Raw genomic sequence first — 182,281 nt, forward strand, 5'->3', positions numbered from 1 at the left:
GGTCTTCGCAGCAGTGCCGACCGTAAGATTGCCACAGCATTGAAGATTATGGCAAACGACGAGAAGGCAAGGAAACAGCGGGAAGCAGATTTGGGGATTTCAACTCCTACTGGTATTCCGATTGAAGAGAAAAACAATAACAATCAACAATAATCTTTAGTACATTCATTTTTATTTATATATGAGTCAGAATAAAAATACCGTTCCAAACACGACAGTAACTCGCGATTTAAGGGAGTTGGACAAAAGCACAGAAAACTTGTATGAGTCGATCGTAGTGATCAGCAAGCGTGCAAACCAAATTGCTGTTGACATGAAGGAAGAATTGAACTCCAAGTTGTCGGAATTTGCTAGCAGCAATGATAACTTAGAGGAAGTGTTTGAAAACCGTGAGCAGATTGAGATCTCAAAGCACTACGAGAGGATGCCAAAACCGACATTAGTTGCTATTGATGAATTCTTGCACGACAAAGTTTACTTTAGGAACCCTTCTAAAGAACAAGAGTAAGCAATTACCATGTCTTTAAGGGACAAACATATTGTAATTGGTATAAGCGGCAGTATCGCCGCTTATAAGATTGCAACATTGGTAAGATTACTAAGGAAATCGGGCGCCACTGTTCAGGTTATCATGACCTCAGAGGCTACCCAGTTCATTACTCCCCTTACTCTTTCCACCCTTTCGAACAACCCCGTTTTTGTAGATTATTATGATCAGAAAACAGGGGAATGGAACAACCATGTCCATATTGCAGAATCAGCAGACCTTATTCTGATTGCACCGGCTACGGCGAATACCCTTGCCAAGAGCGCACAGGGGATCTGTGACAATTTATTGCAGGCAGTTTATCTTTCTGCCAAGAGCAAAGTTTTTTTTGCTCCAGCTATGGATCTGGACATGTGGAAGCACCCTTCGGTTGTTCATAACCTCAAGCTCCTCAAGGAATATGGCAATATCATTATCCCTCCGGGTAAAGGAGAACTTGCCAGCGGTCTATTTGGCGAAGGCCGTTTAGCGGAGCCTGAGGAAAATATTCGATTTTATCGTTTCATCATTTTCTGAGAGTGCTCCCCTTCAAGGGAAGAAAGCCTTGGTATCTGCAGGACCGACTTATGAGGCAATAGACCCTGTTCGGTTTATTGGCAACCATTCGAGCGGAAAAATGGGCTATGCCATTGCAAAACAGCTTCAGCATTTGGGCGCAAAGGTGACTTTGGTAAGCGGACCAACATCATTGGAAACCCCAGCTGGAATAGAGCGTATCAACGTGCAGTCAGCAGAACAGATGCTTGCCGCCTGCAGCAAATACTTTGAAGATTCTGACATCACGGTCATGAGCGCTGCAGTAGCGGATTATACTCCGATTGAGGTGGCCAACCAGAAGATCAAGAAAAAGGCTGAAGATTTCAGCATTGCGCTCAAGAAAACCACAGATATCCTTGCAACATTGGGGAAAGTCAAAAAAGACCATCAGACTTTAGTGGGATTTGCATTGGAAACCAACAATGAGCTGGATAATGCCATAGATAAACTGAAAAGGAAAAACCTTGATTTTATCGTGCTAAATTCGATGCAAGATAAGGGCGCCGGCTTTGCTCATGATACCAATAAGGTAACTGTCATCAATAAGAATGCTGAGGTCCTTTCATTCGACCTTAAATCAAAAGACGAAGTTGCAAGAGACATCTGTGAATTAATTATAAAAGAGCAAAACAAGTAAATTATAGATTCGCTATCCGAACTTCTTTTGGATAGTAATTATTGATCCTATTTCCCAATACTTTCACCCATCCCAGCGATTCACCCTTGTAGTTTACAAGGCACCATCCTTTTTTCACGGAGGTGAATATTTCAATATCAAGTTGTTCTTTTCTCAAGAAGTTTTGTGCGTCATCAATATTCAATTCTACGGCGGGCAAGGTGTTATTTCTATGGATACTTAGGGCAAGATCATGGGATGGAACGAGTTCTTTTCCAAGCCATTTACCAATCATTGTCCCAGCATTCTTTAGATAGAGGACTTGCTGCAAAGCTTTTATACTTGCTTCGAGATGCTTTGGGAATATATGAACGTTCTCATTATGTACCAATGTTGAAAATTCATCCATATTCTCAACCCATGGACTTAATCCATCTTTAGGGACTGGTGATTTTTCGAATTTCATTTTCTTGAAAGAAAAACGGGGTTGAATGTTTTTCATTTTCAAGGCTGCAATAAAGAAGCCCTCCCCCTTCACTTTGTGTGGGTAAAATCGATATCCAAAAGCTTTGTTCTTAGGAGAATCGGTCTCCTCAATTCCCCAGGCGGTATTTAATGGGACTTGAATACTTTCGAGATTATATTCATCAATGAGCCAATCCAGGATCTCTTCGTTTTCTTCTATTGAATAAGAACACGTGGAATAGAGTAAATATCCATTGCTGTTTATTGAAGGTAGGATTTCAGACAGTATTCGTTGCTGTCTTTCGCTGCATAATTTGACATTTGCTTCTGACCATTCATCTATGCTATCTTCATCTTTTCTGAACATTCCTGAGCCGGAACATGGTGCATCCACCAATACCAGGTCAAAAAATCCGGGCAGTCGTCTGAACGCTGATGGGTCATTATTGGTGACAACTACATTGGCATATCCCCAGCGCATCATATTTTCTTGAAGGACTATTGATCTGCTTTTAATGATTTCATTTGACACCAATAAACTCTCTTGATTCAAGCATGCATTCAATAAGGTGGATTTCCCTCCAGGAGCGGCACAGACATCGAGAGCTTTTATTTCTTCAGAACTAAGTTTTAGGAAATCTATTATATGCTCGATGAACATCGATGATGCTTCCTGCACATAGTAGCAACCTGCATGAAACAAGGGATCCAAAGTGAATTTTGGTCTAGATTCCAAATAATACCCGTTCTTGCACCAAGGCACTTGAGTGTCTAGATCGAAGTCTAGTTTTGTTTCTTTTTTTGGGTTTATCCGGATAGAAGTTAATTTCTCACCGCTTTCATGGGCTGCCAAAAATGCTTCTTGATCAAACAGGGGATTGCTTCCTAGTCTTCTTACTAATGAATTCGGGAGAATATTACTCATATTATGCTAATAAATCTATGTAAATTTACAGGAATTATCCTTTTTCCATAAAAATATAGAATGAAAGATTTTAAAAAATATTATACAATTCCTGCAAGTCCTGAAGAACTATACCGTGCATTGACGACAGAGATAACGATAAGATTGTGGACTGGGGATCTTGTGGAGATAGACCCAGTACCGGGGGGTGAGTTTTCGATGTGGGATGGTGCAATAGAAGGGAAGTTTCTGGAACTTGAACCTTTTAGTAAAATTGTACAAGAATGGTACTTTGGAGAACAGGATGAACCCTCAATAGTTACGTTGAAACTGCATGAGCATAAGAAAGGTACTTCATTGGAAGTTCGGCAGACAAATATTCCGGATGAGGCGTTTGATGATATTACTGCTGGTTGGGACGACCCTTATATATCATCTTTGGTAGAATTTTACGAAGAAGAGGATTAGAAATTCAACAGAAAAAACAAAATTTTGGCTGCTGAAATTTTTTTCTAGAAATTTGAATGCATAATTTCTTATGGTTTTAATGTCTTTTTAAAAAATCGCATGAAATTTTTATAAAAACCCTTCTTAAAACGAGGTGATTTTCAAATTATGAATTAAATTTCTTTAAGTTGATTTATAATTATAACTCATTATCTATCAATGAGTAAAGACTTTAAAAATTAGATTGTTTTTAATTTTTTCCGTATTTTTGTGAAAGAAAATCTACTATTGATGAACTGGAGATATACGGGACTTATACTTACAATTATTTTAGGTTTTTCCTTATTGGTAAAGGGGAAGACTTATCTTATGCAGAGTCATGCTTCAGAAATTGTTGATTATTCTAACGAACCAGGAGAATCCGAAGAAGAGGAATTGAAGAATAGTTTGGAAGATGAATATATAAACTCTGAAAGGTATATTATATTCAGTCCGATCTTCGATTTAAATGTTCAGGTAGGCTTAAAGTCTCTGTCTTTGCCCTTTATATCTTTTTCGAGGCATTATCCGCCTCCTAATCCTGAGCAGCTATTGCTTTCATAAAGGACCTTCGTCCAATCCAATCACTTTAAAAAATTAAAAACAATGAATACTATATTAAAATATAGCAGCATGCTATTTGCTATGCTAATGACATTCTCCTTTGCTAATGCGCAGAATAATACAGATGATCAACTTAAGAAAAACATTAACAAAGTTTCTGGTGGTATAGAAAAGATCAAGTCTTTGGAGCCTATCAGTTTTCAATATAACAACAGCAACGACAAAGAATTGAGCAAACATCTTCCGAGTGGTGAACGTTTTAGTTTTTCGGAAACTAGTGTTTCGGCAAGTTTTCCTTCGTTGATAAAGACGAATTCATACCTTGTTCCTTCTGGCAAGAATGCCAATAAGGTTACCAAGGTAAATGAGATTGAGAAAGAAGAGCTGATTCCGGTATTGGTTGCTGCAATCAAGGAGCAACAAGATCAGATTGAGGTTTTAAAGCAAGAAATTGAAGCTTTAAAGAACCAACAACAGAAAACGGATTAACGAATTTGTTTACAAGGATTCCAAGTTTTTGTACTTGGAATCCTTTTTATTAAAAGGCATACACGAAAGCAATAGATGCTTGTGCCGCTTTTTTTGTTGCTGTCAGGCCATCTGATTCCAGAAAGGCTGCACTATTATCATTATCGAGTCTGATTTCAGGAATTACTGCCAAGCCTTTATGTTTGAATTGGCCCGACAAGGTGAAGGAAAGTATTTCGGAACCTTCAATTTCTTGAACATCTTTTGTTCGAAAATACTCGCCTCTCAATCCAACGGCGATATTTTCATTGATATTATATTTAGGGTATATTGCTACCCCTTGATAACCACCTTCGGACTTAAAGGTATAGTCGGCAGCATTCAATGCTAAATCCACATGTTCTGAAATGGAATAGGATGCAACCAAATCAAATAGAGTCCCTGAACTATAGTTATTTTCTCCACCTTCAGAACTTCCGGTCAAAAAATTGAGATATCCTGTTAATCCTTCGACAGGGTTGACGGTGATTTGTGCTCCAAAATGCGAGACACCGTTTAGATCACGATACACATTCCAATCATTAAAGATTCCGACCATTGCTGATACTTTTGGGGAGAACTGATAATTAGCTTTAATACCAGCATTTTGGAATGGTCCAGCTCCGAAAAGATAGGATGTGGAATAATGGAAATTTCCAGCTGGCGAAATCACCTCATACCCGACAAAGGTTCCCATAAAGCCTGCGGTCATGCTCAGCTGATCAGTAAAATTATAACTAGCATATAAATTTTGGATATGGAATGAATTTCCGGCATTAGGTTCTCTGTCGTCTCCATTTGCAATACTCAAATATTGTCCACGAGGTCCAAAGGCGAGTTCTCCGACGAAGGACGCCTTTCCAACAGCTTTTTTAAGTCCAAGGCCGATCATCCCCAATGAAATTGAGTTATGGTCGTTTGCAAAATATGTTTTTATGTTCTCTTGCTTAGAAAAATCGTATTTCCAGTATGCATCCGCATAACCGGAGATCTGTAATGCTTCATTTTCTTGAGAAAAGGACAGAAAAACAACTGATAATGTCAAAAATGTTAATAATAATCTTTTCATAATTTGTTTTTTAAGAGATTTATTTAAAATGTTTAGGTTTTACTCAGTAAAAAAACAATAAAATGGGTAATTATTAGACTGAAATATTTAAAATAACGGAACAATGAAAACAAAAATCAATTAAAAACATCATTTTATTGGATTTTTAACGATTAATAATCCAATGTTACAAATAATTTTAATTTTCTTATTAAATAAATAATTAAAATTGATGATTTTTAGGTTTATCGGTTGTTTTTTAAGGATTTTATTTAAAAAAATTGGTTTGTTATGTAATATTAGTATTAAAATTTGAGATTTATTAACAATATTTACAATGAAAACAAAAACATAGACTGAAACAATTTGATTTTGAGCCAAAGTGGAGATAAAATACAAAGCCGTGGTCGGTGTCTTCACCGAATACTGAAAAGACTATGACGCCATACCGCCCCAGCGGGGCGGAAATATTATAGAAATGGTTGTACAACGGCATTAAACCCTGTAGGGGTGTAGCTATAAATTCGACTCCGCTCAACCAACGCAGGGACCGGGTCGATGTGGAGGCAATTCCGAATGATGGTTGGTGGGGACACTAACCATGGCGTAAAGGGACACCAACCAGAGCGTCCTGGGCTTTCGCTATTTCTGTTTTTCCAGGAATGATACCAAAGAAGCTAATTCTTCTATTGTCAATGAATTAGCCAAGCCTGGAGGCATCATGGAATTTGGCATTTCTTTTCTTGAAGCTACATTATTTTTCTTGACTGTGGAAACATTGCCAGCAATATCCCTCAGAACTATTTTGTCTGCGGTTTCTTGAGTAATAAATCCCATCATGTTCTTTTTGTCTTTGGTAGAAACTAAAACTGTTGAAAAACCCTGTGAGATAGAAGCATTCGGTCTCAAGATTGATTCGGCAATCTGACTACGATTCATAATAGATCCAATCTGTCCCATAAATGGCCCTTTCATAGGTTCATTCTTTGATAAGCTATGACAAGCATGGCAACCTTGCTTTGTAAAGAGAGCTTTTCCCTTTGCAGGATCGCCCTTTACTTTTTTAAGGGCAATCATCACATCTTCAATGGATGTTTTTCCAACTTGTCCTTTTTGACTTGATATTTTGTTGAGGTCGACTTTCTTTTCAGCTGGTGCTTTTGCGATCTCTTTTTTCGGAGCTACATTAAAAGCTGCAATTTCCATTCGGAACTTATCATTTAAGTCTGCATAATATTGGTTTTTGCTTGCACCAGCTTTTTGTTGTTCGGCCATTAGGAATTTCTCGATCTTTGGGGATTCCTCCCAAAGGACTGCTTTATAATATGGACCATGGGAATCCGGTCTTGTTCCCCACCACCAAGATGCATCATAGGCTTCTTCTTTTTTATATAAGCGAGCCAATGTTTGCAAGATTTTATTTTTCAGGTTTTGATCCTTTGTTTTGCCGTATGCTGAAATCAGGCCATCCACTGCTCGGGCGTCGTGCATATACCTTAAAGCCCAAAGTGCCAAGTCTGGAGTTTCTGTTCCTAAAAACCCTACAGCTTGATTTACGGCATTTAGTCTTACTAGCGCTTGTACAGCGACATGTGCTGGTATAATTTCAGCGTTTGGCAAGTGGTGAGGTCCTTCGACTCCTTTTTTGGGAGCAACGAAAGATGCTGGCACCGGGGTTTGCAGAAGGGCATTTGCAGCTTCTGGCCTTCCCAACCTACCTAATCCAACTGCAGAGACCACCCTAACTCGGGAGAAGGATCTTTCAATCCTTCAATAAATGGTTCAATAGGAACTGATTCAATTGATCCCAATCTATCCGTTAATGCTCTAAGAGCAAATTCCTTCATTTCAGTTTCCTCTGCCAATTTGAGCAATTCCTCTTGCGCATTCTCTTGGTTTATCTGAACATAGGTGTATAGACCAGCTACCCTAGAACTCAGTGGTAAATCCTTGTCTTTTGCTATTTCCAATGCCGCAGGCGCAGTCTCTTCCCCTGATCTTTTTACTAATTCTTGGGAAGCATATAAGCGAGCGGTAGCACTTCCTGATTTGAGGTGATTCTTCAAATCTTCTATTGATTCACTTTTAAGGTCAGGGAATGCTTTATAGGTCCATCCATTAGGAACTGTTCTTACTACATAACCCTTATCAGGGTTACCTGAATACCCTGCTCCATCCCATGCTGATAAATAAAGCCTTCCTGAACCATCCACATCTGCATCAGTGACCTGAGGTAGTTTTATGAATTCCTGCTCCGTTTGTTTGAAACTGGCAGCATCGGGAACTACTTTGTGCATAAACAGGAAATTTCTGCCCCAATCTGCCATCATCGGCACCTTATTGTATTTTTCTGGCCACGTATCTTCGTCCATGTACAGGGCACCGGTTCCTGATCCGCCTCCCATCATTGCCAATGCTGGAATAATTTCTTCCGTGAAATTCTGAAACAACAAAGGGTATCCGTATTCACCGGACTGGATCTGATGTGAGAACCTGATATCCCAGCCACCACCATCATTGGTGTTGTCTCGGGTAAAAATATTCATATATGGATCGATTGCCACATCATAAATATTTCGAAGCCCATGGGTATATACTTCCATTTCGGTACCATCAGGTCGCACCCTGAGAATCCCACCGCCAAGCATGGTTAATTTTTTGCCGTCGGAAGCAGTAGCATTGTGGAATCTAAAATCACCAACTGCAATATATATCCATCCATCGATTCCCATCCTTATGCCATTGGTGGCATGATCGGTTCCTCTCTCTTGGATGTATTTGGTATTACTTAGACCTTTGATCAGTATTTTGGGATCCTCATCAGCTACTCCATCATTGTTGCTATCCTTGAATACTACGAGATCCATGCCGCTGGCCAATCCTGACTTTTCGTCGAAGGTAGTGTGTAGGACATAAACTTGGTCATCAGCGACAAATATTCCTCTTGGGTTATCTACTCTTGCAAAATCAGTATGAGAGTCGACTGTTCCATCGTTATCTTGATCGACGAACCTTCGGATATATCCTTTTCCCATATCTTTTCCGAGAGATCCTATCATATCGACACCCACATATAGTTCACCAGTTGGAGCTACGGCAAGACAGGCAGGACTTGGTGTTACTTCGGGTCCGGTATACAGGGCCATCTGCAGGTCGTCGGGAGCCCCGGCTACATTTTTAAGAGTATCCTGACCTAAGAGCCATGGATTTGAATAGAGTGCTTTCTTAGTGAAGTTTTGGTTGTTAGGTCTTTCATAGGTGTGGGTAAATCCCAGTAATAAAGGGAAGAGACACAATAGGTTTAATGTTCTTTTCATTCTCTGCGGAATTAATTGAATAAGTAGCTAGCGTTTAAATGGCTATAGATTTAGATTGATTATTGAATATAGGGAATTTTGTTGAGAATAAAAACATGCTGATGATACTTTTGGGACGCAACCAACACCGCTGCCGGCATTCGGGAACGGCCATAAAACAGGAAAGCCCGATGTCACATGGACAACGGGCTTCCCGTATAAAATTAGGCACCGACCTACTCTCCCACCTGTTACGGCAATACCATCGGCTCTGGCGGGCTTAACTTCTCTGTTCGGAATGGGAAGAGGTGGACACCGCCGATATAGGCACCTGAATACCTTTTTGACAGACATTTCGCTGTCATTGACATGTTATTTGGAAGAAAGGAGTTTTAAAAGAGAGAGGACAACAGACTATCCGCATTGGAAAGCTTCGGGCTATTAGTACCACTCGGCTTTGGTCTCTCAACCTTTACACCTGTGGCCTATCGACGTCGTAATCTCCGACGACCCTTATGAGGAAGTCTCATCTCGTGGCTAGTTTCGCACTTAGATGCTTTCAGCGCTTATCTATCCCGGACGTAGCTACCCTGCCGTACACCTGGCGGCATAACAGGTTCACCAGCGGTCCGTCCAACCCGGTCCTCTCGTACTAAGGTCAGATCCACTCAAACTTCCAGCGCCCACAACAGATAGGGACCGAACTGTCTCGCGACGTTCTGAACCCAGCTCGCGTGCCACTTTAATGGGCGAACAGCCCAACCCTTGGGACCTTCTCCAGCCCCAGGATGTGACGAGCCGACATCGAGGTGCCAAACCTCCCCGTCGATATGAGCTCTTGGGGGAGATCAGCCTGTTATCCCCAGAGTACCTTTTATCCTTTGAGCGATGGCCCTTCCATACAGAACCACCGGATCACTATGTCCGTCTTTCGACCCTGGTCGACTTGTAGGTCTCACAGTCAAGCAAGCTTATGCCATTGCACTCCTCGTACGGTTACCAAGCGTACTGAGCTTACCTTTGAAAGCCTCCGTTACCTTTTTGGAGGCGACCACCCCAGTCAAACTACCCACCAAACAATGTCTCCCGGATGCCGGGATTAGAAACCGAATACAGAAAGGGCGGTATTTCAAGGGCGTATCCGCGATTCCTGGCGAAACCGCTTCGACTACTCCCGCCTATCCTACACATCCTGTACCCAATTTCAATGTTAAGCTATAGTGAAGGTTCATGGGGTCTTTCCGTCCCGTTGCGGGTAACCGGCGTCTTCACCGATACCACAATTTCACCGAGCTCATGGCTGAGACAGCGCCCAGATCGTTACACCATTCGTGCAGGTCGGAACTTACCCGACAAGGAATTTCGCTACCTTAGGACCGTTATAGTTACGGCCGCCGTTTACTGGGGCTTCGATTCAATGCTTCTCCCGGAGGATGACATCCCCTCTTAACCTTCCAGCACCGGGCAGGTGTCAGGCCTTATACCTCATCTTTCGATTTCGCAAAGCCATATGTTTTTGCTAAACAGTCGCCTGGGCCTTTTCACTGCGGCTTCTCCACCCGGAGGTGGAGGAAGCGCCCCTTCTCCCGAAGTTACAGGGCCATTTTGCCGAGTTCCTTAGCCATGATTCACTCGAGCACCTTAGGATCCTCTCCTCGACCACCTGTGTCGGTTTGCGGTACGGGTCTTGATGACCTGGAGCTTAGCGGGTTTTCTTGGAAGTCTGCTTACCTGCGCTATCAGCGCCCCCGAGGGTTTGCTGTACTATCGGGCTTCGGCTGTACCGGCGGATTTGCCTACCGGTCCAATACCTTTTGCCCTTCAACGAACTATTCCGTCAGTTCGCGGCAGTGTCACTACTCCGTCACCACATCGCAGTCATCAACAGTACGGGAATATTAACCCGTTGGCCATCGGCTGCCTCCGTTCGGATGCGCCTTAGGTCCCGACTGACCCTGATCCGATTAGCGTTGATCAGGAAACCTTGGTCTTTCGGTGGGCGGGTTTCTCACCCGCCTTATCGTTACTATATGCCTACATTTGCTTTTCCATCAGGTCCACCACAGGTCGCCCTGCGGATTCGCCCCCGATGGAATGCTCCCTACCAGTGCAACCAGAGGTTGCAATCCATAGCTTCGGTACCGTTCTTGATGCCCGTTTTATTATCCACGCCCGGCCGCTCGACTAGTGAGCTGTTACGCACTCTTTAAATGAATGGCTGCTTCCAAGCCAACATCCTAGCTGTCTGGGCAACCGGACCTCGTTAGTTCAACTTAGAACGGATTTGGGGACCTTAGCTGATGGTCTGGGTTCTTTCCCTCTCGGCCTTGGACCTTAGCACCCAAAGCCTCACTGCCGGCCATATCTAGCAGCATTCGGAGTTCGTCTGGATTTGGTAGGATTTGACTCCCCCGCACCCAATCGGTAGCTCTACCTCTGCTAGACTCCATGCCGACGCTGTTCCTAAAAACATTTCGGGGAGTACGAGCTATTTCCCAGTTTGATTGGCCTTTCACCCCTACCCTCAGGTCATCCGGAAACTTTTCAACGTTTATCGGTTCGGTCCTCCAGTACGTGTTACCGGCACCTTCAACCTGCCCAAGGGTAGATCACAAGGTTTCGCGTCTACCTCGTCCGACTCTGCGCCCCTGTTCAGACTCGCTTTCGCTTCGGCTCCTGGCCTTAAGCCATTAACCTTGCCGGACAAGAGTAACTCGTAGGCTCATTATGCAAAAGGCACGCCGTCACGGAATCGCTTCCGCTCCGACCGCTTGTAAGCACACGGTTTCAGGTTCTTTTCACTCCCCTGTTCGGGGTTCTTTTCACCTTTCCCTCACGGTACTGGTCCACTATCGGTCTCTCAAGGAGTATTTAGCCTTGCCAGATGGTGCTGGCGGATTCCCACAGGATTTCTCCGGTCCCGCGGTACTCAGGATACCACTATGCCTGTATTCTTTGCCTGTACGGGGCTCTCACCCTTGTCGCGCAGTTTCCCACCTGCTTCCAGTTCATAGCACAGTACAACCTCGTGGTCCTACAACCCCATGCATGCCGTGACATGCATGGTTTGGGCTCTTTCCCGTTCGCTCGCCACTACTTGGGAAATCATTGTTATTTTCTCCTCCTACGCCTACTTAGATGTTTCAGTTCAGCGCGTTCGCCTCATTTGATGGCATGCCTTCAGCATGCCGGGTTGCCCCATTCGGAAATCCACGGATCGAGTCGCATTTGCCGATCCCCGTGGCTTATCGCAGCTTATCACGTCCTTCATCGCCTCTGAGAGCCTAGGCATCCCCGTGTGCCCTTGTTTACTTTCTTCGCGCCACCACCCCTTTTGCCAAGTGGTGGGCTGCTCTTGGTGCACCGCATTGCTGCAGTGAACCTCTGTTGTCTTCTCTTGTTAATCTCTTTTCTTCCAATATGTCAAAGAACTCTTCGCCGCGCACCAAATTGTGCGGACCTGTGGAGAATAACGGATTCGAACCGTTGACCCCCTGCGTGCAAGGCAGGTGCTCTAGCCAGCTGAGCTAATTCCCCGCGGTGGTAGTCCCGAGCAGACTTGAACTGCTGACCCCTACATTATCAGTGTAGTGCTCTAACCAACTGAGCTACGGGACTAGCTTATCTCTCTCATCTTCTCTCGGTGACGATCACCCCGATACCGGGATGGGCACTTTCTTCTGAATGTATCTTTTTTTTTCCTTTAGATCATGTATGTGGCGCAGCGGCCCCGGCGCGGGCTCTAGAAAGGAGGTATTCCAGCCGCACCTTCCGGTACGGCTACCTTGTTACGACTTAGCCCCAATTACCGGTTTTTACCCTAACACGCTCCTTGCGGTTACATGCTTTAGGTACCCCCAGCTTTCATGGCTTGACGGGCGGTGTGTACAAGGCCCGGGAACGTATTCACCGCGTCATTGCTGATACGCGATTACTAGCGAATCCAACTTCACGGGGTCGAGTTGCAGACCCCGATCCGAACTGTGAATGGCTTTTCGAGATTGGCATCACATTGCTGTGTAGCTGCCCGCTGTACCATCCATTGTAGCACGTGTGTAGCCCCGGACGTAAGGGCCATGATGACTTGACGTCGTCCCCGCCTTCCTCTCTGCTTGCGCAGGCAGTCTGTCCAGAGTCCCCACCTTTACGTGCTGGCAACTGGACATAGGGGTTGCGCTCGTTGCGGGACTTAACCCAACACCTCACGGCACGAGCTGACGACAGCCATGCAGCACCTAGTTTCCTGTCCCGAAGGACGCATCCGTCTCTGGATGCTTCAGTAACTTTCAAGCCCGGGTAAGGTTTCCTCGCGTATCATCGAATTAAACCACATGCTCCTCCGCTTGTGCGGGCCCCCGTCAATTCCTTTGAGTTTCACCCTTGCGGGCGTACTCCCCAGGTGGATAACTTAACGCTTTCGCTTGGACGCTTACGGTATATCGCAAACATCGAGTTATCATCGTTTAGGGCGTGGACTACCAGGGTATCTAATCCTGTTCGATCCCCACGCTTTCGTGCATCAGCGTCAATAACGGCTTAGACAGCTGCCTTCGCAATCGGTGTTCTGAGACATATCTATGCATTTCACCGCTACTTGTCTCATTCCGCCGTCTTCAACCGCATTCAAGCACTTCAGTATCAAGGGCACTGCGACAGTTGAGCTGCCGTCTTTCACCCCTGACTTAAAGTGCCGCCTACGCACCCTTTAAACCCAATAAATCCGGATAACGCTCGGATCCTCCGTATTACCGCGGCTGCTGGCACGGAGTTAGCCGATCCTTATTCTCCGGGTACGTTCAGCCCACTACACGTAGTGGGGTTTATTCCCCGGCAAAAGCAGTTTACAACCCATAGGGCAGTCGTCCTGCACGCGGCATGGCTGGTTCAGGGTTGCCCCCATTGACCAATATTCCTTACTGCTGCCTCCCGTAGGAGTCTGGTCCGTGTCTCAGTACCAGTGTGGGGGGATTCTCCTCTCAGAGCCCCTAGACATCGTCGCCTTGGTGGGCCGTTACCCCACCAACTAGCTAATGTCACGCGAGCCCATCCATATCCTATGAATATTTGACGCCGGAACGATGCCGTCCCGGCGTGTCATGCGGTGTTAATCCGGATTTCTCCGGGCTATCCCCCTGATATGGGCAGGTTGCTCACGCGTTACGCACCCGTGCGCCACTCTCACCGGAAGTAGCAAGCTACTCCCGGATCCCGTCCGACTTGCATGTATTAGGCCTGCCGCTAGCGTTCATCCTGAGCCAGGATCAAACTCTCCATTGTAAAATGAAGTGTAAGACCGTGACTATTCATAATAAATAGAAACGTCTTGTTTTTGTGTTTTCCTCCCGCTCCGGGATACCTGAATTGATTTATCTTGTATATCTTTTCAGCGTATGTCTCCTATTGGAAACTCCGCTGCGCTACATGATCATTTAAAGAACTTATCCCGCCTCCGCTTCGCGCTTCGGCTCTATGTCGTAGAGTGTTTTGAACACTCCTGAACTGTCATTTTTATCGACTCAAACATTGCGTTTTGTTGTCGCTCCCGTTTGTTGGGACTGCAAAGGTAGAAACTTTATTTTAAAAAACAAAATTGATTTTAAAATATTTTTTGTTTTCCTGATAAGTGTTAAGGTTATTCACCTTTCTACTACCTTTATTTCAGTGGCGTTATCGCCGTTCCTCCCTTGCGGAGTGGTGCAAAGATAGGGAGATTTGCACATTACTTCCAAGAGTTTGTAACAAGAATTTTTTGTTGAAACACGTAACTCACTATGGCATTGGCGAATAATTTTAAAAACAATCATTCGAAATCTGCCAAAACAAGGGTTATAAGGGTATCGAAAGGGGTTTTGCAAAGAAAAGGATGTTTATTTCTTTGTTTTCTTTTTCGCCGTTTTTTTTGAGATCGCGGCAACTGGATTATAGTCCAAGCAGACTTCCATCCAAAATTCAAAGTCACCATTATTGGAAAAACCTTCTGGATTTACAAGACAATATCCATCCAAACTCTTACCTCGCATAATCATTGGTTCAACTCCACGTCTTTCCAACAGTTCCTTTGTTCGGTGAGGATCAAACCTGCACATCAACATATCAGAAGAAATATTGATGCACATCTTTTCATTGACTAAAAATGCCAATCCTCCAAACATAGATTTTTCAGAGATCTTTTCATTCGTCCTCTCAACTAAATATTCCCTGACCCGATCTGCTAAGAATTCATTGTATGCCATAAAGCTTTATCAGTTTTTCAATATTACCTTTCCATTTTCTTTTCCATCTTTTACTTCCTCTAACCCTATTACAGCATCTTGCATCAGCAAGACTTGGGAAATCTTCACTTTTATTTCTCCGATTTGGATCAATTCTAGGATTTCTTCCAATTGTTTTGGATTAGAGCCTGAATTCAGCATAAGACCTTTCACATTATATAAGTTCAATTCTTCGGGATCAGGCTCATTGACCAAACTGATAAATACGGCTCCTTCTTTTAGGAGTGGTATTAATTTTTTTTGGTTTTCACCTCCTACCATATCGAGGATGAGGTCAAATTTGGGCAAGTTTTCCAGGTAATCCTGCTTTTTATAGTCGAGATAATAGTTTGCGCCCAATGCCAAGGTATCATATTCATATTGCGCGGAGCCTACAGCGTACACGATTAATTCAGCTTGTGCTGCAAATTGAACTGCAAAAGATCCCACATTACCGGTTGCTCCAATTATCAATACTTTATCGCCTTTATTCAATGTTCCTTCGTTAAAGAGTCCATGCCATGCGGCCAAGGAGGATACGGGGCATGCGGCGGCGGACTCAAGTGCCAATCCTGCAGGAATTTTACACAATTCCTCAGTTTTCAAGACGATCTGATCGGCAAAAGCACCTCCATAACTATTTGGATTACCACAAACATAATCTCCAACATGCCAATTGTCGACATCTTTGGCTACCTGCACAATTACTCCTGAAAATTCCGCTCCTGGTATAAAAGGGAACTTAATATGTGGCATTGGGATTACTTTCTCGATCACTTTGACATCAAATGGTATCACTCCTGCGTACAGCACATTGATCAACACCGTTCCCGGCTTCAGCTCAGGTTTAGCCGTATCCTCGTATTTCCCTGATTCTAGATTTCCAAATGAATCATATATTATTGCTTTCATTTTAATCACTCCTATACATAAACAATGCTTTATCCGTAAAATTAGTTTTGAATTTAACGTTTACAAATATTTCAAACAAATAATTTGAATATTATGTATTTGATTTTCAATGTTTTGTTTTTTTTTCATAAAAAATATTAAAGAAATATTTTGGTATTACGAAAGGTTTCGTAGATTTGAGTACGAAAACATTCGTAGATACTAACAATACTTATATGAAACCGACAGATAGCGAATTGGAAATATTACAAGTGCTATGGTCCAATGGCCAGAGCAGTGTCAGGGAAGTATTTGAATCACTTGACAAAAAGGATGTGGGCTATACGACCATTCTTAAATTAATGCAGATCATGCAGGATAAAGGTATGGTTAGTCGAGACACAAGTTCGAAGACTCATTTATATACAGCCCAATTGGTAAAGGAGGAGACACAAGGAAAAATACTGGACAAAATGATTGATTCTGTCTACAATGGTTCCACTTCAAGACTCGTTATGCAAGCTTTGGGCAATGAGCGCGCAAGCAAGGAAGAGTTGGATGAGATAAAAGCTTTCTTAAAATCATTAGAAAATTAAAGGCTATGGAAAATTCTATAATTAACTTTGGGAATGCATTGGGTTGGAGTATTATCCATTCCATCTGGCAAGCATCTATTTGGTATATATTATATAGTCTATATATCTTAATGCAACCATCGCTGTCTGCAAAAAATAAACATAATGCAGCATTTGGAACACAGATATCAATTTTCATCAGTTTTATCTTCACGTTCATTTACTTCTATCGATCACCTGAGCAGGTATTGGATTTAAGAACCATTAATCCAGAGGAACTAAAAAACTTTATGATAATAGGAACTCAAGAAGGTTTTAAGTTGGAGAATCTATTGCCTTATGTCGTTGTTGGATATGTATTTGGGTTTTTGGTTCAGGTCATATTACTGTTCAATAGTTTAATCAAGTTAAGAACATTAAAATACAAAGGTCTTGATTCTATCCCTGAGAACTGGAAGGCCATCTATTCGACAGCGAAAACTAAATTAAAGGTTACAAAATCTGTAGGTTTATATCTTTCGAACAAGATTTCAGTTCCAATTACCTTGGGTCATATCAAGCCATTCATACTATTTCCATTAGCTTATGCCAATATGATGGAGCCGGCACAGATAGAAGCAATCCTTCTGCATGAGCTAGCTCATGTAAAGCGGCATGATTATCTTTTCAATCTGTTGAAAGTAGGAATTGAAACTATCCTGTTCTTTAATCCTTTCGTGTGGGCATTATCAAAAGTTATGGAAAGAGAGCGAGAACATGCTTGCGATGACATGGTTGTAGCCCATATTTCAACTCCAATTTCATATGCACAGGCCTTGGTTGAACTGGAGGAATTAAGAATGAGTTTACATCCTGTCCTGACCATGGCAGCTACAGGAAATAGAAAACATTTATTTAAAAGAATAAAACGCATTACCAAAATGGAAACAAATTATAAAAACGTAAGACCCCAATTGATGGCAGTTATTTTAAGCGGAATTGCTCTATTGCTATTAGCGATTATTATTCCGATCAATAAAACCACAGCTCAGGAAAAAGAGATTAAAACCTCTGAAATTAACAATAATTCAGAAGTTATTATAGAGCAAGTCGGGGAAGAAATTATTTTAATAGAGCCTGCGGTTAAAGTACCACCTGCACCTAAAGAACCAGTCAAGATCGCTTATAAAGGAAGTGTTGTCAAGGACACTTCAGAATTGCCGTTAGAGGTCAGAAATACGCTGCGCTCGATCGAATCGAATTCAAAAAAGATCCAAGAATACTACAATTCACCGGAATGGAAAGCTCAAGTGGCCAAGATTAGCGAGAATTCTTTGAAGATGAAGGAGAAATTCGATTCTCCAAAGTGGAAAAAGATGATTAAGGATATGGAGGAGAATGGGAAAAAGATGTCAGCATATTTTGAGAGTTCGGCATGGAAACAACAGGTTGCCAATATTGAAAAGGAGGCAGGGCAAGTAGAAAAGTATTTCAATTCTCCAGAGTGGAAACAGCAAGTAAAGAAGATGGAGGAGAGCGGGAAAGAAGTAGCATCTTATTTTGAGAGTGCTGATTGGAAAGATCAGATGGCAAAAATAGAGAAGGAGACGGCCAAGGTTCAGGATCATTTCAATTCAGCAGAATGGAAAGAACAGCTCAAGAAGATTGAATCGGACAGCAAGAAAGTTCAGGAATATTTTGAGAGTCCTGAATGGAAGGAGAAAGTCCAAAAATAATATCATTGTTTCGTTGTTTAGTTTAAGGAGGCCTCATAGAGGCCTTTCTTTTTGGTTAATGATTTATGTATTATTGCATAGAAAATAAAGCATAAAGGGATGGATCTGATCTACGGCATTGATTTATTAGGAACTATGGTATTTGCTATTTCGGGTGCTATGGCAGCTAACCGTTACGGCATTGATATTTTTGGCGCCACTTTTATGGGTTTTGTGACGGCAATTGGTGGCGGTTCACTTAGGGATGTATTTTTTGAACATTCGACCTGTTTGGGTTGAGGATGGCAATTATTTGATTGCTATTTTTGTTGGGGTATTTATTTCGATCCTTTTCAACAAGCATTTGGACAGTTTTGCCCGCACTTTATTTTTATTTGATGCTTTGGGGATTGGCTTTTTCACTGTTGTAGGCGTTGAGAAATCGCTAGCTTATGAGAGCAGTGCTATAGCCGCTGTTATGTTGGGGATGTTTTCAGCATGTATGGGTGGAGTAATACGTGACGTATTAATGAACGTTACACCTTTGATCTTGAGGAAAGAAATCTATGCTTCGGCCTGTTTAGCTGGTGCGATAACTTATGTTCTTTTGACCCTCACCCCTATTCATGGAAATTTAAATGCTTTTATCAGTGCTGCTGTAGTTTTTGGGATACGGTTTTTATCTGTTAAGTATAATTTATCATTGCCTACGGTGCAGGTGATAGAGAAGTCTGAATGAAGGGAATAGACATTAGACATAAGACATAAGACACTTTCACAGTTTAGTGATTGGTGGGTATACCAACCACGGCAATTTGATGATCGGTGGGGACACTAACCGCTGCGAATTTGGTGGTCGGTGGTGACACCGACCACTGCGGCAAATTAAATTATCTTTTCTTTTTCAGTTGGGGAAATGACATTTTATAAGAAACTCTAACCAATCCTTTAGAGATATTGTCAAGTTTACTTTTCAACATTGCTTTTTTCAGGGGGCCGAGTTTATCGATGAATAGCTTTCCTTCGATGTGGTCATATTCGTGCTGAACTACTCTTGCAGCCAATCCTGTCAACGATTCTTCCTGTTCTTCAAAGTTCTCGTCCAAGTAGTTTATGACTACATCTTTTTTCCTGGACACTTCTTCATTGATATGAGGTATACTTAGGCATCCTTCGGAAAAGGCCCATTTTTCACCATTTTCTTCGACTAGAATAGGGTTTATGAATACGCGTTTAAAATCTTTTGCTGTAGGATCACCCGGTCCATCCTCATCATCTTCACCGAATGGTGATGCATCTATGACAAACAATCTAATAGGCAAACCGATTTTGCGGAGCTGCTAGCCCCACTCCATTTGCTGCATACATTGTTTCAAACATATTGTCAATAAGCTGTTTCAATTCTGGATAATCCTCATCAATCTCTTCGGTTCTTTGACGCAAAACCGGATCTCCATATGCTACTATAGGTAATTTCATTTGTTTCTCTTTACGGTACAAAGGTATTAATAATTTAGGAGAGGTTCCATATTGAATGAATTGACTTATTTTTGCGTTATGGTATCCCAGGAAATAGGTAATCTCTATGATTATATCAAAGAGGAATTAGATCATGATTGTAATTTACAAGTAGAATCGGATTATACGAAACTCACCTGTCCTAATTTGTCCTTTGATATATTCATCATTGAAAAAATTGGAGCCAATATTGGTGACGATGTAAAAAGAAAGGTTATCCTAACTGCGCAGCAATTGTCAAGTCAAACTCTAAAGATTAAGAATAGGATAAAAGGCGCTTTCTGGACATGCACGTAGGGTTTATGCGCGGGAGACGGTTTTGGCAAGGATTGATAAGAGGACGGCGATGACATTTCAAGAGGACCATCATTTGCAGATTGCTCTGCCGGGAAAATACCGTTATGGTTTATATGAGGATGGAGAATTGGTTTCCATTGCCATTTTCAGCGGTGGGCGGAGGATGAAGGATCAAGGTGAAGATTACAGATCATTTGAGCTCTTGCGATTTTGCCATAAATCTGACCATCTTGTGGTTGGTGGACTTTCTAAGTTAATCCGTGGTTTTATCAAAGATTTCCGCCGAATGATATAATGACTTATGTAGACCTTGATTGGTCTCAGGAATCATCTTTGAAGAAAATCGGATTTACGGAAAAAGGATATAGGGAAGCGGAAACATTTTGGATAAGTGAGTGTCGGCAATTTTCTATATCCAGTGAGAAGGATTTATTGGAAGTTTCTGAAAACCACCCCAATGGTTATCTTTATCAGAATAGTGGAAGCATAAAACTAGTATTTAGTGTATGCTAATCTATTAATGATTCTTAGGAATCATTAAAGTTTTATTATATTTATTGCTTAATCAATCGAAATTTATTCCTTATGAAACGAAAACTTCGCATGGGCATGGTCGGTGGTGGAAACGATGCCTTTATAGGAGCTGTACACCGCATTGCTGCCTTTATGGACGGCAAAATTGAGTTAGTATGTGGTACTTTCAGTGTTAATAGAGAGATTTCTTTACAATCGGGCGAAGATTTATTTGTTCCTGAAGAGAGAGTATATGTAAGTTATCAGGAGATGATCGAGCAAGAGGCGAAGCTTCCTGATGGGGAGCGTATGGATTTTGTAACGATCGTAACTCCAAATTTTTTACACTTTGAGCCTGCAAAATTGGCATTAGAGAGCGGGTTTGACGTTGTTGTTGAGAAGCCAATGACTGTTTCCTTGGAGGAGGCTTTAGAATTACAAAAGATTGTTGAGCGTACTGGTCGTACTTTATGTTTGACTCATACCTATTCGGGCTATCCTATGGTAAAGCAAGCTAAAGCCATGATTAAGGAAGGTCATTTCGGAAAGATCCGCAAGATTTTGGTAGAGTATCCACAGGGTTGGTTGAGTCGATTGACAGAGCGTGAGGGCAATGCAGGTGCTGCCTGGCGTACAGACCCTAAGCGTTCAGGAAAATCCTTAGCTATGGGCGATATCGGTACTCACGTAGCTCATTTGGCGGAATATGTTACTGGTCTTAGGATTACGGAGGTTTGTGCTGACTTAACATCATTTGTTGAAGGCCGCCAATTGGACGATGATGGATCAGTATTGTTAAGATTTACTGAAGGTGCCAAGGGAGTTCTTACAGCTTCTCAGATCTGCGCTGGAGAAGAAAATGCTGTTAGGTTCCGTATTTATGGTGAGAAAGGTGGCGTTGAATGGGCGAATGAGGATCCAAACAATCTTATTGTTAAGATGCTGGATCAGCCTAGACAATACTATCGCACAGGAAACGCTTATGCTGCTCCATTTACCTTGAGTACATTTGCGACACACAATACGAGAATTCCTGCTGGTCACCCAGAGGGCTTACTAGAGTCATTTGCGAATATCTACCGTAATTTTGCGGCCACTGTTGCTGCCAAGAAAGATGGTAAAACGCCTACACCTGAGCAGTTGGATTTTCCAAATGTAAATGATGGTGTTCGTGGTATGGCATTTATTGACACGGTAGTTGCCAGCAATGAAAGCAATGAAAAATGGACCAAGTTCGTGATTTAACAAAATTTCCAGAACTGATTCAGTTTATACATCAGGCGAAAGAGAACCTTTCGCCTGATTTTCTTTTAATCTTGCTTGGTCCTACAGCCTCTGGAAAGACCAAATTAGCCGTAAAACTAGCAGAGGTTTTTGACGGAGAGATAATCTCCGCCGATTCCAGGCAAGTATATAGAAAGCTAGATATAGGAACAGGGAAAGATTTAAAAGAATATAATCAAATCCCCTACCACCTTATTGATATCATGAATCCGGATGAGAAATATGATGTTGATGAGTTTAAAAATGATTTTTTGGTTGCCTACCAAGATATATTGAGTAGGAATAAGTTGCCTATATTATGCGGAGGATCTGGCTCCTATATTCAAAGTCTTTTAGAGTCAAGGCCTTACAGTTCCGTACCTAAAAATAGGGAATTGCAGAAAGAGCTTTCAGTTTTTGACAAAGAGGAACTGATTGAAAAAATAAAATTATATTCCATTCCGGCAGATTTTAAAATTGATTGGAACAATCAAAAGAGATTGGTGAGGTCTTTGGAGATTCTTGAATATTTATCAAGTCATGAACTTCCCATTTCAAACGGTCCATTAGTTAAGAACTGTTTAATCCTGGGCTTAAATCCTTCATTGGAGGTAAGGAGAGAAAGAATTGATGTACGATTGAATTCAAGGATGGAGGAAGGCTTGTTGGAAGAAGTTGAAGGTTTAATAAATTCTGGAATTGACCATGAGCAGCTTCAATGGTTTGGATTAGAATATAAGTACGTCTCGCGATATTTGCTGGGGGATTTTGATTTTTCTCAGTTTAAGGAGAAGTTGCGGACTGAAATCCATCGTTTTGCGAAACGGCAGATGACCTATTTTCGCAAGATGGAGCGGGATGGCATTCGGATTTTCTGGATTGACAGTCAATAAAAAAAGCAGGCTATATATTATATAACCTGCTTTTTTATATTACAATTTGATTTCTTCGTCTTTGGAGTTGAAGAAGTGAAATTCGGTGAGGTGATAAGCGCTCACTTCTTTCACTTTTATCCATTTCCAGTATTTCAGGAACCATTTCATTCTTCTGGAGATGAGTCCAGATTTGATGTAAGCGGCGATATATGGGTGGACACATAGTGTTACCCCTACTTCGTTTTGTTCTTGCAGAATAAAGCTCAAATTGTTTTCAATATCGTCTAAAAGGACGATACTCGATCTAATTTCGCCTGTTCCGTCACAAGCAGGGCACTTTTCATTAGTGACGATGCTCATTTCGGGTCTGACTCTTTGTCTAGTTATTTGGACGAGTCCAAATTTACTAGGAGGGAGAATGGTATGTCTAGCTCTATCGCTGAGCATGCATTCCTTCAAGAATCCATATAATTCTTTTCTGTTTGGTGCTTTGTGCATATCGATAAAATCGATTACTACAATTCCACCCATATCCCTTAGCCTAAGCTGTCGGGCAATTTCTTTTGCAGCTTCCTTATTTACGAGGAGTGCGTTATCTTCTTGATTTTCTTTGTTTGCAATTCTGTTACCGCTATTGACGTCGATGACGTGTAGTGCTTCTGTGTGTTCTACTACGAGGTATGCACCACCTTGGAGGTTAACAGTCTTGCCGAATGACGCCTTAATTTGCTTTTCTACGCCGAAATGGTCAAAAATAGGTTCTTTTCCTTTATAGAATTTCACTATTTTTTCCAGGTCTGGCGATATCTCTTGAATATATGATTTTACTTCCTCGAAGATTTCATTGTCATTTACATATATATGAGTGAATTCATCTGTTAGGATATCACGCAGGATGGTGGATGCACGATCCATTTCACCGAGCACTTTCTGAGGGGGTTCAGCAGTTTTAAGGCGTTTGGTAAACAATTCCCATTTAGATATTAGGTCTAGTAGGTCTTTTTGGAGTTCATCAACTCCTTTCCCTTCCGATACCGTTCTAATAATTACTCCGAAATTTGTGGGTTTAATGCTTTCCACAATTTTCTTGAGTCTATTTCTTTCGGCACTGCCTTTTATCTTTTTGGAAATGGAAACCGAACTTGAAAATGGCACCAGTACTACAAATCGTCCCGCTATGGATAAGTCTGAGCTTAACCTTGGTCCTTTTGTAGAGATAGGTTCTTTGGCTATCTGCACTGGTAATAACATATTTCGGCTTAAAACATCAGATATTTTTCCAGCCTTGTCAATGTCCTTTTCAAGCTTCAAACTATTGAGCAGTTTCTCTTGATAACTGCCGTTCTTTACTACCCTTGTTAATTTGATTAAGGATTGTACTTGAGGTCCTAGGTCGAGGTAATGCAGGAATGCATCTTTTTCGTATCCAACGTCTACGAATGCGGCATTCAGTCCGGGCATGATTTTCTTTACTCTCCCTAAGTAAATATCGCCTACGGCATAATGGTTGCCTGCTTGCTCCCTGTTTAGTTCTACTAGTTGTTTGTCCTGTAGTAAAGCAATAGTGACCCCTTTGTCGGGGACTGAATCGATAATTAATTCCTTTACCAACAGCTACTAAATTAAGGACTGTTGTGGACTCGCTCCACAACGTGTAATGTCCGGTTAAACATAAAACCGTTTAATGAAAAAAACAATCTATGATGATTACTCGATCATAGATTGTATGACTTGAATAATAAAGCTAGGCTTTATATTTATTTTTTCTTGTGTCTATTTTTTCTTAAACGTTTTTTACGTTTGTGAGTAGCCATTTTGTGTCTTTTTCTTTTTTTTCCGCTTGGCATAGCTTTAATGTTTTTAAATGATTTTAAAAAAATGTGTTAATTACTTACTTAGTTCTTGGATCCTTCGATCGATGAACTGGGAGAGACTAGGATCTGCTGCCATTTCTTTGCTTTTCTGAAAAGCGGCGATGGCTTCATTCTTCATCCCTATATTTTCATATCCTGTTGCTAAATAAAAATAAGATTCAGCATCAGGTTTTTGTTCAATTACAATTTTAAAACGATCGATAGCACGGTCGAATTGGCGCGACTGTAATGAGAACAGGCCTAAAGTTTTGTTAGCCTCTAGGTTTTTAGGGTCTGCTTGCACGACTTCTCTCAAGATGGCGATTCCTGCCATTGGGTTATTAGTTCCCGTAACCATTGCTGCACCTAATCCTGTTTTTGCGTCTAAGCTTGCGCCGTTCAAATCTACGGCTTTTTGATAAACTTCGATTGCTTTGAGGTTCAATGCTGTTGCAAGGGTTGTATCTTGGAGATTTGTGTATCCTTTTCTAAAGTTGTCCCCGGATTTCAACCAATATTCAAATTTAGGCTCTAATTTTGCCATTTCCTCGTACAGATAAGCTTGAGGCACTGATTTTTCGACGTCGTTCCATTTATCGGCAATTTGCTGATAAATTTTCACTTTTTCTGCACCATCAGCTTTATTGGCTTTAGCTTCTAGATCTGATATTTCATTAACAATTGCGGGGTTTAAACCTTTTTTTGCAGCTTCTGAAACGGAGCTCAGGTTAAACTGAGCTGCAGCGGCAGCACCTTGGGATGAAGTTGCTGCTGCTGCAGTTTTTTCATCTTCATTAACCAAGCCCTTCACAGGTTTAAACAAAAGGAATCCTATCACAAGGACTACTGCTGCTAAAACGATGATCTGGATTTGCTTGGTGTTTTTCATGTAGATGATTATTTTTTATTACCGTTTTTAACTTTTTCTACAAATACTTTTGCAGGTTTGAAGCTAGGCACATAGTGCTCAGGAATGATAATAGCTGTGTTTTTAGAGATGTTACGTGCTGTTTTTTCGGCTCTCTTTTTAACCACAAAACTTCCAAAACCTCTTACGTAAACATTCTCACCGCCAATCATAGCGCTTTTAACTACTTTGAAGAATGCTTCAACGGTTTCTTGTACATCAACCTTCTCTAAACCAGTCTTGTTAGAGATTTCTGCAATAATTTCTGCTTTAGTCATATCTATTTTTACTCTTATTAATCTATACCCTAAGCTTAACAGCCCGTTTGGGGATGCAAAAGTATCTTTTTAAAATGAGTAATGGAAATATTTTTACGTTTTTTTTAAATCCAAACCACTATCATTCAATGATTTAGTAGATTACTTCCCCAATATTACATTTCAAAAGGCTTGCAAAGCTACAATTATTTTATTGACTATCAAAGTATTAATGATTTTTCTGAACACAATATTTCAGACAGATGACGAACATCATTTTCAGTGTGCAACGCCGAAATTACTATTCTATTTAATAATGGACTATTCGCTAAAGGATATGGAAAGCTAGAAATCAATATATTGTGATTCAATAAATTTCTGTAAAGAAATGGCTTGGTAGAACTGAACACTGGAAAATCCGGTATGTGGCTCAGGTTTGTTTCACTGGTTAATTTAGCTAATAGCTGAGTGTTTTCTTTCATTCTGTCGTATGCTTCAGCATAGATTTTTTCACCTTTAATCAGAGCATACAAGGCCGCTGGGGAAGTTGGTGACGCACCATTAAAAATTGGGTTTTTCTTTATTTGTGCAATGATTTCATTGCTTCCCAAAACTACTCCAGCATCCGTTCCCATACCTTTTGCCAGAGATGCCAAAACAACTATTTCAATGTTGGCTTTTCTTAAATTCTCTAGATCTGTAGATATTTTGTTTTTATGTAGCACCCCTATCCCATGTGAATCATCAAGAACCAATAGAAGGTTTTTATTCGGATTTACATTTTTAAAGATTGAAAAGTCATATCGTTGGGGAGTTAGGTTGTCTATACAATTTGAGACGACGATAAAATCCGTTTCAATAGCATTATTAATAAACTCGATTGTATTCTTGGACCAAGTTTCAAAATCAATTTCTGTAACAATTGGGCTTTGGTCCATCCAAAGTGCTGGATGGCTTCCTGGGGCGTACAGCAAAGTTCTGTTAGCTTTTAGCGAACGTACCACAACTTGACCTGCTAAATAACCGCTCGAAAGTAATGCTGAAGATTGGAATCCGAATCGTTCTGCAAGATGGGATTCTACCTCATCATAAATTCCTAGTTGTACATTATTAGTTCTTGAGGTTCCATTATTCAGCCCGTATTTGTCGATACCCGACTTATATAATTCGATATATTCAGGATTCGACAATAATCCCAAATAAGCAGTTCCGCCAAAAAAAAGGTAGTCTATTCCGTCAAGGCTAATAATTCGTCCTGTAGTTTGATCAAGGTTTCTAAAGGAGGTCATGGTAAAAGTTATCTGACCACAAATGTACAAAAACCTTTCAAACTACGGATTCCACGACTCATCAGGGTTATTCTCCAATTGAGATTCAAATAATTTATCAATTTCATTTATAAGGATATTATTGTACAAAATCGCTATTATGAAATTTTGGCTAACCCTTTTTCTGTTATTTATCTTTTCATTTTCACTTTCTGGACAGACCATCAGTGGAAAGGTAACTAATCAGAAACATCAAGGCATTTCAGATGTAAATATTTTTATAGCTGGGAGTTATGATGGATCTTCCAGCGATTCTACGGGTCAATTTAAGTTTTCTACGACTACCACTGGGAAGCAGCGTCTTGTTTTGAGTTGTGTTGGTTATACGACACAGCAACTGGAAATTGAGATTCGAGACAGTTTATATTTCGACCTTGTGATGGTTTCTGAGAGCAACTCTATTGAAGCTGTGACTGTTAGGGCGGGACAGATCAGTGTCAGCAACCAATCTAATTCTGTATTAACGCCATTGGATATAGTGACCACTGCTGGAAGTATGGGAAATATTATTGCGGCCTTGGGAAAACTTCCAGGGGCGCAGATCGCGGGTGAAAATGGTCGATTGATGGTTAGAGGCGGCGACCCCAGTGAAACCCAGACTTTCATAAATGGCATTTTGGTAAATCAACCCTATACCGCATCCGCCAATGGTGTTCCTGTTCGCGGTCGTTTTTCACCATTTTTGTTTAAGGGGACCAACTTTTCTACTGGAGGTTATGGTGCAGAGTTTGGGAATGCCCTATCGGGAATTCTCAATTTGACCAGCTCACAGATGATTGATCAACCCAAAACGGAACTTTCATTTTCTACCGTAGGTTTAGGAGCTAGCAATTCCCAAAAATGGGGAAATAGTTCGCTAAGTATTAATGCCAACTATACAAATCTCAAACCTTACACAGGGATCATAAAGCAAGATTTAAAATGGCACAAACCATACGAGCAGGCATCAGGGGAAGCGATTTTCAGAAATAAAGGTGACAAACATTTCTTCAATCTTTATGCCTCATTTGCATCAGAAAATTTCAGCTTCGACGACTATAGTGCTATTTACAGTCAAGAAATAAACACTTCCGTAAAGAGCAAAAATTACTATATGAACAGCAATTTTTCATATTACCTGCCTTCGAATTGGAAGCTTGAAGCTGGCTTGGGACTTGGATACCTAGATAAGAAACTAGGCTACTACAATTTTAATCTTCCATCAAAAGAAACAAGTACTCACGCTAAAATATTGGTCAAGAAAAATGCAAATCGCTGGAATTGGATGATCGGTGGAGAGCATTTTCTAACCGATATAAATGAGCAATTCATTCCTGCGGATAGTAATCCGTTTTCCTATGGTTTCAATCGTTCAATCATAGGAGTATTTTCTGAAGGTCAATATCGGATATTTCCTCAATTGACGTTTGATTTAGGTTTGCGATACACCGATAACTTGAGAAACCAGCGTTTTTTGGAACCCAGGGCAGCAATAGGTTATAACCCTTTCAAGAACCATCTTCTTTCCCTCTCCTATGGAAAATATCATCAAGAACCCGGGGTTGATATCTACAAATTTCAGAGCGACCTATTGTGGCAATCTGCCGATCACTATATCTTAAATTACACTTATCAAAATAAGGGTCAGATGGTCCGTTTAGAAGGTTTTTATAAGGATTACAAAAGATTGATCACCTACAATGATGTCATTCCACAGTACAATTCAATCTTCACGAATAAGGGATATGGCCAAGTAAAGGGAATAGATTTTTTCTGGAAAGACAGCCAAAGCATTCCCAATTTGCAATATTGGATTTCGTATTCCTATACGGATGCCAAAAAGCTTGAAAGGAATTATGAATTTTCTGTTCAACCAGACTATTTATCCAAGCATTATTTTTCTGTTGTAGGTAAATATTGGATATCAAATCTTAGATCACAATTGGGTTTGACGAATACCTATATTTCTGGGCGCCCATACCACGATCCTAATTTATCGGGGTTTATGCAATCTATGACGAAACCTCAGAACGACCTTTCCTTTAGTTGGTCATTTTTATTGACACAGCAGAAGATTCTATTTTTTTCAGTTACCAATTTATTGGGCAATAAGCCGATTTACACCTATGAATTTAGTCCACAACCCAATTCAAACGGACGATTTGATAGTAGAGCAATAACCCCAACTGCCAAAAGGTTTTTATTCTTAGGATTTTTTTGGACCATCAGTAAAAACAAAAAGGATAATCAATTGGACCAATTGTAACAGTTCATCATTTATTATCTACAATTCATCAAAGGATATTTTAAAACATTTATAGGAATTAGGAAATTTATTATACAAAACAAAAAAACATGAAGACACTAATTTTAACAGTATTGACATTCTTTTGCCTATCAAGCTATGGACAAGGAAATTATGAGAAAGCTATGGGTGAGGCCTTACAATTATGGGGGACTGGGAAGACAAAAGAAGCCAGTGCTCAACTTGAAAGAATAGCCCAGGCAGAGCAGGATAAATGGCTACCAAAATATTATCAAACATTGACACTTATTACTCATTCATTTGGTATTCAGGATGAGGCAGAAAAGACTAATGCATTGAAGAAGATCAATGAATTGATCCCTAAAGAAAACTTAAATTCCGAATGGCTGGTGTTAAGGGCTTTAGCGAGCACATCTGACCTTACCAGCGACCCAATGAACAAAGCCATGATATTATCTCCGTCCATTATAGCAGATTATGAGACTGCGATTAAGATGGATCCTAAAAATCCAAGAGCATTGATTGGTTTAGCGGAATTCAATATTCAATCCAAGAAATATATGGGTGGAGATACCAAGGAAGAATGCGAAAGTTTACAGAAAGCATTAACTTTATTCAGCGATGAAAAGCCCGCCGAATTATTTTATCCTACTTGGGGAAAAGAAAGGCAGAAGCGCTGCTAAAAGAGTGTAAATAATTTTATGAAGACATTTCTAACCTCGTTGTTATATGCAATCATCATTAGTTTAATGATTTATTTTTGCATTGCAATTTTTGTTTTATTTGCGACTGGGAGCTTAGAAATGTCTTTTATTACTGCTCCAGAATCTGTAGCCGGAATTGCCTATGGTATTTTTCTTTATTTAACTGGTTCTTTTACGGGTTTATTGTTGAAAAAGCTGATTCCCGACAGGTCCAAGGCAATTTCTCATATCCTTGGATATATTATTTTAACCATCATTTTTGCACCTATTGTAGTTTTTCTCATAAATTTTTCCATCGAAGTTTTATGGCTCGGGAAGTCGTTTGATCATTTTATACAGAATGAATTTTGGTATGGCTATATTCCAATAATTATAATTGCGATTCTGATAGGTCTTGGCTGGTATGGCTTTTACTATTACAAACAATTCAAGAACCGACAGATAGCACATCAAAAACTTATTGCTGGCGAGGCGACAGCCCAGCTGGAGTCCTTAAAAAACCAGATAGATCCGCACTTTCTATTCAACAGCCTTAATGTCTTGATTGGCTTAATTGAGGAAGATCAAAAAAACGCGATTTCATACACAAAATCATTATCAGGAATTTACAGGTACATTTTGGAGCATAAAGACCAAGAATATGTAACTATTAAGGAAGAACTGGAATTTGCTAAGGATTATATTACTCTCTTACAATTGAGGTTTGAGAACTCTATTCAATATGAGAACTTAATTGATGATAAGAACCTGAATAAAAAAACGGTTCCTTTGTCCTTACAGTTACTTTTAGAAAACTGCATAAAGCACAATAAAATATCCGAAGAACAACCATTAAAAATAAGGATTTATGATGAAACGGACATGTTGGTCGTTGAAAACAACTTGCAAGAAAAATCAAATCATTCCGCATCTACAAAAATAGGATTGCGAAATATCCGCGACCGCTACTTACTTACGAGCAAGAAAGATATTCATATTTCAAAATCTCAAGATATGTTTATTGTTAAAATGCCAATGCTATAAGATGAAAGATTATTCTACAGTTATTATTGAGGATGAAAAGCCAGCTGCTAGACTACTGATGCGAAAACTTAATGATTTAGGTTTAGACCATGTCGAAATGCTACATTCTGTAGCACAAGCTAGGAAATGGTTTTCTGAGAATGCCTGTCCTGACTTGATATTCCTGGATATACAGCTGTCAGATGGATTGTCGTTTGAAATCTTTGATGGGAATGATATAGATAGCTCCATTATATTTACTACAGCTTACGATGAATTTGCCTTAAAGGCATTTAAGATGAATAGCATCGATTATTTACTGAAGCCCATCTCCCAGGATGAATTGTCATTTGCTATCGATAAATTCGAACGTTTAAGAGATGATCGACAAGAATTAAACCTCAAACAGATTAAGGAGATTTTCAACAACAATCACACAAATTTTAAAAACCGATTTACAGTAAAAATTGGCCAGAACATTAAGTTAATAAACATCGAAGATATTGAATGTTTTATTCTGAAAACAAAGGAACGTATATTTTTACCAAGGACAGTGACCAATATTTATTGGATTACAGTCTAGATCAAATTGAAGGTTTATTACATCCGGAGCATTTTTTTAGAATAAGTCGTGGTCATTTAATCAACATCTCGGCTATCAAAAACATTTCTATCCATTCTAATTCCAGGCTTAGAATTGAATTGTTTCATTACCCTAGCAAAGATGTTATTGTTAGTCGGGAACGGGTTCAGGATTTTAAAACTTGGTTAGGTTAGTTAAGGTGAAATTTTAAAGGTACATTAATACCTACCCCAATTGTAAAACCATCAATTGGTTTAAAGTTTTCTTTTGTATTTATGTCGAATCCATATCCTGCAGATAGTTCTAGCATTGAAAAAATACTTATTCCTGCTTTAGCAGTTGCTGTATAGGGTGTGATTTCGCCTTTTATGAATGGCCAGACGGCAACATTATTGAGGTAATAGGTTACTCCAAATTCTGGTATGACTGTCGTTTGATCTAGCATCCAAGTGAAGTTAGCACCTGCATCAAATTTGATATATTGAGATTGATTAGGGGCATATAATGTCCATGCTGAAGCTTTCAAAAAACTCCCACTTTGATATTGATATCCAATGGAGGGGCCAAAGATCCAGCCCTTCGCTTTATTTTCTTGAGCGCAAGAAACGTTTACAAGTGTTAATAAACACACTAATATTATTAAATATTTCTTCATTTTTAAATTACCTAAAATCAATACTGTTTATGAAGACATTCAGTAAAGATATTTGTTATTTTTAGAAAATTATCACAATCACACAAAACTATCAGTCTGAAAATGATTGTTCAAACATTTGTTTTTCAGCGCATTAATTCTTGTTAAATGTTACTTTAACATATATTTTACAATTAAAACATTAATTAATTTTTATCAATTCCTTAACAGGAATATAACAACAAACATTTAACTTTCAATCGATTAAACTCTTTGTAAAAATGGCGTTTAATTATACGTGTTGTTACATGTATTTTGATCATACTTAGAAAGACAAAAAATAATTCCATAGTTTGGGCGTTTTATTTTACTAAACCCTAAACCTTATCTTTTCTAAGATAATGGTCTTTAATTAATTCATTCAAATTTTTTAGAACTATTGTATGAAGATTATTAGTTTAAAAAGCACTGCACTGAGCCAAGCACATCCATTATGTCCACACTGTGGGGAAGCATATCTTTTTTCCCGCGTTCGTAGACCTTGGTGGGTGAAATCATTTTTGTTTTTTTTGCCAGTAAAGAGGTATTCTTGCAATCAATGCAACAAGAGCTCGTACATTTTACGAAACAAAGTTTAATGGGTTATCACACTAACGCTCATCAATAACTTTAACAAATTTTATTAAAAGAATTATCGTATACAGTTGCTGTCTTCAATATTAAGATATCGCCAGGTACTTAATTAAGATCATAGCAATTTAGTATACCTGGCAATCGATTGCATTTTTTTTAGCCTTAAATAGTTCTTCATTTTGTTAAACAAAGTAATACTAATCTTTATTCAGGTTGGTGGAGCATTAATTCATCTATGGTTTCTTCTATCTTTTGGTAAGGGAATTTATGGATAACAAACCTATGTTTTCCTTTGTCATTTGGCTCCCAGTGATTCGAACCATCTGCACTTACTATCATTGTTCCATTTCCGCTGAGATAAAAATATTTTTCAGGATTATCTGCTGCTATTAATACTGCGGTTTGATCCCATGAGCTTCTAGAATTCACTTTATCTTTGGCATAGGTGTCAAAATTGATTTTATATCCCATTGAGACAGGGCTATTCTTCAGATTTAAGTCAGCAATTTTGCCACCTGTTTTTATTTTGTCCCCAATTTCGAAGCCGTAAAAAGGATAGGCTTTTGGAAATTCTCAAAAGCATATTTTGCTGATTCAGCGTCTTCGTGAATATTGAATTCTTTTCCTTGCGGAAAGGCCCCAGCCATTGCCACCCAGTTTTTCACTTTTTGGTTCACTAATTCCTGTCCGGTTAAGTTAGAATATTTATCTGCTTTAGATTTTAGTAATTCTGCAATATTGGTCATAAACCCTACTGTCACTATTGTTACGCTGTTATCGGGTTGTTCTGCCAGTACTTTTCTATAGATTTCCACTGAAGGATGATACTTTTTATTCAACAATTCGGGGCAGAATAGTTCGATTATTTTTCTATTCCAATTGTTTGCAGCGGTGAAGTTTGGAGCCAAAGGATTTGTTGTCTTTCCAACGGGGATATTATCTTTTTTGAAATATCGATTATATACCTCAATGGTTGCAGGGATGTCTTGATGAGAATCACTAGCCACAGTTGCCAATATCTCAATTTCACCTCGGTCTGCAAAAGCATGCAACAAGGCTATGGCACCGATGTCGTCATAGTCGGGTCCCATATCTGTATCAAAAATCACTTTGATTTTGGAGGAATCTGGGTTGTTGATTTTCGAGGCCATTGAATTTTGGACATGACCAAATATGAACATGATGGAAATCAACAGATGAATCCATTTTGGCGTAGGCTTACCCATAATTTATAGTTTAGGTATCTGAACCTTCAATATAAGAAAAAGAAATGTAAGGTCTATGCTATATGGTGACGAACAATTTGAACAAAAAAGGCTTTTAACGAATTAAAAGCCTATTTTCCCATTGTTTATTTTTTTCCTCCACCTCTTAGTAAAGCGACCAATAATAGAATAAATACAGCTCCGCCAACTACCCATACCCATGGTTTGGCAAACATTCCTTCGTCGCCTTTGTCAATATCTACATTGATATCTAATCCTTTTTCTTGCGCCCAGGCTTGTACAGATACAAAAAGCATTATCAATAATGCCACTGGTCTTGTTCTCAATTTCCAAATTCCTTTCATATTTGATGTTTTAAAGTTTATAATTTGGATATAAACAGTTTGTGATGACAAATGTTTTGGTTTAATAATAGAAAACTTTCACAACATTTAAAATAACTGAAAACCAATGATATCGCGAATTTCGATAATTTTTAATGCAGAGTTAATTTTAGTGATGATTTTACGTAGCGGAACATCGACAATTGAAAGTTTAATGCGATTTTTCTATTCCATGTAGTTGATTATTAGCGAACTTTGCCATATCAAACTAATTTTAACTTAAATGGCTTAATAGCTGTTATCACACTTACAGACAATGAACCCATATCTTAATTCACACAATCAAGATCTTTTGGCGTATGCTAAAGAGCATAAGACCAAGTATAAAAATGCGAATCCATTTCCGAGCATTTATTTTGAGAATTTTTTCAACCCTGATTTTTTATCTTCTGTAGTTGGACGAATTTCCTGATTTGTCAAAGGGCAATAATATAGTTTATAATGATCCTTTACAGAAGAAATTGGCTGGAAATGGGGAGGAACTTTTTGGTGATAAGACGAAGTTGTTGATGCATTTTTTAAATTCAGAACCCTTTTTAAATTTTGTAAAAGAGCTTACTGGGATAGATGAGACTTTATTTGGGGATCCTTATTTTTCAGGTGCTGGTTTGCATGAAACGAAAAAAGGCGGGTTACTGAAAGTTCATGCGGATTTCAACAAACATCCTATCAATGGGTTAGATAGGCGTGTGAATATCATCGTTTATCTTAACAAGGATTGGAAGGACGAGTATGGTGGTCATTTTGAATTATGGGATGAAGAAATGATAGGTTGTGTAGATAAGTTTGCTCCGAATTTCAATTCTATTGCGATGTTTTCTACGACTTCAAAATCCTATCATGGTTTACCAAACCCCTTAACCTGTCCTGATGGTATGAGCAGAAAGTCATTGGCCTTATATTATTATTCTTATGGACGTCCTGAAAGTGAGGCAATAGCTTTCAAAGAAGGTCATAATTCCATCTTTGTAAAACGTAAAGACTCAAATGAAGACGCTTCAGCATGGAACGCATATGATGAAAGCAAAAAGAAAAAAACCAATCTTGAAAAGAATTTACAACAAAATAGTGGCGAAACTATTGTAATAATAAAGAGCCGGTTTGAAGAATTCAAACCGGCTCCACCTAAAGTTATGGGAACTCAACTCTCCATTTCTGCGTCTAGATTAATGAATGCTTCAGCTATTTCGGTAAGATCAAGATCTGTTTCTTCCTCCTCATCTAAGGTATCTTCCAATAAGTCGGCAACTTTCTTCCATCCCATTGTAATGGCGATTTGTGCCAATCCTCCATATGTAGCGATTTCATAATGTTCGGCTTTTTGTGCAGCAATTATTAGTGCTGCATCCCTGGTCATTGATCCCTCAGGAGTAGACTTAATGATCTCTTCCGCTTCTGTAATTATACCATTTATTGCAGCGCATTCTTTTTGTTCAGGTTCTTCATCCAAATGACTGAAGATTTTTTCAATTCTACTGACATGTTTTTTGGTTTGAAGTCGATGGTCTTCAAATGCATCTTTTAACTCTTCGGTTGTTGAAGCATCTTCTAATTTTTTTAAGGCATCGATCAATACATTTTCAACATAATAGACATCCTTAAGACCATCAAGGAAGAATTTGTACAAAGGTCCCTGCTTCTCTTCACCGTTTGTTTTTCGAGTTTCGCTATTATCTGTTGCTAAGGCCTGCACCACATTTTCCAATGTAGAGTCCTTATTTGATTCTTGTTTTGCCATAACTAAAAATTTAGCTGTTTGAAAAATTATCCCGAACGTTTTGCTCGGGACAATTATGTATGTTATCCGTTTCTTCTTCCTCCGAAACCTGATCGTCCTGACCGTTCGCCCACATGTGATGCGTGTCCACCCATTGCTGCGATTCTGCTACGGTCAGCCTTGCTCATTGCTGCAAAACCACGTTTGGAACTGCCACTTGATGACGACCCTCGATTTGTACTCGAAGAACGGCCCCTGTTTGATCTTCCATCGCTCATACTAGATCTTCCTGGTCCGGAACTAGAAGAACGATTACCTCGTCTATCAGAAGTAAAGCGTCCTTGGTCGTCCCTGGGAGTATTGGAACTACTTCTTCCTCGTCTGTCCGAATAGTCTTCATCGTAATCATCTTCAGCATATCGATTATCATATTCATCGGATTCATCATAATCATCATAATCATCATAATCCTCTTCATCATAATCGTCATCGTATTCCTCGTCATTTTGAAGCGTCCCTAAATCCATGGCTATATCCCAATTGATAGATGTCTTCTGCCGATGTTTTATTTCCTGAATTATCACTCCTCGAGCTACTATTTCTTGAATTTCTTCTGTTCATAATAAATTCTATTTTTAATATTCCCTTCTACAGTATGCATTCCTGTAAAAAGCGATTTAAAAACCTAGCTAGATTATTAACTTCTTTCTAATTCAAATATAGATGAACCAATTTTGCTGATTTATGATTACAATCACATAATCAACTATTTACACAAATATTTTCCGGTTCTTGATCATCAATAAATTTTCGCTTTCCAATATTTTAATGTTTCTAATCACCGTTTCTACAGTCAAGCCAATTATATTGGCAATCTGCTGGCGTGTTAATGGAATCTCGAAGGAAAAATCTGAATTGCTTGATTTAAATCTTCGCATATAATTCAAAAGACCTTTTATTTTTTCTTTGGGGCATTTAATAGAATTGTTTTGAAGCATGAATATTTTCTGATTCAATCTATTTGCCATACTATTGCATAAATCCATCAATAATTCAGGTTTAGTTTCCAACAAACCCAACAGTCTCTCTTTAGGAAGTTTTATGATCGTACTTTGCTTTAGGGCAATTGCATTCATTGGATAAACAGTAGATGCAATAATGATAGATTCTGCCAAACTATCCCCATCCTCCAGGATGTTTTGAATAAACTCTTTTCCATCATGGTCATATGAGTTTAATTTGACTTGCCCTCTAATAATTTGCATATAGCAATGAGGCGTTTCTCCTTCCATGAATATTATCTCACCTTTATTACATCTTAAAATAGATGCTCCTGCCCTTCTTAAAATTTTTTCATCAATTTCCATTACCTTGCCTTTTTAGCATTTTCTCAATCTTTTACTTTCCTGTTTCCATATGTGCGGCATCTACAGGTTTTGACTCCGGAGATCCTTTTTGTCTTAAGAAAATCGTTAATACTATGATTGCTGCAACTGAAATAAATTCACTCTGCCAATTCTGGAATGACTCGAACCAAAATTTGGGTTTTATAAGGTAGTCCATCAAATCTATTTGTGCTTTATTATTGATCTTTTGATCGAGATTATATTCTTTAAAACTACCGTATAAATGTCCGGACCAGCTTAGCACAAATAACAATACGAAGGCGATTGAGAGAGATCTTTTGTATAAGAATAATCGCCAGCCTCCTTTTTTAACCGGTTTAGGAGCATCATTCTTATGCGGATCTGGTTCTCTATCTACTTCTTCCATCTTATCCAATGATTTTGATTCCGCTGAACCTATTTGTCTTAGTGAAACCGTTAGGATTACATATAACGACATCTGTAAGAACTCACTTTGGAAATTTTCAAAAGTCGCGGAAATAAAATGACCTGTTTTTAGATATTCCAACAATGCTATACTTGGATACCCAGATTCTTGTAAGTGTCCATTGTTTTCCATCCATCCGAAATAAGCCTGGCCAATGAGCGCTATCAAAAACAACGTTACAAAAGTTAGGGACAATCCATTTTTATAAAAAAATCCTTTTTTAGCACTCATTCTGTTCAGCATTATTGGGTTACATTTTTACAGAAGGAACACCTATCCGTTTAGTTTCGTTGTTTATATTTTGCCAGATATGTCAAAATAATGAAAGGAATTAATCCATTTCAAACGGTAATAAATCCATGATATTTAAAAGACGAAGAATTGGACCGGAGAAAATATAAAGCTTTTAACTAAAAATTTTAAAAGTTTCGAAGTCTACTTTTTCCATTATATCGTTAGAAAAATCACAAACAATAACATTCGAGAAATTAATTTTCGGAATTCGCGCAAAATTTGCTTATTAAAGGTCATTTTTCATTAGATATTCATTTATAAGGTATTATCTCTGTAATATTGCAAAAAAACAGCTAGAGATTGTTTTTATATGGTTTATGAAATTTTAATAACTGAGATAGAAAACTATCTCCTCACATTGGTTCCGGAGCAAGCTTCGGAATATTGTTTTCACAATGGTCATCATACCAAAGATGTTGTTATGGCAGCTCAGGAAATGGCCGATTACTATTCTTTAAATTCTGAGGACCGATTTATTGTTGTTTGTGCAGCTTATTTCCATGATACAGGCTATTTATCCGGAGGGGCTGAGGGTCATGAAGAGCGCAGTACAAAGATTGCTGAGGATTTCTTGACAGCGCACAATGTTTCAGATTTAGTTATTCAAAGAGTAAAATCCTGTATTCTAGCCACTAAAATGCCTCAATCTCCTAGGAACCTTTTGGAAAGCATCTTATGCGATGCAGATTTATTTCATTTGGGTACCCAAGATTTTGAGGGACGCAATAAGTTGATGCTGCAGGAGTACGAATATAGCAATGGAACTAAAATCGACAAATCAACTTGGCGCAATCATACCATACAACTTATGGATCAACATTCTTTTCATACGGAATATGCCCAGAAGAAATTGAATATCGGTAAAGCCAAGAATCTTGAAGGTTTGTTGAAAAAACAAAAGAAAGCATTGACGAAACTAGAAGTTGAGACTGAAAAATTAAAAAAACCAGAAAGAGGAATTGAAACCATGTTCAGGATAACATCTGCAAATAGTCAGCGCTTGAGCGACATGGCAGATAACAAGTCCAATATTCTACTTACTGTCAACTCAATTATCCTATCAATCGTTGTTGCTGTATTATTAAAGGCTTTGGACAGCAATCCCCATCTGATTATCCCAACTGTTTTACTGATGTCTACATCTGTATCTACTATGGTTTTGGCCATATTGGCTACCATCCCCAAAATCCCAACAGGATATTTTAGTGAGGAGGAAGTAAAAAACAAGTCTGTGAATTTGTTGTTTTTTGGAAACTTCTACAAGACAAAATTTGAAGATTATCAAGGAGCAATGAATAAAGCCATGGATGACAAGGATTTTCTATATGGCATGCTCACAAAAGATGTTTATTCTCAAGGGGTTGTACTTGGCAGGAAGTATCAGCTATTACGCTATGCCTACGGTATTTTTATGTGTGGATTAGTATTATCAATTGCTGCATTCTGTATTGCGGTATTATTTTCGAAATAATGATTGGATATAAGTTTTTAATTAATTTGCTGTTTCTTTCAAGCCTAGCATCTTGCCAGTCACAAACTAACAACAAAGACAATAAGCAAAACGAAAAGAATATAGATTCTGCAAAAGCAGTTTCAGTAAAGGAAAAGTTTACCCTGCCAAGTGAATTAGATGAAATTTCAGGATTTACGTTTTTGTCAAATGACAACAATATCGTCTATGCCATTCAGGATGAGGCTGGGATTGTGTATACCTATGATCTAAAAAACGGATCTATCGTATCTCAATTTGAATTTGGGCCTGATGCTGATTACGAAGAGATCACAACTGATGGTGAATATTTCTATATTCTGCAAAGCAATGGCAGTATTTTTAGTTTTCCTATTGGCATGGATGTAGATCAAGCGAAGGTCAAAAAATTTGATTCAAAAAACTTGGGAAAGGGTGAATATGAATCATTAGCTTATGATAGCAAAACCAATAGCCTAAGCGTACTTTGTAAATCTTGTTCTATAGATAAAGGTGAAAGTACATTAACGGGTTATCGTTTAAATATTCTAGAACAAGGTGAGGTTGTTTTAAATGGTTCATTCAGCATTGACCTGAACGCTGTGAATAAACTGAATTCGAAAGAATTTAAATCTTTGAAACCTTCGGCATTGAGCAAAAGAAACTCAAACAATCAATGGTATGTTCTTTCTTCAGTTGATAATATCATCTTGATTCTGGATGAAAGCCTTAATCCGTTGGAGGTTATCAATTTCAAGAAAGAAACAATTTGAACAACCCGAAGGGATCAATTTTAACAATCAAGACGCTATGTTTATCAGCAGTGAGAGAAATAAGGCTCACAATGCTTTTATTTACCAGATTCGTGAATAATGCGGTTTTATTTATCATTATTTTTTCTCTTTTTATTTCAGCTTTTATTTTCCCAAGAGATAACGCAAAGATTAATCATCTTTGGAGATGCCGGGGAAATCAATAGTAAGCAGAGTTTTTTGATTCAATACGCCAATAAATTAACCATTAAGGACAAGACAAAGGCTTTCTTCATAGGTGACAATATTTATCCATCAGGTATGGGATTGACAGCGGCCGAAAGTGAAGAGACTGGTAATATCTTGCGGTCACAGTTTGAAGGCTTTAGATCTTTAAATGTTCCCGTTTATTTTTTGGCTGGAAATCATGATTGGGATCATTCTGGTAAAAATGGACTTGCCAAACTAAAAGCTCAGGAGGAGTTTTTACATAGTTTCAATGACAAGGATCTCCGTTTTCTACCAAAAGCTGGTATGTTGACTCCAGAAATCATACAAATTACGGATAAGGTTGTTGCCATTGTTTATGACAGTGAATTTTGGCTCTTTCCACACCATAATAAAAGTATTGATACTGAAAAGGATCAGTTTATTGAAGATTTGCGGAAAATGGTCAATGAAAATTTAGATAAGACCATTTTGATGATTTCCCATCATCCTATGGTGACCTATGGCGACCATAGTTTAATATACAGTTGGAAAGATCATATTTTCCCTTTGACAGATGCTTGGCCGCCGCTCTATATTCCATTGCCGGGAATAGGTTCACTATACCCATTGTTCAGAACCCATGTCACTAAATCTCCTGAAGATATAAAGCATCCTCTCTATCAAGAATTGATACAGAGGGCAACCTCAATTACGGAGAATCATCCCAAGGTACTATTTATTTCAGGACATGACCACGGGCTTCAATATATAGAAAAGGGAAAGATACGTCAAGTGGTAAGTGGATCGGGGTCAAAACAATCCCACATTCACAAAAGAAAACCACTGAAATATGGCTATAACAAACAGGGATTTAGTATGATCGATATCCTTGAGGGCAATGAAATCAAGGTTGTCTATTATATTGATAATCCAAAGGATTCCTTAACAAAATCATATGAAACGGTTGTGGACTTTAAGGACAAGCCGTAATAATTTCCCCGACCAAATTCAATTTTATGCTGTTAAAAACTGTTCATATTGATAACGATATTCATCAGGACGGTAATCTTGTGGAGACCTTGTCTTTACAACCATTCATAAAGTATTTAGAAAAGAAAGTAAATCAGCCTGGCATGCTTGTTCCCAAACTAGCATATGAATTAGTTCAAATAAAATTTAAAGATTTTGGGGACATTACTGCAGAAAACCTGTCGTCATATGTAGATGTATTTGAACTTATGTACCACTTAGCAAAAGGGATTCCTGCTGATCAAGAAGTAAAATGGGGGCTTGGATTTCCTGTTTCTGACAGAGTGTTTTATGGTACAGAATCATTCTTTAATCTTGTAGAGACAGATTTCTTTAAAATATCTCCGCATAATGCCAAAGGTCTTTGGGATTTTGATTTTATCAATAAGCAATTGTTCTTGCTCGTTTTGGAAAGGTTTTTCGATATAACACCAATTCGAAGAAACACAAGGTTTTTCAAGAAAATAAACGAGTTCAGACATTATTACGAACTCGAGTTGGACTTTACCTTTGTGGAGATCAAGGTTAATGGGGAGATGCCCTTAATTGATCTAACTTCATTAAATAATAAAGAAACGGTTGAGTATGAAGACATCATTCCAATCTTAGAAAGATTCGATCTCAGTAAATTTACTTTTTCAGGCTTTACGATTTGTACTATTCGCGATTTCCAGAACGAATATATAACTGAGAATTTGCAAGACTTAATCAACAATATCAGTATCTATAAAGGTCATGATGGTCTAGCCAAGTTAAACGAGATCTTAGCAGGTATATTAACTAAAAACGGAGTTAAGACTTCGTTTTACCTATTTTGAAACTAAATGACACCCCTATTCTTTCACCCGAATTGGGAAAAAATAGCGTTATCCTCAGAGATGATTTGTTTTATGAGCATTACTACAACAAAGGTGCTTTATATCAATACCTAGAAAATCCTACCATATTAGCTTTTGGGGTGGAAGAAGGCATAGATTCAGAGAATTCCAAATTAAAGGATGTCCTTAAGAATTCCGGCATTGTATCCTATGCATGTTTCCCTTTAGTGAGCAATCACAACTTGGTGGGATTATTTGAAGTTTATTCAAATGAAGGTACCGTTTTGACGAGGAATATGTTGATTCAGGTTCAATCTTTTCATGACTTGATGAAACAGTTGGCGAATGAAATTGTACTCAGTTTCAGGAATGAGCTCAACAACATCATATTAACATCGATATACCGCACTGCAACCTGCTGTAGCATGGAAATTCAATCAAGTAGCAGCACAATATTTAGGTGATGTGCTAAATCATACTCAGGAAGTAGAGCAGGAAAAGATCATCTTTAAACAGGTATATCCTTTTTATGCTGCTATTGATGTTAAAGACTCAAGCTTACTTAGAAATGAATCTAACCGGAATGATCTAAAGATTAGATTAGAGTTTGTAGAAAAACTTATCCATGCATTGAAGATTGAGGAAAGATTTGAAATAGACAATGAGTTCTTGATTCGTTTTGAAGAGGTTAAGAAATGGGTGCAAGGAGCAAATCTGGATCATTACATGTTAGATATTCTTGCTTTTTTTCAAGAAGATATCAATCAGTTTATAAAAAAGTTAGGTGAGAGAATTCCAGACTCCATTCCCTATTTAAACGATTTTCGAAGTAAATTAAAATATAGTTATGAAGATTTCTTTTCTAGCAGTGAATTGTTTGAAAAATCTCTTCAAGCTGTCAATCAGACTATAAAATCTGAGTTGCAAGATTTTAATTCAAAGGTTCAATCCATTTACCCTTCTTATTTTGAATCATTCAGGACCGATGGTATTGAATATGATCTCTATATGGGTCAATCCATTTCTCCTATGGTTCCTTTTAAACCAAAGCTATTAAAGGAAATCAGAAAGCAACAGATCATCAATATTGCATTGATAGGCAAAAAAACTCATTTTCTAAAAGACAGACTTAGCCTTCCTTTAGAGACAACTCAATTGATTTTTATCCACCCTAATCCTATTGACATTAGTTTCCGGGAGGATGAACGCAGGTTTGATGTTGAAGGTTCTTATAATATCAGGTATCAGATAATTAAAAAGAGAATAGACAAGGCATATATCAATAACAGTTCAGAGAGGCTTGTACAACCGGGTACTATCGCAATTGTTTACAGCAGGCATCAAGTTGCCGGTGAATTAAAGGCCTGTTTAGCTGAGGTTGCAGAAATGGGATTTATAAGTTCATTTATTGAGGAATTCGATTTAGAGAATTTGCAGGGTATAAGTGATCTTAAAGCGATGCGTGTCAAGATTAATTTAGAAAACCATAATTAACCAAATAAAAGTAATGCACTTCTTAAAGAGAAAATATTTACTGTTCTTCATTATTACGATTTCGAGCAGCAATCTTTTTGGCAATCCCAAGATAGCATAGTTACTGTGATTGCTCCAGAATATGACCAAGTCGGTGCAGTCCACAGATATTGGCTAGGAGATAGCTATAGGAAATTATACAATACTCCTGTAAAGATGCGTGTAATGGATCTTTCCAAGGAGAAAGGTGGCTTACAGGTTGTCAAGTTAGGAGGTGGCATGCAGACCCAATCACTACGCTTGGTTGATTCAAACGGAGTTGAATGGGTATTGAGGTCTATTCAGAAATTTCCAGAACGAAGTTTGCCAGAAAGCCTTAGAAAAACCATTGCCAAAGATATCGTTCAGGATCAAATTTCAATTGCACATCCATTTGGAGCTCTCACTGTTCCAACATTTAACAGGGCATTAGATATTCCACATGCCTCACCTGAACTTGTATTTGTAGCTGATGATCCCGTTTTTGGTGAATACCAGACTATGTTTAAAAAATAGACCGTATATGTTTGAGGCAAGGATGCCATTCGAAAATGAAAAAACAGACAATACAGCTAAGGTCATATCAAAATTATTGGAAGACAATGATAATAAAGTAGATCAAAAGACAACACTGAGAGCAAGATTATTGGATTTTGTACTTGGAGATTGGGATAGGCATGAGGACAATTGGAGATGGGATCCCGAGAAGGAAAAAGGCAAGAAAATATATACTCCCGTTCCTCGCGATAGAGACAAAGTCTATTATAAAACCTCTGGAATATTCCCCGTTTTACTTTCCATGCAATGGTTAAAGGCTCATTTACAGCCCTTCAGCCCCCATATCCGCAATGTAGCCCATTGGAATTTCAATGCTCGGCATTTCGATCGTTTCTTTTTAAATCATTTGAGTGAAAAAGATTGGATAGAACAGATCGAGTTCGTTCAAAATACCTTAACAGATTCACTTATTCGCCAGGCTATGCTTCAAATGCCTGACACCATCGTTAAATTAAGTGCCCCCGAGCTTGAGAAAAATATCAAGTCTAGAAGAGATGAGCTGAAAACTACAGGACTGGAATATTATAAATCACTTGCCAAGGTAGTGGATCTGCCATTGTCTGGAAAGAGAGAGTTTATTGATGTTGATTTTGAAAATGATGGCAGCATTACTATTGATGTTCACAATAAAAAGAAAGATGGTACTGAAGGTGCTAGAATATTAAAAAGGAGATTCTTTGCGGAGGATACCAAAGAAGTTCGAATATATGGCATTGCAGGTGAGATGAATACAAATTGCATGGTCGTGGGAAATCTCCTATAAAATTGCGGTTGATCGGAGGTAAGGAATATGATAAATTTAGTGCAACAGATGCTTTTTCAAATGGAAAAAGAACTTACTTGTACGATAGCAAAATTAAGGAAAGTAATACACTCAATAATCTTAAGGATATTAAATATCGTTTAAAAAACGACAGTTCTGTACATCAATATCAATATGACAATTTTGTTTACGACCGCAAAGGCGTATTGGTCAATTTAAATTATGGCATAGACCGAGGTTTTATTGTTGGCGCAGGATATCTAATAGAGAACCAAGGATTTCGCAAATCACCGTATGCTTATAGACATGAATTTTTGGCAAGCTATCTGACTGGTAGAGGGTCATTTATTTTTGAGTATAAAGGAAATGTAAAGAAGATTGTGGGTGAACAAGATCTAGCTATAGATTTTAAAGCGTTGGGACCATTTAATCAAAGTAACTTCTTTGGTTATGGCAACAATACAATCTACCAAAAGGGCGGCGACTTAGGTATATCGTACTATAGAAATCGTTATGATTTGATCAATACAGATATATTTCTAGAGTATTCTCCAATTGAAAATGCAAAACTATTCTATGGTTCTAGTTCTGAATTCTATACTAGTAAAGCTAAAAACAATGACGAACAATTTTTCTCCAAATTTGACCAAACCAATCCTGGTGAAAACATCTTTGACCATAAGTTTTTCACAGGAGCCACTGTTGGGTTGGACTATGATACGAGAGACAATAAATCTAATGCTAAACATGGCATGAGATTATTCTCACGTCTAGATTGGAAATCAGAGATAAATGGACAGAAGAGGAATTACACAAGCTTAGAGAACACGATTAGTTTTTACAAAACTGTATTTAATGATCGATTGACGTTTGCAAACCGTACAGGTGTACAAGCTGTTTGGGGCGATCCATATTTTTATCAACATGCACAAATTGGGGGTGAACTGTCATTAAGAGGGTTTAATTCACAACGATTTACCGGAAAAACTGCGCTATATAATAATTTGGATGCACGTCTGAAGTTATTTAGCTTCAGTTCTTATTTATTACCAGGAACTGTTGGGTTGATAGGTTTTTATGATATCGGAAGAGTTTGGATGCCAGAAGAAAAGTCAGACCAATGGCATATGGGATCTGGTGGAGGAATATACTTTATGCCGGGCGATTTAATGACCATCCAAGCTACAGTTGGAATAAGCAAAGAGGCTGTCTTGCCTTATATTAGAATGGGACTGTCTTTTTAAATCAAGGGTTAATTTTTGATTCTATTTATTGTCAAATGTTAAATTAAATTAAAACACATATACATAGGTGAAATTATTGCTTAAGCAACCCGCGATATATTATGCAACTTAGGAATTGTACCAAGTCAAACATTGGCAATAATAGTTTTTAAGAAAACCCCTAATACAAATGTTTTAATTTCAATGAAGTCAAATGGATATAAAGTTATTAATATCCCTAAAAACCCTTATCTGGAGTAAACGATTTTAAAGACCAAAGCCTCCCAAAACTTTTATCTCCTGAATCTTCTAAGGCTGTCCATCCATAATAGGCATTGCTTTCCCAATTAATTCTTTAACACACCTTGTCCCTTGGTTATTTCTCCTTTTCACTTAGGAAGTGAAAATAAAATTGAACAATTATTTGCGAAACCAAATGATTGCACTTATATTTGAAACCAAATAGTTGTACAATGGAAACCAGAAGAGATATTTTTCAAGCTATTGCAGACCCTACTCGCCGAGCAATTATTGCATTAATTGCCTTACAAGCTATGACCCCTAATGCCATCGCGGAGCACTTCCAGAGTTCCCGACAGGCTATTTCAAAACATCTTAAGATTTTGTCTGAATGTGAATTGATCACCCAAGAACAAAGAGGTCGCGAGATTTATTATCAGCTTGAATTAGACAAAATGCAGGAAATAGACCAATGGTTGGAACAATTCCGCAAGATTTGGGAAACTAAGTTCAACCAATTGGATAGTGTTTTAGAAAACCTAAAAAACCAGAAAAAATGAACAACCAAACTTTCTTTGAGTTTTCCGTAGATAAGGAAAACAAAACGATTCACATCAAACGTGAATTCGATGCAAATTTATCTTGGTATGGCAAGCATGGACTACAGCTTCAATCCTTGAACAATGGGTAACTCCTAAACCTTGGCATGCAGAGACCAAAACAATGGATTTTCGTGAAGGTGGATTTTGGCTATATGCGATGATCAGCCCAGAAGGAGAAAAACATTGGAGTAGATATGATTACCAAAAAATAGAACCACAACAAAAAATTATAGAATTAAGAGGATTCAGTGATGAAACAGGGCTAGTGGACCCAAACTTTCCAAGAACTTCTTGCACCAATATATTTAGTGAAAAAGAGGGGAAAACATTGGTTGAGGTGTCAGCTGAATATGGAAGTTTGGAAGTCTTGGAATATATGGCAACCCATGGATTCAAAGAAGGAATGAACGCCAGTCTACAAAATTTAGATGAACTCTTAGAACAGCTAAAACGTTAATGTAACAACATTATAACACGCTCTTCAAACATAACATTTAAAAATATGTTGTAAATTAAGCCCTAATTATCAACAACATAAACCTAAATTATGAAAAGAAGAGACTTTATAAATGCTTTAAATATAAGCCTGGCTTCATCCATGCTTATATCTTCTAAATCCTACGGAACAGATATACTTTCCTCTTTAGATTTACCCTACCAACAAAAGGATCTAGCGTTACATAAAATAGATAGCGTTGTTTTTTCTCGGGTAAAATTAAATTATCCTCGACTTGTAGGCAAGAATGCTAAGCTTGATTTACATGGATATGGTCCAGATCTAGATATTTGTGTTCTGCGCACCGACCAAGGTGCAATGGGATGGGCATCCCTGCGAGGCTCTAAACAAAACGCGGAAAAGCTAATTCCAGAACTGATAGGAAAGAAGGTATCAGACCTCTTTTCAACAAAAACAGGAACCTTGTCTGAGAAAAACATCCCTTTTGACATTGCATTGCATGACCTCGCCGGTGTTATCCTACAAAAACCAGTATATGAACTTCTTGGCAAAAAAGATCCATTTATTACCAAGTATTATAGTGGCATGATTTATTTCGATGATCTAGAACCCAAAGATAAACCTGCCGGGATTGACCGCATCTTGGAAGAATGCCAGTTTGACTATGGTGTTGGTTATAGACAGTTTAAATTGAAAATTGGAAGAGGTCACAAATGGATGCCTGCTACTGAAGGATTAAAACGTGATATCGAAGTAACCAAAGCCGTTGCAGCAGCATTTCCAGATTGTGAAATCTTAGTAGATGGCAATAATGGTTTTACTTCGGATGAATTCATAAAATATTTACAGGCTATAGCTGGCATTAAGCTGTTTTGGATCGAAGAACCCTTTCATGAGACCGTCGAAGATTACCAAAAACTAAGACAATTTGTAAAAGCAGAAAAACTAAATACACTTTTAGCCGATGGAGAAGCCGATCCTGATCAAGCATTCCTGAAAAAACTGTTTGAGCAGAAGCTTCTTGATGTTCAACTTACAGATATTGAAGGCCTCGGATTTACGAACTGGCGCAAAATGATGCCTGAATTGGTGAAAACCGGTACCTATGCATCGCCACACGCTTGGGGATCATTATTAAAAACAAACTATACCGCACACCTAGCCGGAGGGTTAGGAAATACAGTCACTATAGAAGGGGTAACCAGCAGTTCTGAGGATGTAGACCTGACAGCCTATACCGTTAAAGATGGGAAACTGATTCCGCCCAAGCTCCCAGGATTTGGAATGCAACTACTCAAAACGATAGGTTAGTAACCACAAAATAAAAAGAGCAGGAATTAAAATCTCCTGCTCTTTCTGTTGACAATTGAATTATTGTCTTATCAAGATTTCTTTTTTGGAACTTTGGCTCCCTCTTTCCTAGCTTCCGACAATCCAATCGCCACTGCTTGTTTTTTAGAGGTTACCTTCTTGCCTGTTCCAGTTTTTAACTTTCCTTCTTTCATCTCGTGCATCGATTTTTCTACCTTATCAGATGCCTTTTCTGAATACTTTGCCATAGCGTTTTGAATTAATGTTCTTATTCAATGAACACTTGAGAAAGTTAATTCGTTGATGTCAAAATTCTACCAATTTGGATTCTGATCCAATTGAGGGTTTAATACAATTGAATTGGCTGGAATTGGGTAGAGATACTGCCTTCCATCCGCATACCATGTCCGTGGTTGAGCCTTAAACCATTCCAGGTGATTGGTGGATGTCATCGTTTGAAAATTATTGGCTTTTCCACCGATTGGCACCTTAGCTACTCCTGCTGGTACGGAAATGCCCGGCGCTTCCTTGTTACCGTCAAAAAATACAACATCCACTTTACCATCATGGTCTAAGTCAATCAGTTTGTCTAATGCTGGAACATAAATTCCAGTCCAAGGAAGACTTGCCATCAACTCCCCTCTTTTCCATCTCTTAAGATCATTGAACCGGAAGCCTTCTAAAGCAAGCTCAACCTGTCTCTCTCTTCTTACTTCTAAAATAATAGGGCTGGTGACATCAGAAAAGAATGTCTTTTGTAAATAAGTATCAATTTTAGATGGCAATACTTTTGTACCTCCTGTCACCCCACTTCTTTCTCTTAATGCCCCAACAGTTTTCGCCCAATCTTGATCATTCAATGTGCCCAGTTCAGCCTTAGCCTCAGCATAATTCAATAGAATCTCTGCATAGCGCATTAATGGTACAGCATTTGTATTTGTTCCTCCATTATCATAAGAAGGATCATCCATTGTATATTTGATCGGTTGATATCCTGTGTAGGTGAAGCTCGCAAAATTCGGTGGAGCTGAAGCACCGCCTCTCTTATACCCCGGGGTACGGATGAGTTGAGCAAGCCGTTTATCTCTGTTCTGACATTCTTCAAAAAACTCTTCGGTCATAAAGTTTGCTTTGTCCGTATATGGCGTTCCATCAATATTAAGGATAGTATTGATAAAAGGTCTTACCAAACTGTATCTAGGACCATAAGTTGCTGAAGTCCACCACCAGTTTGCATCATTCATGATGGCTAATTCACTGCTGAATGCCACAGCCAACATAACTTCATTGGTAACCGGTTTTGTGCTGATAAACAACTGCCTTTGCGACAAATCAGGACCTTCAGCGGTATTTAATTTATGAGGACCTTTAGTCATTACCTCCTCAGCAGCAGTTGCTGCCAATTGCAGGTATTGATTTGCAGTGGAGGCTAAGTTCAATTCTTTATGATATTTTCTGAAGGTTCCTTCAAACAATGCTACCCTTGACTTAAGACCCATCGCAGTCCATTTAGTTACTAACGTACCATCAGAAGAAGTTGCAGCAATATTAGCATAGGCAAAGTCTAGGTCCTCCATTATTTTTTCCATGATAAGCACCCTAGAATCCCTTTTACCATACAATTTTTCTTCATCTTCCAATCCTAATGGACGGTCTACCCAAGGTACGTCTCCAAATCTAACCACCATATTATAATAGAACCAAGCTCTGAAAAAGCGAGCTATTCCGATATAATTATTCTTGACAGACTCACTTAAATTGGGGTTGTTGCATTTCACAATGAAATGGTTAATATTCCGCAGTGCAGACCATGACCAGCCTGTACTAGTTTCTGCAGAGTATGAACCATCGACAATAAAATCGTTCAGATTGTTAACTGCTCCATAATCAGCCATTGCATCTCCTTTGAATGCATCCGAACCTGATGTTATATTGTTGTAGAAAGAATAACTGTATGTTTTTAAGCCACTTTCTGTGCCGAAGATATCATCTTCCGTTGCAGTAGCTTCTGGTATTTCGTTTAGTTCGCATGAAGTAAATAAAAGAACTGAAATACTTAATGCTAAAAATATATTTTTCATAATTTACTTCTTAAAAATTGATAGATAAGTTGAAACTAATACTTCTCATAGTCGGATAGTTAAATCCATCACCGCTTCCTGTACCTATATCAGGGTCAGAACTTCCGATATTAGCAATATCAATATCCTTAGTTCGCTTATACAGCGGAGACCAAGTCCACAAGTTTTCAGCAGATAATCCAGCTCTCAACCCTTGTAACTTAAGTTTTGAGACAAAGCTTTGAGGGAAACTATAGCCCAACTGAATATTTTTCAAACGGATATAAGCTGCATTTTGAAGATAACGTGTTTGGGTAGTTTGTTTTAAAGAAGTATTGTAACCTGCGTATCTTGGAAAATATGCCCCCATATTGTCTTCTGTCCAATAATTGTCTAGGTGCCAAGTAGGCAAGTTGTTATAAGGTCGGTTATATTGTCCCCAGAAAATTGATTCATTACTTGGGTACCAATCCTGTTTTCCAACTCCTTGAAAAAATGCAGAGAAATAAACATTCGAATAATCTAAGTTTAGATTAAGTCCATAAATATACCTTGGTTCTTCATTACCAATCACGGACAAATCACCATGATTATCCAATGTGTTGCTACCATAATCGATAACGCCATTTCCATCCAAGTCTGCAAATCGAATATCACCGGGATAAATTTTGCCTGAATTAGATGATTTGATCAAGGGTTGTTTAGGTGCTCCGTCAATTTCCTCTTGTGATGAAAATAGACCCTGTGTGGTATAACCCCAAATCTCCCCGTATTTCTTTCCAGCATAGTAATCATTCAAATTACCTGTTTCATTGTTAAATCTATCAATCGTAGATCTATAATCCGCCAAGGTTGCTTTTACTCCAAACCCTAGTTCTTTCTCACCAATTTGAAAACGGTCGCGATAAGAAAGGGTCATTTCAAAACCAGTGGTGGTCATATCTGCATAGTTACCTTTAGGAGAAGTAGCTCCAAAGATTTCCGGCAACTGTTGACCAGCAGTGTACATATTCAATGTTTCCCTACGGTAGATATCTCCAGTAAAGTTGATTTTGTTGTTTAAGAAAGTAAGGTCGACCCCTAAGTTGGCAGTTCTGGCAGTCTCCCAAGTCAGGTTGTTAGGAATTACAGTAGGAACACTGGTATACATGTTCTTTCTGCCATCCAAAACCCTGCCTGAAGCATTGATATTATATAGATCCAAAAATGAATAAGGAGCAATATTACCATTTCCTAGCGAACCATATGATGCCCTGATCTTGAATTCAGAAATGGCTTCAGGACTAACTTCCCAGAATGGCTCTTGAGAAACTCTCCAACCTGCAGAAACAGAAGGGAAGAATGCCCACTGTTCGTTGGTTGGGAATTTAGATGAACCATCATAACGACCATTTGCCTCAAACAAGTAACGGTCTTTATAGATATAGTTTAAACGGAAGAATAAACCTGCTAGTCGGTATCTATTATATCCTGCAGTTGCTTGGACCGCATCGCCAAGTGCTAAATTAATATTATCTACATCTGTGGTCAACAAACCTGTTTTGGTAATATAGGTGGAATTATAACGCTGTTGCTCATAATTGTAACCCAGCAATCCTTTAAAATAATGGTCTTCGGCAAATGTATTTTCATATTCACCATATAGGTTTGTAAACAAATAATTTGTTTCTTGAGCTACTTGATAAATATTATCATTCATTCCTGTTTTTAAAGGAATAATTTCACCTTCTTTTACGCTATAAGGAACGGGTACACGAACGCGAGTAGAACCATAATCTCTATTACGGAATGTTAGGTCCCCTTTTATTCTAAAGGTATTATTGAAAAACTTGGTAGCAAAGGAGGTCGTATTCCTAAGGTCTTTTTTCTCGAAATCCGTCCCATTCTTTCCGTAGATAAAATCACCAAGAGTATATGCTGCAGAAAAGGAAAAACTACCGTCAGGATTATTGATCGGAGAAGAAGGATGACCTTCATCTGCGATATTTCTCCATATATTTCCACCTTCACCAGCTGTGGATGGGTCGTGATATTTGACAAATGAATAATCAATATTATTTTCTACTCGCAGCCAGTCGGTCACTTGCAATCCAGCTTTTGCTCTCGTATTGTAACTCTTATATGTGTCAGTGTTGTACCTATACAGACCAGAATTATCAAAAAGCCTACCTGACAAGAAGTAATCTATTTTTCCAGAAGTACCACTCGCAGATAGATTGTGGTCTTGTACAAAGGTTCTGTCTTTTAACAATGCGCCATAGTAATCTTCATTCGCATAGTAAACATATTCACCATTGTCATTAACGGTAACAGTTTCGGTATTACCCGCTTCTTTTCTTTTGCGGAATTCTTCCAACCAATCCACAGTAAATATTTGTGTTTTGTTCAATTTACTTGGAATAGAAGAATAGTTGTTCCATGCATTATAGGCAGCGAAGAATCGCTCTGCATAGGTATAACCATCAGTAACAAAATCGGGCAAAGTAGTTGGAGACTGTGAAGTCAGGCCACCAGAATAATTAATGGTGCTACGCCCTTCTTTTGCTCTTTTTGTGGTAATCAATACCACCCCAAAAGTACCTCTCGAACCGTATATTGCGGCTGAGGACGCGTCTTTCAAGACAGATACGGATTCAATGTCGTTTGGGTTTAAAATAGAAGGATCGCCTTCTACACCATCAATTAAGATCAAGGCACTTCCGCCCTGTCCTATTGAAGTAGTACCGCGAATGTTGAAACTAGGTGCTCTTGTTGGTTTACCATCGGCAGGCATAATGTTCAAGTTCGGAACAGCCCCTTGAAGCATTTGACTGACATTTGCTAAAGGTCGACCTTCGAAAACTTCAGGACCAACTTGGTCAACTGCCCCAGTTAGATTAGCTTTCTTTTGTGTTCCGTAACCTACCACAACTACCTCGTCCAAGGCTGTATTGTCAAGCTCCAAACGTATAGTAACCTGGCTTTGATCCTGAATCGTTAATTCCTGCGAAACAAATCCTTGGTAGCTAAAACGCAATCGCTGACCATTTTCAGCAGAAATACTAAACGATCCATCTTCATTTGATTGGGCTGATGCTTGGGTTTGTAGGTTTATTACTGTAACTCCTGACAAAGGAACTCCGGTTGCATCAAACACGCGGCCAGTAATTTCTTTTTGTTGATTGATTGATGTTTCTGCATTGGCCATTTTACCTCCAAATACCATTATTGGAGAAAATGAGGTTAGCGCCATGCCTAAGACATACAATGCATGCAGTCTGTGTTTTTTCATCGGATAGTAGATTTAGATTATTCTCCAAACCTACAAGTAATACATTAAGATGTAATCAGCTAAATATTAACAATATGTTAACAAACTATGCTTGTTGCAACAAACATAACATTGAATTAAGTAAAACCTATCGAAATACTCCCCCTAAACTCGATAACAAGCCGCATTGATGTTCATCCCCGCTCCTACTGAAGCAAAAAGTACAAGATCACCTTTTTCCAGGGAATATCCACCTATCTCCCCTTTCAATACCTGATGCAATAGCGTAGGAATGGTCGCAACAGAACTATTTCCCATCGTACTTATATTCATCGGAAGAACGTTCGCCGGCATTTCATTTATGCCATATAGCTCAAAGAATCTAGATGCTATTGCTTCATCCATTTTTTCATTGGCTTGATGGATAAAAACCATTTTAAGATTTTCTATATTTTCCCCAGAAGCATCAAAACACTCCTTCATCGCTAGGGGCACATAGGTCAAAGCATACTCATATACCTTGCGACCCTTCATTTTAATAAAGCTAGTATCATTGTTAGTGCCGCAATTCCCTCCACCAGAACTAATATAATCCAGTTCCTCGATAGAATGCGATCTTGCAGCAGTTATTAAAATACCACTGTTGTCATCTTCATTTTTTTTGAAGGATACAAGCTCCGGCACCGTCAGAAAAAATCATGCTATCACGATCTGCCGGGTCTAAAATCCGCGACAAAGTATCAACACCAATAATAAGACAGGTATTTGCTTCATTGGCACGGATTGCTAAATCCGCGTGGATAACACCTTGCAGCCAGCCAGGGCATCCAAAAATAAGATCATAAGGAATGCACTTCGTATTCTTGATGCCTAGATTATGCTTGACTTTGGATGCTAAGGAAGGAACCATCTCACGAGTTCCGGCAAATGAATCAATATCGCCGTAATTGTGCGCAACAATAATCTGATCTATAGTTTCAGGATCTATTCCTGCTATCATAATTGCTTCTTTTGCCGCAATACTAGCCATGTCAGAAGATTTTATGCTCTTTTCAGCATATCTTCTTTCAGATATCCCTGTAATGTTCTTGAACTTTCGGATTATTTCTTGATTTGGCTGTCGAATAAGTTTTTGATCAGCATCATAAAAAGTATGGTTCAGAAAGTTCTCGTTCGGGATAATCTCTGTCGGTATATACGCCCCTGTTGCAATTATTTTAGATTTCAGCATCTTGATTTAGAAATTCTATGTTAGTTGAAATGATAAAGAAAAATAACATCCCCTTGATATGCCGGTTTGGCCTGATTTTTAATCAATAACTTAGCATTAATGATAGCTTTTACAGTTCCTCTCAGGTTAGTAATAGATTTTACGGTTGCTTGCAATTGCACTTCACCATTTACAGGGACTGCTTGTCCAAATTTGAAGTTCTCAATCCCGTAATTGATTTCCATTTTCACATTCCTCACGTCCGCAATTTGTTTCCATAAGTAAGGAATCAACGACAGAGTAAGATATCCATGGGCAATAGTCGAATTAAATGGTCCTTCTGTTTTGGCTCTTTGCTCATCTGTATGTATCCATTGATGGTCCAAGGTAGCATCCGCAAAACGGTTAATCTGCTCTTGGTCAATTTTATGCCAGTCCGATACTCCCAGAACCTTTCCTTCATGGGCTTTATATTCTTCAAAATTGTTAATTACAATCATGTTTCTTTGAGTTTTTAATTTGTATGGTAGAAGAACCAAGTTAAACATTAATTAAATCAAATAGGAATTCTATTGCATTAATCTTACGTAAGCTAAAACAATCTACGGTAAATAAAGTTAATTTTCTAATTAGGTTTGGATAATCCCTTAATACAAATATTCTTAAAGTCAACAGGTTGACCTTCGCTCTGAAGTGCGATAAATCCACTGCTCAACAGTTTTCCGTCGACCTTGATCTTAGGGTCAAAACCATTGGCGGTTCCTCCTCCAATCTGAGGTTTGGAATATTCTAGAACAGTATCACCCTCAATAATATGTTGTATCAAAGAGTCTACGTAAACTATTAATTCACCTTTTACCCATTGATCTTTATCATAAGTCTTGGAAGTTGAATTCAAACAATGCGAATCTGCAATTTTCCCCTTATAGACTACATTAGTCCCTGGCGAACACATATTGCCTGTTGGTCTTGGTTTTCCATCTCCTAAGCCCGCCAACAACTGTATCTCAACAGAAATGGGCCAGTCCTGTTCCTTCAAAATCGTCCGAGGATCCTGAGAATGAAACATAACACCTCTATATTATATTCATTACCAGTATATAATAAACATTTCTGGGGTTTAAAAAACTACTACGTAAACCAATGTCTTTAAGGTGAGACTTAGATCTGATTATATTGCATCTTTTACACAACGAATGGGATTAAGTTCAAGTTTCCACCATCCTCCTAAACTGGAATATCCCTGCCTAACATGAAGTGAATTGTAGTTTTCGTTTGACTCAGCCGTGCTTGACCAATAATTAGCACCGTCCAGCATGTCTCGGCTGATATTTCCATTCCTAAAAGTCCCAGTATACGGAAGAAATAAATATTTTTTCTGTTCAGAAATATCAGAAGGAATTACCACAAGACTGGATGGACCATAGTACCTACCTTTAATAGATGACGCACCATAGGTTCCAGGGATACCAGGATTACCGTTAGACTTTGCACCTGAAAATAGTTTTTGAAAATCACCCTTGGTAGGAGTCCTCCAATCTGGGGAAACTTTTGAGCAAGGATCACCAGAGGGGTAACCATTATATCTAGAAATCGGAGAGTTCATATTAGTAAAGCTTCTTCCGGGAATAACTTTTCCCGCCATCCAAAAATCTCCTGACTTTTCGTCCTTGTAATATTGATCTTGATCTGAAAGAAATGAATATGTCCAGGAGGTTCCATTATATAACGACACTAAATTCCCAGGAGCCCAAATAAGGTCTCCTATTTGTATGCCATCACTATAAAACTCCTTTATGTTCAATGTAATCTCATATCGGGTTCCTGGAATAATATTCAGAGGTACTTCCAAATTGTTTTTTGTAACACCTCCAATAGATAGAGATTCGATCTTTAGAACAGCACCTGTCGTCCCAGATGGAATTGCTATCTTAACAGGAAGGGAATTTGTTGAAATAATTTCCCTACTATTGACTGTTGCTGGAAAATCAAATCCTTTCTCAATCAAATTTGACGAAAAGCTTAGACTTCCATCAGCTAGTTTAGCATTGCCCTCACCATGCGATTCCAAATACACATTTCTAATAGCATTGAAGTTCCCAGAAATTTTTTCTGAATTTATATTCAATTTAATGGTTTTAATCTCAGCTATTTTATTGTCCAGTATTACGTCAACTTTATTCTCTGTTTCACCCGAAAAGCTGATGTTGCCTTTGAAAAAGTACAAAAACTTTGTATCCGACTCAAGTGGTATAGAAGCTTCGCTAAGTTTTTGAGATGCATTTATCTGAGTTATTGAAGTATTACCAAATGAATAAGCAACTAAACTGTAACCTGAGCCCGCATCAAGACCGGTAAAGGGTGTATTAGTTCCATTTGGAGAGAATGTTTTTTGTTGTATTAGATTATCACCTTTATAAATTCCAACATGGTATTTTATATTGCTTCCCAGAGCCTGCTGTATAGAAGTTGAGTTGTTAGATGCCCTCAATTCTTTATTACTCTCTCCCTGAAATTCATTGACAAAATTTATTTCTTCAACTGGATTTAATATTACTTCCACCACATGATCTTTATCAAACTTAATTTGATAGCCCTTTTCATACGCCACTTTTTGCATGCCATTGTGAGAAGCCCTAAAAGTTTTTTGGTTATTATTTCCAGAAGAGGTTGCTTTACTATTTTTGATTGATTCTCCAATTAAGTTAACGCTGAGGATTGCCTTTCCATTTACAGAAAAATCCTGTTTTTCAGAACATGAAAAAAGAAAAAAAAGGCTGATGCACAAAATTGACGCGAAAACTTTTTGCTTTGATATAAACTCGTTCATCTTAATTTTTATTGTTTATTTAATTTACCAACTTACATCCTGGGTAAAATTATCTTCAGTCCATTTTTCATCCACTTGGTAATCTCCATTGTTTCCCATAGGGAAAATCTTAGCAGAACCCGCGGCAATAGACCCTTCTAACTCCACTTTACAAATTGTAATCTTTGGGGAAATATAAATTTTAGATTTTCCAATTGTGCTATATTTTGACATTTTTAAAAACTTAGTATTTGACTATTTGATTCGGTTTTTAATAAAACCACGCAAACTTAATTGGTTTACTCCTGTTTTAAGTGTTGTGTGAAATGTGAAATTCATTCTGTAGTTTTTATGCTACAGCAGTAATGGTTATTACTTATGTTCTTGAAGAATAACAAATTCTCTTGATCAGACCATTTTATTTTTATTATCGTCCAGATTGTCCCATACTAAAAATCCTGGATTGTAGGTTATATACTGTTCTTCATTTATACATGCTACCATAATTATACTTTCGGGAATGCTCTTTGTTCAAAAGTTAGTTCCCACCCATTAACTTAGGCAGGATTTATCCTTGATCGTTTGTAGGACAGTTTAAGAACCTTTAGGGTGAGACAGGACGTTAACAAATGGCAGGTTAAATGTAATAGCACCATAAATTGATCCGGCACTCCGTAAACTATCCCTTTTGACATCGAATTATTCAATTTTGTATTGAATTTAACAGTTCCCTTTTTCCCCGATGTGTTTGTAAAGTTGCTGGTCAATATAATGTTCAAGATCCATGTTAAACGAAAATATTTCCTTGTATTTATCTTAACTCGCTAGTCTTACTAAAAAAAAAATTTTTAGGGAACAGACAACCCGCAACCAGCAATAAAATCAATAAAAAGCTTTCTTTAGAACAAAAAAAAACAGTCTAAAGCATGTTCAAAATAAAAAAGTCAAACTAAAACCTTTTTTAACCGCTAAAATTTATAAATTTAATTCGAACAATGCATTCTATATATTAAAAAATACAACTAACAGGATTTTATAGACATAAACGTGCGTTTTGTTTTCACAAAACAACTCATTAATCAAAATAATATATGATTTTTTAATAATTTCTTGATAAAAATCAATAAAAATCCAAATCATCACAACATTAATGGTAACATAACACAATTTATTTATCTAAAAACACAGTATTAATTAAAAAAAATGATTACTTTTACGTGAAATACATTAATAACGTTAATTTTTACTAAAATTGCCCTCTCATAACAAACATAGGTTTATAATTGGTTGATTAATGGTCTCCTTCTCCAGGGGACCTTAATCTATTTAAGTTTTGTTATAAAAATTTCACTTTGAAATTCTCCATCTAATTGGAAATGCTAGCTGTTATTTTTTTGTCAATAACTATACGCTAATGCCATATAAATGTAGCAAATGCTGTCGGTATAAAGCTAGCAAACGCATTGAGACAGTTCCTCGCTTAAAAAAATCAATGAGATGGTTACGGACTGATCGATGGTTAGCAGCAGAACCATCACGACCGTCATCCGTCTATTGTTGAATATAGTTCGCACAGAACTTGATTAAATCAATTTCTTCATCTTTTTTTTGGAGATAATCCCTTAATGAATCCGCGGTGAAAAAGTCAAGTTTCTCCTCGAGCTGGCTGATTGTTTTACGATAGTCCTTTAGTTTCTTGTCAACTATTTCAAGGACAAAAGGATCTTTAATACTAAATTCATTTTTCCTTTCACCTTGGCGAGTTGTTTTTGGGAAATGAAATGAGGAGTGTCGATAATTTTTTTTCCTCTTTGTGATAGACTCTAATTTTTACATTGTAGGTTCCATCTGCTTTTTTGGGGTGTTCATAAACCTCTGCGCCTACGGTTGCCATAATCTTTTCATTACCACGAAAACCTTTGTGACGTATTTGTGGCGGTTTTACGTGAAGTTCAACAAAAACCTATGCAAAACACACCGTTTTGAGGGTTTTCAAAACGGGTAAGGAGGATGTTCCAAAACCACCCTAAGGAAAGCAAAAGAGCCGATTTACGCAAGTAATCCGACTTTTTTTGATAGTAACCCCGCTGGTATAAAACTCGAACACGTTTTTGGAAATTTAAGGCAATAAAAATCGTACATTAAATATATTGTAGAAAGCGAATGGGAACGCATCAAGAATGATCCCGATTTACAGCATTTGATACGGCAAGACTAAGCTAATTCCTTATCATTTTTGCAAGGCTACCAAGCTGTTTCAATTTTAACTTTAGGTCATCTGTCCAGGGCAAACCAATGCAGAGACGCATACAATTATGAAACTGGTTTTGTAGTGTAAAAATCCTTCCGGGTGATATACTTATTTGTTTTTTAAGTGCATAGTTATATAATTCTCCCGTATCTATATCTTTTGGAAATTCCACCCACAAGGCAAGTCCGCCCTGTGGTCGGCTTATCTTGGTTCCCTCGGGGAAATACTCTGCTATGGCATCTGCACATTTCTGATAATTTTCCTGTAATGTCCTGCGTAAGTGACGAAGATGGTTCTCATATCTTCCGGTCATTATAAAGTTTCCTACCGCTTCATTAATGACAGAGGTCGAAGATAGAGAATGTATAAGTTTCAGTTTAAGTATCTGCTCCTTATACTTGCCCGGAGCAACCCAACCTACACGGTACCCGGGGGCAAGTGTTTTGGAAACCGAACCGCACCACAGGACATTACCATCCCTGTCAAAAGACTTACAGCATTTCGGACGTTCATTACCAAAATGAATATCCCCGTAAGTATCATCCTCAATAAGCGGAATATTATACTTTGACAGCAGGGCTACAATTTCTTTTTTACTTTCATCGGGCATACAATATCCCAAAGGCGTATTGAAATTAGGTACTAAAAGGCATACATCTATCTTAGGTAACATTTTTGTTAATGCATCAATGTCTATTCCCGTTACAGGATGTGTAGCTACTTCCAAAACTTTCAATCCTAAACTAACAGCAAGTTGGAGGATACCGGGATAGCATGGACTTTCGAGGGCAATGGTGTCACCCCGTTTGGTCAAAGCCATTAGACATAACGCTAAGGCATTCATACAACCGTTTGTAGTAACTACATCATCATCCTTTAAATTTCCTTCCCAAGCCAACGAGCGAACTGCCACCATCCTACGGAGTTTCACATTGCCCTGTAGTGGCTCGTATTCTGTTCCACCCTCTTTCAGTTCCCTCGTGGCAAGTACGATTTCTTTTTTTAGCTTTGCCAATGGTAGAAGATTGCCGGATGGTACACCGATAGAAAATAGGGTTAAATCCCTGCGCCCCATTGTTGAATAAACTCCGTTCATTAATTCGTCCGGTTCCCGGATATTGGCAATAGGTACAGGTTGACTTATTTCGGGTAACGGTAGCTTTAAATAATTCAATGGACTGGTAAAATAACCCGATTGCGGTTTTGACTGTACAAGTGATTGGGCTTCCAGTTCAAGAAAAACCCTTTTCGCCGTATTAATGCTAATTCCATGTTCCTTGCTCAACTTCCTTACAGATGGTAGGCGTTCGCCTGCTTTCAACACACCTGTTCTAATTTTGTTGGCAATATTACCTGCTATCTCATTATATAAAAACTCCTTTTTCATCGTAACATATAGATTTGGGATTGTCCCCTGTCCAAGTTTCAATTTATTATTACAAATATGTAATATGAAATCAATTTCAACCTCACAAAGATAGCTGTGCCCACTAAAATATCAAAAACTGTGACTGTGTTTATTCTAAATTCAGCTTTAAATTTGTACAATCTAATACTTCTATAAAATGAGAATTCATAATTTCAGTGCCGGACCTGCCGTATTGCCCGATTTCGTGTACAATAAGACTGCTGATGCAATCAGGGATTATAACAACACCGGACTTTCCTTGTTGGAAACATCACACAGGTCTGTTGTCTTTGCTGACATTCTTACCGAAGCCGAAGCACTTCTGCGTGAGCTGAAGAGTATTCCCCAAGAGTATACAGTACTATTTCTTGCAGATGGAGCAAGTCAGCATTTTGTGCAAATCCCACTCAACCTATTAAATAATGTTACCGAAGCTTCTTTTCTTGATAGTGGCGTTTGGGCATCCAAAGCCATTAATGAGGCGAGACTTGACGGAAAGGTCAATGTTGTTGCATCGGGGAAAGATGACGAATACCGTTCAATTCCCACAGATTTCTATATTCCCGAAGATAATACCCATTTCCACTACACGTCTAACAACACAATCTATGGAACAAACGCTATTGGTTGTGCCAAAAACATCTGTACCCGTTATATGCGATATGTCATCGGAAATTTTGAGTTCGGAAATTGATGTTACAAAATTTGGAATGATATATGCCAGCGAACAGAAAAATGCAGGGGGTGCCAGGTGTGTCGATAATTATTATAAGAAATGACATATTGGATAAAGTAAACCGAAACATACCCAATATATCAAACTATGCGATACCTGCAGATAATAAGCCGCTTTACATTACGTCTCAGGTATTCGCTATTTATGCAACCTCGCTCAATCTCAAATGGCTGAAAAGTCAAGGGGGCGTCCCGGCTATCGAAAAAAGAAACATTGAAAAAAGCGGATTGCTTTATAAGGAAATTGACAGGAACAGCCTTTTTACAGGCAGAGTTAGCAACATTTCACAACGAAGCAGAATGAACGTTACCTTTTTACCTAACAATCCCGAACACGAACAGGAGTTTTTGGATTTCGCGGCAGAACGCAAGGTTGTGGGCATCAAACAATATGCAGATTACGGTGGGTTTAGGCTTCATTATACAATGCACTACCTATTGGGAGCGCAAAAACTTTAATAGCCGTTATGCAGGAATATGAAAACTATAAGAAGTTGAACGCTTGATAATAAAACTTAACATAATGCAATGTCAGAAATAAGTATGAGTAAAATAAAAGAAAACATGGCACAAGGTTGGTTAAACGGCTTTATTGGCGTGGTGTTATTTAGCGGTTCATTACCTGCGACGAGAGTAGCGGTTTTAGAATTTAATCCTGTATTCCTTACGGTTGCAAGGGCTTCCATTGCGGGAATACTTGCCCTTATCGCCTTGTTTGTCTTTAAGGAAAAATACCCAGACCGAAAACAGATTTTTCCGTTGGCTATTGTAGCTCTTGGTGGAGTAGTAGGTTTTCCTTTGTTAAGCGCATTAGCGTTGAAATACGTTACTTCGGCACATTCCATTGTTTTTATCGGCATATTGCCTGTTGCAACGGCTTTATTCGGTATCATTCGTGGTGGCGAACGTCCACGACCTATATTTTGGGTATTCTCAATTATCGGCAGTCTTTTAGTGGTAGGTTATGCGGTGGCACAAGGTCTGACAGCTTCGCCTGTTGGCGATATGCTGATGCTCGGGGCAGTCATTCTATGTGGCTTGGGCTATGCGGAGGGGGCAAAGCTCACAAAAACATTGGGCGGTTGGCAGGTTATCTCATGGGCATTGGTGCTTTCATTGCCTGTAATGTTTCCACTTACGTTTATTTATATGCCAGTATCGTTTGAGGGCATTAGTACAGGGGCTTGGGTTAGCTTGGCTTATGTGTCCCTGTTCAGTATGTTCATTGCTTTTATTTTTTGGTACAAAGGTATGGCACAGGGTGGAACGGCTACCATAGGACAATTACAGTTATTACAGCCGTTTTTCGGCTTGGGATTAGCTTCTTTCCTACTTCACGAAAAAGTAAGTATCGGAATGTTAGCCGTTACCGTCGGGGTAATTCTATGTGTGGCAGGAACAAAAAAGTTTGCAAGATGATGATTATAAATGAAACACATCTTTTGAAATAATATGAATTAAAATACAGCAGGAAATATGTTCATACCCAGTACATTTAGGCTTGAGAACAGTTCCGAAAAAATTGCTTTTATGAAGCAATACAGCTTTGCTACAATCATTACGGTCAATGACAATGTTCCCATTGTTATGCAACTGCCATTTGTTGTAGATAATAGTTCGGGTAAACTGATATTGAGTTCTAATTTTTGCCACAGCCAATGAGCAGACCAAATACATGTTTATTCTCGGATGGATTTTTACAATTGCTTAGTACACTTAAAAAAAACAGGAGCCTTCTCGATTGAGTCAGCTCCTTTTTTCATATTTTGGTCTTACCACAAATCAGAAATATGGTTTGGTAGTGAAAAAAATATTTCCAGGTTAGGATTTGAACACTGTTGGACATAAAAGTTACTTTTGCGTCATGAAACAATTTGAAATTTTAGAAGCTTATATAAAAGAAGAAAAAGATTATTTAAATAATCATCCTCTATACCGTAAAATCACCACTATAGATCATTTAAGACTTTTTACCCAAGGACATGTTTATGCTGTTTGGGATTTTATGTCGTTACTGAAAGCATTGCAAATTGAACTTACATGTGTCTCCATTCCATGGTTTGCATCTGATTTTGCTAATACAAGATATTTGATTAATGAAATAGTATTAGCTGAGGAATCTGATCAATATATTGATGGGAATAGGATGAGTCATTTTGAGATGTACTTAGATGCTATGGAATCGATGAGTGCTAAAACTGAAGATATAAGAGAATTTTTAATTGATATCCAAAGGACACAAAATATATATCAAAGTATCGAAAACTTAAATACTGATAACAGAATAAGAGAATTTTTAAAATACACATTTAATATTATTGAAACTAAAGAGTCACACAAAATTGCAGCAGCATTTACATTTGGTAGAGAAGGTTTGATTCCAGATATGTTCACATCAATATTAAAGGAAATAAAAATAAATTTCCCCGATTCGGAGTTAGATAAATTCATTTATTATTTTCAAAGACATATCGATCTTGATGGAGATGAACACGGCCCCTTAGCTTTAAAAATGATAGAAGAATTAGCTCAAGGTGATGATCAGAAATGGTTAGATATGCAATCTGTTTCTAAACTAGCCCTTCAAAAAAGAATTGACTTGTGGGATGCAATTTTATGATAGCATTTCTTAAAAGAAAGAAAGCAAATAATATAAATACAGAAAGCTGAAAAGAGTGCCGTTCCACCAAAAAGGTCAAATTAAGTACCTCTATTAGAGACAGTTAAAGCTTACTCTCTCTTTTTTTTGTTTTCAGTCTTTAGATAAGGAATCCAACTAAATAGGAGAAGGATAGATCCGTTTGTTTATGACATATCCGCCAATCCGCTGTCTCGTACCAAACGCCATTTAAACCGCCATAGGGGCTATTCCCTATAGCTTACTCTATCGGTTCCACCAAAGTCAACATGGCCGATATGGCTTCATTGCTGCTCATAGGGTCCGGAGCGATTTCTTCTGTATCCGGGTGCGAAGAAGGCCCAAACGTCCCGGATAATGTGATCAACTGATTGTCTTGATTATTGATATGAGCCAGCCTGATGTGTAGTTCGTACCTCCAATCGCTTTTCTTATTATCCTTATATCGTAGGGCAAATACGTTTTCATATGGCGCTTTCCCCAACCTTCCGTCTGCAACTTCTTCTATATCATCGAACATTTCCAATATTTCACCTTTGCTATCTTTTCCCATTCCGGTCTGTGCACTGACCGAACGCGCGGCATAGGTATACTCGTTAAGGTCTTTTTGAAAATTTACGGTATAATAATAGATATGTGGTACTTCGGGATAATTTCCTGTATTCGTAAACCCACCCGTGCCCTGCATCGTATATCCCTGCATAGATTCGCCCAGAGAACCGGCAACTTGGGGGGCAGTAACAAGATGTTTCAACCGAACCCCCGAACCTGATGTTTCTGTTGGATCTTTATCATCATTCTTACTGCAGGCAGAGAGCATAATGCTTCCTGTAAGAAAAAACTAACGCAAATGACAAAACCGATAGTTTGCTGAGCCTAGTGAAGATTGTTTTTTATCATAGTATTCTTTCTTTTTATTTATCCGATCGCTCAGATTTTTAAAAGTTCCACCCTTCGGTTCTGCGCTTTCCCTTCCTCTGTATCATTGGTAGCTACCGGATTCTCCTGTCCGAATCCTGCTGATGTTAAGCGGTCGGCACCTATGCCGGCTTTTAAGATTTCCTTTTTAACTGTTGACGCCCGGTCTTCGACAATTTTTGATTGTGTTCTTTTCCTCCCGAATTATCCGTGTATCCGTTTATGGCTATTTTCAGTTCCGGATTATCCCTTAACACCTTGATGATTTCCTGGACAGTTTCCGATCCATCTGTTTTCAATGTGGCTCTGTCCGTATCAAAATTTATCTGCAATACAGATTTACCCGAATTCAACAAATCGTTTTCTATCTCTGCCGAGGTGACTTTCTGTATGGTCTGCTCAAAGGCTTTTTCCTGCACGACCTGTATGGAAGTACTGTTTCCCGTAGCTTTTTCCATAGCTATATAGACGTTCCCCTCATGTCTTCTGATCACATACATTGCAACCACTTCGTTCCAGATATCCAGGCTACCATTGCTTCCTCCATAGGTGGCAAGTTCCTTGTATTTGTCCTTTTGCTCTTTCGTTAGGTTACCTTCAAAGACCTTTACCCCTCCGGCATTCAGGATCGCATCTTCAAAACTTTTGTTCAGGTATCGACCGCTGATCTCTACACTGCTCTCTCTGTCTTTATGAACATGTGACCTGAAAGTTTTCCCCTCTACTTCATAGATGTTTTCAGGTGTCACGAATACGATAAAATCAAAATCTTTTACTTTCGGTCTGTTAATGTATTTAGCACCTTCGGGGGCAGTGAAGAATGGAAAGTCACCGATTTCTGCCGTGGAGACCGGAATGCTGTTTATGTCAAAATCAGCAGTGCTGTCCTGCTCCAGGGATGGAATTTCTTCCGGTTGGGATAAAGTAAGGGTATCTGCCCCTTTAACCGGTGTTTCACCTCCCGCATTGTTTTCTTTGTTGGAATTGTTACAGGAACTCATTAGAAGCATACCCATCATTAGGGCGATCGTGACTGTTCTATTCATATGTATATTATTTGCTTTTTTAATTGTCATCCGCCAGTTGGCGGATTCATGCGGGTTTGGGTGTTGCCTAACATTAATATTTCATATTCTGTATACGTTTTATGCGTTTTTAAATGATTGATCTATGGTCTCTTTGTTTATCCAGGCATGCCATGGTTTTTAGATGAATTTCATTTCCGTTGCCCTGTGTATCAGGGATACGGAATTGGTCACGCAAAACTTTTGCAGTAGATTCCGCCGGTGACTTTCGACTGTCAGCGGACTGATAAACATGAGTTCGCCAATCTTGGTGTTGTATATCCTTTTGCCATCAAAGCGAGTACTTCCCGTTCCCTTTCCGTGATTTTAGGTACGGTATCCTGTTTATCTGACAATATATCGTTCATTTCCTTGCTCAATACCTGCTCTCCATCATATACGGCTTGTATAGCTTCTGTCAGTTCTTCTGCAGATACATTCTTAAGGAGGTAGCCGGCCGCGCCAGCCTGCATCATACGCGAAGCAATACTTCCTTCGTTTAGATTGCTAATGGCGATTATCCGTGTCTCGGGTACGACTTTCGTATAATTTCAGTCGCGTCGATTCCATTCATATCGGGCATATTGATATCCATCAGCACGACATCTATGTGGTCGGGTCATTAAAAAGTTCAAAGCATCTGCAGCGCAGGTAAACGTTTTTCTGAGTAAGATATTGGCATTCCTATTTAGAATAAACTCAAAACCATTTAATACCAACGGATGGTCGTCAATAATGATGACGGTGATGACATTATCCATATATATCGAGTTGAATATGAAACGATGCTCCCCGACCTAATGTTGCATCGATATCAAACTGTCCATTTAATATTTCTACGCGGTTGCGGATATTGGAAAGTCCTATTCCTTCTTTTTCGAACAGGTCATTCCTGGCATCAAATCCGCGGCCATTGTCCTCCACCGAAATGAAAAACTTCCCATCTTCTTCACTACATTGCACCCAAACCTGCGAAGCTCCGCTGTGTTTTACAGCATTGGTTAATAGTTCCTGCACGATACGGTACACCGCGATTTGAAAAGGTTGCGGATAATTGTCATTCAAGTTTGTCGTCTGGAAATCTATCTTTAATTCCGCATTGCTCATGGCATTGCATAGGTCCTTCAAAGCCGCTTGCAGCCCCCATGTACAATAAAGACTCGGGCATCATATTACGTGCCACCCGACGCAGTTCATTGACCGAATGGTCTAATTGATTGATAATGGTGTATAATTCCATATGGGATTCCTGATTAATGTCTTGTTTATCAACATTGGTGGCAACTGCGGATAGTTTCAATTTAACATTTGCCAACATTCCACCCAAGCCATCGTGCAGATCTCTAGCTATTCGACTGCGTTCGCTTTCCTGTCCTTGCAGCATCGCATGATACAAATTCAGTTTTTCTTGCTGCCGGTGGTTTTTGAGCTCCTCCTGTAAAAGCATTTCTTGGTGTGCGGCTAATCTTTTTTTGTTCTTCAAGGCATTATGCCAACTATAACCAACTGTGGCCAATATAATACTGGTTAACAACAGAACACCGACCAACATGCGCGTATTTTGTAGGGAAAGCTGCTGTTTTTGATTTTCCGTTTTTATATGAAGAATAGTTTTTTCTTTTTCCGAGGTCTGATATTTTTTTTCCAATTCCTGTATGTGGGCTTGACTTTGATCAGAAAAAAGGGTGTCAGATACGCTTTTATGTGCTTCATACCATTTCACAGCCTCTTGATATTGATTTAATCTAGTTGCGATATTAGCGAGATTGTAATATACCATCTGCTTGTTTCGCAAAGAAGATTGCTGCTGTACATAAGGCAATACTTCCAATAACTTTTCCCTTGCAGCGGCATATCGGTTGTTCATCTTATAGGCGGTAAATTGATCAAAAAGTAGGGTTGCGACCATATCCTCGTTGCTCTGTGTCTTTGCTGCGGAGAGGCCGTTTTCAAAATGTGCATCTGCTTTTCATGATTTTTGACTGCCGCCCAGTGACTTCCCGAGACAGCATGATATATAGGAATGTAGGATGAATTCGGGACCTGAACAGCCAATACAGCCGCGCTGTCTATAAATTCACCCGACTTACGATAATTTTTGTGCAGCAAAGCATTGCGTGCTGCATTGATAAATAGTGTAAAGCGTCCCTCCAAGGCCTCTTTCTTTCCTTTAAGTAATTGCAGCGCTTTGTTATAATAGTCATCTGCATTTTTATAATCGCCTAAATTCATTAAATTCATGGCGACATTCTGATAATTATTCCCTAATAGGGATGAGTCTGCGATACTTTTGGCTAAGGGAATGACTTTTTCTATTAGAATTTCCACATATTCGTGGGCTTTACCTTCGCGTTGCAATAAAGCACCATAGCTGCCCCATAACCGTGCGCGGTAACGTGACGCCTCGAGACGTTTTTCTGCACCTACACCTTTCAAGCTGCCTTCGGCCTCCATGTATTTTTGTTTGGCTTTGGCAGGATCGGTATCAAAATAGACTGAGGCACGGTAAAAGGTTTTCAATCCCCGATAATACGTGGAATTACCTCTTCCCCCTAAGACATTCTCAGCTTCGCGTATATACGAAAACGCCTTCGCTGTATCGTAGTCTGACCAAAAAAAACTTAGATCGAATAACGCCTGTGCCTTTGCTTCGTGCTCTTGTATTTGTTGGATTTGGCGATACAAACTATCATTGTAGTGTTTTAGGTTGTCTTTCGATTGACTAAATCCCCATGTTATTATAAACAACCAATACAAAACAAGCAATCCGAGTTTCTCTGTCATTTGGAATATAATCACTGATTGTTTTGAAATTACGGATAAATACCCAAACTAACAATCTGGCACCATACCCATAGTCATGCCGTTAGGTCCCCATATCGGAACCATGCGCATTTGACAGCCAGATCCGCCGTCGTCATTTTCCGTGATATCGCGACTGGTATCAAAATTAAGTTCCAATCCTGTTCCCTCGGGAAAGCTCTCGGTCTCCTTTTTGAATATGGCGACCATTTTCATTTGCCCCTTATCACGTCTCAAATTTCCCTCGAAGGACATCTCCTGCGCTTCCGAGATAAACTTTCCATTTATAGTCTGATCCATAATTCTAAAAAATGTATCGGAATTTTCTTTCTCCATATAAAAAGACTCCCGGTCGAACCTTCCACGTATCTTGATATTGATCTCGCCGATATCGTCGATATCCGCCAGAAAAACAATGGATACAGAATCTTTTGCGTCCTCGATAAGAGCGATAGTTCCATCTCCTGAAAGATCTAATCTATTGCCTTCCAGCGAAATACTTCCTTTGACTGTTCCTTTATAAGGTATGCCGCCGTAGAGGCTGTTAAAATCTTCGTTTTTCCGAGCTGGACCATCATCTTTGGCACATCCCAAAAGAAGAATAGACACCATGTACAACATTATTTTATTCATAGCTATTTAATTTAAATTACCTCCATACCATCTGTCCGCTACCGGCTTCGATTTTTTCTTTCCCTTTCCAGATGACAGGAATCACACCCGGTGAATTGTCTTCTGCATCGGGATTTGTAGTGTACTGCCTGCCGTCATTGGGGATGATGCTCAGTTGCCATAATCGTCCAAAGCCTTCGCCACTATATCGATAGTAACTACCAAGGAGCAGATATTCTCCATCTGGGGAGAATACTGGCTCAGATTCCGTAAAATTGCTGTTGGTCACCTGCTTGAGATTGGACCCATCTATATCCATGGTGTGGATATGGTTGGCGATCCGTAGTGCGAGCTGGCTACCCTTCCGATCTACCGCCAGTTCACCCCAATCTTCATAATCCATTTCCTTGACCAAAATCCCGGAAGTATAAGGGGGAGCAACACGGATAATATAATCTCCATGGGTCATGAGGAAATGGTTGTCCGGAAGCCATAGGGCTCTTACATTAAAATCGACCCGTTCTCCATTGATATCCACAATCCGGGAAACAAACTCACCATTCCTTTTCAGAACCGTGATACCGTCTTCCTTTTCGTTTGAGGTGACCAGAATCAAGCTGTTATCCGGCGAGAGATAACCCTTGCAATAAGCGCTGAGCCCAGGACCGTTATAGATAAATTCCTCAACGACGGCCCCTGTATTGATATCGCTGATCGTGAATCGGACATCATATTGTCCCAAAGTGCTGGCGTTAACAACCGTCAGCTTCGTCTTTCCATCCCGTGAAATATCAAAGTTGTTGAGTTTGCTGTCGTCGGGAATAAACGATCCGCCCGTCCCGTCCGGCAAACTTAATTTGAGTATACCTTCGGTAGCCCAATCGTAATAAATGGTACCTTTCAATTCCGAGGGATATAGATCCTCTGCTCGGTTGTCACCGCCGTTGTTTTCCTCTTTGGAGCATCCGACGAAAAAACAACAAATCGTGATCAATATCGATGCAGCTAAGTGTTTCATTCCTTCATCTTTAAAATATTTACTCTCAAAGTTACGGTAGGGTACGAATGCATGCAATCCACGAAAACTAGGATTTTTGACCAAGATATATGACAAGGGCTGCCAGATAAAAAAAGCACTCGGAAAATTACACAGTTTCTTAGCTGAGAAATTAGTAGTTACTGCGAAGGTAAATTGAAAACTAGAAATGAGAGGACAGAATTACTGGAAAAGCCACGTGAAAAAGTAAAAGGTTAAACCGCCCCTATTTTTTACAATTGGACGCTTTAATGGTATATTTATCTGTTACCAAAAGATAAAGTCCATGAAAAACCGTAATTATTTCCGCACACGTCCACGTTTTGGAAAAGCGCAGCAGCCGTTTGATATAGGTATGCCTTTCCTTTGGTGGAAGGGACATTATGACCTGCATTTCCTAAAAAGGCTCTAGGAGCGTACACAAGACGAATTTTGCATACTATGACCATCACCTGCAATTCTTTCTGAAGGAGAACAAAGAAGCGACCGAAATCGAGTTTTTCAGGCACGTGAACCATATCGTCAGCGATGAACTGGGTAAGCTCATAGCGGACGATAAACGGTAATCCAAATCAAAGCAGAAAAACATCGTACAGCAGAAAAAGATTCTAAGGGCATTCCTTGACCATCTCACTTCGATAGACCAATGGAACGTCAGCAGGACAAAAGACGAGATTTTAGCGGAAAAGGAAATTGAGATCAAGGAGTTAAAGGAAATCGTGGGGCAACTTACCAAAGAAGCCCGAAAACTTGAAACGGATGGGTTTATTGATATCCCCAAAGGCTAGGTTTTAACGGTATTTGACCTTTTTTCATAAGTTTTTGAACTAAATAAAAAAGTCTGAAAAACTTAAATGAGCTACATTTGTTAAAAAAAAATGTTCAATTTAAAAAAATAAAAAGATATGAAAAATTAGGATTATTAGTTCGACTAGAAGCAAAAGCTGGAAAAGAAAAAAACGTTGAAGAGTTTATTACAAGTGCGTTGCCACTTGCTAATGAAGAAGCCGGCACTATTACTTGGTACGCGTTCCGTATTGACTCTTCTACATTTGGCATTTATGACACATTTTCAGATGAAGAAGGCAGACAAGCACATCTTGGTGGTAAGATAGCAAAGGCGCTTATGGAAAATGCACCTGAATTGTTAGCTATTCCGCCATCTATTGAGAAATTGGACGTTTTAGCCGCTAAATAAACATACCAAAATTATTCTAAAATGGAAGTCTGTCAAAGTTCTGTAAATGAATTTGGACAGGCTTCCTTTGTTTACAAAGTTCATCTAGATCCCATATTCTACGGAATGTTCTATCCATTAGTTGGGAATCTCTCTTTGATAATAGAGTCGAACTTAATAGCACAGTTAAAATCAATTCCTTAGTAATGAAAAAGAATTGAACGTGAAATTGGTGGATTATACTACTAATGGTACTGAAATTATTGATGGAGTGCAAATAGTAAATATTATAAAGCCTTTAGCTGCATCAATAAAAGGTAGAACAATTGGAGACAGGGTAACAATAGGCGATTCAAACAGAGAAATTGAAATAAGATAAATGCTAGCTTTTTCAAATAATCACTAGTATTCAATGTATTATTATTTTTTTATTTTTGATTCAAACTACTTCATTTATTCTATTATTAACCTTTTATTTTCTTGAACACTTAAAATTGCCTTAGCTCTAATATTTACAATAGGAACTTTACACATATTGTGGATGCCCAATCATATTATTAATAAACGGGTTGAAAAATCAAAAATGGAAATCGACTCTGTTATTGACAAACATTTTCATAACACGGATAATATAATTAATAGTTAATAGATTATCTTTACCATTTCGCAACAGGCATTGCTTAAATGCTTTAATACTTCGAGGTTATCACCTTTTATCAATAGGTTTTGGCTATTTGCATTTCCCCGTTTTGCATTATGCACTTCATCTTCTTTTAATAAAGTATTTGCGTCATCAGATGCCAATACCCTTGCATACGATTTTCCTAACCAAAATAGGCTATAACCTTCTTTGGCTATGTTAATATTCGAACTGTCTAACTCTGCTTTAAACTTCGCAAACTCAAATTCTCCATTTTTATCAAAACAATGCGGAAACAACTCTATGGTGACTACAAACATTTCACAGCAATTATTAGCATAGGTTGTTAATTCTTCAATCATCTTAACAATATCGATCGTGGCAAAAACAAAAAATTCAACTCATCAGGAATCTAAGGTTAAAACAAAGAAATATGCGGCTATTTAAAGAGCTATTTAAGGATTGACTATAGGATATTTATTGAGCGCAGAAGGAATGGGTAAAAGCATTCCTTAAGATGGAATAAAATGCAACATTCCAAAAACTGAAAACAGGGATTTTCTGTCGCTTTGACGAAATCTGATAACCTTAGTAGGCTTGAGGGAGTTTGTGAGTAACCGAGCTTAAAACGAAAGGTGATGTAATGGATGGATTACTGGAAGAAAGTAAAGATATTATGGAAGACACATAACCCGGATCTGTTCGTGATGCTGGAATAATCGCAACTTTTGCAAAAAAAGCTGAACATAAGGCTTCATTAATAGAAGAAAAAGTCGTGCGATGAAAAACGAGCCGTAATGGCATATACAAATATAAAATTCAAAATCTGAGTAATAAATAACCAGGAAAATAGAAATATTTTTTAACACCATTCTTGAGGGTTGGCATTTTGATTTACCGAGCAATCCTATCTCAAAAGCTAGAGCGTCCATTTTTCCGTAAATTCCCGAAGGAGTGGATGTTTAAGAGAAATTAAAGGGGCACTTTATTTAGAACATGCAGTAAAGTATATTACACTTAATTTCTCATATTGAATTACTTCCCGGACTGTTTTAGACAACACGCCGAATACATAAAGAAATAAAATGCCAAAATTCTACGGAAAACCTAAAGTCACCTTCATCAACTTCTCGGAGTGTTACCAATACTATGCAGCAAAGACAATTTGCTGGGTTTATGCCGTTAAATCGTCCCTTCCGATTCAAGCCCTCTATAGAAGATGCACTGAAGCTTTTGCCCCCACCCCATAGGGCATAGCGGGAAATCCGACATGGAAGCAAGTTGCCGACAGGAAACTCAAGAACTGTAGAGCAAATTCTACAATCTATAGAATATTTGAAAGTTTACCCAACCATAAGATGATTAAATCCTGATTTTACCGATTCTCAGGGAGAACCTGCGCAAAACATGAAAAAGTGTTCCCCGACTGCTCCATAGCTCCGTTGGGAAAAAAAATATATAATAAAAAAGGACGAAAGATATTAATGAACGAGAAAATACTATCCCACTGGATAGCGGCACGGATCATAGGACGCCGAGGGAAATTTTTGAAGAATATGTACTCCTGGTCAGGGAGCATGCAGCGCGCCTGAAAGAGTTAGATAAGAAAGGGGTGGGCGAGGCGTACATCCGCAACGCCCTAAAGGATTGGAAAGAAATTATGGAAAAGGAACTAAGTATTTATCGTGAGTACTAAACTCGCTGACTGGAGTCTTTAAGGGAGGCCGTAAGCCTTATAAAATAAAGATTTTTATGAAACCATCAAACTTCTATAGGAAAAGAGAACTTGTACCGCCCCCTGATGACCGGAGGGAGAGCGAAAAGGGAATAGCCAAGATTCTGTCTTATATAATGTCCAGCATTACACTCATCACGGTCTGTCTTTTCCTTACTCTGCTGGTAATGGGGTGTTAGGGCTTTCCCCCCAAGGCACGCAGGGGCCGTGCAGTGGCCTTCCTATGGCTCGCCAGGAGAGATGGCCATTTACTCTATGCGACCCTTTGTCCAGACAGCGGACTCAGGATTTACGGATAATTCCTGGTAATTTGAAGTCACGGAAAGTTTCCAGGCCGGTAGACCTGTATTCATCCCAAACCATACAACATGCAGACAGTCAGATGTGAGGACGAGCAGATCGGCCTTTTAGTAAGGATCCAATAACAGTGATGTTCGCAGCGCAACCGCACGCTTTAGGGCGCGACATTTCGGAATCCGTATATCCAGGGAGAGGACAATGAAATTGGGCGAAAAAAATGTACTTTTCCCGCATTGCCGCAAGAAAGGCCACACTTCCTTCACTATAATATAGCAAGGGACCGATAGGATAATGGAGAGCCACTCTCTCATAACAAGCAACTGATCTGGTAATCTTTCCGGACGGTACAAAATAAATTTCCAAAACCTTCGAACCTCCAGTTTTAACGTTTTCCGATTCGCAGGTCCGTTTCAACGGGTGGAAGCGTGCGCATCCAAGCTCCAACTAGGACGGTTCGCTCCGTGATGCCTCCGTGCGGTATGGCAGCCACAGACCGGCCTGTCACTTTTAGAAAAATAGGTGCCTTTCCGCAACGTGGCTCAATTTCCAGGATTTTGTCACGGTTTTTGCTACTCCTAACGTATCTTACGGGGCGGAATGAATCCAATCCCCTACCCTATGTCCCCTACTGAAGAAAAATCGGATATTAAAGGGGCCAGGGCAGTTAAAGAAAAAATTTGAGCCTATGAGCGAGCAGGGACATGTAATTTTATATTTTCTGGCCATTGGGTTTGGGGTCATTTCCATATATTATCTGGCAAGGACGCTTTCTGACTGTCTCCAACAGAGAGGGTTTGGGCCGTTCCTTCCGGTTTTCCAAATTACAGCGATACAACTTCATCACCATATATTCCTTTTCTCTCGTTCTGTGGCGCGATATGGATGTGGTTCATAGAAAAATATTTTTTTTCTGGATTTTGCCTTACATTCTATCTGATGACGTTGATCCTCCCTCTGATACCTGCATACATCCACAAGGTGTTGGCCCGGGATTAATTTACAGCATCATTGCTCTGCTTAAAGCGGTGAGTGTGCCGTTTCGGGCATTTGGCGATCGTGAATTCGTGATGAGAGAGTTCACGGCCATGAGCATATTCCTGGCATACTGAAAAGACCAGGGAAATCTCCAACAGCACTGTTAAACTGCTTTTGGAAAACATTTTGCCTCATAAATAAATAACCAAAAAAATATCTGGGTCGCTTGTATAAAATTCATAGGGATGGTATATTGTATTAATCAGGTATTCCTAGGAAAATATAAATCTTCCCTCTATTAGTCCTATCCAAGATGAAAACTTTCGAAAAAGACACATTATCAATCCGGCTAACCGACAAAGTTTCTTTGAAATGAGTCAGTAGCATGAAGTAATCATCCTTAAAGAATTCGTTATCGCCGCCACGCAGACCGTCGCCAGCCGTACTCTTTCAAGGTGATTTTTCCATGCCCAAATGATTAAGCTTGCCTGCCCCTAGCCAGCATTCCGTCATATCCATTTTCTAAAAAGAATTTATTTTTGCTCTATCACCTTCCAATGTATCTAAAGATTCATTTATTTTATCTAAATCAGCTTGATGGGATGATGGAATGCAGTCAGTGATAAATAAACAGAATAATACGCTTGAGGAAAATTCCAATGTAAAGATGATTTATATAATTCATAATCATCAATAAAACTAGTCATCAATAAAGAGTATTCAGTACTCCACGAGTTCCATAACAATTTTTTTATTTTCTCTAGATCTAATTTCTGTTTGTATTTTAAATTGTTAAAATATTTAACTCTTTTTAAATTGTAAAGATCAGGGAAGCTATTCATATATAAGCTTAATGCATGAAATCTGTTGAAAATTATTTGAGAAGAAATCTATTTATCATTGTCTTTTTATTCATATTTTAATATTTGGTTGGATTCAAATATAAAGATTTGGACACGGTAATTTTCAAAGGGCTTTAAATGTAAAAAATGGAGTCCAATATCTTGCTCTCTTCAGAAAGTGAGACGAAAGTGAGACGAAAACAATCATTTTTACTTCATTTTCCTTACTTTTATAAAAGGAAATATTAATAGAGTTTTTTAATCCTCGTTTTTACAAAACTTGAAAAAACAAGCATAAAGCGCACTTCAGAGTCACAAAAACAAAAAACCATCCCTAATTTCTAGAGATGGTTTACAGTGACCCCGCTGAGGCTCGAACTCAGGACCCACAGATTAAGAGTCTGTTGCTCTACCAACTGAGCTACGAAGTCGTTTGATTAATCAAAGGTACAAGACATCCCAAACAATTCAAATATTTGCCATACCTTTTTTAATTCCCCAATCCTTCCGTTACGAAACTCAAAAATACCCACTAATAGGTATATATAACCTCTTTTATCAAGGCTAGATTTGTTTTTATATGCTACTACAGCATTTAAGTATTTGGATTCCAAACTAATTAGCTATGTATAAATTCAAATTTACTATCTCGGCCGCCCTGGTTCTAGCTCTGTTTCTCTTTACTACCTGTACTAAGAAAGGGTTAGGTGATGATCCCGACGGGCCTGACGGACCCAACGAACCTGACAAACCAAATTCAAAGAATGAGGTTACCATAAGCAAATCAAGTGGCCTACCGGGCGAAGCTATAGAACTAAAATTCGACTTCAAACTTGAAAAAGAACGCTATCCAATAAAGTTCGGAACCGAATCAATTGAAGTAATCTGCCTGGTAGATAGCACAGGTGTTCTATATATCCCACCCGTTGCTCCCAAGGAGTATTTCATCGATCTTCAGCAGGTAAAAGCTAATCTACAAGTTCCATTTGAAGTCTCCCAATATTCATTCAGCACTTCTGAAAGTGTTCTTAAGCAGGAAATATATGGATTGACAGGAGGATTGTTTTCTGACCAAACGAGGTTCAAAAGTATGCAGCAAAAGTTTGAAGAGGGCCTTCAGAAAATTGAATCAAGAAGACCGAAACATATACTTGCATGTGTACAGAAACTTAATCAAACAAACATTAAATGAACAAGAGTCTGCCAAGTTTTCAAAATTGGGTTTCAATGATATCGCAAAAATTGCAGTCCGCGAGAATTTAAACCTCCCGCTAATTGCGAAGGCTAACAACATGTCCTATTTGAAAGCTTCCAACACTATGCTGGAGGACGATTATGAAGCTCTCTTTATGAAACCTGCGGTAAAGTATTCACATATCATGAAGGGTATAGTAATCTGGGCATTGGGACATGTAATTGTAACTGAAGCAACCAGCATAGCAGGAAGAATTTGGGGTCCGGTTGCTGTAATTGCCGGAACCACAATTTCTATTGCAGGCGCAATAGTTATTATGGGACTGATAGACAACGCTATAGCAGCGGTCAAATTACTCTACAGCAATATCGCTATTGTATTTACTGAAGATTTCTTGGATACCAAAATGCAAGCAGATCGAAAGCACACTAAAGCTAGCACTAATCCTCCAGAACTAAAAATGGACTTTAAAGTCGGCAAGCCGCTCGAGTCGAATATCAAATTTAACTTCTACAGCTTTTCTATTTTGATGAAGGACAAAACTCAAAGCAGTATTTTGAACTCGATGTTGGAAATCTACGAACGTGTTTTGCCACCTTATACAAAAGTTTATTCATTAGGAGACAGAGTCTTGTCTTTCTTCCAGATTAAGGATGTTTTTTGTAAAACCGGAATCGCTTATTCCACAATCTTCCAATTCTGCTGAGCGAAATGTTAGATCTTCACAAATACGAATTGAAAACATCTCAAATACGAATACACAGATCAACCATAAGGATGGTGCACAAGGAATCATTTTTGAAGCAACAGCGACAGGTATTTCGCAAAAAGTAGATTTTACTTTCGATATTGTTTTTGAACAGCCTTTGATTGGAATAATGGCAAAAAAACATATTAAAGCTACATATGACGGTGAAGTGAAATCGGAAGCACTCAAAGTCTATGGAGGTAATTTGCAGTTCGGAAAACCTGGGGTTGAACTAGACAATGAAATTTCAGCGAAACTAACCGATGTCCTGGGAAATCCTGCTCCTAACCATAAAATAAAATGGAAAATTGATGATGGAGGTGGCAGGCTTCAACGGGCAGAATCAACCACCGATGAAAATGGAATTGCAACCAATAAATGGACCTTGGGAACTACCAGCCAGCAACGTGTAGAAGCATCTTTCCTTACGAAAGATGGAACAGAAGCAAATGTCATCTTCAATGCTTTGTGGGACTTGAACGGAACATGGAACGCAAAATCAATTTATTTCACCGAAGACCATAAAAATTGGAAAGGGGATTGGCTAAAACAGGTGTTTGCAGATCAAAAGATAGAATATTTTACCATGATTGTTGAGAATAATAATACATACACATTCAAAGACGCAGGTCTTGTTCGTGACCTTGATAATAACCCGAAAGTATTTGAGAAGATCACTCCTAGCTCAAGACTCATTATTGGCAGCGCTGAAGATAAAATACGGCTGAATTTTCAAGCGCTGGGGGGATCCGGACCAGCGATTTTAAAATATATCACTCCAAACAAAATTCAGATTAATTTTGATGCCCTCAAAGGCTTTGGAACACGCTGGCATTACGATAGATCAACAACAATTCCATATTGGTGGACCGAAGAAATTATATTGGAGAAACAACCATTAAATCCGTCAAGAAAATCCAAATCAAACATAATCCATAGAATAGTAGTTTAATGCTGGGCCTTTAATTAATTTTAAAGGCCCTTTTTTAATTCTTTATAGTCAAGCTTTTAGTTATTCATAACTAAAAATCTACAATTTTTAATTTCCTAATAAATCCAGTCTTCAATTGCGTAGTAATTACTCTATTTTTACTTCACTAACTTTAAAAACCAATTATCACCACTATTCCAATGAATATTTTCTATAAAGTTCTGAATAAAATCGACTGGAAACTCAATACTTCCAAGTCCAAAAAAGCAAGGGTCGACAATAACCTCAAAGTCTTAAATTTTGAAGAAAGCATCAACTATATCATCAATTCAAAATGTTCATTAGCAAGGTTTGGAGATAATGAGTTTACCTTAATGTTGAATGGTGAATTTCTTTGCCCAAGAAACAATTCCTTGCCTTATCAATCTGCCGATCCTCACCTAAAAAACAGACTTGTCAATATTTTAAAAGATACCGAGATTGAGAAATACAATTTGAAATTAGCAGTACCCAGAACTTTAGTAGATATAGATCAAGAAAATCTAACAGAAGGTTCAATCGGTTTTTGGGAGAATTATCTAGGCGAACTGTTTTATAAGATCTCCAAATTCTTGAGTAAGGATTACCTCTACCTGAATTCCCAAATCAGCAGATTCTATTTAGACGACAGAAATAAAAAACCATCTACCATTGAAAACAGAGTCTCATTGTGGAAAAAAAGTGTGGGAGAATGAAGATTTGCTAATTATCGAAAGTAAGGGAAGCGGCTTAGGAAAAGACAAAACGATATATCAAAACTCTAAAAGCATTCAAAGGATCGAATGTCCAAACAGCAATACATACAACCATTATCAGGAAATATTTTCAGCAGCTAAGGAATTGGGACAAAACAAACTCATCATACTTGCTTTGGGACCAACAGCTACAGTAATGGCTTATGATTTAGCCAAAGAAGGATTCAGAGCCTTAGACTTGGGCCATTTAGAACTAGAAAATTATTTCTACCAAACCCAAGCAACTGCAGAAACTGAAATCAATGGAATTAAAATTGGCCAAGTTGAAACCATCCAAAATGACCCCCTAACCACAATGTCATTAAGTTAAGAACAAAAAAAGCCCATGCACGCCATAAACCCCATCGGGCAATGTCATTAAGTTAAGAAAAAAAGAAGGCCATAAATCACGTAAATGTTTAATTTTGAATTCACTACTAAACAAATCTAAACAACCGCGTTTATGGCCGATGTAAAAATAGCACTTAAAATCGTTTCAGACCTAAAAAATTTTATTTCTATCTGTTTAACAGATCCTCTGCTGCTCAATCTTTTCAGGAATTCCAAAACCCATTTCACCCGGGACCGGAAGCTCAATTTCGAGAGATTGGTCTTGCTGATCGCCAAGATGTGCAAGCGGACCCTCTCTGTCGAACTGGAAGGTTTCTTTGGTGAGCTGGGCAAGAAGATCAGTTGCTCGGTGAGTGCCTTTTCCCAGCAGAGGAGCAAGCTGAGCCCCCTTTTCTTCCTGGTCTGGAACCGGGTGCTCTGCGAGAGCTTCCTGCGCCATGCACCGGGGGATACCAGGAGATGGATGGGCTATCGCCTGATCGCAGTTGACGGCTCCAACCTTGCCCTGGTGAACACGCCTTCCCTGCAGGCCAACTTTGGCGGCCAGAGCAACCAGAACTCGAGCTTTCGTGCAGGCAAAGACCTTCTATCACTACGATGTGCTGAACGACCTGGTGACCCATGCCTGCATAGCCCCATACCGGACCAGCGAGCTGACCCTGGCCTCCCATTGGATCGAGGAACTGCCCGTGGACTCCATTGCCATCTATGACAGGTACTATTCAACGTTCAAGATGTTCGCGCTCCATAGCTGGCAGGAGAGCGAGCGCAAGTTCGTGATCAGGGCGAAGGATTCGCTAGAGTTTGTCAAGAGGTTCCTGAAGACGGGAAAGGTTTCCCAGGTCATCGAGCTTGCCCCAACCCAGGCCTCCATCAGCGGCCTGCGCCAGAGCGGGTTCGCCACGGACAGCTCAACAAGGATCCGCATACGCTTGGTCAGGGTAGAACTGCAGTCGACCACGGAGGTGATCGCGACCAACCTATGGCAGGAAGAGGGGTTTGAGAACGATATGTTCGGGGACCTGTACTTCAGGCGCTGGGGAGTGGAGACGAACATCTCCAAACTGAAGAATACCATGCAGATGGAATCCTTCAGCGGGCTGACGGTGGAATCCGTCGAGCAGGATTTCTATGCAACGGTGATGATGTCAAACCTGCATTCGATACTGATCAGGGATGCCCAGGTCCAGCTCGACCGCGATACGTCCACGAAAAAGTACCCCAAAAGGTCAACGGGAACAAATCCTTCGGAAAATTAAAGGAAAACCTGATAGCCATCTTTTTCAAAAACAGGGAAAGGGAAATCCTCAGGGAGCTCACGGCCTATTTCCTCAAGGACACATTGCCCATTCGAAAGGGAAGATCATTCCCAAGGCAGCTTAAGACCTCGAATAAAAAGTGCAAGCACAGGACCTACACAAACTACAACCGGCATGATAAAATCCTTAACTTAATGACATTGCCATCGGGGTTAAATGCCGTAGGCATGAAATCTCTCTTAAATGCCGTAGGCATGTAATATCTATAGCATTAATATTGCCTCAATATCCAACGCCATAGGTGTGACATGTTTGTTTAACCCTATTAACTTAATGACAATGCCCCTAACCACTTCAATCAATACAGTTAACAATCATAATATAATCTTAAAAACCTCTCCTATTGATTAATCCGATACGGTTTTACGTATATATTTACTTTCCGTTAACATTAATTTTGCGAGGTTAATATTTAACCAGCAAGATTTTACCAAACGGATGATTTCCATTATTATTTCCTCTCACAACCAATTATATTTTGACCAATTAAGGAAAAATATAGAACCCAGTATTGGCGTTCCATATGAACTAATACAAATATGGAATCCAGGCACCTATAGCATAAATGAAGCATACCAGAAAGGCCTAGAACAATCTCAATACGATAACCTTCTGTACATACATAAGGATATCGAATTCTTAGATCAAAATTGGGGTATTGAACTATTGAAGTTTTTAAAAATTGAGAATTTGGGATTAGTGGGTCTTGCTGGCAGCAATTATTATCCTATTCCTCCTACAGATTGGTTTGTTTCGTTTAAACATAGTTTTATCAATAGATCATTCAATATTACCGAAGTGAGCATCTTAAAAGTACAACAGAAAAAATTAAAATGAATTGGTTTCTTCTCAAGTTATTTGTGAAGTAAAAGTATTCGCCAAAAAAAAAGCCCCTTCCCAGGGGCTTTTGCATCAAATTCCCAATTTATTGAATTACTTCAATATCTTTCTTTGCGGAATGCGTTCCTCCGAACATATCCACTGCTTCTACTTCTACAGTATGATTACCAGCTTTCAGCTTCGGTAATTTCAGTTTCCAAAGGTGCGCTGAATTCACAGGTTCACTTGGCCTTCTGCCGACAACTAAAGATTCCGCTCCGTCATATTCCAACAGGCTCTTCAAATATGCAGGATCAGTCCCTTCTACTTTATCCATAATGATCCAATCGGCATTGTCGATTCTATAACGTACTTGATCATTTGGAGAACCCAAGAAGAAGTTAGCATAGATATTATAGCGAGCAGAATATTTAGCCTTAACCACCGAAGGACCAAATAATCCGATGCTGTAATTATCATCTTTGCCTACAACTTTATAGTCAAATTTATACTGGTTACCGTCGATATTCAAGATAGCATATCCTTTCGGAGTACCATCGCGCATTGTTGAAACCGGAACGCCTTGTTCATTTGACAAACCTGAATACCAATCTCCTGAAGTTGTACCAACGTTATATTCGTGAAATGGTTTGGCGCCTTTCCAGCCATGCTCACTTGTATACAAGTTTTGTTGTTGATAGTGAGTATGTGCAGACAATCCCAACGTATTAGGATATGCTGCTAGAATATCGAATAATTTCTGTCTGTCTTCATTGCGGAACCCCTTTCCATTTTCAGGATTTAAAGGAATATGGAATGCCAATACGATCAATTTATCTTTTGGAACAAACTTCAAATCGTTCGCAACAAATTCAATTTGATCTGGTCTCAATCCACCTTGGTATCCTTTACCTGTTTGAGGATGAGGATAGATAATGTCATCAAGAACAATAAAATGGGCATCTCCAACATTGAAAGAGTAGTTTGCTGGTCCAAATGTTTTTTCAAAACCTTCATCAGCCAATGAGTCTTGCTCAACATCATAGTTCATATCATGGTTACCCATAACATTATACCATGGCAAGCCCATTTGACCAATAGTTTGTTTATAACTAGGATGTAAAGAAAGGTCATCTCCAACTAAATCCCCAAGACTAATCCCAAACAATGGGCCTTTTCTAGTCTTTGCTTCATCAATGACACCTTTCTTGAAGAATTCCATTTCTTCAGCAGTGTATGCTTGAGGATCGCCAAATACAAACGCTGAAAATGCTTGTGGCTCTTCAGCTTCTGTCAATGCAAAATCTATTGATTTAGGCAATTTACCAGTAGCAGTGACACCAGGATATTTTAACGCTGGCGAACCAGCAGGCTTATGGATATAGTAAAATTTAGAATGGTTATCTGCGTCTTTGGCTAATTGATATCCCGATGGCTTGACAACGAAGATAATATTATCATTCTGAACAGGAAGTTCATATTTACCATTGCGGTCGGTTTGCACGACCTCTCTACCGTTACTCACGCTGACACCTTCAAGGCCAACTTCTTTTCTGTCAAGTTTTCCATTTGAATTCGCATCAACAAAAACAGTTCCGCGGGCAATCTCTTGACCTAATACAGAACTTGTAATTAAGCATGCAAGTAAAGACCAATATAATTTTTTCATGTGTTATGGGTTGTTTATTTCAAACTTAAGGCATGTGGTTTAATAGAAGATTAAGACAATGTTAAGTTAAAATTTTCAGCCTGAAAACGAACCATATACATCAAAAATATTACAGGAATAAAGACTTTAATTAAAATTGGAAGCAAATATTATTGTCTAGTTAATATAAGCATAACAACATCTTAAGATAGGATTGCCCCAGAATTCAAATAATAATTGTACTTTCGTTTAAGTTAATTAATAATGTTATTAAATATTTATTTCATCCATAATTTAGTGAGCAAGGGTGACAATCCCCACAGAATTAAAATTACTCCTTCCATAATTACGCGAAAAGGTAGTTCCTATTAGGAGCTGCCTTTTTATTTTTTTAAACGAAGATTAATTCCGAACTTATTCTCCAATAAACCTCATCCACAATGAAAAAAGTAAATCCTGCATTCATACTCAATATCATTCATGCCAGTATTTCGCTTTTGATAATACTACAAAATAATCAGCAAGAACTCTGGAGATCCATATTTGCTGGAATAGGTTTTATAACCTTCCTTACATTCTCTTTCTTGATCTTCAAGAAAAACAAAGCAAAAAAGAAAGTTAGATTCAATTAAAAAGAGGAGCTATTGCTCCTCCTTTCTATTAACAAAATAACTAAATTATATTTTTCTTTTTTATTGAATTGCTCCTTGATCAGCTATAATAGGCCAGCCAGGATTTTGGTATAAAGTTGAATTTTGTGGAGTCCCATCCGACGAAGTAATAGAGAAATGGTTAAAGGCAATTGGACTTAGATAATGTGCCTCGGTCCATTTATATCCATTTAAAACCAAGTTGTTAGAACTTAAGTTAATCCTGTATGGCCTTAAGTATGGACTCTCGGCTTTTGAAGACACATTCGCAGTTTTACCTGGAGTATTAGGTTGAATTAAAACACTTCCCGCTTCATTAACAAACCATTTTTCCATTGGCCCCCAAACTTTGATACCTTCTAAGATCAATGGGTTGTTTTTTAATTGATCTAAAGACCTCCAACGCTTAAGATCTCCAAAACGGAATCCCTCTGCCATTAATTCCAATCTCCGCTCACGTCGTATATTATACAATATCTTATCATTTAATACCACTCCATTACTATATGCCCCCAAATCTCTTTTTGCTTCTTCAGCCATATTGGTGTTAGCAATAGTGACATTAAAATCAGGATTTACCCCAGCACGTTCACGTATTCTGCTCCAGTAATTAGCAGCCTTACCATTGATTGACTTGTTCTTTAAATAACTCGCCTCAATATAATTTAAATATGCTTCCACCGCTCTAAAGACAATAGAACCAGTAGTACCAGCAGATCCCTCAGCCTGCCCATTCAAATAACTCAAACCCTTTTTGAGAGCATATCCTGTTACATATCGAACCTCGGCCTGTCCTGTAATGTCTGGATAACCTTCTAAAATAGGACTCCCATCTGTATTGTTACGGTCAGTAAACCGCAACTCTCTAGGTCCTTTCATAAAAATTTGAAGCCTATTATCACGATCAGCCTTGACTGTTGAAATAGAATCATCGCCTTTATAACCAGAACCGGATGCATAAATAGGTAAACCATTTGCCATCGTAAAGTTTTCTACCAACCCTCTTGAATAACCGGTATTGCCTCCATTGGTGTTCAAATAATGGTTTACATTGTGTGAAACATTCTGAACAGTAGAATAACTTCTCCACAATAATACTTCACTGTATTTATTCAGGTCCATATCACCAAACATCGCAAAATATGGATTTGCCGATGAGTTGTATCCATCATCTTGGGTGTTTGAAACCAATGGCATCGCATCAGCCACTTGCTCAGATGCAGACATCGCCTCAGTTAAGAAAAAATCAATTTCATTATCGATCTGCAATGTAAATGAAGGATGTGATTTCTTTCCTGGCCAGTTTGATGTTCCAGGTACCAAAGCTGAATTCTTATGATAAGTCAACCAAGTAGCCTCATGCAAGGCAACACGAGACTTAAATAATAATGCCGCATTTTTGTTGACTCTATTTTGTTGATTAGGTGACGGACTCTTCAATAACATAATGGCTGAGTCTAGATCCGCCAAAATAAATCGTGCAACTACATTCCGAGGCTGCCTTACTGAAGCATCAACAAGCTGACCTAAATTATCTTGCATGGTACTCCTGACAATTGGAAAATCACCCAATGCCTGAACCTTATTGAAATATTGATAAGCCCTCAGAAAATAAGCCTCTCCGATATAATGCTCAATATTGCCTGTAGCGCCAGAAATTTTGTTTTCTTTCCATTTAGGCAAAACCTGCTCGAAGAAATAATTCAATTGTCTGATATTGCTAAAATCGTATTCCCCTCCGTTAGTTGGTACTTTCCATTCTCCAGGAACCCATCGCGTAGCATACGAACTTGTTAATTGATTGTCCGTATGATTATCGTTCGCAAATGTCCCTATCCCCCAACCTGAATGTGTAGGAAAGAAATATTGGGATAAAGTATAAGTAGCAAGGTCGGCCTCCGTATTCAAATAATCTCCAGGAGTAATATTCGAAAGGGGCTCACGGTCCAAGTATTTGTTGCAGCTTGTCGAAAACAAAGTTCCAAATGCAAGACCCATGAATATGATGTTTTTAAATGTTGTTTTCATGTTAATGATTGGATTAGAAATTTACATTAAGACCAAAGGAATAAACCGAGGAGAATGGATATGTTTTACCATCATTCCAGCCGCCAAGACCTACAGTCTCAGGGTCAAATACCTTCGCCATCTTGCTAAAGGTTAATAAGTTTTCTCCAGACACATATAAGCGAATCCTAGAAATTCCAATGGAATTTAATCTCGGAGAATTAAAAGAGTATCCAATTTGAGCATTCTTTAAACGTAAATACGCCGCAGACTGAAGGTACCTTGTTTGAACATTTTGATTCTTTGTCGTATTAAAATATGGACGAGGAAGATATGAGTCCATATTTACGTCCAATACACCATTTTGAACCATAACGGAATTCTCATCTCTGAAGAAATCCAAGTTCTCTTCAAATCCAGCAGATTGCCACATACCACCGCTAGCACCCCAAAAATAAGGTCCATTAGGCATATGGTCACGCTTACCGACCCCTTGGAAAAACATCCTGAAATCAAAACCTTTGTATGATCCGTTCAAATCTAAACTATAGCGATAGCGTGGCTGTGAGTTACCAATAATGCTCAAATCACCATGGTCATTTAAGGTGTTTGCTCCAGCTGAAACGATTCCATCACCATTCAAATCTTGGTACATGATATCACCTGCCTGCCATTTGCTAGCAAAGTTCTGTTTACTGTGTGCCAAGTGCGCATCCATTTCTTCTTGAGACTGCGCAATACCTACCGTAGTATAACCCCAAATCTCCCCATTACGCTTGCCATTGTACCAGTTGCTGATGGTACCTGTCAAATTTGGATATTCAGTAACGGTTTGTCTATCATCAGCAAATACTCCACGAACAGAATAATTGAAGTTGCCAATGTTATCTTTCCAGTTCAGTTCAACCTCAAATCCCTTAGAGTTCATCTCTGCATTGTTTAACCTTGGAACTTCTGTACCCAAAATAACAGGAAGTTCAGGAGCAGGACCAATCATGTTGAAGGTATTACGTTGGAATAATTCAAAAGTAACTCCTAAACGGTTTTGTAAGGCCTGAAGGTCAAACCCTATGTTCCAGCTGGAAATTCTTTCCCATGTTAATGTCGAAGCAATTAAACCAGGAGCTCCAGCTAAATTCTGCTTTAAACCATTTAACAACCAAGAATTGCCATTTACATTGAAAGGAAGAATGGAATAAAACGGATACCAGTTATTAGTATATTGGTTCCCCAATTCACCATATGAACCTCTCAGCTTAAATACAGAGATTTGCTCATCCCAAGTCCAAAAATCTTCATTGGCAATATTCCATCCCGCAGAAAATGAAGGAAATAAATTCCACCTTAAATCACGAGGAAATCTTGATGAACCATCGTACCTGCCATTCGCTTCAAATAAATACTTCTCTTTATAATTATAGTTTAACCTCCCAAAAAAACCAGCAGTAGCCCAATGTTGGTATTCTCCCGAAGTTAATGGATTCAAGGTCGCAGTATTCAATGTTGGGATGTTATCCGAAATTAAATCGGTCATCGAACCTGCAAGAGTCCTATATTTATTCAGCTCAGAATTAAAACCAACCAAGAATTTAAAATTATGGTCATCGTTTAACCTTAATGAATAATCCGTAAAAATATTCGTGCTGAAATACTCGTCTTTTCTATTGCTTTCGGATACACTTGTATAACCCGCAGCATTATAACCTACTGCTAATGGATATGGATTATTGTCCACATCATAGCTATATGCTTTTAAAATTTCGTTATGGCCATTTGAATTGGTAATTCTATAGTTCACATTCGCCGTAATATTCCAATTATCCAATGGCCTCGCCTGTAATTGGAGCTGTTGATATAATAAGTCTTTTACAGCTTTGGTACGCCCGCCCTCAGTTAATTGTGCCAACTCGCTGGCATCAGTGAACTGTCCGTTGTCATCTCTGGTAGGAACTGTTGGCCATCTCCTCGCGATATTATGATAATATAGATCATTCATGTGACTCGCCTTCTCATAATCCTCGCGCACGAACCTCGTGTTCGACATCAAATCAATGCCATCATGAATCTTCACATTAATTTTATTCGCAAATGAATAGCGTTGGAAGTTGTCATCAGCATATTTGTTCAAACCACTTTGATCCATTAAATTCAGAGAGGTGTAGAAATTAACTTTCTCACCGCCCCCATTGGCGCTTAGGGTATGTTCATGTGAAGGTGAATAGTCTCTATATACCTCATCAAACCAATTGGTATTCGCATTGGAACCACCATAATATTGCCACCTGCCATTTGGACCCGGAGTACTTACCGTATTGATCTCTCCTTTTTGATAGGCAGTAATACGATCCAGAACTTCCTGGGAAAATACAGCCTGTTCACCATCATTCGCTTTCACCTCATTGAAATAATAAGCAAAAGTTCGCGAATCCAACATCGTTGGCAAGCCCCTTGGTTTGCTCAAGCGAAAGTTGTTATTATAATTTACCAAAGTTTTGCCTGATTTACCCGTTTTGGTCGTTATCAGAATCACACCGAATGGTGCACGAGAACCATAAATCGAAGAAGCAGCAGCATCCTTCAAGACTGTAATGTTCTCAATATCATTTGGATTTAAGGCATTGATGTCACCTTCCATCCCGTCTATGAGGATTAAAGGTGAGGAGCTCGAACCTACCCCAATCGTACCTGCACCACGAATGTTGATGTTCATCGTTTGGTTCAACTCTCCTCCCATCCCTGCATTCTGAACATTTAATCCCGGTACCATCCCCTGAAGCGCTTGTGCAGTATTTTGAACAGGACGGGCCTCTAATTCTTTTGCACTTACAGTAGAAACTGCACCTGTTAAATTAGCTTTCTTTTGTTGGCCATAGCCAACTACCACAACCTCATCCATAAGATTCTCTTCTTCAGCTAATGTAATGGTCATCTCTTGTGTAGATGCCGAAACAGATTGAGATACATAACCCATGGAAGTAACAACCAAGACAGCATTCGAACCAGATACTCTTAACGAAAATTCCCCGTTTTCATTTGTCGACGTGCTATTGGCAGTGCCTTTTTCAGAAACTGTTGCAAGAGCAATAGGCTGCCCTTCTTTATCTAGCACCCTACCCTTAACAGCAACTTGTACCAATTCGGTGTTTGAAACAGTTTTGACCTCCGTAGTATTTCCTTTTACAGAAGGTCTGATTAATATAATTTTATCTTTTACCTCATAACTTACATCCTGATTCGCCAAGATCTTGTTCAATGCTGTTTGAAGACTGATCTTTGAATCGACAATAGTTACCCTCGAAGAATTAGACAATAAGGATTCATTGTAGACAATCTGAAATCCGCTCTTCTTTCGAATCTCTTTTAAGGCTTCCTTGGCAGAAACATTCTTAAGATTTAAGGAAATGGTCTGGCTAAAACCAAGCGCAAAACCATTCAATGCTAAACAGGAAATTACTATGGCTAATTTAGAAGCTTTATTTATCCTTGGAATTATCAGCTTCCCAAATATCTCATAGCCCTGAAAAGGAATAAAGAATTTTTTGTTCATATAAGTAGGTGTTATAGATTATAAAATGGTCTTTTATAATTTCATTACTTATATAGAGTTCAATTCTTTCGACTACCCTAAAAAAAATTTAATTTATTTTCTAAACGTTAGAACTTTGTCGTTTAGTTGTAGAATGGAATGACTCGAAGCGTCTAATAACAAAATCAATTCCTCTAATTCGTTTTCTCGAGCCAAGTAAATAGTGAAGTTCTCTACGGGAACACTATTACGGTCAAACTTAAAATCATAATATTTTTGAAGGTCTTCAAGGATAAACCTTAAGCTCCTGTTGTCATAATATAGAAAACCATCTTTCCAAGCTAAATATTCTTCAATCTCCCCTTCGTCAAGAGACTTCATCAATGCCTGATTCGAATTTACACGTATCAAATTGCCAGGCTTTAATTTATTGTTTTTCCCAGTATGCACAGCCTTTACATTTAAGCTCCCCTCATATAAAAAAGTTTCATCGTAGGAACCTGTGGTTTTCACGTTAAATGAAGTGCCCAATACCTGAATGGTCTGTTGTTCGGTCTTGACCTCAAAAGGGACTTTTTTATTGTCCTTTTTAAAACTCTTCACTTCGAAATAAGCTTCTCCTGCTAGCGTCAATTTACGATCTTTAAGATATGAAGCTGCATAATGTAAATTGGAATTTGCATTGAGGTTGACAATTGAACCGTCCGGAAGCTCAACTTTATAAACTTCTCCAATACCCGTTTTAATATTTAGAATATCATCCTCCCCTAATCCAAGCCTTGAAATATTTAGGACCATTTTTTTATCCTTATCTAGGAAAATAGCTTTGGATTCGTCGTTGCCAACGGATAGAGGTTCTGTTTTAGAAAATGAATTGTTCTGTTCCGTTAAGGTACCTGCTAGGAAGTCTGCAGTGACTTCTTTCCCCTCATTTCTCTTGAAAAAATCACGGATATGATCCTGTTTGAAAAAAACTAAACATCCAACAATAGCAAAGACCAAAATAAAAGACACCGTCGAAAGATTTCTTTTAATCTTCCGCCTTCTATCTTTTTTAATGGAATGGATTAATCTATCGTGGATTTCTATCCCTAAATCTCCTTTGCTTTTTTCATCCATATTCTCCGGTAATTAGAAGAATAAAATCGAGGTTGTAATAATTAAAATTGATTTTTTCAGCAAGCTCAAAACCTTGGACATATGATACTCAACAGATTTGATACTGAGGTTCATCCGTCCTGCAATTTCTTTGTACGTCAAATCTTCATTCCTATTCAACTCGAATATTGTTCTACTTTTTTTCGTCAATTTATTCTTTAGAACGTGATTTAATTGGAATTCAATATCCTTTAATGCTAATTGGTCGTATTCTGAGGTCATAATATCAAAGCTGTCTATATTCAGCATTTCAACCTTTTTCCTCTCCTTCAAAACAAAAATACATTTGTTTTTGATACAAACACTAAGATACGCCTTGATCGAGTATCGAATTTCCAATTTATGACGAATTCTCCAAATATCCAGGAACACATCATGAAGAACATCCTTTGCAAGCTCCTCATCCCTTAAAAATGAATAACTGCTGTCGAAAAAATTCTCCCAATATTTAAAATAAATCTCCGAAAAAGCTGTCTTATCGTTGTTCTTAAGCCTTGAAACAAGATCATAATCTTCCCAAGATAGTCCAGAAACTGAAGGCAATGGATTCATCAGATAATTTAGGTTATTTGTATTATGTATAATTTATTATAAAAATAATGGTTAAAATACAGTTTGCAACTTTTTGATTACTTTTTTTAAAAATTATTTCCAAAATCTATCGAAACGCAATAAAAACAATGAAAATCGAAAACTCTTGATTCAATCAATAATAAAAGAACCCCCAAAAAGCTTCTAACTTTTCGGGGGCACTTCATTTATCAAAACCTATCTCGACAAACCTATTTCTTCAAATCCTTAAGGATTTCATCAACGGCTCTTTCCAATTGAGGGTCTTTGTCAGCTACACGATCCGCAACCGTATTCTTAACAGCAATATCTGGAGCTACTCCTGTCAATTCCAGGTCCTGACCATCCAAAGTATAACATCCCCAAGATGGCAATCGATAGAATGACCCATCGACCAATCCCTTTCCAGAGGTAAATATAATCCATCGATAAGTCTCAGTACCTATAACTTTCCCAAGCTTCAAAGCCTTGAAACCTGCAGCTGTCATTTCAGCATCACTTAAAGACTGTTCGTTAATCAACAATACGATAGGCTTACCAGCTGGAGAAAAGCTACTTTGTGGAGAAAGCTTACCACCGCGATATTGCCACTGTAGATATGGTCGTTGCGATAAAAAGCGTAATACCTCGTCATGAACATTTCCACCCGTATTATATCTAAGATCTAAAATGACTGCTTCTTTATTGTTTTCTTGCTCAGCCATATCGATCAAAAAGGACTGTAGCTCATCACCGCCCATATTTTTCATATGCGAGTAGGCAATTCGGTTTTTGCTCAAATCATCAACTTTCTTTTTATTGCCCTTGATCCACTCATCATATAGTAATTCCTTGAATGATGAATTGCTCTGCGGCCTGATGTTGATGATCTGCTCCTTTCCTCCTCGATTCACGGTCAGTTGAATTTCTTTGGCTAGAGAGGGCCACGTCAAATAAGAATCACGGTCCTTGGACTTGTCAATCTTGTTTCCATTCACAGCAACCAATATATCTCCAACTTTCAAATCAACTTCCTTTTTAGATGCAGGTCCCTTGGCAACAATATGGGTAACCTTGTAGGGATCTTTATCATCATAAACTACTCCTAATTCATTGGTCACAAAATTAAATTGCTTGCGTTCATCTGTACCGAAAGTGCTGAAACCCATATGAGATGAGTTCAACTCCCCTAACATATCATTTAGAAGAATCCTTAAGTCCATCCTATTGTTGATTCCGTTGAGGTAGTTCGCATATTTCGTTTTCATACCTTCCCAATCAACACCATGGAAATTCTCGTCATAATAGTTTTCTTCAATATTGGCCCATGTTTCATAGAACATCTGTTTGAATTCTTTGTCCAGATCTCTATTGAACTTGAAATTAATATCAACCGCATCAAGTTTATTTTGATCCATGTTGTATTTCTGGATATTGCTACCAATTAAAGCAAAGTACTTCCCATCAACTTCCACTAGATCTTGAATACCACCATCAAATACCTTCTCGGTTTTACTGTTGGCAAAGGGCTCGAAAGTGATCCTGTAGGTCGCCCATTTACCCTCATGGTTAGATTGATAAAATAAGTAAGACTTCTCTCCTTTTGCAAACGTCTGCGGATTATATTGAGTACCAGCAGCAGGACTTACTTGTGTAATCCTATCCGATAGGCCTTGAACATCAATAGATACCAATACTTTCTTTTTATCATCCTTTTTATCATCTTTTGGTTTATCAGCATCTTTTTTATCCTTGCTGTTTTTGTCTTTCTTGTTTGCTGTACTATCCTTTTTTTCCCTGTCTTTGTCTTTATCTTTCTCGCTATCTTTGAATAATTCATCAAATTTCCCAATACGATAAGGCTCATCGTAATTCTCCATTGCTAAACGATATAAACTCGCATTTTCCATCCCTGTAGGATACGCAGGCTTTGTTCGATTACTTGAAAAATACACGTATTTCCCATCCTTCGACCATACAGGAGAAGCTTCAGTCACACCCGTATTCGTTAAATTGATGGCTTTTTTATCAGCGATATGATAAACGAAAATATCCTGTTCAAAATTTCGGATCGCAGTAAATAGAACGTACCTATCATCTGGGGAAAATGATGGCGAAGAGTTTTGGAAAGCCCAGATCTCATCCTTCACTATAGTCTCACTTTTTAGACTGTTTAAATCCAATAAACGAACCTCATCTCTTCCGCTGAGGTAAACCGCTTTGCTCCGGTCATTGTTAATGCTGATCTGCCTATTGTTTCTCTTGTCTTGTGTCAATTGCTTTACGTCACCCTTACCATCTGCCGAACGAGAGTACCAATTTAAATACCCTCCAACAGTTTGGTTAAACAACAATGTCTTATTATCCTTTAGCCATTTGACTTCTGTAATTCTTTCACCTTGACCTGGCATTTGTCGAATAAACTTCCCATCAATATCACTGACAAACAATTCTCCCCTTGATACAAAGGCCATTTTCTTCCCATCCGGAGAAACATCAAAATTGCTGATCGCACCTTTAACATCAAATTCCTTGGACTTGCCCAAGACTTGATTTCTACTCAATGAAATTGCTGGTTGCATGGTGTTTTTGCTAGCTACATCGTAAACAAATAACTGGTAGCCCTTTTCAAAAACAACTTTGGAACCATTCGCAGCAACTTGTGGATTACGAATCGACTCCTTGAATTGAGTCAATCCAACCTTGGTACCATTGCTTATACTGTATAGGTTATACTCATCATTGGCCTCATCAGAAGCAAAATAGATGGTACCTTTATTATCAACTGTAGGCCATAAATCTTTCCCTTCGTAGTTGGTATATTCTTTATAGGCTTTAGTTTTAGGATGATATCCTTTTATATCGGGGTTAAAAGCTCCTTTATATCTTTTCCTGTTCGCCGCAGTATAGCTTTCCCAAGTATCTGTGAACAACAATTCTCCAGTTGGTGTCTCAACCATTCCATGGATATAATTGAAGAAATGTGGAAAAATCCGCTCTGCAGTACCACCATCCTTACTTACACAGTAGCTGCTCAATCTGTTGGCCCTGCCAGAAGTAAAATATATCTGCTTACTGTCCCAACTCCAACTGTCAACCTCGTCTGTAGATTCATGGTGAGTAATCTGTTGAATATTTCCACCTGCCATAGGCATGACGTAAACATCCAAGTTCCCGTTTTGGTTCGACGAGAATGCCAACCATTGTCCATCTGGGGAAATCCTAGGCATCACCTCATTTCCTTCCATGGCGGTCAGACGAAAAGCAGGACCTCCACCAGAAGGAACTTTCCAAAGATCACCTTCAAAACTGAAAACTATCGTTTGAGCATCAGGGCTCAAGGTAGGGTGTGACAAAAATGTGGGCTGAACCTGGGCAGACAATGCTATAGCTCCTCCTACTAGAAGAGCTAAGGTTAATAGTAATTTGTTCATTTTAAGGTCAGTAATAAATTGTTAATAAACAAATGTACAATTCGAAATCAGAATCCATTATTACTCGACAAATATTTTACAACAAACAGCAAGCTGAATAGAACTCCCTGATTTAAATAACAACATTATTAGCGCATCATGTAACCCAAAGATTAATAAAGACTTATAAGTGTGTATTTTTTACACTAAAGAATACCTCAATTCGAAATAATTGTATTAATTTTGCAACAAATATTACACAATGACATCATTAGGTGAGGCAGGTGCGAATGTCTCTCAATCCATGAAAAGCAGAATACGCATTGCAGTAACTTTGTTTTACTTTGGCCAAGGTTTGGGTTTTGCGAGTTGGGCAAGTCGTATTCCTACTATTAAATCAGCATTAGAACTTTCTGAAGCTCAATTAGGGACTATCCTGTTAATGCTTCCGATTGGTCAATTATTAACAATGCCTCTTTCTGGAGCATTGGTGAATAAATATGGCAGCCATAAAGTGATGCCATGGGCAGCATTTCTATATGCCTTGGTGCTTCTGTTGATTGGGTTTTCAGGAAATGCATGGATGTTGGGCGCTTCATTATTCCTTTTTGGAGTTACCGGAAACATGTGTAATATCGCCGTAAATACGCAAGGGGTATTGGCAGAAGATCTTTATGGAAGATCTATTATGTCCTCTTTCCATGGAGCGTGGTCATTGGCAGGATTTACGGGTGCTTTGATAGGACTTCTATCCCTCAACTTCCAGATCAATACAATCCCCCATTTTATAGGTATTATCCTGATCATGGTCTTGAATATCCTGTTGAACAAACAGTATTTGGTTCCTGAAGAAGGCTCCAAGACAGAAAAAAAAGAAAAAACAAAGTTCAAACCAGACTCCCTTATTGTACAATTAGGTGTCATCGGATTCTTCAGCATGGCAACCGAAGGTGCTATGTTCGACTGGAGCGGTGTATATTTCAGCGATGTAGTAAAATCTCCTGAGAAACTCGTGATACTAGGTTATGCATCATTTATGATTATGATGGCGCTCGGAAGATTCCTAGGAGATGCATTCATTGGCAGATATGGCAGACAGCGAACTCTACAAATCAGTGGCGTACTGATGTTCGTGGGCATGCTTGCATCTGTTGTTTTCCCTAATCTATGGGTCTGTACATTCGCATTTATGTTGGTCGGATTAGGCGTAGCATGTAATGTCCCTACCGTGTACAGTGTTACAGGTAAACACAAAACAATCCCTGCCGGAGTTGCCCTCGCAATGGTTTCCAGTATTTCCTACCTCGGATTCTTGATGGGACCACCATTGATCGGTTATATTGCGGAGTTGTTCAGCTTAAGATACTCATTCGCTATTTTTTCACTGTTTGGTTTCCTAATGTTTATCATGGTCAGCAGACTGAAAATCTTCAACGAAAAATAATTACTACTTGCTTTGGTTGGTGTCCCCACCAACCATGGCGGCAAGCATCCTCCCCTACAACGCCTTTAACTTATTTAATTCTTTATTCGAAATCTTCAATATGGTCCCGTGTCTTATCCCTTCTGGAAATTGCAATTGATCAGATACATCTGTCCAATTCTTTAAATCCTTGGATTTAATGACCCCAAAATGATTATCCATATAACGATCAAAATAAACATACCATTCCCCATTATTCTTGATTACTGTAGGACCTTCCGCCCAATAATCACCTGTTATTTTTTCGCTAGCTTCGGAATATGGCCCTTCTAAATCATCAGCATAAGCTAACTTTAGATTTTTTTCTGCCGGTTCACGAGTTTCATCTTTGATGAGCATCATCCATTTTGAACCATTCTTTTGAATCGTAGCATCAATACAATTGAATCCAGGCTCATAAAGAAGCATGGTTTCGGTAAAATCCTTGAAGTCTTTGGTCAAGGTATAGTACATTCGGTGGTTATAGCCATTGTCTGCCTCAACTTGCGTTTCAGGGAACTCTCCCGTGATCGTAGTTGCCCAATAAATCATATATTGCTTGGTTGACGGATCATAGGTTATTTCAGGTGCCCAAGTATTTCTAGCATGAGGCTCGTGCTCCATAACTGGGATGTACTGCTGCTCCGACCAATTTATCAGATCTTTGGAAGTAGCATGGCCAATCCCCTTTTGAGTCCAGCTGACAGTCCAAACCATGTGATAGAGACCATCGCCACCCTTGATAATACAGGGATCGCGCATTAACTTGTCAGGGCTGAGTTCCGGAGTCAAAAAAGATTGATCTCCTTTTAAAGCGGACCATTTTAATCCGTCTTCACTATAGACAAGGTGAAGACCATCTTCGCCATTGCCCTTAAAGTAAGAAAAGATAAATGCTGAGTCTTGTTCTTGAGCTTTTGATGAAAATATAAAGCACAGACAGACACAGAGAGAAAAAATTTTATTGAACATGTTTAGGTTATGTTGATTTAACCAAATATAATTAATTTCAATACCCTAACAAAAATAAGCCCCGGTAGAATCCTACCGGGGCTTGCAAAATTATGATTACAAAAAATTACTTTGTTCCACTGTATGGGTTTTGATCAGCTTCTGTTAAAGCTTCATTGTTTACAATTTCCAATTGCGGAATCTGACACAATAACCTATAATCATTAGAAGGGAAAGTACCAGTTGGGTTTGCTGAATTGGCAACATAGCCATTCAAATAAGAAACTCCCCAAGTATAATGACCTTCTTTGTAAGTTGGAGTCTCTTGGTATCTGATCAATGGTTTTTGTAATCTCAATAAGTCATACAAACCAGTAACCCCCTCACACAACAATTCTTTCCTTCTTTCAACGTAGATCGCTTCCAAAAGATTATCTCCAGATGCAGCAGTGGTCAAGTTCTTAACTCCTCTTGCTTTCTGAAGTTTTGTTAGGTGAGCCAATCCTTGACCATTGTTTAATTCTGCAGAAGCCTCCGCCATAATCAACAGCATTTCAGCACTGCGCATCAAAGAAATCTCGGGACGTGTATTGCTCTGCTTAGCTCCATTACCATCACCATAGTGCTTATACTTATCATAAGCCCATTTGGTAGACCATTCTGCACTCGCATTATTGGTCCTTTTCCAGAATTGGTATCTATCTTCAGTTTTTTCAAACAATTGCTCATATTTACCATCAGCAAAGAAGTCCAAGAATGAGTAAATTGGTCCATCAGTGAAACCTTCACCGTAACTAGCATCTTGGTTAAACCAGAAATTGAACTGAGTACCACCACCTAGGTTGTTCTGATCCGTAAACTTAACCGCCCAAACTACCTCTGGGTAGTTCTTTGTGATAACATCGTCAAAACCACCGCGGTATTGTTCCTTGGACATCAATGTTGGATATTTATTGTAAACCTCAGAAGCTGATGATAAAGCCTTTGACCAATCGTTCATAACCAAATAAACACGAGCCAAATGACCAGTTACAACATCCTCATTGATAAACCACTTTCCTTCGCGAGAATATGAACCCAACAAAGATTTTGCATCTGTCAAATCCTTTACAATTTGGTCATAAGTCTGTTGTACCGTTGAGCGAGGAAGACTTTTCTCATCTTCTGAACTCAATCTTAGAATTACACCAGGTTTTGTCTTTGCAATAGCATAAGTCTGTTGGTAATTCTGAATCAAATGAAAATAACAGATTCCTCTAATTGCTTTTGCCTGACCTAATAATGCATCTTTAGTCGCTTGCTCTCCTTGCGCATTTTCAGCATTGTCGATGATAATGTTTACTTGGTTGATGATTTTGTACATCATCGACCAAATAGCGTCAGACTGCCTGTTTGCCTGAGTCTTGGTAGGCTCATAACGATAAGTGGAAAGTTGATTTCCACCCATATTCGTATGGCATAAGATATCAGCACCACCTAAATCAACGTACATCTGAAGACCAGTTAATCCTGCATAAACGCGATCTGCTCCCTGAGGGTTAAAAAACAACTGATTGTAGGCTGAAGTTAAAACTTTCTCTAAACCTGCCGTATTGGAAATAACCAATTCATCCGAAGTGTCAACGGACGAGCTCGTCTCCAAAAAGTCACTACATCCGCTATTTAATCCTAGTGCTGCGGCAAGCCCTAATATTTGTATTTTCTTAAATATCTTTTTCATGACGCTAATTAAAATGAAACTTGTAAACCGCCAGTATAAACTCTTCTAGAACCTTGGATACCATTGTCCGTATCGGCATTACCATTGTAGTTGTTACCCGATAGACCAGTCTCCGGATCTGAATATCTGTTCTTCGCAGAACCAAAAGTCAATAAGTTGTCTCCCGAAACAAATATTCTAACATTAGATAAGGTCAATTTCTCTAACAATGATTTAGGCAAGTTATATCCTAAAGTCACATTTCTTAATCTCAAATAGTCATTGTCGAAAACATAGAAATCAGAAGCTTTTCTTGTGCTTGAATAATCATCATTTGACCATTTTGGCAACAAGGCATTGTCTCCCGGGTTTTTCCATCTGTCTCCAACCAAGTCCTGAACAACACCTACACCACCACGCAATGCTGTACGCTCGATGTAAGCATAGTCATACATTTTGCCACCAAGTGAATAGTATAACATAAAGGATAGATCCAAACCTTTATAGTTGAAACTGTTTGTCAAAGCACCAAATGCTTTTGGCAATGCAGATCCTATATATTGGTAGTCATCAGTAGTTACCAAACTATAATCCTCAGTAACTTCCCAATTATCATTGTCTCCTTTGATGTAATATTGCATATTACCAGTCTCAGCATTTACACCAGCGTTCTTAACCATGTAAAACTCAAATAATGATTTTCCTTCTTCCATCTTATAACCCGCAGTACGGTTCTCATAAGTGAAAGCTCCACCAGGTAAATAAGTGATTTCATTCTTCAAGGTCGAAATATTGAAATCAGCTTTCCAGTTGAAGTTCTCTTTACGGATCACATCTGCTGACAATGTAAATTCAAAACCTCTGTTTGTTAAGTCTCCAAGGTTAGTATTCTCTCCAATAGCAGCTCCAACTTGTCCCGATAACGGGAATTCTTTGTAGAACAATAAGTCGATCGCATTACGTTGGTAATATTCGATTGTACCATTCAATCTGTTGAACAAACTGAAATCCAATCCAACATTGTACTGTTGGTTCTTTTCCCAAATCAAGTTTGGTGTAGGAACCGAAGAAGGTTTCAAACCAGCAACTGTATATAAATCATCTGAGGCATAAACTCCTTGGTAACCATAAAGGATCTCTCCTCCTGTAGTACCGTTCGAATTACGCATAAATAACTTATCATTACCTGTGGTACCATAACTAGCACGTAAAGCTAAATTGTTAATCCAGCTAACATCCTTCATGAAATCCTCTTGGCTGATTCTCCATGAAAGACCTCCCGAGAAGAAGTTACCCCAACGGCTTTCAGGACTGAACCTAGATGACCCATCACGACGAACCGAACCGGAAACGAAGTATTTGCCATCGTAGTTGTAATCAACTTTTCCTAAATAAGACAACAAGTTATAACGGTTTCTGTAAGAGTCATTGCTCCAGTTTCTTGAGGTAGAACCCAATTCAAATTGGCCCATTTGCATGATCCCCTCTCCATAACCCGTATCGAAATAATCGTCCAATGAATAGGCTTCCTGACCTGCTAAAGCAGATAGATTATGCTTTCCAAAGCTTTGCTCCCAAGTCAAGATATTGTTGAACGTAACTGATTTTGTTGTACCGTTTGACCTTGTAGCATTACCACCATTGGTAGTTACCGTAATTCCATAAGGCGCTTGTTGCGATGCATCATGAATAGCCGATCCATAGCCGAAGAACTTATAGATATTGTTGTCAATGCCCAATGATGTTTTGAACTTCAAATTATATGGAAGTTGAACCTCAGCAAAGAATCTTGAGGAAATCATATTCCTCATGTTATTGTTGAAAGACTCATCATTAGGATTATCCCAATAATCACCACCATTGTTCAAGGCTTGGATACCAAAGAAATTGTTGGTGTATGAACCATAGTCAAACATACGTTCGCCGGTTTTTTGAGAATAAACCCAGTCCGTATTGTCCACATTTCTCAACCAAGGTGATTGCAATGAATTCGTGAAGATCAATGCTCTGGATGCACCAGATAAGTTTTGTTTTGAACCTGAGTAAGATAAGTTTCCGCCAACCTGTAACCAATCATAAATTTGAGACGTTACATTAGCTCTGAAGTTATGACGTTTAAAATATTGTCTACTTGCATATCCGTTGTCATCCAGGTAACCAGCAGACAAGAAGTAATTTGTTTTTCCTTCGTTTGCTGTTCCGCTTAGGTCAACACCGTAATCTTGCCTAAGTTTTCTTGAGAAAACAGCGCCATAGAAATCGTAGTCGCTCTCATCCCAGATCATCTTTAGATTCGGGTTAATCCTTGCATTTCCTTCACCATCATGCAGGACATAATCCTCATTGATGTGTTGGAATGGAGAAACGTAAGAATTCTGGCCATCTGTTGTTTTTACAGCCTTCAATAGCTTGCCCAATAAGTTTGCAGAAGCCCAATCTCCAGCTGCTTGTTTGCTCAAGCCATATTTGTAGAATTGGTCATTATACATTCCTTCCCAAGTATTCAATAATTGCTCAGAAGGATTTGCTTTTACAGGATTTACAACTGCATTGTCTGCAGTTCCCCAGCTCGAGCGGAAATTAATCTGTGGTTTTGCTGATTTACCCTTTTTCGTGGTAACCATCAAAACACCATTTGCAGCACGAGAACCATATAATGAAGACGCCGCAGCATCTTTCAATACTGTAATCGACTCAATATCGCTTGGTGAAATGGAATTCAATTGACCATCGTATGGCATACCATCAACAACGATCAAAGGATTGGATGCTCCAGTCATTGAAGAAATACCACGAATCTGGATTCTTGTATTTCCACCTGGGTTACCTTCGTTGTTCGTTACATTAACACCAGCACTAGCACCTTGTAATGCCTCAGCAAAACCTGAACCCGAAATCTTCTCGATCTGGTCAGATTTTACAACCGATGCAGAACCCGTAAAAGTCGATTTCTTAGCCGTACCATAAGCTACAACCACAACCTCGTCTAAATCCGAACTCGTCTGTTCTAATGTGATGTTTAAATTTGTTTGATTCGTTATTACGACTTCCTCAGATTGGTAGCCCATATAACTAATTACTAAAGTAGATCCACTCTTTACATCTGAAAGACTAAAATGTCCGTTATCATCTGAAAATGTAGAAATACCCGTCCCCTTAACAGTGATCGAGGCGCCCGCGATTGGACCATTGGAATCACTGATTGTTCCCTCAAGTTTGGACTGTAACCAGAATGAATGAATAGTGTTTGCATTGGCAAAACTATAACTTCCACTTCCCAAGGTCGCAGCCATAATCAAATACTTGATAAAAGCAGCTTTGTTTGTCATTGATGTTAAAGTATTAGGTCGAATTTTTGTTATTCGGTTGCAAACATATTAATTTTTCACAGTTTTAGTCAGAAAAATTTATATTATCTTAATAATTTCTTAATAGATTAAGGCAAAACATTATCCATATCGGTCATTTTTTTTATCTCAACAGGATAAAGGCTTAAAATTCAGCGAATAAACATCAAAATTGAAACAGAAAATGAGATTTATTGAGATTCAACACCAAAAAATAGTCCGCATTAACATACATATTCGATGTATTTTCCAAAAAAAAACCTAAAAAACACCTAAATCAATCGATTGCATAGCATAATAAACCAAACAACTATCTACATATCATAATTTAAGATCTCTAACACCTTTTTTATCCCTCTACATCTTATCTACAGCTATTAAATAATACAATCACATTGATTAAATTCGGTAAAGGCTTTGCCCTAGGTTTGGTTTGAATTCAAGATTATATTATGGATAAAAAGTTTTTAAAAAAGATCGCAGAACAAAAGGATAGCATCCAAAAATTTAAGTACAATAAAGAAGGTATTGAGGTTGTCCCTGAGATTTTGAAAGAATGTAAATTGTTGCAAGAAATCAATCTTGAGGAAAACTACATTTATGAAATCCCAGATTGGCTATTTGAGCTCCCTAACTTAAAGGTTCTGAAACTCGCGTTTAATGATATGGAAGACCTTCCCGCGTCTTTAGCTAATGCTAAGAAACTAGAAGTATTATCCATTGATTCCCCAATGAAAAATCCGCTCCCAAAAGCTATAGCATCCTTGAAAAATTTAAAGGTTTTGGAAATCAATGAAAAAATAAACGGCTTCCCAAACGATTTTTTTGAACTTCCCGAACTTGAGGAATTAACCTTGATTTCTCCTCTAATCAAAAATCTTCCAGATGAAATATCCAAGCTCCCAAAGCTAAAGTCCCTAAGCCTTTTTCAGCCTTGGTTTGTCAAGGAGTCCGTAGATGTTAAGTTCGAAGAATTAATAGATACTTTGTCCAGATGTCTTGCTCTGGAAAGTCTGGACCTGTCGAATTCTGGAATGAAAAAAATCCCCAAATCCATCAATAATTTAAAATCCTTAAAAGTGTTGAAACTCAATTCAAATGGAATCAAAGAACTTCCGGAGGAACTATTTGAACTTACTGAATTAAGGATTTTGGACTTGGGAATAAACCAGATAAAGTCCATTCCAGAAGCCATAAAAAAATTTGGAAAATTGAGAGAATTGTTGTTGAACTCCAATTTTTCCGCACCAATAAATGTTGAGAACCTATTCAATAGCATCCCCGATCTTCCGCATCTCCAAAAACTGCACCTTTGGAGTTGCCAAACAAAAATGGAAATACCAGAAAATATTAACGAATGGAAATCACTTAAGGATCTTGATCTTGACAACAACCTGATCAAAAGCCTCCCAGAAAGCATTAAAGAAATGACTTGGCTCAAGAGGCTCAGAATCTCAACAAATCAAATCCCAAAAGCTGAATTAGATGAAATTGTGAAGGCCTTAAAAGGAACAAAAGTTTATATCTAAACGGTCAGCTCTCCCAATAACTTCCCTGTTTCATGGATCAGTTTCAGCTGCAATTTGTTTTCATCTGCAATCACACTGATCAAGGTTCTTTTTGTCCTGTTTTGGACCTCCTCCGATAACCACTGGAAACTCAATCTTCCCAGGTTGTGCCGGATGAATCCCTGGCGTATGGGTATGCCCACAGATCATTAAGGAAATACCTGATTTATTCAAAGTGTCACCCCATAAACTGAAATAATGGTCAGCAGCATGAACGGGGTTTTTGGAATAAAAGGCCGGAATATGGGTAATCACAATCTTATGTTTAGCCTCTTTGAATTCTGGCTTCTCTACTTCACGCTTTAACCACTCTCCTTGCTCTTTTTCTGTATTCGTCAAACTCGGTCAAGCCCCAGTTCACCGGATCCGAATCCTTCCGCGACTCCCCAGAATCCAATACCAAGATATATGCCGGTCCCTTTCTGAACCCATAATAAAACGGGTGCTCCTGATCCAATAGGTAGTCTGTAATCTGCCTGGCGTGGTTGCTCCAAGTCTCATGGTTACCTCGTGAGTAAACAATAGGAACCGAAGAACCGCTCACCTCTGCCATAGGAACCAAAACATTGTTCACAAAATGATCTTCTGAACGCATCGAACTGACCATATCCCCGTTCAACACATAAAAATCAGGCTGTTTGGAAGGAACCAATCTCCTCAATAACCCAAAAGATTCCGGAGTCTCATGCATATCATTATATACCAAAAAATATAACTGTGGGTCATCATTGGAAAAAGTATTTGCGGTGTAAGAATTACTGCTTTCTTTCTGGCCAAACTTACTGTCTTTTCTTTCCATCCCTTGCACCTCAACCGCCTCAATAGCATATTGATATTGCTTGCCGGCATCCAAATTATTAAGCTTAAAATGATGGACAGTACCGATATGTGCCATTCCGTCCCTAACCTCACGGGTTTTCATATTTAAGTTGTTGGTCTCCGTTCCATAATGGAGCCAGCAATAGGTAGGCTTCGTGGTGATGCACATGATATCGATGCTGTCAGGACTAGCACTCAGAACAATTGGATTGCATTTAAACAAACAGTTTTCTTGCAAAACAGAAGTAGAACTTCCAAACACGTCCAACTTCGACGTGCTAAAAGCACCGACCAATAAACCTGCAGTCTTCAAAAAAGACCGGCGATCCAGCGTTGATAAATTATTATCTTTCATAATTAATCCTTTTAATGGCATTCTTAAATATTCCCATGCCCCTTTTCAACCCTTCTTCATCAAATCATCAATTTAAAATTAGTTGAAATCCTCCAACTATTATCAGATGCTAGTCTAATAAAGGTTTTCTTTTACTCTCATTCGTCTCTTGTTCGGACATTGTTCGGACCTTGTTCGGAGCTTCTTCGGATAACACCCGAACAAGGTCCGAACGAGGTCCGAATGAAAGAGGACGGAGAGTGGAACAAGTCCCGAACCAAAGTCGGACAAGAAAGTCCAAAACAGAATAAAACAAACCTTCTCTAAACCGCCAATTCAATATTGACAATTGTTCCTTCTCCAGGCATAACATCATAGTCCAAGTTGCCTTTCATCATATTGACCCTGTTACGGATATTGCTCATTCCCATTCCGTTGGAAGCTCTCGCATGGTCAAGGTCAAATCCTTTTCCATTGTCTTCCACGGTAATCAAAACCTGTTCTTCATTTTGAATAACCTGTACCAGAATATGGTCTGCCTCGGCATGTCTCAGCGCATTGCTCAACAGCTCCTGCACAATACGATAGATATTAACTTGATAATGTTGGTTGAGAGTTTGGTTTAAACCGTCTGTTTGCAATTCGATTTGGGTATGTTGATTGGATAAGGCAGAACATAGGTCTTTCAGTGCCACCTCCAATCCACTTCTTAGGAGGTTCGATGGCATCATATTATGCGCTATCCGGCGCAATTCAACAATCGAACGATCCAATTGTTCCACAGAATTTTCGATTTCAGCAGACTGAAAATTAGATTGTACACCCGATAGCTTCATCTTTATTCCAGACAATGCTCCTCCTAACCCATCGTGAAGATCTTGAGCAATCCGCTGCCGTTCTTTATCTTCTCCTTCAAGGAATGCTTTGGTAACTTGAAGTTCACGCTCCTGGTCCATTTCCTTCAACCGAAATTCATTGGTTCTCCTTTGATTTTTAAGGATATTGTTGAGGTATAAGAATGCCAAGAGAAATACCGCAGCACCCACAGCCAATAACCAAACCCATAATCTCTGGTTTTTTTTGAGTTAGTTCAGCGGCTTGTTTTTCTGCCCGTAATTGAGTGATTTGTTTTTCTTTTTCTGCAGACTGATATTTATTCTCCAAGTCCAGCAGGTCTTTCTTGAAACCAGCAGAATGCAGACTGTCGCTGACTTGAATATACTTTTGAGACCAATTATAAGCTTCCTTCATATTCCCGACTTTGGAATAGGTCTGAGCAAGTAGATTTGAATAATTATTGCGGTCATTGGGCAAAAGGGTGCTACTTTTCAGAAGGTCTTGCATGACAGCAATGGCTTCGTTGTTCTTTCCAATTTTTTTCAAAGTGGTGAATTTGGCAAACTTAGCCCGATTGATATAAAAGTTCTCCGTGCGACCACTCTGAAAAGCGATCGCTTTATCAAAGCTATGGATAGCATCTTGATATTTGCCCATCTTCTCATAATACACTCCTTCCGGATAATAGTAGAATAGGAAAACATTGGAGTTTGGATAGTTTTTTAGTACATCATAAGATGCATCCAGATGTTTTCTGGCAACATTGAGTTCATTTAAATGGAGATTGTTTTCGGCAAGGATAATATTTACCTCCAAAATACCTTCGAGTTTGGTCAAATCGCTTTCGCTTTGGAGCTTCTTGAATAGCTGCAATGCTCTTTTTAGGTATTCATTAGCTTTCACCGTTCATTTGCATTCAGTAAACTGATCGCTACGAACTTATTCGCATTCCCTTCACTGAACTTATCCTTAGATTCTATGGCCAAGGGAAATGCGTGGTTGATATAAGCTTTCATCCCTTCCTTTTTCATTGCCTTGAAGCTGTTTGATTAAACCTCTAATGATCCACACACCGCTTTGGTATTTTTTAGCCTCAGGATCATGAATGTCTTTAAGCAAACTATCACTGCTTATCAACCTAGAATCTGTTGCGGCCAGGTCCTCAGTACCAAGTACAGAATAAGCCTCAAAGTATTTTGCGATACCTTCCATCATTCTATGGCCCTTGGCCAATGCTACCCCTTGGTCAAGACGCTGTTTGGAAAGATCCATTTTTTGATATTTCCTATAGAAATAAGAAAGCCTCAATGCGTTGATGGCTTTAGCACTGTCGGTCTTACTCTCTTTAAGTCTTTTTTCAAGAAGTTGGATATAATCTTTGTCTTCATCGATACGGACGACAAGTTGGGCATAGCTCTGTATACCAAGGCATACTAAACAGCATATCAGCAAAATATATTTCATAAGTAGGATAACAAGGCAATAAGTTTAGTTCACATTAGCGTGAAACCTAAGTTATTGAATTTTAAGGAAATGTTAAAGGGTTTTAAGGCAATTTGTTCGTACACAATTACGGTGGGAAAAATAAAATTCAGCAACAAACGGATTTTTTAAAGGTTATATAATGGGGAACTTAGTGCTTAGATTAAAAATGATTGTAACATGGAAGAAATCAAGGCAAGAATTGAGGAGTTAGATTGGCATTCCATCACAGAGGATATGCATCGGTCTGGATATGCTGTTATTGAGCATCTGATCACAGCGGAAGAGTGCAAGCAATTGATTGAGTTATATGACCAAAAGGATATTTACCGCAAAACGGTGGTGATGGCACGGTATCGTTTTGGATTGGGTGAATACAAATATTTCAATTACCCCCTGCCTTTGTTGATCCATGAGATCCGCACCGAGGTTTACCGACATCTGTCCCCGATCGCAAACACTTGGTTTAGAGCATTGAAAATCGACAAAATGTTTCCCATGGAACATTCCGAATTACTGAAGCAATGCCATGACAACGATCAGCTCAAAGCAACGCCATTGATCTTGAGGTATACAGAAGGGGGTTTCAATACCCTCCACCAAGACCTCTATGGAGAAGTATTCTTCCCTATCCAAATGGTCTTGTTCCTGAACGATCCTGAGGAAGATTATTCAGGTGGTGAATTTGTCTTGACTCAACAGATTCCAAGAGCACAGTCCAAAGCGATTGTCCTCAAGCCCAAACGTGGAGACGCCCTGATCTTTACAACTAGCTTTAAACCAGAAAAAGGAACAAAAGGCTACTACCGTGTCAATATGAAACATGGAGTAAGTGAGGTAAAGTCCGGGATAAGACATACCTTGGGCATTATATTCCATGATGCATTGAGTTAAAATGATTCAACATACACAATTATCTGACAGGGAACTTCAAGCATTGATAAAAAATCAGAAGGTAAGGTTTGGTGGCAACAGCAAACTCAAGATCTATGGTACTCTGCATTGCAAGTCCGGAAAAAGGATGAAAAAGGAAAATAGGGTTTTCTTTAGGTCAGAGCAAGAAGCAATTGAACTTGGATATAGACCCTGCGGTAGCTGTATGCGTCAGAAATACCTAAAATGGAAGAAAAGCCTATAAAATTTCAAGAAGGTCGCCTTTGGAAAGGCTCCCAAAAATGAAGCATCTGTTTGGATAAGATCTTGAGCCAATTTTCTTTTCTTCAACTGCAGCTTCATAATCTTTTCTTCGATAGTATCGGAACAAATCATCCGTACAGCGACCACATGCTTGTTTTGACCAATGCGGTATGCTCTATCTATAGCCTGGTTTTCGGCTGCAGGATTCCACCATGGGTCAATAAGATACACATAATCGGCTTCTGTAAGATTCAGCCCGACCCCACCAGCCTTTAAGCTGATCAAGAAAACACGAACATCATCATTAGATTGGAAATTATGAACTTTCTCGCCCCTATCCTTGCTCTGCCCTGTTAGGTATTCAAAGGAATTTCCCGGTTTTCCAATTCAGCTTTGATAAGGTCCAACATCCCTACAAACTGAGAGAAAATCAAGATTTTGTGCTCCTTGGATTTATTCTCGATCTGCTCAAGGATAACTTCGATTTTTACAGCGTTTTCTGCAGCATGCCCTTCCTTGAGAAGCACCGGAGAATTGCAGATCTGCCTCAGCTTAGTCAATCCTGTCAGAACATGCATACTGTTCTTTTGAATCTCATCCTCTTCCTTCGCAGAAATGAATTCGCGGATCTCGGTTTCATAGGTCTCGTAAATCCTCCGCTGTTCAGCATTCATCTCACAGTAAATTACCATTTCCGTTTTCTCAGGAAGCTCTGTAGCAACCTGCTTCTTGGTCCTTCGAAGAACAAATGGTTTTATCTTCTCCTGTAACTCATTTGCCCTTTTGCTATAATCAAACTTGTCAATCGGAAGCGCATAGGTATCCTTAAAGAACTGCTTGCTGCCCAATAAGCCTGGACTGGCAAATGACATCTGCCCATAGAGGTCGAACGTATTGTTCTCCACCGGCGTTCCAGTCAACACAATTCGGTTTCTTCCATTCAATAGACGTGCTGCTTTATAACGCTCTGAGTTCGGGTTTTTAATGGCCTGAGATTCATCCAGAAATATATAATTGAACTTGAAATTCTTTAAAAAACGAATATCAGATAGCATTATCCCATAGGTTGTTAAAATGACCTCATAATCCTCAAAACCCTCGGTATTCTTATTTCGATCCGCGCCATAATGTTTCCAGATCTTGATGGAAGGCGCAAATTTTTGAATCTCCTCTTCCCAATTAAACATGATTGAAGTAGGCATCACAATTAGATTGGTTTGATTTGGATATTTTTCTCGCTGAGAAAGTATAAAAGCTATGATTTGAAGAGTCTTTCCAAGACCCATGTCATCTGCCAAGCAGCCCCCGAAATTGTGCTTATCCAAAAAGCATAACCAATTTAATCCTTCGTGCTGATATGTCCTTAATTCAGCATTCAAGGTTTTAGGGACTTTTACTTTCGGAATTTGATAACCAGCAGAAAACTCCTCCTTCAGGATATCAATCTCAAGTTGAACTTCATCGCTCAATATTTCCTTCTCAAAAAGATCCTCCACTTCAGAATAATTTACCTTGGGAATGGTAATCATTTCTTCATCCATATCACCAATCTTAAAGTAACTCCCAATTTTCGTGATCCATTCTTCAGGCAAGATTCCAAAGGTGCCATCGTCCAATGCAACGAATTTGCTCTTATTGCGGATAGCTCGATGAATCTGCCTTAATGTTGCATATTGTTGTCGAATCCCACTTTTAACTTAGCATTGAACCAGTCAATACCCGATATCACTTCAATAGAGATTTTTGCTTTATGTGGGTTGATCTTGTTTTTTTCTATATCATTGAAACCCAAGATTGCAATATCTTCCTCTCGCCATTGCTCGAAAGTTTCAATGAACCAATCTTCATCCAAGAACTTGTCTTTGTGCAAATAAAAGTACACCTTTTCTTCCAACTGCTCCAGGAATTCAGGGTGCTTGTCCAAAATAGAGGCTGTCAGCCGTTCTTCAGCATCATGGTTCCGCTCAACACTAAAAACATTCCCGTTTGGGTCTGTGTCGAAGACTTGTTTGCGAGAATAAACAGGAACTTCAATATCGCCATATTTCATCACTGGAGTAATTGACACGTAGCTGCCCTCCTGCTGTAGATAGATAAGACGTGACATCTCGTAGTTTTTATCTCTAAGCTGAGCAGGCGTCGCTTGACGAATAAATGAATAATTGATTTTTACCAATTGCTCCAAAGGTTCCAGGAAATTCCTGAAGAATTCGTCGTATTTGGATTCGTGGAGGACAATTATTTCATTGTTGGACTTAAAGAACTTTATGACCCGAAGCAAATCTGGATTACCAATGAGGTAAAGACCATTTTTGTGCAACAGAAAATACTCGTTCTTAATTTGAAGTTGTTTAAAGTGGAGAGAAGTCTCATTCCAAATCAACTCACCTGTAATTTCATAGAATGGTGATTTCTTGAATACGGTCAACTGAACTTCCGCCTTTAGCACATCCAACGTAATTGATTTCAAGGATTTGGATAAAATGGTTTCTGAAATGGACCGGTCATGGAAGAAAACATCCAAGGACAACGGATTCTTGATGATTAATTTCAGTGCATCTAAATCGAGATCCAAACTGTCATCAGAATATTTATTCTGGAAGTAATGGACCGCTGAATAAAATTTTAATTCTTTGGGGTCATTACTATTCCAAATCAGGGGTTGCGTGTCAACCGCATCTATCGGGTTCTTAATTTTTCCTGATTTCGTGCGCTCAGCTTCCATCAACAAAATGTTCAACTGGTTATAATAACGATGTTTCGAAATAACCAATATCCGTTTTCTATGCTGCTCCGAAAGGATTGCCAATTTAGATTTACGTATTGGAATAATCGGAAAACTATCGACGGAAAGATTATCAGTCTTTAATAAACCTACAACCGAAGGAGAAATTTTCAACTCTCCTTCCTCAAAACTGATATTAAAAAAGTTGTCCAAATTAGGTTCATCTTCTAGTCCATAAGATTTAGCTATCTGAAGCAGAGCTTTATCCCTTGCCTTCTCATCAAAGAACAAACTGAAGTCATTGTTCTCCAGAATCGCATAGCAAACTATACCTTGATGCTCGCACATTCTATTGCCAACATTTCCACAAGTACAGCTTGTTACAATATGGCCTCTGATTTGGCTTACAACGACCGTAGAGAATTCCTGGTCTTGATCGTTTTTTGTGAAGACTCCAGAATTTAATTCTAGTGATAAAGCGTAAACGTCCTTAAAATCTTTATGGTCAATGAAGCTTGCATTATCCACATGCTTGAGCAGTTCAAATAATGTTAAATTACTGAAATCTGTATTCGAAATAATGTAATCAGACGAAAGATCCATGAACCAGTATAATAGTTTTGAGAAAGTAAGAATACGAAAATTTTAGAACAATATCTCTACAACTGAGAAGACATAATTTATAATTATTTTTAATTTATTTCTATATTGTATTCATAATGAATGATTTATCAAAGCGCTCAACTATTCGGCCTGGAAACATCATTTCAGGGATAGGTTTTTGGACCATATTCGCTCTCCTAATGGGATTTGGACTACCTATCCTTATTCATAGTCAACAAGGCGATTGGAAATTTAATTATGATAAAAGTGCCAATACTGCCTTCTTTTATTTAGGGTTGGGCTTATTTTTGTGGCTTCTATTGATCTTCCTTTTCGCTAATAACTTCTTGTTCAACCTGCTTAGGAAAAGAAAAAAATTAATGGGATTGCATAGTCAAGGCAAAAGGATCAAGGCTACCGTAATAGAAAGCCATATTTTTGAAAGAAACAAGGAGTATGAGTCAGTACATTTAGTTTTAGAATTTAAGAATCTGTCCGGATCAATGGTCAATTTTGAATTGAATTTATCAGACAGTAAGCCCGAGGAACATCGATTTGATATAGGGAAACCCGTTACCTTATTGGTCGACGAAGAATCAAAGAACCCCTCAATTACTTTAGAAACAGGAAAAATCGGATTCAACAAACCTATCCTCAACCTAATTTTATTTGTTTTATTGGTGATGATCTTAGTGCCAATAGGTCTGTTGATCTATGGATATTTATATGAAAGTAACGGCTATGGATGGCGCTATTTATCATTTGAACACCCTTTTATTCTAGCACCTTTATTTGGACTCCTCTATGTCGGCATATTGATATTTATCAGGAAGATTTTTATCAAACCCTCCAATACAGAGTGGCTGTTGCTGCATGGAAAATCAACTGAGGCAAAGATTGTTTCATCTGTTGCTACTGGAACCTCCATAAATGACCAACCACAAATCTTGGTCGTAGTAGAATTTGAAGACAAAGGAAAAACAATAAAGGCAGATTTTAAAAGAATATATAATCAGATGGATCTGATTAGCCTAAATCGAGGTAACAGCATCAGAATCCTTTACCATCCTGAGAATCCTCAAATAATTGAACCCAACCAATAACTTATGAGAAAAGCTAGTATTTCACTTTTGACACTCATATTTTTTCTTTCTTCATGCCAACAAATAAAACAAAGCTATGAAGAAACAATAAATCCAAAACCTGTACAGAAAGACAAGCCTCGTGAGCAGTTGGGGTCTAGTTCGTCCTCCAGTACAACTTATAGTTCTTCTTCGAGTTCATCTTCGCATAATAGCACGGTAGAGACCGGTCAAAAGGAATCAGAAAGCTTATTTAAATCCAAAGATAAGCTTGACCAAATACAACAGGAATTAGTCAATTTACCTTTGTTCAGAGGAAAGAAAATCATGCTCTACCAAAGCTTTTTCTTATATGACCATATGGATGGAATGATTATTATCCAAATGCAGAATCCTGACAAACCTGATGAGGTCGATGAATATACATACAGATATGGTAAATGGCAAGAACCAACTCCGGTGAAAATCACTGGAAACATTCCTATGGAAAGCTTCCTGTTTCCAATGGACAAAATTAAGTTTTCACTAGCCCATGATATTCATGAAGAAATGATAAAAGAAGCAAAAAATATGGAAGGTGGTGTTGCTTCAGATCATGTATACTTTACCCATATGGATTTTCATGGAATTGAAAGGAGCTATTGGTATAGCTCCGTAAAGGGAGATCGAAAAGACCTTTATATCGACTTTAATACCGAAGGAAAGGAAATATCTAGACGATAAGAAAGCTTATATTTTCATTCTCCTCTGTCTTCTCCAGAATTTTAGTCAGACCCTTCAATTGGTTTTACCATCTACTTTAATGCAATATATGGTACGCTTCGTGCTAATCAAGAATGAAATAAAAAAAGCACCTGATTAAGAAAATCAAGTGCTTCTAGTAAAATATGATTGTTGGTTAATAGGCTGGGTTTTGCGCCATATTTGGCATAATTGATAATTGATACTGGGGAATCGGAAATAATTTTTGATAAGCTTTAATGCCTAATTCAGATTCCGCAAGATCGTTTCGCTTTAAGAATGCAAAATAAACGCCTTCATTTTTCATCTCTTCCTTGAATTCTGTATGAAGATTTTTCAAGATATTCGATTCAGAGGTCGATAATTCAGCCTTACCATTTCTCTTACGAACTTCATTTAAAAGCTGGATCGCCTTTGTTTTATTGTTCAGCTTTAAGTTTGCTTCCGCTGCCAATAAAATAACTTCTGAGTATCTAGCTATACTTCTGTAATTCCCTTTCAGATATGGGTTATCGCTATCATTGGGTTTTAATTCTGGTGACAAATTGTAATCGACACCAAAAATACTCTCTGAATTAGAACTATGGATATTAGACTTGCTTGCTAAAGCGAATTTTTTACTATCAATTATTTGATTTAGGTAAGTGTTGGCCAGTGTATAATTTTTATTGTCCATAGCTATTCTCGCGGCAATCATTCTTCCTAACTCTGCATCATTAGGAAATGAGGTTTCTAGATGTTTTATAACCGCTGCTAGTTTGGATAGGATTTTATTAGAAGCTTCACTTTTATTTGTTCTACCTTTTGATACGTCCATTTCAGTTGGTACTTTTTCAAAGTAGATAGGGTCACCCCAATAATTCATAAATTGCCAATAACTTAATGCAACATATAAGTATCCATGCCCTTGAAACTTTTTTAAACTTTCATTTTTTATCATTCCCAAGGCCTCTTCAAAATAATAACTATCGGTAATAATTTTGAATAATTCAGTATATGAATTATGTAATTTGGAGTTGTTAGAACTGATTGGTTTATAAGAAAACTCATTAAATGATTTTGATCCTATGGTATTGATATACAATCCTTCTGCCAAAATTAAATTTTCATTCAGTTTTAAAGAACTTAGCTTTAATGAATTAATCTTTTCATTAATTGCCCCTTCGTTTGAATAGATCTGATCTGGCGTTAATGCATGATTTGGATCTATTTCCTGAATATCAGCTGTAAAATTTTTCTTAATATCAAAGTCACCAATAGTTAGGTCTAAATCAGCATATCTCTTTTTCATATTATCTGAGACTTGTTTTGCGCTGAAAGATTCCAATCCAGATTTAATGGTGGAAGCTAAGGTTTGATTTACTTCCCCATCGGTCTCTAAGTCTGTTGAAATAGTACTTAATATTTCAGTAAGTTTAGCATCATCGGAAGATGCCATTTGAAGAAGTCCTGCTGAAATACCCAATAAAATATTGGAGTGTTCATTGTTCTTGGTCAATGAAATCTCTTCACTCAAATTATTGCTCGATGCTTTAGCATAAAAAGCACTGTATATTTCCTTTACAGCTTTAACTTTTGCATCAGCAAATTTTAATTTTTCCTTTTTTATCAGACTCTTTACGCGTTTTTCTTCAAGATGGCTTAGGATATTAACATTAACAGTATTGTTTGAACTGATATCTGCTAAAGCATTCAATGTAATAGGCGATGTCGATAACTTACCAGATATTTCATTAAAATAAAATCCATTTACAGATAATTGGACAAAGTTTGAGCTGAGAACCACACCTTCCAAACTAAATGACCCTTTGTCATCTACGATTTCTGATTTGAATGATTTTCCCGTTGGTGTTAAATCTTCAGATAATTCATAAATAGTCACTACAGAACCTCTAACAAATGGACCTTTTTCAACAGCACCCTTAAGCGCAACTTTAGAGTCTTTCCCGTTTTCTAAATTTTCTTTCTTGCTGCAAGAATAAAAAAAATACTGTACATAAGAGTACTAGGCAAATTAGCCGGCTAGTCATAAATCTCATAAATTGATGTTTGAACGCGCAAATTAAAGAAACAGCAAATCAAATATCTTACGGTTTCCCATAATTTACCTCATAAAATGAAAACTTAATTATTTGTTAACATTGCGAAAATCTCAATTCCTTATTACTCAGAATCGAACAGGCAGGTACAGGATGCGAAAGCATTATATTTTTATTTCCTTTAAGTAACAATTATAAATTCGCCCTAACCTCGACAAAATTGGTTTCCTATGAAAAGATATCCTATCCTGAGTATATTTTTTGCCTTATTTATCCTGATTTCCTGCCAGGAGAAAATTGAAATAGTCTCATTTAAACCTGAGCCTGGCAGTAGTATTGCCATTGTTGGAAACTCGTTTGCCGAAAGAATGCAACGGAACAACTATTTTGAAACCCTGCTGCAGGCAAGCTTTCCGTACCACAAACTACACGTTCGTAATTTAGGCTGGGATGCAGACGAGGTCAACCTACGACCTCGACCTCTCAACTTTGGAACACTTCAGGAACACCTACAAGCTCATAAAGCTGATGTTATTTTCGCATGTTTTGGTATGAATGAGTCCTTTAAAGGTGTTGATAGCTTAGCAACTTTCAAAACTGAACTGGAAACTTTTATAAAAAGTCTTCAAGACCTGAAAGGTGGCCTCAATAAAACGCCACAGATAATTTTGGTTTCCCCAATAGCCCATGAAAAACTAGGAGATGAATTGCCTGATCCTAAGGATCACAATAAATCCCTGAAAATATATTCAGAGGAAATGGGCAAAGTAGCAAAATCAATGGGTATTCCATTTATCAACCTATTTGCTGTTACAAAAGCTGAAATGGATGATGCCAAATCGCCACTTACCACGGATGGTATACATTTGAATGATGATGGATATAAATTGGTCAGTGAACTGATGGCCAAAGCATTGGATTTCCCCATAAAAAGCCTGTCCGAATTACCACAGGCCGAAAGCTTAAGAACATTGATCAACACAAAAAACAAACATTTCTTCTATCGATACAAATCTCAAAACGGAGAATATATCTATGGCCGCAGGCGAGAATGGGCAGGTGGTCAGGCTTTGCCCAATGAACTTGCCAAAATAGACCAGATGGTAGAACAATTGGACAGCTTAGTATGGACTGGAGCACAGAAGGGGGCACAGATTGATCCTCTTGCTGCCCAAAAGATCATAAATGCCGGTAAAGCGGAAATTCCACAAGAAAACATAAAACCCACAACAGAAGAGGATCTGGAATTGGCGAAGTCCCAATTTATTCTGCCCGAGGGTTTTGAAATCGAGCTGTTCGCATCCGAGAAAGACTTTCCAATGGCCAATCCAGTTTCGGCAACCTTTGATTCTCAAGGTCGGCTTTGGGTCGCTACCATGCCTTCATACCCCAATTATACTCCTGGCAATCCTCCAAACGACAAAATTTTAATCTTAGAAGATACCGATGGCGACGGAAAAGCCGATAAACATACGGTATTTGCTGACAGCCTTTACCTTCCATTGGGGTTTGAAATCGGAGATGGTGGTGTTTATGTAACTCAAGCTCCAGATTTTGTTTTTTTGAAGGATACCAATGGCGATGGAAAAGCTGACTATAAGGAAGTATTACTATCAGGATTCGGAACCGAGGATTCCCACCATACCCTGAATACTTATACATGGGGCCCAGATGGTGCTTTATATATGAATATGGGTACATTTCTGCATACGCAGGTCGAGACTCCTTATGGTCCACGCCGTGGTGATTATGGCATGGTATGGCGTTATGAACCCAAATCAAGGAAATTTGACCAACATATCTCCTATTTATTTGCAAATCCTTGGGGCAATGTATTTATGCGGGATGGAACCCAATTGATAGCAGATGTATCTACCGGTTTAAATTATTTTGCACCGCCATTGACCGTGGCTATCGACTACCCCAAGAAACATCTGGAGATGAAAGACTTCCTGACCGCAGCAGCAAAACCTAAGACATGTGGTCTGGAGATTATATCGAGCCGGGCATTCCCTGACAGCCTGCAAGGAAACGTATTGTTCAATACCTTTATCGGCTTTCAAGGAATCCGGCAGCACAAAATTGCAGAACAAGGTAGTGGAATTGTAGGCACTGAAACGCAATCCCTATTGCAATCTACTGATCCCAATTTTAGACCTGTAGCCTTGCAATTTGGACCTGACGGCGCTTTGTATGTGGTGGATTGGTATAATCCTATCATTCAACATGGAGAGCAGAACTTTAGGGATGAAAAACGTGATCATACAAAAGGTAGAATCTGGCGGATAAAACATAAAAGCAAGTCAACACTAAAACCTGTGGGTTTAACAAAAATGAGCATACCTGAAATGTTGGATCAATTAAAGCTAACAGAAGACCGCGCAAGGTACAGAACTAGAAGAGCGCTCAGAGAATACAAGGCAAGCGATGTCTTGCCGGCAGTGGATAAATGGATTGCTGGACTGGTTAAAAATGACCCGATGCTCGATCAACATAAGATGGAAGGTCTTTGGATCTATCAACAGTTTAACAAACCCAACGAAAAGTTATTGGATGAGTTGCTGAAAAGTAAGAGCCCAGGCGTAAGATCTGCAGCAACTCGGGTATTGTACTATTGGGCTGAGAAAATTCCCAATTCACTAGATAAAATTATCAAGATGTCTGCGGACCAATCTCCAAGGGTTAGGCTGGAGGCAATCATTGCATTGAGTCATTTTAAGGATCCAAAATCTGTACATGCTTTGTTAGCGGCTACAGAAATGCCAACTGATGATTACATCAATTATTCTCTGAATGAGTCTTTCAGGCATTTGCGCCCAGTATGGGTAGAAATGTTTAGCAATGACAAGCAATTCTTGGCAAAAGACCCTAAAAAAGCAAACCTTTTATTGAGCTCTGTTGCGACTAAACGGGAATCATTATATATAGGCTTTGTTGCTGAAGATCCTACGGCGGGAAAATATTCGGAACCAAAACTGACTGCTGAAGAGTTTGCAAAGATGAAATCTGCCGTTGCGGTTCAGCGCTTTATGGATGAAAACAAAGAGCTCCTTGCTGGTGACAAGCCGAAGGATGAACCTAAACCAGAAAACAAGGAACCTCAAAAAGAAAAATTGAAGGCTACACATATCCTGAAGACTCTTCCTGGGAAAATGGCATTTGATATAGAGGTACTTGAAGTGAAGGCTGGCGAAGAGATGATTTTGGAATTTGACAACAATGACCAGATGCCTCACAATATAGTATTTGCAAAACCTGGTAGTCGCGAAAAAGTCGGGAAAGCAGCAGACTCCATGTCCGTAGAACCAGATGCCTATGAGAAAAGTTTTATTCCAAATATTCCGGAAGTGCTTTTCGCAACGCCATTGGTACAAGCAGGACAAAGTTATCAAATCAAAGTCACTGCCCCAAAGGCTAAAGGAGACTATCCATTTGTATGTACTTTCCCGGGGCATTGGCAGATTATGCATGGTATTATGAGAGTACAATAACGAGGTTAATTACCCTTTATTTAAGCTACAAATAATTTGATGAAAATTTAATATCTTTAATTAACCAATCGTTCAAATTATGAAGGTCGTCCTTATTAGCTTCATTACTGTATTATTTTGTTTTACCTTATCCTCGTATGAGGTAAGAACTCCAAAACAAGAAGTAACGTTTCAAGAAGTTCCTGATTCGATCATGAATTGGATAAACAAAGAAATAAGTAAATCAAAGAAAACGCAGATAACTGAATATTCAATTGATAATATATTTAAAACAGATAGTGTTCGGATAGTTGGGTATATCAAGGGTTACAACAAAAACTTAGGGTTTTCTTCCGGGATTATTTATCATGAAAATATATTGACCAGAGAAGATTTTCCAACAACCATTAAAGTGCATGAAGATGGACGGTTTGAAGCAGATTTAGAAGCAATTCATCCATTTATGAGCTACCTGAGTCTCAATAAATATATCGTTCGATATTACACAGAACCTGGAGCCACACTCGGAGTGATAATCGATTGGAATCTGCTTACAACACAGGTTCGTAATACCAACAATGATAAGCCTCCTTACGCGGTTGAATATTTTGGGATATTCAAATCTTTAAATGAAGAACTGGATAGAAATCCTGGCTCTTCTCCGGATTATAGAAAACTTAATGAATATCAAAAAACAGTTCCTCCAAGTGACTTTAAAAAATTACAGATTTCCATATGGGACGAACAAAGGAATAAAATGGATAGTATATGGACTGAAAGGAAAATTTCCGCTAAAGCCAAAAAAACTTTTACTAAACAATCTAGACTTAAGTTTCGCCAATTACCTGTTTGACTATGCTTCAGATAGGAACTATTACAGGAAGCAAGACACCACAAATCAAATACTCAAAATTCCGCTTGAGAGTTCCTATTATGACTTTGTAAACAAAATAGACCTCAATGATCCTGATTTGATAATTTCTAGGGAGTTTTCAACTTTTATCAACCGATTTGAATATTCTGACCTTTATGTAAAAACAGAATTTTATAACAGGAAAGACTATTTCCAAGCCATCGATTCATTAGCAAATATAAATTTTGGAGAGAACAAACATCCTTTAGTATTTGATATTGCCAAAATGAGGAACATCAGTTCTAAGATGGTGATGCAAAAAAACAATTCTGCTGTCAAAAATGAAATACCATATGTTGTAAGATCCTTCAAAATACCATTTTTCAAGGAAGAAATAGATCGATTAGATGCATTGATAGAGCTTCAAAAAGCAGGTTATGATCTTCCGAATACGGCTGCTGCTAGTGTTTTTAAAAAATTGATAGAGCCACATAAGGGAAAAATATTGGTTGTGGATTTCTGGGCGGAATGGTGTGGCCCTTGCAGAGCGGGAATTGAAAGCTCGCTCGCCCTTAGAGAAAAACTCAAAGACAACCCTCATCTCGAATTTATATATATCACGGATATATCAAGTACAGGAGAAAAATTCTTTAAAGAATATAGTGAAAAAAACTTCATGAAAAACTCTTACAGAATATCTTCCGATGATTATTTGTCTCTACGCGAATTGTTTAAATTCAATGGAATTCCAAGATATGTATTAGTAGAAAGCAATGGAAGGATTAAAAATGACAATTTCGAATTCCATAATATCGCCTTTGAACTATCATCGATTTTTCCAGAAAAATTTAATCATCAAATGTTTCAAAAATAGTCTGTCGAAATCATCCTTGAATTATTACTTAAAATTAAATATATATTTCAGGACCGCCATTCGACCTCTTAGTTGGTATTGATTGTGACTTTGCATATTCGCATTGATCATATATGTATCGAATGTTTTGATATTGGCCAAATTGGTTAGCGATAGCTCAAGGTCAGAATTCCATTTTTTGATTCTGTATCGAGCAAATGCATCCAGAAACAAATAGTTGATGTCGTCAAAACCGTCCTGTTTGTTGTAGAGGTGTCTCGCATTCATCCGTAAATAAATGGAATTGAAATATAGAGGCAAACCAATAGTTTGGGAAAGACCAAAAGAATTTTGATCTAAATCTCCATCGGAATTTTCTTGCTTATTCTGTGACCAACTCAAGCTTCCATGGTAAGAAAGGTTAATGCTTTTATAAACTTTACTCTCTATATTAGTCCGAATGGAATAATTATACTGTTTGTATGATAATAATTCTTGATTGAAAAGTTGATAATAATCCGATATTGACCATTGCGCATTGAGCTTTAAGGAACTTGCCCATTTAAAGATAAATTTATCAAGACCGATATTGCTCGAAAATGTTTGAACTTGATTCTCTCTATCGACCAGCTGCGTGGTGCTGCTGTTATCACTGATCTGATTTGAGACCATATTTGAGGAAATTATCTGCGTATAACTTAAATCCTGCATTCAAAAATAGCATTTTCTTCGTCCTTGCAAATTTATAATCCAATGAAGCTGAGCGGTTTTCATGTTCGGCCAAGTTTGCAATATTGTTGGAGAGACTTCTATAGTTCCTCAGAACGATTCCTCTGTATACATTGTCGATATTTCCAAAGGATTTACTCCTTTGTAGCGTCAGGCTAAGCTCATCTTCATCGCTGATTAATAATTTTGAATTTAGGCTTGGCATAAGCAACAGGTTTTCCTGTTTTTTTATTGATATTGAAATTGGGATCAGCATAACGAGTGATTTGCAATTCTAGAGGCAGGTTCAACTGCATGGAAAACCTGTTTTTCGACCAATCATATTGCGCTTCTACAGAAATATTATACCTTTTCCAATCCATATTATTCTTCAAGGAATCTCCAGAAATGGGATGAAGAATACCGAAAGATTCTCGAATAATAGAACTATTGAACCGCTGTTTGTCCAATACCGTTCCCATTTGATAATTCTGTCTGATCCTTGTCGTTGGAATGCGATAACCTAAGGTTGCCCGAGAATACAAGGTTGGCACTTCAACGAATTGCTTACTTAGGTCATAATCTATCCCATTATTCAATTTATCTGCAAATACTCCTGGGTTCAACCTTAATGTTTGAGGCTTATTCCCATAATCTAAATACCAATCTAGTTGAATGATATGATCACTGTTGGTTTTTGGGACATAAAATAGCTGATTCGAAAAACCTTTGATCTTTTCATCCAAAATGCCCTTATTCCCTGCGTGGTTAGAATAATTGTTTGCTCTTGAACTTTCCCAACTATATTCGAGATTCAGATTATTGCTCATGTATTGATTTGCTGTGTTTTTTGTTGCAGTAAATCTAAATGATGTTATAAAATCTTCACTTTTCCGGTCTTGTATCTCTTGCAGAATAAACTTTTCTGACTCCGTCAGGTAAATATCTTCTCCTTCAAAATGGTTTCTGTCATTGCCAAGCAACAGTTGAATGTTAGATTTCAATTGCCAATCATCTTTTAAATTAACGAGGTTATTGGCATTTATGGAACCGTGATTATTGAAAAAATAATTCGTCTTACCCAAAGGCGGAGCACCGACTGTCCCCAAGGACAATAAATTGTTTATCGGAGTTTTTCCTAACTTGGCCAGGATCGATGCTCTGTTGAATCCTACGAAATCGCCTGCAAGGTCCTTCCCGATATTATTTCCTTGCAAAACATTCAAAAGCTTGAACTTTTTATTAAACAAAATACTGTTGACTTCAGCGTCGTATAGCTTCGGCAAACCAGCGCCGATTTTTATTTCCCCTGTCATTTTAAGCTTCGCTTCTTCCTTGATAACCAGGTTTAAAGCAACCGCATCACTGAGTCTCTTGTCTTTCAAAACTTTTAATGGTTCATGGTTTCTAAGCACCTGAACATCTTCTACCATCTTATGAGGTATGGTTTTGGTGCCAATTGCATACCGGTCATCCAATAAATCGTCACTGTCAATGTAGAGGTTAGAAATTGCCTGACCTTGATATTTTATTGATCCATTATCAGAAACCTCAATGCCCGGCATTTTTTTGAGTACATCTCCTATCGACCGATCCATTCCGTTGGCAAAACTACCTACATTATAAACCAATGTATCTCCGTGTTGCTGAATTGCCGGTTTTGATTTGACCAAAATGGAATCTAAAAGGGTAACATTGGTCTCCAATTCGATATGTAAATTCTCTTTTACCTCATTGAGTTCATTTCTATATTTCTTATACCCCAAATGATTGATTTCTAAGAAAATTTTCGAATCCACACCTTTGTTTTTGAATGAAAAAAATCCTTTAGTATCTGTCCGTTCGAAAACCTGAATTTTATTGTCAGATGATTTCAGTAAAACAGATGCCGACGGAATTGGCTTTCCTGTCTGTTTGTCCAAAACAAAACCTTGTATAGCTTGTATTTGAGCAAATGATACAGAACTTAGAATCGAAAATAAAGCAGTTACAAGGATTCGAATAAGCATCTAACAATTATTGAGTTAGTTCAATTGGGTTATTCGTAACTTTTGATGGCTTATAGGAGTCATCGCTTTTAATATTTACGGATTTAATATTGAGGTTTGATATATTTGTTGCCTTTGAAGTTGAACCGGGCCACCTTTAACCACCACTGCACCTCCAAACATCACCTTTCCAGTAGTTCCTGAACGCCCTTGTTTTGATTGCAAATAAGCTTGTGGGTTAGACTTGAAGGCTTCTTCCAACTTCTTAACCTCTGTAGAGGTTGATTTTATGGCAGTTGAAGGTGCCTCTATTACAATTTGTGTTTCCCCATCTATTTTATCAAATCCCGCGTATTCAAATTTTACCTCATCTCGGCTATCTGTCGCAGTAAGAATTAATCCAGGTAATCCCTGTAACTTCCACGGCCCTGAAGAAAATGGCAAATCGGTGGTAAACCATGCAGTATACTTCCTGCCTTTAAAATCAGTTGTTGCTTTCTGACAGTTATAACCGCCAATATCTTTAGACTCATCATGTATTTCCCAAGTAGGAACTTCAAATTTACTGTCTATCAAAAAGCTGTCACCACCAAAACTTGCAAGTTCAATCGCCTTTTCTTGGGAAGGATAGAAAATATAATTGCGGTCGATAGAAGTAGTACTTTTACTCAGTACAATGTTGCCATCAAAACCCGCTTTATCCGTCTGTCTTTTCAAATCCTGATTTAATCTTTCAGAGGAATAGGATGTATAATAAGAGCTATTTTGACCCAAATAGGTAACTACCTCGTCCCTTAGATGTTTATCTCGTTGCGTTGTATCATTGACATGCATGAAATTGTAATGTACTTTTGCGATAGGTTTTTCTTGAGCTGCAAGACAAAAAACAAAAGCCGATGCAACTATCGTAATCATTGTTCTTTTCATAATTATTAGTTTTTAGTAAATCTACGGTTTTTTAGTAGAATAAAAAGAAAAAAGAGAATTTTGTTCTAACGCAACGAAATAAAATGAAAACCCATGAAAGTTTTTTTGACTAAGGAATTGCTATTCCAAACATCTTAAGTTTGGTATCCAAGATTAAACTATAATCAGAAAAAAGCTTATTTCCGGTCATTCCTCCTATTCCCATCTTCAACATTTGCTGGACTTGAGAATCGCTGGCTCCTTCTATATAAGTTGCTCTATTAATATTGATTTTTCTGTTGCCTATTTCAATTTTTTGATTGGATGGATAGGAATGGGCTATCATTTTCTTTCCCCAAGAGTTTACTGAAAATAGGATGGGTCTTGAATTGGGTTTAGCGAGGTCTTCTGCAATTTCTTTGCTGGTTAATAACTCAAACATACTGGAGCCTGTATCAAAGTAAAGCAAGGTTTCTCTTTCATTGATGATTGAAGGCAATAATATGCTTCTATTTGAGTAAATAAAGGAATGTTGCAGCTTAAATTTTTCAGGAGCAGATTGCAATAACTCAATTCTTTTGTTTGGATAATCCATGACAGCAACTTTCCCATCTATAAAATCCGTTCCGATGGCACCAATAATCTCAATCTTTTGTTCATTGTTCCAATCAATTGTTGAGTCTCCATAATTCTTACTGTTGATTTGAACGAATCTTATGTGATTTTTATTTATACGGAGATCAAAATCAGACACCTGGTTCTGCAATATTTCGCTAGAAATACTCTTAGGATGTTTATCCTTAATGGCCTTTATTTTTCCATTATACAGCATGGAATAGGGTGACCCCGTATCAAATTGCATATAAAATTTTCGAGGGCAATTGTCCAAGTAAACCGGAATAAGTAAAGAGGTTTTTTCTTCCCATTCTGAATTTATTGAATCGCCATTCCATATAAAATCCATAGCTATATTTTCAGATGAAAAGACAATTGAACCTGTAGTATTGAACTGTGCCAAAAGTATTTCATTGGAAAAAAAGCAATAACAAAAACTGATGAATAATAACAGGAGGTTTTTGATGAGTGTGTCCATTTCTTTAAGATTTATTTATGGTACCAAATCTATTTAAGAAACATTGGAATATTGCCGGCATAGACCCGACATTTACACGTCTTTCTCTGTTATATGGCTGTAGGAAGCGATAAACTTGACTCGCTCATTTTTTTATTAAGCTTTAAAATACCTCGAATTATAAAAATAGTATTCAAGAAATACATAATTATTAATGGCCACAAATAGTGGATAAGACTCCCTCCAGGCAGGTATCGAACAACTGTAAAATTATATGCTACAGTAAGCATCATAATCAGGGATAAGGATATTACCCAATAAACTTGTTCAATAATAATTTTGCGTCCTCTTCGCAGTGTATTTTGATCTTTGATTTTTGAAGTTTTAAAGACAATAATTGGGATCAAAAAATGGATCAAGGGAATAAAAAGAAATGAGAAAGATGATAAATATAAAATCTTCAGAAAAGTTTTATTCTCATCATACGAGGTTTGGTCTGTTAGGGTTTGAGTTATCATGTCCTGGTTTTGAACAGTCATGAATTCTTCAAACTCAACCTCTAATGATTTGGCTAGATTCTGAAGTGTATATGCTCTTGGGATTGTTTCACCGCTTTCAATCCTTTGGATTGTTCGTACAGTTACACCTGCACGTTCTGCCAATTGCTCTTGTGTCAATCCTTTTTGTTTTCGGAGAAGCGCTATTTTCTGAGACAATTCCATAACTCGATTATTGGATATTAAGGTAAACAAAAAATTAAGTAAATTAACCTAATATTCACAGCTATCTTTTACAATGAAAAATCCATTTTTTAGCTTCACGTGGAACTTGGGAATTGTGACAATTATTAAAGCGTCAGGAACTTCTGTCTATATTCTTTTGGGGTTACTCCGACAAAAGTTTTGAATTGTTTGTTAAAATTCGATAGGGTATTAAATCCTGAGTCATAACAGATCTGGGACACACTCATGTTCTCGGAGTTTGAGAGCAATTTGCAAGCATGACTGATTCGGAGTTCTGCAATGAAATAAGAAAATGTCTTGCTGGTTTTTGCCGTAAAATATCGGCTAAAAGAAGTAGAAGTCATGCTCAATAATGCTGCAACTTCATCTAAGGTGATTTTTTTCTTGAAATTTGTAAAAGCATAATTGTAAACAATGTTTATGCGGTTGGTTTCAACTTCCTTCGGTTCATCAAGGATCTCTCCATAATGAAGTAAGTTGTATTCATTGCTCTTGGCAAGTACTCCTAAAATCTTCAACAGTTGGATAACGCTTTCCATTCCGTGCAAATGCAAGAGCCCATGCATCAATTCAATGGTTTCTGTTGCAGTTTCTCCATGAATCTCCATCCCATGCCTTACTTTTCCCAATAGGATCTTTAGCTGATTGAACTCCTCCTTCTCAATGAACTTTTCCAATGCTGAGCCATTGAGATAAATAACCAACCCTTTACTCCTTTTATCAGACTGCGGATCAAAATAATAGTCCTCACTTCGCCAAAGATGAGGAATATTGGGTCCAATAAAGGTCAGGTCCCTTTACCAAAGGACTTCATGGTATTGCCGATAAACTTGGTCCCCGACCCTTCCAATACTAGAAAAAAGTTGATATTCAGAATGTGCGTGCCAGGTGGGATCAAAGTGATTCTCACTAAGCTTCCTGATCGCAAAAATACGAGACGCAGGAATTCTGGTTTTCTGAACTGCAGGCTTCTTGAAGTTTATATCCATGCTCGGTTTATATATTCTTTCCTCTAAGGAATGGTAGATTTTGGTTGCTTAAATTTAAGAGTTCACTGAGCAAATACCAAGAAATAATAGGATAAATGTGCGATTGTTTTCCAAAGATGAAGGCCTTACCCGACTATTTTGACAAAATACAGTCAGTTTTGGATTATTCATAGGTATACCGAAATCTTTAATTGGCGTAATTTAGAGGATAAGGATTTCCTTAACATCAATTTAAATCGACCAAAACACATTATAAACTATGGCATTAGATGTAAAATTGGGTGTAAGTACTTGGGTATGGACTTCTCCTTTCAATACGGAGGAGGCACCGGCCTTATTCAAAAAAATTGCGGATTTAGGATATGACGCTGTTGAGATTCGCAGTTGAGGACCCCCAATTGATTGATACTGACAAAATTCGAGCTGAATTAGAGAAAAATGGCCTAAGCGTTATTGTCTGTGGTGCTTTCGGAACTAGTAGAGACCTGACGAGTGATGATCCTGAACTGCAAAGAAAACTCCCTCATTTATATCGAAGAATGTTTAAAAATAGCAAGGGAATTGGGTTCTGCGTTTTTCGCTGGCCCCATGTACTCGGCTGTTGGAAAGGCAAGGATGATACCCAAGGAAGAGCGAGAAGTAGAATGGTCCCGAGCCGTTGAAAACCTTAGGACTGTATGTGAAATTGCTTCTTCCATGGAGTTGGAAATAGCACTGGAACCTCTTAACCGATTTGAATCTGATCTTGTCAACAATGTTGATGACGTGCTCCAAATGATTGAAGACATCAACCATCCTGCAGCAAAGATATGCCTGGATATGTTTCACATGAATATTGAGGAACGCGATCCTGGCTTAGCAATTCGTAAAGCCGGGGACAAGCTATTGCATGTTCAGGTCTCTGAGAATTATCGGGGGACGCCCGGTTCTGGAAATGCAAGCTGGAATGAGTATCGCAAAGCCTTGGAAGCAATAGACTATAAAGGTGTTGTTTCCATTGAGAGCTTTACTCCAGAGAATAAAGAATTAGCAGGAGCAGTATGCATTTGGCGCAAGCTGGCAGAAGATCAAGACACTTTTGCGCGCGATGGGTATACCTTCTTGAAAAATTGGACCACAGAAAATAATATAGAAAACTGATAATTTATGGATAGCAAAGAAAAAATTAATGTAGCAATAGTTGGATTAGGCTTTGGAGCAGAGTTTATTCCTATTTATCAGCAGCATCCTGATGCGAATATGTATGCCATTTGTCAGCGCAATGAAGAAAACTTAATGAGATTGGCGATGCCTTTGGCGTGGAAAAGAGATATACGGATTACGATGAGATGTTAAAAGATGAACAGATCGATGCTGTACACATCAATACGCCTATACCTAATCATGCTGAGCAATCCATAAAGGCTCTTAGGGCAGGCAAACATGTTGCTTGTACAGTCCCAATGGCAACAACGGTAGAGGAGTGCCGACAGATTGTGGAGGCGGTTGAAGAAACAGGCCTGACCTATATGATGATGGAAACAGTGGTATATGCTCGGGAATTTTTGTTTATGAAAGAACTGTATGAGAAGGGAGATCTAGGCAAGATACAATTTCTAAAAGCCAGCCATCAGCAAGATATGGATGGATGGCCAAATTATTGGCCGGGCTTACCTCCTATGCATTATGCTACACATTGTGTTGGGCCAGTGTTAGGATTGACAAGAAGTGAGGCAGAATATGTGTCCTGCTTCGGCTCAGGAACCATTAGAGAAGATCTAATAGGTCATTATAATTCACCATTTGCTGTAGAAACAGCGCATATTAAGTTTAAAAATTCTGACTTAAGTGCACATGTCTATCGGTCATTGTTTGACACGGCAAGACAATACAGGGAAAGTTTTGAAGTTTATGGCTCCAAAAAGGCTGTTGAATGGCCATTGATTGAAGGTAAGCCATTGGTAATGCATGTTGCCAAAAAACCAGAACCAGAAATTCCTGAAGAAGTTGAATGTCCAGATTATGCACATTTACTTCCTGAACCTATACAGCATTTTACTACTGGCGGTGTGTATGATGAAGAAGAAAATCAGCACTTATCCTTCAGTCAAGGTGCTGGGCATGGTGGCTCTCATCCGCATTTGGTTCATGAATTCATCGATGCCCTGAAGAATGGCAGACAGCCGTTCCCTAATGCAAGGCAATCTGCGAACATAACCTGTGTAGGTATTTTGGCACACGAATCTGCCCTGAAAGGAGGTGAGATTATTTATCTGCCATCATTCACTTGGGAAGCTGAATAAACCTGTCGAATTTGAAGAAAACAATTATTAAATAAAGATGAATAGGATATTTAATTTGTTGCTGATGTTATTTGTTGCCCTCTCGATTTGGGGATGCAACGAAGATAACAAGCCCAGAAGACTAGAATTGTTCTTTTTTAGGACACGATAGCAAACACCATGACTCCGAGTTACTAGCAGATATTTTATCCAAGGAGTATTTTGAAGATGGAATAAACATTACCTATTCAAATGATCCCGAAGATCTAAAACGCTCAGACCTGCACAAGTTTGACGGACTGATTCTCTATGCAAACCATGATACCATCAGCGAATCACAAGCTAAGGCATTGTTGGATTACGTTGCTTCTGGCAAAGGATTTATCCCTATTCATTCGGCATCTTTCTGTTTTCGAAATTCTGATGAGGTCGTAAAACTAATCGGGGGTCAGTTCAAAAGCCATGAAGGGGGTTCATTTGGTGCCGAAATCATCAAGCCCGAGCATCCGTCTATGCAAGGTCTTACCCCTTTTGTGACAGAATGGGATGAAACCTATGTCCACGATCTTTTTGCGGATGACATAGATGTCCTGATGGAACGGGTGGACAGCTCGCATAGAGAACCTTATACTTGGGTGAAGGATTACGGAAAAGGAAGGGTTTTCTACACCGCATTTGGACATGATGAAAGAACATTCCGCAATCCTGGATTTATCAAACTGGTAAAGAATGGGATTCTGTGGGCTGTTGGTGAAAAGGCTGTGGATAGAATGAAGAAATATGTGATCGCAAAACCTAAATATGAGGAAGCAAGGATGCCAAATTACGAGCGTCGTGACCCTCCTCCGCGTTACCAGCATCCTTTAAGTCCTGAAGAGTCACAAACATTGGTACAGATTCCGGTTGGTTTTCGATTGGAACTTTTTGCTAGTGAACCCGAAATAAAGAAACCCATTTCCATGGATTGGGATGAAAAAGGAAGACTCTGGATCATCGAGACCATTGACTACCCTAATACCGTAAAAAGCGATAAAGGTCAAGGTGGTGACCGGATTACCATATGTGAGGACACTAATAATGATGGAAAGGCAGATAAATTCACCGTCTTTGCTGAGGGGCTGAATCTTCCTACATCATTGGTGTTTTCAGATGGTGGTGTTATCGTGGCACAGGCACCGCATTTCTTATTTCTAAAAGATACTGATGGAGATGATAAAGCGGATGTCCGCAAGGTTATTATGGATGGATGGGGAACTTTTGATACACATGCTGGTCCTTCTAACTTAAAATATGGTATTGACAATAAAATTTGGGGAACTGTAGGCTATTCGGGCTTTGAAGGATCCATAGCTGGTAAAAATTTCAAATTTGGCTCTGGAGCTTTTAATTTTGATCCATCAGTCAAAAACTTTGAATTTCTGGGAAATACAACCAATAATACTTGGGGATTGGGCTTCTCAGAAGATGCTGATGTTTTTATCTCCACAGCAAACAATGAACACAGTAATTTCTTGGCTATACCTCAACGGTACTATCAAAAAGCTAACCTGAATGAAAGAGGGATTGAAAAAATTGATGGTCATTATAAAATACATGAGTTAACAAAGGAATTGCGTCAAGTAGATGTTTTCGGTGGGTTCACCGCAGCAACAGGACACAATCTATATACCGCAAGGGCATTTCCTAAAGAATATTGGAACCGTGTTGCATTTATCGCCGAGCCTACGGGCAGATTGATCCATCGCCATATTTTGGAGCAATCTGGATCTGGCTTTAAGGAAAAAGGAGACGGTTGGAATGTCGTTGCCAGTTCAGACAATTGGTTTGGTCCTGTGGAGGCGAAAGTGGGTCCCGACGGAGCACTATGGTTTTTGGATTGGTATAATTTCATTATCCAGCACAACCCAACTCCTGATGGATTCGACAATGGTGAGGGTAATGCCTACATCGATCCTTTAAGAGACAATAAGAAAGGTAGAATTTACCGTCTTGTTTATGAAGATGCCGATAAACAAAAACACTATAAATTGGACGGAAAGAAACCAAGTAATCTCGTTGATGCTTTGGAAAGTGACAATATGTTTTGGCGCTTAACTGCACAGCGATTATTGGTCGAGTCCAAAGACAAATCCGTAGCAAAGAGCTTGCACAGTTTAATCAAAGATGAATCAGTTGACCAAGTAAATGTTAATGGAGGTGCTATTCACGCCATTTGGACCTTACACGGCTTAGGTCTGTTGTCTGGTGAGGATAAAACTAGCACAGCCGTTGTTTTGGATGCTTTGAAACATCCTGCACCTGGTGTTAGAAGGGCTGTTATACAAGCATTGCCGAAAACTCCAGAAAATATTCAAAAGATACTTTCATCAGGAGTGATCAAGGACAAAGATTTGCGTGTCCGATTGGCAACCATATTGGCATTGGCAGACGCTAGTCCTAGCCCACAAGTTGGAAAAGCAATTTTTGAAGCTGTCCAACAACCGGAAAACGAAAAAGATAAATGGCTGTTCCATAGTTTGCAGATCGCAGGAGCAATTCATCAAAAAGCATTTGCTGACGAATTCAAAAAGAAGCTCGGTGATCTCGACCTAACGAATGTAAACGGGTCATTGGCAGAACGAATTTTGTTGGGGAATAACATGTCTGTTTTTTCTAATGCGAATGCTAATGCGGGGATAATTGCACCAAATCAGATTTCAGACTTAGCAGGCCAAGAACTGCACTTCTCAGCAAAGGTTATGAAAAAAGATGATAAAGCCTTGGAAGGCGTAATAGTGTCCTACGGCGATAAATCAAATGGATATATCGTATACATAAAAGATGGAAAACTTCAGTTTAGAGTTAATCAAATGGGGCGAAAAACCGCTATCTCGTCGGATAAAGATTTTGGTTCGGACTTTAATGTTAGGACTTCCCTCCTTTCTGATGGTAAAATGATCTTATATGTAAATGGTAAACCCGAAGCTGAGGGTGTCACCAGCGGCCTTTACAATGCAAAACCAAACGGACCTATTCTTTTCGGAAAATCTAGTCCATCGGATAAATCGGATGAAGTCAATGCTGACAGCCCCGGAGATTTCACGAATAATTTTAATTTCACCGGAACATTGGATGACGGTCGTTTAGTAGCCATGAATAAAGCCAATATCTCAACCACGGAATCGCCTATTGCTGACAAAGAAATCAGAATTAAGACCTTGGTGGGAAAAATGGAATATGACATTACTAATTTTACCGCCAAAGCTGGATCTACATTAAAGATTGTTTTTGAAAACAATGACCATATGCAGCACAACTTGTTGATTCTAAAACAAGGAAGTTTAGACCGTGTTGGTAAAGCAGCAGACGAATTAGCACAACAACCGAATGCTATCGATCTGCAATATATACCAACAACATCGGATGTACTGTTCAGTACACCTTTGGTGGATCCTGGAGAAACAGTAGAACTAAACATCAAAGTGCCAGATGGAGCAGGCGATTATCCATTTGCCTGTACATTCCCCGGGCATTGGAGAATTATGAATGGTGTAATGAAAGTCACAAAGTAATCATAAGAAACCGCGCTAGATCAGGCGCGGTTTTTTTATGGGTGATTTATTTGATAATTGAATGAAAAACATAAAATAATATGGAGAAGTTGCAAGGCTCAATCCATCAGTTGCCAATTATCTCCTAGAATTGATTTAGGCTTGATAGTTAAAAAAATTGACAAGGTTTATTAACAGAAAAGGAGACAATCTATAAGATGTCTCCTTTTGTAGCCCCGAGCAGAATCGAACTGCTATCAAATGTTTAGGAAACATCTATTCTATCCGTTGAACTACAGGGCCGAGCTGCAAAATTATTATTTTATGCAGTTTGAACAAATTTATTTTCACTATGGTCGAAAATATTTTTGCAATCTAGTGCTTCGCATAATTAATTGGCGAATAGAATGGTAGTGGTTTTAACATTATTAGTGGTAAAAATCGTGTTAAGATTGGAACTAATTGATTTTCAACCAAAAGCAATTTTGTGATATAAATCATATTTATAAATGATAGTGATTTTAAATAGATAAAACCGATAGTTAATAAGTAATTTCGATTAATAAAAGGGCGTTAAAAGTCGTATCTTTGTATCACAAAAAAGAAAAGAAAAATAATATGAGTTTTACAGGTAAAAATTTCCCGAACATTACAGTAGATGCTATTGACTATTTAGGCGACAACTTCACATTGAATTTGTTTGAAAAAGCACAACAAGAGAACAAGAAAATCTTGTTATTCTGGTACCCTAAGGACTTCACTTTTGTATGTCCTACGGAGTTACATGCTTTTCAAGAGGCTGTTGCTGAGTTTGAGAAAAGAAACACAATCGTTATTGGTGCATCATGTGATTCAGCAGAAGTTCACTTTGCATGGTTGAACACTGCAAAAGACAACGGTGGTATCGAAGGTGTTGAATACCCTATCATTGCTGATACGAACAGAAACTTATCTAGCGTATTAGGAATCTTAGAATTGAAAGAAATTGAGCACCCAGAATACGGAACTTTAGTTGAAGGTTCAGCTGTTTCTTACCGTGCTACTTACTTGATCGACGAAACTGGTAAAGTATTCCACGAATCAGTAAATGATATGCCATTAGGCCGTAACGTAAAAGAATTTATCCGTTTGATCGATGCTTATACGCACGTTCAAAAACACGGAGAAGTATGCCCAGCAAACTGGGAAGAAGGTAAAGAAGCGATGAACGCTACACGTGATGGCGTTGCTTCATACTTATCACAAAATTAATATTCCCCCTAACAGAAGAGGAGGATAATCCTCCTCTTTTTTTATTCTACCCTAAAAAACAAGGAAATCATGTTAGAAGAATTAAGCTCAGACAACTTACAAGAGGTCATCAACAGCAATGATACTGTGATGGTTCAATATGCTGCTTCTTGGTGTGGTAACTGCCGCATTATGAAGCCTAAATTCAAAAATTAGCTGGTGAGAACGAAAATGTAAAATTCGTGATCGTTGATGCAGAGAAATTCCCTGAGTCAAGAAAATTAGCTAATGTAAACAACTTGCCTACTTTCGCTGCTTTCAAAGGCGGAAAACTTGTGAATCAAGTACAAACAAATAAAATCGAGGGATTAACAGATCTATTAAATGAAGTTACCAATAATTAAACATCTTACAGAGTTTATCGCAGAAAACGATGCTGACTTTGTTTTGGAAACAATCGAAACATTGGAGTCGTTGACTGAAGTATCTCAACTTAAAGACGAAGAGTTGGATGTTATTGGTGAATTAATCTCCAATATGTATGGCGCAATTGAAGTAAACAAATTAGTTCAAGAGGGAATGCCACAAAAAGAAGCCCTAAACACCTTTATGAAGCGTGTTTTGGGTTCTATTGACAAGTAATTCACATAAACAACTCATATAGTCATTCAATTGACTGATATTCTTTTCCACAAAAACCTGTGTATAACTCTGTTTTTGTGGAAAAGTTTTTTTTAAATGGCTCGTCCAAAGAGCCTTATTTATATTACTTTTATATTCATTAAAGGTTAGACCAAAAAAAGCGCATCATCCTGCTAAAAAGAACCAAAGGATAATATCCTTAGATTCAAGTCGAAGATTTTTAATTGTTGGTAAAAGGAATCAAATTATTTTGATTCCTTTTATTTTTTTAAGCTAATCTTATTACATTTAAGTATGATTCAAAGATTCTTAGGCCTCCTAATCCTACTCCTAACTTTTCTTTCTGCTGCAACTGCACAGCAAAGTAATTCATCGTCTAACATAAAACTCAAAAATTGATAAACTGGGCACCTTGGGTACGGCACTTTATTTTGCCGCACATCCAGATGATGAAAACACCAGACTGATTGCCTACTTGGCAAATGACAGAAAAATATAGGACGGCATATCTCTCCTTAACCAGAGGTGATGGTGGTCAAAACCTTTTGGGTACAGAGCAGGGTATTGAACTAGGCTTGATCAGAACACAAGAACTGTTGGCGGCACGAGCAATCGACAAAGGCGAACAATTCTTCAGTGCTGCATATGACTTTGGTTTTTCAAAAACCCACGATGAAACCTTTACGTTCTGGAAAAAGGATGATATCCTTCGCGAAGCCGTTTATCTGATCAGGAAATTGCAACCGGATGTGATTATCAATCGCTTTCCTCCGGATCGTCGTGGTGGCCACGGACATCACCAAGCATCCGCAATTCTAGCAAAAGAAGCTTATGAAGCTGCTGCTGATCCTAACAAATATCCAGAACAGCTAAAAGAATTGAAGCCCTGGAAAGCCAAAAGGATTGTATGGAACACAGCAAACTTTGGAGGGATGAACAACACCTCAGATGATCAATTAAAGGTTGTATTAAGCGATTATAACCCGTTAATGGGCTATTCCTATGGCGAGGTGTCTGCCATGAGCAGATCGCAGCATAAAAGTCAAGGTTTTGGTGCTGCAGCAAATCGCGGCCAGACAACAGAATTCTTTGATCATGTGGCAGGTGAAAAGGCTACCCAAGACCTTTTCGAAGGGGTAAACACCACATGGGAGAGGTTGGGTGAGCCCACAAAAAATATAGAACAGAAAATTCAGGATATCCAAAAGAAATACAATATCAACCATCCTGAAAACTCCATAAAAGAATTGGTCGAACTCCATGGATTGATCAAAGCTCTAAAACCAAGTGTTTATAGAGACAAAAAGCTCAAAGATCTAGAAGACATTATTCTCTCTTGCGCAGGTATAGTTGTTGAATCTATAGCTTCACAGCCAAATTATGTAATAGGACAGTCTTTTAATGTTACGAATGAAATTATTAAAAGAGCTTCAGAATCTGATGTCAAATTGATTTCCATTGATGGCAAATCAATCAATGAGTCGATACCGGGCAATGAAACTAAAAAATATCCAAATCAAAAATCTGCTGATCATTGGACCCAACCATATTGGCTCGAAAAACCTAATTCATTAGGTAAATTTGATATCGAAGAAAAGAATTTTGGTTATCCAGAAAACACGGACAACCCGAGTACAAAGTTTGTTTTAACGGTTGATGGTCTACAACTGGAAGTAGAAAAGCCGGTTGAATTTAGATTTGTTGACCCTGTAGATGGTGAAGTTTATCAACCCATCTCCGTTTCACCGGCACTTACCGCATCGATCAGTTCAAGTCAAGCCTTACTGAAAACAGGAGATAAGAAAACTATCAGTCTTACGATAAAAAACAACAGCAACAATATCCAAACCGGAGAACTGACCTTCAACCAAAGTGATGGTTTACAGATTTCACCGAATAAAATAGAATTTGAGATACCCGCAGGCCAATCTGTATTAAAGAGCTTTGAAATATCAAATCCCAAAAATACAGAAAGCAGTGATGTTGAACCTTTGATCAATGGCAACCCTGTCTATGGTTTTAAAAAGATAGCTTACCAACATATTCCGGATATAACATGGTTCCCTCCGGTTAATTTAAAAGTTAAAGCTTTGGAAATTAACAATCCTTTGAAAAAAATTGGTTATATTCATGGTGCCGGAGATTTAATACCTACGGCTTTGGAAAACATTGGCGTGCAAGTGGACCTGTTGAACAGCAATTTGCTTGCTAGCACTAACTTAAATCAATACGACGCAATCATTATCGGAATAAGGGCTTATAACGTTAGCCCAAATGCCAATCAATGGTTACCTATTTTGTTCAATTATGTGGAACAAGGGGGTACAGTCTTATCGCAGTACAATGTAAATTCTAGAATGAGTACGGACAAATTAGGTCCTTACCCATTTGAAATCAATAGAGATAGAGTAACCGAGGAGGATGCCGAGGTTACTTTCACTGATCCGACAGATCCGGTCCTGAATTATCCGAACAAGATAACAGAGAAGGATTTCGAGGGATGGGTTCAAGAAAGAGGTTTATATTTTGCGACCAATATAGCTCCAGAATACCGCACGCCATTGAGCTTTGCGGACAAGGATGAAGAACAAAACAAAGGTTCTTTGTTGGTTGCAAACCATGGAAAAGGGAAATTCGTTTATGCGCCATTGGCATTTTTCAGACAATTGCCAGCAGGAGTACCCGGAGCTACTAGATTATTTGTAAATTTGCTCGCTAAGAACGAAAAAAACTAAGAAATATAATGGAAAATCAAATCGAAAACTCAAAAGAAATCAACGTAAAAGGCATTATCTTATTAGTAGGTACTATTCTAGGTGCTCTGACTGGATGGGTTGCCAAAGAAACATTTTTAGGATTTGCTGGTGGACTGGTTGGTGGATTAATTTTCGCAATCATCTTCATCTCAATTTTATTACCAAATAAAACGCATGACAGATAAAGGACTACCGCCATTCGTACGAAGTTGGAGACAATTCTATTGGATAGTTGTTCTCTGGTTAGTCGTTTGCATAGTTCTCATGTATATTTTTACTAAATATTTTGGATGAGTAGTATCGATTGGATAGTACTCATCCTTACCTTGCTTTCCATAGTGGCGTATGGACTTTACAAAAGCAAGAACGTCAAAACAATTGACGGCTATATCCTTAGTGACCGATCCTTACCTTGGTACACAGTAGGACTTTCTGTAATGGCAACTCAAGCCAGCGCCATTACCTTTCTTTCAGCACCTGGTTTAGCCTATAGTTCCGGAATGAGCTTCGCTCAGTTTTACTTTGGATTGCCATTGGCCATGATTGTCCTCTGTATTACTTTTGTGCCTATTTTCCATAAACTCAAGGTCTATACTGCATATGAGTTCCTCGAAAAGAGGTTTGATGTCAAGACGCGCGTATTGACTGCTGCCTTGTTTTTACTTCAAAGGGGGATATCAACGGGGATTACCATTTTTGCTCCGGCAATCATCCTCTCCACCATATTGAAAATAGACCTAACCCTGACGACCATAGGAATCGGTTCTTTAGTGGTGATCTATACTGTCTATGGTGGCACCAAAGCGGTATCATACACTCAGCTGTTGCAGATGTCAATTATTTTTCGGCGGACTGTTATTGGCGGGAGTTTTGGTTGTGCATTTATTGCCCCAAGATATTGGGTTTAAAGAAGCGTTGCACATTGCCGGAAAATCCAGAAAAGCCAATGCCATCGACTTTAAACTAGATTTAAACAACCAATATACAGTCTGGACTGGGCTCATTGGTGGTTTCTTCCTGCAACTATCCTATTTTGGAACTGACCAAAGTCAGGTCGGAAGATATCTGACCGGTTCTTCTGTTAAAGAAAGTAGACTTGGCCTGTTGATGAATGGCCTTTTGAAAGTGCCTATGCAGTTCTGTATTTTATTGATAGGTATATTGGTCTTTGCGTACTATCAATACCATACCCCGCCCCTATTCTTTAATGAACAGGTGATCGAACAGCTTGAAAACAGTAACCACAAGCAGGAGTACGAAAACATCAAGCAGCGTCACGAAGAAATCAGTCAACAAAAGACAGTTTATATCAACCAACTGACCGATGCCCTAAAGACTAAAGAAGAAGATAAAATTGATCAAGCAAGAGCAGAGCTCTTAAAGTTCAATGAGAACGATCAAAAACTTCGCACAGAACTGGTCGAATTAATTGAGAAGAACGACCCTAATGCAGACACAAACGACAACAACTATATCTTTCTACGTTTTCGTAACCGATACGTTCCCTAAAGGCTTAATTGGCCTATTGATTGCAATTATATTCTTAGCGTCCATGGGAGCGACTGCTAGTGCAATAAATTCACTTTCATCGACAACGGTTATCGATATCTATAAGAGGTTTGTCAAAAAAGGAGCCGCCGACTCCCATTATTTGAAAGTTTCCCGTATATCAACTTTCTGCTGGGGTATCTTCACCATCGGAATAGCACTCTATTCAAGTCAACTTGGTAACTTACTCGAAGCTGTGAATATATTGGGTTCCCTGTTCTATGGCACTATACTTGGAATCTTCCTGGTTGCATTTTACGTCAAAAGTATTGGCGGAAAGGCGGTATTCTGGTCTGCGGTAATCACTGAGGTAATCGTGATCGGTATCTGGCGAATGGACGTAGTTGCTTTTTTTATGGCTGAATCTAATAGGCTGTGCTTTATTGATCCTGATTGGTTTTATCCTGCAATACTTTTGGGGCAAAAATAACACCCAAATAAAAAACCGTTTAGATTTTCTTTCTAAACGGCTCTCTTATTTTTTAATAATATTTTCGATAGAGGTCATACAAAACAGCTTTATCTTTTTCTGTCAGTATCCCTGTAAGGTCTGATTTAATATACTTCCGTTTGAATGATTTTATGGCTGCTTCCTGATTGGTCATATCATATCCCATTAGCTTCAATGCATCAATAGGATTAAAATTCATTGGAGGTGCGACCAAATAATTGGGATTGTACCATATTCCGAATCCTCTTTCTGCCAACAGTTGCCAAGGGAAGAATACATTAGGGTCATCCTTTCTTCCTGGCGCGAAATCAGCGTGCCCAATGAAGTTTTTCTGAGGGATGCTGTATTTGGTCTTCAAGGTGTCCAAAAGGATTTAATAAGGAGTTTATTTGAGCGTCAGGGAATGGTTCTTTGCCATTATTGTCAAGCTCAATTCCAATCGAAACCGAGTTCATGTCTGTAATGGACCCCCATTTACCCCTTCCGGCATGCCATCCTCTCAAATAATCGTTCAGCATCTGCACCACCCTACCGTCGCGACCAATAACATAATGGCTGCTGACCTTGGTGTGCGGTAGCTGGAATGTACGGATTGTCTGTGCTAAATTAGCCTGAGACGTATGATGAATCATTACGAATGAGGGTTTTCTCACATCGTAATGCATGGCACTGGCATAATCATATTGCTTACTGGTGCCCTGCAAAAACATATTCCAGGCAATTTTGCTCTGGAGTTTGGTTTGCACCTGCTAATGGAGGAGCAACTTTTGCTTGCTCAACAACAGCAGGAGTTTTATTTAATGTATCTAGTTTTGGTGCTGAATTTTCAACAATTACTGAAGGAGTAATAACAGATGTATTTGATTGTAATACCTTCGACTTCTTGGCGGTTGAACAACCAACCAAAAACAACACCCCACACACTGCAACAATCAGTCGCTCTGAAATTTTTCTCATCTAATCTATTTTGGTAAATTAAGTAGCAGACCCATTGAAAGCATTTGGTTCCACTGAACGGCGCCATCAAGGGCAGAATCGTAAAGGATTACACCGCCTAATTGCACATTGATCAACGAAGTTACTTTTGCAGTCAATGTAGCATCCAAACGATGTTTTGGATCTGAAAGATCTTCGTAGTCTGCGAATAAGTTATAACGTGACTTCAAGTTCAAGTTCTTCGAAAGATTTCTGTCCAAGTTTGCTGTCAACTGAAAAGCCAGTTCATTTTTAAATGTTTTACCTTCTTCAATACCAAATATCGGACCTGTTCCTTTTGTATAATCCTTTTCATCTGGGAATTCACCGAATTCAGCGAAATAATCTGCGGCATTGCGCGGCTTCAAACGGTTGTCCAAGATCAAGGTCTGTCTGGCAGTACCCGTACCAAACCTTAGTGAAAACGTTTCATCAGGCTTGTACTCCAAAACCGAATGACTCTGTGAAATATCCTGGAGCCATAAAAGAAGATTTCAAAACCGGTTGATGATTTCATTGCCCTCGGTGTCTTTGCCATAGTTATAGGCATTGTCAAACTGCGTTTCGTATGTCAACGACAAGTAGACCGCCCATGATTTCGTCAACTTATAAGCTAACTTGTTATCCCAGAAAATACGGTCATTATTAGGTTTTGCCAACTGCCCTTCATTTTTCACTTTACCGTATTTCAGGTCTAGTTCTGTTGTGAAGTTAAAGTTGTTTCTATTGAATTCTGATTTATGCCAGATTATACCGCCAATAGCGTAGGAGTTCAAACCACCCAGTTTCCAGTTATCGCTGAATGCTGCTTGGTTGAAATTGATCCCTACTTTGGTCCAATGTTTCCAATAATTGACCTGAAGGTCTAACTTTGGAATAGGCACGTTAATGTTTTTGATGGAAAGGGCTTCGCCTTCGTTCTGTTCAGAAATTGTACTATCTGGTTTTACGCGCAATTCACGTAAATCTTGACCCTGAACCGATACGATTCCGAAAATAAAAATGAAAACAGGTAATAGGTAAAGTTTTTATATTCATATTAATTTTCTTTTTTAACATCCAACTTTATGTCTGGCAATTCTCGCAAAGGTCGTAAATTTGGGTGTAGTTTAAATACTTCATATTTACTTTTTATATATTTTACCATTTCGTAATAGTTAGATGTCGTGACAAACTCATATGTAGGCCTAAATAACTGCATAAATACCTTTAGCTCTTCACCTTCCAAACCCACCAAACTGCGCACTAATTCCGGCGTAAAGTAAAAATCAATGATGTTTTCTTCATGCAGCTTTCCAATAAATTGGGTAAACCTTCTGGCGTTCTTACCCTCCTTACTGACCATATTGTATAGCGAATTGATATTTAATCCTGCCCCTGTCATTCCCACGGAGAAAATATCACCGGGTTGTGATAACTCAAAAGCCTTGCCATAATCTCGTTTTATCTCATTTTAAAACATCGTCAGGGTTCTTTCGACCCATTACAGTCACGGTTTCTATCGCCGAAACATTCTCCTTCAGATTCACGATGATGGCAGATTGATTGTTATAGGTTATGGTATCAGAAAAATAACCTGTCTTTTTTAAAAACAAGGATATCACCTGCTTTTATTGCCAGTCTTAAACTCTCCGCGAGCATCGTTATAAATATATTTCTGAGTATTTAGATTTCTAACCTGGACTTCCCCCAGCCTACGCTTTGTGTCTTTATCATATACGATACCTTCCAAGCTTTGTTGTGCATACAACAGAACCGGCGATAGCGAACAAAAGATTAATAAAATACGAACAAGGATTTTCACTCTTATAAAACTACGTCTTAGAAGGATATCTTGCTAATATTTAACAATTTTAACGTCTCTTGTAACTATTTTGATACGACAAGAAGCTGTCCGACCGTTACAGCATCAGTTGACAAGCCGTTCCAAGACTTGATGTCATTTACTGTAACATTGTATTGTCGAGCTATGGAGTACATGGTATCAGTTGCTTTCACCTCATAGATTTGCATGGCTACCGGCTTTTTGATTTCTTCAACTGGAGCAGGTGGCTCTACAACTTCTTTTTCTTCGATCACCTCTTCTACTTTTTCAACCCTAGCGATTGCCTCCACGGGAGCTTCTGCTTGGTCATATTGTTGTAGGTTATAGCGCTCTATTAAGTCGATAAGAAGGTCTGGGTACCGAGGGTTAGTTGCATAGCCTTGCAGCTTTTAAGCCTCTTGCCCAACCTTTGTAATCGTCTTTTTTGAGGGTAAACAAGCCTTCGTAACGCTTTACGGAGAAGAAATTGAGAGTGATCTCGGAAAGATTGCTCAGGATGAGAATAAACTCGGAAACAATCATTTGCTATGTCATCAGGGGCGATTGACAGATTTGCCGTTCCACGAACCTCCACATTTAATCCCAAAATGGTTGTTGGCTTGGGTAGCTAGGTAGCTATTTCCGTTGCCAGATTCCAAAATGGCCTGTGCTAACTTAATACTCGCAGGAATACCATATTTGTTCATTTCCTCAATGGCAATTCCCTTGTATCGATCGATGTAAGCTAGCCCACTAGTGGATGTTCCTTTGTTGCTAGATGAATTAGGGGTGTTAACGGTGCCTCCTCGGCTACCGTTTTGGGTGTTTGAGAACTGTAGATCTTTTTGAACCACAGGAAACAAAAAATAAGGCCAATATTAAACTGGCCAGTAAAAACTTCTTCATCTACTTGACAAATGAGCTTAGTTAAGATTCGTTTTTTCGTCGTACTTTTCTAGGTCATATCTGTCGATTGTAGAGATTACCTTTCTCGACCAATCTCCAGTTTCAGAATAACCAGAATTTGCTATTCCTTTAACCCATCCTTTGTAATCTTCAGAATCGTGTTTGTTGAATAATGGCTTTGTAGCTTTTCTTCTTTGCAAAAGACCAACAAAATCGCGGTAAGAATCCAAAACTGAACCGTATCCTTTGTATGCGGAACGGATTTTTTTGCTGTTGTTCTTCCCTTTGATTCCAAAGTGATTATTCAAATAGCGTGCAATTCTGCTGTTGCCGTAGGCACTTTCATGAATTGCTACTGCTAGGATTACAGAAGCCGGAACTCCTGTTTCACGCATTAGCGTTTGAGCTGCTGGGCTATGTTTCTCAATGTACGATCTGGTCGTATAATCTTGAGCTTGAAGCCCTAAAGTTGAAAGAGTAGTAAGTATACATACTACTAAAATCTTTCTACAATAATTTAGCATAAAACTTGTTTTAGTTTAACACTACTTTTTGCGTAGCACAAAAAGCCCATCTCTAATCGGCAGAATAAGTTTTTCAACTCTTTTATCCTCTGCCAAGGTTTGATTTAATTCTATCACTTGCTGTGTTTGTTTGTCAGGGTTTTCATTTAAAACCTTTCCTTTCCACAAGACATTGTCAATTAAAATCAGACCGCCTGGTCTTACTCGATCGATCAATGTGTTGAAGTAGTAAAGGTTTCGTTTCTTATCGGCATCTATAAACACCAAATCGAATTCCCCTTCTATGGTTGGAATAACTTCCGCCGCATCTCCAATATGATATTTGATTTGACTAGCATAGGGAGATTCATCAAAATATGACTGAACTCGTTCTTGCTGTTCCTCGTTGATATCAATGGTATGCAAGGCTCCATTGTCCTCCAAACCTTCTGCTAAACACAGGGTCGCATATCCTGTAAAAGTACCAATCTCTAACGCGAACCTCGGATGTACCATTTTGCTCAACATAGCCAGTACTCTTCCTTGGTAATGCCCCGATAACATGTGCGGCATGGTCTCCTTCAGATAGGTCTCTCTATTGACCTTTTTTAGTAACGGATTTTCTTGGTCCGTAGTATCTTCCAGATAGCTGTTTAGTGGATTGGACTCTTCAAACATACTGCGCAAAGATAAATATTAGCCATCAAACTTACCAAAGAATTTTTTATAAACGTCTGTGAATCAATATTTTAATAAGTAACAGGAAGAAGGTAAAACAGCGTTTAAAGGTGATTTAAGCGTCCTGCAAAAAGCCAATATTTTTTCTTTTAATTTAAATTACGTCATAAAACTGACCAATTTAAACTTTGGTAATCAGAGTCTATCTTGAAATTTATGCCATAAAAAAAGGCCCATATTTTCGAAAAATATGGGCCCCAAAAACTATACAAAAACCTCTAGTCTAAAGAGGCTGTTATTAATCTTAAAAATTCAGAACGGGTAACGTCGTTTTGGAAGGCGCCTGTAAACGCTGAAGTCGTTGTTACGGAGTTTTGTTTTTGTACTCCGCGCATCGCCATGCACATATGTTTACATTCGATAACAACCGCAACACCCGCTGGTTTTAGAGTATCCTGAATACAGTCGCGGATTTCATTGGTCAAGCGCTCTTGAACCTGAAGTCTTCTTGCGAAAATATCTACAACACGAGGGATCTTGCTAAGGCCGACTATATGCCCATTAGGGATATAAGCAATATGTGCCTTACCGAAGAAAGGTAACATGTGGTGTTCACACATTGAATATACTTCAATGTCCTTGACAACTACCATTTGGCTGTATTCCTCTTCAAACATTGCTCCACGAAGAACTGCCGCTGGGTCGACGTCATATCCATGAGTTAAGAATTGTAAAGCTTTGGCAACACGTTCAGGAGTTTTAATCAAACCCTCACGGTTTGGATCTTCTCCCAATGCTTGTAGAATATCTTTATAATGTTCTGCAATTCGTTCAACATTCTTCTCGTTGTATTGGTCGATCTTCAAATAACCGTCCTGTTCTTCTTCTTCAAATTGTTGAAATTTGCTCATTCTAATTTGTTATTGGTGAATTATTCGCCGAAATATTCGACATAATTGTTTTCGGTTTCATGAAGTCTAACCACATGTAGGATTACATTTTCCTTTTCGAACAAAGGTTTCAAAATGTTGAAGATCTCAACGGCGATCACTTCTGTTGAGGCCATTTTATCTTTCATAAAATCCACATCAAGGTTCACATTTTTATGGTCTAGCTTGTCGATTACTTCTCTAATGATAATGTCTTTCATTACTTTCAAGTCGATAAGGAAACCCGTTTCTGGATTGATATGACCTTTAACAGTCACAAACAAGTCATAGTTATGACCGTGCCAATTTGGATTGGAGCAATTACCAAAGATTCGCTCATTTTCCTCAGCTGACCAATCTTCACGATAGAGCTTGTGGGCGGCATTAAAGCGTTCGCGGCGTGTAATATAAATCATAATGACAAAGATAAAGTAAATTAACGTAATTTAGTATTTTGAGGTACATATATGAAAACTCTCGTTGTTGCTGCTACAGAACTTGAAATATCCGCTTCCATTCCCACGTTAATCGAAACAAATACAGATTATTTGGTCACCGGTGTTGGCATGGTTGCAACCGCCTTTTCCATGGGGCAACACCTCACCAACAATTCTTATGATTTATTAATAAACGTTGGCATCGCAGGTACCTTTAATCCTTATCATCATCTAGGATCAATTCATAGAATTAAAACCGACCGTATACACGAATTTGGAGCAGAGAATGACCAAGACTTTATCCCCATTGATAGCTTAGGTTTTGGAAATTCGGTTTTTGTAGAAATATTACCCCAACTATCCCTCCCGGCAGAATTTTATGATATCCCATACATCGATGGGATTACGGTAAATAAGGCCCATGGGTCTGAAGATAGCATCAAAAAGATCAAAAATGAATATGGATTAGGCCTATTGGAGAGCATGGAAGGCGCGGCATTTTTTTATGTGGCCAACAAACTGAGGATTCCCTGTGTCCAAGTGAGGACTATTTCCAACTTAGTAGAGCTAAGAAACACGGAGAACTGGAACATTCCATTGGCATTAAAAGAGCTCAATACGTGGTTACAGAGCTTTGTTACTGTGCTACAGAGCTCCTAACCTGCTTTGTAAATCGATTGTGTAGACCCTTTTACATCGAAAATAGTACAAACCTCCTGCGGAAATTCAATAAATAATAGTATTTTTGCCTATCTAAACAAAATTCACTATCTGTAATACTGATGAGAGAAATACAATTCAGAGAAGCGCTTCGCGAAGCAATGAACGAAGAGATGCGCAAAGACGAAACAATCTTTTTAATGGGCGAGGAAGTCGCTGAATATAATGGTGCGTACAAAGTAAGTCAAGGTATGCTTGATGAATTTGGTGCAAAACGTGTTATTGACACCCCAATCGCAGAGCTTGGTTTTGCAGGTATCGGTGTTGGTGCAGCAATGAACGGATTGAAACCAATCATTGAATTCATGACATTCAACTTCTCTTTAGTTGCGATTGACCAAATTATCAATGCGGCAGCTAAAATCCGCCAAATGAGTGGTGGTCAATTTTCTTGTCCGATTGTATTCAGAGGTCCTACAGGTAATGCTGGTCAATTAGGTGCTCAACACTCCCAGAACTTTGAAAACTGGTTCGCTAATACGCCAGGATTGAAAGTTGTTGTTCCTTCAAACCCTTACGATGCCAAAGGATTATTGAAATCTGCTATCATCGATCCAGATCCAGTTATTTTCATGGAGTCTGAGGTAATGTATGGTGACAAAGGTGAAGTTCCTGAAGAAGAATACTACCTACCTATCGGAAAAGCAAATGTCGTTAAAGAAGGTACTGCGGTAACAGTTGTTTCATTTGGTAAAATGATCCCTCGTGTGGTACTTCCTGCAATCGAAGAATTAGAAAAAGAAGGTGTAAGCGTTGAGTTGATCGATTTACGTTCGGTTCGTCCTATCGATTTCCCTACTATCATCGAGTCTGTTAAGAAAACTAACCGCTTGGTAATCGTTGAAGAAGCTTGGCCTTTGGCTTCAATCTCTTCTGAGGTTACTTTCCACGTTCAAAAAAATGCATTTGATTATTTAGATGCACCTATTGTGCGTGTTACATCTGCTGACGTTCCTCTTGGTTATGCTCCTACTTTGGTAGAAGCTTCTTTACCAAGCATTGCGAAAGTGGTTAAAGCCGTGAAAGAAGTTTCTTATTTGAAAAAGTAAGAATTAAAATATTTTAATAAAAACCTCAGTAAAAAATGTACTGAGGTTTTTTTTGTGCAAATAATTTGTATTTTTAGTTAACATAAATCATAGAATATGAAAAAATTACTAGTACTATTCCTTCTGTCTTCCGCAGCACTTTCTATAAAGGCACAGGAGGTAGACTTTAAAATGAAATTACCCCTAAATGAAGCTTATAAATCTTCAGTAACCATGAAAATGGACATTGAAGGCCAACAAAGTATGATCATGGACATGGCTATTAAATCAACGGTCACTCCGACTAAACTTGAAGGGACAAATTATACATTCGAAAGTATAATGGATGCCGTAAAAGTTGATATGGACGCAGGGATGATGACCATGAGCTATGACTCGGAGACTCCTTCTGATGATCCTACTAGTGCAATGTTAGGAGCACAATTCGAAAAAATGCTGGGCAAGAAGATGATTATGGTTACTTCGGATAGAGGGAAACTGATCAGCAGCGAAGGTATTGAGGGTATGGATAATGCATTGGACAACATGGGAATGACCGCATCGTACCCAGAAAAAGCAGTGAAACCTGGAGATACATGGCCATCTGAAGTTGAAGCAAAAGGTATTAAAACCGTTGCGAACAACAAATTCGTAGGAAAAACAGACGAAGGTTACCAAATTGAATCTATCGGTGAAATGAAAGGCGAAGGTGATGCCAAAATCGGAAATTTCAACGCTAATTACATCGTCGATCCGGTAACATTCTTTACAAAGTCTGCAACCATTAAAATGGACATGGAAGTAGAAGGACAAAAAGTTTCAACGGACATGATTATGTCGGTTACGAAATAAGACGTTTAGAAAAACAAAAAGCCCGACAGCATGCTGTCGGGCTTTTTTATTTTCTTATTGCGATTACGCGTTAATTTCTGATTGGTATGCATCAGCAGACAATAGACCATCTACGTCAGCAGCATTGTTTAATTTAACACGGATAATCCAACCTTCACCATAAGGATCAGAGTTTACCAACTCAGGGTTTGAATCAATTGCGTCATTTACAGACAAAACAGTAGCTGTTACTGGCATAAAAAGATCAGATACAGTCTTAACAGCTTCCACTGATCCGAAAACTTCGTTTGCTGCAACCTCATCACCTACAGTGTTGATGTCTACAAACACGATATCACCTAATTCTCTTTGAGCAAAATCTGTAATACCAATAACTGCTTCATCACCTTCTACAAGAACCCATTCGTGATCTTTGGTGTATTTTAATTCTGAAGGAAAATTCATGTCTTTTCTATTTGTTTTTCCCCCAAAAATAGGATTAAGAATGGAGAATACAAAAGTTATTGTATTTTTATCCTATGAATCCCAGCATCGCCAAACTATCAGATATTGCCCTAAAAGAAGATCGATTAATCATTGGGTTAATGTCAGGAACATCCTTAGATGGACTGGACATAGCAATCTGTAAATTCAATGGAAACGGTAATAATACCAAGCTTGAACTCCTCAAGTTTGAAACCATGGATTATACCCGTGAATTTAGAGTATGGATTCGAAAGGTTTTCGCCAAGAAAACCATTGACCAGCAGACCCTTTGTGGATTAAATCCCTATATAGCAGAAATACATAGCAACTTAATTTTAAAAGCGCTCAAGAAGTGGAAGATAAAGCCTGAGAAAATCGATGTTATTGCTAGCCATGGTCAGACTGTTTTCCATGCGCCACAATCGCTGACAGGTGATCGCTCTCTTCCAAACAGCACCCTTCAACTTGGAGATGGTGACCATATTGCCGTTAAGACCGGAATAATATGTCTTTCGGATTTTAGACAAAAACACTTGGCCGCAGGTGGAGAAGGCGCCCCTTTGGCGGCGTATGGTGATTACCTCCTATTTTCTTCTGAAAATGAAAACAGGATATTATTAAATATAGGAGGAATATCAAACTTTACCTTTCTTCCTAAAATTGGTTCCGAATCAAAGGCCTACGCCACTGACCTTGGCCCGGGAAATACAATGATGAACCAATACATGGAAAAGCATTTTGGACTAGAAATGGACGAAGATGCAGCTGTAGCTAAAAAAAGGAAAGGCCAATGACGTTCTTCTGAAAGAACTTATGAATGAAGAATTTTTGGATTTGAGCTTCCCCAAAACAACAGGTCCCGAACTGTTCAATTTAGAGTATCTGAACAATGCCCTTAAAGAAAACAGCTTTACAAAACCTGAGTCATGAGGATACTATGGCGACCTTAAATCTGTTTTCTGCGCAGACCATAATAAACGGAATTAAGAAAGCTACGAAAGACATGGATGGGTTTAAGGTATATGTGAGCGGCGGCGGTCTTCACAATCCATTGACTATGCAGCAGCTCCAGGAAGAGTTTCCTGGACAAGTTACTTCTTTCTTGGACCTTGGCATAAATCCGGATGCTAAAGAAGCTTGTTTATTTGCTGTTCTGGCAAATGAAACGTTAGCGGGCAATCCTCAATCTGTAAAAAATATTAAAGACTCTCCCGCGGTATGCATGGGAAAAATAAGCTTGCCTTATTGATCTAAGGCTTGGTGGATAAATTCTTTGAAAGGTATCATCGTTGCATAACTCGAAATAACCGTTTTCCAAGGCTTTTGCAGACTCCATGTCCTTCCGGCTGATATTCATTGACAAGATGAAACTACGGTGCTTTAAAAGCTCTATATGTTCGTTGTCCGCTGAATATCCTGCAGGAGGCCTCTGCAACTTGTCCTCAGGATGAAAGATCTTCAGCTTTCCAACCTCCTTTTTTCAATGCTTCGAACAGTTCCGGAGCACTATAGTCAATTTCCTGTCTGATGGCTTCCAGGTGGTTCTTATCTGGTCTCCAATATCCCACAGCAATGAAAGTTCCATTGGGCTCTATGTGGATATAATATTCAGGTCCTGCCAATTTTCTGCCATCTACTGAGATTCCGGCAGCAAACCATGATTTGTAAGGGTCCTTGTTTTTGGAAAACCGAACATCTCGATAGATTCTGAAAAGACATTTCTTCGCGGAAATATCCTGGTTGATATGCGGATCCATGCCAGAAAGTCCAACAATGATTTGTTCTATAAATTCAGTAACATTCTTCAAAGCGGCTTCATAAGCAGACTTATTCTCTTGAAACCATTCTCTATTGTTGTTTCTTTAAGATTGTTTAAAAAGTCAAAGGTTGCCTTTTCTATTTTCATGGTAAATTAAAATAAGGTAAGCAAAATATAAACTAAAGGTGCAGCAATTAAAAGCCCGTCAAATCTATCTAAAAAGCCACCATGACCTGGTAAAATACTTCCTGAGTCTTTGATGCCCAAACTTCTTTTCAACATGGATTCCAACTAGATCTCCCAGGGTTCCAAAGATTCCAATGATAGCAGCAATCATTACCCATTCTAGTTTTGTTAGAGTTCCAAACCAATAGGAAAGTCCAAAGGCAAACGCCCATAGCCAATAAAACACCGCCAATAAATCCTTCCCATGTTTTGTTGGGACTTATGCGTTCGAATAGCTTTGTCCTTCCCAGGGCTCTTCCTGAAAGATATGCCCCTGTATCATTTGACCATAGGATAATTAAAAATCCCATCGGGATATATGGATTGAAATCTCCATTGATAAATCCTAACCCAATAAAAAACAAAAAAGGAATCGTGCCATACCAAATTCCTAATAGGGTATAGGCAATATCATGAAATGGTTTTGCTCTTTTAAGATATAGGGATGAAATAAAAAGAAGAGAAAATAGCGGTATTGCTAAGCCATAATATTTTAATTCTATATAACCCAAAAAGTATGCAATGGCGATGGTTGCCAAAACGATGGAAGTAACTAATCCAAGACCTTCCAAGGGTTTCGTTTCCTCTGTTTTACAGATGGTAAAAAACTCTTTAGCAGCAAGAACCCCTACAATTCCAAAAAAGATGGAGAATACATATTCATTAAAAATCGTTGCGCAGACGAGTGCAACAACAAAGAAAAATCCAGTAATAGCTCTTGTTTTCATTTATTCTTCTTCATCTCCAAAAGAATCGATCAAAGCCAAAGCTTCCACGGAATGTTCTTGATCGACATACAACTCAACAACACCAAATAAATAGGATGAGTCCTGTTTATTTAATACTACTGCCGGAATATTGTTTTTCAAGGAGCATGTTTTTAACAATCTCTGCCTCAAAAGGTTTATTGTATACTTTGATTTTCGTCCAGTTTGAGTCCATTTACTTTATTTTTTTGTTGTGATATCTTATAAAAATAATAACCCTACACCGATGCTAAGGATAATACTCCCGATATATAATGGTACACTATATGCGTCGGAGTTTTGTAAGTCTTCGTAGGTCTTTCCATCTTTGAAATAAAAAAACGCTATTATAGTTACTGAAACGTTGTTCAGAAAGTGTGCAAACACGGGAACCCAAATGTTGTTTGTCCATAATAAGGCATAACCGAATATTAATCCCAGGAACATTCTCGGAAAGAAGCCATAAAATTGAACATGAATAGCTGAAAAGATGATTGCAGTTACCCAAATTGCAACATGGGCATTTTTGAACATCCTTTCAAAGATCTTCTGCAATGCCCCTCTAAAATAGAATTCCTCAACAATTGCCGGCAAAACAGCCATCACAAGAATATTCAGCAACAGAAGGTCTATCCGATCTACCATGACCAACCGCTCTGTCAATTCTGTCATCTGATCTTCTTGGCTACGCATCCAGTTCTCAGTATTCTCCAAAAAACTTGGAAGCTTCATGTCCATGTTCCAACGGGCTGATTAATTCCATCGCGGGATTAAAAAACAATTAGGAAAGCAAAAATCAAGATCAAAAAATGTGCCTACCTTATAGGGTTCAGAAGGAAAATATTTGACCTGCCTTTTTCAATCATCTGAAGGAATAAGGCAGGAAGTAGAAATGTGGAGATACTGCTAACACCCAAAAGTAAATATAACATGTTCGTATCCTCAGGGTATATATTTCCCCTGAATTTAGAATACTGTTGATATCACCACTGCTGAATACCAATGCCTAAGACAACAAACAGTTGCAAAACAAAAGTGCAAGCAAAGTCAGTCCCAAAAGAATCATCAGGGATAACCATGGCGAATTTGGCTTAGACTGGTACATAATTGGTTTCCTTAAAACTAAATATCACATTTATCATCTGTACAGCTCGGTGCTGAACTATCCCCTCCTAAAAACGTAATGTCAGGATTGCTTTCTTTCCATTCTGAAAAGCTTTTTTCCAGGGCTTCTACGAAAACACTTTCCGGTTTGTGCTCCAGAGATCGCGTATTTGCGGTTCAACAGGAAAAAAGGAACTCCGCGGATTCCAATCTGTTGTGCCTCGCGATGTCCTGCTTTACTTCGTAGGCATATTTATCACTATTTAATGCCTCTTTAGCGGCATCTTCAGAAAGACCAACCTCTTGAGCTAATGACAATAAAACGCTGTCATCTTCAATATTCAATCCGTCTTCAAAATGAGCCTTAAAAAGTTTCTCCTTCATTGCTGTACCCTTACCTTCTGAAGCAGCAAAATGAATTAACTCATGAGCTTTAAATGTATTCGCAGGGATATTTGTGCTGAAATTAATGTTAACACCCGCATTTCTGCCTATCTGCTCAACATGATTTGTCATTTCCTTAACCTGTTCCAAAGGCATTCCTTTAGACGCACTCAAGTATTTGTAAGTCGTATCACCCTCGACGTGATGGTAATTGGGATCTAATTGATAGCTTTTATACTTAACCTCAATCTTATCCTTGAAACTTAAAGAATCAAGAGCTTTTTCAAAATGAGCCTTTCCGATATAACAGAAAGGACACATGATATCGGACCAAATTTCTATTAGCATTCCCAAAAATACTTTTTAAATTCTAAAAAAGAACGAAAGCCAAGAGCAAAACCCTTGGCTTTCGTTGAATATTAGTTTACCCTGACAGGATCTACAGGTTTTTTAACCTCCTTGGTAAGGATAAGTTTTTCATTTCCTCCAATAGGATCTGAACTGTTCTTTCGAGCTGTGGATCTTTTCCTTGCAACAGGTCTTTAGGCATTTGCTCTACGAATACATCTTGGTGCAACACCTTCGTTTTCGATGATGTAGTTGCCTTCAAGATCAAAGATTCCAAAGTTAGGTGAAGTTACCATTCCACCGTCCAGCAATTGTGGATAGCCAGAAATACCGACCAAGATTCCCATTGTTGTTCGGCCAACTAATTTGGCCCAAGCCTTTGAACCTGAACATATACGGCATCATGTCTCCACCAGAACCTGCATTCTCATTTATAATCATGGCTTTTGCGACCAAAGATTCCGTTTCCAGGGGTAGTGAAGCTTTTACCGTCACGAATTCCCCCATCCAGATATCAATTCCCGTAGACAATAGATCAATTACATAATCTGCAACAGAGCCACCACCATTGTTTCTTTCGTCCAACAGAAGGGCTTTTTTATCCATCTGGGAGAAGTAATAACGGTTGAAAGAAGTATAACCCTCTCTGCCCGTATTAGGCATGTAAACATAGGCTATTTGACCGTTACTTAGGGAGTCAACCTTCTTGCGGTTGTTTTCCACCCAAAACTGTCTTCTTAGCGCAACCTCATTGCCAAATGAAATAGGTTTTACCGTAATTTCTTTAGCACCAGCCATTGACGGTTTATCGTTTACTTTGCAATCCATATTTGTTTATCAACTGTAAAATCAAATAAGCTATAAATATCCGTATCGGCAGTCAGTTCTTTTCCATTTACGGCAAGAATATACATCCCTTCTTTTACACCCCAAACCTGGTTCAGCAAGAGGAGCTTTGAAATTAGGGTTCCAGTCCGATTCTGGTTGTAAATTCTCTTGATTTTATAACGGTTGTTTTTCAATTACGATAATCAGCCCCCAATACGCCTTGCAGAAAACAGACGGAGCAGATGGTTCGTCGCCAGGATAAATATTAACTGTGCCCTACAACCAATTTCACCAAGCATCTCATTCAATAAATAACTAAAGATCAGAACGATGGTTTACATAGGGGCAGGAATTTCTCGTACTTCGCTTTTACAGCATTCCAGTCTGCACCATGCATGTTCTCGACATAGAAGAAATCTTGCTGCATAGCCCAAACTTCATTAAAGATCTGCTTCCATTCTTCTTCAGGTTCAACCCTTAATTTAATGTCATCAAGCTTGAGCTTACCGGTATCGCCTGCCGGTTTTTGACCTGCTGCAACAATAAAGTATCCTTGAGCATTTCTATATATAGCATTTGTTTCCCATCATGACTGATGCTAAAGCCTCTAGTTTTTTCAACCAATTAATTTTTCCTCAAGCTTTTTAAGATCATAAGCATAAATATTCCCTTCCCTTACATAGATTAGCATATTCTCTACTGATCCATCAAAACCATAAGAACCATTCGGAATACCTAATGCAATAATGCGATTGTTGATGTTATTGAAATTCTACCTTGATAGGTTTATTCTGATCTTTGGACTCTTCAGATTTCTTATCTTTAGCTGAGTCTTTTTAGATCCCTTCTTATCTTTTTTATCTTCCTCTTTTTCCTCTTTAGAGTCCTCTGTTTTTATTGTTTCCTCATCGCTTTCATTCTTGAAAAATTGAAGGAGAATCACTGGACAAAATAAAGGCATAAGTAGAGTATTGCGATCTTCTGTCGTAAGCGGTTCATATGGAGACCAGAGTTTGTTAACCCCACGTCAGATACTCGCATTAAAAATAAGATATTTTCCATCTCTTGTAATATAGGGCGTTGCACCTCACTCATTCCGTCTGTAACCTGTTGAGACTGCTTCGTATCAATATTATACATATGCACGGCATTAACACCGCTCTTGAGTGTTTTCACATAAGCTATCCATTTTGAATCTGGGAGACCAGCTCGATTCGAAATAATTATAAGAACGCCCGGTATGTGAGCCCTAAATAATCATCATCCACTTTTGTGATTTTCTTGGAATCAATGTCAACAAAGAATAGATTTAAGTGTGAATCATTGTAAAAAAAGCTTTTTGCTGTCTGGAGACCAAGTAGGTTGGAAATAAAAATTTGATGTTCCCAAGTTGATATAAACAGGTTCGTCCATTCCTTTTTGGTCCGCGTAATACGAGTTCATATTTTCCATTTTTGTCAGAGACATAGGAGATCCATTTTACCGTTGGGAGACCATGCTGGGAATTTTTCGTGGGAACCTGGGGAATTTGAGATGTTCCTGGCGTCACCTTTTTCCTTTGGAACAGTAAAAATCTCGCCCCTAGCTTTCGAATAAAGCGCGCTGTCCCGTTGGGGAAATTTTCAAAATTACGAAGGTCGTCTTTCATATCTACGTAATGCCCTCTTTTTGATAAAGCATCCGCTTGGAATATGAATAGCAATAGGAATTAGTGGTTTTATTAGCGGTATTAAGCAAATGAAGCTTACCTGCTTGCTCAAAAAATCAGCTCAGAACCTTTGCCTTGAAGGGTCCTTACATCGTAATCACTGAAATTTGTTAGTTTACTGACCTGTTTTGTATTAACATCATAACTAAATACATTGACGATCTTGTCTCTGTTCAGACAGGAAATATACTTTATCGCCTAACCAAATAGGTTTGACATCATTGCATTTCTCGCCTGGTATAACCTGTACATCATGCGTTTGAGTATCAAATATCCAAATAGACGGCATCCCTCCTCCGCGATAACGTTTAAAAGCGGACGCGATCTCTTTCTGTAGGATCACCGTTTTTTATATATGCCCAATATCTACCATCCGCAGAAGGGGAACCTTGATTTGCCTCAGGCATAATCAATGGATAATCTACAGAAACCGTCAATTTTGGTTTTATATAACCTTAATCCAAGGGAATAGTTCAATTCACGTTGGGTGGCGAAGTAAACCTCATCGTTTGATAACCATCCTCTTAAAACATCACCTGCAGGGTGGCTAGTAACTCGCTTGGGCTCGCCTCCTTGAATGGATATGGACATACACATCTGTATTTCCATCATAGTTGCCTGTAAAAGCTATTTTCGAGCCATCTGGTGAAAAGATTGGGTTTTGTTCTACGGCAGGATTGACCGTGAGACGACGTGGGTTTTGACCGTTTTTATCGGCAATCCAAATATCACCGCCATATACAAAGCTGATATGGTTCTGACTGATGCTTGGGTTTCTCAATAATAGGGTTTCTTCAGCTGTTTGGGCAAAACTGAGTTGACCAGCAGCTAAAGCAAATAAGGTAATTATATTCTTTAGCATTTTAATAAATTGGTGTTAATAAATTGGTAAGACAATAAATATACAAAAAACGCCGACACAATGTATCGGCGTTACTTTATTTATAGTAATTAACTATGCTTCTTCAGACGCGATTTCCTCGTCTACTAAAATTCTACCACAGTGCTCACAAATAATGATTTTCTTTCTTTGGCGAATTCTGATTGTAACTGAGGTGGGATCTTGTTGTGACATCCTGAACAGCTATCACGCTCAATTGAAACCACTGCCAATCCGTTACGGAATGACCTACGTAATTTCTTGATTACTTTTAGTAAGCGCTCGTCGATATTCTTTTCAGATTTTCAACTTCTGCTAACAATTTGTCTTCATCCTTTTGAGTCTCAGACGTGATTGTTTCCAATTCTTGTTTCTTGGCATCCAACTCACCTTTGCTGAAATCTACGTTTCTTCGCTGTAGCTTCATAAGCTTCAGTTTTGTTCTTGATTTCGAATTCAGCTTCACGGATTACGCTTTTCACAAACTTGAATCTCTAACCCTTGGATTTCTATCTCTTTTGAAATAGCATCGTACTCACGGTTATTTTTAACTTCGTTTAGTTGTGTTTCGTATTTTTTGATTGGCTGCCTGCGCATCTTTGATCATGTTTTTGCGCTTTCACAATAGAATCTTCTAATTCGTCCAGTTCGTTACGAATTTTTTCGATACGTGTATCTAAACCTGCAATCTCATCTTCCAGGTCTGCTACCTCGATAGGTAGTTCTCCACGTACTTGGCGAATCTTGTCAATCTCTGTTTCGATTGATTGCCAAGCCCATAAAGCTTTTAGTTTTTGTTCTACGGTTTGTTCCATTAACTGTAGTATTTTATTGGATTTGTGTCTATTTCCGTCAATAGGAGAGCAAAGTTAGCAAATTTTTTCTGAATTATATCTAACAATAATTCTTGCGTAAATTGTTCGCTTTCAAAATGTCCGATATCTGCAATAATAATCTCGCCTTCAGCATCAAAAAAATTCATGATACTTATAATCTGCCGTAATGAATATATCAGCCCCTGAACGCTTAGCATCACCCAGTAAAAAGCCTCCAGCACCTCCACAGACTGCCACTCGGCTGATTTTCTTGCCCAACGTTTTCGTATGTCGAATCACATTCAGCTTCATCTTATCTTTCAGATAAGCTAAAAACTCCATCTCATCCATCGGGTTTTCAAGATTGCCAATAATGCCAGAACCAACATATAAAAATGGATTATCCAATCCAACAATTTGGTAAGCTACTTCCTCATAAGGGTGTGCCGATAACATCGAAACCAATATCTTGCGCTCTGATTGAGCAGGAAATATAACTTCAATCTTGGTTTCTTCCACACGTTCTTGGTCACCTACCGTTCCAATGGCAGGATTTGCGCCTTCTAATGGCCTGAATGTCCCATATCCAGCGGTATTATAACTACATTGGTCATAATCGCCTATTGCGCCAGCACCTGCGTCAAATATAGCCTGACGAACCTCTTCAACATGAGTTCTGGGAACATAAACAACCAATTTCTTCAATAATCCTGTTTTAGGACGCAATACAGCTTGACTGTTTAAATTTAACATATCAGCCATTTTTGAACTTACTCCTCCCAAAAACATTGTCAAGATTGGTATGGATGGCATAGAGAGCAATGTTATTCTTGATTGCTTTTATAACCACACGCTCCACATAGTTCTTTCCGGTGAATTTCTTTAAACCAGAAAATACAATAGGATGATGAGAAATAATCAAGTTGCATCCTTTTGCTATGGCATCATCAACTACAGCCTCTGTACAATCCAAAGAGATTAAAGCTTTTTTGAACCTCCTGTTCAGGATCACCAACGATCAGACCTGAGTTGTCATAGCTCTCTTGATAGTTTAATGGTGCTATTTCTTCTAAATATTTTATAATCTCTTTAATTCTCATCTTTTTTTGATTTTCCCTCTTCAGTTTCCAACCATTTATTATGCTCTAACAACAATACTCTGTATTGATTGATTTTAAACCAATAAGTAATGAAATAAACAAAGCTTACCACCATGCCCAAAATTCTCCAGAACAATGGGAAAGGGAAATTATATATTAAAAACGACCAGGCATAGGTCATCCCAGCAGTAAAGGTAGGGTCTTCCTCAACAGCGATCTTACGATCATAGAATTCATTGTTCAAAGAATAAGATAACCGCCTTGCTACTTCAAAATTCCAGTAGATATTAAAAAATGGAACGACTAAAAACCATGCTTGATTGGGCAATATCGCTTGATTTTCCTTAGAAATAAGCTTTAGAGTACTCCTAACAGTATTGGCAAAAAGTACCCATATAATTAAAATAACGACTACGAAAAAAATACTGATTCTTTCAATTTCAGCGGTCAGTTCGGGCGAAAGTACATCGTTCATTTATTTTTCGTTGTTTAAGATTTTCACTAATTCATCTAGTTTATTGATCTGTGGATTATGGTCTGCTTCCATTTCGATCACTTTCCAGTTATATTTCTTTGCTCGCGTTGAAAAGAAATAAAAATCATCCTTCCCTACCCCATTTTTTGGATCAAATGTCAAGATATACGTGCTGGGTATCTCTAATCTTTTGCTGTTTTTTAAAACTATGGATTCCTTAATAGATGCCAATGGATGTGGTACATCTCTTGGAAAGGCCGTTGTATCTTTTTACCCAAGACGGAAATACATATTCTCCATCTGGACTTGAAATGATGTCTGCTGTAGGGCTGCCTTCCACATAAGCAGCTACACTCTCTCCGTTTTCAGGAAGAAATGCATCTAAATAAATGACCTTTTTTAACTTCTCGGGAATACTGTCCGCCACTCCTGTTACGACCATCCCTCCGTAGCTGTGACCAATGAGTATAACAGAGTCCAGCCTTTCGAATAAAATCGTATTTACAACATCTTTGATGTGGGTGCTTAAGTTGATATCAGCGTTTGCCAAATGGTATCTCTCGCCTAATCCGGTAAGATTAACCCTATATACTTTCGAACCTAATTTCTCAAGTTCATTTGCGGTATTCTTGAATTGCCAAGATCCGCCCCATGCTCCGTGAACAATAACATAAGTTGGCTGTTGCGCAAAAATGTTTAAACAAGGAAAGCTCAACAACAGTATTAAAAATAGGGCAAACTTTTTCATCATCTATAAAAATACGATTTTATGATGCAAAAATTAAAAATATACAAGGCTTCTTGTGCAAATCAATCGTTCTGTTCCTCCAATCAGCTATTGTTTTGGTTTTAATATACTCATCTTCACCTGTTACATTACATGCAACACATAGTTTTGTCTGGGGTTTGCAGCTTTTCAATAACTCGGAAAGCATTTGATTATTTCTAAAAGGTGTTTCAATAAAAATCTGCGTACTTCTTTCTCTGGCACTCTGATTTTCCAAATCCTTAATAGCTTTTGTTCTAGCACCTTTATCTATTGGAAGATAACCTTTGAAGCTAAAATTTTGACCATTAAAGCCAGAGGCCATCAATCCCAATAGGATTGAACTTGGTCCTACCAATGGAATAACCCTGATTCCTCTTCTATGAGCTTGGAATACCACATCAGCGCCTGGATCAGCAACCCCTGGGCAACCTGCTTCCGACATCAAACCCATATCACTGCCTTGCTCTACCGACTTGAAAATTTCAGTATAATTAATCTTTTCACGGCTATGTTTACCATAATCATGGATAATAAGCTCACTCTGTGGCCTTTTAAGTCCCGCCTCTTTCAAGAATTTCCGAGCTGTTTTTTCATTCTCTACCACATATTCCTTGATATTATTGATGATATCGTAATGGAGAATGGTATATGAAGCTTTTTCGGCATGCTCTGCCAAGGGTACTGGGAGTAGATATAAAGTGCCTTTTGCCATGTTACAAACCTAATCATTTGCCATTTAATTTAACAAAAATTGAGTTCTATTAATATTTTAACTTTTACATAATTGAAATATTACATAAATAATTTGAGGCTTCAACTTTTTGTTTGTTACTTTATTTCAAACACTTATGGATTATTATTGTCTTATAAATGTAAATTAGAAGAACCATAATCTCGATATTTTGTCTAAATGAGGAGAATATATATATTTGGTTGACTATGACAACACAAACTACATCAGGTGTAAAAATTTCAGTTGAATCCACTTATCAGTCTGAATATTCTAATCCAGAGAACGAACATTTCATGTTTGCCTACAGGATTACAATAGAAAACTTGAGTGAATATACCATTCAATTGGTAAGACGACATTGGAATATTTATGACTCTATTGGCTTGAATAAGCAAGTAGATGGTGATGGTGTGGTAGGCGAGCAACCAATCCTACAACCTGGGGAGATGCATCAGTATGTATCGGGCTGTAACCTGAAAAGCGATATGGGTTTTATGGAAGGATACTATGAAATGATCCGTGAAATGGACAACTCTATCTTTCATGTTCATATCCCCAGATTCAATTTAATCGCTAACTATCGCCTTAATTAAGGTACCCTCCTTCCGTCAACTTACTGTATACTTTTCATTATTAATTTATTCCTAATAAATATTTAATAATTTTGTGCTTGGATTTTTACGTCAACACATCAAGTGAGTATTTTAAGCACAGAACAAGTCAGCCATTCTTACAACGACAAATGGTTATTTACTGATCTTCATTTTGCCTTACAAAAAGGAGATCGTGTGGCATTGGTCGGTATTAATGGTACCGGTAAATCTACACTATTAAAAATATTAGCAGAGATCGTTATTCCCAATAAAGGAAAGGTAGTCAAAGAAAAGGGATTAAGAGTCGGATACCTGCCTCAGGATCCAGATTTCTCTGACCTGAAGACCATCAACGATTTTATTTTCAGCGCCGACAACGAACAACAGCAATTAATCAAAGAATATGAGGAACTTATTGAAAATGAAGATGTTACCTCTAAAAAATTCTTAGAAATAACTGAAAAGCTTACCGCATTGAATGCTTGGGAATATGAAAATAACATCAAGACTATTCTCAGCAGGTTTCAGATCACCAATTTTGATCAGAGAATTGATTCATTGAGTGGAGGTCAGAAAAAGCGTCTAGCATTGGCGAAATTATTGATAGATGAACCCGATATTTATATACTGGATGAGCCTACCAACCACTTGGATATTGAGACTATCGAATGGGTAGAAAAGCTTTTGACCACAGGTAACAAAACAGTTTTGCTAGTTTCCCACGACAGGTATTTTTTAGACAACATCTGTACGGAGATTCGTGAGCTGGACAAAAGTCAGGTCTTTCTTTACAAAGGGAACTATGCTTATTTCTTGGAGAAGAAAGCAGAGCGGGAGGCCAATGAAATTTTGGCTGCAGACAAGGCGAGGAACCTTTGGAGAAAAGAACTTGATTGGATGCGGAGACAACCTCAAGCTCGTGGTACAAAAGCCAAGGCAAGGATAGAATCTTTTTATGATTTAGAAGAAAAATCCAAGGGACCAAGGAAGAAGGACCAGGTAGAATTGAGCATGCAAGTTTCGAGGCAAGGAAACAAAATTCTTGAAATTAATGAAGCCTCATTTGCTGTTCCCAACAAGAACATCCTCTCCCCTTTTACCTATACTTTCAAGAAGTCGGACCGTATTGGCTTAGCCGGAAAAAATGGTAGTGGCAAGACCACTTTCCTTAATCTTATTACTGGAAATATCCAGCCGACCAGCGGTTCAGTTTCTATCGGTGAAACGACAAAGTACGGTTACTATAGACAAGAGGGTTTAAGTTTCAAATCCGATGAAAGAGTCTTGGACATTGTAAAAAATGTTGCGGACTACATTGAAATGATAAATGGAGAAGTGATCACTGCCTCCCAATTATTGACTAAATTTCTCTTCCCTCCTGAAAAGCAATTTGGGTTTGTGAGCAAGCTGAGTGGTGGCGAAAAGAAGAGGCTTCAGTTGATGCGTGTGCTGATGGCGAACCCGAACTTTTTGATTCTCGATGAGCCTTCCAATGATCTTGACATTGATACGTTGAATGTCTTGGAAGAGTTCTTGGAAAATTTTCCAGGGGTATTGGTATTGGTTTCGCATGACCGCTACCTGATCGACAAGCTGACCGAGCAGCTCTTCATTTTCCCGGGAGATGGAAACATCGTTATCTATAATGGTAACTATGCGGACTACAAACTGGAGCAAGAAGCATTGGTGAAAAAACCAGAAAAGAAAATAGAAAAAGCGAAGGCGCCAGAGAAGAAACAGAAGCTGAACTTCAAGGAGCAGAAAGAATTTGAAGGGCTGGAAAATGAAATTGCGGAACTAGAGGAAAAGGTAAATTCACTGACCGAGGAACTTTCAAAAACGGCGGACCACGTAGAGCTTCAGAAGATCGCCGAGGAGATCGAAAAAACAAAAACCACTCTCGACGAGAAGACCGAGAGATGGATGGAACTAGCAGAGTTTATATAGCGTTTCACGTGAAACTCCAACAAGGAGATTGAAAAGAGTTTCACGTGAAACTAGAAAAAGATATATGTTCAATAAATATAATGTCATTGTAGTTGGAGCCGGCCATGCCGGATGTGAGGCGGCAGCAGCAGCTGCCAATTTAGGTTCATCGGTTTTATTGATCACCATGAACATGGGCGTTATTGCCCAAATGAGTTGCAACCCCGCAATCGGCGGAGTAGCAAAAGGACAGATCGTAAGAGAGATCGACGCCATGGGTGGATACACCGGAATCATCGCCGATAAGTCAACCATACAATTCAGGATGCTCAATAAATCCAAAGGTCCCGCTATGTGGAGCCCAAGGACACAGAACGACAGAATGCGCTTTGCAGAAGAATGGAGATTGACACTCGAGTCAATCCCAAATCTGGATATGTGGCAAGATACCGTCAAAGAAGTAATCGTAGAAAACGGACAAGCTAAAGGAGTGATAACCTCCATGGGAATCCGTATCGAAGCTGATGCCGTAGTATTAACAAACGGGACTTTCCTTAACGGTGTAATCCATGTGGGTGAGAAAAAATTCGGCGGCGGTAGAACTGGTGAAAAAGCAGCAACCGGACTGACCGAACAGTTGGTATCACTAGGTTTCGAATCCGGAAGAATGAAAACTGGAACTCCCCCACGCGTGGATGGAAGAAGCCTGAATTATGAACTGATGGAAGAACAATGGGGAGATGTTTCACGTGGAAGATTCTCTTATACCGATGTTGAAATTCCACAGGAACAGCGGTGTTGTTGGATCACTTACACCAACTCAGCAGTACACGAAATATTGAAGACTGGATTTGAAAAGTCTCCTATGTTCACCGGAAGAATCAAAGGACTCGGACCTCGATACTGCCCTTCCATCGAAGATAAAATCAATAGATTCGCAGAACGTGAAAGACACCAAATATTCGTGGAACCGGAAGGTTTCAGAACAGTGGAAATTTATGTCAACGGTTTCTCAACATCTCTCCCAGAAGACGTACAGCTAAAAGCTTTGCAACTCATACCAGGATTTGAAAATGCCAAAATGTACAGACCGGGATATGCCATAGAATATGACTACTTCCCTCCTATGCAACTCGACCTGACATTGGAAACACTATCCGTAAAACACCTCTTCTTCGCAGGACAGATTAACGGAACAACAGGATACGAAGAAGCAGCAGCACAAGGATTCGTCGCTGGTATAAATGCACACCAAAGAATCAACGATCAACACGAACTCATCCTGAAAAGATCCGAATCCTATATAGGTGTACTGATCGATGACCTCGTAACAAAAGGTACTGATGAACCCTACCGTATGTTCACATCAAGAGCTGAACATAGACTTCTACTTAGACAGGATAATGCCGATATCAGACTGACACCAATGGCACATAAATTGGGATTGGTATCCGATGAAAGACTTCAAAAAGTTAATGACAAAATCAATAACTCCGATAGAATTGTAGACTACCTTAAAAATAATTCAATAGGTACATCAGAGATGAACCCAATACTGGAGGAAAAAGGTTCAAGTCCAATAACCCAAAAATCAAGACTCTTCGGAATCCTGTCAAGACCACAAATTGAAATCGAAGACATTATCAAAGCTGATAAAGACTTTGCTGAATTCATTACTAATTTTGATGAAGACAACATAGAACAGGCAGGCATCAAAGTTAAATACGATAGCTACTTCGAGAAAGAAATGGAAATCGTGAACAAGATGAAGAAAATGGAAGACAAAGAAATCAATCCGGAATTTGACTATAATTCATTAACTTCACTATCAATTGAAGCTAGACAAAAACTGTTGAAGGTAAAACCAAGAACACTTGGACAAGCATCTAGAATTTCAGGGGTATCACCGGCAGATATCAGCGTTTTGATGGTACACATGAGTTAAATAACTGATTTTCAGTAGTTTAAACAATAAAAACAATAAGCTAAAATAAAACGATTTAAGACACTATTTTAAATTTTATGACTCAGCTATCCAAAAAAGATAATAATTCGTTAAATCGCCTTAAAACAGCTTTATTTCCAAACCTAATCTTTTTAGGTCTTGCATTCATGATATCATTGAGTTTTATCCAATGTGCAAACATGCAAAGACCAACTGGAGGACCAAAAAGATTCTACACCACCAGAATTATTAGGAGTCACACCCCCTAACCTATCCAAAAATTTTAAGGAGAAAGTTATCGAAATGACTTTTGATGAATTTATAAAAACGGTGAACCCAGGAAAGGAATTCAATATCTCTCCGGATGTAGAAACTCAACCAATCTATAAAGTCAGGAAAAAAAGATTCATCATCGAATTGCCAGATTCATTGGAAGAAAATACAACCTATACTATAAATTTTGGTAAAGGCCTAGTCGACTTCAATGAAGGAAATCCATTTATCAATTACAACTATGTATTTGCCACTGGTGATGAATTAGATTCTTTGAGCATTTCAGGAAGAGTGCTGAATGGATATACCAAAGACTTTAATCTTGAAAAAGACAAAGAAGTCATTGCTATTCTTATTCCTACTTCTCGCGATTCTATCTTTGGTAAAAAAGAAAGCTTCTTATTACACAACTGTAGACTCATCCGGAAATTTTAGTTTCAATAACCTCAGGGAAGATACATACAGGGTTTATGCATTAAAAGACATGAACAATGATAAGGTCTATAATGGAAATGATGAATGGATAGGATTTTTAAATGATAGTATTACCCTTAATCAAAATGTTTCAGGACTGCTATTGGAATACACGAAGGGTGTCCCTAACATATTCAGGAATCTAGAGAAAAAAATTGATAACGATGGAGCCATATTATTGACGTTTAATCGTCCATTACAGGAACCAGATTTACGAATAATATCTCCTAATCAATTGGATAACAATAAATTAATCAAATACAAACCTACTTTAGATACTGCGAAAATCTATTTGGAAAATCTAGAATTTGATTCTTTAAAGATTGAAGTGGCTGAAAATAACACTCCAATTGATACTATAGATTTAAGGAAAGCTAGAAACCTAAAAATAGACAATACTATTGTTCCTAAATTGAACATCAACAATAAGGTTGATAGAATAAAACATATTGAATTTACATCTGAATACCCAATTGCATCGGTTGATAAAAATAAAATACTAATATTGGAAGATTCTGTTTCTAGAAGGAACTTCCAGCTGCAAACAAGATTCATTGAATAGGGAAATGTACCATATCCGATTCAATTGGAGACCAAACAGAAATTATGAGCTTGTAGTACAAGAAGGTGCTATTTTAGGTCCATTTGATGAAACAAACAAAGAGTTTAAATCTCAGTTTACGTTGAATGAAACGAGAATTACGGCGATATAAACCTCACATTTACAGGTTTGGATTCTGCTCAGAATTATATCGTAGAATTGATCGATGAAACCAAAAGAAAATTGTTTGATGTCAGAAAATTACCTGCAGATAAAATCATGCGATATATTAAATTTCCAGGTGGCAAATATTCTATACGTTTGATTGAAGATGCCAATAACAATGGCAAATGGGACGCTGGTGATGTATATAAGGGAATCCAGGCAGAAAGAATCTGGTATCTGGATAGAACATTTACAATAAGGGCAAATTGGGAGCAGAATGAAACAATAGATGTTTCATTTAAATAGCTACTCAGTAAACCAAGATGAATAAAGCACATAATTGTGCGGTAATTTTCTTTAATAAATTAAGCTGCTCATCGGTGAGCGGCTTAATTTTTTTGGCAGGAACACCAGCGTAGAGAAATCCAGATTCACAAACCATATTTTCCAAGACTACAGCTCCTGCTGCAATAATAACATTCGACTGAATATGTGCCTTATCCATTACAATCGCACCCATACCTATTAACACATAATCATCTATCACACAACCATGTACGATAGCATTGTGACCGATATTAACATAGTTACCAACATCAGTACCGTTCTTCTCATAGGTACCGTGAATAGTCACATTATCTTGGATATTGGAGTAATTACCTATCTTAATATAATTAACGTCACCACGAATAACTGCATTAAACCAAACCGAACAGTGTGAACCTATAGTTACATCACCTACAATAGTACAATTAGGCGCTATAAAGCTATCTCCCTCTATTTCTGGTGTTTTCCCTTTAACTGGTAAAATCGTCGCCATAAATTGAATTAAACAATAATATTAAAGAATTGTATCTTCCAATACTTCAGCATGGTTCGGATAATCCGTAGTATAATGAAGTCCCCTACTCTCTTTCCTCTGCATTGCTGATTTTTACAACAAGGTAAGCAACCTGAATAACATTACGCAACTCACATAACTTGACAGAAAGCTTAGTGTTCTTATAAAAAGACTCTGTTTCTTCATGTAAAAGACCTAACCTACGCATAGCTCTTTCCAATCTAAAATCAGATCGTACGATACCTACATAATCACTCATCAAATTTTTGTGTTTCACGTAGATTGTGCGTAACCAAAATATCCTCGTTCAATAATTGAGTATTCGACTCATCCCAAGATGGTACATGATCCTGAAATTCAAGGTTAGCAATATGCTTGCTTGCATCTTCGAAAATACGATGTGCATAAACTGCCGCCTCTAGTAAAGAATTGGAAGCCAACCTATTAGCACCGTGTAATCCTGTTGATGAACATTCACCACAAGCATATAGACTCTTAATAGAAGTAGCCCATATTCATCAACCAGAATTCCTCCACATAAATAGTGGGCAGCAGGACTTAACAGGAATAAGATCTTTGGTCATATCCAATCCTATAGAAAGACACTTTTCATAGATATTTGGAAAATGCGATAATATATCTGCTTTAGATCGATGTCTAATATCCAGGTAAACATAATCCAAACCTGATTTCTTCATCTCAGCATCAATTGCTCGAGCGACAATATCCCTTGGAGCTAATGAACCTCTTTCATCATATTCCTCCATAAAAGACTCACCATTCGCTCTTTTTAAAATACCACCAAATCCTCTTACAGCTTCAGAAATAAGAAAAGCAGGATATTCCCTTGGATTATAAAGAGCCGTAGGATGGAATTGAATGAATTCCATATTTCTAACTTTACCTTTTGCTCGATAAACCATGGCAATACCATCACCTGTTGCAATGGTAGGATTTGTAGTACTAGAATAAATATGGCCAGCACCTCCAGTTGCCATTAAAGTGATTTTTGAAAGGATCTTTTCAACATGCCCTGTTTGTGTATTAAAAGCATATATACCAAAGCAATTGATATCATTCGTCCGTTTATCCACATGTACACCCAGATGATGTTGAGTAATCAAGTCAACGGCAAAGTAATGTGTTAATATCTCAATATTAGGTTCAGCATGTACTTTTTCCAATAGAGCACGCTCAATCTCATAACCCGTAATATCCTTATAATGAAGGATTCTATGTTCTGAATGGCCACCTTCTCGAGCTAAATCATATTCACCAGAATCTTCCTTGTCAAAAGTTGTCCCATAAGAAATTAACTCTGCAATGCGTTCTGGACCTTCTTTAACAACGTTTTCCACAACTTGCGCATCACATAAATCCATCACCTGCAATTAAGGTATCCTCAATATGCTTATCAAAGCTATCATCTTCATCGGTAACGACGGCGACTCCACCCTGAGCATATTTCGTATTTGACTCATCCTCATTGGATTTCGTCACGATCAGTACTTTCCCAAGCTTCGCTGCTTTTAGTGCAAAACTCAATCCGGCAATACCGGAACCAACGATCAAAAAATCAACTTTTCTATCTAGCATGTAATCTTAATTGTAGATGCTTTCTTTAATTCCTATTAAACCAACAAATTAACAAATAATGTGCAAAACGTGTAAATAACTCGTGGATTAAAATGTAAAACTTCTTTTATTTCCACAATACTAGCAATTTTCACACATGTATTACCAAAATATTAAGAGAATATGATTCAAATATTAACAACTTCCGAACAATTATAATTTCACATCAAAATATGGAAAAAATAAATGGTCAAAAACGAGAGGATTGAAAATCAATACTTAAGCCCCAGAAACCTGTGGATAAATTGTGAATAACTATAGAATATCCACTAAAAAAAATAAATTTCAATTGAATTATCCCCATTTTCCACATGCTAATAAACAACAAGATTCTTCTTTAAAAAAAGAGTTATTATTTATTGAAAAAAAGGAATGTGGATTTCGTTTCGTTTTCTTTCTTTACTTTTGTGATGTTAGGTAGTCAAAGAGAAAGTAATCAACTTAGAAAAACCAAATGAATACAACATTTGAAACAGACTTAGTGGCTAAGGGATATATTGATGTTGCAATAGATCCAAGCTTAGATTTGGTAAAAGAAATTGAAAGACTTAAGAAGGAGAAAAATGCAGTTATATTGGCTCATTACTATCAAGAGTCTGAAATTCAGGATATAGCAGATTATATTGGAGATAGTCTAGGCTTGTCCCAACAAGCAGCTAAAACAGATGCTGACGTAATCGTATTTGCTGGGGTACATTTCATGGCTGAAACTGCTAAGATATTATCTCCATCGAAAAAAGTTCTATTACCAGATTTAAAAGCAGGATGTTCATTATCAGATAGTTGTCCTCCACACCTTTTTGCTAAATTTAAAGAGAAGTACCCTGATCACTTGGTGATTACCTATGTCAACTGTACAGCTGAACTAAAAGCACTCTCGGATATTGTCTGTACTTCTTCGAATGCTGTTCAGATTGTGGAAAGCTTGCCTGAAGATCAAAAGATTATTTTTGGGCCTGATCGTAACCTTGGCGATTATGTCAAGAAAAAGACAGGTAGAGATTTAGTACTTTGGAATGGCGCATGTATGGTCCATGAAATCTTTTCTCAAGAAAAAATCGATGCGTTGAGGGCAGAATATCCAAATGCTAAATTTATTGCTCATCCAGAATGTGAAGAGCATATCTTGGCACAAGCAGATTATATCGGTTCAACATCTGGTATGTTGAAATTTAACAATTGAAGATCCAACAGACACCTTTATTGTAGCAACAGAATCTGGTATTTTACATCAAATGCAAAAAGCCAGCCCTTCAAAAACATTTATTCCAGCTCCTCCAAACAATTTATGTGCTTGCAATGATTGCCCACACATGAAATTGAATACATTGGAGAAACTTTACAATTGTTTGTACTACGAACAACCAGAAATTACACTTCCTGAAGATATTATCATTCGTGCGCAAAAACCTATCGAAAGAATGCTTGATATCTCAGCAAAACTAGGATTATAAGATGAGTATATTTGAAAATAGCGAAAGAACAAACTTAAATGAACTTGGTGAATTTGGTCTCATAAATCATCTGACCCAATCTGTCGTATTATCGCAAAAAAGCACCATCAAAGGAATTGGAGATGATGCAGCAGTATTGGATTTTTCCGGCAAAAAAACATTGATTTCAACTGATTTATTGTTAGAAAATGTTCATTTCGACCTTCGCTATGTACCCCTAAAACATTTAGGATATAAAGCCATTCAAGTCAACTTGAGTGATATTTATGCCATGAATGGGATTGCCAGTCAAGTGACTATTTCAATTGGCTTATCTTCAAAATTTCCGCTTGAAGCAGTTGAGGAAATTTATGAAGGCGCTTTACTTGCTTGCCAAAATTATAATGTAGATCTAATTGGTGGTGATACGAGCACTTCAACTCAAGGACTTGTTATTTCTGTTACAAGCATAGGATATGCTGATAATGAAAATATAGCCTATCGATCTGCTGCCAAAGAAGGGGATTTAATATGTGTTTCAGGAGATTTAGGTGGAGCATACTTAGGTCTTCAGTTATTGGAAAGAGAGAAACAGATCTTCCTTGAAAACCCTAATATTCAACCTGACTTAGAAGGTAAGGACTATATTATTGAGCGACAATTGAAACCTGAAGCGCGTAAAGATATTGTCGAATTATTAGCTTCAATGGACATTAAGCCACACGCTATGATTGATGTATCTGATGGCCTGGCTTCTGAGATCCTGCATATCTGTAGAGAATCCAATGTCGGTTGTAAACTTTACGAAGAAAAAATTCCTATCGATCCCATGACTTATGAAACTGCTCGTGAGTTTGGGTTGGACCCAACTGTCTGTGCATTAAGCGGTGGTGAAGATTATGAATTGTTGTTCACTGTTCCGCAAAATGATTACGAAAAGTTGAAAAATAACATGGAAATTAGTATTATTGGACATATTACCGAACCATCTGCTGGATGTTTGTTGGTTTCCAAATCTGGAAATGTACACGAACTTAAAGCTCAAGGTTGGAATGCTTTTAAAAGCGGAACCGAATAATTAACCAATAATAGTATGTTTTGGAATGGAATGAGTTTTTAAAAACAGCTCATGAGCTTACCAATAGGCTCAGTGTGGCTAATAGTAGGGAATTTAATGATCATTTAGATTTAAAACTCGATCTTTATTACTTTATTTACGATTGTATAAATCCTCAAATAATCACTTGTTCCGATGGTATTTCCAATGTGTTGGGATATAATCCTATAGACTTTACTTTAGAAAAATTTTTCGATCTAATACATCCCGATGATAAGGATATTTTTATGAAACATGAGCATCTAGCGCTAGATTTCTGCCTGTCATTGGAAATTGAAAAACAAAAAGACTATAAAATTATCCATGATTTCAGAATGAGAAAATCAGATGGATACTACCTTAGGATAATGCAACAAACAGCTGCTTACGAAATTTCTGAAAGTGCTGTTTTAAAAACCATAATTCAGCATATGGACATTACGAATATTAAAGCTTCTCCTGTCCCTGAATTACATTTTATTGGTAGAAATGGTCATCCATCTTACTATAATATTGAAACTAAGGCTGATATTGTAAAAAGATCAACCCTTAAGTTCACTAAAAGAGAATTGGAAATATTGAATTTATTGGATCAAGCAAATACCAGCGAAGAAATAGCAAACAAACTTTTTATCAGTATCCATACCGTTAGGACACACCGAAAGAATTTGTTACATAAAACTGGTTGTGAAAATACAATTGATCTGTTGAAGATTGTGAAAACACTTAAATTATTATAAAAAAAGGCTTTATAAAAGCCTTTTTTTATGTCTGAATAACTCCAACATTGTATCTTCCGATATCCGTATTGTGGGATGCAGCTTCAATACCCATAGAAATTATTTTCCTGGTCTCCGCCGGATCAATAACTCCGTCTACCCATAAACGGGACGCAGCATAGTAAGGACTCAATTGTTCATTATACTGCTCTTCAATTTCTTTGAGCAATTTTGATTTTTCCTCCTCACCCAGTGTTACATTTTTTGATTTCAATGTTGCTTCTTGAATCTGAAGCAATGTTTTTCCAGCTGAAGCACCGCTCATTACCGCAATTTTAGCTGTTGGCCACGCGTAGATCAAATCTAGGATCATAGGCCTTCCCACACATAGCATAATTACCGGCACCATAACTGTTACCAACCATAAAAGTAAATTTTGGAACCACGGAGTTAGCCATCGCATTGACCATTTTTGCACCATCCTTAATGATGCCGCCGTGTTCCGCCCTAGATCCAACCATAAAACCCGTAATATCCTGAAAAAATACCAATGGTATTTTCTGCTGGTTACAATTCATAATGAAACGTGCTGCCTTATCTGCTGAATCTGAATAGATAACACCACCCATCTGCATTTCTGTTGAATTGCCAGGCTTCTTAGCTTTGACAACCTCACGCTGATTAGCTACTATACCAACCGCCCATCCGTCAACTCGTGCCAATGCGCAAATCAAGGTTTTGCCATAATCTTTTTTATACTCCTCCAATGAATCCTTATCCACGATACATTTCAGGATTTCAACCATATTATATGGCTTTAATCTATCTTCCGGTAAATAATCATAAAGTTTGTCCATTGGATATTCCGGTGATTGAGCTTCTATCCTGGAATAATCATAGGTAGGCTCTGAACCGAATTTGTCTACAATATTCTTGATAGCATCTAAACAGCTCTCATCATTCGGAAATTTATTGTCTGTTACTCCAGATATTTCACAGTGTGTATCTGCACCACCTAAGGTTTCATTATCAATATTTTCCCCTATAGACGATTTTACCAAATATGAACCTGCTAAGAATACAGAACCCGTACCTTCAACGATCAAAGCATAATCTGACATAATGGGAAGGTAGGCACCTCCCGCTACACATGAACCCATAATAGCTGAAATCTGAGGGATACCCATGGAAGATATCTTAGCATTGTTTCTGAATATTCGACCAAAGTGCTCTTTATCAGGAAATATCTCAGCTTGCATCGGTAGATAAACTCCTGCAGAATCAACTAAATATATAATTGGAATATGATTTTCCATGGCTATTTCTTGAGCTCTCAGGTTTTTCTTACAGGTCATTGGGAACCATGCTCCAGCTTTTACAGTCGCATCGTTTGATACAATGACACATAACCTTCCCTTTACATAACCCAACACCACGACTACTCCTGCATTGGGGCAACCACCATGTTCTTTATACTGACCATCTGCCGCAAATACACCAACCTCAGTGAAATCCCTATCGTCATCTAACAGGTATAAAACCCGCTCCCAAGCCGATAGTTTACCTTTTTCATGTTGTTTTTGGATTTTGTCCAATCCGCCACCAAGCAATAATTTTTCTCTTTTCTTTTGGAGTTCGTCTAATTGGCCTCGCATAGCTTTATTGAAATAATGTAATTTATAAGTGGTGTTAATATTAAATATTTATAAATATCATAAAATATAATTTGTTTTTTATAATATTTGTAAAAAATAATTATAACCCAAATATAAACTTAATTAAAATAATATTATGCATAACGTAGGTTCTAAAGAACAATTGACCTTAGTTAAGGAAAGCGCACGAAACTTCGCCAATACTTATATTAAGCCCCACGTCATGAAATGGGATGAGTCCCAAACTTTCCCGATTGAACTTTTCAAAAATTTGGGTGATCATGGATTCATGGGGATTCTTGTCCCTGAAGAATATGGCGGTTCAGGGTTGAATTACCAAGAATACATTACCATTTTAGATGAAATATCTAAAGTTTGTGGATCCATAGGACTTTCTGTTGCTGCCCACAACTCCCTATGTACAAATCATATTTTAAGTTTTGCAAATGAAGAGCAAAAAAGAAGATACCTCCCGAAATTAGCTAAAGCAGAGTGGATAGGTGCTTGGGGATTAACAGAACCAGGATCAGGATCGGATGCTGGTGGAATGAATACAACAGCCGTTCAAGATGGTGATTATTTTATATTGAATGGTGACAAAACTTTTATTACGCATGCAATTTCTGGAGATGTGGCAGTAGTAATGGCGAGAACGGGTGAAAAAGGCGATAAAAAAGGTATTTCTGCATTTATTGTGGAAAAAGGAATGGAAGGATTTACTGCAGGTGCTAAAATGGATAAACTCGGAATGCGTGCATCTGAAACAGGATCTTTATTCTTTGATAACTGTAGAATCCATAAAGATCAATTGATAGGTGAAATCGGAGACGGATTTGTTCAAGCGTTGAAATTATTAGATGGTGGTAGAATTTCTATTGCTGCACTTTCATTAGGTATTGCTAGAGGTGCTTATGAATGTGCTCTGAAATATGCAAACGAACGTGAACAATTTCAAACGAAAATTTTTGATTTCCAAGCGGTTGGTTTTAATTTAGCAGATATGGCGACCAAGATCAATGCATCTGAATTATTGATCCGTCAAGCAGGAGATTTAAAAGACAATGGTTTAAAAGTAACTAAAGAAGGAGCAATGGCTAAATTGTTTGCATCAGAAACAGCGGTGGAAGTGTCAAACGAAGCTGTACAAATTCTCGGTGGTTATGGTTTTACCAAAGATTTTCCTGCAGAAAAATACTTTAGAGATGCTAAATTATGTACCATTGGTGAAGGAACAAGCTCAATTCAAAGAATGGTAATAGCTAGAGAAATTAAAAAAGATGTACAATAACAATAATGTAAGCTTGGTAGATTGCCCCAGAGATGCTATTCAGGGAATAAAAAACCAGATACCTACACAAAAAAAGATTGCCTATATCAATCAATTGATCGAAAGTAAATTGTTTGATTGTATAGATTTTGGAAGTTTTGTATCTCCAAAAGCTGTTCCGCAACTTAGTGATACGGTTGAAGTAATCAAAGGATTGGAAAAGAATGACCAAGTGAAGTTGTTGGCGATTATTGCAAACATAAGAGGTGCCGAAATTGGATCAAAAATCGATAAAATAGATTATTTAGGGTATCCATTTTCTATCTCAGAAACATTTCAAAAAAACAATACCAATGCTAATATTGCTCAAGCATTTGAAACTGTAAAAGAAATGGTGGATATTATAAACAAAGGTAATCAAGAGCTCGTAGTTTATATTTCTATGGCGTTTGGTAATCCTTACGGAGATCATTGGGATATGGATTTAGTATCCCAATGGGTTTCCAATTTGAAAAATATCGGTGTTAGGAATTTCTCGATTGCTGATACAACATCTGAAGCCACTCCTGAATCTATTCATGACCTTTTTCATAAATTGACAAAGGAACATGAGGATATTTCTTTTAGCGTACATCTACATTCACCTGTAGAAAGTGCTTTACTAAAAATTGATGCAGCATATGCTGCTGGGTGTAGGAGATTTGAAGGAGCAATTTTAGGCTATGGTGGATGTCCTTTTGCAAAAGATGAATTGGTCGGAAATATACCGTCAGAATTGCTGGTTGACCGTTTTGGCAAAGGAAGTTTCGAAGACGTTTCTAAATTGATGCAAGGATTTCAAAATTTGATCAACAATGAATTATAATTTCATAAAAACTGAGATAAAAGATCATGTATTTACTTTGACATTAGACAGGGAGGCTAAACGCAATGCTTTTACGCCTACAACTGTTAATGAAATTGCGCATGCTCTAAAGCGAGCAAATGACAATGATGATATCCATGTTTTGGTGTTGAAAGCAAATGGCCCTGTATTCTGTGCGGGAATGGATCTAAAGACCTTTCAAAATAAGGAATTGGATACTCCCAATCCAGAAATTAAAAATCAAGATATTTCATTAGGTGAGGTATTCGATAATTTCAACAAACCTTCTATTGCGGTTGTACAAGGAGATGTAATAGCGGGTGGATTTTTATATATCTTGGGCTGTACCTATGTTTTTGCCAAGACTGACCTAAATTTTAGGCTTCCAGAAATAGCATTACGTATTTTCCGTTTCAAGTGATGGCTGGACTCAGAAGAATAATGCCTGAAAAGAAAGTACTACAGCTATGTTTAGATCCCAATCCATTTAATACCGAAAAAGCAATCGAAATGGGATTGGTTGACGGTTACCTTGAACAAATGGATTTGGAAACTTTCGTGGGTTCTTTTGCGGGAAAAAGTGGTTTTGCAATGAAGCAGGAATAGAAGCATTAAAGGCAATCCGTGATATAGAAAGCTCAAAGCAATATGATTTCTTGTTACAGGCTTTGGATAAACTGAAAGATAGAGAAGAAGTGAAAAAATCTATGGATGAAAAGCTCAATAAAAACTAAGAAACTTTCTTTTCAATCCAGAAATTATTGAATCCCAAACCAATTTCAATATCTAATAATTTCTGTTGTAACATTTCCAGCATAGCCAAGAAATTATAGACAAATTGAACTTTGTTTTCAGAATTCTTTGCCAATTGCGAAAAATCCAATGATTTATTGATTTCAATTAATTCGGCAATTGCTTTCTTTTGTTGTTCTATGCTGTAAGGATATTTTACAACGGTATGTGTGACATCTTGAACTCTATGGGAATAGTTATACATCACTCTTTCATATACCAACATCAGTTTATACAGGTCGAATGTAGAAAGTTCCTCTTCTAGAGTTTGGGCTTTAGCTTCACGGGCAATTTTAAGATCTTGATCTGTATTTCCTCTTTCATAATACTTCCCTCTCCTATCCTCCAATACTTTCAGCTCTTCACAAACTTCTTTAAACTGCTTATAGAGCATAAGTTTTTGGACAAGTTCCTTTTTAAGGTCGATTTCATTTTCATTCTCGTCCAGTTCAGGCCTTGGCAACAGCATTTTGGCCTTGATACGCATCAATGTTGAAGCTACGAAAATAAATTCTGAAGCCAATTCAATGTTTAGGGCCTGCATATGTTGGATATAGGCCAGGAAATCATCCGTTATTTTTGAAATGGGAATATCGTGGATATTGAGCTCATCACGTTCTATAAAGAAACAATAATAAGTCAAAAGGACCCTGAAATTGAGCTAATTTTATTTCGTAGTTCGTAGCTTCCATAGAATATGCCAAAAATAAGGATTTGGTCCAATAAATGGTGATATTGTTTTGAATAAAGCAAAACAATGCTACCTATTAAATTGTATATATATTCTATAGTTAAAAGAATAAATTGTTACTTTGTATCTTATTTTGAAAAATTTTCATTTATGCAGGTAGAAGCAGGACCGCTATTACAACAGATTCAATTTCCATCTGACCTCCGCAATCTGAAGGAGTCAGAACTTGAGGAAGTTTGTAAGGAGCTAAGACAGTTTATCATCGATATCGTGTCTGTAAATGGCGGACATTTTGCAGCTAGTTTAGGCGTTGTTGAATTGACCGTAGCGTTGCATTATGCATTGAATACACCCTATGATCAGGTGATTTTTGATGTAGGGCATCAAGCTTATGGACATAAGATATTGACGGGAAGAAGGGATGATTTTCACACCAATCGTATTATTGGTGGTATTTCTGGTTTTCCTAAACGCAGTGAAAGTGAATATGATGCATTTGGTGTTGGTCACTCCTCAACATCCATCTCTGCAGCTCTCGGTATGGCCGTAGCATCAGCTTATAAAGGTGAAACCGATAGACAACATGTTGCCATTATTGGAGATGGTGCGCTGACCGGCGGGATGGCGTTTGAAGCCCTAAACCACGCTGGTATAGAAAAATCAAACCTATTGGTTATTCTAAATGACAACTGTATGTCCATTGACCCAAATGTGGGTGCAATGAAAGAATATTTAACAAGCATTACAACTTCAAAAAGCTATAATAGATTCAGAGATGATTTGGTTTCTGTATTGGAAAAGATCTCTAAAAAGGGTCCTAATGCATACGGCTGGGCAAAAAAAACTTGAACAGAGCATTAAAGGAACTCTTTTAAAGAACTCTAATCTATTTGAATCTTTAAACTTTAGATATTTTGGACCTGTTGATGGTCATGATGTCAATAAACTTGTAAAGACAATTGAGGACCTGAAACATATCAATGGTCCAAAGCTTTTGCATGTGGTTACTGTAAAAGGTAAAGGCTATGCACTGGCAGAAAAAGATCAAACAAAATGGCATGCTCCAGGCTTGTTTGATAAAATAACGGGAGAAATCAAGAAATCTATCTCTGAAAAGCCACAGCCTCCAAAATATCAAGATGTATTTGGACACAGTTTGGTGGAACTTGCAGAACAGAATAAAGATATAATGGGTATTACCCCAGCAATGCCTAGTGGTTCATCGATGAATATCATGATGGAAAGCTATGCCTGATAGGGCGTTTGATGTAGGTATTGCCGAACAACATGCTGTTACATTCAGTGCAGGCTTGGCAGCACAAGGCTTGGTGCCTTTTTGTAATATCTATTCTTCTTTTATGCAGAGAGCATACGACCAGGTCATCCATGATGTAGCCCTTCAGAAGCTCAATGTAGTGTTTTGTTTGGATAGAGCAGGCTTGGTAGGTGCAGATGGACCAACACATCATGGAGCGTATGATATCGCATTTATGCGATGTGTGCCAAACATGATTGTTTCATCGCCAATGAACGAAGAAGAGATGAGAAACTTAATGTATACCGCACAATTACCAGATAAGGGACCATTTACAATCCGTTACCCTCGTGGTAATGGGGTAATGCCTGACTGGAAACTTCCATTCAAAGAAATTCAAATCGGTAAAGGAAGGAAAATCTGTGACGGAGAAGAAATTGCTATATTAACATTCGGACATATCGGGAACGAAGCAAGCAAAGCTATTCTTAATTAAGAGAAGATGGTATACATCCTGCTCATTATGATTTAAGGTTTGCTAAGCCTTTGGACGAAGAGATGTTACATGAAGTGTTTAGAAAATACAACAAAGTTATAACTGTTGAAGACGGCTGTTTACCTGGAGGTATCGGTTCGCAGTATTAGAATTTATGGCTGACCATAATTATGATGCTCATGTGGTACGATTGGGAATTCCTGATGGTATAGTTGAGCATGGTGAGCAAGCTGAGTTATGGCATATCTGTGGATATGATGCTACAGGTATTGAGGATCAGGTTCGTAAATTAACTAAAGGTATAAAAACTGAAACTTTTGGTAGGATAATTGCTTATCAATAATCGGTAATCCTAAGACTTTTAATTGTCTACCTAAGGGAAGCCAACAGGCTTCCTTTTTTTATTAAAAGTTTTCCACAATTAATTTCCTAAAGCTTAATTTTTGCTTTAAAAAAGCTTTAAAAATCTTATGTAAATTATATGTGTTAATAAAATAATTTTGGGCTAATAAAATGGACAAAATATGCTAAAAATTACAATTAAAATATTGTTTATTAGATACTTGTCTTTTTTTACCTTTTTAATTTTTTAGCTCAATTTTTTTTGTCATATTCGTTGTAGGCAAAAGTTATGAACAGAATTTTGTGTCAATTATTGGTTTTCAAGTTATTAACAAATTTAGA

193 protein-coding genes, 4 tRNA genes, 3 rRNA genes and 11 pseudogenes (1 of these 211 cut by a window edge) are annotated in these 182,281 nt (G+C 38.3%); 92 read left to right on the forward strand and 119 right to left on the reverse strand.

Going from position 1 to position 182,281, the window contains the following annotated elements; genetic code table 11:
- The 4 genes in view from FGL31_RS21600 to coaBC are tightly spaced (at most 28 nt apart) and all read left to right on the forward strand, a layout consistent with a single transcriptional unit that may run on beyond the window.
- A protein-coding gene (locus tag FGL31_RS21600) for an outer membrane protein assembly factor BamD (protein WP_099370522.1) crosses the window boundary here: on the forward strand, nucleotides 1–153 show its final stretch. The gene continues 777 nt to the left of window position 1, outside the view; only the last 153 of its 930 coding nucleotides appear in the window; the start codon falls outside the window, past its left edge; it ends in the stop codon at nucleotides 151–153.
- 28 nt (nucleotides 154–181) lie between these two features.
- Nucleotides 182–508 (forward strand): DNA-directed RNA polymerase subunit omega, encoded by a 327-nt coding sequence (locus tag FGL31_RS21605; protein ID WP_099370523.1) that lies wholly within the window; start codon nucleotides 182–184, stop codon nucleotides 506–508.
- 9 nt (nucleotides 509–517) lie between these two features.
- The gene (locus tag FGL31_RS29455; RefSeq protein ID WP_317131113.1) at nucleotides 518–1,063 is read left to right on the forward strand and encodes a flavoprotein; all 546 of its coding nucleotides are present in this window, start codon (nucleotides 518–520) and stop codon (nucleotides 1,061–1,063) included.
- The gene (gene coaBC / locus FGL31_RS29460; RefSeq protein WP_317131162.1) at nucleotides 1,044–1,721 is read left to right on the forward strand and encodes a bifunctional phosphopantothenoylcysteine decarboxylase/phosphopantothenate--cysteine ligase CoaBC; all 678 of its coding nucleotides are present in this window, start codon (nucleotides 1,044–1,046) and stop codon (nucleotides 1,719–1,721) included. Before FGL31_RS29455 ends, coaBC begins: the two co-directional genes overlap by 20 nt.
- 1 nt (nucleotide 1,722) lies before the next feature.
- Here the strand turns inward: coaBC and FGL31_RS21615 are convergent, their stop codons facing one another.
- A complete protein-coding gene (locus tag FGL31_RS21615) occupies nucleotides 1,723–3,090 on the reverse strand; it encodes a methyltransferase RsmF C-terminal domain-like protein (RefSeq protein WP_138094387.1) in 1,368 nt (455 codons plus the stop codon).
- A 60-nt stretch (nucleotides 3,091–3,150) separates the two neighbouring features.
- Here FGL31_RS21615 and FGL31_RS21620 point away from each other — a divergent pair, with 60 nt between their 5' ends.
- The 3 genes from FGL31_RS21620 (at nucleotide 3,151) to FGL31_RS21630 (ending at nucleotide 4,608) form a co-directional block, all read left to right on the forward strand.
- Complete coding sequence (locus tag FGL31_RS21620; protein ID WP_099370526.1) at nucleotides 3,151–3,537, forward strand: SRPBCC domain-containing protein; 387 nt, start codon at nucleotides 3,151–3,153, stop codon at nucleotides 3,535–3,537.
- A gap of 270 nt (nucleotides 3,538–3,807) precedes the next feature.
- On the forward strand, nucleotides 3,808–4,119 hold the full coding sequence (locus tag FGL31_RS21625; RefSeq protein ID WP_138094389.1) for a hypothetical protein: 312 nt from the start codon (nucleotides 3,808–3,810) through the stop codon (nucleotides 4,117–4,119).
- Nucleotides 4,120–4,161: 42 nt separating this feature from the next.
- Entirely contained in the window at nucleotides 4,162–4,608 is a 447-nt protein-coding gene (locus FGL31_RS21630; RefSeq protein ID WP_099370528.1) for a tail fiber domain-containing protein, read from the forward strand.
- Nucleotides 4,609–4,657: 49 nt separating this feature from the next.
- Here the strand turns inward: FGL31_RS21630 and FGL31_RS21635 are convergent, their stop codons facing one another.
- The 10 genes from FGL31_RS21635 to FGL31_RS21675 all read right to left on the reverse strand — a co-directional run bounded on the left by FGL31_RS21635 (nucleotide 4,658) and on the right by FGL31_RS21675 (nucleotide 16,133).
- Nucleotides 4,658–5,695, reverse strand: coding sequence for an outer membrane beta-barrel protein (locus FGL31_RS21635; protein WP_138094391.1), 1,038 nt, complete (start codon nucleotides 5,693–5,695; stop codon nucleotides 4,658–4,660).
- A 621-nt stretch (nucleotides 5,696–6,316) separates the two neighbouring features.
- A complete protein-coding gene (locus tag FGL31_RS24025) occupies nucleotides 6,317–7,414 on the reverse strand; it encodes a c-type cytochrome (RefSeq protein ID WP_197734362.1) in 1,098 nt (365 codons plus the stop codon).
- Nucleotides 7,393–8,991, reverse strand: coding sequence for a DUF7133 domain-containing protein (locus FGL31_RS24030; RefSeq protein WP_197734363.1), 1,599 nt, complete (start codon nucleotides 8,989–8,991; stop codon nucleotides 7,393–7,395). Before FGL31_RS24030 ends, FGL31_RS24025 begins: the two co-directional genes overlap by 22 nt.
- Nucleotides 8,992–9,193: 202 nt before the next feature.
- Nucleotides 9,194–9,305: ribosomal RNA gene (gene rrf, locus FGL31_RS21645) — 5S ribosomal RNA — on the reverse strand.
- An 87-nt stretch (nucleotides 9,306–9,392) separates the two neighbouring features.
- Nucleotides 9,393–12,288: ribosomal RNA gene (locus FGL31_RS21650) — 23S ribosomal RNA — on the reverse strand.
- A 145-nt stretch (nucleotides 12,289–12,433) separates the two neighbouring features.
- Nucleotides 12,434–12,507: transfer RNA gene (locus tag FGL31_RS21655), tRNA-Ala, on the reverse strand.
- Between the two features lie 4 nt (nucleotides 12,508–12,511).
- A tRNA-Ile gene (locus FGL31_RS21660) sits at nucleotides 12,512–12,588 on the reverse strand.
- Nucleotides 12,589–12,716: 128 nt separating this feature from the next.
- Nucleotides 12,717–14,247, reverse strand: a 16S ribosomal RNA gene (locus FGL31_RS21665).
- Together the 16S, 23S and 5S rRNA genes with 2 tRNA genes alongside form the textbook arrangement of a ribosomal RNA operon.
- Before the next feature lie 590 nt (nucleotides 14,248–14,837).
- Nucleotides 14,838–15,203 (reverse strand): TfoX/Sxy family protein, encoded by a 366-nt coding sequence (locus FGL31_RS21670; protein WP_138094393.1) that lies wholly within the window; start codon nucleotides 15,201–15,203, stop codon nucleotides 14,838–14,840.
- A gap of 9 nt (nucleotides 15,204–15,212) precedes the next feature.
- Complete coding sequence (locus FGL31_RS21675; protein ID WP_138094395.1) at nucleotides 15,213–16,133, reverse strand: NADP-dependent oxidoreductase; 921 nt, start codon at nucleotides 16,131–16,133, stop codon at nucleotides 15,213–15,215.
- Nucleotides 16,134–16,348: 215 nt separating this feature from the next.
- Between FGL31_RS21675 and FGL31_RS21680 the strand changes: the two genes are divergently transcribed.
- The 4 genes from FGL31_RS21680 (at nucleotide 16,349) to FGL31_RS21690 (ending at nucleotide 19,120) form a co-directional block, all read left to right on the forward strand.
- Nucleotides 16,349–16,708 carry a BlaI/MecI/CopY family transcriptional regulator gene (locus FGL31_RS21680; protein WP_138094397.1) on the forward strand — a complete coding sequence of 120 codons (360 nt, stop codon included), beginning with the start codon at nucleotides 16,349–16,351 and terminating at the stop codon, nucleotides 16,706–16,708.
- Between the two features lie 5 nt (nucleotides 16,709–16,713).
- Nucleotides 16,714–18,402 (forward strand): M56 family metallopeptidase, encoded by a 1,689-nt coding sequence (locus FGL31_RS21685; protein ID WP_138094399.1) that lies wholly within the window; start codon nucleotides 16,714–16,716, stop codon nucleotides 18,400–18,402.
- Nucleotides 18,403–18,501: 99 nt separating this feature from the next.
- Nucleotides 18,502–18,681: a trimeric intracellular cation channel family protein gene (locus tag FGL31_RS27065; RefSeq protein ID WP_232047074.1), complete on the forward strand. Its 180-nt coding sequence runs from the start codon at nucleotides 18,502–18,504 to the stop codon at nucleotides 18,679–18,681.
- Nucleotides 18,656–19,120: a trimeric intracellular cation channel family protein gene (locus tag FGL31_RS21690; protein WP_232047075.1), complete on the forward strand. Its 465-nt coding sequence runs from the start codon at nucleotides 18,656–18,658 to the stop codon at nucleotides 19,118–19,120. The genes FGL31_RS27065 and FGL31_RS21690 overlap by 26 nt, the downstream gene beginning before the upstream one ends.
- Before the next feature lie 151 nt (nucleotides 19,121–19,271).
- Here the strand turns inward: FGL31_RS21690 and def are convergent.
- A pseudogene (gene def, locus FGL31_RS21695) lies at nucleotides 19,272–19,860 on the reverse strand (peptide deformylase).
- Between the two features lie 78 nt (nucleotides 19,861–19,938).
- Here def and FGL31_RS21700 point away from each other — a divergent pair.
- The 4 genes from FGL31_RS21700 to miaA all read left to right on the forward strand — a co-directional run bounded on the left by FGL31_RS21700 (nucleotide 19,939) and on the right by miaA (nucleotide 22,865).
- Entirely contained in the window at nucleotides 19,939–20,196 is a 258-nt protein-coding gene (locus tag FGL31_RS21700) for a hypothetical protein (protein ID WP_138094401.1), read from the forward strand.
- Between the two features lie 49 nt (nucleotides 20,197–20,245).
- Complete coding sequence (locus FGL31_RS21705) at nucleotides 20,246–20,491, forward strand: hypothetical protein (protein ID WP_138094403.1); 246 nt, start codon at nucleotides 20,246–20,248, stop codon at nucleotides 20,489–20,491.
- Nucleotides 20,492–20,781: 290 nt separating this feature from the next.
- A complete protein-coding gene (locus tag FGL31_RS21710; protein WP_099369700.1) occupies nucleotides 20,782–21,954 on the forward strand; it encodes a Gfo/Idh/MocA family protein in 1,173 nt (390 codons plus the stop codon).
- Nucleotides 21,933–22,865 (forward strand): tRNA (adenosine(37)-N6)-dimethylallyltransferase MiaA, encoded by a 933-nt coding sequence (gene miaA, locus FGL31_RS21715; protein ID WP_138094404.1) that lies wholly within the window; start codon nucleotides 21,933–21,935, stop codon nucleotides 22,863–22,865. Before FGL31_RS21710 ends, miaA begins: the two co-directional genes overlap by 22 nt.
- Nucleotides 22,866–22,904: 39 nt before the next feature.
- On the opposite strand, the gene FGL31_RS21720 is transcribed toward miaA, so the two are convergent.
- From FGL31_RS21720 to FGL31_RS21735, 4 genes are all read right to left on the reverse strand, one after another.
- Entirely contained in the window at nucleotides 22,905–24,458 is a 1,554-nt protein-coding gene (locus FGL31_RS21720) for an Rne/Rng family ribonuclease (RefSeq protein ID WP_138094406.1), read from the reverse strand.
- Nucleotides 24,459–24,734: 276 nt separating this feature from the next.
- On the reverse strand, nucleotides 24,735–25,589 hold the full coding sequence (locus tag FGL31_RS21725) for a tetratricopeptide repeat protein (RefSeq protein WP_138094408.1): 855 nt from the start codon (nucleotides 25,587–25,589) through the stop codon (nucleotides 24,735–24,737).
- 8 nt (nucleotides 25,590–25,597) lie between these two features.
- Complete coding sequence (locus tag FGL31_RS21730; protein ID WP_093099732.1) at nucleotides 25,598–25,885, reverse strand: HU family DNA-binding protein; 288 nt, start codon at nucleotides 25,883–25,885, stop codon at nucleotides 25,598–25,600.
- 200 nt (nucleotides 25,886–26,085) lie between these two features.
- Nucleotides 26,086–27,153, reverse strand: coding sequence for an aminotransferase class I/II-fold pyridoxal phosphate-dependent enzyme (locus FGL31_RS21735; protein ID WP_138094410.1), 1,068 nt, complete (start codon nucleotides 27,151–27,153; stop codon nucleotides 26,086–26,088).
- Nucleotides 27,154–27,292: 139 nt separating this feature from the next.
- Here FGL31_RS21735 and FGL31_RS21740 point away from each other — a divergent pair, with 139 nt between their 5' ends.
- The 5 genes from FGL31_RS21740 to FGL31_RS27075 all read left to right on the forward strand — a co-directional run bounded on the left by FGL31_RS21740 (nucleotide 27,293) and on the right by FGL31_RS27075 (nucleotide 31,920).
- Nucleotides 27,293–29,437 (forward strand): TonB-dependent receptor, encoded by a 2,145-nt coding sequence (locus FGL31_RS21740; protein ID WP_138094412.1) that lies wholly within the window; start codon nucleotides 27,293–27,295, stop codon nucleotides 29,435–29,437.
- Between the two features lie 89 nt (nucleotides 29,438–29,526).
- Complete coding sequence (locus tag FGL31_RS21745) at nucleotides 29,527–30,120, forward strand: tetratricopeptide repeat protein (protein WP_138094414.1); 594 nt, start codon at nucleotides 29,527–29,529, stop codon at nucleotides 30,118–30,120.
- Between the two features lie 18 nt (nucleotides 30,121–30,138).
- Nucleotides 30,139–31,164 (forward strand): sensor histidine kinase, encoded by a 1,026-nt coding sequence (locus tag FGL31_RS21750; protein WP_138094416.1) that lies wholly within the window; start codon nucleotides 30,139–30,141, stop codon nucleotides 31,162–31,164.
- A gap of 1 nt (nucleotide 31,165) precedes the next feature.
- Nucleotides 31,166–31,726 (forward strand): LytR/AlgR family response regulator transcription factor, encoded by a 561-nt coding sequence (locus tag FGL31_RS21755; RefSeq protein ID WP_232047076.1) that lies wholly within the window; start codon nucleotides 31,166–31,168, stop codon nucleotides 31,724–31,726.
- Nucleotides 31,651–31,920 carry a LytR/AlgR family response regulator transcription factor gene (locus FGL31_RS27075; protein WP_232047077.1) on the forward strand — a complete coding sequence of 90 codons (270 nt, stop codon included), beginning with the start codon at nucleotides 31,651–31,653 and terminating at the stop codon, nucleotides 31,918–31,920. Before FGL31_RS21755 ends, FGL31_RS27075 begins: the two co-directional genes overlap by 76 nt.
- Here FGL31_RS27075 and FGL31_RS21760 read toward each other — a convergent pair.
- From FGL31_RS21760 to FGL31_RS21775, 4 genes are all read right to left on the reverse strand, one after another.
- Nucleotides 31,917–32,381: a hypothetical protein gene (locus FGL31_RS21760; protein WP_138094418.1), complete on the reverse strand. Its 465-nt coding sequence runs from the start codon at nucleotides 32,379–32,381 to the stop codon at nucleotides 31,917–31,919. The genes FGL31_RS27075 and FGL31_RS21760 overlap by 4 nt on opposite strands.
- Before the next feature lie 816 nt (nucleotides 32,382–33,197).
- Nucleotides 33,198–33,464 carry a hypothetical protein gene (locus FGL31_RS21765; RefSeq protein WP_138094420.1) on the reverse strand — a complete coding sequence of 89 codons (267 nt, stop codon included), beginning with the start codon at nucleotides 33,462–33,464 and terminating at the stop codon, nucleotides 33,198–33,200.
- A 50-nt stretch (nucleotides 33,465–33,514) separates the two neighbouring features.
- Entirely contained in the window at nucleotides 33,515–34,219 is a 705-nt protein-coding gene (locus FGL31_RS21770; RefSeq protein WP_138094422.1) for a nucleoside hydrolase, read from the reverse strand.
- Between the two features lie 125 nt (nucleotides 34,220–34,344).
- Nucleotides 34,345–34,563, reverse strand: a complete 219-nt coding sequence (locus FGL31_RS21775; RefSeq protein WP_099369711.1) for a hypothetical protein — start codon at nucleotides 34,561–34,563, stop codon at nucleotides 34,345–34,347.
- A 548-nt stretch (nucleotides 34,564–35,111) separates the two neighbouring features.
- On the opposite strand from FGL31_RS21775, the pseudogene FGL31_RS27080 reads away from it, so the two are divergent.
- Nucleotides 35,112–35,498, forward strand: a pseudogene (locus FGL31_RS27080) (2OG-Fe(II) oxygenase); the annotation flags it as partial.
- 245 nt (nucleotides 35,499–35,743) lie between these two features.
- Here the strand turns inward: FGL31_RS27080 and FGL31_RS21785 are convergent.
- The 4 genes from FGL31_RS21785 to FGL31_RS21800 form a co-directional block, all read right to left on the reverse strand.
- Entirely contained in the window at nucleotides 35,744–36,340 is a 597-nt protein-coding gene (locus tag FGL31_RS21785) for a DUF892 family protein (protein ID WP_138094424.1), read from the reverse strand.
- A 62-nt stretch (nucleotides 36,341–36,402) separates the two neighbouring features.
- A complete protein-coding gene (locus FGL31_RS21790; RefSeq protein ID WP_197734364.1) occupies nucleotides 36,403–36,846 on the reverse strand; it encodes a KGG domain-containing protein in 444 nt (147 codons plus the stop codon).
- Between the two features lie 243 nt (nucleotides 36,847–37,089).
- The gene (locus FGL31_RS21795) at nucleotides 37,090–37,686 is read right to left on the reverse strand and encodes a Crp/Fnr family transcriptional regulator (protein WP_138094426.1); all 597 of its coding nucleotides are present in this window, start codon (nucleotides 37,684–37,686) and stop codon (nucleotides 37,090–37,092) included.
- A 31-nt stretch (nucleotides 37,687–37,717) separates the two neighbouring features.
- A complete protein-coding gene (locus tag FGL31_RS21800; RefSeq protein WP_138094428.1) occupies nucleotides 37,718–38,383 on the reverse strand; it encodes a DUF6766 family protein in 666 nt (221 codons plus the stop codon).
- A 373-nt stretch (nucleotides 38,384–38,756) separates the two neighbouring features.
- Here FGL31_RS21800 and FGL31_RS21805 point away from each other — a divergent pair, with 373 nt between their 5' ends.
- The 13 genes from FGL31_RS21805 (at nucleotide 38,757) to FGL31_RS21860 (ending at nucleotide 49,389) form a co-directional block, all read left to right on the forward strand.
- Nucleotides 38,757–39,917, forward strand: a complete 1,161-nt coding sequence (locus FGL31_RS21805; RefSeq protein ID WP_138094430.1) for a Pycsar system effector family protein — start codon at nucleotides 38,757–38,759, stop codon at nucleotides 39,915–39,917.
- A complete protein-coding gene (locus FGL31_RS21810) occupies nucleotides 39,917–40,687 on the forward strand; it encodes a YjiK family protein (protein WP_138094432.1) in 771 nt (256 codons plus the stop codon). Before FGL31_RS21805 ends, FGL31_RS21810 begins: the two co-directional genes overlap by 1 nt.
- Nucleotides 40,688–40,906: 219 nt before the next feature.
- On the forward strand, nucleotides 40,907–41,866 hold the full coding sequence (locus tag FGL31_RS21815) for a metallophosphoesterase (RefSeq protein WP_171017762.1): 960 nt from the start codon (nucleotides 40,907–40,909) through the stop codon (nucleotides 41,864–41,866).
- Between the two features lie 26 nt (nucleotides 41,867–41,892).
- Nucleotides 41,893–42,723, forward strand: coding sequence for a hypothetical protein (locus tag FGL31_RS21820; protein WP_138094436.1), 831 nt, complete (start codon nucleotides 41,893–41,895; stop codon nucleotides 42,721–42,723).
- On the forward strand, nucleotides 42,720–43,187 hold the full coding sequence (locus tag FGL31_RS21825; RefSeq protein ID WP_138094438.1) for a GAF domain-containing protein: 468 nt from the start codon (nucleotides 42,720–42,722) through the stop codon (nucleotides 43,185–43,187). The genes FGL31_RS21820 and FGL31_RS21825 overlap by 4 nt, the downstream gene beginning before the upstream one ends.
- A 1-nt stretch (nucleotide 43,188) precedes the next feature.
- A complete protein-coding gene (locus tag FGL31_RS21830) occupies nucleotides 43,189–44,217 on the forward strand; it encodes a hypothetical protein (protein WP_138094440.1) in 1,029 nt (342 codons plus the stop codon).
- Nucleotides 44,218–44,322: 105 nt separating this feature from the next.
- Nucleotides 44,323–44,751, forward strand: a complete 429-nt coding sequence (locus FGL31_RS21835; protein ID WP_138094442.1) for a hypothetical protein — start codon at nucleotides 44,323–44,325, stop codon at nucleotides 44,749–44,751.
- 7 nt (nucleotides 44,752–44,758) lie between these two features.
- Nucleotides 44,759–45,556: a hypothetical protein gene (locus tag FGL31_RS21840; RefSeq protein WP_138094444.1), complete on the forward strand. Its 798-nt coding sequence runs from the start codon at nucleotides 44,759–44,761 to the stop codon at nucleotides 45,554–45,556.
- A 2-nt stretch (nucleotides 45,557–45,558) separates the two neighbouring features.
- Nucleotides 45,559–46,800 (forward strand): BamA/TamA family outer membrane protein, encoded by a 1,242-nt coding sequence (locus FGL31_RS21845; protein ID WP_232047078.1) that lies wholly within the window; start codon nucleotides 45,559–45,561, stop codon nucleotides 46,798–46,800.
- A 452-nt stretch (nucleotides 46,801–47,252) separates the two neighbouring features.
- On the forward strand, nucleotides 47,253–47,579 hold the full coding sequence (locus tag FGL31_RS21850) for an ArsR/SmtB family transcription factor (RefSeq protein WP_138094448.1): 327 nt from the start codon (nucleotides 47,253–47,255) through the stop codon (nucleotides 47,577–47,579).
- Nucleotides 47,576–47,710, forward strand: a complete 135-nt coding sequence (locus FGL31_RS28530; protein ID WP_262709203.1) for a hypothetical protein — start codon at nucleotides 47,576–47,578, stop codon at nucleotides 47,708–47,710. The genes FGL31_RS21850 and FGL31_RS28530 overlap by 4 nt, the downstream gene beginning before the upstream one ends.
- Nucleotides 47,662–48,078, forward strand: a complete 417-nt coding sequence (locus FGL31_RS21855) for an SRPBCC family protein (RefSeq protein WP_197734365.1) — start codon at nucleotides 47,662–47,664, stop codon at nucleotides 48,076–48,078. The genes FGL31_RS28530 and FGL31_RS21855 overlap by 49 nt, the downstream gene beginning before the upstream one ends.
- Nucleotides 48,079–48,168: 90 nt before the next feature.
- Complete coding sequence (locus FGL31_RS21860) at nucleotides 48,169–49,389, forward strand: enolase C-terminal domain-like protein (protein ID WP_138094450.1); 1,221 nt, start codon at nucleotides 48,169–48,171, stop codon at nucleotides 49,387–49,389.
- Nucleotides 49,390–49,460: 71 nt separating this feature from the next.
- On the opposite strand, the gene FGL31_RS22845 is transcribed toward FGL31_RS21860, so the two are convergent.
- The 10 genes from FGL31_RS22845 to FGL31_RS21895 form a co-directional block, all read right to left on the reverse strand.
- Complete coding sequence (locus tag FGL31_RS22845) at nucleotides 49,461–49,637, reverse strand: DUF6496 domain-containing protein (protein WP_171017764.1); 177 nt, start codon at nucleotides 49,635–49,637, stop codon at nucleotides 49,461–49,463.
- A 66-nt stretch (nucleotides 49,638–49,703) separates the two neighbouring features.
- A complete protein-coding gene (locus FGL31_RS21865; RefSeq protein ID WP_138094452.1) occupies nucleotides 49,704–51,470 on the reverse strand; it encodes a RagB/SusD family nutrient uptake outer membrane protein in 1,767 nt (588 codons plus the stop codon).
- Nucleotides 51,471–51,480: 10 nt separating this feature from the next.
- Nucleotides 51,481–54,720 (reverse strand): SusC/RagA family TonB-linked outer membrane protein, encoded by a 3,240-nt coding sequence (locus FGL31_RS21870; RefSeq protein WP_138094454.1) that lies wholly within the window; start codon nucleotides 54,718–54,720, stop codon nucleotides 51,481–51,483.
- Nucleotides 54,721–54,864: 144 nt separating this feature from the next.
- The gene (locus tag FGL31_RS27085) at nucleotides 54,865–55,383 is read right to left on the reverse strand and encodes a 3-oxoacyl-[acyl-carrier-protein] synthase III C-terminal domain-containing protein (RefSeq protein WP_232047079.1); all 519 of its coding nucleotides are present in this window, start codon (nucleotides 55,381–55,383) and stop codon (nucleotides 54,865–54,867) included.
- Nucleotides 55,352–55,930: a 3-oxoacyl-ACP synthase III family protein gene (locus tag FGL31_RS27090; protein WP_232047080.1), complete on the reverse strand. Its 579-nt coding sequence runs from the start codon at nucleotides 55,928–55,930 to the stop codon at nucleotides 55,352–55,354. Before FGL31_RS27090 ends, FGL31_RS27085 begins: the two co-directional genes overlap by 32 nt.
- Before the next feature lie 20 nt (nucleotides 55,931–55,950).
- A complete protein-coding gene (locus tag FGL31_RS21880) occupies nucleotides 55,951–56,409 on the reverse strand; it encodes a MaoC family dehydratase (protein WP_138094456.1) in 459 nt (152 codons plus the stop codon).
- Between the two features lie 125 nt (nucleotides 56,410–56,534).
- Nucleotides 56,535–56,978, reverse strand: coding sequence for a 3-keto-disaccharide hydrolase (locus FGL31_RS21885; protein WP_232047081.1), 444 nt, complete (start codon nucleotides 56,976–56,978; stop codon nucleotides 56,535–56,537).
- A 102-nt stretch (nucleotides 56,979–57,080) separates the two neighbouring features.
- Nucleotides 57,081–58,739, reverse strand: a complete 1,659-nt coding sequence (locus tag FGL31_RS21890; protein WP_138094458.1) for a fibrobacter succinogenes major paralogous domain-containing protein — start codon at nucleotides 58,737–58,739, stop codon at nucleotides 57,081–57,083.
- 24 nt (nucleotides 58,740–58,763) lie between these two features.
- Nucleotides 58,764–58,886, reverse strand: coding sequence for a hypothetical protein (locus tag FGL31_RS28535; protein ID WP_262709204.1), 123 nt, complete (start codon nucleotides 58,884–58,886; stop codon nucleotides 58,764–58,766).
- Nucleotides 58,887–60,937: 2,051 nt separating this feature from the next.
- Nucleotides 60,938–62,356: an aminotransferase-like domain-containing protein gene (locus FGL31_RS21895; protein WP_138094460.1), complete on the reverse strand. Its 1,419-nt coding sequence runs from the start codon at nucleotides 62,354–62,356 to the stop codon at nucleotides 60,938–60,940.
- 178 nt (nucleotides 62,357–62,534) lie between these two features.
- Between FGL31_RS21895 and FGL31_RS29465 the strand changes: the two genes are divergently transcribed.
- From FGL31_RS29465 to FGL31_RS21915, 5 genes are all read left to right on the forward strand, one after another.
- The gene (locus FGL31_RS29465) at nucleotides 62,535–63,071 is read left to right on the forward strand and encodes an aminotransferase class V-fold PLP-dependent enzyme (RefSeq protein WP_317131114.1); all 537 of its coding nucleotides are present in this window, start codon (nucleotides 62,535–62,537) and stop codon (nucleotides 63,069–63,071) included.
- 23 nt (nucleotides 63,072–63,094) lie between these two features.
- Nucleotides 63,095–63,571, forward strand: a complete 477-nt coding sequence (locus FGL31_RS29470; protein WP_317131115.1) for an aminotransferase class V-fold PLP-dependent enzyme — start codon at nucleotides 63,095–63,097, stop codon at nucleotides 63,569–63,571.
- 69 nt (nucleotides 63,572–63,640) lie between these two features.
- Entirely contained in the window at nucleotides 63,641–64,531 is an 891-nt protein-coding gene (locus FGL31_RS21905; protein ID WP_232047082.1) for a DMT family transporter, read from the forward strand.
- Nucleotides 64,532–64,588: 57 nt separating this feature from the next.
- A complete protein-coding gene (locus FGL31_RS21910; protein ID WP_138094462.1) occupies nucleotides 64,589–64,774 on the forward strand; it encodes an FMN-binding negative transcriptional regulator in 186 nt (61 codons plus the stop codon).
- Nucleotides 64,775–64,976: 202 nt separating this feature from the next.
- A complete protein-coding gene (locus FGL31_RS21915) occupies nucleotides 64,977–65,732 on the forward strand; it encodes a DUF3050 domain-containing protein (RefSeq protein WP_138094464.1) in 756 nt (251 codons plus the stop codon).
- A gap of 259 nt (nucleotides 65,733–65,991) precedes the next feature.
- On the opposite strand, the gene FGL31_RS21920 is transcribed toward FGL31_RS21915, so the two are convergent.
- From FGL31_RS21920 to FGL31_RS21975, 11 genes and pseudogenes are all read right to left on the reverse strand, one after another.
- Complete coding sequence (locus tag FGL31_RS21920) at nucleotides 65,992–66,570, reverse strand: hypothetical protein (RefSeq protein WP_099369731.1); 579 nt, start codon at nucleotides 66,568–66,570, stop codon at nucleotides 65,992–65,994.
- A gap of 110 nt (nucleotides 66,571–66,680) precedes the next feature.
- A pseudogene (locus FGL31_RS21930) lies at nucleotides 66,681–67,744 on the reverse strand (OmpA family protein).
- A gap of 129 nt (nucleotides 67,745–67,873) precedes the next feature.
- Nucleotides 67,874–67,987 carry a LuxR C-terminal-related transcriptional regulator gene (locus FGL31_RS30200; protein WP_138094468.1) on the reverse strand — a complete coding sequence of 38 codons (114 nt, stop codon included), beginning with the start codon at nucleotides 67,985–67,987 and terminating at the stop codon, nucleotides 67,874–67,876.
- A complete protein-coding gene (locus tag FGL31_RS21940) occupies nucleotides 67,969–68,208 on the reverse strand; it encodes a transcriptional regulator (RefSeq protein WP_171017766.1) in 240 nt (79 codons plus the stop codon). Before FGL31_RS21940 ends, FGL31_RS30200 begins: the two co-directional genes overlap by 19 nt.
- Before the next feature lie 41 nt (nucleotides 68,209–68,249).
- Nucleotides 68,250–68,327: a response regulator gene (locus tag FGL31_RS30205; protein WP_138094836.1), complete on the reverse strand. Its 78-nt coding sequence runs from the start codon at nucleotides 68,325–68,327 to the stop codon at nucleotides 68,250–68,252.
- A 158-nt stretch (nucleotides 68,328–68,485) separates the two neighbouring features.
- Nucleotides 68,486–68,797 (reverse strand): sensor histidine kinase, encoded by a 312-nt coding sequence (locus FGL31_RS21950; protein ID WP_232047085.1) that lies wholly within the window; start codon nucleotides 68,795–68,797, stop codon nucleotides 68,486–68,488.
- Entirely contained in the window at nucleotides 68,790–69,641 is an 852-nt protein-coding gene (locus FGL31_RS21955; RefSeq protein ID WP_138094474.1) for a sensor histidine kinase, read from the reverse strand. The genes FGL31_RS21950 and FGL31_RS21955 overlap by 8 nt, the downstream gene beginning before the upstream one ends.
- Nucleotides 69,596–70,516, reverse strand: coding sequence for a tetratricopeptide repeat protein (locus tag FGL31_RS21960; RefSeq protein ID WP_138094476.1), 921 nt, complete (start codon nucleotides 70,514–70,516; stop codon nucleotides 69,596–69,598). Before FGL31_RS21960 ends, FGL31_RS21955 begins: the two co-directional genes overlap by 46 nt.
- A gap of 48 nt (nucleotides 70,517–70,564) precedes the next feature.
- Nucleotides 70,565–71,146, reverse strand: a complete 582-nt coding sequence (locus tag FGL31_RS21965; RefSeq protein WP_138094478.1) for a hypothetical protein — start codon at nucleotides 71,144–71,146, stop codon at nucleotides 70,565–70,567.
- Between the two features lie 37 nt (nucleotides 71,147–71,183).
- The gene (locus tag FGL31_RS21970; protein ID WP_138094480.1) at nucleotides 71,184–72,164 is read right to left on the reverse strand and encodes a TolB family protein; all 981 of its coding nucleotides are present in this window, start codon (nucleotides 72,162–72,164) and stop codon (nucleotides 71,184–71,186) included.
- A 278-nt stretch (nucleotides 72,165–72,442) separates the two neighbouring features.
- On the reverse strand, nucleotides 72,443–72,700 hold the full coding sequence (locus FGL31_RS21975; RefSeq protein ID WP_232047086.1) for a hypothetical protein: 258 nt from the start codon (nucleotides 72,698–72,700) through the stop codon (nucleotides 72,443–72,445).
- A 347-nt stretch (nucleotides 72,701–73,047) separates the two neighbouring features.
- Here FGL31_RS21975 and FGL31_RS21980 point away from each other — a divergent pair, with 347 nt between their 5' ends.
- Nucleotides 73,048–73,380 carry a putative quinol monooxygenase gene (locus FGL31_RS21980; protein ID WP_232047087.1) on the forward strand — a complete coding sequence of 111 codons (333 nt, stop codon included), beginning with the start codon at nucleotides 73,048–73,050 and terminating at the stop codon, nucleotides 73,378–73,380.
- A 211-nt stretch (nucleotides 73,381–73,591) separates the two neighbouring features.
- On the forward strand, nucleotides 73,592–73,738 hold the full coding sequence (locus FGL31_RS22850; RefSeq protein WP_171017767.1) for a hypothetical protein: 147 nt from the start codon (nucleotides 73,592–73,594) through the stop codon (nucleotides 73,736–73,738).
- Nucleotides 73,739–74,001: 263 nt separating this feature from the next.
- On the opposite strand, the gene FGL31_RS21985 is transcribed toward FGL31_RS22850, so the two are convergent.
- Both FGL31_RS21985 and FGL31_RS21990 read right to left on the reverse strand, forming a co-directional pair.
- Nucleotides 74,002–74,361 carry a hypothetical protein gene (locus FGL31_RS21985; RefSeq protein ID WP_138094484.1) on the reverse strand — a complete coding sequence of 120 codons (360 nt, stop codon included), beginning with the start codon at nucleotides 74,359–74,361 and terminating at the stop codon, nucleotides 74,002–74,004.
- A 3,848-nt stretch (nucleotides 74,362–78,209) separates the two neighbouring features.
- Nucleotides 78,210–78,282 (reverse strand) — tRNA-Lys (locus FGL31_RS21990).
- Nucleotides 78,283–78,476: 194 nt separating this feature from the next.
- On the opposite strand from FGL31_RS21990, the gene FGL31_RS21995 reads away from it, so the two are divergent.
- From FGL31_RS21995 to FGL31_RS28545, 5 genes are all read left to right on the forward strand, one after another.
- Nucleotides 78,477–79,043 carry a hypothetical protein gene (locus FGL31_RS21995; RefSeq protein ID WP_138094486.1) on the forward strand — a complete coding sequence of 189 codons (567 nt, stop codon included), beginning with the start codon at nucleotides 78,477–78,479 and terminating at the stop codon, nucleotides 79,041–79,043.
- Complete coding sequence (locus FGL31_RS22000; RefSeq protein WP_138094488.1) at nucleotides 79,009–79,752, forward strand: hypothetical protein; 744 nt, start codon at nucleotides 79,009–79,011, stop codon at nucleotides 79,750–79,752. The genes FGL31_RS21995 and FGL31_RS22000 overlap by 35 nt, the downstream gene beginning before the upstream one ends.
- On the forward strand, nucleotides 79,700–80,746 hold the full coding sequence (locus FGL31_RS22005; RefSeq protein ID WP_138094490.1) for an Ig-like domain-containing protein: 1,047 nt from the start codon (nucleotides 79,700–79,702) through the stop codon (nucleotides 80,744–80,746). The genes FGL31_RS22000 and FGL31_RS22005 overlap by 53 nt, the downstream gene beginning before the upstream one ends.
- A gap of 179 nt (nucleotides 80,747–80,925) precedes the next feature.
- The gene (locus tag FGL31_RS28540; protein WP_138094492.1) at nucleotides 80,926–81,459 is read left to right on the forward strand and encodes a GT-D fold domain-containing glycosyltransferase; all 534 of its coding nucleotides are present in this window, start codon (nucleotides 80,926–80,928) and stop codon (nucleotides 81,457–81,459) included.
- A complete protein-coding gene (locus FGL31_RS28545) occupies nucleotides 81,446–81,829 on the forward strand; it encodes a GT-D fold domain-containing glycosyltransferase (RefSeq protein WP_171017768.1) in 384 nt (127 codons plus the stop codon). The genes FGL31_RS28540 and FGL31_RS28545 overlap by 14 nt, the downstream gene beginning before the upstream one ends.
- A 195-nt stretch (nucleotides 81,830–82,024) precedes the next feature.
- Here the strand turns inward: FGL31_RS28545 and FGL31_RS22020 are convergent, their stop codons facing one another.
- Complete coding sequence (locus FGL31_RS22020; RefSeq protein ID WP_138094496.1) at nucleotides 82,025–82,288, reverse strand: hypothetical protein; 264 nt, start codon at nucleotides 82,286–82,288, stop codon at nucleotides 82,025–82,027.
- A 130-nt stretch (nucleotides 82,289–82,418) separates the two neighbouring features.
- On the opposite strand from FGL31_RS22020, the gene FGL31_RS22025 reads away from it, so the two are divergent.
- Entirely contained in the window at nucleotides 82,419–83,108 is a 690-nt protein-coding gene (locus tag FGL31_RS22025; RefSeq protein WP_171017769.1) for a transposase, read from the forward strand.
- Nucleotides 83,109–83,606: 498 nt separating this feature from the next.
- The gene (locus tag FGL31_RS22030; protein WP_138094500.1) at nucleotides 83,607–84,005 is read left to right on the forward strand and encodes a glycosyltransferase; all 399 of its coding nucleotides are present in this window, start codon (nucleotides 83,607–83,609) and stop codon (nucleotides 84,003–84,005) included.
- Between the two features lie 88 nt (nucleotides 84,006–84,093).
- On the opposite strand, the gene FGL31_RS22035 is transcribed toward FGL31_RS22030, so the two are convergent.
- The 6 genes from FGL31_RS22035 to FGL31_RS22060 form a co-directional block, all read right to left on the reverse strand.
- Entirely contained in the window at nucleotides 84,094–85,656 is a 1,563-nt protein-coding gene (locus FGL31_RS22035; protein WP_138094501.1) for a calcineurin-like phosphoesterase C-terminal domain-containing protein, read from the reverse strand.
- A gap of 671 nt (nucleotides 85,657–86,327) precedes the next feature.
- Nucleotides 86,328–88,313 (reverse strand): RagB/SusD family nutrient uptake outer membrane protein, encoded by a 1,986-nt coding sequence (locus FGL31_RS22040; protein WP_138094503.1) that lies wholly within the window; start codon nucleotides 88,311–88,313, stop codon nucleotides 86,328–86,330.
- Between the two features lie 13 nt (nucleotides 88,314–88,326).
- On the reverse strand, nucleotides 88,327–91,839 hold the full coding sequence (locus tag FGL31_RS22045; RefSeq protein ID WP_138094505.1) for a TonB-dependent receptor: 3,513 nt from the start codon (nucleotides 91,837–91,839) through the stop codon (nucleotides 88,327–88,329).
- A 93-nt stretch (nucleotides 91,840–91,932) separates the two neighbouring features.
- Nucleotides 91,933–92,937 (reverse strand): FecR family protein, encoded by a 1,005-nt coding sequence (locus FGL31_RS22050; protein ID WP_138094507.1) that lies wholly within the window; start codon nucleotides 92,935–92,937, stop codon nucleotides 91,933–91,935.
- Nucleotides 92,938–92,949: 12 nt separating this feature from the next.
- Nucleotides 92,950–93,528 (reverse strand): sigma-70 family RNA polymerase sigma factor, encoded by a 579-nt coding sequence (locus FGL31_RS22055; protein WP_138094509.1) that lies wholly within the window; start codon nucleotides 93,526–93,528, stop codon nucleotides 92,950–92,952.
- Between the two features lie 230 nt (nucleotides 93,529–93,758).
- Nucleotides 93,759–96,959, reverse strand: a complete 3,201-nt coding sequence (locus tag FGL31_RS22060; RefSeq protein WP_138094511.1) for a S41 family peptidase — start codon at nucleotides 96,957–96,959, stop codon at nucleotides 93,759–93,761.
- Between the two features lie 241 nt (nucleotides 96,960–97,200).
- Here FGL31_RS22060 and FGL31_RS22065 point away from each other — a divergent pair, with 241 nt between their 5' ends.
- Entirely contained in the window at nucleotides 97,201–98,382 is a 1,182-nt protein-coding gene (locus tag FGL31_RS22065; RefSeq protein WP_138094513.1) for an MFS transporter, read from the forward strand.
- Nucleotides 98,383–98,436: 54 nt separating this feature from the next.
- On the opposite strand, the gene FGL31_RS22070 is transcribed toward FGL31_RS22065, so the two are convergent.
- From FGL31_RS22070 to FGL31_RS22080, 3 genes are all read right to left on the reverse strand, one after another.
- On the reverse strand, nucleotides 98,437–99,372 hold the full coding sequence (locus FGL31_RS22070; RefSeq protein ID WP_138094515.1) for a glycoside hydrolase family 43 protein: 936 nt from the start codon (nucleotides 99,370–99,372) through the stop codon (nucleotides 98,437–98,439).
- A 106-nt stretch (nucleotides 99,373–99,478) separates the two neighbouring features.
- On the reverse strand, nucleotides 99,479–101,071 hold the full coding sequence (locus FGL31_RS22075) for a RagB/SusD family nutrient uptake outer membrane protein (protein WP_138094517.1): 1,593 nt from the start codon (nucleotides 101,069–101,071) through the stop codon (nucleotides 99,479–99,481).
- A gap of 8 nt (nucleotides 101,072–101,079) precedes the next feature.
- Nucleotides 101,080–104,379, reverse strand: coding sequence for a SusC/RagA family TonB-linked outer membrane protein (locus FGL31_RS22080; protein WP_138094519.1), 3,300 nt, complete (start codon nucleotides 104,377–104,379; stop codon nucleotides 101,080–101,082).
- A gap of 470 nt (nucleotides 104,380–104,849) precedes the next feature.
- On the opposite strand from FGL31_RS22080, the gene FGL31_RS22085 reads away from it, so the two are divergent.
- On the forward strand, nucleotides 104,850–105,926 hold the full coding sequence (locus FGL31_RS22085; protein WP_138094521.1) for a leucine-rich repeat domain-containing protein: 1,077 nt from the start codon (nucleotides 104,850–104,852) through the stop codon (nucleotides 105,924–105,926).
- A gap of 60 nt (nucleotides 105,927–105,986) precedes the next feature.
- On the opposite strand, the gene FGL31_RS28550 is transcribed toward FGL31_RS22085, so the two are convergent.
- The 5 genes from FGL31_RS28550 to FGL31_RS22110 form a co-directional block, all read right to left on the reverse strand.
- On the reverse strand, nucleotides 105,987–106,304 hold the full coding sequence (locus tag FGL31_RS28550) for a metallophosphoesterase (protein ID WP_138094523.1): 318 nt from the start codon (nucleotides 106,302–106,304) through the stop codon (nucleotides 105,987–105,989).
- Nucleotides 106,261–107,139, reverse strand: coding sequence for a purple acid phosphatase family protein (locus FGL31_RS28555; RefSeq protein WP_171017770.1), 879 nt, complete (start codon nucleotides 107,137–107,139; stop codon nucleotides 106,261–106,263). The genes FGL31_RS28550 and FGL31_RS28555 overlap by 44 nt, the downstream gene beginning before the upstream one ends.
- A gap of 302 nt (nucleotides 107,140–107,441) precedes the next feature.
- Entirely contained in the window at nucleotides 107,442–108,164 is a 723-nt protein-coding gene (locus FGL31_RS22100) for a sensor histidine kinase (protein ID WP_138094527.1), read from the reverse strand.
- The gene (locus FGL31_RS22105; RefSeq protein ID WP_138094529.1) at nucleotides 108,112–108,858 is read right to left on the reverse strand and encodes a tetratricopeptide repeat protein; all 747 of its coding nucleotides are present in this window, start codon (nucleotides 108,856–108,858) and stop codon (nucleotides 108,112–108,114) included. Before FGL31_RS22105 ends, FGL31_RS22100 begins: the two co-directional genes overlap by 53 nt.
- A gap of 66 nt (nucleotides 108,859–108,924) precedes the next feature.
- Nucleotides 108,925–109,419 carry a hypothetical protein gene (locus tag FGL31_RS22110; protein ID WP_138094531.1) on the reverse strand — a complete coding sequence of 165 codons (495 nt, stop codon included), beginning with the start codon at nucleotides 109,417–109,419 and terminating at the stop codon, nucleotides 108,925–108,927.
- Between the two features lie 198 nt (nucleotides 109,420–109,617).
- Here FGL31_RS22110 and FGL31_RS22115 point away from each other — a divergent pair, with 198 nt between their 5' ends.
- Nucleotides 109,618–110,331, forward strand: a complete 714-nt coding sequence (locus FGL31_RS22115) for a 2OG-Fe(II) oxygenase (RefSeq protein ID WP_138094533.1) — start codon at nucleotides 109,618–109,620, stop codon at nucleotides 110,329–110,331.
- Nucleotide 110,332: 1 nt separating this feature from the next.
- On the forward strand, nucleotides 110,333–110,575 hold the full coding sequence (locus FGL31_RS22120) for an Ada metal-binding domain-containing protein (RefSeq protein WP_138094535.1): 243 nt from the start codon (nucleotides 110,333–110,335) through the stop codon (nucleotides 110,573–110,575).
- Here the strand turns inward: FGL31_RS22120 and FGL31_RS24035 are convergent.
- The 3 genes from FGL31_RS24035 to FGL31_RS24045 are packed head-to-tail and all read right to left on the reverse strand — an operon-like array spanning nucleotide 110,542 to nucleotide 113,902.
- Nucleotides 110,542–110,961: a helicase-related protein gene (locus FGL31_RS24035; protein WP_197734410.1), complete on the reverse strand. Its 420-nt coding sequence runs from the start codon at nucleotides 110,959–110,961 to the stop codon at nucleotides 110,542–110,544. The two genes, FGL31_RS22120 and FGL31_RS24035, sit on opposite strands and share 34 nt — an antisense overlap.
- Nucleotides 110,928–112,190 (reverse strand): DEAD/DEAH box helicase, encoded by a 1,263-nt coding sequence (locus FGL31_RS24040; protein WP_197734366.1) that lies wholly within the window; start codon nucleotides 112,188–112,190, stop codon nucleotides 110,928–110,930. Before FGL31_RS24040 ends, FGL31_RS24035 begins: the two co-directional genes overlap by 34 nt.
- A gap of 44 nt (nucleotides 112,191–112,234) precedes the next feature.
- On the reverse strand, nucleotides 112,235–113,902 hold the full coding sequence (locus FGL31_RS24045) for a hypothetical protein (RefSeq protein WP_197734367.1): 1,668 nt from the start codon (nucleotides 113,900–113,902) through the stop codon (nucleotides 112,235–112,237).
- A gap of 116 nt (nucleotides 113,903–114,018) precedes the next feature.
- On the opposite strand from FGL31_RS24045, the gene FGL31_RS22130 reads away from it, so the two are divergent.
- Both FGL31_RS22130 and FGL31_RS22135 read left to right on the forward strand, forming a co-directional pair.
- Nucleotides 114,019–115,005: a hypothetical protein gene (locus FGL31_RS22130; protein ID WP_138094537.1), complete on the forward strand. Its 987-nt coding sequence runs from the start codon at nucleotides 114,019–114,021 to the stop codon at nucleotides 115,003–115,005.
- A gap of 3 nt (nucleotides 115,006–115,008) precedes the next feature.
- Nucleotides 115,009–115,707 (forward strand): hypothetical protein, encoded by a 699-nt coding sequence (locus tag FGL31_RS22135; RefSeq protein WP_138094539.1) that lies wholly within the window; start codon nucleotides 115,009–115,011, stop codon nucleotides 115,705–115,707.
- A gap of 175 nt (nucleotides 115,708–115,882) precedes the next feature.
- Here the strand turns inward: FGL31_RS22135 and FGL31_RS22140 are convergent, their stop codons facing one another.
- Entirely contained in the window at nucleotides 115,883–117,607 is a 1,725-nt protein-coding gene (locus FGL31_RS22140) for a RagB/SusD family nutrient uptake outer membrane protein (RefSeq protein WP_138094541.1), read from the reverse strand.
- Between the two features lie 387 nt (nucleotides 117,608–117,994).
- On the opposite strand from FGL31_RS22140, the gene FGL31_RS22145 reads away from it, so the two are divergent.
- The 3 genes from FGL31_RS22145 (at nucleotide 117,995) to FGL31_RS22150 (ending at nucleotide 122,961) form a co-directional block, all read left to right on the forward strand.
- Nucleotides 117,995–121,255, forward strand: a complete 3,261-nt coding sequence (locus FGL31_RS22145; RefSeq protein ID WP_138094543.1) for a PVC-type heme-binding CxxCH protein — start codon at nucleotides 117,995–117,997, stop codon at nucleotides 121,253–121,255.
- A gap of 79 nt (nucleotides 121,256–121,334) precedes the next feature.
- Nucleotides 121,335–122,087 carry a hypothetical protein gene (locus FGL31_RS22855; RefSeq protein ID WP_171017772.1) on the forward strand — a complete coding sequence of 251 codons (753 nt, stop codon included), beginning with the start codon at nucleotides 121,335–121,337 and terminating at the stop codon, nucleotides 122,085–122,087.
- Nucleotides 122,088–122,205: 118 nt separating this feature from the next.
- Complete coding sequence (locus FGL31_RS22150; RefSeq protein ID WP_171017773.1) at nucleotides 122,206–122,961, forward strand: TlpA family protein disulfide reductase; 756 nt, start codon at nucleotides 122,206–122,208, stop codon at nucleotides 122,959–122,961.
- Between the two features lie 24 nt (nucleotides 122,962–122,985).
- Here the strand turns inward: FGL31_RS22150 and FGL31_RS22155 are convergent, their stop codons facing one another.
- The 7 genes from FGL31_RS22155 to FGL31_RS22185 all read right to left on the reverse strand — a co-directional run bounded on the left by FGL31_RS22155 (nucleotide 122,986) and on the right by FGL31_RS22185 (nucleotide 129,034).
- Nucleotides 122,986–123,612: a hypothetical protein gene (locus tag FGL31_RS22155; protein WP_138094548.1), complete on the reverse strand. Its 627-nt coding sequence runs from the start codon at nucleotides 123,610–123,612 to the stop codon at nucleotides 122,986–122,988.
- A complete protein-coding gene (locus tag FGL31_RS22160; protein ID WP_138094550.1) occupies nucleotides 123,590–123,874 on the reverse strand; it encodes a hypothetical protein in 285 nt (94 codons plus the stop codon). Before FGL31_RS22160 ends, FGL31_RS22155 begins: the two co-directional genes overlap by 23 nt.
- The gene (locus FGL31_RS22165; RefSeq protein WP_138094552.1) at nucleotides 123,837–125,657 is read right to left on the reverse strand and encodes a carboxypeptidase-like regulatory domain-containing protein; all 1,821 of its coding nucleotides are present in this window, start codon (nucleotides 125,655–125,657) and stop codon (nucleotides 123,837–123,839) included. Before FGL31_RS22165 ends, FGL31_RS22160 begins: the two co-directional genes overlap by 38 nt.
- Before the next feature lie 75 nt (nucleotides 125,658–125,732).
- Nucleotides 125,733–126,563 (reverse strand): GLPGLI family protein, encoded by an 831-nt coding sequence (locus FGL31_RS22170; protein ID WP_138094554.1) that lies wholly within the window; start codon nucleotides 126,561–126,563, stop codon nucleotides 125,733–125,735.
- Nucleotides 126,564–126,672: 109 nt separating this feature from the next.
- The gene (locus FGL31_RS22175; protein WP_171017774.1) at nucleotides 126,673–127,560 is read right to left on the reverse strand and encodes a hypothetical protein; all 888 of its coding nucleotides are present in this window, start codon (nucleotides 127,558–127,560) and stop codon (nucleotides 126,673–126,675) included.
- Nucleotides 127,561–127,724: 164 nt separating this feature from the next.
- Nucleotides 127,725–128,336, reverse strand: a complete 612-nt coding sequence (gene relB, locus FGL31_RS22180) for a type II toxin-antitoxin system RelB family anti-toxin (RefSeq protein WP_138094558.1) — start codon at nucleotides 128,334–128,336, stop codon at nucleotides 127,725–127,727.
- Nucleotides 128,337–128,461: 125 nt separating this feature from the next.
- Nucleotides 128,462–129,034, reverse strand: coding sequence for an AraC family transcriptional regulator (locus FGL31_RS22185; protein WP_138094560.1), 573 nt, complete (start codon nucleotides 129,032–129,034; stop codon nucleotides 128,462–128,464).
- 571 nt (nucleotides 129,035–129,605) lie between these two features.
- On the opposite strand from FGL31_RS22185, the gene FGL31_RS28560 reads away from it, so the two are divergent.
- The 6 genes and pseudogenes from FGL31_RS28560 (at nucleotide 129,606) to FGL31_RS28570 (ending at nucleotide 135,158) form a co-directional block, all read left to right on the forward strand.
- A complete protein-coding gene (locus FGL31_RS28560; protein ID WP_262709205.1) occupies nucleotides 129,606–129,734 on the forward strand; it encodes a hypothetical protein in 129 nt (42 codons plus the stop codon).
- A gap of 107 nt (nucleotides 129,735–129,841) precedes the next feature.
- A complete protein-coding gene (locus FGL31_RS22190) occupies nucleotides 129,842–130,486 on the forward strand; it encodes a sugar phosphate isomerase/epimerase family protein (RefSeq protein ID WP_197734368.1) in 645 nt (214 codons plus the stop codon).
- 6 nt (nucleotides 130,487–130,492) lie between these two features.
- A complete protein-coding gene (locus tag FGL31_RS24050; protein ID WP_197734369.1) occupies nucleotides 130,493–130,681 on the forward strand; it encodes a hypothetical protein in 189 nt (62 codons plus the stop codon).
- A complete protein-coding gene (locus FGL31_RS22195; RefSeq protein ID WP_197734370.1) occupies nucleotides 130,645–131,628 on the forward strand; it encodes a Gfo/Idh/MocA family oxidoreductase in 984 nt (327 codons plus the stop codon). Before FGL31_RS24050 ends, FGL31_RS22195 begins: the two co-directional genes overlap by 37 nt.
- A 164-nt stretch (nucleotides 131,629–131,792) precedes the next feature.
- Nucleotides 131,793–133,598 (forward strand): annotated as a pseudogene (locus FGL31_RS28565) (PVC-type heme-binding CxxCH protein); the annotation flags it as partial.
- 1,140 nt (nucleotides 133,599–134,738) lie between these two features.
- Entirely contained in the window at nucleotides 134,739–135,158 is a 420-nt protein-coding gene (locus tag FGL31_RS28570; RefSeq protein ID WP_262709270.1) for a plastocyanin/azurin family copper-binding protein, read from the forward strand.
- Between the two features lie 210 nt (nucleotides 135,159–135,368).
- Here FGL31_RS28570 and FGL31_RS22205 read toward each other — a convergent pair.
- Nucleotides 135,369–135,440: transfer RNA gene (locus FGL31_RS22205), tRNA-Arg, on the reverse strand.
- Between the two features lie 315 nt (nucleotides 135,441–135,755).
- Here FGL31_RS22205 and FGL31_RS22210 point away from each other — a divergent pair.
- The 8 genes and pseudogenes from FGL31_RS22210 (at nucleotide 135,756) to FGL31_RS27120 (ending at nucleotide 141,743) form a co-directional block, all read left to right on the forward strand.
- Nucleotides 135,756–136,388: a peroxiredoxin gene (locus FGL31_RS22210; RefSeq protein ID WP_099369795.1), complete on the forward strand. Its 633-nt coding sequence runs from the start codon at nucleotides 135,756–135,758 to the stop codon at nucleotides 136,386–136,388.
- A 129-nt stretch (nucleotides 136,389–136,517) separates the two neighbouring features.
- A pseudogene (locus FGL31_RS29475) lies at nucleotides 136,518–136,771 on the forward strand (thioredoxin family protein).
- A complete protein-coding gene (locus FGL31_RS22220; RefSeq protein ID WP_099369797.1) occupies nucleotides 136,752–137,009 on the forward strand; it encodes a DUF6952 family protein in 258 nt (85 codons plus the stop codon). The pseudogene FGL31_RS29475 and the gene FGL31_RS22220 overlap by 20 nt, the downstream one beginning before the upstream one ends.
- Nucleotides 137,010–137,476: 467 nt before the next feature.
- Nucleotides 137,477–139,744 carry a PIG-L family deacetylase gene (locus FGL31_RS22225; RefSeq protein ID WP_138094562.1) on the forward strand — a complete coding sequence of 756 codons (2,268 nt, stop codon included), beginning with the start codon at nucleotides 137,477–137,479 and terminating at the stop codon, nucleotides 139,742–139,744.
- A gap of 8 nt (nucleotides 139,745–139,752) precedes the next feature.
- Nucleotides 139,753–139,950 carry a hypothetical protein gene (locus tag FGL31_RS22230; RefSeq protein ID WP_099369799.1) on the forward strand — a complete coding sequence of 66 codons (198 nt, stop codon included), beginning with the start codon at nucleotides 139,753–139,755 and terminating at the stop codon, nucleotides 139,948–139,950.
- Nucleotides 139,951–140,055: 105 nt separating this feature from the next.
- On the forward strand, nucleotides 140,056–140,673 hold the full coding sequence (locus FGL31_RS27110; protein WP_232047089.1) for a sodium:solute symporter family transporter: 618 nt from the start codon (nucleotides 140,056–140,058) through the stop codon (nucleotides 140,671–140,673).
- Complete coding sequence (locus FGL31_RS27115) at nucleotides 140,636–141,274, forward strand: SLC5/6 family protein (RefSeq protein ID WP_232047090.1); 639 nt, start codon at nucleotides 140,636–140,638, stop codon at nucleotides 141,272–141,274. Before FGL31_RS27110 ends, FGL31_RS27115 begins: the two co-directional genes overlap by 38 nt.
- A complete protein-coding gene (locus tag FGL31_RS27120; RefSeq protein WP_232047091.1) occupies nucleotides 141,213–141,743 on the forward strand; it encodes a sodium:solute symporter family transporter in 531 nt (176 codons plus the stop codon). The genes FGL31_RS27115 and FGL31_RS27120 overlap by 62 nt, the downstream gene beginning before the upstream one ends.
- Nucleotides 141,744–141,795: 52 nt before the next feature.
- Here FGL31_RS27120 and FGL31_RS27125 read toward each other — a convergent pair whose 3' ends face one another.
- The 12 genes from FGL31_RS27125 to FGL31_RS22280 form a co-directional block, all read right to left on the reverse strand.
- Nucleotides 141,796–142,122 (reverse strand): hypothetical protein, encoded by a 327-nt coding sequence (locus tag FGL31_RS27125; RefSeq protein ID WP_232047092.1) that lies wholly within the window; start codon nucleotides 142,120–142,122, stop codon nucleotides 141,796–141,798.
- Nucleotides 142,073–142,396, reverse strand: a complete 324-nt coding sequence (locus tag FGL31_RS27130) for an N-acetylmuramoyl-L-alanine amidase (RefSeq protein ID WP_232047093.1) — start codon at nucleotides 142,394–142,396, stop codon at nucleotides 142,073–142,075. The genes FGL31_RS27125 and FGL31_RS27130 overlap by 50 nt, the downstream gene beginning before the upstream one ends.
- 55 nt (nucleotides 142,397–142,451) lie before the next feature.
- The gene (locus tag FGL31_RS22245; protein ID WP_138094564.1) at nucleotides 142,452–142,721 is read right to left on the reverse strand and encodes a polysaccharide biosynthesis/export family protein; all 270 of its coding nucleotides are present in this window, start codon (nucleotides 142,719–142,721) and stop codon (nucleotides 142,452–142,454) included.
- Nucleotides 142,722–142,726: 5 nt separating this feature from the next.
- The gene (locus tag FGL31_RS27135) at nucleotides 142,727–143,188 is read right to left on the reverse strand and encodes a DUF481 domain-containing protein (RefSeq protein ID WP_232047094.1); all 462 of its coding nucleotides are present in this window, start codon (nucleotides 143,186–143,188) and stop codon (nucleotides 142,727–142,729) included.
- A 45-nt stretch (nucleotides 143,189–143,233) separates the two neighbouring features.
- The gene (locus FGL31_RS27140; protein ID WP_232047095.1) at nucleotides 143,234–143,695 is read right to left on the reverse strand and encodes a DUF3078 domain-containing protein; all 462 of its coding nucleotides are present in this window, start codon (nucleotides 143,693–143,695) and stop codon (nucleotides 143,234–143,236) included.
- An 83-nt stretch (nucleotides 143,696–143,778) separates the two neighbouring features.
- The gene (locus FGL31_RS22255) at nucleotides 143,779–144,084 is read right to left on the reverse strand and encodes a hypothetical protein (protein WP_138094566.1); all 306 of its coding nucleotides are present in this window, start codon (nucleotides 144,082–144,084) and stop codon (nucleotides 143,779–143,781) included.
- Nucleotides 144,085–144,608: 524 nt separating this feature from the next.
- A complete protein-coding gene (locus tag FGL31_RS27145; protein WP_232047096.1) occupies nucleotides 144,609–144,854 on the reverse strand; it encodes a LysM peptidoglycan-binding domain-containing protein in 246 nt (81 codons plus the stop codon).
- Nucleotides 144,855–145,097: 243 nt separating this feature from the next.
- Nucleotides 145,098–145,397 carry a glucosaminidase domain-containing protein gene (locus tag FGL31_RS27150; RefSeq protein WP_232047097.1) on the reverse strand — a complete coding sequence of 100 codons (300 nt, stop codon included), beginning with the start codon at nucleotides 145,395–145,397 and terminating at the stop codon, nucleotides 145,098–145,100.
- Nucleotides 145,398–145,466: 69 nt separating this feature from the next.
- Nucleotides 145,467–145,973 (reverse strand): glucosaminidase domain-containing protein, encoded by a 507-nt coding sequence (locus tag FGL31_RS22265; protein ID WP_099369803.1) that lies wholly within the window; start codon nucleotides 145,971–145,973, stop codon nucleotides 145,467–145,469.
- Between the two features lie 21 nt (nucleotides 145,974–145,994).
- Nucleotides 145,995–146,630 carry an O-methyltransferase gene (locus FGL31_RS22270; RefSeq protein ID WP_138094568.1) on the reverse strand — a complete coding sequence of 212 codons (636 nt, stop codon included), beginning with the start codon at nucleotides 146,628–146,630 and terminating at the stop codon, nucleotides 145,995–145,997.
- Nucleotides 146,631–146,908: 278 nt separating this feature from the next.
- Nucleotides 146,909–147,541, reverse strand: coding sequence for a GTP cyclohydrolase I FolE (folE, locus tag FGL31_RS22275; RefSeq protein WP_099369805.1), 633 nt, complete (start codon nucleotides 147,539–147,541; stop codon nucleotides 146,909–146,911).
- 20 nt (nucleotides 147,542–147,561) lie between these two features.
- Complete coding sequence (locus FGL31_RS22280) at nucleotides 147,562–147,975, reverse strand: 6-pyruvoyl trahydropterin synthase family protein (RefSeq protein WP_099369806.1); 414 nt, start codon at nucleotides 147,973–147,975, stop codon at nucleotides 147,562–147,564.
- Nucleotides 147,976–148,026: 51 nt separating this feature from the next.
- Between FGL31_RS22280 and mqnB the strand changes: the two genes are divergently transcribed.
- The 3 genes from mqnB (at nucleotide 148,027) to FGL31_RS22295 (ending at nucleotide 150,596) form a co-directional block, all read left to right on the forward strand.
- Nucleotides 148,027–148,656 (forward strand): futalosine hydrolase, encoded by a 630-nt coding sequence (gene mqnB / locus FGL31_RS22285; RefSeq protein WP_138094570.1) that lies wholly within the window; start codon nucleotides 148,027–148,029, stop codon nucleotides 148,654–148,656.
- A 122-nt stretch (nucleotides 148,657–148,778) separates the two neighbouring features.
- Nucleotides 148,779–149,765, forward strand: coding sequence for a pyruvate dehydrogenase complex E1 component subunit beta (locus FGL31_RS22290; protein ID WP_138094572.1), 987 nt, complete (start codon nucleotides 148,779–148,781; stop codon nucleotides 149,763–149,765).
- Nucleotides 149,766–149,861: 96 nt separating this feature from the next.
- Nucleotides 149,862–150,596, forward strand: a complete 735-nt coding sequence (locus tag FGL31_RS22295; protein ID WP_138094574.1) for a DUF6263 family protein — start codon at nucleotides 149,862–149,864, stop codon at nucleotides 150,594–150,596.
- 63 nt (nucleotides 150,597–150,659) lie between these two features.
- Here the strand turns inward: FGL31_RS22295 and gcvH are convergent, their stop codons facing one another.
- The gene (gcvH, locus tag FGL31_RS22300; RefSeq protein ID WP_138094576.1) at nucleotides 150,660–151,040 is read right to left on the reverse strand and encodes a glycine cleavage system protein GcvH; all 381 of its coding nucleotides are present in this window, start codon (nucleotides 151,038–151,040) and stop codon (nucleotides 150,660–150,662) included.
- A gap of 74 nt (nucleotides 151,041–151,114) precedes the next feature.
- On the opposite strand from gcvH, the gene FGL31_RS28585 reads away from it, so the two are divergent.
- Genes FGL31_RS28585 through FGL31_RS28595 form a run of 3 tightly spaced genes read left to right on the forward strand, consistent with a single transcriptional unit; the run spans nucleotide 151,115 to nucleotide 152,310 of the window.
- On the forward strand, nucleotides 151,115–151,855 hold the full coding sequence (locus FGL31_RS28585) for an anhydro-N-acetylmuramic acid kinase (RefSeq protein ID WP_262709208.1): 741 nt from the start codon (nucleotides 151,115–151,117) through the stop codon (nucleotides 151,853–151,855).
- Nucleotides 151,856–151,874: 19 nt separating this feature from the next.
- Nucleotides 151,875–151,991 carry a hypothetical protein gene (locus FGL31_RS28590; RefSeq protein WP_262709209.1) on the forward strand — a complete coding sequence of 39 codons (117 nt, stop codon included), beginning with the start codon at nucleotides 151,875–151,877 and terminating at the stop codon, nucleotides 151,989–151,991.
- Nucleotides 151,951–152,310 (forward strand): anhydro-N-acetylmuramic acid kinase, encoded by a 360-nt coding sequence (locus FGL31_RS28595; protein ID WP_262709210.1) that lies wholly within the window; start codon nucleotides 151,951–151,953, stop codon nucleotides 152,308–152,310. The genes FGL31_RS28590 and FGL31_RS28595 overlap by 41 nt, the downstream gene beginning before the upstream one ends.
- On the opposite strand, the gene FGL31_RS28600 is transcribed toward FGL31_RS28595, so the two are convergent.
- The 24 genes and pseudogenes from FGL31_RS28600 to FGL31_RS22360 form a co-directional block, all read right to left on the reverse strand.
- Nucleotides 152,230–152,496, reverse strand: a complete 267-nt coding sequence (locus FGL31_RS28600; protein ID WP_262709211.1) for a DUF2461 family protein — start codon at nucleotides 152,494–152,496, stop codon at nucleotides 152,230–152,232. The two genes, FGL31_RS28595 and FGL31_RS28600, sit on opposite strands and share 81 nt — an antisense overlap.
- Nucleotides 152,497–152,503: 7 nt before the next feature.
- Entirely contained in the window at nucleotides 152,504–152,869 is a 366-nt protein-coding gene (locus FGL31_RS27155; protein WP_232047098.1) for a TIGR02453 family protein, read from the reverse strand.
- A gap of 104 nt (nucleotides 152,870–152,973) precedes the next feature.
- Entirely contained in the window at nucleotides 152,974–153,102 is a 129-nt protein-coding gene (locus FGL31_RS28605; RefSeq protein WP_171017775.1) for a phosphatidate cytidylyltransferase, read from the reverse strand.
- Entirely contained in the window at nucleotides 153,096–153,773 is a 678-nt protein-coding gene (locus FGL31_RS22315; RefSeq protein ID WP_171017776.1) for a phosphatidate cytidylyltransferase, read from the reverse strand. The genes FGL31_RS28605 and FGL31_RS22315 overlap by 7 nt, the downstream gene beginning before the upstream one ends.
- Entirely contained in the window at nucleotides 153,774–153,914 is a 141-nt protein-coding gene (locus tag FGL31_RS22865; RefSeq protein WP_171017777.1) for a DUF2007 domain-containing protein, read from the reverse strand.
- Nucleotides 153,915–154,013: 99 nt separating this feature from the next.
- Nucleotides 154,014–154,529, reverse strand: a complete 516-nt coding sequence (locus FGL31_RS22320; protein ID WP_138094578.1) for a CPBP family intramembrane glutamic endopeptidase — start codon at nucleotides 154,527–154,529, stop codon at nucleotides 154,014–154,016.
- 543 nt (nucleotides 154,530–155,072) lie between these two features.
- Complete coding sequence (locus tag FGL31_RS22325) at nucleotides 155,073–155,627, reverse strand: DsbA family oxidoreductase (protein ID WP_197734372.1); 555 nt, start codon at nucleotides 155,625–155,627, stop codon at nucleotides 155,073–155,075.
- Nucleotides 155,628–155,718: 91 nt separating this feature from the next.
- A complete protein-coding gene (locus tag FGL31_RS27160; protein WP_232047099.1) occupies nucleotides 155,719–155,904 on the reverse strand; it encodes a hypothetical protein in 186 nt (61 codons plus the stop codon).
- A 2-nt stretch (nucleotides 155,905–155,906) separates the two neighbouring features.
- Nucleotides 155,907–156,455, reverse strand: a complete 549-nt coding sequence (locus tag FGL31_RS27165; protein ID WP_232047100.1) for a S41 family peptidase — start codon at nucleotides 156,453–156,455, stop codon at nucleotides 155,907–155,909.
- Nucleotides 156,440–156,649 carry a PDZ domain-containing protein gene (locus FGL31_RS27170; protein ID WP_232047101.1) on the reverse strand — a complete coding sequence of 70 codons (210 nt, stop codon included), beginning with the start codon at nucleotides 156,647–156,649 and terminating at the stop codon, nucleotides 156,440–156,442. Before FGL31_RS27170 ends, FGL31_RS27165 begins: the two co-directional genes overlap by 16 nt.
- A 128-nt stretch (nucleotides 156,650–156,777) precedes the next feature.
- Nucleotides 156,778–156,882, reverse strand: coding sequence for a hypothetical protein (locus FGL31_RS27175; protein WP_232047102.1), 105 nt, complete (start codon nucleotides 156,880–156,882; stop codon nucleotides 156,778–156,780).
- Nucleotides 156,883–157,227: 345 nt separating this feature from the next.
- Nucleotides 157,228–157,416, reverse strand: a complete 189-nt coding sequence (locus FGL31_RS27180) for a hypothetical protein (RefSeq protein ID WP_232047103.1) — start codon at nucleotides 157,414–157,416, stop codon at nucleotides 157,228–157,230.
- 359 nt (nucleotides 157,417–157,775) lie between these two features.
- On the reverse strand, nucleotides 157,776–157,898 hold the full coding sequence (locus tag FGL31_RS28610) for a hypothetical protein (RefSeq protein WP_262709212.1): 123 nt from the start codon (nucleotides 157,896–157,898) through the stop codon (nucleotides 157,776–157,778).
- A gap of 573 nt (nucleotides 157,899–158,471) precedes the next feature.
- On the reverse strand, nucleotides 158,472–158,600 hold the full coding sequence (locus tag FGL31_RS28615) for a hypothetical protein (RefSeq protein ID WP_262709213.1): 129 nt from the start codon (nucleotides 158,598–158,600) through the stop codon (nucleotides 158,472–158,474).
- A gap of 110 nt (nucleotides 158,601–158,710) precedes the next feature.
- Nucleotides 158,711–159,025, reverse strand: a complete 315-nt coding sequence (locus FGL31_RS27185; RefSeq protein WP_232047104.1) for a hypothetical protein — start codon at nucleotides 159,023–159,025, stop codon at nucleotides 158,711–158,713.
- Between the two features lie 93 nt (nucleotides 159,026–159,118).
- A pseudogene (locus FGL31_RS30210) lies at nucleotides 159,119–159,858 on the reverse strand (zinc ribbon domain-containing protein).
- Nucleotides 159,858–160,025 (reverse strand): hypothetical protein, encoded by a 168-nt coding sequence (locus tag FGL31_RS29480; RefSeq protein WP_317131116.1) that lies wholly within the window; start codon nucleotides 160,023–160,025, stop codon nucleotides 159,858–159,860. The pseudogene FGL31_RS30210 and the gene FGL31_RS29480 overlap by 1 nt, the downstream one beginning before the upstream one ends.
- Nucleotides 160,012–160,611, reverse strand: a complete 600-nt coding sequence (locus FGL31_RS29485) for a Nif3-like dinuclear metal center hexameric protein (protein ID WP_317131117.1) — start codon at nucleotides 160,609–160,611, stop codon at nucleotides 160,012–160,014. The genes FGL31_RS29480 and FGL31_RS29485 overlap by 14 nt, the downstream gene beginning before the upstream one ends.
- A 1-nt stretch (nucleotide 160,612) precedes the next feature.
- Nucleotides 160,613–160,831, reverse strand: coding sequence for a Nif3-like dinuclear metal center hexameric protein (locus FGL31_RS29490; RefSeq protein ID WP_317131118.1), 219 nt, complete (start codon nucleotides 160,829–160,831; stop codon nucleotides 160,613–160,615).
- Nucleotides 160,806–160,958 carry a Nif3-like dinuclear metal center hexameric protein gene (locus tag FGL31_RS29495; RefSeq protein WP_317131119.1) on the reverse strand — a complete coding sequence of 51 codons (153 nt, stop codon included), beginning with the start codon at nucleotides 160,956–160,958 and terminating at the stop codon, nucleotides 160,806–160,808. The genes FGL31_RS29490 and FGL31_RS29495 overlap by 26 nt, the downstream gene beginning before the upstream one ends.
- A complete protein-coding gene (locus FGL31_RS22345; RefSeq protein WP_099369221.1) occupies nucleotides 160,948–161,433 on the reverse strand; it encodes a hypothetical protein in 486 nt (161 codons plus the stop codon). Before FGL31_RS22345 ends, FGL31_RS29495 begins: the two co-directional genes overlap by 11 nt.
- Complete coding sequence (locus FGL31_RS22350) at nucleotides 161,434–161,664, reverse strand: hypothetical protein (protein WP_138094580.1); 231 nt, start codon at nucleotides 161,662–161,664, stop codon at nucleotides 161,434–161,436.
- A complete protein-coding gene (locus tag FGL31_RS22355; RefSeq protein WP_138094582.1) occupies nucleotides 161,651–162,184 on the reverse strand; it encodes an alpha/beta fold hydrolase in 534 nt (177 codons plus the stop codon). Before FGL31_RS22355 ends, FGL31_RS22350 begins: the two co-directional genes overlap by 14 nt.
- 16 nt (nucleotides 162,185–162,200) lie before the next feature.
- On the reverse strand, nucleotides 162,201–162,914 hold the full coding sequence (locus FGL31_RS22360) for an SAM-dependent methyltransferase (protein WP_138094584.1): 714 nt from the start codon (nucleotides 162,912–162,914) through the stop codon (nucleotides 162,201–162,203).
- Between the two features lie 227 nt (nucleotides 162,915–163,141).
- On the opposite strand from FGL31_RS22360, the gene apaG reads away from it, so the two are divergent.
- The 7 genes from apaG (at nucleotide 163,142) to FGL31_RS22390 (ending at nucleotide 169,158) form a co-directional block, all read left to right on the forward strand.
- Nucleotides 163,142–163,528: a Co2+/Mg2+ efflux facilitator ApaG/CorD gene (apaG, locus tag FGL31_RS22365; RefSeq protein ID WP_099369224.1), complete on the forward strand. Its 387-nt coding sequence runs from the start codon at nucleotides 163,142–163,144 to the stop codon at nucleotides 163,526–163,528.
- Between the two features lie 102 nt (nucleotides 163,529–163,630).
- Nucleotides 163,631–165,475, forward strand: a complete 1,845-nt coding sequence (locus tag FGL31_RS22370; protein ID WP_138094586.1) for an ABC-F family ATP-binding cassette domain-containing protein — start codon at nucleotides 163,631–163,633, stop codon at nucleotides 165,473–165,475.
- Nucleotides 165,476–165,539: 64 nt separating this feature from the next.
- Entirely contained in the window at nucleotides 165,540–167,399 is a 1,860-nt protein-coding gene (gene mnmG / locus FGL31_RS22375; protein ID WP_138094840.1) for a tRNA uridine-5-carboxymethylaminomethyl(34) synthesis enzyme MnmG, read from the forward strand.
- Between the two features lie 192 nt (nucleotides 167,400–167,591).
- Nucleotides 167,592–168,107 carry an Ig-like domain-containing domain gene (locus FGL31_RS22380; protein ID WP_138094588.1) on the forward strand — a complete coding sequence of 172 codons (516 nt, stop codon included), beginning with the start codon at nucleotides 167,592–167,594 and terminating at the stop codon, nucleotides 168,105–168,107.
- Nucleotides 168,052–168,708, forward strand: coding sequence for a peptidase associated/transthyretin-like domain-containing protein (locus FGL31_RS22385; protein ID WP_138094590.1), 657 nt, complete (start codon nucleotides 168,052–168,054; stop codon nucleotides 168,706–168,708). Before FGL31_RS22380 ends, FGL31_RS22385 begins: the two co-directional genes overlap by 56 nt.
- Complete coding sequence (locus FGL31_RS22870) at nucleotides 168,701–168,859, forward strand: hypothetical protein (protein WP_171017778.1); 159 nt, start codon at nucleotides 168,701–168,703, stop codon at nucleotides 168,857–168,859. Before FGL31_RS22385 ends, FGL31_RS22870 begins: the two co-directional genes overlap by 8 nt.
- A gap of 17 nt (nucleotides 168,860–168,876) precedes the next feature.
- Nucleotides 168,877–169,158: a hypothetical protein gene (locus FGL31_RS22390; protein WP_138094592.1), complete on the forward strand. Its 282-nt coding sequence runs from the start codon at nucleotides 168,877–168,879 to the stop codon at nucleotides 169,156–169,158.
- Here the strand turns inward: FGL31_RS22390 and FGL31_RS22395 are convergent.
- From FGL31_RS22395 to FGL31_RS27220, 6 genes and pseudogenes are all read right to left on the reverse strand, one after another.
- Nucleotides 169,159–169,672 (reverse strand): annotated as a pseudogene (locus FGL31_RS22395) (gamma carbonic anhydrase family protein).
- Nucleotides 169,673–169,693: 21 nt separating this feature from the next.
- Nucleotides 169,694–169,777 (reverse strand): hypothetical protein, encoded by an 84-nt coding sequence (locus FGL31_RS30215; RefSeq protein WP_232047194.1) that lies wholly within the window; start codon nucleotides 169,775–169,777, stop codon nucleotides 169,694–169,696.
- Entirely contained in the window at nucleotides 169,758–169,952 is a 195-nt protein-coding gene (locus tag FGL31_RS27205) for a hypothetical protein (RefSeq protein WP_232047107.1), read from the reverse strand. Before FGL31_RS27205 ends, FGL31_RS30215 begins: the two co-directional genes overlap by 20 nt.
- On the reverse strand, nucleotides 169,945–170,133 hold the full coding sequence (locus FGL31_RS27210; protein ID WP_232047210.1) for a hypothetical protein: 189 nt from the start codon (nucleotides 170,131–170,133) through the stop codon (nucleotides 169,945–169,947). The genes FGL31_RS27205 and FGL31_RS27210 overlap by 8 nt, the downstream gene beginning before the upstream one ends.
- Nucleotides 170,134–170,175: 42 nt before the next feature.
- Nucleotides 170,176–171,075, reverse strand: a pseudogene (locus tag FGL31_RS27215) (L-aspartate oxidase); the annotation flags it as partial.
- Nucleotides 171,062–171,289: an FAD-binding protein gene (locus FGL31_RS27220; RefSeq protein WP_232047108.1), complete on the reverse strand. Its 228-nt coding sequence runs from the start codon at nucleotides 171,287–171,289 to the stop codon at nucleotides 171,062–171,064. The gene FGL31_RS27220 and the pseudogene FGL31_RS27215, both read right to left, overlap by 14 nt.
- 493 nt (nucleotides 171,290–171,782) lie before the next feature.
- Between FGL31_RS27220 and nadA the strand changes: the two are divergent.
- From nadA to FGL31_RS27225, 3 genes and pseudogenes are all read left to right on the forward strand, one after another.
- A pseudogene (gene nadA / locus FGL31_RS22405) lies at nucleotides 171,783–172,782 on the forward strand (quinolinate synthase NadA).
- A 7-nt stretch (nucleotides 172,783–172,789) separates the two neighbouring features.
- On the forward strand, nucleotides 172,790–173,839 hold the full coding sequence (gene thiL / locus FGL31_RS22410) for a thiamine-phosphate kinase (protein WP_138094842.1): 1,050 nt from the start codon (nucleotides 172,790–172,792) through the stop codon (nucleotides 173,837–173,839).
- Between the two features lie 20 nt (nucleotides 173,840–173,859).
- A complete protein-coding gene (locus FGL31_RS27225) occupies nucleotides 173,860–174,597 on the forward strand; it encodes a LuxR C-terminal-related transcriptional regulator (RefSeq protein ID WP_099369231.1) in 738 nt (245 codons plus the stop codon).
- A gap of 25 nt (nucleotides 174,598–174,622) precedes the next feature.
- Here the strand turns inward: FGL31_RS27225 and FGL31_RS22420 are convergent.
- A pseudogene (locus FGL31_RS22420) lies at nucleotides 174,623–176,231 on the reverse strand (acyl-CoA carboxylase subunit beta).
- A 136-nt stretch (nucleotides 176,232–176,367) separates the two neighbouring features.
- Between FGL31_RS22420 and FGL31_RS22425 the strand changes: the two are divergent.
- The 4 genes from FGL31_RS22425 to FGL31_RS22875 are packed head-to-tail and all read left to right on the forward strand — an operon-like array spanning nucleotide 176,368 to nucleotide 178,969.
- Complete coding sequence (locus FGL31_RS22425) at nucleotides 176,368–177,519, forward strand: acyl-CoA dehydrogenase family protein (RefSeq protein WP_099369233.1); 1,152 nt, start codon at nucleotides 176,368–176,370, stop codon at nucleotides 177,517–177,519.
- Nucleotides 177,509–178,363 (forward strand): hydroxymethylglutaryl-CoA lyase-like TIM-barrel protein, encoded by an 855-nt coding sequence (locus FGL31_RS22430; protein ID WP_138094594.1) that lies wholly within the window; start codon nucleotides 177,509–177,511, stop codon nucleotides 178,361–178,363. Before FGL31_RS22425 ends, FGL31_RS22430 begins: the two co-directional genes overlap by 11 nt.
- On the forward strand, nucleotides 178,353–178,784 hold the full coding sequence (locus tag FGL31_RS22435; protein WP_138094596.1) for an enoyl-CoA hydratase/isomerase family protein: 432 nt from the start codon (nucleotides 178,353–178,355) through the stop codon (nucleotides 178,782–178,784). Before FGL31_RS22430 ends, FGL31_RS22435 begins: the two co-directional genes overlap by 11 nt.
- Nucleotides 178,784–178,969: a Clp protease/crotonase-like domain-containing protein gene (locus tag FGL31_RS22875; RefSeq protein ID WP_171017779.1), complete on the forward strand. Its 186-nt coding sequence runs from the start codon at nucleotides 178,784–178,786 to the stop codon at nucleotides 178,967–178,969. The genes FGL31_RS22435 and FGL31_RS22875 overlap by 1 nt, the downstream gene beginning before the upstream one ends.
- A gap of 124 nt (nucleotides 178,970–179,093) precedes the next feature.
- Here the strand turns inward: FGL31_RS22875 and FGL31_RS22440 are convergent, their stop codons facing one another.
- On the reverse strand, nucleotides 179,094–179,798 hold the full coding sequence (locus FGL31_RS22440) for a segregation and condensation protein A (protein ID WP_317131120.1): 705 nt from the start codon (nucleotides 179,796–179,798) through the stop codon (nucleotides 179,094–179,096).
- A gap of 198 nt (nucleotides 179,799–179,996) precedes the next feature.
- Here FGL31_RS22440 and dxs point away from each other — a divergent pair.
- Nucleotides 179,997–181,940, forward strand: a pseudogene (gene dxs / locus FGL31_RS28620) (1-deoxy-D-xylulose-5-phosphate synthase).
- The last annotated feature ends 341 nt before the right edge of the window (nucleotides 181,941–182,281 follow it).

This window comes from Sphingobacterium daejeonense (assembly GCF_901472535.1).
GTDB lineage: Bacteria > Bacteroidota > Bacteroidia > Sphingobacteriales > Sphingobacteriaceae > Sphingobacterium > Sphingobacterium daejeonense.

Bases quoted from the DNA above. Each gene is read 5' to 3' on its own strand.
- FGL31_RS21605 (WP_099370523.1), top strand. From the start codon at position 182: ATGAGTCAGAATAAAAATACCGTTCCAAACACGACAGTAACTCGCGAT.
- FGL31_RS29455 (WP_317131113.1), top strand. From the start codon at position 518: ATGTCTTTAAGGGACAAACATATTGTAATTGGTATAAGCGGCAGTATC.
- FGL31_RS21615 (WP_138094387.1), bottom strand. From the start codon at position 3,090: ATGAGTAATATTCTCCCGAATTCATTAGTAAGAAGACTAGGAAGCAAT.
- FGL31_RS21620 (WP_099370526.1), top strand. From the start codon at position 3,151: ATGAAAGATTTTAAAAAATATTATACAATTCCTGCAAGTCCTGAAGAA.
- FGL31_RS21625 (WP_138094389.1), top strand. From the start codon at position 3,808: ATGAACTGGAGATATACGGGACTTATACTTACAATTATTTTAGGTTTT.
- FGL31_RS21630 (WP_099370528.1), top strand. From the start codon at position 4,162: ATGAATACTATATTAAAATATAGCAGCATGCTATTTGCTATGCTAATG.
- FGL31_RS21635 (WP_138094391.1), bottom strand. From the start codon at position 5,695: ATGAAAAGATTATTATTAACATTTTTGACATTATCAGTTGTTTTTCTG.
- FGL31_RS24030 (WP_197734363.1), bottom strand. From the start codon at position 8,991: ATGAAAAGAACATTAAACCTATTGTGTCTCTTCCCTTTATTACTGGGA.
- FGL31_RS21670 (WP_138094393.1), bottom strand. From the start codon at position 15,203: ATGGCATACAATGAATTCTTAGCAGATCGGGTCAGGGAATATTTAGTT.
- FGL31_RS21675 (WP_138094395.1), bottom strand. From the start codon at position 16,133: ATGAAAGCAATAATATATGATTCATTTGGAAATCTAGAATCAGGGAAA.
- FGL31_RS21680 (WP_138094397.1), top strand. From the start codon at position 16,349: ATGAAACCGACAGATAGCGAATTGGAAATATTACAAGTGCTATGGTCC.
- FGL31_RS21685 (WP_138094399.1), top strand. From the start codon at position 16,714: ATGGAAAATTCTATAATTAACTTTGGGAATGCATTGGGTTGGAGTATT.
- FGL31_RS27065 (WP_232047074.1), top strand. From the start codon at position 18,502: ATGGATCTGATCTACGGCATTGATTTATTAGGAACTATGGTATTTGCT.
- FGL31_RS21700 (WP_138094401.1), top strand. From the start codon at position 19,939: ATGGTATCCCAGGAAATAGGTAATCTCTATGATTATATCAAAGAGGAA.
- FGL31_RS21705 (WP_138094403.1), top strand. From the start codon at position 20,246: ATGACATTTCAAGAGGACCATCATTTGCAGATTGCTCTGCCGGGAAAA.
- FGL31_RS21710 (WP_099369700.1), top strand. From the start codon at position 20,782: ATGAAACGAAAACTTCGCATGGGCATGGTCGGTGGTGGAAACGATGCC.
- miaA (WP_138094404.1), top strand. From the start codon at position 21,933: ATGGACCAAGTTCGTGATTTAACAAAATTTCCAGAACTGATTCAGTTT.
- FGL31_RS21725 (WP_138094408.1), bottom strand. From the start codon at position 25,589: ATGAAAAACACCAAGCAAATCCAGATCATCGTTTTAGCAGCAGTAGTC.
- FGL31_RS21730 (WP_093099732.1), bottom strand. From the start codon at position 25,885: ATGACTAAAGCAGAAATTATTGCAGAAATCTCTAACAAGACTGGTTTA.
- FGL31_RS21735 (WP_138094410.1), bottom strand. From the start codon at position 27,153: ATGACCTCCTTTAGAAACCTTGATCAAACTACAGGACGAATTATTAGC.
- FGL31_RS21740 (WP_138094412.1), top strand. From the start codon at position 27,293: ATGAAATTTTGGCTAACCCTTTTTCTGTTATTTATCTTTTCATTTTCA.
- FGL31_RS21745 (WP_138094414.1), top strand. From the start codon at position 29,527: ATGAAGACACTAATTTTAACAGTATTGACATTCTTTTGCCTATCAAGC.
- FGL31_RS21750 (WP_138094416.1), top strand. From the start codon at position 30,139: ATGAAGACATTTCTAACCTCGTTGTTATATGCAATCATCATTAGTTTA.
- FGL31_RS21755 (WP_232047076.1), top strand. From the start codon at position 31,166: ATGAAAGATTATTCTACAGTTATTATTGAGGATGAAAAGCCAGCTGCT.
- FGL31_RS27075 (WP_232047077.1), top strand. From the start codon at position 31,651: ATGTTTTATTCTGAAAACAAAGGAACGTATATTTTTACCAAGGACAGT.
- FGL31_RS21760 (WP_138094418.1), bottom strand. From the start codon at position 32,381: ATGAAGAAATATTTAATAATATTAGTGTGTTTATTAACACTTGTAAAC.
- FGL31_RS21765 (WP_138094420.1), bottom strand. From the start codon at position 33,464: ATGGGATATAAAATCAATTTTGACACCTATGCCAAAGATAAAGTGAAT.
- FGL31_RS21770 (WP_138094422.1), bottom strand. From the start codon at position 34,219: ATGGGTAAGCCTACGCCAAAATGGATTCATCTGTTGATTTCCATCATG.
- FGL31_RS21775 (WP_099369711.1), bottom strand. From the start codon at position 34,563: ATGAAAGGAATTTGGAAATTGAGAACAAGACCAGTGGCATTATTGATA.
- FGL31_RS21785 (WP_138094424.1), bottom strand. From the start codon at position 36,340: ATGGCAAAACAAGAATCAAATAAGGACTCTACATTGGAAAATGTGGTG.
- FGL31_RS21790 (WP_197734364.1), bottom strand. From the start codon at position 36,846: ATGGATTTAGGGACGCTTCAAAATGACGAGGAATACGATGACGATTAT.
- FGL31_RS21795 (WP_138094426.1), bottom strand. From the start codon at position 37,686: ATGGAAATTGATGAAAAAATTTTAAGAAGGGCAGGAGCATCTATTTTA.
- FGL31_RS21800 (WP_138094428.1), bottom strand. From the start codon at position 38,383: ATGAGTGCTAAAAAAGGATTTTTTTATAAAAATGGATTGTCCCTAACT.
- FGL31_RS21805 (WP_138094430.1), top strand. From the start codon at position 38,757: ATGGTTTATGAAATTTTAATAACTGAGATAGAAAACTATCTCCTCACA.
- FGL31_RS21810 (WP_138094432.1), top strand. From the start codon at position 39,917: ATGATTGGATATAAGTTTTTAATTAATTTGCTGTTTCTTTCAAGCCTA.
- FGL31_RS21820 (WP_138094436.1), top strand. From the start codon at position 41,893: ATGCTGTTAAAAACTGTTCATATTGATAACGATATTCATCAGGACGGT.
- FGL31_RS21840 (WP_138094444.1), top strand. From the start codon at position 44,759: ATGTTTGAGGCAAGGATGCCATTCGAAAATGAAAAAACAGACAATACA.
- FGL31_RS21850 (WP_138094448.1), top strand. From the start codon at position 47,253: ATGGAAACCAGAAGAGATATTTTTCAAGCTATTGCAGACCCTACTCGC.
- FGL31_RS28530 (WP_262709203.1), top strand. From the start codon at position 47,576: ATGAACAACCAAACTTTCTTTGAGTTTTCCGTAGATAAGGAAAACAAA.
- FGL31_RS21860 (WP_138094450.1), top strand. From the start codon at position 48,169: ATGAAAAGAAGAGACTTTATAAATGCTTTAAATATAAGCCTGGCTTCA.
- FGL31_RS22845 (WP_171017764.1), bottom strand. From the start codon at position 49,637: ATGGCAAAGTATTCAGAAAAGGCATCTGATAAGGTAGAAAAATCGATG.
- FGL31_RS21865 (WP_138094452.1), bottom strand. From the start codon at position 51,470: ATGAAAAATATATTTTTAGCATTAAGTATTTCAGTTCTTTTATTTACT.
- FGL31_RS21870 (WP_138094454.1), bottom strand. From the start codon at position 54,720: ATGAAAAAACACAGACTGCATGCATTGTATGTCTTAGGCATGGCGCTA.
- FGL31_RS27090 (WP_232047080.1), bottom strand. From the start codon at position 55,930: ATGCTGAAATCTAAAATAATTGCAACAGGGGCGTATATACCGACAGAG.
- FGL31_RS21880 (WP_138094456.1), bottom strand. From the start codon at position 56,409: ATGATTGTAATTAACAATTTTGAAGAATATAAAGCCCATGAAGGAAAG.
- FGL31_RS21885 (WP_232047081.1), bottom strand. From the start codon at position 56,978: ATGTTTCATTCTCAGGATCCTCGGACGATTTTGAAGGAACAGGACTGG.
- FGL31_RS21890 (WP_138094458.1), bottom strand. From the start codon at position 58,739: ATGAACGAGTTTATATCAAAGCAAAAAGTTTTCGCGTCAATTTTGTGC.
- FGL31_RS21895 (WP_138094460.1), bottom strand. From the start codon at position 62,356: ATGAAAAAGGAGTTTTTATATAATGAGATAGCAGGTAATATTGCCAAC.
- FGL31_RS29465 (WP_317131114.1), top strand. From the start codon at position 62,535: ATGAGAATTCATAATTTCAGTGCCGGACCTGCCGTATTGCCCGATTTC.
- FGL31_RS29470 (WP_317131115.1), top strand. From the start codon at position 63,095: ATGCCAGCGAACAGAAAAATGCAGGGGGTGCCAGGTGTGTCGATAATT.
- FGL31_RS21905 (WP_232047082.1), top strand. From the start codon at position 63,641: ATGTCAGAAATAAGTATGAGTAAAATAAAAGAAAACATGGCACAAGGT.
- FGL31_RS21910 (WP_138094462.1), top strand. From the start codon at position 64,589: ATGTTCATACCCAGTACATTTAGGCTTGAGAACAGTTCCGAAAAAATT.
- FGL31_RS21915 (WP_138094464.1), top strand. From the start codon at position 64,977: ATGAAACAATTTGAAATTTTAGAAGCTTATATAAAAGAAGAAAAAGAT.
- FGL31_RS21920 (WP_099369731.1), bottom strand. From the start codon at position 66,570: ATGCTCTCTGCCTGCAGTAAGAATGATGATAAAGATCCAACAGAAACA.
- FGL31_RS30200 (WP_138094468.1), bottom strand. From the start codon at position 67,987: ATGTTTATCAGTCCGCTGACAGTCGAAAGTCACCGGCGGAATCTACTG.
- FGL31_RS21940 (WP_171017766.1), bottom strand. From the start codon at position 68,208: ATGATGCAGGCTGGCGCGGCCGGCTACCTCCTTAAGAATGTATCTGCA.
- FGL31_RS30205 (WP_138094836.1), bottom strand. From the start codon at position 68,327: ATGGATATCAATATGCCCGATATGAATGGAATCGACGCGACTGAAATT.
- FGL31_RS21955 (WP_138094474.1), bottom strand. From the start codon at position 69,641: ATGGTCGCAACCCTACTTTTTGATCAATTTACCGCCTATAAGATGAAC.
- FGL31_RS21960 (WP_138094476.1), bottom strand. From the start codon at position 70,516: ATGACAGAGAAACTCGGATTGCTTGTTTTGTATTGGTTGTTTATAATA.
- FGL31_RS21965 (WP_138094478.1), bottom strand. From the start codon at position 71,146: ATGGTGTCTATTCTTCTTTTGGGATGTGCCAAAGATGATGGTCCAGCT.
- FGL31_RS21970 (WP_138094480.1), bottom strand. From the start codon at position 72,164: ATGAAACACTTAGCTGCATCGATATTGATCACGATTTGTTGTTTTTTC.
- FGL31_RS21975 (WP_232047086.1), bottom strand. From the start codon at position 72,700: ATGGTTCACGTGCCTGAAAAACTCGATTTCGGTCGCTTCTTTGTTCTC.
- FGL31_RS21985 (WP_138094484.1), bottom strand. From the start codon at position 74,361: ATGATTGAAGAATTAACAACCTATGCTAATAATTGCTGTGAAATGTTT.
- FGL31_RS21995 (WP_138094486.1), top strand. From the start codon at position 78,477: ATGTATAAATTCAAATTTACTATCTCGGCCGCCCTGGTTCTAGCTCTG.
- FGL31_RS22005 (WP_138094490.1), top strand. From the start codon at position 79,700: ATGTTTTTTGTAAAACCGGAATCGCTTATTCCACAATCTTCCAATTCT.
- FGL31_RS28540 (WP_138094492.1), top strand. From the start codon at position 80,926: ATGAATATTTTCTATAAAGTTCTGAATAAAATCGACTGGAAACTCAAT.
- FGL31_RS22020 (WP_138094496.1), bottom strand. From the start codon at position 82,288: ATGGCGCAGGAAGCTCTCGCAGAGCACCCGGTTCCAGACCAGGAAGAA.
- FGL31_RS22030 (WP_138094500.1), top strand. From the start codon at position 83,607: ATGATTTCCATTATTATTTCCTCTCACAACCAATTATATTTTGACCAA.
- FGL31_RS22035 (WP_138094501.1), bottom strand. From the start codon at position 85,656: ATGAAAAAATTATATTGGTCTTTACTTGCATGCTTAATTACAAGTTCT.
- FGL31_RS22040 (WP_138094503.1), bottom strand. From the start codon at position 88,313: ATGAAAACAACATTTAAAAACATCATATTCATGGGTCTTGCATTTGGA.
- FGL31_RS22045 (WP_138094505.1), bottom strand. From the start codon at position 91,839: ATGAACAAAAAATTCTTTATTCCTTTTCAGGGCTATGAGATATTTGGG.
- FGL31_RS22050 (WP_138094507.1), bottom strand. From the start codon at position 92,937: ATGGATGAAAAAAGCAAAGGAGATTTAGGGATAGAAATCCACGATAGA.
- FGL31_RS22055 (WP_138094509.1), bottom strand. From the start codon at position 93,528: ATGAATCCATTGCCTTCAGTTTCTGGACTATCTTGGGAAGATTATGAT.
- FGL31_RS22060 (WP_138094511.1), bottom strand. From the start codon at position 96,959: ATGAACAAATTACTATTAACCTTAGCTCTTCTAGTAGGAGGAGCTATA.
- FGL31_RS22065 (WP_138094513.1), top strand. From the start codon at position 97,201: ATGACATCATTAGGTGAGGCAGGTGCGAATGTCTCTCAATCCATGAAA.
- FGL31_RS22070 (WP_138094515.1), bottom strand. From the start codon at position 99,372: ATGTTCAATAAAATTTTTTCTCTCTGTGTCTGTCTGTGCTTTATATTT.
- FGL31_RS22075 (WP_138094517.1), bottom strand. From the start codon at position 101,071: ATGAAAAAGATATTTAAGAAAATACAAATATTAGGGCTTGCCGCAGCA.
- FGL31_RS22080 (WP_138094519.1), bottom strand. From the start codon at position 104,379: ATGACAAACAAAGCTGCTTTTATCAAGTATTTGATTATGGCTGCGACC.
- FGL31_RS22085 (WP_138094521.1), top strand. From the start codon at position 104,850: ATGGATAAAAAGTTTTTAAAAAAGATCGCAGAACAAAAGGATAGCATC.
- FGL31_RS28555 (WP_171017770.1), bottom strand. From the start codon at position 107,139: ATGAAAGATAATAATTTATCAACGCTGGATCGCCGGTCTTTTTTGAAG.
- FGL31_RS22110 (WP_138094531.1), bottom strand. From the start codon at position 109,419: ATGAAATATATTTTGCTGATATGCTGTTTAGTATGCCTTGGTATACAG.
- FGL31_RS22115 (WP_138094533.1), top strand. From the start codon at position 109,618: ATGGAAGAAATCAAGGCAAGAATTGAGGAGTTAGATTGGCATTCCATC.
- FGL31_RS22120 (WP_138094535.1), top strand. From the start codon at position 110,333: ATGATTCAACATACACAATTATCTGACAGGGAACTTCAAGCATTGATA.
- FGL31_RS24045 (WP_197734367.1), bottom strand. From the start codon at position 113,902: ATGGATCTTTCGTCTGATTACATTATTTCGAATACAGATTTCAGTAAT.
- FGL31_RS22130 (WP_138094537.1), top strand. From the start codon at position 114,019: ATGAATGATTTATCAAAGCGCTCAACTATTCGGCCTGGAAACATCATT.
- FGL31_RS22135 (WP_138094539.1), top strand. From the start codon at position 115,009: ATGAGAAAAGCTAGTATTTCACTTTTGACACTCATATTTTTTCTTTCT.
- FGL31_RS22145 (WP_138094543.1), top strand. From the start codon at position 117,995: ATGAAAAGATATCCTATCCTGAGTATATTTTTTGCCTTATTTATCCTG.
- FGL31_RS22855 (WP_171017772.1), top strand. From the start codon at position 121,335: ATGAAGGTCGTCCTTATTAGCTTCATTACTGTATTATTTTGTTTTACC.
- FGL31_RS22155 (WP_138094548.1), bottom strand. From the start codon at position 123,612: ATGGTCTCAAATCAGATCAGTGATAACAGCAGCACCACGCAGCTGGTC.
- FGL31_RS22160 (WP_138094550.1), bottom strand. From the start codon at position 123,874: ATGCCAAGCCTAAATTCAAAATTATTAATCAGCGATGAAGATGAGCTT.
- FGL31_RS22165 (WP_138094552.1), bottom strand. From the start codon at position 125,657: ATGCTTATTCGAATCCTTGTAACTGCTTTATTTTCGATTCTAAGTTCT.
- FGL31_RS22170 (WP_138094554.1), bottom strand. From the start codon at position 126,563: ATGAAAAGAACAATGATTACGATAGTTGCATCGGCTTTTGTTTTTTGT.
- relB (WP_138094558.1), bottom strand. From the start codon at position 128,336: ATGGAATTGTCTCAGAAAATAGCGCTTCTCCGAAAACAAAAAGGATTG.
- FGL31_RS28560 (WP_262709205.1), top strand. From the start codon at position 129,606: ATGGCATTAGATGTAAAATTGGGTGTAAGTACTTGGGTATGGACTTCT.
- FGL31_RS22190 (WP_197734368.1), top strand. From the start codon at position 129,842: ATGATCCTGAACTGCAAAGAAAACTCCCTCATTTATATCGAAGAATGT.
- FGL31_RS24050 (WP_197734369.1), top strand. From the start codon at position 130,493: ATGGATAGCAAAGAAAAAATTAATGTAGCAATAGTTGGATTAGGCTTT.
- FGL31_RS28570 (WP_262709270.1), top strand. From the start codon at position 134,739: ATGAATAAAGCCAATATCTCAACCACGGAATCGCCTATTGCTGACAAA.
- FGL31_RS22210 (WP_099369795.1), top strand. From the start codon at position 135,756: ATGAGTTTTACAGGTAAAAATTTCCCGAACATTACAGTAGATGCTATT.
- FGL31_RS22220 (WP_099369797.1), top strand. From the start codon at position 136,752: ATGAAGTTACCAATAATTAAACATCTTACAGAGTTTATCGCAGAAAAC.
- FGL31_RS22230 (WP_099369799.1), top strand. From the start codon at position 139,753: ATGGAAAATCAAATCGAAAACTCAAAAGAAATCAACGTAAAAGGCATT.
- FGL31_RS27110 (WP_232047089.1), top strand. From the start codon at position 140,056: ATGAGTAGTATCGATTGGATAGTACTCATCCTTACCTTGCTTTCCATA.
- FGL31_RS27120 (WP_232047091.1), top strand. From the start codon at position 141,213: ATGCAGACACAAACGACAACAACTATATCTTTCTACGTTTTCGTAACC.
- FGL31_RS27130 (WP_232047093.1), bottom strand. From the start codon at position 142,396: ATGATTCATCATACGTCTCAGGCTAATTTAGCACAGACAATCCGTACA.
- FGL31_RS22245 (WP_138094564.1), bottom strand. From the start codon at position 142,721: ATGAGAAAAATTTCAGAGCGACTGATTGTTGCAGTGTGTGGGGTGTTG.
- FGL31_RS22255 (WP_138094566.1), bottom strand. From the start codon at position 144,084: ATGGTCAGTAAGGAGGGTAAGAACGCCAGAAGGTTTACCCAATTTATT.
- FGL31_RS22265 (WP_099369803.1), bottom strand. From the start codon at position 145,973: ATGCTAAATTATTGTAGAAAGATTTTAGTAGTATGTATACTTACTACT.
- FGL31_RS22270 (WP_138094568.1), bottom strand. From the start codon at position 146,630: ATGTTTGAAGAGTCCAATCCACTAAACAGCTATCTGGAAGATACTACG.
- folE (WP_099369805.1), bottom strand. From the start codon at position 147,541: ATGAGCAAATTTCAACAATTTGAAGAAGAAGAACAGGACGGTTATTTG.
- FGL31_RS22280 (WP_099369806.1), bottom strand. From the start codon at position 147,975: ATGATTTATATTACACGCCGCGAACGCTTTAATGCCGCCCACAAGCTC.
- mqnB (WP_138094570.1), top strand. From the start codon at position 148,027: ATGAAAACTCTCGTTGTTGCTGCTACAGAACTTGAAATATCCGCTTCC.
- FGL31_RS22290 (WP_138094572.1), top strand. From the start codon at position 148,779: ATGAGAGAAATACAATTCAGAGAAGCGCTTCGCGAAGCAATGAACGAA.
- FGL31_RS22295 (WP_138094574.1), top strand. From the start codon at position 149,862: ATGAAAAAATTACTAGTACTATTCCTTCTGTCTTCCGCAGCACTTTCT.
- gcvH (WP_138094576.1), bottom strand. From the start codon at position 151,040: ATGAATTTTCCTTCAGAATTAAAATACACCAAAGATCACGAATGGGTT.
- FGL31_RS28585 (WP_262709208.1), top strand. From the start codon at position 151,115: ATGAATCCCAGCATCGCCAAACTATCAGATATTGCCCTAAAAGAAGAT.
- FGL31_RS28590 (WP_262709209.1), top strand. From the start codon at position 151,875: ATGAATGAAGAATTTTTGGATTTGAGCTTCCCCAAAACAACAGGTCCC.
- FGL31_RS28595 (WP_262709210.1), top strand. From the start codon at position 151,951: ATGCCCTTAAAGAAAACAGCTTTACAAAACCTGAGTCATGAGGATACT.
- FGL31_RS28605 (WP_171017775.1), bottom strand. From the start codon at position 153,102: ATGTTGAAAAGAAGTTTGGGCATCAAAGACTCAGGAAGTATTTTACCA.
- FGL31_RS22315 (WP_171017776.1), bottom strand. From the start codon at position 153,773: ATGAAAACAAGAGCTATTACTGGATTTTTCTTTGTTGTTGCACTCGTC.
- FGL31_RS22320 (WP_138094578.1), bottom strand. From the start codon at position 154,529: ATGGACATGAAGCTTCCAAGTTTTTTGGAGAATACTGAGAACTGGATG.
- FGL31_RS22325 (WP_197734372.1), bottom strand. From the start codon at position 155,627: ATGCTAATAGAAATTTGGTCCGATATCATGTGTCCTTTCTGTTATATC.
- FGL31_RS27165 (WP_232047100.1), bottom strand. From the start codon at position 156,455: ATGGATTGCAAAGTAAACGATAAACCGTCAATGGCTGGTGCTAAAGAA.
- FGL31_RS27175 (WP_232047102.1), bottom strand. From the start codon at position 156,882: ATGCAGCAAGATTTCTTCTATGTCGAGAACATGCATGGTGCAGACTGG.
- FGL31_RS27180 (WP_232047103.1), bottom strand. From the start codon at position 157,416: ATGCCTTTATTTTGTCCAGTGATTCTCCTTCAATTTTTCAAGAATGAA.
- FGL31_RS28610 (WP_262709212.1), bottom strand. From the start codon at position 157,898: ATGAACTCGTATTACGCGGACCAAAAAGGAATGGACGAACCTGTTTAT.
- FGL31_RS27185 (WP_232047104.1), bottom strand. From the start codon at position 159,025: ATGCTAAAGAATATAATTACCTTATTTGCTTTAGCTGCTGGTCAACTC.
- FGL31_RS29480 (WP_317131116.1), bottom strand. From the start codon at position 160,025: ATGAATTTTTTTGATGCTGAAGGCGAGATTATTATTGCAGATATCGGA.
- FGL31_RS29485 (WP_317131117.1), bottom strand. From the start codon at position 160,611: ATGTTAAATTTAAACAGTCAAGCTGTATTGCGTCCTAAAACAGGATTA.
- FGL31_RS29495 (WP_317131119.1), bottom strand. From the start codon at position 160,958: ATGAGAATTAAAGAGATTATAAAATATTTAGAAGAAATAGCACCATTA.
- FGL31_RS22345 (WP_099369221.1), bottom strand. From the start codon at position 161,433: ATGAACGATGTACTTTCGCCCGAACTGACCGCTGAAATTGAAAGAATC.
- FGL31_RS22355 (WP_138094582.1), bottom strand. From the start codon at position 162,184: ATGATGAAAAAGTTTGCCCTATTTTTAATACTGTTGTTGAGCTTTCCT.
- FGL31_RS22360 (WP_138094584.1), bottom strand. From the start codon at position 162,914: ATGGCAAAAGGCACTTTATATCTACTCCCAGTACCCTTGGCAGAGCAT.
- apaG (WP_099369224.1), top strand. From the start codon at position 163,142: ATGACAACACAAACTACATCAGGTGTAAAAATTTCAGTTGAATCCACT.
- mnmG (WP_138094840.1), top strand. From the start codon at position 165,540: ATGTTCAATAAATATAATGTCATTGTAGTTGGAGCCGGCCATGCCGGA.
- FGL31_RS30215 (WP_232047194.1), bottom strand. From the start codon at position 169,777: ATGCAGAGGAAAGAGAGTAGGGGACTTCATTATACTACGGATTATCCG.
- FGL31_RS27205 (WP_232047107.1), bottom strand. From the start codon at position 169,952: ATGAGTGATTATGTAGGTATCGTACGATCTGATTTTAGATTGGAAAGA.
- FGL31_RS27220 (WP_232047108.1), bottom strand. From the start codon at position 171,289: ATGCTAGATAGAAAAGTTGATTTTTTGATCGTTGGTTCCGGTATTGCC.
- FGL31_RS22425 (WP_099369233.1), top strand. From the start codon at position 176,368: ATGCATAACGTAGGTTCTAAAGAACAATTGACCTTAGTTAAGGAAAGC.
- FGL31_RS22430 (WP_138094594.1), top strand. From the start codon at position 177,509: ATGTACAATAACAATAATGTAAGCTTGGTAGATTGCCCCAGAGATGCT.
- FGL31_RS22435 (WP_138094596.1), top strand. From the start codon at position 178,353: ATGAATTATAATTTCATAAAAACTGAGATAAAAGATCATGTATTTACT.
- FGL31_RS22875 (WP_171017779.1), top strand. From the start codon at position 178,784: ATGGCTGGACTCAGAAGAATAATGCCTGAAAAGAAAGTACTACAGCTA.